The 230,686-nt window shown below is 39.4% G+C and carries 227 protein-coding genes and 4 pseudogenes; 79 read left to right on the top strand and 152 right to left on the bottom strand.

All coding sequences use genetic code 11. The features are described 5' to 3' along the window. The first annotated feature begins 128 nt into the window (after positions 1-128). From PDT38_RS09550 to PDT38_RS09565, 4 genes are read left to right on the top strand one after another with little or no spacing between them, the layout of a single operon-like run. Positions 129-842 (top strand): IspD/TarI family cytidylyltransferase, encoded by a 714-nt coding sequence (locus tag PDT38_RS09550; RefSeq protein WP_270800863.1) that lies wholly within the window; start codon positions 129-131, stop codon positions 840-842. Then, positions 839-1,864 carry a ribitol-5-phosphate dehydrogenase gene (locus tag PDT38_RS09555; protein ID WP_270800864.1) on the top strand — a complete coding sequence of 342 codons (1,026 nt, stop codon included), beginning with the start codon at positions 839-841 and terminating at the stop codon, positions 1,862-1,864. The genes PDT38_RS09550 and PDT38_RS09555 overlap by 4 nt, the downstream gene beginning before the upstream one ends. Before the next feature lie 3 nt (positions 1,865-1,867). Beyond that, positions 1,868-3,112 (top strand): CDP-glycerol glycerophosphotransferase family protein, encoded by a 1,245-nt coding sequence (locus PDT38_RS09560; RefSeq protein WP_270800865.1) that lies wholly within the window; start codon positions 1,868-1,870, stop codon positions 3,110-3,112. After that, entirely contained in the window at positions 3,054-4,904 is a 1,851-nt protein-coding gene (locus PDT38_RS09565) for a CDP-glycerol glycerophosphotransferase family protein (RefSeq protein ID WP_270800867.1), read from the top strand. Before PDT38_RS09560 ends, PDT38_RS09565 begins: the two co-directional genes overlap by 59 nt. Positions 4,905-4,950: 46 nt before the next feature. On the opposite strand, the gene PDT38_RS09570 is transcribed toward PDT38_RS09565, so the two are convergent. The 5 genes from PDT38_RS09570 to PDT38_RS09590 all read right to left on the bottom strand — a co-directional run bounded on the left by PDT38_RS09570 (position 4,951) and on the right by PDT38_RS09590 (position 12,568). Continuing rightward, on the bottom strand, positions 4,951-7,521 hold the full coding sequence (locus PDT38_RS09570; protein WP_449374907.1) for a glucosaminidase domain-containing protein: 2,571 nt from the start codon (positions 7,519-7,521) through the stop codon (positions 4,951-4,953). Between the two features lie 168 nt (positions 7,522-7,689). Beyond that, on the bottom strand, positions 7,690-8,640 hold the full coding sequence (manA, locus tag PDT38_RS09575; protein WP_270800871.1) for a mannose-6-phosphate isomerase, class I: 951 nt from the start codon (positions 8,638-8,640) through the stop codon (positions 7,690-7,692). 342 nt (positions 8,641-8,982) lie between these two features. Next, positions 8,983-9,429, bottom strand: a complete 447-nt coding sequence (nrdG, locus tag PDT38_RS09580; protein ID WP_270801721.1) for an anaerobic ribonucleoside-triphosphate reductase activating protein — start codon at positions 9,427-9,429, stop codon at positions 8,983-8,985. Beyond that, a complete protein-coding gene (locus tag PDT38_RS09585) occupies positions 9,426-11,300 on the bottom strand; it encodes an anaerobic ribonucleoside triphosphate reductase (protein ID WP_270800873.1) in 1,875 nt (624 codons plus the stop codon). Before PDT38_RS09585 ends, nrdG begins: the two co-directional genes overlap by 4 nt. A 134-nt stretch (positions 11,301-11,434) precedes the next feature. Further along, positions 11,435-12,568: a zinc-dependent alcohol dehydrogenase gene (locus tag PDT38_RS09590; protein WP_270800875.1), complete on the bottom strand. Its 1,134-nt coding sequence runs from the start codon at positions 12,566-12,568 to the stop codon at positions 11,435-11,437. Between the two features lie 295 nt (positions 12,569-12,863). On the opposite strand from PDT38_RS09590, the gene PDT38_RS09595 reads away from it, so the two are divergent. The 8 genes from PDT38_RS09595 (at position 12,864) to rbsB (ending at position 20,690) form a co-directional block, all read left to right on the top strand. Next, positions 12,864-13,820, top strand: coding sequence for an LCP family protein (locus tag PDT38_RS09595; RefSeq protein ID WP_270800878.1), 957 nt, complete (start codon positions 12,864-12,866; stop codon positions 13,818-13,820). A gap of 145 nt (positions 13,821-13,965) precedes the next feature. After that, entirely contained in the window at positions 13,966-14,826 is an 861-nt protein-coding gene (locus PDT38_RS09600) for a Cof-type HAD-IIB family hydrolase (protein WP_270800880.1), read from the top strand. Between the two features lie 184 nt (positions 14,827-15,010). Continuing rightward, positions 15,011-16,003, top strand: coding sequence for a LacI family DNA-binding transcriptional regulator (locus PDT38_RS09605; RefSeq protein WP_270800882.1), 993 nt, complete (start codon positions 15,011-15,013; stop codon positions 16,001-16,003). After that, positions 15,996-16,877 (top strand): ribokinase, encoded by an 882-nt coding sequence (rbsK, locus tag PDT38_RS09610; RefSeq protein WP_270800883.1) that lies wholly within the window; start codon positions 15,996-15,998, stop codon positions 16,875-16,877. Before PDT38_RS09605 ends, rbsK begins: the two co-directional genes overlap by 8 nt. Next, positions 16,874-17,269 carry a D-ribose pyranase gene (gene rbsD, locus PDT38_RS09615; RefSeq protein ID WP_270800884.1) on the top strand — a complete coding sequence of 132 codons (396 nt, stop codon included), beginning with the start codon at positions 16,874-16,876 and terminating at the stop codon, positions 17,267-17,269. Before rbsK ends, rbsD begins: the two co-directional genes overlap by 4 nt. A 37-nt stretch (positions 17,270-17,306) precedes the next feature. After that, positions 17,307-18,809, top strand: a complete 1,503-nt coding sequence (locus tag PDT38_RS09620) for a sugar ABC transporter ATP-binding protein (protein ID WP_270800886.1) — start codon at positions 17,307-17,309, stop codon at positions 18,807-18,809. Then, the gene (rbsC, locus tag PDT38_RS09625) at positions 18,790-19,758 is read left to right on the top strand and encodes a ribose ABC transporter permease RbsC (protein ID WP_270800888.1); all 969 of its coding nucleotides are present in this window, start codon (positions 18,790-18,792) and stop codon (positions 19,756-19,758) included. The genes PDT38_RS09620 and rbsC overlap by 20 nt, the downstream gene beginning before the upstream one ends. Before the next feature lie 14 nt (positions 19,759-19,772). Then, positions 19,773-20,690, top strand: coding sequence for a ribose ABC transporter substrate-binding protein RbsB (gene rbsB / locus PDT38_RS09630; RefSeq protein WP_270800890.1), 918 nt, complete (start codon positions 19,773-19,775; stop codon positions 20,688-20,690). Between the two features lie 922 nt (positions 20,691-21,612). Here rbsB and PDT38_RS09635 read toward each other — a convergent pair. Then, positions 21,613-21,708 (bottom strand): putative holin-like toxin, encoded by a 96-nt coding sequence (locus PDT38_RS09635; protein WP_270800891.1) that lies wholly within the window; start codon positions 21,706-21,708, stop codon positions 21,613-21,615. 547 nt (positions 21,709-22,255) lie between these two features. Here PDT38_RS09635 and PDT38_RS09640 point away from each other — a divergent pair. From PDT38_RS09640 to PDT38_RS09650, 3 genes are all read left to right on the top strand, one after another. Continuing rightward, positions 22,256-22,918: an ABC transporter ATP-binding protein gene (locus tag PDT38_RS09640; protein ID WP_270801723.1), complete on the top strand. Its 663-nt coding sequence runs from the start codon at positions 22,256-22,258 to the stop codon at positions 22,916-22,918. Continuing rightward, complete coding sequence (locus PDT38_RS09645) at positions 22,908-23,921, top strand: ABC transporter permease (RefSeq protein WP_270800893.1); 1,014 nt, start codon at positions 22,908-22,910, stop codon at positions 23,919-23,921. The genes PDT38_RS09640 and PDT38_RS09645 overlap by 11 nt, the downstream gene beginning before the upstream one ends. Positions 23,922-23,989: 68 nt before the next feature. Continuing rightward, on the top strand, positions 23,990-24,637 hold the full coding sequence (locus PDT38_RS09650; protein WP_270800894.1) for a TetR/AcrR family transcriptional regulator: 648 nt from the start codon (positions 23,990-23,992) through the stop codon (positions 24,635-24,637). Between the two features lie 112 nt (positions 24,638-24,749). Here PDT38_RS09650 and budA read toward each other — a convergent pair whose 3' ends face one another. Both budA and alsS read right to left on the bottom strand, forming a co-directional pair. Then, on the bottom strand, positions 24,750-25,511 hold the full coding sequence (gene budA / locus PDT38_RS09655; protein WP_394356250.1) for an acetolactate decarboxylase: 762 nt from the start codon (positions 25,509-25,511) through the stop codon (positions 24,750-24,752). A gap of 53 nt (positions 25,512-25,564) precedes the next feature. Then, complete coding sequence (alsS, locus tag PDT38_RS09660; protein WP_270800896.1) at positions 25,565-27,283, bottom strand: acetolactate synthase AlsS; 1,719 nt, start codon at positions 27,281-27,283, stop codon at positions 25,565-25,567. Between the two features lie 158 nt (positions 27,284-27,441). Between alsS and alsR the strand changes: the two genes are divergently transcribed. Further along, positions 27,442-28,323, top strand: coding sequence for an acetoin biosynthesis transcriptional regulator AlsR (gene alsR, locus PDT38_RS09665; protein ID WP_270800897.1), 882 nt, complete (start codon positions 27,442-27,444; stop codon positions 28,321-28,323). 55 nt (positions 28,324-28,378) lie between these two features. Here the strand turns inward: alsR and PDT38_RS09670 are convergent, their stop codons facing one another. From PDT38_RS09670 to PDT38_RS09680, 3 genes are all read right to left on the bottom strand, one after another. Next, positions 28,379-29,695: a UDP-glucose dehydrogenase family protein gene (locus PDT38_RS09670; protein WP_270800898.1), complete on the bottom strand. Its 1,317-nt coding sequence runs from the start codon at positions 29,693-29,695 to the stop codon at positions 28,379-28,381. A 293-nt stretch (positions 29,696-29,988) separates the two neighbouring features. Beyond that, the gene (locus tag PDT38_RS09675) at positions 29,989-30,717 is read right to left on the bottom strand and encodes a YveK family protein (RefSeq protein WP_270800899.1); all 729 of its coding nucleotides are present in this window, start codon (positions 30,715-30,717) and stop codon (positions 29,989-29,991) included. Positions 30,718-30,873: 156 nt separating this feature from the next. Further along, positions 30,874-31,017: a hypothetical protein gene (locus PDT38_RS09680; protein WP_270800900.1), complete on the bottom strand. Its 144-nt coding sequence runs from the start codon at positions 31,015-31,017 to the stop codon at positions 30,874-30,876. 214 nt (positions 31,018-31,231) lie between these two features. Here PDT38_RS09680 and PDT38_RS09685 point away from each other — a divergent pair, with 214 nt between their 5' ends. Next, positions 31,232-32,815: an SWIM zinc finger family protein gene (locus PDT38_RS09685; RefSeq protein WP_270800902.1), complete on the top strand. Its 1,584-nt coding sequence runs from the start codon at positions 31,232-31,234 to the stop codon at positions 32,813-32,815. Continuing rightward, positions 32,805-35,552 carry a DEAD/DEAH box helicase gene (locus tag PDT38_RS09690; protein ID WP_394356251.1) on the top strand — a complete coding sequence of 916 codons (2,748 nt, stop codon included), beginning with the start codon at positions 32,805-32,807 and terminating at the stop codon, positions 35,550-35,552. The genes PDT38_RS09685 and PDT38_RS09690 overlap by 11 nt, the downstream gene beginning before the upstream one ends. A gap of 41 nt (positions 35,553-35,593) precedes the next feature. Here the strand turns inward: PDT38_RS09690 and PDT38_RS09695 are convergent. The 12 genes and pseudogenes from PDT38_RS09695 to PDT38_RS09750 form a co-directional block, all read right to left on the bottom strand. Further along, a pseudogene (locus PDT38_RS09695) lies at positions 35,594-36,307 on the bottom strand (YwqG family protein); the annotation flags it as partial. Between the two features lie 61 nt (positions 36,308-36,368). Next, positions 36,369-36,506, bottom strand: a complete 138-nt coding sequence (locus tag PDT38_RS09700) for a hypothetical protein (protein WP_270801772.1) — start codon at positions 36,504-36,506, stop codon at positions 36,369-36,371. Between the two features lie 349 nt (positions 36,507-36,855). Further along, on the bottom strand, positions 36,856-37,740 hold the full coding sequence (locus tag PDT38_RS09705; RefSeq protein ID WP_270800906.1) for a Cof-type HAD-IIB family hydrolase: 885 nt from the start codon (positions 37,738-37,740) through the stop codon (positions 36,856-36,858). A 15-nt stretch (positions 37,741-37,755) separates the two neighbouring features. Then, positions 37,756-38,523, bottom strand: coding sequence for a DeoR/GlpR family DNA-binding transcription regulator (locus tag PDT38_RS09710; RefSeq protein ID WP_270800908.1), 768 nt, complete (start codon positions 38,521-38,523; stop codon positions 37,756-37,758). Positions 38,524-38,684: 161 nt separating this feature from the next. Further along, entirely contained in the window at positions 38,685-39,470 is a 786-nt protein-coding gene (gene srlD, locus PDT38_RS09715) for a sorbitol-6-phosphate dehydrogenase (RefSeq protein WP_270800910.1), read from the bottom strand. Between the two features lie 18 nt (positions 39,471-39,488). After that, positions 39,489-39,851 carry a PTS glucitol/sorbitol transporter subunit IIA gene (locus tag PDT38_RS09720; protein ID WP_270800911.1) on the bottom strand — a complete coding sequence of 121 codons (363 nt, stop codon included), beginning with the start codon at positions 39,849-39,851 and terminating at the stop codon, positions 39,489-39,491. 24 nt (positions 39,852-39,875) lie between these two features. Continuing rightward, on the bottom strand, positions 39,876-40,883 hold the full coding sequence (srlE, locus tag PDT38_RS09725; protein WP_270800912.1) for a PTS glucitol/sorbitol transporter subunit IIB: 1,008 nt from the start codon (positions 40,881-40,883) through the stop codon (positions 39,876-39,878). A gap of 15 nt (positions 40,884-40,898) precedes the next feature. Next, entirely contained in the window at positions 40,899-41,447 is a 549-nt protein-coding gene (gene srlA, locus PDT38_RS09730) for a PTS glucitol/sorbitol transporter subunit IIC (protein ID WP_270800913.1), read from the bottom strand. A 15-nt stretch (positions 41,448-41,462) separates the two neighbouring features. Beyond that, the gene (locus PDT38_RS09735) at positions 41,463-41,885 is read right to left on the bottom strand and encodes a transcriptional regulator GutM (RefSeq protein WP_270800914.1); all 423 of its coding nucleotides are present in this window, start codon (positions 41,883-41,885) and stop codon (positions 41,463-41,465) included. Continuing rightward, positions 41,882-42,838: a sugar-binding transcriptional regulator gene (locus PDT38_RS09740; RefSeq protein ID WP_270800915.1), complete on the bottom strand. Its 957-nt coding sequence runs from the start codon at positions 42,836-42,838 to the stop codon at positions 41,882-41,884. The genes PDT38_RS09735 and PDT38_RS09740 overlap by 4 nt, the downstream gene beginning before the upstream one ends. A 209-nt stretch (positions 42,839-43,047) precedes the next feature. Beyond that, on the bottom strand, positions 43,048-43,389 hold the full coding sequence (ssb, locus tag PDT38_RS09745; RefSeq protein WP_270800917.1) for a single-stranded DNA-binding protein: 342 nt from the start codon (positions 43,387-43,389) through the stop codon (positions 43,048-43,050). A 95-nt stretch (positions 43,390-43,484) separates the two neighbouring features. After that, positions 43,485-43,862, bottom strand: coding sequence for a hypothetical protein (locus PDT38_RS09750; protein ID WP_270800919.1), 378 nt, complete (start codon positions 43,860-43,862; stop codon positions 43,485-43,487). A 150-nt stretch (positions 43,863-44,012) separates the two neighbouring features. Between PDT38_RS09750 and PDT38_RS09755 the strand changes: the two genes are divergently transcribed. Then, positions 44,013-44,426 (top strand): YwpF-like family protein, encoded by a 414-nt coding sequence (locus PDT38_RS09755; protein ID WP_270800921.1) that lies wholly within the window; start codon positions 44,013-44,015, stop codon positions 44,424-44,426. A gap of 25 nt (positions 44,427-44,451) precedes the next feature. Here PDT38_RS09755 and mscL read toward each other — a convergent pair whose 3' ends face one another. The 6 genes from mscL to spoIIID form a co-directional block, all read right to left on the bottom strand. Further along, entirely contained in the window at positions 44,452-44,838 is a 387-nt protein-coding gene (mscL, locus tag PDT38_RS09760) for a large conductance mechanosensitive channel protein MscL (RefSeq protein ID WP_270800922.1), read from the bottom strand. Between the two features lie 66 nt (positions 44,839-44,904). Continuing rightward, positions 44,905-45,339: a 3-hydroxyacyl-ACP dehydratase FabZ gene (fabZ, locus tag PDT38_RS09765; RefSeq protein WP_270800923.1), complete on the bottom strand. Its 435-nt coding sequence runs from the start codon at positions 45,337-45,339 to the stop codon at positions 44,905-44,907. A 160-nt stretch (positions 45,340-45,499) separates the two neighbouring features. After that, on the bottom strand, positions 45,500-46,321 hold the full coding sequence (locus PDT38_RS09770) for a flagellar hook-basal body protein (RefSeq protein WP_270800925.1): 822 nt from the start codon (positions 46,319-46,321) through the stop codon (positions 45,500-45,502). A gap of 39 nt (positions 46,322-46,360) precedes the next feature. Further along, complete coding sequence (locus PDT38_RS09775; protein WP_270800926.1) at positions 46,361-47,200, bottom strand: flagellar hook-basal body protein; 840 nt, start codon at positions 47,198-47,200, stop codon at positions 46,361-46,363. A gap of 186 nt (positions 47,201-47,386) precedes the next feature. Further along, complete coding sequence (gene mbl, locus PDT38_RS09780; protein ID WP_172298303.1) at positions 47,387-48,388, bottom strand: cell shape-determining protein Mbl; 1,002 nt, start codon at positions 48,386-48,388, stop codon at positions 47,387-47,389. A 185-nt stretch (positions 48,389-48,573) separates the two neighbouring features. Then, a complete protein-coding gene (gene spoIIID / locus PDT38_RS09785; protein ID WP_172298305.1) occupies positions 48,574-48,849 on the bottom strand; it encodes a sporulation transcriptional regulator SpoIIID in 276 nt (91 codons plus the stop codon). A gap of 328 nt (positions 48,850-49,177) precedes the next feature. On the opposite strand from spoIIID, the gene PDT38_RS09790 reads away from it, so the two are divergent. Beyond that, positions 49,178-49,606 carry a MarR family winged helix-turn-helix transcriptional regulator gene (locus PDT38_RS09790; RefSeq protein ID WP_270800927.1) on the top strand — a complete coding sequence of 143 codons (429 nt, stop codon included), beginning with the start codon at positions 49,178-49,180 and terminating at the stop codon, positions 49,604-49,606. A 3-nt stretch (positions 49,607-49,609) separates the two neighbouring features. Further along, the gene (locus PDT38_RS09795) at positions 49,610-50,803 is read left to right on the top strand and encodes an MFS transporter (RefSeq protein ID WP_270800928.1); all 1,194 of its coding nucleotides are present in this window, start codon (positions 49,610-49,612) and stop codon (positions 50,801-50,803) included. 54 nt (positions 50,804-50,857) lie between these two features. Here PDT38_RS09795 and PDT38_RS09800 read toward each other — a convergent pair whose 3' ends face one another. Continuing rightward, positions 50,858-51,787: a manganese-dependent inorganic pyrophosphatase gene (locus PDT38_RS09800; protein WP_270800930.1), complete on the bottom strand. Its 930-nt coding sequence runs from the start codon at positions 51,785-51,787 to the stop codon at positions 50,858-50,860. Positions 51,788-51,966: 179 nt separating this feature from the next. Between PDT38_RS09800 and PDT38_RS09805 the strand changes: the two genes are divergently transcribed. The 3 genes from PDT38_RS09805 (at position 51,967) to PDT38_RS09815 (ending at position 54,254) form a co-directional block, all read left to right on the top strand. Beyond that, positions 51,967-53,178 (top strand): ammonium transporter, encoded by a 1,212-nt coding sequence (locus tag PDT38_RS09805; RefSeq protein ID WP_270800932.1) that lies wholly within the window; start codon positions 51,967-51,969, stop codon positions 53,176-53,178. Positions 53,179-53,195: 17 nt separating this feature from the next. After that, the gene (locus tag PDT38_RS09810) at positions 53,196-53,546 is read left to right on the top strand and encodes a P-II family nitrogen regulator (protein WP_270800934.1); all 351 of its coding nucleotides are present in this window, start codon (positions 53,196-53,198) and stop codon (positions 53,544-53,546) included. Positions 53,547-53,858: 312 nt separating this feature from the next. Continuing rightward, positions 53,859-54,254 (top strand): hypothetical protein, encoded by a 396-nt coding sequence (locus PDT38_RS09815; RefSeq protein WP_270800935.1) that lies wholly within the window; start codon positions 53,859-53,861, stop codon positions 54,252-54,254. Positions 54,255-54,667: 413 nt separating this feature from the next. Here the strand turns inward: PDT38_RS09815 and PDT38_RS19430 are convergent, their stop codons facing one another. Next, the gene (locus tag PDT38_RS19430; protein ID WP_394356252.1) at positions 54,668-54,784 is read right to left on the bottom strand and encodes an ATP-dependent Clp protease proteolytic subunit; all 117 of its coding nucleotides are present in this window, start codon (positions 54,782-54,784) and stop codon (positions 54,668-54,670) included. 193 nt (positions 54,785-54,977) lie between these two features. Here PDT38_RS19430 and PDT38_RS09820 point away from each other — a divergent pair, with 193 nt between their 5' ends. After that, entirely contained in the window at positions 54,978-55,139 is a 162-nt protein-coding gene (locus tag PDT38_RS09820; RefSeq protein WP_270800936.1) for a hypothetical protein, read from the top strand. A 511-nt stretch (positions 55,140-55,650) separates the two neighbouring features. On the opposite strand, the gene PDT38_RS09825 is transcribed toward PDT38_RS09820, so the two are convergent. Beyond that, positions 55,651-56,529 carry a M23 family metallopeptidase gene (locus PDT38_RS09825; RefSeq protein WP_270800938.1) on the bottom strand — a complete coding sequence of 293 codons (879 nt, stop codon included), beginning with the start codon at positions 56,527-56,529 and terminating at the stop codon, positions 55,651-55,653. Positions 56,530-56,721: 192 nt separating this feature from the next. On the opposite strand from PDT38_RS09825, the gene PDT38_RS09830 reads away from it, so the two are divergent. Continuing rightward, positions 56,722-57,222, top strand: coding sequence for a GNAT family N-acetyltransferase (locus PDT38_RS09830; RefSeq protein ID WP_270800941.1), 501 nt, complete (start codon positions 56,722-56,724; stop codon positions 57,220-57,222). 32 nt (positions 57,223-57,254) lie between these two features. Here the strand turns inward: PDT38_RS09830 and PDT38_RS09835 are convergent, their stop codons facing one another. Further along, the gene (locus PDT38_RS09835) at positions 57,255-57,701 is read right to left on the bottom strand and encodes a DUF5392 family protein (RefSeq protein ID WP_270800942.1); all 447 of its coding nucleotides are present in this window, start codon (positions 57,699-57,701) and stop codon (positions 57,255-57,257) included. Positions 57,702-57,923: 222 nt separating this feature from the next. On the opposite strand from PDT38_RS09835, the gene cls reads away from it, so the two are divergent. Both cls and PDT38_RS09845 read left to right on the top strand, forming a co-directional pair. Continuing rightward, positions 57,924-59,390, top strand: a complete 1,467-nt coding sequence (cls, locus tag PDT38_RS09840; RefSeq protein ID WP_270800943.1) for a cardiolipin synthase — start codon at positions 57,924-57,926, stop codon at positions 59,388-59,390. Positions 59,391-59,642: 252 nt separating this feature from the next. Continuing rightward, the gene (locus PDT38_RS09845; RefSeq protein ID WP_270800945.1) at positions 59,643-60,902 is read left to right on the top strand and encodes an MFS transporter; all 1,260 of its coding nucleotides are present in this window, start codon (positions 59,643-59,645) and stop codon (positions 60,900-60,902) included. A gap of 286 nt (positions 60,903-61,188) precedes the next feature. On the opposite strand, the gene PDT38_RS09850 is transcribed toward PDT38_RS09845, so the two are convergent. The 36 genes from PDT38_RS09850 to prfA all read right to left on the bottom strand — a co-directional run bounded on the left by PDT38_RS09850 (position 61,189) and on the right by prfA (position 100,924). Continuing rightward, entirely contained in the window at positions 61,189-61,404 is a 216-nt protein-coding gene (locus PDT38_RS09850; RefSeq protein WP_270800947.1) for an MbtH family protein, read from the bottom strand. Continuing rightward, entirely contained in the window at positions 61,401-68,543 is a 7,143-nt protein-coding gene (locus PDT38_RS09855; protein WP_270800949.1) for an amino acid adenylation domain-containing protein, read from the bottom strand. Before PDT38_RS09855 ends, PDT38_RS09850 begins: the two co-directional genes overlap by 4 nt. Before the next feature lie 14 nt (positions 68,544-68,557). Then, a complete protein-coding gene (locus PDT38_RS09860; protein ID WP_270800951.1) occupies positions 68,558-69,472 on the bottom strand; it encodes an isochorismatase family protein in 915 nt (304 codons plus the stop codon). Between the two features lie 28 nt (positions 69,473-69,500). Then, positions 69,501-71,126: a (2,3-dihydroxybenzoyl)adenylate synthase gene (locus PDT38_RS09865; RefSeq protein ID WP_270800954.1), complete on the bottom strand. Its 1,626-nt coding sequence runs from the start codon at positions 71,124-71,126 to the stop codon at positions 69,501-69,503. A gap of 26 nt (positions 71,127-71,152) precedes the next feature. Continuing rightward, positions 71,153-72,346, bottom strand: coding sequence for an isochorismate synthase DhbC (dhbC, locus tag PDT38_RS09870; RefSeq protein ID WP_270801724.1), 1,194 nt, complete (start codon positions 72,344-72,346; stop codon positions 71,153-71,155). 20 nt (positions 72,347-72,366) lie between these two features. Further along, on the bottom strand, positions 72,367-73,137 hold the full coding sequence (locus PDT38_RS09875) for a 2,3-dihydro-2,3-dihydroxybenzoate dehydrogenase (RefSeq protein WP_270800957.1): 771 nt from the start codon (positions 73,135-73,137) through the stop codon (positions 72,367-72,369). Between the two features lie 208 nt (positions 73,138-73,345). Continuing rightward, positions 73,346-74,203 (bottom strand): alpha/beta hydrolase, encoded by an 858-nt coding sequence (locus PDT38_RS09880; protein WP_270800960.1) that lies wholly within the window; start codon positions 74,201-74,203, stop codon positions 73,346-73,348. 21 nt (positions 74,204-74,224) lie between these two features. Beyond that, a complete protein-coding gene (locus PDT38_RS09885; RefSeq protein WP_270801726.1) occupies positions 74,225-75,232 on the bottom strand; it encodes a FecCD family ABC transporter permease in 1,008 nt (335 codons plus the stop codon). Positions 75,233-75,236: 4 nt separating this feature from the next. Continuing rightward, positions 75,237-76,241, bottom strand: coding sequence for a FecCD family ABC transporter permease (locus PDT38_RS09890; protein WP_270800963.1), 1,005 nt, complete (start codon positions 76,239-76,241; stop codon positions 75,237-75,239). Positions 76,242-76,261: 20 nt separating this feature from the next. Beyond that, a complete protein-coding gene (locus tag PDT38_RS09895; protein ID WP_270800965.1) occupies positions 76,262-77,215 on the bottom strand; it encodes an iron-hydroxamate ABC transporter substrate-binding protein in 954 nt (317 codons plus the stop codon). An 89-nt stretch (positions 77,216-77,304) separates the two neighbouring features. Next, complete coding sequence (gene btr, locus PDT38_RS09900; RefSeq protein WP_270800968.1) at positions 77,305-78,891, bottom strand: bacillibactin transport transcriptional regulator Btr; 1,587 nt, start codon at positions 78,889-78,891, stop codon at positions 77,305-77,307. A 598-nt stretch (positions 78,892-79,489) separates the two neighbouring features. Next, positions 79,490-80,515, bottom strand: coding sequence for a GTP 3',8-cyclase MoaA (moaA, locus tag PDT38_RS09905; protein WP_270800971.1), 1,026 nt, complete (start codon positions 80,513-80,515; stop codon positions 79,490-79,492). 171 nt (positions 80,516-80,686) lie between these two features. Continuing rightward, complete coding sequence (spoIID, locus tag PDT38_RS09910) at positions 80,687-81,703, bottom strand: stage II sporulation protein D (RefSeq protein WP_270800973.1); 1,017 nt, start codon at positions 81,701-81,703, stop codon at positions 80,687-80,689. A 170-nt stretch (positions 81,704-81,873) separates the two neighbouring features. Next, on the bottom strand, positions 81,874-83,184 hold the full coding sequence (gene murA / locus PDT38_RS09915) for a UDP-N-acetylglucosamine 1-carboxyvinyltransferase (protein WP_270800974.1): 1,311 nt from the start codon (positions 83,182-83,184) through the stop codon (positions 81,874-81,876). A 32-nt stretch (positions 83,185-83,216) separates the two neighbouring features. Then, the gene (locus PDT38_RS09920) at positions 83,217-83,954 is read right to left on the bottom strand and encodes a YwmB family TATA-box binding protein (protein ID WP_270800976.1); all 738 of its coding nucleotides are present in this window, start codon (positions 83,952-83,954) and stop codon (positions 83,217-83,219) included. 113 nt (positions 83,955-84,067) lie between these two features. Then, complete coding sequence (locus PDT38_RS09925) at positions 84,068-84,301, bottom strand: DUF1146 family protein (RefSeq protein WP_270800978.1); 234 nt, start codon at positions 84,299-84,301, stop codon at positions 84,068-84,070. 176 nt (positions 84,302-84,477) lie between these two features. Beyond that, on the bottom strand, positions 84,478-84,873 hold the full coding sequence (locus tag PDT38_RS09930) for a F0F1 ATP synthase subunit epsilon (RefSeq protein ID WP_270800979.1): 396 nt from the start codon (positions 84,871-84,873) through the stop codon (positions 84,478-84,480). 23 nt (positions 84,874-84,896) lie between these two features. After that, positions 84,897-86,318 (bottom strand): F0F1 ATP synthase subunit beta, encoded by a 1,422-nt coding sequence (atpD, locus tag PDT38_RS09935; RefSeq protein ID WP_270800980.1) that lies wholly within the window; start codon positions 86,316-86,318, stop codon positions 84,897-84,899. A gap of 23 nt (positions 86,319-86,341) precedes the next feature. Then, complete coding sequence (gene atpG, locus PDT38_RS09940) at positions 86,342-87,196, bottom strand: ATP synthase F1 subunit gamma (RefSeq protein ID WP_270800982.1); 855 nt, start codon at positions 87,194-87,196, stop codon at positions 86,342-86,344. A gap of 86 nt (positions 87,197-87,282) precedes the next feature. After that, positions 87,283-88,791: a F0F1 ATP synthase subunit alpha gene (gene atpA / locus PDT38_RS09945; protein WP_270800985.1), complete on the bottom strand. Its 1,509-nt coding sequence runs from the start codon at positions 88,789-88,791 to the stop codon at positions 87,283-87,285. A 7-nt stretch (positions 88,792-88,798) separates the two neighbouring features. Further along, a complete protein-coding gene (locus tag PDT38_RS09950; protein ID WP_270800987.1) occupies positions 88,799-89,353 on the bottom strand; it encodes a F0F1 ATP synthase subunit delta in 555 nt (184 codons plus the stop codon). Next, positions 89,350-89,868: a F0F1 ATP synthase subunit B gene (gene atpF / locus PDT38_RS09955; protein WP_270800989.1), complete on the bottom strand. Its 519-nt coding sequence runs from the start codon at positions 89,866-89,868 to the stop codon at positions 89,350-89,352. Before atpF ends, PDT38_RS09950 begins: the two co-directional genes overlap by 4 nt. 165 nt (positions 89,869-90,033) lie before the next feature. Then, positions 90,034-90,246 carry a F0F1 ATP synthase subunit C gene (atpE, locus tag PDT38_RS09960; RefSeq protein ID WP_172298368.1) on the bottom strand — a complete coding sequence of 71 codons (213 nt, stop codon included), beginning with the start codon at positions 90,244-90,246 and terminating at the stop codon, positions 90,034-90,036. Positions 90,247-90,296: 50 nt separating this feature from the next. Then, positions 90,297-91,031: a F0F1 ATP synthase subunit A gene (gene atpB / locus PDT38_RS09965; RefSeq protein WP_270800991.1), complete on the bottom strand. Its 735-nt coding sequence runs from the start codon at positions 91,029-91,031 to the stop codon at positions 90,297-90,299. Between the two features lie 6 nt (positions 91,032-91,037). After that, on the bottom strand, positions 91,038-91,421 hold the full coding sequence (locus PDT38_RS09970; protein WP_270800993.1) for an ATP synthase subunit I: 384 nt from the start codon (positions 91,419-91,421) through the stop codon (positions 91,038-91,040). A 395-nt stretch (positions 91,422-91,816) separates the two neighbouring features. Next, on the bottom strand, positions 91,817-92,446 hold the full coding sequence (gene upp, locus PDT38_RS09975) for a uracil phosphoribosyltransferase (RefSeq protein WP_172298374.1): 630 nt from the start codon (positions 92,444-92,446) through the stop codon (positions 91,817-91,819). Positions 92,447-92,593: 147 nt separating this feature from the next. Beyond that, on the bottom strand, positions 92,594-93,841 hold the full coding sequence (glyA, locus tag PDT38_RS09980) for a serine hydroxymethyltransferase (RefSeq protein ID WP_270800996.1): 1,248 nt from the start codon (positions 93,839-93,841) through the stop codon (positions 92,594-92,596). A gap of 167 nt (positions 93,842-94,008) precedes the next feature. Then, positions 94,009-94,551, bottom strand: coding sequence for a TIGR01440 family protein (locus PDT38_RS09985; RefSeq protein ID WP_270800997.1), 543 nt, complete (start codon positions 94,549-94,551; stop codon positions 94,009-94,011). Between the two features lie 13 nt (positions 94,552-94,564). Then, the gene (rpiB, locus tag PDT38_RS09990; protein WP_270800999.1) at positions 94,565-95,011 is read right to left on the bottom strand and encodes a ribose 5-phosphate isomerase B; all 447 of its coding nucleotides are present in this window, start codon (positions 95,009-95,011) and stop codon (positions 94,565-94,567) included. 108 nt (positions 95,012-95,119) lie between these two features. Next, entirely contained in the window at positions 95,120-95,566 is a 447-nt protein-coding gene (locus tag PDT38_RS09995) for a low molecular weight protein arginine phosphatase (RefSeq protein WP_270801001.1), read from the bottom strand. A gap of 89 nt (positions 95,567-95,655) precedes the next feature. Further along, positions 95,656-96,216, bottom strand: a complete 561-nt coding sequence (locus tag PDT38_RS10000; protein ID WP_270801003.1) for a manganese efflux pump MntP — start codon at positions 96,214-96,216, stop codon at positions 95,656-95,658. Positions 96,217-96,288: 72 nt separating this feature from the next. Further along, a complete protein-coding gene (locus tag PDT38_RS10005) occupies positions 96,289-97,332 on the bottom strand; it encodes an L-threonylcarbamoyladenylate synthase (protein WP_270801005.1) in 1,044 nt (347 codons plus the stop codon). 157 nt (positions 97,333-97,489) lie between these two features. Beyond that, on the bottom strand, positions 97,490-97,933 hold the full coding sequence (locus PDT38_RS10010; RefSeq protein ID WP_270801006.1) for a GNAT family N-acetyltransferase: 444 nt from the start codon (positions 97,931-97,933) through the stop codon (positions 97,490-97,492). Positions 97,934-98,166: 233 nt separating this feature from the next. Then, positions 98,167-98,802 carry a stage II sporulation protein R gene (gene spoIIR, locus PDT38_RS10015; RefSeq protein WP_270801008.1) on the bottom strand — a complete coding sequence of 212 codons (636 nt, stop codon included), beginning with the start codon at positions 98,800-98,802 and terminating at the stop codon, positions 98,167-98,169. Between the two features lie 175 nt (positions 98,803-98,977). Next, positions 98,978-99,850 (bottom strand): peptide chain release factor N(5)-glutamine methyltransferase, encoded by an 873-nt coding sequence (prmC, locus tag PDT38_RS10020; protein ID WP_270801010.1) that lies wholly within the window; start codon positions 99,848-99,850, stop codon positions 98,978-98,980. A gap of 3 nt (positions 99,851-99,853) precedes the next feature. After that, positions 99,854-100,924: a peptide chain release factor 1 gene (gene prfA, locus PDT38_RS10025; protein WP_270801013.1), complete on the bottom strand. Its 1,071-nt coding sequence runs from the start codon at positions 100,922-100,924 to the stop codon at positions 99,854-99,856. A 150-nt stretch (positions 100,925-101,074) separates the two neighbouring features. Here prfA and gloA2 point away from each other — a divergent pair, with 150 nt between their 5' ends. Further along, positions 101,075-101,479 (top strand): SMU1112c/YaeR family gloxylase I-like metalloprotein, encoded by a 405-nt coding sequence (gene gloA2 / locus PDT38_RS10030; protein ID WP_270801016.1) that lies wholly within the window; start codon positions 101,075-101,077, stop codon positions 101,477-101,479. A gap of 110 nt (positions 101,480-101,589) precedes the next feature. Next, positions 101,590-102,141 (top strand): MerR family transcriptional regulator, encoded by a 552-nt coding sequence (locus tag PDT38_RS10035; RefSeq protein WP_270801019.1) that lies wholly within the window; start codon positions 101,590-101,592, stop codon positions 102,139-102,141. Between the two features lie 57 nt (positions 102,142-102,198). Here the strand turns inward: PDT38_RS10035 and PDT38_RS10040 are convergent, their stop codons facing one another. From PDT38_RS10040 to PDT38_RS10075, 8 genes are all read right to left on the bottom strand, one after another. Continuing rightward, positions 102,199-102,789 (bottom strand): thymidine kinase, encoded by a 591-nt coding sequence (locus PDT38_RS10040; protein ID WP_270801021.1) that lies wholly within the window; start codon positions 102,787-102,789, stop codon positions 102,199-102,201. Positions 102,790-102,868: 79 nt separating this feature from the next. Further along, complete coding sequence (gene rpmE / locus PDT38_RS10045; RefSeq protein ID WP_172298402.1) at positions 102,869-103,072, bottom strand: 50S ribosomal protein L31; 204 nt, start codon at positions 103,070-103,072, stop codon at positions 102,869-102,871. 126 nt (positions 103,073-103,198) lie between these two features. Then, positions 103,199-104,482: a transcription termination factor Rho gene (gene rho / locus PDT38_RS10050; RefSeq protein WP_172298404.1), complete on the bottom strand. Its 1,284-nt coding sequence runs from the start codon at positions 104,480-104,482 to the stop codon at positions 103,199-103,201. A gap of 374 nt (positions 104,483-104,856) precedes the next feature. Further along, positions 104,857-105,822 (bottom strand): class II fructose-bisphosphatase, encoded by a 966-nt coding sequence (gene glpX, locus PDT38_RS10055; protein ID WP_270801024.1) that lies wholly within the window; start codon positions 105,820-105,822, stop codon positions 104,857-104,859. 72 nt (positions 105,823-105,894) lie between these two features. Continuing rightward, positions 105,895-107,184, bottom strand: a complete 1,290-nt coding sequence (locus PDT38_RS10060) for a UDP-N-acetylglucosamine 1-carboxyvinyltransferase (protein ID WP_270801027.1) — start codon at positions 107,182-107,184, stop codon at positions 105,895-105,897. A 232-nt stretch (positions 107,185-107,416) separates the two neighbouring features. Then, positions 107,417-108,064 carry a fructose-6-phosphate aldolase gene (gene fsa / locus PDT38_RS10065; protein ID WP_270801030.1) on the bottom strand — a complete coding sequence of 216 codons (648 nt, stop codon included), beginning with the start codon at positions 108,062-108,064 and terminating at the stop codon, positions 107,417-107,419. A gap of 205 nt (positions 108,065-108,269) precedes the next feature. Next, a complete protein-coding gene (locus PDT38_RS10070) occupies positions 108,270-109,127 on the bottom strand; it encodes a class II fructose-bisphosphate aldolase (protein ID WP_270801033.1) in 858 nt (285 codons plus the stop codon). 199 nt (positions 109,128-109,326) lie between these two features. After that, on the bottom strand, positions 109,327-109,701 hold the full coding sequence (locus PDT38_RS10075) for a response regulator (protein ID WP_270801037.1): 375 nt from the start codon (positions 109,699-109,701) through the stop codon (positions 109,327-109,329). 177 nt (positions 109,702-109,878) lie between these two features. On the opposite strand from PDT38_RS10075, the gene PDT38_RS10080 reads away from it, so the two are divergent. Beyond that, on the top strand, positions 109,879-110,409 hold the full coding sequence (locus tag PDT38_RS10080) for a DUF2529 domain-containing protein (RefSeq protein WP_270801039.1): 531 nt from the start codon (positions 109,879-109,881) through the stop codon (positions 110,407-110,409). A 104-nt stretch (positions 110,410-110,513) separates the two neighbouring features. Here PDT38_RS10080 and PDT38_RS10085 read toward each other — a convergent pair whose 3' ends face one another. The 7 genes and pseudogenes from PDT38_RS10085 to PDT38_RS10115 form a co-directional block, all read right to left on the bottom strand. Next, entirely contained in the window at positions 110,514-112,121 is a 1,608-nt protein-coding gene (locus PDT38_RS10085; protein ID WP_270801041.1) for a CTP synthase, read from the bottom strand. Between the two features lie 243 nt (positions 112,122-112,364). Further along, a complete protein-coding gene (gene rpoE / locus PDT38_RS10090; RefSeq protein WP_270801043.1) occupies positions 112,365-112,856 on the bottom strand; it encodes a DNA-directed RNA polymerase subunit delta in 492 nt (163 codons plus the stop codon). Positions 112,857-113,134: 278 nt separating this feature from the next. After that, positions 113,135-114,277, bottom strand: a complete 1,143-nt coding sequence (locus tag PDT38_RS10095) for an acyl-CoA dehydrogenase (protein ID WP_270801046.1) — start codon at positions 114,275-114,277, stop codon at positions 113,135-113,137. 14 nt (positions 114,278-114,291) lie between these two features. Further along, a pseudogene (locus PDT38_RS10100) lies at positions 114,292-115,411 on the bottom strand (acyl-CoA dehydrogenase family protein). Between the two features lie 16 nt (positions 115,412-115,427). After that, positions 115,428-116,285, bottom strand: coding sequence for a 3-hydroxybutyryl-CoA dehydrogenase (locus PDT38_RS10105; RefSeq protein ID WP_270801049.1), 858 nt, complete (start codon positions 116,283-116,285; stop codon positions 115,428-115,430). Positions 116,286-116,297: 12 nt separating this feature from the next. Continuing rightward, complete coding sequence (locus PDT38_RS10110) at positions 116,298-117,476, bottom strand: acetyl-CoA C-acetyltransferase (RefSeq protein WP_270801052.1); 1,179 nt, start codon at positions 117,474-117,476, stop codon at positions 116,298-116,300. An 83-nt stretch (positions 117,477-117,559) separates the two neighbouring features. Beyond that, positions 117,560-119,668, bottom strand: coding sequence for a heterodisulfide reductase-related iron-sulfur binding cluster (locus PDT38_RS10115; protein ID WP_270801728.1), 2,109 nt, complete (start codon positions 119,666-119,668; stop codon positions 117,560-117,562). Positions 119,669-119,900: 232 nt separating this feature from the next. Here PDT38_RS10115 and PDT38_RS10120 point away from each other — a divergent pair, with 232 nt between their 5' ends. The 3 genes from PDT38_RS10120 to PDT38_RS10130 are packed head-to-tail and all read left to right on the top strand — an operon-like array spanning position 119,901 to position 121,380. Beyond that, positions 119,901-120,206, top strand: coding sequence for an ArsR/SmtB family transcription factor (locus tag PDT38_RS10120; protein WP_270801055.1), 306 nt, complete (start codon positions 119,901-119,903; stop codon positions 120,204-120,206). Then, entirely contained in the window at positions 120,199-121,140 is a 942-nt protein-coding gene (locus PDT38_RS10125) for a permease (RefSeq protein WP_270801058.1), read from the top strand. The genes PDT38_RS10120 and PDT38_RS10125 overlap by 8 nt, the downstream gene beginning before the upstream one ends. A gap of 12 nt (positions 121,141-121,152) precedes the next feature. Continuing rightward, complete coding sequence (locus PDT38_RS10130) at positions 121,153-121,380, top strand: thioredoxin family protein (RefSeq protein ID WP_270801060.1); 228 nt, start codon at positions 121,153-121,155, stop codon at positions 121,378-121,380. 55 nt (positions 121,381-121,435) lie between these two features. Here the strand turns inward: PDT38_RS10130 and PDT38_RS10135 are convergent, their stop codons facing one another. The 5 genes from PDT38_RS10135 to speE all read right to left on the bottom strand — a co-directional run bounded on the left by PDT38_RS10135 (position 121,436) and on the right by speE (position 125,897). Beyond that, positions 121,436-121,831: a UPF0715 family protein gene (locus PDT38_RS10135; RefSeq protein WP_270801062.1), complete on the bottom strand. Its 396-nt coding sequence runs from the start codon at positions 121,829-121,831 to the stop codon at positions 121,436-121,438. Positions 121,832-121,911: 80 nt separating this feature from the next. Further along, positions 121,912-123,582: an arginine--tRNA ligase gene (gene argS / locus PDT38_RS10140; protein WP_270801064.1), complete on the bottom strand. Its 1,671-nt coding sequence runs from the start codon at positions 123,580-123,582 to the stop codon at positions 121,912-121,914. Next, complete coding sequence (locus tag PDT38_RS10145) at positions 123,579-124,007, bottom strand: DUF1934 domain-containing protein (protein WP_270801066.1); 429 nt, start codon at positions 124,005-124,007, stop codon at positions 123,579-123,581. The genes argS and PDT38_RS10145 overlap by 4 nt, the downstream gene beginning before the upstream one ends. 135 nt (positions 124,008-124,142) lie before the next feature. Further along, entirely contained in the window at positions 124,143-125,015 is an 873-nt protein-coding gene (gene speB, locus PDT38_RS10150; protein WP_270801068.1) for an agmatinase, read from the bottom strand. Positions 125,016-125,066: 51 nt separating this feature from the next. Then, positions 125,067-125,897 carry a spermidine synthase gene (speE, locus tag PDT38_RS10155; RefSeq protein ID WP_270801070.1) on the bottom strand — a complete coding sequence of 277 codons (831 nt, stop codon included), beginning with the start codon at positions 125,895-125,897 and terminating at the stop codon, positions 125,067-125,069. Positions 125,898-126,527: 630 nt separating this feature from the next. Here speE and PDT38_RS10160 point away from each other — a divergent pair. From PDT38_RS10160 to PDT38_RS10180, 5 genes are all read left to right on the top strand, one after another. Continuing rightward, the gene (locus PDT38_RS10160; RefSeq protein ID WP_270801073.1) at positions 126,528-126,992 is read left to right on the top strand and encodes a hypothetical protein; all 465 of its coding nucleotides are present in this window, start codon (positions 126,528-126,530) and stop codon (positions 126,990-126,992) included. Next, positions 126,989-127,627 carry an ABC transporter ATP-binding protein gene (locus PDT38_RS10165; RefSeq protein ID WP_270801074.1) on the top strand — a complete coding sequence of 213 codons (639 nt, stop codon included), beginning with the start codon at positions 126,989-126,991 and terminating at the stop codon, positions 127,625-127,627. The genes PDT38_RS10160 and PDT38_RS10165 overlap by 4 nt, the downstream gene beginning before the upstream one ends. Continuing rightward, positions 127,624-128,388 (top strand): hypothetical protein, encoded by a 765-nt coding sequence (locus PDT38_RS10170; RefSeq protein ID WP_270801076.1) that lies wholly within the window; start codon positions 127,624-127,626, stop codon positions 128,386-128,388. Before PDT38_RS10165 ends, PDT38_RS10170 begins: the two co-directional genes overlap by 4 nt. Next, positions 128,385-129,011, top strand: coding sequence for a hypothetical protein (locus tag PDT38_RS10175; RefSeq protein ID WP_270801077.1), 627 nt, complete (start codon positions 128,385-128,387; stop codon positions 129,009-129,011). Before PDT38_RS10170 ends, PDT38_RS10175 begins: the two co-directional genes overlap by 4 nt. A 160-nt stretch (positions 129,012-129,171) precedes the next feature. Continuing rightward, positions 129,172-131,241: a transglycosylase domain-containing protein gene (locus tag PDT38_RS10180; protein ID WP_270801080.1), complete on the top strand. Its 2,070-nt coding sequence runs from the start codon at positions 129,172-129,174 to the stop codon at positions 131,239-131,241. 33 nt (positions 131,242-131,274) lie between these two features. Here the strand turns inward: PDT38_RS10180 and fabZ (PDT38_RS10185) are convergent, their stop codons facing one another. From fabZ (PDT38_RS10185) to PDT38_RS10195, 3 genes are all read right to left on the bottom strand, one after another. After that, positions 131,275-131,703 (bottom strand): 3-hydroxyacyl-ACP dehydratase FabZ, encoded by a 429-nt coding sequence (gene fabZ / locus PDT38_RS10185; protein ID WP_270801082.1) that lies wholly within the window; start codon positions 131,701-131,703, stop codon positions 131,275-131,277. Positions 131,704-131,874: 171 nt separating this feature from the next. Beyond that, complete coding sequence (locus tag PDT38_RS10190; protein ID WP_270801085.1) at positions 131,875-132,390, bottom strand: YwhD family protein; 516 nt, start codon at positions 132,388-132,390, stop codon at positions 131,875-131,877. Between the two features lie 12 nt (positions 132,391-132,402). After that, entirely contained in the window at positions 132,403-133,062 is a 660-nt protein-coding gene (locus PDT38_RS10195) for a site-2 protease family protein (RefSeq protein ID WP_270801087.1), read from the bottom strand. A 112-nt stretch (positions 133,063-133,174) separates the two neighbouring features. On the opposite strand from PDT38_RS10195, the gene PDT38_RS10200 reads away from it, so the two are divergent. The 7 genes and pseudogenes from PDT38_RS10200 (at position 133,175) to PDT38_RS10230 (ending at position 138,514) form a co-directional block, all read left to right on the top strand. Next, complete coding sequence (locus PDT38_RS10200; protein WP_172298484.1) at positions 133,175-133,360, top strand: 2-hydroxymuconate tautomerase; 186 nt, start codon at positions 133,175-133,177, stop codon at positions 133,358-133,360. A 146-nt stretch (positions 133,361-133,506) separates the two neighbouring features. Beyond that, entirely contained in the window at positions 133,507-134,235 is a 729-nt protein-coding gene (locus PDT38_RS10205) for a lipoprotein YvcA (protein ID WP_270801089.1), read from the top strand. Beyond that, positions 134,225-134,431: a hypothetical protein gene (locus PDT38_RS10210; RefSeq protein WP_270801094.1), complete on the top strand. Its 207-nt coding sequence runs from the start codon at positions 134,225-134,227 to the stop codon at positions 134,429-134,431. The genes PDT38_RS10205 and PDT38_RS10210 overlap by 11 nt, the downstream gene beginning before the upstream one ends. Positions 134,432-134,762: 331 nt before the next feature. After that, positions 134,763-135,497 carry a lipoprotein YvcA gene (locus PDT38_RS10215; protein WP_270801097.1) on the top strand — a complete coding sequence of 245 codons (735 nt, stop codon included), beginning with the start codon at positions 134,763-134,765 and terminating at the stop codon, positions 135,495-135,497. Continuing rightward, positions 135,487-137,411, top strand: a pseudogene (locus PDT38_RS10220) (DUF6792 domain-containing protein). The gene PDT38_RS10215 and the pseudogene PDT38_RS10220 overlap by 11 nt, the downstream one beginning before the upstream one ends. 1 nt (position 137,412) lies before the next feature. Beyond that, positions 137,413-137,775, top strand: coding sequence for a hypothetical protein (locus tag PDT38_RS10225; protein ID WP_270801100.1), 363 nt, complete (start codon positions 137,413-137,415; stop codon positions 137,773-137,775). Between the two features lie 229 nt (positions 137,776-138,004). After that, a complete protein-coding gene (locus tag PDT38_RS10230; RefSeq protein WP_394356259.1) occupies positions 138,005-138,514 on the top strand; it encodes a GNAT family N-acetyltransferase in 510 nt (169 codons plus the stop codon). Between the two features lie 99 nt (positions 138,515-138,613). Here PDT38_RS10230 and PDT38_RS10235 read toward each other — a convergent pair whose 3' ends face one another. From PDT38_RS10235 to PDT38_RS10250, 4 genes are all read right to left on the bottom strand, one after another. Continuing rightward, positions 138,614-139,414, bottom strand: coding sequence for a M12 family metallo-peptidase (locus tag PDT38_RS10235; protein ID WP_270801103.1), 801 nt, complete (start codon positions 139,412-139,414; stop codon positions 138,614-138,616). 111 nt (positions 139,415-139,525) lie between these two features. Next, entirely contained in the window at positions 139,526-140,026 is a 501-nt protein-coding gene (locus tag PDT38_RS10240; RefSeq protein ID WP_270801105.1) for a YwgA family protein, read from the bottom strand. Positions 140,027-140,056: 30 nt separating this feature from the next. Beyond that, the gene (locus PDT38_RS10245; protein WP_270801108.1) at positions 140,057-141,355 is read right to left on the bottom strand and encodes an HD domain-containing protein; all 1,299 of its coding nucleotides are present in this window, start codon (positions 141,353-141,355) and stop codon (positions 140,057-140,059) included. Positions 141,356-141,488: 133 nt separating this feature from the next. Next, complete coding sequence (locus PDT38_RS10250; protein WP_270801110.1) at positions 141,489-141,713, bottom strand: DUF1450 domain-containing protein; 225 nt, start codon at positions 141,711-141,713, stop codon at positions 141,489-141,491. A 222-nt stretch (positions 141,714-141,935) separates the two neighbouring features. On the opposite strand from PDT38_RS10250, the gene PDT38_RS10255 reads away from it, so the two are divergent. Beyond that, positions 141,936-142,730, top strand: coding sequence for an RsfA family transcriptional regulator (locus PDT38_RS10255; RefSeq protein ID WP_270801112.1), 795 nt, complete (start codon positions 141,936-141,938; stop codon positions 142,728-142,730). Positions 142,731-142,762: 32 nt separating this feature from the next. On the opposite strand, the gene PDT38_RS10260 is transcribed toward PDT38_RS10255, so the two are convergent. Both PDT38_RS10260 and pta read right to left on the bottom strand, forming a co-directional pair. Then, the gene (locus PDT38_RS10260) at positions 142,763-143,614 is read right to left on the bottom strand and encodes a lipoate--protein ligase family protein (protein WP_270801115.1); all 852 of its coding nucleotides are present in this window, start codon (positions 143,612-143,614) and stop codon (positions 142,763-142,765) included. Between the two features lie 95 nt (positions 143,615-143,709). After that, a complete protein-coding gene (pta, locus tag PDT38_RS10265) occupies positions 143,710-144,681 on the bottom strand; it encodes a phosphate acetyltransferase (protein ID WP_270801118.1) in 972 nt (323 codons plus the stop codon). A 198-nt stretch (positions 144,682-144,879) separates the two neighbouring features. On the opposite strand from pta, the gene hemQ reads away from it, so the two are divergent. The 3 genes from hemQ (at position 144,880) to gerQ (ending at position 148,042) form a co-directional block, all read left to right on the top strand. Continuing rightward, complete coding sequence (gene hemQ, locus PDT38_RS10270; RefSeq protein WP_270801119.1) at positions 144,880-145,644, top strand: hydrogen peroxide-dependent heme synthase; 765 nt, start codon at positions 144,880-144,882, stop codon at positions 145,642-145,644. 236 nt (positions 145,645-145,880) lie between these two features. Continuing rightward, positions 145,881-147,227 carry a TrkH family potassium uptake protein gene (locus PDT38_RS10275; RefSeq protein WP_270801121.1) on the top strand — a complete coding sequence of 449 codons (1,347 nt, stop codon included), beginning with the start codon at positions 145,881-145,883 and terminating at the stop codon, positions 147,225-147,227. 299 nt (positions 147,228-147,526) lie between these two features. Then, the gene (gene gerQ / locus PDT38_RS10280; RefSeq protein ID WP_270801123.1) at positions 147,527-148,042 is read left to right on the top strand and encodes a spore coat protein GerQ; all 516 of its coding nucleotides are present in this window, start codon (positions 147,527-147,529) and stop codon (positions 148,040-148,042) included. A gap of 39 nt (positions 148,043-148,081) precedes the next feature. Here the strand turns inward: gerQ and PDT38_RS10285 are convergent, their stop codons facing one another. From PDT38_RS10285 to PDT38_RS10305, 5 genes are all read right to left on the bottom strand, one after another. Then, a complete protein-coding gene (locus PDT38_RS10285; RefSeq protein ID WP_270801125.1) occupies positions 148,082-149,224 on the bottom strand; it encodes an ABC transporter permease in 1,143 nt (380 codons plus the stop codon). 1 nt (position 149,225) lies between these two features. Then, positions 149,226-150,347, bottom strand: coding sequence for an ABC transporter permease (locus PDT38_RS10290; protein ID WP_270801126.1), 1,122 nt, complete (start codon positions 150,345-150,347; stop codon positions 149,226-149,228). 16 nt (positions 150,348-150,363) lie between these two features. Further along, positions 150,364-151,299, bottom strand: a complete 936-nt coding sequence (locus PDT38_RS10295; protein ID WP_270801129.1) for an ABC transporter ATP-binding protein — start codon at positions 151,297-151,299, stop codon at positions 150,364-150,366. Positions 151,300-151,410: 111 nt separating this feature from the next. Further along, entirely contained in the window at positions 151,411-152,517 is a 1,107-nt protein-coding gene (locus PDT38_RS10300) for a sensor histidine kinase (RefSeq protein WP_270801130.1), read from the bottom strand. Between the two features lie 13 nt (positions 152,518-152,530). Further along, positions 152,531-153,172, bottom strand: a complete 642-nt coding sequence (locus tag PDT38_RS10305; RefSeq protein WP_270801132.1) for a response regulator — start codon at positions 153,170-153,172, stop codon at positions 152,531-152,533. A 651-nt stretch (positions 153,173-153,823) separates the two neighbouring features. Here PDT38_RS10305 and PDT38_RS10310 point away from each other — a divergent pair. After that, entirely contained in the window at positions 153,824-155,299 is a 1,476-nt protein-coding gene (locus tag PDT38_RS10310; protein ID WP_270801133.1) for a glycoside hydrolase family 5 protein, read from the top strand. Between the two features lie 303 nt (positions 155,300-155,602). On the opposite strand, the gene PDT38_RS10315 is transcribed toward PDT38_RS10310, so the two are convergent. From PDT38_RS10315 to PDT38_RS10345, 7 genes are all read right to left on the bottom strand, one after another. Further along, a complete protein-coding gene (locus PDT38_RS10315; protein WP_270801135.1) occupies positions 155,603-156,385 on the bottom strand; it encodes a crotonase/enoyl-CoA hydratase family protein in 783 nt (260 codons plus the stop codon). A 189-nt stretch (positions 156,386-156,574) separates the two neighbouring features. Next, positions 156,575-157,021, bottom strand: coding sequence for a MarR family winged helix-turn-helix transcriptional regulator (locus tag PDT38_RS10320; protein ID WP_270801137.1), 447 nt, complete (start codon positions 157,019-157,021; stop codon positions 156,575-156,577). 277 nt (positions 157,022-157,298) lie between these two features. Further along, positions 157,299-157,670 carry a DUF423 domain-containing protein gene (locus PDT38_RS10325; RefSeq protein WP_270801139.1) on the bottom strand — a complete coding sequence of 124 codons (372 nt, stop codon included), beginning with the start codon at positions 157,668-157,670 and terminating at the stop codon, positions 157,299-157,301. A gap of 36 nt (positions 157,671-157,706) precedes the next feature. Further along, entirely contained in the window at positions 157,707-158,993 is a 1,287-nt protein-coding gene (locus PDT38_RS10330) for a purine/pyrimidine permease (RefSeq protein ID WP_270801140.1), read from the bottom strand. Between the two features lie 37 nt (positions 158,994-159,030). Next, positions 159,031-159,333 (bottom strand): YwdI family protein, encoded by a 303-nt coding sequence (locus tag PDT38_RS10335; RefSeq protein WP_270801141.1) that lies wholly within the window; start codon positions 159,331-159,333, stop codon positions 159,031-159,033. Positions 159,334-159,438: 105 nt separating this feature from the next. Continuing rightward, positions 159,439-160,131 (bottom strand): uracil-DNA glycosylase, encoded by a 693-nt coding sequence (locus tag PDT38_RS10340; RefSeq protein WP_270801143.1) that lies wholly within the window; start codon positions 160,129-160,131, stop codon positions 159,439-159,441. A 12-nt stretch (positions 160,132-160,143) separates the two neighbouring features. Continuing rightward, positions 160,144-160,956: a glycosyltransferase family 2 protein gene (locus tag PDT38_RS10345; protein WP_270801146.1), complete on the bottom strand. Its 813-nt coding sequence runs from the start codon at positions 160,954-160,956 to the stop codon at positions 160,144-160,146. A gap of 176 nt (positions 160,957-161,132) precedes the next feature. Here PDT38_RS10345 and PDT38_RS10350 point away from each other — a divergent pair, with 176 nt between their 5' ends. Then, positions 161,133-161,942: a bifunctional hydroxymethylpyrimidine kinase/phosphomethylpyrimidine kinase gene (locus PDT38_RS10350; protein ID WP_270801149.1), complete on the top strand. Its 810-nt coding sequence runs from the start codon at positions 161,133-161,135 to the stop codon at positions 161,940-161,942. A gap of 42 nt (positions 161,943-161,984) precedes the next feature. On the opposite strand, the gene PDT38_RS10355 is transcribed toward PDT38_RS10350, so the two are convergent. The 5 genes from PDT38_RS10355 to PDT38_RS10375 form a co-directional block, all read right to left on the bottom strand. Beyond that, positions 161,985-162,251, bottom strand: a complete 267-nt coding sequence (locus PDT38_RS10355; protein ID WP_270801152.1) for a hypothetical protein — start codon at positions 162,249-162,251, stop codon at positions 161,985-161,987. A gap of 79 nt (positions 162,252-162,330) precedes the next feature. After that, on the bottom strand, positions 162,331-163,764 hold the full coding sequence (locus tag PDT38_RS10360) for a sucrose-6-phosphate hydrolase (RefSeq protein WP_270801154.1): 1,434 nt from the start codon (positions 163,762-163,764) through the stop codon (positions 162,331-162,333). Between the two features lie 16 nt (positions 163,765-163,780). Continuing rightward, positions 163,781-165,163 (bottom strand): sucrose-specific PTS transporter subunit IIBC, encoded by a 1,383-nt coding sequence (locus PDT38_RS10365; RefSeq protein ID WP_270801157.1) that lies wholly within the window; start codon positions 165,161-165,163, stop codon positions 163,781-163,783. Positions 165,164-165,414: 251 nt separating this feature from the next. Further along, the gene (locus tag PDT38_RS10370; RefSeq protein WP_270801158.1) at positions 165,415-166,239 is read right to left on the bottom strand and encodes a PRD domain-containing protein; all 825 of its coding nucleotides are present in this window, start codon (positions 166,237-166,239) and stop codon (positions 165,415-165,417) included. 50 nt (positions 166,240-166,289) lie between these two features. Continuing rightward, positions 166,290-166,556 (bottom strand): hypothetical protein, encoded by a 267-nt coding sequence (locus PDT38_RS10375; RefSeq protein WP_270801161.1) that lies wholly within the window; start codon positions 166,554-166,556, stop codon positions 166,290-166,292. A gap of 409 nt (positions 166,557-166,965) precedes the next feature. Here PDT38_RS10375 and PDT38_RS10380 point away from each other — a divergent pair, with 409 nt between their 5' ends. Continuing rightward, positions 166,966-169,386: a S8 family serine peptidase gene (locus tag PDT38_RS10380; protein WP_270801164.1), complete on the top strand. Its 2,421-nt coding sequence runs from the start codon at positions 166,966-166,968 to the stop codon at positions 169,384-169,386. Positions 169,387-169,827: 441 nt separating this feature from the next. Next, a complete protein-coding gene (locus PDT38_RS10385; protein WP_270801774.1) occupies positions 169,828-169,974 on the top strand; it encodes a hypothetical protein in 147 nt (48 codons plus the stop codon). A 27-nt stretch (positions 169,975-170,001) separates the two neighbouring features. Here PDT38_RS10385 and nfsA read toward each other — a convergent pair whose 3' ends face one another. The 3 genes from nfsA to PDT38_RS10400 all read right to left on the bottom strand — a co-directional run bounded on the left by nfsA (position 170,002) and on the right by PDT38_RS10400 (position 173,327). Beyond that, positions 170,002-170,751 (bottom strand): oxygen-insensitive NADPH nitroreductase, encoded by a 750-nt coding sequence (gene nfsA, locus PDT38_RS10390; RefSeq protein WP_270801167.1) that lies wholly within the window; start codon positions 170,749-170,751, stop codon positions 170,002-170,004. A 111-nt stretch (positions 170,752-170,862) separates the two neighbouring features. Beyond that, entirely contained in the window at positions 170,863-172,032 is a 1,170-nt protein-coding gene (locus tag PDT38_RS10395; RefSeq protein ID WP_270801169.1) for an FtsW/RodA/SpoVE family cell cycle protein, read from the bottom strand. A gap of 110 nt (positions 172,033-172,142) precedes the next feature. Then, entirely contained in the window at positions 172,143-173,327 is a 1,185-nt protein-coding gene (locus PDT38_RS10400) for an FtsW/RodA/SpoVE family cell cycle protein (RefSeq protein WP_270801171.1), read from the bottom strand. A gap of 268 nt (positions 173,328-173,595) precedes the next feature. Between PDT38_RS10400 and PDT38_RS10405 the strand changes: the two genes are divergently transcribed. Both PDT38_RS10405 and PDT38_RS10410 read left to right on the top strand, forming a co-directional pair. Then, the gene (locus PDT38_RS10405) at positions 173,596-174,951 is read left to right on the top strand and encodes a YjiH family protein (protein WP_270801173.1); all 1,356 of its coding nucleotides are present in this window, start codon (positions 173,596-173,598) and stop codon (positions 174,949-174,951) included. Positions 174,952-175,453: 502 nt separating this feature from the next. Then, positions 175,454-175,714, top strand: a complete 261-nt coding sequence (locus tag PDT38_RS10410; protein ID WP_270801175.1) for a spore morphogenesis/germination protein YwcE — start codon at positions 175,454-175,456, stop codon at positions 175,712-175,714. Between the two features lie 170 nt (positions 175,715-175,884). Here the strand turns inward: PDT38_RS10410 and PDT38_RS10415 are convergent, their stop codons facing one another. From PDT38_RS10415 to galE, 8 genes are all read right to left on the bottom strand, one after another. Further along, the gene (locus PDT38_RS10415) at positions 175,885-176,067 is read right to left on the bottom strand and encodes a hypothetical protein (protein ID WP_270801177.1); all 183 of its coding nucleotides are present in this window, start codon (positions 176,065-176,067) and stop codon (positions 175,885-175,887) included. Next, entirely contained in the window at positions 176,036-176,221 is a 186-nt protein-coding gene (locus tag PDT38_RS19435; protein WP_394356260.1) for an ATP-binding cassette domain-containing protein, read from the bottom strand. The genes PDT38_RS10415 and PDT38_RS19435 overlap by 32 nt, the downstream gene beginning before the upstream one ends. A 118-nt stretch (positions 176,222-176,339) precedes the next feature. Next, positions 176,340-176,972 carry a response regulator transcription factor gene (locus PDT38_RS10420; protein WP_270801178.1) on the bottom strand — a complete coding sequence of 211 codons (633 nt, stop codon included), beginning with the start codon at positions 176,970-176,972 and terminating at the stop codon, positions 176,340-176,342. Between the two features lie 277 nt (positions 176,973-177,249). After that, entirely contained in the window at positions 177,250-177,624 is a 375-nt protein-coding gene (qoxD, locus tag PDT38_RS10425) for a cytochrome aa3 quinol oxidase subunit IV (protein WP_270801180.1), read from the bottom strand. Further along, positions 177,624-178,238: a cytochrome aa3 quinol oxidase subunit III gene (gene qoxC / locus PDT38_RS10430; protein WP_270801182.1), complete on the bottom strand. Its 615-nt coding sequence runs from the start codon at positions 178,236-178,238 to the stop codon at positions 177,624-177,626. Before qoxC ends, qoxD begins: the two co-directional genes overlap by 1 nt. Positions 178,239-178,252: 14 nt before the next feature. Continuing rightward, positions 178,253-180,202, bottom strand: a complete 1,950-nt coding sequence (gene qoxB, locus PDT38_RS10435; RefSeq protein ID WP_270801184.1) for a cytochrome aa3 quinol oxidase subunit I — start codon at positions 180,200-180,202, stop codon at positions 178,253-178,255. A 17-nt stretch (positions 180,203-180,219) separates the two neighbouring features. Then, positions 180,220-181,191, bottom strand: a complete 972-nt coding sequence (gene qoxA, locus PDT38_RS10440) for a cytochrome aa3 quinol oxidase subunit II (RefSeq protein WP_270801732.1) — start codon at positions 181,189-181,191, stop codon at positions 180,220-180,222. Positions 181,192-181,543: 352 nt separating this feature from the next. Then, positions 181,544-182,533: a UDP-glucose 4-epimerase GalE gene (gene galE, locus PDT38_RS10445; RefSeq protein ID WP_270801185.1), complete on the bottom strand. Its 990-nt coding sequence runs from the start codon at positions 182,531-182,533 to the stop codon at positions 181,544-181,546. A gap of 694 nt (positions 182,534-183,227) precedes the next feature. On the opposite strand from galE, the gene PDT38_RS10450 reads away from it, so the two are divergent. From PDT38_RS10450 to PDT38_RS10465, 4 genes are all read left to right on the top strand, one after another. Then, complete coding sequence (locus tag PDT38_RS10450; protein WP_270801188.1) at positions 183,228-183,377, top strand: anti-repressor SinI family protein; 150 nt, start codon at positions 183,228-183,230, stop codon at positions 183,375-183,377. A 264-nt stretch (positions 183,378-183,641) separates the two neighbouring features. Further along, a complete protein-coding gene (locus PDT38_RS10455; RefSeq protein ID WP_270801190.1) occupies positions 183,642-183,956 on the top strand; it encodes a DUF485 domain-containing protein in 315 nt (104 codons plus the stop codon). Next, on the top strand, positions 183,953-185,488 hold the full coding sequence (locus tag PDT38_RS10460) for a solute symporter family protein (RefSeq protein ID WP_270801192.1): 1,536 nt from the start codon (positions 183,953-183,955) through the stop codon (positions 185,486-185,488). The genes PDT38_RS10455 and PDT38_RS10460 overlap by 4 nt, the downstream gene beginning before the upstream one ends. Positions 185,489-185,720: 232 nt before the next feature. Beyond that, the gene (locus PDT38_RS10465) at positions 185,721-186,881 is read left to right on the top strand and encodes an ROK family transcriptional regulator (protein ID WP_270801193.1); all 1,161 of its coding nucleotides are present in this window, start codon (positions 185,721-185,723) and stop codon (positions 186,879-186,881) included. On the opposite strand, the gene thiE is transcribed toward PDT38_RS10465, so the two are convergent. From thiE to PDT38_RS10490, 5 genes are all read right to left on the bottom strand, one after another. After that, positions 186,862-187,533 carry a thiamine phosphate synthase gene (gene thiE, locus PDT38_RS10470; RefSeq protein ID WP_270801195.1) on the bottom strand — a complete coding sequence of 224 codons (672 nt, stop codon included), beginning with the start codon at positions 187,531-187,533 and terminating at the stop codon, positions 186,862-186,864. The two genes, PDT38_RS10465 and thiE, sit on opposite strands and share 20 nt — an antisense overlap. Positions 187,534-187,535: 2 nt before the next feature. Continuing rightward, entirely contained in the window at positions 187,536-188,348 is an 813-nt protein-coding gene (gene thiM / locus PDT38_RS10475; RefSeq protein ID WP_270801198.1) for a hydroxyethylthiazole kinase, read from the bottom strand. Positions 188,349-188,366: 18 nt separating this feature from the next. Continuing rightward, positions 188,367-189,257: a cidABC operon transcriptional activator CidR gene (gene cidR / locus PDT38_RS10480; RefSeq protein WP_270801201.1), complete on the bottom strand. Its 891-nt coding sequence runs from the start codon at positions 189,255-189,257 to the stop codon at positions 188,367-188,369. 149 nt (positions 189,258-189,406) lie between these two features. Next, entirely contained in the window at positions 189,407-189,676 is a 270-nt protein-coding gene (locus tag PDT38_RS10485) for a YwqI/YxiC family protein (protein ID WP_270801204.1), read from the bottom strand. Then, entirely contained in the window at positions 189,673-190,101 is a 429-nt protein-coding gene (locus tag PDT38_RS10490) for a DUF5082 family protein (RefSeq protein WP_270801207.1), read from the bottom strand. Before PDT38_RS10490 ends, PDT38_RS10485 begins: the two co-directional genes overlap by 4 nt. Positions 190,102-190,546: 445 nt before the next feature. On the opposite strand from PDT38_RS10490, the gene PDT38_RS10495 reads away from it, so the two are divergent. Beyond that, a complete protein-coding gene (locus PDT38_RS10495; RefSeq protein ID WP_270801212.1) occupies positions 190,547-190,933 on the top strand; it encodes a CidA/LrgA family holin-like protein in 387 nt (128 codons plus the stop codon). Next, on the top strand, positions 190,915-191,598 hold the full coding sequence (locus PDT38_RS10500; RefSeq protein WP_270801213.1) for a CidB/LrgB family autolysis modulator: 684 nt from the start codon (positions 190,915-190,917) through the stop codon (positions 191,596-191,598). Before PDT38_RS10495 ends, PDT38_RS10500 begins: the two co-directional genes overlap by 19 nt. 179 nt (positions 191,599-191,777) lie before the next feature. Here PDT38_RS10500 and putP read toward each other — a convergent pair whose 3' ends face one another. The 3 genes from putP to PDT38_RS10515 form a co-directional block, all read right to left on the bottom strand. Next, complete coding sequence (gene putP, locus PDT38_RS10505) at positions 191,778-193,244, bottom strand: sodium/proline symporter PutP (RefSeq protein WP_270801215.1); 1,467 nt, start codon at positions 193,242-193,244, stop codon at positions 191,778-191,780. A gap of 100 nt (positions 193,245-193,344) precedes the next feature. Then, a complete protein-coding gene (locus PDT38_RS10510; RefSeq protein WP_270801218.1) occupies positions 193,345-194,538 on the bottom strand; it encodes a class I SAM-dependent rRNA methyltransferase in 1,194 nt (397 codons plus the stop codon). A 162-nt stretch (positions 194,539-194,700) separates the two neighbouring features. Then, positions 194,701-195,093: a MerR family transcriptional regulator gene (locus PDT38_RS10515; RefSeq protein WP_270801220.1), complete on the bottom strand. Its 393-nt coding sequence runs from the start codon at positions 195,091-195,093 to the stop codon at positions 194,701-194,703. 84 nt (positions 195,094-195,177) lie between these two features. Here PDT38_RS10515 and PDT38_RS10520 point away from each other — a divergent pair, with 84 nt between their 5' ends. Together PDT38_RS10520 and PDT38_RS10525 are read left to right on the top strand one after the other, a co-directional pair. Then, the gene (locus PDT38_RS10520; protein WP_270801224.1) at positions 195,178-196,383 is read left to right on the top strand and encodes an MFS transporter; all 1,206 of its coding nucleotides are present in this window, start codon (positions 195,178-195,180) and stop codon (positions 196,381-196,383) included. Further along, complete coding sequence (locus tag PDT38_RS10525; RefSeq protein WP_270801227.1) at positions 196,380-197,027, top strand: SDR family NAD(P)-dependent oxidoreductase; 648 nt, start codon at positions 196,380-196,382, stop codon at positions 197,025-197,027. The genes PDT38_RS10520 and PDT38_RS10525 overlap by 4 nt, the downstream gene beginning before the upstream one ends. A gap of 34 nt (positions 197,028-197,061) precedes the next feature. On the opposite strand, the gene PDT38_RS10530 is transcribed toward PDT38_RS10525, so the two are convergent. From PDT38_RS10530 to PDT38_RS19585, 6 genes are all read right to left on the bottom strand, one after another. Next, on the bottom strand, positions 197,062-197,793 hold the full coding sequence (locus PDT38_RS10530; RefSeq protein WP_270801230.1) for a YwaF family protein: 732 nt from the start codon (positions 197,791-197,793) through the stop codon (positions 197,062-197,064). A 92-nt stretch (positions 197,794-197,885) separates the two neighbouring features. Next, entirely contained in the window at positions 197,886-199,217 is a 1,332-nt protein-coding gene (locus PDT38_RS10535; RefSeq protein ID WP_270801232.1) for an MFS transporter, read from the bottom strand. A 68-nt stretch (positions 199,218-199,285) separates the two neighbouring features. Next, the gene (gene dgoD / locus PDT38_RS10540; protein WP_270801235.1) at positions 199,286-200,434 is read right to left on the bottom strand and encodes a galactonate dehydratase; all 1,149 of its coding nucleotides are present in this window, start codon (positions 200,432-200,434) and stop codon (positions 199,286-199,288) included. A 16-nt stretch (positions 200,435-200,450) separates the two neighbouring features. Next, positions 200,451-201,074: a bifunctional 4-hydroxy-2-oxoglutarate aldolase/2-dehydro-3-deoxy-phosphogluconate aldolase gene (locus tag PDT38_RS10545; RefSeq protein WP_270801238.1), complete on the bottom strand. Its 624-nt coding sequence runs from the start codon at positions 201,072-201,074 to the stop codon at positions 200,451-200,453. A gap of 23 nt (positions 201,075-201,097) precedes the next feature. Next, a complete protein-coding gene (locus PDT38_RS10550) occupies positions 201,098-202,051 on the bottom strand; it encodes a sugar kinase (RefSeq protein ID WP_270801240.1) in 954 nt (317 codons plus the stop codon). Positions 202,052-202,073: 22 nt separating this feature from the next. Beyond that, complete coding sequence (locus tag PDT38_RS19585) at positions 202,074-202,829, bottom strand: IclR family transcriptional regulator (RefSeq protein WP_270801241.1); 756 nt, start codon at positions 202,827-202,829, stop codon at positions 202,074-202,076. Between the two features lie 282 nt (positions 202,830-203,111). Between PDT38_RS19585 and PDT38_RS10560 the strand changes: the two genes are divergently transcribed. Next, the gene (locus PDT38_RS10560; protein WP_394356263.1) at positions 203,112-204,380 is read left to right on the top strand and encodes a M28 family peptidase; all 1,269 of its coding nucleotides are present in this window, start codon (positions 203,112-203,114) and stop codon (positions 204,378-204,380) included. A 71-nt stretch (positions 204,381-204,451) separates the two neighbouring features. Here the strand turns inward: PDT38_RS10560 and PDT38_RS10565 are convergent, their stop codons facing one another. Further along, positions 204,452-205,090 (bottom strand): GTP pyrophosphokinase, encoded by a 639-nt coding sequence (locus tag PDT38_RS10565; protein ID WP_270801733.1) that lies wholly within the window; start codon positions 205,088-205,090, stop codon positions 204,452-204,454. A 218-nt stretch (positions 205,091-205,308) separates the two neighbouring features. Between PDT38_RS10565 and PDT38_RS10570 the strand changes: the two genes are divergently transcribed. From PDT38_RS10570 to PDT38_RS10600, 7 genes are all read left to right on the top strand, one after another. Further along, on the top strand, positions 205,309-205,389 hold the full coding sequence (locus PDT38_RS10570; RefSeq protein ID WP_270801735.1) for a YjcZ family sporulation protein: 81 nt from the start codon (positions 205,309-205,311) through the stop codon (positions 205,387-205,389). Between the two features lie 275 nt (positions 205,390-205,664). After that, positions 205,665-205,814, top strand: a complete 150-nt coding sequence (locus PDT38_RS10575; RefSeq protein ID WP_270801244.1) for a teichoic acid D-Ala incorporation-associated protein DltX — start codon at positions 205,665-205,667, stop codon at positions 205,812-205,814. Positions 205,815-205,829: 15 nt separating this feature from the next. Further along, the gene (gene dltA, locus PDT38_RS10580; protein ID WP_270801245.1) at positions 205,830-207,338 is read left to right on the top strand and encodes a D-alanine--poly(phosphoribitol) ligase subunit DltA; all 1,509 of its coding nucleotides are present in this window, start codon (positions 205,830-205,832) and stop codon (positions 207,336-207,338) included. Continuing rightward, positions 207,335-208,492 carry a D-alanyl-lipoteichoic acid biosynthesis protein DltB gene (dltB, locus tag PDT38_RS10585; RefSeq protein ID WP_270801247.1) on the top strand — a complete coding sequence of 386 codons (1,158 nt, stop codon included), beginning with the start codon at positions 207,335-207,337 and terminating at the stop codon, positions 208,490-208,492. Before dltA ends, dltB begins: the two co-directional genes overlap by 4 nt. 15 nt (positions 208,493-208,507) lie before the next feature. After that, a complete protein-coding gene (dltC, locus tag PDT38_RS10590) occupies positions 208,508-208,744 on the top strand; it encodes a D-alanine--poly(phosphoribitol) ligase subunit 2 (protein ID WP_172298648.1) in 237 nt (78 codons plus the stop codon). Further along, positions 208,744-209,913 carry a D-alanyl-lipoteichoic acid biosynthesis protein DltD gene (gene dltD / locus PDT38_RS10595; protein ID WP_270801250.1) on the top strand — a complete coding sequence of 390 codons (1,170 nt, stop codon included), beginning with the start codon at positions 208,744-208,746 and terminating at the stop codon, positions 209,911-209,913. Before dltC ends, dltD begins: the two co-directional genes overlap by 1 nt. A gap of 126 nt (positions 209,914-210,039) precedes the next feature. Then, positions 210,040-211,125, top strand: coding sequence for a branched-chain amino acid aminotransferase (locus PDT38_RS10600; protein ID WP_270801737.1), 1,086 nt, complete (start codon positions 210,040-210,042; stop codon positions 211,123-211,125). Positions 211,126-211,250: 125 nt separating this feature from the next. Here PDT38_RS10600 and PDT38_RS10605 read toward each other — a convergent pair whose 3' ends face one another. The 9 genes and pseudogenes from PDT38_RS10605 to wecB form a co-directional block, all read right to left on the bottom strand. Beyond that, the gene (locus tag PDT38_RS10605; protein WP_270801252.1) at positions 211,251-213,158 is read right to left on the bottom strand and encodes a DUF6792 domain-containing protein; all 1,908 of its coding nucleotides are present in this window, start codon (positions 213,156-213,158) and stop codon (positions 211,251-211,253) included. After that, complete coding sequence (locus tag PDT38_RS10610; protein ID WP_270801255.1) at positions 213,148-213,882, bottom strand: lipoprotein YvcA; 735 nt, start codon at positions 213,880-213,882, stop codon at positions 213,148-213,150. The genes PDT38_RS10605 and PDT38_RS10610 overlap by 11 nt, the downstream gene beginning before the upstream one ends. Before the next feature lie 491 nt (positions 213,883-214,373). After that, on the bottom strand, positions 214,374-215,690 hold the full coding sequence (locus tag PDT38_RS10615; protein WP_270801257.1) for a 6-phospho-beta-glucosidase: 1,317 nt from the start codon (positions 215,688-215,690) through the stop codon (positions 214,374-214,376). After that, positions 215,687-216,016 carry a PTS lactose/cellobiose transporter subunit IIA gene (locus tag PDT38_RS10620; RefSeq protein ID WP_172298662.1) on the bottom strand — a complete coding sequence of 110 codons (330 nt, stop codon included), beginning with the start codon at positions 216,014-216,016 and terminating at the stop codon, positions 215,687-215,689. Before PDT38_RS10620 ends, PDT38_RS10615 begins: the two co-directional genes overlap by 4 nt. 15 nt (positions 216,017-216,031) lie before the next feature. Then, positions 216,032-217,348, bottom strand: coding sequence for a PTS cellobiose transporter subunit IIC (gene celB, locus PDT38_RS10625; protein ID WP_270801259.1), 1,317 nt, complete (start codon positions 217,346-217,348; stop codon positions 216,032-216,034). Between the two features lie 51 nt (positions 217,349-217,399). Continuing rightward, on the bottom strand, positions 217,400-217,705 hold the full coding sequence (locus PDT38_RS10630) for a PTS sugar transporter subunit IIB (protein ID WP_270801261.1): 306 nt from the start codon (positions 217,703-217,705) through the stop codon (positions 217,400-217,402). 70 nt (positions 217,706-217,775) lie between these two features. Continuing rightward, the gene (locus PDT38_RS10635) at positions 217,776-219,725 is read right to left on the bottom strand and encodes a BglG family transcription antiterminator (protein WP_270801262.1); all 1,950 of its coding nucleotides are present in this window, start codon (positions 219,723-219,725) and stop codon (positions 217,776-217,778) included. Positions 219,726-219,872: 147 nt separating this feature from the next. Further along, positions 219,873-220,463: pseudogene (locus PDT38_RS10640) on the bottom strand (DNA-3-methyladenine glycosylase). An 88-nt stretch (positions 220,464-220,551) separates the two neighbouring features. Continuing rightward, positions 220,552-221,643 (bottom strand): non-hydrolyzing UDP-N-acetylglucosamine 2-epimerase, encoded by a 1,092-nt coding sequence (wecB, locus tag PDT38_RS10645; RefSeq protein ID WP_270801263.1) that lies wholly within the window; start codon positions 221,641-221,643, stop codon positions 220,552-220,554. A 202-nt stretch (positions 221,644-221,845) separates the two neighbouring features. On the opposite strand from wecB, the gene PDT38_RS10650 reads away from it, so the two are divergent. The 6 genes from PDT38_RS10650 (at position 221,846) to prpB (ending at position 228,003) form a co-directional block, all read left to right on the top strand. Next, positions 221,846-222,835 (top strand): polysaccharide biosynthesis protein, encoded by a 990-nt coding sequence (locus PDT38_RS10650; RefSeq protein WP_270801266.1) that lies wholly within the window; start codon positions 221,846-221,848, stop codon positions 222,833-222,835. After that, positions 222,832-223,683, top strand: a complete 852-nt coding sequence (locus tag PDT38_RS10655) for a dTDP-4-dehydrorhamnose reductase family protein (protein WP_270801268.1) — start codon at positions 222,832-222,834, stop codon at positions 223,681-223,683. Before PDT38_RS10650 ends, PDT38_RS10655 begins: the two co-directional genes overlap by 4 nt. A gap of 112 nt (positions 223,684-223,795) precedes the next feature. After that, on the top strand, positions 223,796-224,464 hold the full coding sequence (locus PDT38_RS10660; protein WP_270801270.1) for a GntR family transcriptional regulator: 669 nt from the start codon (positions 223,796-223,798) through the stop codon (positions 224,462-224,464). A gap of 41 nt (positions 224,465-224,505) precedes the next feature. Beyond that, complete coding sequence (gene mmgD, locus PDT38_RS10665) at positions 224,506-225,621, top strand: citrate synthase (protein ID WP_270801273.1); 1,116 nt, start codon at positions 224,506-224,508, stop codon at positions 225,619-225,621. 22 nt (positions 225,622-225,643) lie between these two features. Beyond that, the gene (locus tag PDT38_RS10670; protein ID WP_270801275.1) at positions 225,644-227,071 is read left to right on the top strand and encodes a bifunctional 2-methylcitrate dehydratase/aconitate hydratase; all 1,428 of its coding nucleotides are present in this window, start codon (positions 225,644-225,646) and stop codon (positions 227,069-227,071) included. 11 nt (positions 227,072-227,082) lie between these two features. After that, on the top strand, positions 227,083-228,003 hold the full coding sequence (gene prpB, locus PDT38_RS10675) for a methylisocitrate lyase (protein WP_270801277.1): 921 nt from the start codon (positions 227,083-227,085) through the stop codon (positions 228,001-228,003). Positions 228,004-228,026: 23 nt separating this feature from the next. On the opposite strand, the gene PDT38_RS10680 is transcribed toward prpB, so the two are convergent. Together PDT38_RS10680 and PDT38_RS10685 are read right to left on the bottom strand one after the other, a co-directional pair. Then, positions 228,027-229,220, bottom strand: coding sequence for a chromate transporter (locus tag PDT38_RS10680; RefSeq protein WP_270801280.1), 1,194 nt, complete (start codon positions 229,218-229,220; stop codon positions 228,027-228,029). Positions 229,221-229,234: 14 nt separating this feature from the next. Continuing rightward, positions 229,235-229,546, bottom strand: coding sequence for a PadR family transcriptional regulator (locus PDT38_RS10685; RefSeq protein WP_270801284.1), 312 nt, complete (start codon positions 229,544-229,546; stop codon positions 229,235-229,237). Between the two features lie 366 nt (positions 229,547-229,912). Between PDT38_RS10685 and bslB the strand changes: the two genes are divergently transcribed. Further along, positions 229,913-230,551, top strand: a complete 639-nt coding sequence (gene bslB, locus PDT38_RS10690; RefSeq protein ID WP_270801287.1) for a biofilm surface layer hydrophobin BslB — start codon at positions 229,913-229,915, stop codon at positions 230,549-230,551. The last annotated feature ends 135 nt before the right edge of the window (positions 230,552-230,686 follow it).

Genomic DNA, 230,686 nt, shown 5'->3' on the forward strand with positions numbered 1-230,686 from the left:
GTATTGATCTGAATCTGATCAACAGGTTCAGTGAATTGGCATGCTCTGGCTTGAACAAGAGCGTTTTTTTGCGTGCTACTTGAACCATTATGATTTCGACTATGAATGTTAAAAGGAAGGAGTATTTTATGATCTACGCTGAGATTTTAGCCGGAGGTAAAGGTTCTCGAATGGGAAATGTGAATATGCCAAAGCAGTTCCTTTCCTTAAATAAAAGACCGATTATCATCCATACTGTTGAGAAATTTTTATTAAACGACCGCTTTGATAAAATTTTAATTGTCTCACCTAAAGAATGGATTAATCATACTAAAGATATACTGAAGAAATTTATTGGAGAAGACAGCCGTCTTATTGTTGTTGAGGGTGGAATCGACCGCAATGAGTCTATTATGAATGGGATCCGCCATATCGAAAAAGAATTCGGTATTCAAGATGATGACATTATTGTCACACATGACTCTGTACGCCCATTTTTAACCCATCGGATTATTGAGGATAACATTAATGCAGCCCTGCAATATGATGCAGTTGACACTGTGATTCCTGCTATCGATACAATCATTGCTTCTGAAGATAAGGAATTTATTTCAGAGATTCCTGTTCGGGATACAATGTATCAAGGTCAGACTCCTCAAAGTTTCCGCATCAAAAGATTAGTTGAGTTGTACGAGCAGTTGTCAGATCAACAAAAATCAGTATTGACTGATGCTTGTAAAATCTGCTCATTAGCCGGAGAAAAGGTCAAGTTGGTACGCGGAGAAGTCTTTAATATTAAAGTGACGACACCATATGATTTAAAAGTTGCGAATGCTATCTTACAGGAGCGAATTTCCCAATGATTAATCAAACGTATCGGCTAGTTTCACCTCGTCAGTTTGAAGTGACTTACAAAGATAAAATGATGAATGCGAATAAAGTTGTCGTCCGGCCCACACATCTGTCAATTTGTGCAGCTGACCAGCGGTATTACACAGGTTCCCGTGGTAAAGAAGTCATGGATAAAAAATTACCGATGGCGCTTATCCATGAAGGAATCGGTAAAGTCATGCATGACCCGACAGGTCATTTTAAGGTGGGAGACCGGGTGGTATTGGTCCCGAATACTCCTACAGAACAGCATGAAATCATTGCAGAGAATTACTTGCGCTCTAGCCGTTTTCGTTCTAGCGGCTATGACGGTTTTATGCAAGATTATATGTTCATGGATCCGGATCGATTAGTCTTACTTCCAGACAGCTTAAACCCAAAGGTAGCCGCTTTTACAGAATTGATCACAATTACGATGCATGCAATCAGTCGTTTTGAAAGAATCGCACACCAAAAACGCGATATATTTGGTGTATGGGGAGATGGTAATTTAGGATTTATCACATCTTTAATTCTTAAAAAACGGTATCCAAACAGCAAAGTGTTTATTTTCGGGAAAACTTCATATAAGCTTGACCACTTTTCTTTTGTTGATGCTGCATATCAAATTAACGATATCCCCGCTGATATCATAGTTGACCATGCATTTGAATGTGTCGGTGGTCGTGGTAGCGAAAGTGCGATTCAGCAAATGATTGATCATGTTCAACCTGAAGCATGTCTCGCCTTGCTCGGAGTATCAGAGTATCCGGTCGAAGTCGAAACAAGAATGGTTCTGGAAAAAGGAATTACATTGATTGGAAGTAGCCGTAGCGGACGGGAAGACTTCGTCCGTACAGTTAACTTTTTAGCAGAATACCCTGAAGTCGCCGACTATTTGGAGACGCTCATAGGGGGATGTTATCCTGTTCGCAGTATTGAAGATATCACGAATGTATTTGAAGCAGATTTAACATCTTCATGGGGTAAAACTGTCATTGAGTGGGAAATTTAAAAAGTGAAAAATGGTTTAGCCTATGCAGTAAAATTACTGTTTCGTTTGACTTACAGTTTATTAGTGATGCTTTTTCCAGTTAATCAACGCAAAGTTGTGATCGCTTCCTACCGGGAAGAAAAAATGAGTGATAATTTCAAGTGGGTCCATGACCAATTGAGTCAAGACTCCTCTTTACATTTTACACTGTTGTTCAAAAAGATGGACAGCGGACTGCTCGGCAAATTCAAATATTTTTGTCATTTGCTTAGCGCTCTTTACCATATCGCGACATGCCGAATTTTGTTGCTTGATGATTATTACTTTCCTTTATATGTCATCAAAAAGCGAAAAGAAACGATCAGCATTCAGCTTTGGCATGCTTGCGGAGCTTTTAAAAAATTCGGATACAGTTTGAAGGACAAGCCTTCTGGACCATCATCTGCTTACTTAAAAATCGTTCCGGTTCATTCCAATTATGATTATGCGATCGTCAGTTCACCAGCTGCTGTCTCTCATTTTTCTGAGGCTTTTCATATGCCTGAAGAAAGAGTTTTATCACTTGGAGTCCCGCGAACCGATTATTTTTATCACAAGGCTCGTCTCCATTCGCTCAAAACTGATTTTGAGAAGACTTATCCATCTCTTAAAGGGAAGAAAAAGTTATTATATGCCCCAACTTTTCGTGGAAGCGGGCATGACCAAGTAAACGAATCACTTCCTTTAAACCTAGACGAATTGAAACAAGCATTAAATCAAGACGATTATGTGGTAATGATTCATCTGCATCCATATTTGCGTCATCATCTGCAAATTAAAAAAGATGATTTTGTGATCGATTTTGGGGATCAATATTCATTATATGATCTTATGGCATTATCAGATGCCTTAATTACTGACTATTCATCGGTCATTTTTGAATATAGTATTCTTCAACGACCGATATATTTTTATTGTCCTGATCTCGAAGATTACTTAAAGGAACGTGACTTTTATTATCCTTTTGAATCATTCGTCCCAGGGCCTATTTCAAAAAGTGTGACAGCATTAGCTGAAGACATTACCCGCTTTCAAAATCCTGATATGAAAAAGATTAAGGACTTTTCAAATACATTTATCGTTCATCAAGATGGCCAATCTTCTAAGCGGGTGGCTGATTTTGTCCAATCCTTTATGACCAGGACGAATGAGGAGAAAGAGAGGTATAATCGTGAAGAAGTTAGCGAGAAAAGTGAAGAACAAAATATTCCGCAAAAGAAACAATCGTAATCAGCATGATCATGAGCTTAAACAAGATAAGGTTTATTCACTTTTTGATAGAACAAAAGTCATTAAAGAAAATCAACAGGTTCCTGTTCGGAAAATTTCTAAATTTTCTTGGAATGGTTCAATATTGAATATTTCTGGTTATATTTATATAAAGGGGTTGCCATTATTAAAAGAGGATCAAGTCCGAAAAAGACTCCTTCTCGTAAGCAATGGCTATCTTTTTAAAGCTGTGTCATTGCGTGATTGTCCCTTAAGTAAAACGGCAAATCCCGCTGATGTTCATGAGAAAATGCTGAAAGATTACAAATGGGCAGGCTTTGAACAGCAAATTAATTTTTCTACACTTATCAATGATAAACCGCTTCCGACAGGAGAATATAAACTTTTTCTAGAAATTGAAGTAGTCGACGATCAAAATGTGAAACATCAAGAAGTTCATACCGTTGGAAATGTCAGCAAGTTTTTGAAAAATGACGTTTACTCTACAAAAATGGAATTTCACTCAGCTAGAAAATTGATGAAATTTAATTTGATTGTTAATTATGATGAAGATGAGAAAACGATTAATTTATCGAGCCACAAGCTCCAAGAAATTGATCCAGCCCTATTAGAGTTGGATACTGGAAAAGAGGCAAACCGCTTCCTTCGTAAGCTGAATACATGGATTTTCAATCTAGCTTACCGTATGTTCTGTCTCCTTCCAATCCAAGCGAACAAAATTGTGTTTGCATCTGACAGTCGTGTTGATTTATCAGGAAACTTTGAGTTTGTTTATGAAGAACTCTTAAAACGAAATGATGACTTTGATTTTAAATTTTTCTTAAAAGGAAGTATCCGTAACCGAAAAAGTTTATTTGAGTTAATATCAATGGCTCGTCATTTTGCAACAAGTAAAATTATTTTTCTTGATGACTTTTATCCTTTAATATATCCATTGAAAATTCGGAAAGACGCTGAGCTTGTTCAGCTTTGGCATGCGGTCGGAGCTTTTAAAACATTCGGATACAGCAGGATTGGGCTCCCTGGAGGACCTTCTCCATTTTCAAAAAACCATAAAAACTATACAAAAGTCATCGTCAGCTCTGATAATATTCGCAAACATTATGCTGAAGGGTTTGGCGTGGATATCGACAATGTCATTGCAACCGGTATTCCTAGAACAGATTTCTTTTTTGACGAGGCAAAAAAAGCCCTTGTGAAAGAACGGCTTTATAAAGAGTTTCCTTTTCTTAAACATAAAAAAGTGATCTTGTTTGCACCAACATTCCGGGGTAATGGTCAACAATCAGCCTATTATCCATTCGATGTACTTAATTTTGATCAGTTGTATCAAGAATTAAAAGATGATTATATCTTTTTATTTAAAATCCATCCGTTTGTCAAAAATGATATCAATATTTCTTATCAATACAGTGACTTTTACTATGACTTCTCATCATTTAGAGAAATTAATGAGTTGCTATTGGTGACAGATATTCTTGTAACCGATTATTCATCTGTTTGCTTTGAGTACGCTTTACTGAACAAACCGATGATTTTCTTCAGCTATGATGTTGATGATTACATTCGCAAACGGGATTTTTACTATGATTATTTCTCATTTATTCCAGGACCGCTTGCCAAAACAACAGAACAAATGATTTCAATTATTCAGAAGCAGGATTATAATTTCGAAAAAATTGATTCCTTTGTTCGCTATTTCTTTGATGATCTCGATGGAAAGGCAAGCGAACGCGTAATTGATCAAATTGTTTATCAGCCAAATGAAGACCAAACTTTTGAGAGCAAATAAAGCTAGACAGGCTAAGAGACTCGGAAAACCGAGTCTCTTTTAGTCATTAGCGATAAACGGGAATATCGTAATACAGTGTGTAGTTGTCAAGCAATGTGTAAAGGCTGTACATTCTTCCCACCTGTTTGTAAGCCCAGCCAACATCTGTTGCGTATTGATGGATCGCATTTGGCGACCATCTCATTTTATAGAGAGTGTCTTGCTGATAGGTCTGATGGTGAATGTATTTTTCACCAATGAATTTGGCTCCACCAATAATTGCAGCTTCTGGAGTAAACCAACCTTGTTCATAGGCATATTTTGCACCATAGTAGAGAGGATTACTGTCATAAGCTCCAACACCGTACATATTGTAAACAATTCGTCCGTTATAGTTCGTCCCCTTCGCCAAGGCAGAAGTTCCATTTCCTGTTTCAAGAAGTGCATGGGCAATCAGATATAACTCATTGATTCGATATTGAGTAGCCGCATTTATAAAGGCTTGACCCCTTCCAATCAAATTTCCTTTATTATAAAGAATTTTTTCGTTTACTTCTGCTGCATTCAAACCAGCTGTTTCTGAAAGCTTTAAAAATTGAAAATAGGCTTGACTGTCTTCGGTAAAGTTTTTCGGATTGACATAGCGCTCAACTTCTTCTCTGCTGGCATTTCTCCAATTCATTCGTATTTTGCCCCAGCCGTTTTCCTGTGAGATCACGTTAACCTTATCACCTTTTTTCAATTGACCGATAATATTACCTGTACTTGTGGTGTTAGGGCTTGATCTAACATTTAGCGCATCAGCCGTTACGGTTTGGTTTGTCATGTCGATATAAGTTAGTGAAACATATGCAACAGCATCTGTTTGCGGGCTGACTTTCATCTGCTTATCAATCATGTTATTCAGTGTAATCCCATAATCAGTCGTCATGATTTGTGGACCATTTTTAATTTTAATGATCGTTGCGGGCCAGCCATAATTGGTTTTAAGCTTTTGGATTGCTGCTTCTGCTCGACTATAGCCTGTAAACTCTTCATGAATGATGATCGAAAAAAGTTCAGGTGTTTTCGTGTGATAGGAAGCACTAATTGCATTTGTCTTGAAAAAATTCATGCCCTTGTCAAGATCTGTTTTGCTTAAAATCGGACTTGTTGTGATCTTGTACAGTTTGTAGCCATACTGTCCTGTTAACTGCGTTTCACCCGCGATATTTCTCGCACTGAAAAATGCGAGGGCCTGATTTAATTTTTCTTGACTGAGTGAAGCTTCAGATTTCAGCTTGTAATGTCCGTAAAATTGACCCGTTTTAACAGTCGTTGCTTGAAGACCATTTGTTTGGAAAAAACCTAATGCTTTTGCAATGTCCCCCTCTTCAAAAACAGCTTCAGATGTCAGCCGGAATTGGCTGTATACCTTCTTCCCTGTTGGTGCAGCAGACCCTGTTACACCATTTTTCTTAAAGAAGTTGAGCCCTTTTGAAATTTGATTTTGTTCTTTTGTTTCGCCGGAGACAATCCGATACCGGTAGCTAGTCAAACGCCCAGCGGTTGGAGTTGCCGCTTTTACTTTTTTATTTTTGAAAAATTGAATCCCCTTCTTCAATTTATGTTGATCTGTTAATGAAGAAGAAACGATTCGGTAAGTGGTTTGTTTTTTTCCGGCGTTTGTCTTGTCATAACGCCATTTTTTCTTTTTGAAAAAAGCGTTTACCTTATTCAGGTTTTGTTTGTTGAGGTTTCTCATGTTCAAAATCCAGTACCGCTTTCCTCTCACTTTTGAAACACTTGGGGAAATGCCTGTACTGCGTTTGAGCTGACTGGCAGCCGTTTTTGCACTGCGATTATCTTTAAAATAACCTGACTTAACATTGTAAATGGGTTCATTTTGACCAATCGGCTGGTAAGAGCCTTGAATTTTCAGTTGTTTTTTAAACTGATTCAACATGTTCTTAACGTTTGCTTCACCTTTGATCGTACCGGTGACGATTTTGTATTGAACTTGTTGTTTTTTAACCGATTGAACTGAACCAGTAAGAGCGGTCTCTTTTTTAAATTGTAAAAGTAGACTTTTTGCCTTACTTTGACTGTCAATTTCCTTTGATAACAACTTGACAATACTTTGACCTGATCCATATGGACTGTATGTTCCTTTTAATCCAGTCGCTTTTTCAAACAGAGCCAATGTTGATTTTGCTTTTTCTTCACCTGTTATGACTCCTGAGACCACTTTTACATATGGTTCTTGTTTTGTTATCATGTATGAAGCTTTCAGACCAGTCTCTTTCTCAAATTGGCTAACGAGCTCTTTTGCTTTTGCTTCTCCAACGAATTCATTTGAAATCGCTATTGCATAGGGCTCACTCTGACCGAGTGGACTGTATGTTCCTTTCAAACCCGTATCTTTTCCAAGTTGAAGGAGGAGGTTTTTCGCTGTGCTTTCCCCTTCAATATCACCTGTGACAATTTCATATGTTGTACCGCTTTTTACTTTATACTCTGCTTGCCAACCCGTTTCTGCTTTTAATTTCTCGACAGCCTTAGCCGCCTCACTTTCACTTAAAAATACTTGTGAAGTGTCGATTTTGTAGACGGAAGTATCCGTATATGATGCAAATGAAGGATTTGCAGTCACTGCCATTTGAATGATTAGTAGAATGGCAGTAAATAAACTAAAGATCTTTATTTGTTTAAACACTTTTTTCTCCCCCGATCTCAGCCTCCCAATTTTTTAATCTTGCTTTCTCTTTTTATCGTCATCACAACAAAAAAGCTTAATGACCCTCTTACGGATCATTAAGCTTTTTGATTAGATGTGTGAAACAATCAGTTCACATTTCCCTTCAAGCTTAAAATCATTCGCTTCAGCCGGTAAAATAAAATTTGTCCCCTTTTGGATTGAGAATGTTGTATCTCCTTGGATCAACTTAGCTTCACCCTCAATAACACTACACAAGAGGAACGGCGCAGTTTGTGTAAGTTCAGCAAGACCGTCAACATTCCAATTGTACACTGAGAAATACTCCGCTTCTACAAGTGTTTTCATCGTGATTCCTTGTCGGATTTCTGTTGATTGATTAGCGTGTCCATCAACATGTGGGACGGTTGTTACATCAATAGCTTGTGTAAGGTGTAGTTCGCGTTTCTCACCGTTCTGATCTGTTCGATCATAATCGTATACCCGATAGGTTGTATCAGAACTTTGCTGAGTTTCCAGAACTAGTGTACCTTCACAAAGAGCGTGAATGGTTCCGCTTGGCACATAATAAAAATCACCCGGTTTAATTTTAATTTTTCTTAAAAGGCCATCCCAATCACCGCTATTCACCATTGTGACAAGCTCAGACTTTGTTCTCGCCATATGACCATAAACTAATTCCGCATCTTCTTTACAATCAATAATATACCAACATTCAGTCTTTCCAAGTTCACCATTTTCGTGCTCTCTGGCATAGTCATCATCAGGATGCACTTGTACAGAAAGATCTTGGTTTGCATCAAGAATTTTTGTTAACAAGGGAAAACGGTCTCCCTCAACACCACCAAACAATTCCCGATGATTCTTCCATAGTTCTGCAAGTGTTTTTCCTTGATAAGGTCCTGATGCGACAACATTCGGACCATGTGGATGGGCGGAAATCGCCCAGCATTCACCGGTTTTATTAGAAGGGATGTCATATCCGAACTGATCCCTTAAAGCCGTTCCTCCCCAAATTCTTTCTTTAAATTCAGGTCGTAAAAATATCGGTGCTTTTGTCATAAAGCACTCTCCTTCCATTGTCTGATTTTCAGGAGTTAAAACGCTTTCTTTTATTCCAATCTAGCTTTTCATATTTATTATGAACTTATCTGAAAAGAAGTCAACCTGCTCAGAGTCTGTGGGACAGTGAAAATATGAACTATCAATTTTTCTTTTTAATAAAAGAAATCGAAACACTTATAAGAGCACTAAAAGTTAAAACGATGTTACTAGAGAAATGGTAGATGAAAAACCCGACACTAATTTTTTTGGTTATAGTTTTTAAACCCTTTACTAAAATATTGTTTCCTTGTAAAGTTAAAAGGGCATCCCTAAATGAGAGTACCCTTAAAACGCTCTGCTTTATGCTAATTTAATAATTTTTTGGTTGGAACTTCCTCTATAAAGCAATGTCAAATCGCGTTTATCAATTTCAAAACGACCATCGACTAAGACATCACAATAAGGTAATAATGCACGATGTTTCTCATTCTTCAAAATTTGTTCATACGTAAATCCACTGTACAGCCAAATATCTTTCTCAGAGTGCTGTTTAATTTTCTTAGATAATTCAATCAGCTCATCAACATGTAATAGTGGTTCTCCTCCTGAATAGGTCACATTTGTGAGCGGGTTTTTCATGATTTCTTCAAAAACTTCATCTATACTCATGTCAAACCCATTATTGATATTCCAGCTTTGTTTATTGTGACAGCCTTCACACATATGAGGGCAGCCCGCTAAGAAAACAACGGTTCTTAAACCCTCTCCATCTACGATGCTGTCATGTATGATATTCATCACTTTCATAGGTGCTTCACTCGGTCCTTTTCTTCCTGTCTTTTGGCTGAATTCCATTTTGACATATCCCCAACTAAATAGCCGGTAATTCGTCGAATCCGTTCAATTAACGCTTCATCTTTGTTTTTGCATTGAGGGCATTCATTATCAATGATGCCGGTAAATCCGCAACTTCTGCAATGATCAACGGGATGATTTATTGATGAATATCCCATCCCTTCTTGACGCATAGCATTAACAAGCATGTCCATCGCTTTAATGTTTTTCTTTGGATCTCCGTCAAGCTCGATATAACTGATGTGTCCGCCGTTGCACATCAGATGAAAAGGAGCTTCTCTTCTGATCTTTTCAAAGGCCGTGATCTTATAATGAACAGGAATATGGAATGAATTCGTGTAATAGATCCGGTCTGTAATATTTGGCAGGGAGCCAAATTGAACTTTGTCTTTTTTTACAAATTTCCCCGATAACCCTTCAGCAGGTGTTGCAATTAAGGAAAAGTTCAACTTATGTTCCTCTGTTGCTTGATCTGCTCGGTCTCTCATCATCTGAATCATTCTTTTTCCTAATTCGAATGCTTCATCGCTCTCTCCATGATGTTTACCGATTAAAGCTGTTAAAGCCTCTGCCAATCCGATAAAACCGATGCTTAATGTGCCGTGTTTTAAGATATCTTCTAGTGTGTCATCTGGTTCTAATTGTTCACTTTCATGCCATATATGTTGCGAATAGAGAAATTTAAAGTCTTTTGCTCTTTTCTTGCATTGAAAAGCGTACCTTTCTAATAATTGCTCGATAGTTAAATCAATATAATGATTTAATGATTCAAAAAATTGTTCGGTATTTTCACTCACCAATGCGATTTTAACTATATTAATGGAGGTAAATGATAGATTCCCTCTACCAATTGAGTTTTCATCCCCATTAAAATTAGACATCACGCGTGTTCTGCATCCCATATAAGCAATTTCACTTTCCGGTGTCCCATTGTAAAAAGGTTTGTTCACAGGGGAATCAATAAAGCTAAAATTTGGGAACAATCTTTCGGCACTCGTTTCTAACGCCAGTTTGTATAAATCATAGTTTTTGTCTGTCTCGTAAACATTAATTCCTTCTTTCATTTTAAAAATCTGAATTGGGAATATTGGTGTTTCACCTTTACCAAGACCAGCTTTTGTCGCTTTCAGTACATTTTCAATCAGCAAACGACCTTCTTTTGAGGTATCAGTTCCATAGTTTATCGATACAAATGGAACTTGACCGCCTCCTCTTGAATGCATGCTGTTTGCATTATGTATGAAAGCTTCACAGGCCTGATATGTTGAGCGATCAGTCTCTTGCCATGCTCTTTCAATGATTTCTTCTTCTGTTAATGTAGTTGGATATTCTTTAATCCGCTTCAAATGTTTTTCAAATGTTTTGTGAACATATGGTGCCAAATCATAGTCAAACATCGGAAATGACTGGCCTCCATGCTGCATGTTTTGGTTTGATTGAAAAATGATAGATGCCAAAGACATTGCGCTCATAATATCTTTCGGTTCTCTTAATGAACCATGACCAGTATGAAACCCATCTTTAAGTAATTTCCCTAATGGAATTTGACAACAAGTAGTTGTTCCACTAGCCATAAAATCCAAATCGTGCGGATATATAAAATTATCATCAATTGCTTGCTTAATTTCTGGAGACATAAGATAATGAAGTGCATAATGTCTTGCACTTTCAGATGCAAATCTGCTCATCTGCCCCATTGGAGAACGACCATCTACATTTGCGTTTTCCTGCATAATATCGTGGTTTCCATACCCCACAATGTCATGAAATGTCTCTGTTAATTGTGATAATTTATCTTCTTGCTCTTTTATACTCAATGCCATCCTGACCTCTCCTATCAATGCCATATATTGTGTCTATTTTATCTATCGACACTATATATTGATATTAGCACAAATTTTATTTTTTGAATTTATCAATTTAGTGACCATTATGTGAATATAATTTAAGATTGCCACTAAGGCTTTAAGACCACTTTGATACAGCTATCTTCATGTTCCTGAAATAAATGATAAGCTTTCGCAGCTTCTTCTAGAGGAAGTTGATGTGTAATAATTTCTGTAGGGTTAAGTTCCCCCGTTTCAATTAAACGAAAAATTTCCGGCATTAAATGAATGACTGGAGCCTGCCCCATTTTCAATGTCACATTTCTTGCAAAAAATGCACCGAGCGGAAACAGGTTATAATTCCCTCCATAAACCCCTGTCATTTGCACTGTTCCACATTTTCTGACCGCCTTTGTTGAAATCTGAATCGGACCGAGCGTTCCCCCTTGAAGCTTGAGTTTTTGTTCAAGATATTCCAGCGCTGATTTTTTTCCATCCATACCGACACAATCGATGACGACATCCGCTCCACCTTTGGTGATTTCTTTCAGATGTTCTCCCATATCAGGATATTTTGTAAAGTCAAAGACTTCGACATGATTTAAGCTTTCAGCCTGTTTTAAGCGGTAATCTAAATAGTCAACAGCTATAACCCGTTTTGCTCCTTTTTTCCAGGCAAATTTTTGTGTCATTAAACCGACTGGTCCAGATCCGAGGACAATGACAGTATCCCCTTCTTTCACACCAGCATGAATCACACTCCAATAGGCAGTTGGCAGGACATCTGATAAAAATAACAGCGATTCGTCAGCAAGTTCACAAGACTGAGGAATGACAAACGGGGTAAAATTTCCAAATGGTACTTTTAAATATTCAGCTTGTCCTCCTGGATGGTTTCCGAATTTTTCTGAATAACCAAAGTAGCCACCTGAGTCATAGTGCGGATTGGAATGATCGCATTGGCTTTCAAGATTATGTTCACAAAAAAAGCAATGACCGCAAGCGACTGTAAACGGAATGACAACCCTGTCGCCTTTTTTCACCTTTGTCACATCTGGTCCTGTCTCTTCGACGATTCCCATCGGTTCATGACCAAGCTGAAAGCCTTTGGGTAGAGGAAAATTCCCTTGATAAAGATGCAAATCAGACCCACAAATTGCTGTAGAAGTAATTTTGACAACAATATCGTCCTTTTTCTCGATCTTAGCATCCTCCACTTGACTAACTTCAACATGTCGAGGACCTTGAAAAGTTACCGCCTTCAATTGAACACACTCCCTTGATTCATTATCTATGATAGTTTTGAACAAAACTGTGATCTTATTCACTTTTTAAACAAACGTTTGATGAAACGATGGATCTACGACTCTTAAACTTTCAATATAAAGTTGAAACGTTTTATCGTTTCTATCGTCATATTAAAGATCGTATAAAAAGATTTAAATTCCAGTAACCCCCATATAGTCAAAAAATGAATTGTCTTGTAAAATCAAACATTAGAAGTTAATTTAAATTTTCAAATGAATGAACGGCTTAATAAATAAAAGAGGAGTTTAAACAATGTCAAGATCACAGCGAACGAAGAAAAAGAAACGAAGTGGATGGGCTAAATTTTTTATTTCATTGACTGCTATTCTCGTAGCCTCTACAGTAGCTGTGGGGGCTTACGCCTACTTTAAAGTTTCGAATGCTGCAAAAGAAGCACATGTCAATCTTTCAAGAGGAAGCCAATCCGTAAAACGGATCAAAGAATTTAATCCTGATAAAGATAATTTTTCTATTCTCCTTATGGGAATAGACGCTCGTCCCGGTCAGAGCATGGAAAAAGAGCGAAGCGATGCAATGGTTCTTGCATCATTTAATCGAAAGAACCATTCTGTTAAATTGCTGAGCATTCCGAGGGATTCCTATGTGAACATCCCAGGACGTGGTTATGATAAAATTACGCATGCACACTCATTAGGTGGACGAGACCTTAGCGTTGAAACTGTTGAGAATTTGCTTGATATACCTGTTGATTATGTCATCGAAAGCAACTTTACAGCTTTCGAAGAAGTTGTCAATGAATTAGGTGGTGTCCCGATTACCATTAAAGATGAATATGTTGTCAAACAAATTAAAAAAGATACGAAAGGTAAAGTCGTTCTTCCAACTGGTTCTCAGACATTAAACGGTGAAGCAGCCCTAGCATATGTAAGAACAAGAAAAGCGGATACCGATTTAATGCGCGGGCAAAGACAAATGGAAGTGCTGAAAGCGATCATTGGTAAATCAAAATCGATCACTTCAATTCCAGCTTATGATGACATTCTTGATACCATTGGAAAAAACGTTTCAATGAATTTGACATTAGAAAATGCCATCGGATTGATTCCGTTTATGGCATCGATCAAATCGATTGATACTCTCCAATTAAAAGGCAACGATTATCAACCAGGCAAAACTTATTATTATCAACTTGATCAAACCAAGCTTGCTGAAATCAGACAACAATTAAAACAGCAGTTAGGAGTGTAACCAGGGATGAATCATCCTTGGTTTTTTGTTTTTATGCTTGAAAAAATTCAACTTTAGGTTTAGCCTTTACTTATCAGTTCCACTCACTTTTGGACATACTGCTAAAAAACAGTAAACCGTTTTTATAGGAGGTCATTTTGGCACCATGAGACTAATTGCAATTGATTTAGACGGAACTCTTTTAAATACAGAAAGCATCATTTCTCCTGAAAACCGAGCAGCTATTAAAAAGGCACTGGTTTCAGACTGTATTGTAACCATCTGTACAGGCAGAGCCACTTTTGATGTAAAAGCATTGCTGAATGACCTGGATATTCCGATCATTGCAGCCAATGGTGGAACAGTTCATGATTTTAATTATAAGCTGTTAAGCAAAACATTAATGGACACTGAAGCTGGACAGAAGGCGGCTCAATATTTAACAGATCATCATATTTATTTCGAAGTCTATACAGATGATGCCCTCTTATCCCCTAATGATGGCAAACAAAAGCTCGAAGCAGAGCTTGACATCATTGCGAGCGCAAATCCAGATGAAAACAAAGATACCCTTTGGCAAGGTGCCCTAACTCAATTTAAACAATTCGGCATTAAACCAGTCCAAAACATTCAAGACATTTTTAACGGAGAAGAAAACATTTATAAACTACTCTGTTTTTCATTTGATTTGGACAAGTTAGAAAAAGCAAAAGCTGAACTCTCTACATATCCAAAACTCGCCCTCACATCCTCAGGAAAGCATATCATTGAAATACTGCCTGATATGTCTGGAAAAGGCCGCGCTCTAAAAGAACTGGCCAAACATTATGGGATCGATAAAAAAGATATTTACGCGATCGGAGACAGTCCGAATGATTTGTCAATGTTTGAAGAAGCTGGCCACCGAATTGCGATGGGAAATGCGATTAATGAATTAAAACAAATGAGCACATTTATTACAAAAAGCAATGATGAAAATGGTGTCGCTTATTTTATTAATCAATTGTTAGAAAATGAATATCGCTAAAGCAAAAGAAATGATAGGTGGAATCGTCAACCTATCATTTCTTCTGCTATTATTTGAATTCATCATCTGTTATTAAAACATTCAATCATGCACATAAAGTTGTCACCAATTTTTTATTGTCTTTTTAAACGATTCATGATACCTTTTATGTAAACGGTTACATAAAGAAGAGGAGCTGTCTCATTTGGCTACGATTAAAGATGTCGCAATTGCAGCAAAAGTATCTGTCGCCACAGTTTCGCGTGTTTTAAATGAAACTGGCTATGTCCATGAAGATACTAAAACACGCGTGATCAAAGCGATGAAAACATTAAATTACCGTCCTAATGAAGTGGCCAGATCCCTCTATCATAGAGAGTCGAGACTAATTGGATTGCTGCTCCCTGATATAACAAATCCTTTTTTTCCACAACTTGCCCGTGGTGTTGAAGATGAAATCCATCAGCATGGCTTCAGACTTATATTTGGCAACAGTGATGAAAACCTTGATAAAGAGCTCGATTATCTGCAAACATTTAAACAAAATCAAGTCGTTGGCGTGATTTCTGCGACAAATGATCCTGAAGCAACAATCAATCAAGATTTATCAATGCCAATTGTTTTTTTAGATCGCACCGGTGATGAACATGTACCGTCTGTTTTTGCAGACAGTAGAAAAGGCGGGCAACTCGCAGCTTCGGAAATGATGAAAAGAAACTCAAAACGAATGACGCTTATAAAAGGGCCGGCTCACTTGCGGACTGCAAAAGATCGATTTAACGGGGCACTTGATATTTTAAGCAGTGCAGATGTCGATTTTCATGTCTTAACAACCGAGACTTTTTCTTTTCAAGAAGCTCAACAACGGGCAGAGGATTTATTCTCGATCTATCCGAAAACGGATGGGATTATTGCCAGCAACGATATCGTCGCAACAGCAATTTTACATGAAGCCTTAAAACGAGGAATTCAAGTACCTTCTGACCTGCAACTGATCGGTTTTGATGATATTCCGCATAGTGAATGGTTGTTTCCTCCATTATCAACGATTAGGCAGCCTGTTTATGAAATGGGAAAAGAAGCAGCAAAACTGCTGTTAAAACTGATAAAAAACGAATATATTGAAAAGTCAACTGTACAGTTGCCGGTTTCTTTTATTGAAAGACAAACAACAAGAAAGGTGGATAACAATGAGTAAAATTTGTGTGATTGGCAGCTCTTCAATGGATTTAGTCGTTACTTCAAAAAAGCGTCCAAAAGCTGGTGAAACAGTACTTGGAGAATCGTTTAAAACCGTTCCCGGGGGAAAAGGGGCAAATCAAGCTGTTGCAGCAGCCAGGTTAGGTGCGGAAGTATGGATGATTGGGTGTGTCGGTGATGATCAGTACGGAAAAGTGATTCTCAATAATTTTCAAGCTAACGGTGTTTTGACAGACTATGTGGAAACGGTTACACATCTAACAACTGGGACTGCTCATATTGTTCTTTCTAACGGCGACAACAGTATCATCGTTGTCAAAGGCGCAAATGATGCTGTAACACCTCAATTTGTACAAAAAGCAATAGCAGCAGTCAAACGAGCCGATATCGTCCTCATCCAGCAGGAAATTCCTGAAGAAACCGTCGATTATGTCAGCGAGCTCTGTAAAGAACTTAGGATTCCTTTGCTTCTCAACCCAGCTCCTGCCCGGTTGCTTCGAGAAGAAACAATTGAACACGCAACATACATTACACCGAATGAACACGAAGCTTCTCTCCTCTTTCAGGGCCTCTCTCAAAAAGAAATGCTGAGAAGATATCCAGGAAAGCTATTGATTACAGAAGGCAAAAACGGTGTTCGTTATCATAACGGAACTGAAGAAAAGCTCATCCCTTCATTTCCTGTAAAAGCAGTCGACACAACTGGAGCCGGAGACACCTTTAATGCTGGATTTGCTGTCGCTCTTTCAGAAGGACAACATATAGAATCTGCCCTGCAATTTGCCAATCGGGCCGCCTCTTTGTCTGTCCAAAAATTCGGTGCTCAAGGGGGCATGCCAACTAGAGAAGAAATGGAGTGTGAACATTCATGAAAAAACACGGCATATTAAACAGTCATATTGCAAAATTACTTGCCGATCTCGGGCATACTGACACCATTGTTATCGCAGATGCCGGTTTGCCTGTCCCCCAAGGTGTTCCTAAAATTGACCTAGCTTTGTCACTGGGAACCCCCAGTTTTAAAGAAGTAACCGCACTGCTCGCGAAAGAAGTGGAGGTGGAAAAACTAACAATTGCCAAAGAAATGGAAACAGAAAATCCGAAACAAGCTGAATTCTTAAAAAAACAATTTTCTAACCAACCGATTGAGCATCTTTCACACGAAGCATTAAAAAAAGCAACAAAACAGGCGAAAGCGGTGATTCGGACAGGTGAAGCAACACCTTATGCAAACTGCATCTTACACGCGGGAGTGATCTTTTAGATGAACAAATCTTTCATCTGGAAAGCAGGGATAACCGATGCACATTGAAATGACTGACATTTATAAGGCATTTGGTCAGAATCAGGTTTTGTCAGGTGTTTCATTCGAACTTCTAGAAGGTGAAGTCCATGCCTTAATGGGCGAAAATGGTGCTGGAAAGTCAACATTAATGAATGTATTAACAGGTCTTCATAAGCTTGATAGCGGAACAATTAAAATAAACGGCCATGACAAATATTTCTCCGATCCGAATGAAGCTGAAAAACACGGAATTGCTTTTATTCATCAGGAACTGAATATTTGGCCGGAAATGAGCGTACTGGAAAATTTATTTATCGGGAAGGAACTTTCCACAACACTAGGGTTTTTAAATAACAAAAAAATGAAAGCGCTAGCAAATACACAACTTAAAAAACTGGGCGTCTCCCTGTCTCTTGAAAAAGAAGCAGGGCTCCTAGGCTCGGGGCAACAGCAAATGATTGAAATAGCCAAAGCGCTGATGATAGATGCCAAAGTGATTATTATGGATGAACCAACAGCGGCTTTAACAGAAAAAGAAGTCACAAAGCTGTTTCAGGTGATTCGGTCTTTAAAGAAAAATGGAGTGTCGATTATTTATATTTCACACCGTATGGAAGAGATTTTTACAATTTGTGACCGAATCACGGTGATGCGTGACGGGAAAACCGTTGATACGAAAAAAATGTCTAACACCGATTTTCATGAAGTGGTTAAAAAAATGGTTGGTCGTGAGCTGACAGAACGATACCCTGAAAGGCATCCAAAGCTTGGGGATATCGTATTTGAAGTGAAAAATGCGTCTAAAAAAAGGGTCTTTGAAAATATTAATTTTCATGTTCATGCTGGCGAAATCGTTGGAGTATCTGGGCTTATGGGTGCTGGTCGAACAGAGTTGATGAGAGCCATTTTCGGTCTTAATCCCCTCGACAGCGGAGAAATTTTGATTAACGGTAAACAAGCGAACATCAAAAAACCAAGTGATGCTGTTCAAAAAAAAATCGGTTTTATTACTGAAAACCGGAAAGACGAAGGACTGATTCTTGACACATCTATTCGCGAAAATATCGCACTTCCGAATCTTGTCAGTTTTTCTCCGAACGGCTGGATTGATCAAAAAAGAGAGCAGGAATTTGTTGATCTTTTAATTAAACGGCTGACCATCAAAACGAATTCGTGTGACATTCAGGCACGCAGTTTATCCGGTGGTAACCAACAAAAAGTAGTAATTGCCAAATGGATTGGTATTGGTCCAAAAGTACTGATTTTGGATGAGCCGACTCGTGGTGTTGATGTTGGAGCAAAAAGAGAGATTTACCAGTTGATGAATGAACTGACAGACCGAGGTGTTGCAATCATAATGGTTTCGTCAGAGCTACCTGAAATCCTCGGCATGAGTGACCGCATCCTTGTCATCCACGAAGGAAAACTCAGTGGTGAGCTATTAAGAAAAGACGCAACTCAAGAACGGATTATGACACTCGCAACAGGAGGACAATCATATGAAAACACAAACGGCTAAACCTTTTGAAAAAAGCCTTAATGTTGACTCTGTATTGCAAAAGCTTGGGCCATTTCTTGGTCTTATCATTCTCGTTGTCATCGTCTCACTTTTAAACCCCGGATTTTTGGAACCATTAAATATCTTAAATCTATTAAGACAAGTCGCGATCAACGCGTTGATTGCTTTTGGAATGACTTTTGTGATTCTGACCGGAGGCATTGATTTGTCCGTCGGGGCCATCCTTGCTTTATCAAGTGCACTAGTTGCTGGAATGATCGTCGGTGGAATTGACCCTGTTTTTGCGGTTATCATCGGCTGTTTGATCGGCGCCTTTCTTGGCGCAATAAACGGTCTTTTAATTACAAAAGGGAAAATAGCTCCATTTATTGCAACACTAGCGACAATGACTATGTTTCGCGGTCTGACGATGGTTTATACAGATGGAAACCCTATCACAGGACTTGGAGCTAACTATGGATTTCAGCTGTTTGGACGTGGATATTTCTTAGGTATTCCTGTGCCTGCGATTACGATGGGAATGACTTTTGTTATTCTTTGGATGATTCTTCATAAAACACCGTTTGGCCGACGAACTTATGCAATCGGTGGAAATGAAAAAGCGGCATACATATCTGGTATTAAGGTGTCCCGTGTCAAAGTGCTGGTCTATTCCCTTACTGGTCTTCTATCAGCGCTAGCTGGTGCAATTTTGACATCCCGACTAAATTCTGCACAACCAACAGCAGGGACATCATATGAACTTGATGCGATCGCCGCAGTTGTATTAGGTGGCACAAGTCTTGCCGGAGGTCGCGGACGAATAGCTGGTACCTTAATTGGTGTACTGATCATCGGGACGTTGAACAACGGTTTAAATCTACTTGGTGTCTCTTCCTTTTTCCAAATGGTTGTTAAAGGTATTGTCATTTTAATCGCAGTCTTGCTAGACCGCAAGAAAGCAGCATAAGGAGGTTATTTTTCATGAAAAAATGGCTACCCGTGATCACAATTCTATCGCTTATCTTAGTGTCAGCCTGTTCGTTGGAACCGCCAGAGTGGGCGAAAAACAAGCAAGAAAAAGGAAAAACGATTAAAATCGGTTTATCTGTTTCAACTCTAAAAAATCCGTTTTTTGTTTCATTAAAAAATGGTGTTCTTACCGAAGCAAAAAAACAAGGTATTGAAGTGATCGTTGTTGATGCACAAGATGACTCAGCCAAACAGACAAATGATGTAGAGGACCTCCTTCAACAAGGGGTTGATGCTCTTCTCATTAATCCGACTGATTCAGCAGCGATTTCAACCGCAGTCCAATCTGCCAATTCACTTGGAATTCCAGTCATTACGCTTGATCGCTCAGCTGAAAACGGCAAAGTAGAAACACTTGTTGCTTCGGATAATGTGAAAGGCGGTCAAATGGCAGCTGACTATATCATCAAACAACTTGGAAAAGGAGCAAAAGTTGCTGAATTAGAAGGTGTTCCAGGAGCATCAGCAACTCGTGAACGCGGCTCAGGTTTTCATAAAACAGCTGACAAAAAATTAAAAGTTGTTGCTAAACAAACCGCCAATTTCGATCGGACAAAAGGATTAAATGTGATGGAAAATCTACTTCAGGGCAACCCCGAGATTCAAGCTGTCTTTGCACATAATGATGAAATGGCTCTCGGTGCGATCGAAGCGATTAGAAGTTCAGGAAAAGATATTCTAGTTGTCGGCTTTGACGGAAATGAGGACGCAATCAAAGCGGTCAAATCAGGAGAGATGGCAGCAACAATCGCCCAACAACCTGAATTGATAGGCAAACTTGCCATTCAGGCTACACATGATGTTCTGAACGATAAAAAAGTGGACAAGACCATACCAGTGCCACTAAAGCTTGAGACAAAAAAATTTTAAACGCTGACAAAAATAAAGGGAGCCATCGAACAACCATCATCATTCAACTGAGGCACTTTCATATAAGTGCCTTCTTTTGTGAATCAAAAAGCCCCGCTTTTAAATAATTGACGTGAATTTTAACAATTGAACTTGATCATAGACTTGAAAGCATCCATAGCCGAAAATCATATCAAATATCTGTTTTGGATGGAGACTTTATATCTTGATTCTCAAGTTTACTAAAATCTATCTGTTTTTGAGGTATTTATTGTTTCAGTCGAGAAGTCCCTTACTTCAACAACCTGACAACGTTTGGTTGTAAGCCGAAGATGGATCGACTTCAGATAAGGACAGGCTGTTGCCTGTTCAATTGTCCGATCATTTAGTAGTCATTGATAACTGGATATATGAGTTGCATGGACAAACAAAATGAGAAAACCAAGCTAATCCTTCCATGCGTAAAATATCCAAGCTAATAACAGAACGCCGAAACGTCGGACATCTAGGGCAGGGACTGCACAAAGTAACGCTCAAGGAAACGAAAGGTTGCTTTCGTCGTGGAGTTGAGAAGCTCCTACTTCAAGGCGTTAGCCTAAGTGGTGAGTAGTTCACATTAATCCCCCTCTAAATACTTTTGATACGTTCTTCTTTTCATACTGAATATATGGGAGCTTAAAGAGTCTATTTTTTATAGACAACAATTCTATGTTGTTCTACAATAATAGATAGAATATGTAGTCATTGTAGTATAAGTCCTAAAACACGATGAGCGCATGCATGAATATAATTTATCTTAACGAGTATACTGTGAATACAAAAAGATCGAAGATGCTCGCAACATCTCCGATCGGCAATAGAATAGCTCCTGTAAGGGAGTCGGCTTTTTCCTAAAGTCAAACTTATAAGTAGGAACGCCTTGATGTGACGGTCAGGGGCGTTCTTACTTTTTTTTCGTGAAATGATAGCAGAGTGACAACATCGCTACAATCAGAATGCCAAAAGTAAGCATCAATTGAATGGCGGTTGCTACTGCCATGCTCTCACCTCCCTTCAATATAAAATGAAGGTGAGCCGAACGCCCCTACAAAAAGCCGATCTATTATTAATTTTTACTTTAATGGAAATACCTGCGAAACACAAGACCCGCTCCCTTAAGTGTGGATGGATGGATGGATGAATTCATCATAAATTTCTTTTTTAGAAGACAACATGCACAGGATTATGATCGTTTCATTCCTGCTCCACCACCGCACAATTTATAAAATCCTTTTTTTCATGAAGACTTTATCATCATCTCCTTTTGAATTCTCCATAATGTTTATCTGATCTCACATCTAGAGTCATTAACCCTTTATTTCAATTTTAAATGTTGTTGAAGTATAAGAATTCAATGAAAAGAAGTCTGAACTTTAATCTCAGCACTGTAAAAAAAGTGAGTAATCACTTCCATTATGACTGCAAATGTGATACTTTTATAGTGAGTAATCACTCACTATATGTAAAAGGAGCGATCAACAGTGAAACAAGTCATACAGTTCATTAATACTAGCAAACAATTTGGCTCAAAAACGGTCTTAGAACAAATGAATTTCTCCATTGAACAAGGTGAGATATTCGGTTTACTTGGGCCATCTGGGGCAGGTAAAACAACCTTGATTAAAATGCTAATCGGAATGACCGCACCTTCAGGTGGACATGTAAAAATTTTGGGTACTAAAATGCCTAATCTGAAGATGCTCGATAAGATTGGATATATGGGACAATCTGATGCATTGTATGAAGATTTAACAGCAAAAGAAAATTTAGCTTTTTTTGCAAATTTATATGGACTTAAAGGTGCTGAAAAACGACAAAAAATGAAAGAGGTATTGCGCCTCGTAAACTTAACTGATGATGAACATCGAAAGGTCAGTCAGTTTTCCGGCGGGATGAAAAGACGGTTATCTCTGGCCATCACATTGATTCATGAACCAGCCGTTCTCGCCTTAGATGAGCCAACTGTGGGGATTGACCCTGTCTTAAGAAAATCGATTTGGAATGAGCTTCAACATTTAAAATCAAAAGGAGCTGCAATTCTTGTTACAACACATGTCATGGATGAAGCTGAAAAGTGCGACCGGCTTGGTTTGATTCGAGACGGTAAATTAATTGGTGTCGGTACGCCAAAAGAGTTTAAAACAGCATACAAAGTCAACTCAATAGAAGATGTCTTTCTTGTATCAGGAGGTCAATCAAATGAGAATTAAAGCGTTAGTCATTAAAATCATTCAACAGTTTTTTCGCGATAAACGGACACTAATGCTCTTGTTACTCGCTCCGCTTTTCGTGTTAACCCTTACTTCCCTTGTTCTTGACAAGGATAAAACCGATTTTCAAGTTGGTGGTTACCAATTACCACATCAATTGGTACAAACACTTGAAAATCATCATGTTGAAGTGACTTCATATTCAAAAAATGAACCTAAAAGAACAATTGATCAAGACGGATTGGATGCATTTATATCTCTTAAAAAAGACAATCTATTGATCACTCTTGATGGAAGTGACCCGAGCACAAAAGAAGTGGCAGCTATACTCCAGAAAGCTCAGACGCCAAAACAAGCTAATCAGCACATTGAGATTGCTTATGCATATGGATCTGATGATCTCACAACTTTTGACCATGTCGGGCCGGTCCTTGTCGGTTTGTTTATTTTCTTTTTTGTTTTTTTGATTGCTGGGATCTCCTTTTTAAGAGAAAGAACAAGCGGCACCCTTGAACGAATTCTTGCCACTCCATTAAGACGCTGGGAAATTGTTTGTGGGTACTGTATAGGTTTCGGATTATTTACAACTTTACAAACGGTGTTAATTACGTGGTATTCGGTTGAGATTCTGGGACTTTATCAACAGGGATCGATCTGGATCGTTTTATGTTTGACATCACTGCTCTCTTTGACGGCGCTGACATTGGGCACATTTCTTTCCACATTTGCAAACAATGAGTTGCAGCTGATTCAATTTGTCCCTCTTGTCATTGTCCCACAAGTCTTTTTTTCTGGCATGTTTGCTATGGATGGGATGGCCGACTGGCTCCAAAGTTTCAGCTATATTATGCCGATCTATTATGGGGCAGACGCATTAAAACTCGTCATGATGAAGGGACAGGGATTTTCTGAGATTATTCATGATATTGTCTTTTTGCTCGGATTTGTGATTTTGTTTGCTTCACTGAACATTTTAACTCTTAAAAAGTACCGAAAACTCTAAAGCCGACAGTTGAGTTCCTTTTTTAACTTATCTATAATAAAAGGACAGAAATCCGAAGGAGATATTATATGGATCGTGAAGCTTTGGAAGAATTATTACAGGTCAATGATCAAGAAGTCAAAATGAGTGAGAAGCAGCGAAAAATTGTCATGGCGGCAATTGAAATGTTTTCCGAGAAAGGCTTTGCATCCACTTCGACAAGTGAAATTGCCAAAAAAGCGGGTGTCGCAGAAGGAACGATCTTTAGGCACTATAAAACAAAAAAAGATCTATTGATGTCAATTGTGATGCCAACGATTATCAATACTGCCGCACCGAAATTTGCGAAAAGCTTTGCAAAAGAAGTGTTCGACCTTCAGTATGAATCATATGAAGATTTTGTCAGAGAGATATTATCAAACCGGTTTGCGTTTGTTAAAAAGTATTTTCCTGTGGTGAAAATTTATTTCCAGGAAGTATTTTACCACGAGGAAATGCGAAACCTGTTTAAAACCATTTTCAATGATCATGTCTATGAAAAATTCAAACAGATTATCGAATATTTCAAGGAAAAAGGCGAACTTGCCGATTTGCCTGCTGAAAGTATTATTAGAATGACGATTACCTCGATTGTTGGTCTGATCATCACCCGCTTTTTGATTAGTGAAGATATGGATGAAGAGCAAGAGAAAGAACGGACGATACAGTTTATTATGAATGGTGTTAGAAAAAGATGAAAGCTCTCTATGGTGAGAGCTTTCATCTTTTATATTTATAAAATCCCCGGAGAAAAGCTCACTCCCGTCCCCTCAGTCGCTTGTTAAACAATTCACATAGTCACGAATGGGTTCATTCCGGATTTCCTTCTGTTGCTTCAATTCCAGCTTCAAAATCATGACTGCTTAAATCAGCTTGAAGGAAATCAGCTGTCCCCGGTAGTTTTAAGTTCATGTTTAGTTTTTGAGAGATTTGTAACGTGCCTTTTTCAATTTCATAGTCAAATACATGACCACCGCTACTGCGTTTTTCATCAATAAAGTGCAGATGAAACCCGGCTACTGCGATACCATTTGCATATTGCGGCGTCCAAAAACCGACGACTGTTCCTTTGATATGATCAAAATCAAAGATCGGTTGGTCTTTTACCACTTCGACCATCGGCTTATATGGCTTTTCCTGCACTTCAACTGTTCTTGTTTTTACTTTTTTAAAGACACCATCAATACGAATGGCATAAAATAAATTTTTACTCGGCATCAAATGTTGCATCTCTTGTTCAAACTGCTCACGAGTCATCGGCTTGTTGATCTCGTGCAAAGCATCTGGACGAAAGAAAGTCAGTGAACAAAAAGGTGAGCAATCGGTCTCTTTAACTGGATAGGCTTTTCCATCAGAACGGAGACGATAAAACTGATCATCAAAACCGATCAATTCCCCATCAAGTTGATTAAATGTTCCAATCCCAAAATCGCCGTGCGCTTTTATTTCTGACATATAAAAATCTCCATCATAGATACCATCTAGTAAAGAAATCATTGTTGAGACTTGATAAACCTGATCAATATTTTGACAACCTAATTGAGTCTGTGTTTGTTTACTCATCATTTTCATTTTCCCCTTTACACTCCCTTGATGTTTTTTATTATGAATGGGCATGGCTGTGATCAAGATTGCTTAGAGGTTTCTTTATTGAATTGTTCGGCAAACGCTTTTGGAAATTGCTCGCTCGCCAAATGGATATTGTCACTGTAATCAACTGGAATATCAATGACAACAGGTCCCTCTAAATCTAGTCCTTTCTGTAGCACTTCTTTCAGCTCTTCAGGTGAATGTACCCTCAGACCTTTGGCTCCAAAGCTTTCAGCATATTTTACAATATCAATCTCACCAAAGTCGATTCCGGAAGTTCGGTGATATTTCATTTTCTGTTGAAATGCCACCATATCATATGTGCTGTCGTTCCAAACGAGATGGACAATCGGCGCTTTTAATCTTACGGCGGTCTCTAACTCCATTGCTGAAAATAAAAATCCACCATCACCTGAGACTGATACAACTTTTTGACCAGGATTGACAAGTGTTGCAGCAATGGCCCAAGGAAGAGCAACACCAAGTGTCTGCATACCATTTGAGAATAATATTCCAAGCGGACGGTATGACCGGAAATATCGTGCCATCCAAATCGAATGGGAGCCGATGTCACAGGTGACTGTTGTTTCATCTCCTATGAGATGGCGTAAATCTTTCACGATTTGTAACGGATGAACGCGATCTGTTTTTTTCTCTTTAGGCGGCTCCTGATGTTCAGCTAGTGCTACTTGCAATTGGTCAAGCAGTTGAATATGCGGTTTGGAAACTTGGATTGGCAGTGAATCATGCTCAATTTGAGCAACTGTCATGGCGATATCACCAACCAATTCCAGTTCAGGTTGATAGTTATGATCAATATCGGCTTGGATTTCATCCAAATGAATAATGCTGCGCGTTCCTTTTTGATTCCAAAGCACTGGATCATATTCAATTGGATCATAACCAATTGTTAGTACAACATCTGCTTTTTCAAGTAAAATGTCCCCCGGCTGATTGCGGAACAATCCGATTCGTCCGAAATATTGATCTTCCAAATCATGAGAAAGTGTTCCTGCCGCCTGATATGTTTCAACAAACGGAAGCTTCACTTTTTTGAGCAAGCGGCGCACCGCTTTTACAGCTTCAGGTCTTCCCCCTCTCATTCCAACAAGAACGACGGGAAGATTAGCATTATGAATTTTGGCGATCGCCGCACTAATTTGTTCAGCTGGGGATGCACCAAGCTTCGGTACTGACATTGTTCCAATCTGTGTGGCTGGTACAGAAGATGTCATAACATCCTGTGGAAAGCTGATAAAAGCTGCGCCTGCCTGTCCAGAAGCCGCTGCTCTGAATGCATTTGTTACAGCTTCTTGAATATTATGTGGGTCTTCTACTTCAACACTATATTTCGTAATCGGCTTAAATAATGCGGCATTATCCATTGATTGGTGCGTTTTCTTGAGACGATCGGCTCTTTTAACAGCACCAGCAAAAGCGACAACCGGATCTCCCTCTGTATTGGCTGTTACAAGGCCTGTCGCTAAATTAGAAGCTCCCGGACCTGAAGTCACCAAACAAACTCCAGGTTTTCCAGTCAATCGTCCAACTGCTGCTGCCATAAATGCTGCATTTTGTTCATGACGGCAAACAATTAATTCAGGTCCTTTGTCTTTTAGCACATCAAACACTGCATCAATTTTAGCTCCCGGAATACCAAAAACATGTTTAACATCTTGTTGAAGGAGACAATCTACCACAAGCTCCGCTCCTCTAACAACACGGGTTTCATTTTCAGTGGCTACATGATTCAAAACACTCACTCCTTCGTTTTCAAACTTTTTCAATGAATTTTTAATAAAATTATTGTATTATTAATATACATCTTGTGGAAATTCATTTCCAATACTTATTAGTCTTACTATTAATATGTAAAAAGACTGAAATCGCATTCAGAAAGGAATGAGTGATTATGGAGCTGCGCCATCTTCGCTACTTTATTGTTGTAGCCGAAGAGTTGCACTTTGGAAAAGCAGCTCTTCGGCTGAAAATGACCCAGCCGCCGCTCAGCCAGCAGATCAAACAACTTGAAAGTGAAATTGGCGTAACCTTACTGAAAAGATCAAAGAGGACCGTCAAATTGACATCTGCAGGCAGTGTTTTTTTAAACCAGATCAAGGAAGGCCTGTCTCAGATTGATCAAGCGGTTGACATGGCACAGCGTACTGCCAGAGGTGAACTTGGCAAACTTGTCATTGGATTTGTCGGTTCTGCCACTTATGAAATCATGCCTCCCATTATTAGGGAGTATCGAAAAAAGTACCCTGATGTGAAAATTGATTTACGGGAACTTTCAACATCAGATCAAACGAAAGCTCTGTTGAATGGTCATATTGATATTGGCGTATTGCATCCTCCGTTAAAGTACAGTGAGCTGAAGACTTACACAGTAAAAAGAAGTCATTGTGTACTCGTACTTCCCAAACACCATCCACTAACAAAAAAACCCCGGATCAAGCTCCGGGATCTTGAAGGTGAAGGACTGGTCGCAATTGCCAAAGAAGCATGGCCTTCTTTATACACAGATTTCGAACTTGCCTGTAAAAAAGCCGGTTTCATTCCTAATATTGCTCAGGAAGCTACCGAATACCAAATGGTGATCGGCTTAGTGTCAGCCGGAATGGGAATTGCTTTAGTACCAACTCCTACCCATCAATTATTTAATATTGATGTCGTTTACAAGGAAATTGAGGATTTTCCAATTTATGCAGAATGGGTTGCCGCATACAGACAAGATAATCGAAATCCAGCTTTGAAACATTTCTTAGATGTTTCCGTCCAGTCTCCAGAGTAGAAATCATTGATTGACCCCCAATTGTTATTCAACAATTGGAGGTAATTTTTCGACATTAAGTATGAACTGGGACAATCTCACGCCTACCTACCGAATGATACTCAACACCCGCCCTTTCAGCATCCCTCAACTCGTAACAATTTCGTCCATCAAAAATAATTGGTTCAACCATCAAATCTCTGTATGAAGTTAACGGAAAGGTTTTAATCTCTTCCCAATCTGTTAAAACCATGACTGCGTTAGCACCTTTTACTGCATCTTGAATGGTATCCCTATACTGTACGGATTTCGGTAAAAAGTGTTTAGCATTTTTTGTTGCAATCGGATCAAATCCGATAATGGTTGCACCAAGGATTGTTAATTTTTCAGCGATCACCAGCGAGGGAGATGCTCTCATATCATCAGTGTTTGGTTTAAACGATAGCCCCAATAATGTAATTGTTTTATTACGCAAACAACCTAACCGCTTGACTGCTTTTTCAACTAATAACGTTTGCTGTTTTTGATTGACTTTAATCACTGATTTAAGTAGCTCAAAATTGTGCTCTACATGGCCGGCGATTTGGACGAGCGCATTTGTATCTTTAGGAAAACAAGAGCCCCCATATCCAATACCTGCTTTGAGAAACTGCTGGCCGATTCTTTTGTCCTGTCCCATCCCATAAGCGACCGCCTCAATATCAGCCTCAACTTTTTCACAAATATTTGAGATTTCATTGATAAAACTGATTTTTGTTGCCAGAAAGGCATTTGATGCATATTTGATCATCTCAGCGCTTCTAATATCTGTTTTAAATACTGGAATGCCAAAGGGCTGAAAAACTTGTTCAAGTATAGCTGCGGTTTGTTGATCTTCTGTACCGATAACAATTCGGTCACCATGAAACGTATCATAAATTGCCGATCCCTCCCGTAAAAATTCCGGGTTGGACGCTTTTGATATTTGGACTGAACATGATACATGTTGGTTGATGATACCAAAAATTCGCTCACTCGTACCAACAGGAACAGTGCTTTTGGTGACAATCAGACAATTGTTTTTCAGGTGTCGACCGATCAGTTCTGCTGCGCTCTCAATATAACGAAGATCTGACTGACCATTTTCTTTTTGTGGTGTCCCAACTGCAATAAATATGATCTCCGCTTGAGAAACCCCTTTTTCAAAACTAGTTTCAAAGATTAGTCTTCCACGTGCAAGATTTGTTTTCACCATCTCTTCAAGGCCTGGTTCATAAATAGGTGAAACACCTTTTTTTAATAAGCCAATCTTTTTTTCATCAATATCAATACATGTGACATGATGACCGACCTCTGAGAGGCAAACACCTGTCACAAGGCCCACATAACCAGTGCCAACAATCGAAATGTTCATGCCGCTCCCCCTCTGCTTCAGTAAATGCCGGATAGCACAGCAACTTATCAGTCCTTATTCTACAGAGACCTAACTGTACTCATTGGACTGGAAGCGGCTGTTCTTTATAGACCGCTCGATTCTTTAAGAGAAGCCCGGCATTTTCTATAAACATACTCAAAAGATCATGACCATATTCTTTTTCTAAAACATCAAATCTGAACGAGGGGAGATTCCTACTTCAAAAAGCTTCGAGATGGGAGAAAGTACATGATGGAAGGGAATTTGATGATTAGTTGTACGTTACAATGATTCTATTCGTGAACTATGCAATCTTCATTAGCCTTATGATTCGAACGAACTGCCTGTCCTTTTTTAGGTTTTGTATATATGACGCTACCTAAAACAGGAAGTTTTAAAGTATTTTCTATGTCCTTTTCACTTTTTAGTGTATTTTTAAATAATTCAAGCAAGAAAGCAAGTCCTGTACTTGCTAACAGAACTAATGCTGTAAAAATAGAAATATTGAATATTTTATGAGGGCTAACTGGCTCTGGTGAATGGTGAGGCAATGCTTTTGCGACAATTTGAATCTCATTGCTACCGCTCATGATTTTTTTAACATCCTTCTGGAAAACAGTAGCTATCGTGTTTGCGATGTTCATCGCTTTGGCATAATCTTTGTCTTTTACAGAAAAGCTAATAAACTGTGATTCTTTTTCATTATCAACTGTGACCTTTTTCTCCAGTTCCTCTGCCGTTTCTTGAAGATTAAGCTCTTCTTGTACTTTATTTAAAATAACTGGACTTTTGATCATTACTTTATATGTGTTGATGAGTTGAAGATTAGTTTGGAGTTGATTGATATTTGTCGATTGCCGTCCATTGATGAGGATTTGAACAGATGCTTGATAGATCGGTGTGAGTAATAAATAATTAACGGCTGTACTTGCCGTTAGTGCTGTGATGGTCATCAACATGATGAGAATGAATCGTTTTTTCAAGACGAGGAACACATCTTTGCCACCAATTTGTTCTTGCATTAACATCCCCCTTTTGTTTAAATTTTCAGTTAATTATAACGTTACCTTCATTATACACATTTATCCTTCTTTTGTAAGAAATTTGTATTGACAAATAACGGGGATATTCGAGTGTAAGTGCATACGAAAAAAGCCGCAAACTTGTTTGCAGCTTTTTTACGTTGTATATCCATTTTTAATTTGAAAGATCAAATCTTCAAGTAATTCCTGTGTTGTAATGTCTTTAGACGTTTCTCCAATGTCATAAGCATGCATAAGAATTTTTAAAAATTCCTCTTGATTTAATTCCTTTTCATTCATATCCGTTTCCTTTCAGTTTCCATGAATTAAAAGCGTTTCCGATACATTTTTCATTATATGATGTCAAATCTTATTTTGCCATAGTCTATTACATGATTCGACAGCCATTCCTTTTTATGTCCTTTCTTTAGAAAATCTTTTTTGAATGAGTAAATTAAGCTATAATAAAGAGATTGAAAACTTTTCAAAAGTGATTCGGTTAGGAGCGATAAACATGCTTCAGGAAATGATTTCAAAGACAGTTGTCATGGAAGCGGGTGAACAGTTAAAGAATGTTTTGCCAAGCAATGAAGAAAACATTCAACTGATGAAAAAAGCACTTATCTTATACCGACAAGATTGTGTATATCGTGTCAAGCCGCTTACCAACTATTCCACTACTGCTTATGTACAAGATGTCGTTCCAGTTAAAGTTCATATCGACCTTTCTGATGTCATAAAAAGCAACTGTTCATGCCCTGCAATTCAACCTTGCCGACATGTGCTTGCTGTTTACTTATATTTATATGCACAATATGATCGATTGGGAACATTTACGGAGAATTGGAAGAAACACAACCAGCACTTGTCGGTCAATCAGCTTCAGTTCAAACTTAATCATGATTCTCAAACGCTGGAAAACTGGATTCGTTTTTTCCAAACTGAGTTCGAGCGCTGGGAAGAGCGAACACCAGAAAAACAGCAAAACATACAATACCTTTATTTTGGGTACTACACAAGTATAAAAAAGCGGTCACCATCAGAGCCAGAACTAAACAAGATCTATCAGATTCATGCAGCACTTGCTACATGGTTTTCAATTGATGCGCTATTTAAAAATGGTCGAATCCATCCTGAACGAGATTTTTTTGGTGTGAATCCATACATCGAACAGCTCATGGATACCATTCAAAGCTCAATTGATGAATTAATAACCTATGCACTATCATTTTCACTTGACCCATTTTTAGAAGAAACTCCTGCCGTGATTCGAAAGCTGCTATTCATAAATGATCCTTTTCATTATGAAAGACTGAAAGTATTTCAAATCATGTGGAGCGCTCTGCTTGCCCGGCCAAAATGGCTGAAAAAAGAACTTGAAATCTTGACTGAAATAGAACCGTCGCCTACCATACAATTCGGCCGATATCATCTTGAGTTTCTCTTAAAGAATGATGATCATATATTAGAAAAAATGGACAACTTATCTCCTGACATGCTACCACATACTTTTCAATGGCTTAATATGATGACCATGAAAAAAGATTGGAAGCGTCTAAAAAAATGGTATGCATCTCTTGAAAGCTTGACAATTCGTTTTTGTAAACTGGACAGACCTTACCAAGATATTCGTGAAGTATTGAGTGAACTTTTGCTTATGCTTGGGGATTATAGTCATCACACAAAAGATGACCATATGTATGAAAGATATTGTCAACGTTGTCTACCATATACTTTTACAGAATATAGCCGTTTTCTCTATGGAAAAAACCGGTTTGTCGAATGGATGGAGCTCCATAGTCTTATCGGCTTTTCAATTGCCGAAATCGGGCAGAGAGCGCTTAAAGATATTGCCGTTTCAGCACCCGAAGCATTAATTCCTTCCTATCACCGGGAAATTTCTGCGCTGATTGAGCAACGAAACCGCACTGCTTACAAACAAGCCGTTAAATATTTAAAAAAACTGCGCACCTTTTATAAAAAGATGAAAAAACAACACGTCTGGGAGCGGTATATGAAGCAACTAACAACCCGCCATAAGAGACTGCGAGCATTTCAAGAGGAGCTTAGGAAAGGAAAGTTGATTGATGAATCATAACCAAATCGTGATACATGTCGAACAATCAGACGATTTTAAGTTTACTTTGTCTTGCTATGACCAAAATAGACATTATCTTTCACAAGATCAGATGGAAAGGCATTTGTTCCAATGGCATGAATCTTCCTTTTACGGAACTTTTCTTGAAGATGCAGGTTTGGATAAATCGGCCGTCCTTCTGTCTCCTTGGATGGCAGTCGAATTTCTCGGTAAAAATTCGTTCAACTCTTTTAGTGAAGTCGTGCTGACGACAGAAACAGAACCTTTGATGAAAACAGCTTCCACGATCTATGAATTTATCATTGAAGATGATTTTTTACCCGATTATGATGCATGGACTCAAGGTGTATTCCGGTGGAAGGATCAAGAAGAACTATTGGAAGGATTTACAGCAGAATGGTTTTCCCATACCGTTAATGACTATATGAATTACCATGATGATCTAAAAACAAAATGGGAAACGATGATGAAGCATTTCTCAACAATCAGTTCATTTCATGATTATTTTCTTGATGAAGAGGACTTTCTCGAAACGATCGGATGGAATGAAACCTCTGTGCCATTTTCTATTGGACTCCGTTTAAATGAACCTGACCATGATGGTGATGACTGGAAAATCGAACTATTTTTGCGTGATCGAAAAAGCGGTGAAATCCAGTTTTTCGACGGTTTGCAAACACTGAAAAGATCTTGGCGAAGATACGCTGATAAAATTAGCCGTGAACAAGAACGGTTTCGGAAAATGGTTCCATGGCTTACTTTTGATTCAGGTACGACTTTATTATCAGAAGAAGAAGCCTGGGTCTTTTTATCTGAAGCTAGTGAAAAATTTGTCAATATGGGTACTGAAATTTTACTTCCATCCTGGTGGCAAATCGTGAAAGACACCAATATATTGCTAAAAGCGAAAGTGTCATCTTCCCGGCATGGTGAATCTTTTGTGGGAATAAATGCTTTAATGGACTTTAACTGGCGGTTTGCCACAAATGGAATTGAATTATCTGAGGAAGAGTTTCAGCAGCTGGTTGCCAATAAAAGACGGCTTGTTCATATTCGTGGCCAATGGATCAAAATCGATCCAAATTTCATTAAACAAATGAAAAAACTGATGGAACGTGCCGAAACCGAAGGCCTGCACATGTCAGACGTATTAGCACGAGAGCTGACAGACAAAAACGGACAAACTGAAGAAGACGACCTGATCGATACATCTGCGTTCAAGGACGTTCAATTTGAATTGTCATATCAGTTGAGAAATATGATCAGAAAATTGAACAAGCACGAGGATCTCCCATCATATCCTGTCAGCGAACATTTCCAAGGACAGCTTAGATCTTATCAGAAAGAAGGCTTAGACTGGCTGTTGTTTCTTCGCAAGTGCGGTTTTGGCGCCTGCCTTGCTGATGACATGGGTCTTGGGAAAACGATTCAAATGATCGCTTATTTTGCCTATTTAAAGGATCAGGAACAGAAAGCACCATCATTGATCATTGCGCCGACTTCGGTTCTTGGAAACTGGCAGCGTGAGCTTCAGTCATTTGCTCCACATTTAACAGTTGTCCTCCACTATGGACCAAAGCGCCCTAAAGACAAAGAATTTCAGCAACTTTATCAAGATGCAGACATTGTTTTAACATCATATGGTCTTGCCCAATCAGATATTGACGATTTTCTTCAGATGGCATGGAGCTGTATTTGTCTTGATGAAGCACAAAATATTAAAAATGCTCATACAAAACAGTCCCGAGCGATTAGAAAACTGAAAGGACAACATCACATTGCATTAAGTGGAACACCAATGGAAAACCGCTTGACAGAGCTGTGGTCGATCTATGATTTTATTAACAAAGGTTATCTCGGAAGCCTGAGTAGATTCCAGAAACGCTTTGTATTGCCAATTGAAAAAGATCATGATAAAAAGCGAATTCATCAGTTGCAACAGCTGATTCAACCATTTTTATTAAGACGGACAAAACAAGATCAAGAAGTTGCCCTCAACCTTCCAGAAAAACTGGAGGAAAAGGAATTTATTCCACTATCTGCAGAACAGGCTTCTCTTTATGAACAGCTTGTAAAAGATACGTTTGACTATATGTCAAGCCTTACAGGCATTGAAAGGAAAGCCTCGATTCTCAGCATGCTCGGCAAATTGAAACAAATCTGTGACCACCCGGCTCTCTATCTAAAGGAATATGAAACAAAACTCCTTGGAGAGCGGTCAGTCAAGCTTGAAAAACTGGTGGCATTGGTGAAATCGCTTCGTGAAAGTCGTGAAAGCTGTCTAATCTTCACTCAGTATATCGGAATGGGTGAGATGATCAAGCGTCAGCTTGAAGAATCTTTCAATGAACCAGTTAAATTTTTAAATGGGTCCTTATCCAAGCTAGAACGAGACAGAATGGTCGACCAATTTCAAAACAAGGAATTTCCGATCTTAATCTTATCTTTAAAAGCTGGTGGAACCGGTCTGAATTTGACAGCCGCAAACCATGTCATTCACTATGATAGGTGGTGGAACCCAGCTGTTGAAAACCAGGCCACAGACCGCGCATACCGAATCGGTCAAACACGGTTTGTCCATGTTCATAAGTTGATTACAACAGGTACAATCGAGGAAAAAATCGATCAGATGCTCGAATCAAAACAAACATTAAATGATCAAATCATTCAAAGTGAAAGCTGGATTACTGAACTGTCTTCAGCAGAACTTGAAGAACTGTTTACGTTGTCGAGTTAAAAAACACCGGCTGCCAAGAAGGCAGTTGGTGTTTTAGCATTTTAGCAACAATCCCAATTGTACAGCACATTGGAAAAATCTTTTTTCTTTAAATCAGCCGGTTTGATGAAAAAATTAGCAATCCCGACATCTCCCCACATTGAACCGATCTCATCATCTGAATCAATTTGTAAAAGGAGCACCGTATGTTCAGAAAAGTCATGATCCCGAGGATCTGCTTGTGTAAAACATGCATAACCACCGATTTTATGTGCGAAACCACCGTACATCTCATGATACTCATCCCTTACTGTTTCTTCATCATCACCGAATTGTTCAAAAAATGGCCAAGCACCCATTCCGGTATATTGTTCAAATTGAAAATCAGCACCCCCAACTAATTCAGACTGGATCTCAGCTGTCAGTGAAGCTTCACATGTAATTGGAAATTGATACTCATCTTCCAGTTCGACAAATGAAAAGTCATCAAGAAGCTGATCTTCATTTTCAATAAGTGTTTCAAAATACTTGACACAAAAGCCTGTCTGTTCACACGGATCATCAAAATTCAATCCATACACATCATCACTGACTGATAAATAAAACTGCAGAATTCCCGTGTCAGGAAATCCATCAAGTTGCGGCACTTGTGAGAAATTGATCTGTGCCAGAAGTTTCATTGGTTCCCCCTGTTCATCTAATGGGTACACTTCTGATTTAGGAAAATAAGGATCACCGGCAATTTTGCTATCATATCGACCTGTTTTAGCTTTTTGTGCTGTTCATTTGATAAACGCCCTTGTCGAAGAAGCTCTTCCTTTCAGACTGTTTACCACATCAGTTTGGGTAACAGGTGACAAGTTCGCCTTGTTGTAATGAGCGCTCAATTGCTTGATCTGACGCATCACTCATTAGCTGTTCTAAATCTACTCCAGAAAAATGCGCTGTCACTTTAGCCATTTCTTCAATCGTCATCTTTTCTTGCAGTTTATTTAACAGTGGGTCAATCCTACATGATTGAACAGATCGAATTTGGCAAACTCAATGGCTTTCTCATACTTCATATTCATTTGATCTTCCAAAGTATTTCTCACCTTTTTTCTTAAAATGATAATAAAGTCCTTATGATAATAGTTAAATAGTAGCAAATCAGATGATGACATACAATAAACCAAAAGTAACAGGAAAAATGATCTATATGCATAAATAAAGGCTGCCGACATTGTCAGGCAGCCCGCGGATCAAGTCCGCTGCTTAAATCGTGCTCTCCCTAACGTTACGCTGTCTTTTCTAGACATGACGCCGAAATGAAGAGAAACACGAGTTAAACCAAGTTTACAGTTTGCTTTTGTTTGATGATCTGGTGTATCATATGTGCCACACCATTTTCATCATTTGTTAGTGTCACATCATCGGCAAGCTCTTTAATCTCCTTGCAGGCATTACCCATGGCAAAACTTTTACCTGCTATTTTCAGCATTGAACAATCGTTTAGGCTGTCACCGACAGTTGCCGTTTCCTCGAGTGGAATCCCGAGTTTTTGAGAAAGCCTTTCAAGAGCCAACCCTTTTGAAGCTTGAAGATGCTCCAATTCAAAATTGTGTTCAGAAGAGGTGACAAGTGTGACATCTTCTGCCCCTTTAAATTGTTGCTTGCCTTTTTCAAGTTTTTCTTTCTGAAAAGAAAAGACCAATATGTTGTATATATTGATGTGTCGGTTTGGTTGAAACAATTCGTGGTAGGAGCGGATGAATGAAAATCCATGTTGACTGAATTGCTGTTTGGCAGCATGCCCCAACCTTGAAAGATCAACATCTGGATTGGCACTTCTTAATCGGTCTAATTCGATTGCAATCAGTTCTCTGCCACTGTGAGGTGTGAAGATTGCTTGATCACTGAATACCTCATAATAATAATCTTCTTTTTCAATCCACTCAAGTATTCCTGCTGCTTTTTCCCGTTCGAGCGGAATATTGTGATAAAGTGATCCCTCAGGATCGTGGATAACGGCTCCATTCGCACTAATGATCCATGTTTTGATACCGGCAGATTGAAAGATTTTCTGCACATCAAATGAAGCCCTTCCAGTGGCAATCACTACTTCTATTCCATTTTCTTGAGCTTCTTTAATCGCAGCAATGCTCTCTTTCGTCAGTTTACTGTCACTATTTAATAAAGTTCCATCCAAATCTGTCGCTATCATTCTCATGAGTTGTTTCCTCCTTTAGCATTCTTGTTCCGCGACAAGTATTTCGACCCCGTGTTGATCAAGGAGTCTGCGAAACTTTTCTTCAGGTAGCCGATCTGTTATTAGCAGATCAATATCACTTAATTCGGCATACCGGTAAAAATTAGTCCGTCCCAATTTTGAGTGATCAGCAAGCGCAATCACTTGTTTTGCTTGGGCAATGATTTTCCGTTTGACTAGCCCATCCTCCTCATGTGCAATAGTCAAACCTTGTTCAGATATCCCCACAACACCGATTAACGCTTTATCTACTTGATAACATGATAATTTTTCAATCACAGAAGCTCCATATAAAAAACGGTGCTCTTTTTGAAGCTTGCCACCAAGAAGATGTATATCAACTCCTTCTTTGGCTGAGAGAACATCTGCCTGATGAATTGAATTTGTAATCACTGTGCACTTCACATCAGGAAAATGCTCGGCACAAGCTTGAACTGTTGTAGATGCATCTAAAATGAGGCGGTCACCTTGCCTAATTAAAGTGGCCGCGGCTTTTCCAATCTTGTTTTTCTCTTCAGAAACCATGCTTAGTCTATGAGAGTAATCCTTAATCTCATCATGTATGGAAGGTAGAATAGCTCCTCCTCTCGTCCGAATAATTGCTCCCTGATCTTGAAGCCGGACGAGATCACGCCGTGCGGTATCTCTGGAAACTTGGCATAAAGAACAGATTTGCTCAACAGAAATCCGTTTATGTTCCTTTAAATAGTCGATAATGGCAATTAACCTTTCCTCTTGATACAAGTCATCATTTCCTTTACATTTAAGTAAACTCGCTTTTCTATAAGTAATTATAAGTTTATGTAACTAAAATAGCAAGTATTTATAAGTTTTTTTAAGCAAAAAAGCCTGAAAGCTGGATGATGTACTCCAGCTGAACTCAGGCTATTCACTCATATATGATTTTAATGCATGACCTGTCCCCCGGTTACATTAATTGATTGCCCCGTCATATAAGATGCTTGATCAGAAGCGTAAAATAAGATTGCATTTGCAATATCATCGTACGTACATCCACGTCCTAGTGGAACTTTTTCTGTATAAACACGTTCCACTTCGCTTTCTGGGATACCGAGTTTTTTTGCATATTGCGGAATTAAGCTTTGAAACATTGGTGATTTTAATAGATTTCCTGGCATAATACTGTTGACACGAATATTATGTTCGGCAAGATCAAGTGCAAGACTTTGGGTCAAGCCGACACCGCCAAACTTTGAAGCTGAATAGGCTGTATTATGCTTGCTACCGACTTTTCCTGATTTTGAGTTTATTTGAATAATTGAACCACCACCTTGTTCGATCATGACTTTTGCAGTTTCCTTTGCACAAAGAAAGTACCCGGTCAGATTAACATCAATTGTCTGTTCCCAGTCTTGCAGTTGAAAGTCGATCACTTTATTGCTTTTTGCGATTCCTGCGTTATAGACCATGACATCAATTGTCTTAAACTTGGTAACGGTTTGCATAATCATGTCCTTGACATCTTCTTCTTTTGTAAAATCAGTTATCAGTGCTAAGGTTTTTCTTCCATATTTTTCAGCTATTTGAGCGGCTGTTTTTTTAGCATTTTCACCGTTTATATCTGCAATCGCGAGATCATATCCTGCTTCTGCCATTCGATAACAGAGCGCTTCTCCGAGACTTTGGCCGCCTCCACATATTAGTGCTGTTTTACCTTCATAGCTTTCCATATCGAATCCACTCCTACATCATCTTTTAATTTGAATACGGTCCCCAACAAAAACTTCAGGTAGTTCTTTCTCTTCAAGATATAACGTTCCCGGAAGTTCAGCGAATTGTGAGCCATCAAACTTTAGTGTAATGTGTCCAAGACGTTCCAAGTTGTTTGTCACAGCATCTCCAACAGCAGTTACTTTGTACGATTTCCCGTCAACTAAAAGTTCATCGCCTTCCTTGAAACGATCTTCAACAGGTTGGACATCAATTGATAAACAGTAATCTTTTAATTCTTCCGGCGCCCCATCACCGAATAAGATGAGCATTTTTTCCTCTGTAAAAGCGGAAGCAAATGCTCCGATCTTATTTATTTTTGTTTGAAATAACATGGCCATGATTTTTTCCTCCCCTAAAAATACTCAGCTTTCATATAGACCAAAGCTTGCCAGCCAAGCAATAAAAACTGTCGGCGCTCCGGTTAAAAATCGTGAATACAACACAGATGGTACACCAACTTCAACCGTTTCGACTTCCGCTTCGGCAAGACCGAGACCTACCGGTATAAAATCGGCAGCAGCTTGTGAATTAATGGCAAACAACGCGGGCAACGCCAAACTTGGCGGAATATTTCCTTTTCCAATTTCGACACCGATCAATGATCCGACAACTTGGGCAATAACAGCTCCTGGTCCAAGAAATGGTGACAGCAATGGAAAAGAACAGATAAGTGAAATCAATAGTAAACCCGGGAGAGAACCTGCAAAAGGAGACAGAAACTTTGCAAAGATATCACCAATTCCCGACTCTATAATTACACCGATTAATAATGAAACAAAGGCCATAAATGGCAAAATCGTTTTGATAACGGTTTCAATTGCATCTCTTCCGGCCTGATAAAAGACACTGACAACCGATCCCATTGCCATACCGACTCTTGCCATAACTCCTTTTGGTATTTTTTGTTCACTAATCTTTTTCTCTGTGCTATAATAGGTTTGTTTATTTTCATTGTGATTTTCTGTTAGAATATTAGACTGTTCAGGCTGTTCTTCAGCCTCATACAGTTTGATATTCTCTTTTTTTACAGCGGATACATAAATATCTTCAGTAATATGTGCAGCAAGCGGCCCGCTTTTACCCGTTGCCATGATATTGATGGTCGGAATTCGTTTTTGCGGATAAAGGCCACAGCGCAGTGTCCCACCGCAATCAATGATCACAGCAGCTATTTCTTCTTCTGGTACTGCCTTTTTAAAGCCGTCAACAAGTGTACAGCCTGTCAGTTCTGCCAAATCATCTGCAAATTCCGGCTTATTCCCGCCGGTAATATAGACAATTTTATTTTTCTTATCATTAGGAGTGATAAGAAGCGGTCCCCCAAATCCACCTGGGCCTTTTGAAATCATGACTGAACGATAGGAACTCATCTATAAACCGCCCTCCTATTTAAGATGTATGGAATCCTTCAATGCAATGCCTTGTTGTTTTGCCACATATGCTGTGGTGAAATCTGTTACCCATCCTCTTAAAAAGTTGGTCACAATACCGACCAAAAAGTAACGGAGGGCAAGTTCGGTTGTTTCATGTCCTAAAGTCGTAATACCTGCAGCAATTCCTAGAAAAACAAAAAGCTCACCAGGATTGACATGGGGGAACAGCCCATTGTGCGTATGGCAGGAATAAGAGGCTGCAGCATAATAGCTTGGTTTATATTTTTCAGGCAGAAATTTTCCTAATGACAGTGTCATCGGGTTCGCGAGCATAAACGTGCCGAGGACAGGCAAGACCAAATACCTTGTCAAGGGATTTTTCCCCGATTTTTTCGCAAGGGCTTCAATGCGGTTTTCTCCAATTAACCGGATAACTGCATTCATCGCAACAAGAAGCATGATTAATAGCGGAACGATATCCGTGATCATGTTGACAAAGACTTCTCCGCCATGTCTGAACAAATCCATAAACTTTTCTGCAAACCATGTGATGTTTTTCATACTTCACCTCTTTTTTTAGTATGACTTAAGTATTTTTTGAAGCCATGTTTTCTTTTGTGGGACATCACCTCCCTTAGTGACAATATTGAATGTTTTTAGTGCATCTTCAATCGCTATTCTTGTCAGACGGTCATGCCGAGCAAGATCATCCTGGCCGATTTTTAATAAATATTTCCCTTCAAACCCTTTTAACGGCTTTACCCTTGAAAAAACGGTCACTCCTTGCATTTTAGATGCTTGAATAATTTTGTTTCGCTGATCAATGACAAACATAACGACAGTCCCTGCTCTGAATAGTCCGGTTCTTCTGCCAATTGCAACCCTTCCTAAACGTCTGTATTCCGCAAATTTTTGATTAAAGTGTCTGATTTGCCAAAATCCAAAAATACTTTGAAAAAGCCAAGCTAACCCGAGTGCTAGGATCAAATAAATTATCATGTTTTTTTTACCTCCTCAATGATGTCTTGAGCAGTTTCAGCCGTCGTTACCAAAATATTGATATATTGACCTTTTGCTGCTCCAATAATCGACGGTACTTTTTCACTGGATTCAGCTAGTCCAATAGAGTATTCCAAATTCTTTAAACGATTGATGTCTATTGCAATCGTCCGATTATTAATCTCTGTATCTAGTAATTTTCCAGAATGATCGAAAAAACGAGAGCAAATATCTCCAACCGCATGTTGTTCTTTTAAACTTTCCCTATCCTTATCTCCATAAAAGCCTGTCCAAATCATATTGGATGAGCTAAAAGGTGCTCCAATTCCAACTGCTGCTACTGTCAGTCTATCCCAAAGAGCCTGAATCTTTTGAAAGTAATGGGATTTCACAATCTCATCTTTTGTTTCTTTTTTCTCAACAACTGCTGCTGCATCAATAAAGTATGGAGTTCCACCAAAATCTCCGGCAATACTATAAACAATACTGTTCACATGATATTTCGTATCCATTGTGCCAGGTCCTCCGACAAGCGGAACAAAAGAAGCATTTCGTTTTTTTGCACCATGGAATTCTCCGATCATTCCTGCCATCGTTGTTCCCCAGGCAAAACCGACCGTATCGCCGTCTTTTATGACTCGCTTTAAAATCGCCGCTCCACCTTTACCAACACTTTTTTTCTTTTCTGCAGCAGTTTGCTGAGAATTGGTCTCACATATGTATACTTCTTTGAGTCCTAAGAGCTGTTCTAGTTCCCGTTCCATATCGTAATATGTTCCGACATGATCATCAATTGTAATTTTGACAATCCCTTCTTCCCGTGCCTTTTTCAACATGCGTCCGACAGTTGTTCGGTATATTCCCGTTGTTTTGGCAATTTGACTTTGTGTCATATCCTCTTCGTAATACATTTTGCAAATTTTAATTAATAACCGTTTATCATCTGTCTCCATAAAAACACCTCTGTTTTGCACATTTGTGCAGGTATTGATCATATGTTGTGTATCCGCTTTCATTATACAACTATGAAAAATGTTCGTCAATTTAAATTTGTACTTTTTGTGTCAAAATAAAAAACCAGTCAAGATAGACCGGTCAGTTATGGAGAGAAATTGAGGAGGTCATTGATTTTATTTATGAGGGAGAAGGTGGAGGAAATTCTTTAAACTTCAGCAGGTTCACGCGGTTTTCCACCTAAGAAACGAACTGATTGAGCAACGACTTCTGTTATAAAGATCCGTTTCCCTTCTGAATTCACATAATTTCTCGTTTGAATTCTTCCATTGAGTCCAATGATGGTTCCTTTCCTGCAATAATCCGTTGTTTTCTCAGCCGTTTTCCGCCAAAGTGTGCAATTGACAAAGTCTGTTTCAACTTCACCGGCAGCATTTTTGAAATGTCTGCTGACAGCTAAAGTAATATTTGCAACTGGAACACCATCTGATGTATACCGAAGCTCTGGGTCTCTAGTCAAGCGGCCAACCAGCATGATCTGATTAAACATCAGGTCCCTCCCTTCATCTTCGATATCCACAGTCTACAAAAGAAAAGCCAGTCTGAAAAATATAAATAAACAAGAAATGCTCCTTAAAAAAAGTGTTATTCTTTCCAATTTCCGTTTTTATTGCGATAAATCATGAACATCAATCCTTTTTTATTTGACAAATATGTATTTTTTAGAAATTGTGAAAAAACAGGGGATGTTAACCACTGACTGGAGTATATCCGGACATATGAGCCACCGTCCCAAGCAAGTAATCGAAATGTAAGTTTTTTTTCTTTCAAAGTTAATTGAAATTCATAGATTTCCATTCTATCGTCTGTTTCATAGCGAAATAAGATACCTTCATCATGGCGTACATCGATTTCATATTTTTGAAAGTTATCTGATAGAAAGCAAAACATAAGTGGCTGGCGGCGTTTAACATGTATACCACTGTTATTTACATATATTTCTTTTAAACGAAAGTAGTTCATAAGTCACCCCCTAGGTGATATAAGTATAATTAAAATTCAAATATTATAAAATAGGTTTCTATGAAAAATATAGGATGTTCTCGTTCCAGTGTTTCACTAATATCGTGATATAATGGTGATACAACTATGGAAGCTTGTGAGGTGAAAGTTATGAAAACCTTTAGGCTGGTTGATTTGAAAGTTGTCCGCCAGGATGAAACAGCCAAGCAGATTGAAGAGTTTCCTTTGATTGACGGCTTGATTATTAATAAAGAAGACGGGGAAAACCATTGGATGATAGAAGGACTTGTCTCAAAGAAATATCGTTATTTCTTTGAATATCTTCTTCAAGAAGACAGTGAAGTGAAGGTTTATGTAACAATTACTAAAAAAAGCAACTTGCCAGCCTTGCTTTTGGCAAAAGTAAAAAACATCACCATCCTTGGTGAACACGTATCTGTTTTATTGGACGGTAAAATGATCAGCTCGAAACTGAGACAAGGTTCTGAAAAAGTTTTAGAAGGATTGATGAAAGAAGGATTTACAGGTGATAAACTCCTTGAAGCATTCAAACAACATATTTAGTCCAGGCTGTCTAAACGATGACAGCCTACACCTTAGAATGCCTTGTCTGCTCCTTTAAAAGATCGCGAATTTCCTTCAGTAGCTCTTCCTCAGGTGTTGGAACAGCTTTTTCTTCCTGAACATCTTTTTTCTTTATCTTTGTTATATATCGGATAAAAATGAAAATAGAAAATGAAATAATAAAGAAATTCACAATTGATTGAATAAACAATCCGTACTTCATTTCCGCATTGCCAAGCGTGAAAGAAAGCGCTGAAAAATCCAGTCCTCCAAGCAAAAGACCAAAAAGGGGCATGATCATATCGTTAACCAGTGAGGTGACAATTTTTCCAAACGCTCCTCCAATAATCACCCCTATTGCAAGATCGATAACATTTCCTTTAATCGCAAAGTTTTTAAATTCTTTCCACACGCTAAAAGTCTCCTTTTTTCAAGATAAAAAAACAAATGGGTTCATCATAAACCCATCTGTTATTTATTATGCCTGTTTTTCTCCAAGTGAAAACATCAGCTCTGCTTCACATACAATCTCTCCATCAACCTTTGCAGTCCCTTTTCCTTTGCCGATTGCACCTCGGAAACGAGTTACTTCTAGTTCAAGATCCAATCGGTCACCAGGTTTCACTTGTTTTTTGAAACGGCAGGAATCAATTCCTGCAAAAAAAGCAAGTCTTCCGCGGTTTTCGTCTTTCATTAAGAGAGCCACGGCTCCTACTTGTGCAAGTGCTTCAACGATTAATACGCCTGGCATAACCGGGTAATCTGGAAAGTGTCCGTTAAAAAACTCTTCATTTGCCGTCACATTTTTATAGCCTACAGCCCGTTTCCCTTCCTCTACTTCTGTCACCCGATCAACTAGCAAAAACGGATAACGATGGGGAATAATGTCTTTAATTTGCTGTGTATCAAGCATGCTTACATCTCCTTTACTGAAAGATATGTATAGAATGACGTATCAAGTCCTATCTGTACAACTGGAAGTATATTATGAAACCGAATCTTTTTCAATCACGACCCATTCTCGAGACGCTAAAACGGCCTTAGCCTTTTATGAGGCTAAAGCCGTTTTCTTCCTAGCGCACTGAATTGATCAATCCCATCATTTGATCACCCATTGTGATTGCACGGGAGTTCATTTGATAAGATCTCTGTGTAGCGATAAGATCGGTCATTTCTTTTGTCACATCTACATTTGATCCTTCAAGAAAACCCTGTTTCATCGAAATATCTTGACGATTAGCACCGACTAAATTAATAAGCGCTGTCGGTCGTAACTCATCCTGAACAGAGAAAAGATTGCTTCCTGTAGCTTTAAGCGCTTGCGGTTTTACTGCCTTCACAATACCTAAAGTAAATTTTAATGGCGCTTCACCTTGATTGCTAGATGCTACTGTGATGTTTCCTCCAGCATCAACTTTAAAACGACTAAAACGTTGATCAAAACGGATCGCATTCCCATTTTGATCTAGTACTGCATGTCCATCTTGAGTAACGAGTTGAACTTGATTGCCCTGCCCAGGTGTCAAATAAAATGAACCATCGCGTGTATATTGAACTTCACCACCGACATCAACCTGAAAATATTGATATGGTGAAGTCAGTGCAAGATCTAGATCACGTTTTGTCTCTTTCAGATTTCCTTGAGCATGTGTCAGCCGTTCGGTTAAAACAGCTCCGACACCAAGACGAAGCCCCGGTGGCGTTTTTCTGCTTTGGGCTACTTCATTGTTTTTTTCATCCACTTGTTTCATCTCTTGTCTGACAAGCTCAGAGAAACTTGAATGTTTAGACTTATACCCCGTCGTGTCGACATTGGCAAGATTGTGACTGATATTATCAATCTGTTTTTGCAGCTCATACATCGTGTTTGAAGCTGTTACCATAGATCTTAACATTGTTTTATCATATCCTCCATTTATTGTTTAGCTTGGCACTTATCCTATTCTTCCAATCTCATTCGCTGCTTTTTCCATGCTTTTATCATAAGCTTGAAGGACTTTCTGATTGGCTTCAAATGAACGGTAAGCAGCTGTCATATCTGTATAAGCTCTTGTTATATCAACATTTGAACGTTCAGCCATCCCCTGTTTGACCGAGTAAGTGACATCAGGACGATTGACTGCGCTTGGTAGATTGTCTCCATTTTCCGTCCGATACAAATCATTACCTTCTCTCGCTAAATTCTTTGTATCAAGCGCAATTCTGACATCGATTTTGCCAAGGTTTTGACCGTTTTCAGTTACGGTTCCATCCTCGGCGACTTTAAAGTTCTCGCTTCCGACTGTAATCGGTTGACCAGTTGTGGAAAGAATCACATTCCCATTGATTGTCAGTTGATTGTTTTCATTTAAGGAGAAACGGCTGTTTCTTGAATAGCGAATATCTCCATTTCCGAGCTTGACAGCATAAAACAGAGCCGCTTTATCATTCGTCTCTTGATTGACAGGTACTCTTGTTTCACTAATCGCAATATCTGTCGGCTGATCAGTACTTTGTAGATCCCCTTGGGAAAACTGGGGTTTTAACTCTTGGAGATAAACTCCTGTATTGATGGAACCAATTGGTGTATGTTTAGAAAATGATCGTGAATAGCCACCAGCCTTAAATGATCCAGATTCCATTCGGCTCAGTAACATTTCTGGGAACGAGCGAATGGAACTTTGGTCTTCTTTATAACCAGGTGTATTCGCATTTGCAATATTGTTGGTCAGCATCTCTGTACGACGTTGCTGGGTAATCATTGCTGATGTTGCTGTATAAAGACCTTTTAACATCTTTTCACCTCAAAGAATCTATAATTGACTTCAAAACGAGAAATTTCTCAAATAATCTATTTACAAAATAAGAACATTCGTTCTATAATAGTATTTAAATATGGTACTCTTTTTATCGGCAACTTTCTGATTCTTTTAAGTCTTTTAAATAAAAAAACCTCATTCTCGGGAGAATGAGGCTTTTGATTAACTGAGCTTCCGTTTTGGCAGCTTGTCCATATTATCGAGCATGACACCTGTACCAACAGCTACACAATCCATCGGATTTTCAGCAACAAGCACCGGAACTTTAAGCTCTTCTGCTAAAAGTTGGTCAAGACCGTTAAGCAATGCGCCGCCTCCAGTGATGATCACACCTCTGTCAATAATATCAGCTGACAGTTCAGGCGGTGTTCTTTCAAGTACTTGTTTGGCAGCCTGAACGATGACATATACAGATTCTCGAAGTGCTTCTTCAACTTCTTTACTTGTGACTGTAATCGTTCTTGGTAAACCTGTGACCATGTCACGGCCACGAATGGTGATTTCCTCATGACGTGCGTCTGGGAAAACAGTTGCGACTTTAATCTTGATGTCTTCTGCTGTCCGCTCACCTATTAATAACTTGTACTCGCGTTTAATGTAATTTAGAATTTCAAGATCAAACTTGTCCCCAGCCATTTTGATAGAAGCGGCGGTGACAATATCGCCCATAGAGATCACTGCGATATCTGTCGTTCCACCGCCGATATCAACCACCATGTTTCCACTTGGCTGAAAAATATCCATTCCCGCTCCGATAGCAGCTACCTTAGGCTCTTCCTCAAGAAAGACATGCTTTCCACCACTTTTTTCCGCAGCTTCTTTAATCGCCTTTTGCTCTACAGATGTAATATTCGTAGGGCAGCAAATGAGCATACGTGGCTTTGAAAAAATACCTTTTACATTCAGTTTATTAATGAAGTACTTCAGCATCGCTTCTGTTACTTCAAAGTCTGCAATCACACCGTCTTTTAATGGGCGTATCGCAACAATATTCCCAGGTGTACGTCCTACCATTCTTCTCGCTTCTTCACCAACAGCAAGAACCTTTCCAGTGTTTTTGTCTAACGCAACAACTGACGGTTCATTTAAGACAATTCCTTTCCCTTTAACATGGATCAGCACATTCGCTGTCCCAAGGTCAATACCAATATCCCTTGCAAACATCTATCTATATCCTCCTTGAAATCTGTTTCACAGCAATGTCCATATTCTGCCCTGATTATATATTTTATCATAAATAATAGAAAAAAAAGCATTCTTATTAAAGTTCTTCATAAATTTTTGTGGCTTTTTATCGAAATAAAAATGGAGGATATTAAAATACATTTTTCTTTTCTAAGGCATTATCCCTATTTCACCGGCTCTCTCTCAAGAATTTCCTCTTTCTTATATTTTAGTTTTGTTGCTTCCCCGCCTCTTAAATGTCTGATTGATTTATGATAATCAAGAATTTCTTTTACTTCATTAGCTAAATCAGGGTTAATCTCAGGCAGCCTTTCGGTTAAATCTTTGTGTACAGTACTTTTGGAAACACCAAACTCCTTCGCTATAACACGAACTGTTTTTTTTGTCTCCACGATGTACTTCCCTATCTTGATTGTTCGCTCTTTGATGTAATCGTGCACACCACTCGACCTCCCTAAAATGGATGTGAGAAGTGTGAAATGAGATCCGTATTTTGAAAGAATTCATTATGAATACAATTTTTTCGTTTTATGCTTTTCCAAGTAGAATTTTGAAATACTCCCACGATCCCTCACCTCAAACACTCTCTTTGTTAGGTTTGTATCAGTGTATTAGCATTTGATTGGGAATATGCTAAAAACTCAAGGAGGACAAGGGTTTCATCACAATTTTATTTCAGGCTTAAAGTCGTTTTCACTTTACAGGAGCGAGAACATCCACTACAATAAAAAATATTAATTACCTAGGTAAATATTTAAAGGAGCATTCATGGAAAATATCAATCGAATGATTATGCATCAACTGAATCAAAGCACACGGTTACTCTCAAAAAAGATGAATGAGCAACTTGAAGTCTATGAACTTTTCGGAGCGCAATGGTCCATTTTGTATACCCTTCATACCTTTGGTCCAATGACACAAAAAGACATTTGGACTTATCTGCACGTCGAAGCCCCGACTATCACAAGAACAATTCATCGGTTAGAAAAAAAGGGCTGGGTACAAAGGATTCAGGGAGAAGATAAACGTGAAAAAGTCGTGCAATTAACAGATGAAGCCATGATTAAATATGAGGAAATTCAACAAAAAATAAAACAGTTTGATGAGGAAATGCTTTCAATATTTGATGAAAATGATAAGGAAATATTTTATCGTTTATTAAATCGCTTTCTCACCGAGCACAGGAAGGAAAAATAGCCTATGGAATCTGAATCGATTTGGACAAAAGACTTTATTATGGTTGTCCTCATGAATTTATTTACATTCATTTACTTTTATGCCTCTTTAACAATACTGCCTGTTTATACACTACAGGAACTCGAAGGCACTGAATCTGAAGCAGGACTCTTAATTAGCGCATTTATGCTTTCCGCCATCTTAGCAAGACCTTTTTCTGGTGCACTGATCGACCGGTTTGGCAAAAAGCAAATGGCGCTTATTAGCGTTATATTATTTGCATTATCATCTTTCCTTTATATTGTCATTCAAGACATTTATCCACTCATCGGACTTCGTTTTTTTCAAGGCGTTTGGTTTAGCATCATGACCACAGTGACAAGTGCGATCGCTGCCGATTTAGTTCCAGTCAAACGGCGAGGTGAAGGGCTTGGCTATTTCGCCATGTCAATGAACCTGGCTGTTGTAATTGGCCCATTTATCGCTCTCAGCCTGCTTAATGACATTGAGTTTCCTACAATGTTTGCTTTATTTTCGGGAATTGTAACGATTGGTATTCTCTGCACCATTTTCATTCGAGTTCCTAATAAAAATGACCAAACTGCAGCCGTTGTCAAGTTATCTTTTTCCAATATGTTTGAAAAAGGAGCACTGCGAATTTCCGTTGTCGGGCTGTTTGTTGCCTTTTGTTATTCCAGCGTGATTTCGTTTATTTCGGTTTATGCTAAATCTCTCGGACTCATCGAAACGAGCAGCTATTTCTTTCTCGTTTATGCGATGACGATGATTTTGACGCGGCCGTTCATTGGAAAGCTATTTGATAAAATCGGGCCTGGAATTGTCATTTATCCAGCGATCGTCATTTTCAGTATTGGACTTTGTCTGTTAGCCATGACAAACAGTGGACCCATGCTGTTAATTTCAGGAGCGGTGATCGGAGCAGGCTATGGTTCAATCACACCTTGTTTGCAAACGCTCGCCATTCAAGCTTCTCCATTCAATCGCAGCGGATATGCGACAGCTACTTATTTCGCCTTTATGGATTCGGGAATTGCAGTCGGATCGTTTGTATTTGGGTTGATTGTTGGAGACGTTGGTTTTGCCAATATTTATTTATTCACAGGAATGTTCGCTCTCATCAATCTATTTTTGTATACATGGAGTCGAAAGCCGATCAATCGTGAGAAAACAAACAGCATATCGATCACTGAGTCATAGCAATGTAAAAACCCAAATGACGAATATCGCCATTTGGGTTTTTTGATGTTTCCGTCAGCCTTTTAATGCTGCTGTTAATGGTGGAACAATTTGTTTTTTACGGGAGACAACACCTTTTAATGTTGCTGTATGATCTTTCAATGTCACATCAAAGGCTTGTTCAACTGCATCTGTTGCTTGACCTGAGACCATCACAACGGAATCGTTTGTTAAAATGTCAGTGATAACAAAGACGAATAAATCCAATTGTTTCTCAGCAACAATTTTTGCAAGTTCGCTTTCTACTTCCGCCTTGCGAGAAAGGACATCATTCGTATCAACTGTATTCACTTGAGCAATTTCCACTTTACTGCTTCCCATTGTAAATTCTTTCGCATCAAGAGATAGTAACTGTGGAATTGTTTTTGCACTTAGATCAGCGCCCGCTTTTAACATATCTAATCCATACGTTTCAGCGTCAACGCCAGCAATTTCAGCTAGTTCTTTTGCCGCCTGAACATCTTCAGCAGTACAAGTAGGAGATTTAAATAACAGGGAGTCTGAAATGATAGCAGACAACATGAGCCCTGCAATTTCTTGTTTGATTTCAACACCGTTTTCTTTATAAAGCTTGTTTAAAATTGTTGCCGTACACCCCACTGGTTCAGCCCGGTAGTATAAAGGATCACTCGTTTCAAAATTAGCGATTCGATGGTGGTCAATGACTTCTAATACTCGAACTTGGTCCAAATCATTGACACTTTGTTGCCGTTCATTGTGGTCAACTAAAATCACGCTGTCTGTTTCATTTGCAACCGTTTCAACCAAACGAGGCACATTCGCTTTAAACTTCTCAAGTGCATATTGGGTTTCTCCATTAATTTCTCCCAAACGAACAGGTTCTACATCCATACCTAACTGTTTTTTTAATTCAGCATAGGCGATCGCTGAACAAATCGTATCTGTATCCGGATTTTTGTGGCCAAAAATAAGTACTTTACTCATGTTTTAACTCCTTACCTTTTTTATAGTAAGCTTACCTGACAATAAAAAAATTGGCAAACCTGACACTTCAAAAAAAGCTAACAAAAAACCATGTGAGAAGATCTAACATAGTTATTATGATCTCATTTTTTAACCTCTATAATGAGGAATAATACTTTTATACTACGGAGGAATGATATATGCAGATGGGGGATACAGTATTTATGTTCTTTTGCGCTCTACTCGTTTGGCTAATGACACCGGGTATCGCTTTATTTTACGGGGGACTGGTCAGAAGTAAAAATGTATTGAGCACAATCATGCACAGTTTATCAGCTATTGCCATCGTATCGATTATATGGATCTTATTCGGTTATTCTTTTGCTTTTGCTCCAGGAAATGCTCTGATCGGAGGACTTGATTTTGTCGGTTTAAAAGGTGTCGGTTTCACCCCTAATCCCGACTATTCTGAGACAATTCCACATACATTGTATATGATGTTTCAGTTGACATTTGCTGTTTTAACAACAGCCATTATATCTGGCAGTTTTGCTGAACGTTTGCGGTTTCCAGCATTTCTTATGTTTTCGGTCTTATGGGGAGTGCTTGTCTACTCTCCTGTCGCCCATTGGGTTTGGGGAGGCGGTTGGCTAGCTGAATTAGGAGCCCTTGATTTCGCTGGCGGAAATGTTGTTCATATTTCATCAGGTGTAGCAGGATTGGTGATCGCAATTGTGATCGGCAAACGGAAAGATATGAGTCATACAGCTCCACACAACTTACTTATGACATTACTCGGAGGAGCACTGATCTGGTTTGGCTGGTTCGGGTTCAATGTCGGAAGTGCACTGACTATTGATGAAATTGCGATGACAGCATTTATCAACACCAACACTGCTGCGGCAACTGGGCTGATGGGCTGGCTTTTGGTGGAATGGTTCATTCACAAAAAACCGACAATGCTAGGAGCTGTCTCGGGAGCGATTGCCGGACTTGTCGCCATTACGCCTGGAGCTGGTTTTGTCACTCCATTTTCATCGGTCTTGATTGGATTTATCGGTGGTGCTATCTGTTTTTGGGGCGTGTTTTTTCTCAAGAAAAAGTTCGGCTATGATGATGCGCTTGATGCCTTTGGTCTTCACGGGATCGGTGGAATTTGGGGCGGAATTGCAACAGGCTTATTTGCAACAACTTCAGTCAATTCAGGCGGAGCAAATGGGCTTTTCTACGGAGACATCAGTTTACTCTTAAAGCAGCTAATTGCGATTGGGGCAACTTGTTTATTTGTTGGGGTTGCCACTTACGTTATTATAAAGGTAGTCAGCTTTATGTTTAAGCTTCGGGCATCAGAAGATGAAGAATCTTTAGGTCTTGATTTAACGATGCACGGTGAAAAAGCGTACCAAGACTAACTTAGAGGAGTGAAGGTATGAGCGGTCAAATGTATAAGGTGGAGATTGTCACTCGCCCTACGAATTTTGAAAAACTAAAAACAGAGCTAGGCAATATTGGGGTCACATCGATTACATTTTACAATGTACACGGATGCGGCCTCCAAAAAGGACACACGGAACTTTACCGTGGAGTGAAACGAGAAAGCAATGTATACGAACGACTAAAAGTTGAAATTGTCGTCAGTAAAGTCCCAGTGGAAAAAGTCACACAAATCGCCCAACATGTGCTCAAAACCGGGGAACCAGGTGATGGCAAAATCTTCATTTATGAAATCCAAAACACGATTAACATTCGGACAGGTGAAGAAGGGCCTGAGGCTTTATAAATGCAGCTCCCGGCATGTTATGCTGGGAGCTGTTTTTGGGTTAGAGTCGTAAATAAACTAAAAACATATAAACACAAATGAAATGAATTGTTTGAATTAGAGTAAATATCAAGTTAAAGTAGTCATGATTAACGACTTCATCAAAAATCTGTCTTTTCAAAACTATTAATTTAGAATATTGATTTATCAAATATAACCATATACTTCTTATAATTCATTATTTTATGGATTAAATGTAAATTTTTATTAATTTTATTTGAAAAAAATATTAATATAATAAATGATTAATAAAAAAGAGAGAGGGAGTTTAAATTGAAAAAAATTGTAACGACACTGTTAACAGCTGTTCTTTTGGTATCTGCATTTTTCATTGGTAGTTCAGAAGCTTCTGCGATGACTTCAAAAGGAAGGATTCACTTCGAAACAGATGCTAATACATATACAAAACGTGCTACATCAATTGTTGTAAGAGGAACTTTAGAACATCGTACTTCCAGTATATTTACTGATGCTACTGTTTATCTTCGTACTCAATATGGACATATTGTAAGACGCATAAATATTAATGCGGGAAAATCATACAAGTTTAAGGTAAGCTTTTCAACTAAAAATCTTTCACCAGGTAAATATGATGTGGAAGTCTGGCAGCGCTCGGGAGTTCAGGTTATTCATGGAGAACTAAACCACTATATAACAGTCCAACATTAATATTTAAATTTTATCATCGTATTGATAAAAAACTTACCGATAAATGCTTTAACACTTTATAACTGGAATAAAACCCCGATATAAATTCCCCTTAAGGGAAAAATTGAGTATTTTCAAGAGGATGTTTTGAAAGTCTCTTAGACTTTTTACAAAACATCCTCTTTTTTTGCTGTCAAGTTATCTCAGCTAATACCTCTTATGTTTTATTTTGAAGTCTACGTTTTTCAATTTTCCCGTTAATTGTTTTAAAAAATGCACTATGCACCCGCGCGCCTAAATACATAATCATATAAATCCTCCATTCGGTTTATTTCGAGTCAAAATCTATAATATGATGCCATATTCCTTTGCTGCATCTGCACCCATAAGTAATTAATCGATCAATGTCAGCCCTTAATTTTTCAAGAGATTGGTTAGTTCGTTCGCGAAAAAAAATCTTCTATTTTTCTCTTCAGTTTAATGATCCTCTTCGCTGATAGGTTCATATTCACCAGCTGGCCTTTGACACCGCCTAGCAGCTGATGGATCATGATTCCGCTGTATTGCAGTGCATAGCGTTTTCCTTTCGTTCCGCAAATGAGCAGAATCGTCCGTAATTTCAGAGCTAATCATAATGGTCCGGTCTTTTAAGAGCCTTGAAAAATGACATAAGAAATCGTGTTCATCGCCTTTATCTACTAATAAGTAGCACACCTCATGATGGATGCTTAGGCAGGTTTTCAAGTGCTGAAAGTCCATGTATTTTCCACATATCTAGCAAATGATCAAAGTTATCAAACAAAATTACCTGAACAAGCAACCCGACATGTTCCGTATCATTCTCCTCCACTCTCTGATATTGATAAACGTTTGGAGAAAGGTCTTTTATTCGTTGACGGGATCTGAATAAGAGTGAGTTGATGGATGACTCCGGTTTATCCGGCATTTCGGCAATCTCATGGATCCAATAAGAAAAAACGTCTTTGAGCAGAAAAATTGTTGTTTTGGTGTTAATATACCCATAAGCTTTTTAAATAGTGCTCAAATTCATCAGCCGTTCTTATTTGTTCTATCTTGCCACTTGCCGGATTATCTTCCACTAGGAGATACTTGCATTTTCGTTTTCTGTGCCAGTCAATCTATACTACCGTTCTTTGATAAGCATGTAAGATGTCTGTTTGATTTGACTGATTTCCAATACTTTCAGAATCGTATCCTGAGTTAGATTCTCAGCGTCCCTTTATCCTTTGATACATTACTTAAATAGCGCCTTTTCTTTTCATTCATGAATAATTCACACTCCTTAAAGAGGGCCTCTTCCTTTATAAACGATTGACCTTAGGGGTTTGATACGGGTTATCTATATATTTTAACAAAAAAACACCTATCATCATGATAGGTGTTTCAATCACATGTCTTATGGCTGTTTTGAATCTTCTGTTTGGCTTCCGTCTTCAGTTTGGGAACCTTCAGAAGAATCTTCTCTTTGTGTTTTTTCTTCCATGTCACTTTTCTGTTCTTCCGTTTTTTCTTCTGTTTTTGATTTTTCATCAACAGAAGGATGTGCAGGCTCTTTTACTTTTTCACTCGCTTGTTCTTCTACCGCTTTTTCAATACTTGATACAGGTTTTTCCATGAAGTTTAGTGGATTTACAGCAACCCCGTCTTTACGGATTTCAAAGTGGACATGGTTTCCGCTTTCTTCATTGTAAAGGTTTTTACCTGCTTTACCGATGACTTGATTTTGTTCAATTTGATCACCTTGTTTGATACTCACTTCAGATAGAGATTGATACACTGTTGATAAACCATTTTCATGCTCAATTTCAACGACATAGCCTAGCACAGGGTCTTTCGCAGCTTTGACAACTGATCCGCTTAAAGATGCTGAAACATCGAAAGTTTTACCATCTTTCTTAGCCAAGTCAATACCTTTGTTCATGCTGTACGTGTTATCATAGTTTACAAGTGCTGCTTCTTTCTCTTCTCTCGTTGCATCAGTTTCAAAGAATTTTTTGACTACAGATACATTTGCTGAATCAACAACTGGCATAGCTACATTTTCAACCGGCTTTCCTACTTCGACCGCGTCATCACGGTTATCATAGGCTGAATTCTTACCATCATTTGCAAGCTTATCTTTAGTATCTTGATTTGTTGCTGATTGATACCAAAGAACAGCTGTTAATACAACGACTGCACTCATTAAATAAATAGCTGGAAATACCCAACGTTTACGGAAAAACTTTTGTAACTTTGTGATTTTGGAAGTACGATTCTTTTCTTCCTCTTTCATGACTCATCACCTCAGCAACATTCTGAACACTTTTCAGAAAATATATACATTTACAAAAAAAATTTTTTCTGCTGAATGTCTGCTTGAACATAAATTCATCTGAACGGGAGAATATTAGACATATTCAAACAGCGCTAGTGCGAGGTGAACAAGTCGACTAATAACCAAAAATAGAAAGGATAGAAAAAGACCATGAAATTGCGCATCGCCACTCAAGAAGATCTTCCAATCGTCGTCGCAATATATAATTCAACGATCCCTTCGCGTATGGTTACTGCCGATATTGAACCAGTGACAATTGAAGATAAAATGAATTGGTTTTTGAGCCATACTGAAACAAGACCGCTTTATATCATTGAAAATGAAGCCAATGAAGCCACCGGTTGGATCAGCTTTGAGTCTTTTTATGGTAGACCGGCATATGCCAAAACTGCAGAAGTCAGCATCTATCTCCATGAAAAATATCGCGGCAAAGGAATGGGATCAACCGTTTTAAAAATGGCTTTAGAAAGAGCACAAATGCTCGGGATTCGTTCCTTAATGGCTTTCATTTTTGCACATAATGAACCTAGTATAAAGCTTTTTCAAAAGTATGGATTTACTGAATGGGGACACTTTCCAAAAGTTGCGGAGATGGATGGTCAGCTTTACGATTTAAAAATTATGGGAAGGGAAATATCAGAAGGTAGTTAGAAGAAAAGAGCTCATCGCTAGCTCTTTCCATCTTACTCTTCAGACAATCGTCGTCTTCTGTTTTCTTCTTCATTTAAAAACTCTATAAAACTGTTCATCACACTGAACGGTTGTTCTTTAATCGTTCTAACATATTGGTTTTTACGTTCAGAGGAAAGCACTTCACTTTTCTGCATCCGCTCTAAAATATACTGAACGACTGTTTCTCGAATATATCTTTTTTGATAGGAGGACTCTCTGAACAAGGCCATACCAAAAGCCGCTCCTAATGTAGCAATACTGATTTTAATGGTCATTTCCATTCCATTGAACGTCTGCCCCCAGAAAGTTGAAAGATAAACGATTGAAACAATCACTAACGGTATCGCAGTCAACAGAAAAATCATTCTTTTCTTTAAAATTGGGGCAGCTGCCTGTTTCAAGTTTTCCATTTCTTCTTTCATAAATGTGGGCATTTGATAAACTGATTTATTTTCCATTAACATTTCTCCTCCTGAAAAAGAGACCTTGCTTTTTAAAATGTTCTTTTTGTATTTATATCGTAACTTACTTATAAAATGTTTGACAGTTTTTTGCTTGTAACCAAACAATATTGAGAAACTTTCTGAACTTATTCACGTATTACTTGACATAGTTGCTTGAAAGTTCAGTAACTGATATAAATGGAAAGTGTAAAAACAAATCGGCTTGTGAGGTTTATCATGGACATTATTCAAAATCTTAGTATGACGTCAATTTTTCTTGGTTTTATATTAGTTTTAAATATTTTGTTAGCCACTGTTGTTATTTTTAGAGAACGCCGTGATGCAAGTGCCTCATGGGCTTGGCTCCTTGTTATGTTCTTTATTCCGGTGTTTGGCTTTCTTCTCTATTTGCTATTTGGAACTAAATTAAGCGGCACTCGTCTTTTTCAATGGGAAGACCGTAAAAGGATTGGGATTGAAAAGATTCTAGAACAGCAGCTTGAAAAACTGAAAAGCCGTGAATTTCAGTTTCGTAACAAGGCAACAGCAGACAGCAAAGATCTAATTTATATGCACATCATTAATAATCATGCTGTCTTTACAGAAGACAATGATGTTCAAATATTAACAGATGGACGACAAAAATTTGATCGACTTCTTCATGATATTGAAAACGCAAAAGATCATATCCATCTGCAATATTATATTTATAAAGGGGATGATATTGGGAAAAAAGTACGGGACGCACTCATCAAAAAAGCTGAAGAAGGTGTGGAAGTACGCGTTCTTTATGATGACTTAGGTTCAAGAAGCTTGAGAAAAAGCTTTTTTAAAAAGCTGGTCAAAGCCGGGGGATTTGTTGAAGTCTTTTTTCCATCACGGTTTAAATTTGTTAATTTAAGAATGAACTTTCGTAATCACCGCAAGCTCGTCATCATCGATGGAATGATCGGCTATGTTGGCGGATTTAATATCGGAGATGAATATTTAGGGCTCAACCCTGATTTTGGTTATTGGCGAGATACACACCTTAGAATTAAAGGAACAGCCGTTCATTCTATTCAAACGCGATTTATCCTTGACTGGAATCAAGCAACAGACACTCATAACATTACATATCAATCCAATCACTTTCCCGAGACCAGTCCCCAAGGGCACATCGGTATGCAAATTGTCACTAGCGGCCCAGATTCGGAATGGGAACAGATTAAAAACGGCTACATCAAAATGATTTCTACAGCCAAGCAATCCATTTTGATTCAAACACCATATTTTATTCCTGATGCCAGCCTCCTCGACGCTCTGAGAATCGCCTGCCTTTCAGGTGTAGACGTCAGAATTATGATTCCCAACAAACCAGACCATCCTTTCGTATACTGGGCGACACATTCATATATCGGGGACCTCCTCAAAGCAGGAGCTTCTGTTTTTATTTATGATAATGGCTTTATTCATGCGAAAACCATTATTGTCGATGAAGAAATTGCATCGGTCGGTACAGCAAATATTGATATGCGTAGTTTCAAGCTGAATTTTGAGGTGAATGCTTTTTTATATGATGAGAACATATCAAAGAAACTCGTCTTATCATTCGAAAAAGATTTAGAAGTATCAAGAGAACTGACTTATGAAGAATATCAGAACCGAAAACGAAGAATCCGCTTTAAAGAAGCCATTTCAATCCTTCTGTCACCCATTTTATAGGGACGAAAAAACGAAGCGAGTGGAGAAACATGAGTCGTGTTTCTCCACTCGCTTTTTGTATCGGTGTTTATTTTTATCCCTACAACTGAAGACGCTATGCTTTCCAAAACCCTCATATGTTAAAGAGAGAAATTGCAGGATACCAAAATATAAAAGTCTACTCTGAAAAACATATAACCGATTTATTTAATATATGTTAAAATTATTCATATTATTAAAAAAATGTAGATTCGGTAATAGGAAGGACTTTGCATGATGGAAAAATTAAGCGTTTGGGAAAGAAATTTTAAATTCCTCTTTTTCTCGCGAATCATTAAGATCTCAGCTGATAGCTTTGCATTCAACTCTATTTTATGGTTTCTGATTTTGAGCGGAAAGGGAGCAATCGGTACTGCTTTATTAATTGCTGTTACCTTTCTTCCTGAAGCTTTTTTAGCACCGGTGACAGGACCTTTAATGAAAAGAAGTACTCTTAAATTTTGGATGTATTTCTCTGACTTAACAAGAGCAATAATTGTGCTGATGATACCAATTAGCTACTTAAACGGGTTCTCACCACTGTGGTTTGTTATGGGACTTATGATTATTCATTCGGCAACTGGTGCGACATATAATCCTGCGTCAATTACACTGATTCCTCAAATTGTCCATGAAGAGTTCATGCAAAAAGCAAATGCGATCCTTCAGTCTTCCTCAGAAATTGTAAAGCTTAGTACTGTAACATTGTGCGGATTCCTCTTGACTTTGGTCGGGCCAGCAATTACATTGATGATCTCTTTTGTACTCTATATCATCTCTGGTATTTTCGTTCTTTGTATAAAGTATCAAACGAATCAGCCTTCCGCTAAACATGACAATGCCAAACAAAGAGGTACATATAAAGCAAAATTAAAAAGAGGGTTCTCTCTTGTAAGACACCATAGAGTTTTATTTCCATTAGCCATCTATTGTCTATTTATGAATTTAGCAGCAACCCCATGGGAAGCTCTGTCCGCAATTTATGTTGCAGAAGATTTAAATGGTACGCCGTTTATCCATTCGCTCTTAAAGGCTACGACAGGAATTGGGGCATTTTTACTTGGATTTATACTTGCTAAGGTGAAGATTAATAGATATGGGCTTCTTTTCATAACAGCCGGAATTATTGAAGGGACATCTTTTTTTATCACAGGATTATTTACAATCTTACCACTTGTATTCCTTGCTGCCTTTGCATTTGGTGCAGCAGTTAGCTCAATCAATGTTCCAGAACACACGATTATTCAAAAATCTGTTGATGGAGATGATCAGCCACAAGTGTTTGCTATCATCGACATGATTGGAAACCTTGCACTTCCTTTAGGATCAGTGATCTGCGGGTATGCAGCAGAAGCACTCGGATCAGGCAAAGTAATAGCAATTGGCGGGGGTATTGAGATATTCGCAGGTCTTGGAATTTTGCTGTTCACACGGCTGGCCAAGGCTCAGGAATCAGATTTGATCAAAGAGAAAAAAGCGAGCATCAACATGTAAAGCTCTCTGGCTGGTTCACTGTAAAAATGCTTTGAAACTTGGAAAAAAAGTATTCCGAACATTGTCATCTTAAGAGCTTGTCCGAAAAGAACAAAATGGTTAAAAGTTATGATTCAAGATTTTTGATATACCAGCGGTTGTTAAACATGAAAAGGGCGTCCAATAGTCAAAGATCGACTTATTGGACAGCCCCCTGTAAACAATTTTTTCAGATTGTTCAATGGCAAAAAACCGCAAATGATATGTCAGTCATTGCTAATCTCGATTTTATGAACGGCTGATCGCCTCATGATTTTTCTTGAACAACAGTTTTTAAACTGTTCGGCTGAAGATCGGTCCAATGTGAGCGGATATAGTCAAGGCAATCACTGCGGCTCATTTCCTCACAGACTACGATCCAACCCGATGGTACATCAATAAAGGCTGGCCAAAGCGAGTACTGACCATCTTGGTTCTTCAGCACGACAAAAGTTCCGTCTTGGGTTTCAAAAGGATTTGTCATCTTTGATATCTCCTTTCATTTAGAACAGCCAATTTTTTCGCTAGCTCACGTCCAATAATGGCAAGCGGCCCCGGCTGGCACAAGTCTTTATGCCGACAATCGATGGGGTACTCCTCGATCTTCCCATTCAAATAAGGAAGCCATGCTTCAGACTCAATCGGATCAAACCATTCCGGTATAATAGTTGACCGGAAGAAAAGGAGATCACCATTAAATGATTGAGGCTTGTAAGTACTCAAAATACGGACCGAATTCACATAGGTTTCTTTCAGATTTAAAATGGTTGATTCATTAAGACTAGCAAGTGCGCTACCATCTCGGCGCAATATATCAATTGCGCTGGAGAGTTCGAGCGGCGCTCCATCAAGACTATCAGGGTCATAACCTCCCAAGGCTAAAAGAGCAATAAGAGCTTCCTGCTCATCAGGAGCATCTTTGATCGGAAGAAAATGATTTGGATAAGCATCTAGCATGACAAGAAGCGAAACTTCTTCACCTTGATTTTGTAACTGAGTTGCCATTGCATGAACCACATTCCCTCCGAGAGACCACCCTAGCAGGCGATAAGGCCCTGTTGGCTGAACCTGACGAATCTGGTTGATATAATCCTCAGCCATCTCATCTAGTGTTTTCGGTAGTTTTTCCTGTTTTCCGATTCCGCGGGCTTGCAAACCATAAAGAGGATACTCTGTTCCGAGAGATGTCATCAATCCCGCATAACACCAGCTTAATCCTCCCGCAGGGTGAACACAAAACAATGGCAATTGATCACCACTTGTTCGAAGAGGGAGCAAAACATCGAGTGCACTGTGACTGCTTCCTACTTCAAGTCGTTCGGTAAGACCGCTGACTGTTGGTGCTTCTAACAAATCACCAATCCCTAGCTCAACCCCGAGTGATTCACGAATACGGCTCATCAGTTGAACAGCGAGTAGAGAATGTCCACCAAGCTCGAAGAATCCATCATCAATCCCGACTCTAGGCAAATTCAAGACGTCTGAAAAAAGTTCACATAACATTTCTTCCTGCGGTGTTCTAGGACCGCGTCCTTTTAAAGTCACAGTCAAGTCCGGTGCAGGCAACGCTTGTTTGTCAAGCTTTCCATTTGGGGTGAGTGGCAGTTTGTCAATCTTCACAAAAGCTGATGGCACCATGTATTCAGGTAGAGTTCGGGCCGCATCATTACGCAATTCAGCGAAATCAAGTTCTGTTGTTTCTGAGACAGGAACGATATAAGCCACAAGGCGTTGATCTCCTGGTTGATCTTCACGAACAACAACAGCGGTCTGAGCAATTTGATGATGGTGGACAAGTACTGCTTCAATTTCGCCTAATTCAATTCGGAATCCACGGATTTTAATTTGCTGATCAGCTCGTCCCATATAGTCAAGAGAACCATCTGAACGCCAACGGGCTAAATCTCCAGTACGATACATCCTCGTACCGGACGGTCCGAATGGATCAGCGACAAACCGGTCAGCTGTCAAATCAGGTTTCCCTAGATAACCACGTGCAAGTCCGTCCCCTGATACATATAATTCACCAGTGACTCCAGGCGGTACTGGTTTAAGATAACGATCTAGCACATAGATTCGAAGATCTGGGATTCCGTAACCAATCAGACTGTTCGCTTTCAAAGATGTCTTCTTCTGATCAAGAGCAACGTAAGTGACATGCACCGTCGTCTCTGTAATTCCGTACATATTAATTAATAGCGGATGGTTTTCAGGATGACGCTGATACCAATCTTCCAATCGGCTCAACTCAAGCGCTTCTCCTCCAAAAATCACAAACCGCAGTGAAAGCTTTCGGCCAAGCTCTGGATTGTCACGATCAGCTTGCATCAACTGATAAAAAGCTGATGGTGTTTGATTCAGAACTGTGACGCCTTCGCGAATGATCAATCTTAAAAACTCAACAGGAGAGCGGCTGATCTCATGTGGAACGATAACAAGCCGGCCGCCGTGAAGTAGCGGTCCCCATATTTCCCAAACTGAAAAATCAAATGCATAAGAATGAAACAGTGTCCAAACATCTTCCGAACTGAAGTGGAACCAGTCATTTGTCCCTTTAAACAGCCGAACAACGTTATGATGCGGGATGATGACTCCTTTCGGATGCCCTGTTGACCCAGAAGTATAAATCACATATGCGGGATGCAGCGGTGACAAAGGTGCAATACGGTCAACATGACTCGGATTATCGCTAGAGTACTTTTTCAGTTCTTTTTTAATCTCTGAATCATCAAGTATAATCTTTTCAACAGCACCTGCATCCAGAAGGCTTGAAACCTCAGAGTTTGTCATGATGCAGACTGGCTCCGCATCTTTCAGCATATAAGCTATCCGCTCAGCTGGATAATTCGGATCAAGCGGTACATATGCTGCGCCTGTTTTAAGTACAGCCAACAAACAGACAACCATATCCACTGATCTTGGCATAGCCAAAGCCACGAATTGTTCGGGACCGATTCCTTTATGAATCAGCCAATGGGCAAGCCGATTGGCCCGATTATTCAGTTCATCATAGCTAAAAGATGTATCCTCAAATATAACAGCTGTTGCTTCAGGGCACTTCTCAACCTGCTCTTCAAATAATGCTGGCAAACAAGTTTCAGGTGCTTTTTGAAGCGTGTTGTTTCCCTGATGAAGCAGCATTTGTCTTTCCTCTGGCATAAGAATATCAAGATGTTCAATTGGCTGATCGGGATCAGTTGCAGCCGATTTTAGCAGTCTCAAAAATCGCTCAACAAGTACCAGAGCAGTCTCACGTTTAAATAGGTCTGTACTATATTCCAAGAAACCATTAATACCAGAACCTGTTCCATTTGCAAGACGATGTTCACGAAGTTCGAATGTTAAATCAAACTTTGCCGTCCCAACACTTTTCATCTCGAGATCTGCTTGAAGACCAGGTAGATTTAACGTTGGCTCGGGTGTATTTTGAAATGCTAACATGATTTGAAATAGCGGGTGTCTGGCCCTTGATCGAGTAGGGTTAAGAACTTCAACAAGCCGCTCAAAAGGAAGATCTTGATGTTCATATGCAGCAAGATTCACATGTCTAACCCGACTGAGAAGCTCGCGAAAACTTGGATTACCAGACGTGTCCGTTCGGAGCACTAACGTATTGACAAATAAGCCAATCAGATCACCGAGCGAATCATGACTTCTCCCTGCAATTGGGCTACCAATCGGAATATCACAACCCGCTCCGAGCCGAGTAAGTAGCGTTACTAAACCCGATTGCAATACCATAAATAAACTCACTCCCTGATCACGGGCCAAGTCTAGCAATTGGTTGTGTAACTGTGAATCTACGTTAATCTGAATTGTATCACCACAATAACTTGATTCTGCAGGACGCGGGAAATCGGTCGGCAATTCAAGCTGATCAGGCAGATCAGCAAGTGTTTTCGTCCAGTAGTCCATCTGTCTTTCAAGATAACTCTCATGATGAAGCAAGTCTTCCTGCCAAAACGCATAATCAGCATACTGGACAGGAAGCGGCTGCCAATCTGGTTCCTTGCCATGACAGCGAGCTTCATATGCATTTTGCAAATCACGAGTCAACGGTGTCAAAGACCAGCCATCACTGATCATATGGTGCAAAAGCAGTAATAAAACATATTGATTGGCTTCAAGCTGAAACAGTTGAACGCAAAACGGCGTTTCTTCCGCAAGGTTAAAACTGTACCTGACAGCTGCATCAAGCATTTCAGGCAGATCAGTCTTGTTCACTTGGGATACGATTAGTTTTGGACGTGCACTACCAATGTTCAATATATGTTGGTATGATGTCCCTTGTGTCTCAGGAAAGACCGTTCTAAGTGATTCATGCCTTACCGTTAAATCATAAAGTGCAGCTTCAAGTGCTTCACGATTCAGTTGACCAGACAAATGGATAACAACTGGAATATTGTACGTTGGACTAGGCCCTTCCAAACAATGCAAAAACCAGAGACGGCGCTGAGCAAAAGATAGCGGGATCTTTTGTTGACGCTCGACTTTTCGTAAAGCCGGTTTAGTACCTCCTCCATGATCAAGTTGTTTAGCTAGTTTTTCCGGTGTTGGTTGATCAAATAATCGACCGATTCCTAGTTCGGTTCCTAATACTTCACGAATTCTGCTGACGAGTCGACCGGCAAGCAAGGAGTGTCCACCAAGCTCAAAAAAGTTATCATCAATGCTAACATGGGAAACTCCAAGAATGTCAGCAAACAAACCACATAAAATGTCCTCTTGGGGTGTTCGCGGCTCTCGACCACCTGTTCGTCCGAAAAACTCCGGTTCTGGAAGGGCTTGACGGTCAAGCTTTCCATTAGGAGTTAGCGGAAACTCAGAGAGAGTGACAACTGCTGATGGTACCATATAATCAGGCAATGTTTCCTTCGCATAACTGCGTAGTTCAGCCGAGTCAATTGTTGCCTCTGAAATAGGAATGACATATGCCACCAAACGAGGATCACCTCGTTGATCTTCACGGACTAAGACAGCTGCTTGTTTAATGTCGTTATGTTTGGCAAGGACTACCTCAATTTCACCAATTTCAATGCGAAAACCCCGTATTTTAATTTGATGGTCTGTCCGGCTAATATAGTTCAGTGAACCATCAGATCGCCATTTGACAAGGTCACCGGTTCGATACATACGAGACCCTGGTGGACCGAATGGATTGGCGATAAAACGTTCAGCAGTCAACTCTTGTCGACCTAAATAACCGTGTGCTACCCCGGCTCCCGCTATATAGAGCTCTCCGATCGTTCCCGGTGATACAGGCTGTAGGCAAGCATCTAGAACATATACTTGTGTGTTCCAAAGTGGCTGGCCAATTGAGGGAGATTCTACCTCGGTATTTTCCAGAGTAGCTGCTGTCGACCAAATCGTTGTTTCAGTTGGACCATAGAGATTTGTCATCTGACAGCCAAGGTTTTGTAATTTGAACACAAGTTCTCGAGGAAGCGCCTCACCACCGACAAGCACCCTTAACCCTCGGAGCTTTTCAGGTTCGGTTGACACTAGTGACTGCCATAGGGTCGGTGTTGCTTGCATGATTGTGATCTCATGCTCTGTTATCATGTTTGCCAAAGCTGATGGATCTTGAATTGTTTCTTTCAGGGCGATGACAACATGAGCTCCGCTAATAAGCGGTAGAAAAATTTCTAAGGCAGAGATATCAAAAGCGACTGTTGTAACCGCCAATAACCGATCATGATGATGCAAAGGAAACCGTTTTTTCATCGATAACAAAAAATTCTTTAAGCTTTCAAATGATATGACAACACCTTTAGGCCTACCAGTCGAACCAGAAGTGTAGATCATATATGCTGGATGAAGTGATGTGACCGGCTCTTTCCAATCTTTTTCGGTTAAATTGGCAGAGGAATACAGTCCAAGTTCATTGATGACATCTTCTTCATCTATGACAACGACATTCAGACTTTGAGAAAATTCCACTTCTTTTGTCTTACTCGTCATGACTAACATAGGTTGCGCATCATGAAGCATATAATCAATCCGCTCTCTCGGATAATCCGGATCTATTGGTAAATAGGCTGCTCCTGATTTAAGAACAGCAAGCATCGAAATGACCATCTCTTGTGACCGCGGCAGGACTAAAGCTACGAACTTTCCAGGACCTGCTCCTTTGGCAAGCAACAAGCGGGCCAGTCGGTTTGCTTGCTCGTTCAATTTGGAATAAGTAAGAACATCGTTTTCAAATACGACAGCTACAGCATCAGGTGTTCGCGCTGCCTGATCTTGAAACACTGTAGGTAAACTGACTGGGGGTAAAGGGTGATGCGTCTGATTCCACTCAACTAGAACTTGCCGACGTTCCTCAGGAAGCAACATTTCAATTTTCCCAATGGGTACTTCGGCAATTGTTTTTAAAATACTGTGGAAACGGTGCAAATGTTTCTCAAGGTCTTGTTCACTGTATACATCAGGGTTTGCATCAAGATTTATTGTGAAAGAGCTCCCCCCCGGTTTTCCATAAATGTTCATTGATAGATCATCTACAGGTCCTGCCGCAAGATTGTGGACTTTCCCGACATAACCGGCAAAGTTCAAGCTGTGATCAAACGGCATAATATTAATCTGAGGGCCAAACAGTCTGTGATTTTCACCAATCAATTTGAGATCTCGCCGCAGCTCCTCATGTCGATAATGTTGGTGGCGCCGCATCTGAAGAATTTCTCGTGAGACCTGTTGAACAAGTTGATGAATCTCCATCTCAGGGGTAACTGCTAAACGAAGTGGCAGGACATTCATCACCATTCCAGGAACATTCAGTGAAGCAGATCCTAAACGGCACATCATCGGTAATCCAAGCACTACATCACGCGCGCCCGTTAGACGATGGACATACACCGCAGCGGCAGCAATCACAAGTTCATGCCAACTAGCACCGATCTTAGCCGCCATTGACATAAGGTGTTCTGTGCTGTTCAGAGACAAAGACTGACGAATAAAGCGGTTAGACGTTCTTGGTGCCCTGTCAGCAAGGCTGACCACTTCCGGTTGATCCCGAAAGCGGTCAAGCCAAAATTGGCGATCTTGCTCATATTGATCTGAGGCTCGATAAGCGGTATCTGCCTCAAGAATCGAGTCAAGTGAGCCAAATGCACCCTCTTCAACAGGGAGTTGATGAACCAAAGCTGTATAAACTTTTGACAATCGCTCAGCGATAAGTGTAAAACTAAAGCCATCTGTTGCAATATGATGAATTCGCTGGTACCAGAAATAAACATCAGGAGCCACTTTAAATAAGGCTTCAGTAAAGAGCGGTCCTTGTGTTAAATCAATCGGTTTTGCTAAATCGGACTTCATCCATGCTTCAGCTGCCTTCTGCGGCTCAGATTCTGAACTAACATCTATCAGATGCAACGGAAAATCTTTAGATAAATCGATCACCTGCCAGGGACCATCTCCATCTTCGCCAAAACGTGCATGCAAACTGTCAGCTGCTACAATGACATGACGCAGTGCTGTCTCAAAAAGCTGCGGGTCGATAGAGCCATGGATTTCGACATATTCACCAGTATTATAAATTGGATTAGCAGGATCAAGCTGTTGAGCAAACCAAATACCAGCCTGTGCTCCAGTCAATCGCTTACCGTTATTTGGACATTTCGTCATGACCATGACCTCCTTTACTGATAGTCTGTGTTGGGTAAAGGCATTGTTGGAGTAGCTGACAGCAGTCTCCACCAGTTGTCAATTGTCGGCTCCTGGGCAAGCTCAACAAAAGTGACTTCAGCTCCAGCATGACGCCAGCGTTCAATCAAGCTCATCATTCTAACTGAATCAAGCCCTCGATCAATTAAGTTTTCGTTATCGCTAATACTTGCCGGTGATTCAAGAAGTAGCTTAGCAATTTGTTCACGAATGGTTTGTTTAGTGAGCACTTGCGTCTGATGAGAAGCTTGTCCATTCCTTAATTCTTCGAGCAGATTTGCGGTAGTGATGGTGAATGCGCATCGTTCAGCAGCATAGTGAATGGCCGTTTTATGATATGAAGCTGAGAAATCTGCCATCGCATCTGCTACGAAAAAGGTCTCTATATCCTGCATAAATGCATCACATGCTGTCAATAAACAGCCGATATGTGCGTAAACACCTGAGACAATCAGTTGGTCACACCCGTGTATTTGCAGGACATCTAAGAGGTTCGTTTTTTTAAAAGCATTATATCTCCACTTTGTCAAAACAATGTCATTTTCATTTGGTTTCAGTTCTTCAACGATCTTTTGCTGATTGGGGTCTGTACCGATTCCCTCCCCCCAAAAATCTTGCAGAAGTCCTCGTTCTTCAGGTGTCTGTCCGCCGGGCTGAGCAGTATATATGACAGGTATACCAAGTTCTCTACATTGATCCTTTAACTGTGTGATATTTGCGAGCAGTTCTTTTACTGGTGAATCGTCTAATCTGTAAGCGCTGAGAAAGTATTGTTGCATATCATGGATAAGAAGTGCGGTACGCTTTGGATGCGGTGTCCATGAAACCTTATTTTTCGGCAAATCTGAAGCTTTTGGCATTTGGTAAGGTGTGATGGCAGGAATGGCCATCAAATCACATCCTTTCGTTCTGTTTTCATTACATTTTTGTTTTCTGAGCCGTTTTCAACTTTTCAGCAATGACTTTTCGCAATGCTTTTTTGCTCACTTTTCCCACACCTGTCTGTGGAAATGAATCGATCAATTCAACTCTGTCAGGAATTTTATAAGTGGCAAGCCCTCTGTCCCTTAGAAACGTTTTAATCTCAAGCGTGGTCAGTGCCGCGTCGCGCGGGATAATGTATGCACATGAGCGTTCTCCAAGGAATTCATCTGGCATAGAAACGACTGCAGCATCATGGACTGCAGGATGGGCAAGCAGATGATTTTCTACTTCTTCTGCAGCTACCTTTTCCCCGCCTCTGTTAATTTGATCTTTTGCGCGACCCTCGACAATCACATGACCTGATGGAGTCATCCTGACCAAATCGCCGGTTCGGTAAAACCCATCTTTGGTAAAAGCTTTTGCATTATGTTCCTCAGCTTTATAATAACCGCGAATTGTATAAGGACCGCGAGTCAACAGTTCTCCGGTTTGTCCTAGTGCCACTTCAGATCCGTTTTCATCAACGACGATGATTTCATCAAATGGTGACATTGGTCTTCCTTGTGTATGGATGATGATTTCTTCTGAGTCATCAAGCCTCGTATAGTTGACCAAGCCTTCTGCCATACCATATACTTGCTGTAATGTGCAACCTAACACTGGTTTGACACGTCTAGCAGCTTCAGCATTGAATTTTGCCCCACCAACCTGAAGTACTTTAAGGCTTGAAAGATCATCACGACGTGCTTGTGCAGCATCAAGCCAAATTAAAGCAAGAGGTGGCACAAGAGCTGTGATCGTCACCTGCTCCTTCGCGATGAGAGAAAAAGTCTCATCAGGACTTCCACCCTGAGCTAGAACGACTCTACCTCCTGCATACAAAGTGCCAAGTACACCAGGTGAGCTAAGTGGATAGTTATGAGCAATTGGTAAAGCGGCAAGATATACACTATCTTGATCAAGTTGACAAATTTCCGCACTGATTCGCAAACTATAGATATAATCATCATGAGTTCTTGGGATCAGCTTGGAGAGCCCAGTGCTTCCGCCTGATAATTGAAGAAAAGCAACATCAGCAGGACTCACATCTGGATAGCGAACAGGATCGTCATACAGCGAAGGAAGTGGTTGAAATTCTTCTGAATCACCTGTGACAATCACGTGCCGTAATTCGGGCAATTTCTGACAAACATCCCTTGCCAGATGACGGTAATCAAATCCCGCGTATTGATCTGGAATGATGTAAGCAACCGCTTCAGTAAATTCACAAAAGTAGCTGATCTCATTTTGCCGGTGTGATGGCAGAGCAAATACCGGGAGAGCACCGATTCGAAACAAAGCGAAACACACTTCGAAAAACTCAGGAATGTTCGGTAGCTGTACAACAACTCGGTCTGCTTTTTTAATTCCTAATTTTAATAATCCTGCTGCAAGAAGATCAACTTTCATATCTAACTCCTTGTAGCTCATCTGCGTTTCTCCGCATGTAATTGCGATATGACTGCCATATTGTTGAGCCCGTTCTCTGAGCATGCCACCAAATGTCTCACCACGCCAACACTCCATCTTCCGATACTTCTCAGCAAACTCTTTCGGCCATGTCGGACATTTCGTCAGCATCTTTTCATCTCCTTTTCACCTTAACTTTAGTCATTCTCTTCAAGACCCATCGCGAGAAGCATGGTCCGAAATTTGGCTGATGTTTCAGCAAGTTCCTCTTCAGGACTTGATCCGGCAACAATACCTGCTCCTGCAAACAGGCGAAGTGAGCGTTCTTCAGCCTCAGCACATCGCAATGTCACAATCCATTCCCCATCCCCCTCGGTATCGCACCATCCAACGATTCCTGTGTAAAACCCACGATCAAACGGTTCAATTTTCTCAATAGCCGTTTTGGCTAGATCTGTCGGCGTGCCACAAACAGCTGGGGTTGGATGCAACGCTAGAGCTAATTCAAGCGACGATATAGATGGATCTATCAGTTCCCCAGTCACCTCTGTAGAAAGGTGCCACATCGTCTCAGTGTTGATCACCGATGGTGTCGACGGTACGTTCAAAGTTTTGCAAAAAGGTTTGAGCGCAGCAGATACTGCCTCAACCACAACTGCATGTTCATGAAGATCTTTTTCTGAAGACAGCAATTCCTCTGCACGTCGCCTATCTTCGGTCATATCATGACTTCGGGGTCTAGATCCTGCCAAAGGGTTTGCTAAAACTTTAATTCCTGACCTTGAAACCAACAGCTCAGGGCTAGCACCTATTAAGGTTCGTCTCTTCGTTGTCCGTGAATTATGTTCAGACACATCTACCGCAAAGGTATACCCGCTTGGATTATGCTGTGCAAGTTTGTACAACAACTGACCAATATCGACTTTTTCTGATGAGTCCAACTGTAATGACCTTGACAGCACGATCTTGTTTAATTCACCGGCGCCTATTCTGGCCAAGCCTTGTTCAACACAGCGCATATACTCCTCAGGTTCAGGAACAGGAACAACTCCCCAGACCATCGAGCTGTCCATTTCCTCCCCTCCCTGATCAGCCTGAAGTGGATCTGTCTGCCACACCTCTGTTGGTACTGTCAGTTTGATCGATCTTGACCCATCAAATGGTACTGCACCGACAAGAATAGGATGTTGAAGTCCAGACATCTCTGCATCTTTAAGGATTGTCGCAGCACGTTGCGGCAAATTGGATGTGTTCGTTTCAGAAATGGCTGCAAATGTACCTTTCGTAAGAATTGTTCGTTTTGGCGAAGATAAGAAAAATGAAGCATCATCCTGATATTCACGAAGAAGTTGTAGCGCTGGCACTTCTGTAACAATGTGATGATCCATAATGAAACCCTCCTTAAAATGAATTAGCTTCCTAAAGTAGCCCCTCCATCAACACGCAAATCATGCATTGTAATATGGCTTGCCTGGTCTGACAGCAAAAATAAAACAGCGTTCGCGATATCTTCAGGAACAGCTATTTTCCCAAGTGGAATTCCAGTCTTATATGTTTCAAGAGATCCAGTGATCACATCTTCAGCCCCATCATGATGAGCGAAAAGCGAGCGTAACATAGGGGTATCCGTTGAACCTGGTGACACGATATTACAACGAATATTGTACTCGGCAAGCTCAAGTCCAAGACACTTCGTAAACATCAATGCTGCTGCCTTTGAAGCGGCATATGCAGCCATATACATTCGCGGGACCACCGCCGCATTCGAACCAACTGTTACAATTGATCCAGACCTACGGGACATCATATAGGCAGAAACAGAGCGAGACACATAAAAAACCCCAGATGTATTCACACTAAATGTTTGCTCCCAATCTTCATCACTAAAAGATGTGATCAATCCTGTTCGAAGCACACCGGCGACATTAACCAACATCTCTATCGGACCGATCTCTCGTTCGATACGCTCTACAATCTCACCAACAGCAGTGCTATCACCTACATCTACATAAAAACTCGTCATTTGCAAAGCCTTATTCCCAAGATCTGACACTAGTTTTTGAAGCTGTTCTCTATTTTGGTCTACCGCTACAACAAACACACCGCGGTCTGTTAGTGATCGAACAATAGCTTCACCAATGCCTTGTCCAGCGCCTGTCACTAAAGCAATCTTGTCTTTCATCTTGCACCATGTCCTTTCGATGTACTAGTTTTCAAGAGTACACCCCCCGCAATTGAGAATGATTATCATTACTGTTCAAAAATATAATATACCAATAAATGCTAACGGTCAAATCATTTTCGATTTTTTCCGTCATCTTTCGGTATATTTTCTTTACTCTCTGTATAATTAGATGAAACATGGGCGCAAAACAGCGCCCTGCTTCAGATCAGTTGCGACTGACGGGATTTAATGCAAACCGCAGCGCTCTGCTGATTAACACTGGCAAAACCGTGATATGACCTTCTCCTTTAAATTCGGTAAATTCTGCTCGAACACCAAAGTTTTCAAGTGCTGATAAGCGTTTAGCCAAAGTTTTAGCATTATCATTCATCCGGCATTGATGGGTTTTCTCTAATTCTCCTGCTCCAAGCAGGACATCCACCTTAAGATTCGTTTTTTGTAAACGTGATATAAAATCAGCTTCATTAGCAAAAAATGACCTGTTCCAATGAATCGATGGACTTCCGGCAATATATGTTTGAAATAAACCGGGGTTCCTATACAAAGCTTGCAAGACAAACAGTCCACCGAGAGAATGACCAAAAATGGTCTGTCTATTTTTATCAATTTTAAATTCACGTTCAATTTGCGGTTTTAAGTCGTTTTCAATGAACGACAGAAATGTTTCTGCTCCGCCCGACGCAGGCCAGTCTCTTCCATCAGGTCTTGGGGGCAACTCATCTTTAGGCACCGGAAGCGTAAAGTCATAAATACGTCTTTGATCGAATGGTGCATCTGTCTGATAGCCAATCCCAACGATCAGAGCTGGGATGACTCCTGTTTTCTCTGGCCGGCGCGCCTGCATCCGCACCGCCTCAACCATTGTTCCAAATACTGAGTTGCCATCAAGCAAATAGATGACAGGATATCCCGTTGGTGGCGGCTCTTCACTAGGTTTTGCTATAAAAATACGGTAATTACGGTTCCCCTCTCGCGAACGTATCAGGCGCTGTTGAGCCCCGGGAATTGTCACAGGCGAACAATCAGCCACGCCCATACTCTGAAGATGTTGATCATGAACCATTTACTTTCTCCCCTTTTTATCCTAATGAACCGCCTTTTTTTGTTTGAAAAGCAAGTATAAGAAGTAAGGTACACCGAAAATTGCAAGAATAATCCCAGCTGGTACCTCTGTTGGTTGAAACAACAATTTTCCTGCCAAATCAGCCAACAGGACAAGAAACATCCCAATCAGTCCACTTAATGGCAATGAATAGCGATGCAAGACTCCTGCCAACCTTCGGGAAATATGTGGTGCAATTAAACCGACAAACCCCATGCTTCCCGATATGGAGACACAGGCGCTAATAATTCCGACACAGGCGCAAAGCAGGACCAATTTTTCGAGATTAGATGATACACCCAAACTTTTGACAATATCCTCATCAAAGCGGATTGTATCAAGCACATGACTTTTTGCAATCAAAAATGGGATAAATAACAGAAACCAAGGCAAAGCAGCCTGAATATATGTCCAATTAGCCGCTGACATACTCCCATTTCGCCACAACATAGCCATTTCAAAATCGTTAGGATTCATTTTTAATGATAAGTACAATGAAATAGCACTAAAACCCGAATTAATCGCGATTCCTACTAAAATAATTCTGCCGCTATCAAACCCTCCACCATGCCAAGCAAACATCAAAATGAAAATAGCTGCCAAAAGCCCTCCTATTAATCCGAAAAAAGGCATACCCATTGCCGATAGAAGGCTTTGTGAATCCATTTGGCCTTTAAACATTAACAAATAGCCGACAATCGCTGCACCTGCTCCCGCATTAATACCCAGTATCCCGGGATCAGCCAAGCCATTTCTTGTGATCGCTTGTATGACAGCGCCGGCAACTCCCAATCCGAGCCCGACAAGGCCAGCTGTAACAATGCGTGGCAGTCTTAATTCAAACAATAAAATACTATTCTGTTCATTTGGATTGATTTGAAAAAGGGTAGAAAGCAGATCTAATGGATGTACTGAGAAAACACCCATTGTTATACTAAAATAACAAACCAGTAAAATCAGTGCAATGAAAACGATGTAAATCATTGCTATTTTTTTAGGCATGTTGTTCCCCTCCTTTTCTCTTAATCAAGTAAAGGAAGAAAGGAACACCGATGATGGAGGTAACCACTTCAATTGGTGTTTCAAATGGATAATTGATAAATCGACTAGCAAGATCACTCATTGTTAAAAAGACACCACCAATGATGCAAGAACAAGGAATCAACCGGCTATAGTCAGAGCCAACGAGAAAGCGCGTTATATGTGGCACAACCAAACCAACGAAGGCAATTTTTCCCGCTATAGCGACTGAACTGCCTGTCAATATCACAACTGATACCATCGCAATGAATTTAACGGCTTTTTTCTGTTGCCCAAGACTTTTTGAAATATCGTCACCCAATGAAAGAGCTGTCACTCTTTTGCTAAGGGAAAGCGCCAGAATGATGCCGATCATGAAAAAAGGAATAGCAAACTTCAAAAGGTCCGAATTAATTTGATGAAGTCTTGCGCTATACCAAAAACTTAGATCTTGTGAAACTTGAAAATAGATGGACATAGCCGCTGACACACTGCTGAGCAACATGCTTGTCACCGTTCCAATAATCGCTAGCTGAACAGGTGTAAAACCGTTTGGAATCACCGATGCCAGCCCAAAAACGAGAAGTGCTCCGACGGCAGAACCGATAAAGGAGTACACTATCATTTCAAGCGATGTCGATTGCGGAAGTACAATCATCAAAAGTGTGATGATAAACGCTGAACCGTCAGAAACGCCCATAATCGATGGAGATGCCAAGTAATTTCGAGTTATTCCCTGCATAAGCGCTCCGGACACGGCCAGCGCCGCTCCAATCAAGAGAGCGCCAACAGCCCGCGGAAGCCGGGAATACCAAATAATTTGATGATCGGTATTCCCTTTATCAAAGTCCAGAAATGCTGAAACAATGACATCTGTATCAAGTTGCTTTGCTCCATAGCATATAGAGAGAAAAACGGACAATATCACCAAAAATGGAGCGGAAATGATGATCATCTGTGTCATTCGCTTTGAACGCATAATGAAAAACCTTTTCTATTTTAGTTTTTTACCAATTTTTCTGACGCCGCTTTTAGAAATTCAATTTTACTCCACGCTGTACCTCCCTGAGCAAGCGGATCTACAGCATTAACGAACACGTGATTCTTTTGAACAGCTGAGATGTTTTTCCAAATTGGATTTTTCTCTAAATCTTTAAGCGCATTTGGCTTGTCTGCATTTTCATTGTCGGCAAACTGAACAAACATATAGTCAGGATTGATTTCACTTAATTTTTCAATCGAGATCAGTTCTTGAGTTTTTGCTTCTTTCACTTCAGCAGGCGCAGCAAATCCTAATTCACCGTATAGTGTTGAATTGAAAAAGACATCTTTCGGATAAATAAACACATTTCCTTTTCTGATTCTAACAACGATTGCTTTCTTATTCTTTGCTGTTTTCGCTAATTTCATTTTTGCTTCTTTAAGATCACTTTCATAATCTGAAATAATCTGTTTTGCTTTGTCCTCTTTTCCTGTTAATTCAGCCAACAGGTTCAAATTATCTTTCCAGTTGGATGAAATATGGGAAACAGGAATTGTCTTTCCTGTTTGCTCGAGCTTTTTAACCATTTTCTCTGGGAATTTTGTCGATGCTATAATAACATCAGGGTTTAGTTCAAGAATTTTCTCAATGTTCGGTGCTATTTTTTCACCAACTGGTTCTGCCTGGTCTGTTATACTTTCAAACAATGGTGGGAACTTTCCTGAGAAAGACATTGCACCAACTGGATGAACGTCTAGAAGCTTAGCGTCTTCCATTGATTCAACGCTCCCAGTAATGACAATTTTTTGGGTTGGAACCTTTACCTTATATGTATGACCAAGATATGTAATATCTTTCTCTGTAGAATCAGAACCTTTTGTCTCACTGCTTACCTTTTCTTTTTTGTCTCCGCAAGCTGCAGCGGTTAAGGCAAGAAGCAAGACCAATAAAAATATAGAAAGTTTTCTCACAAATGTGACCTCCTCAATTAATTGATAATAATTATCAATTAAAATTATAGGTAAGCCTTCCTTAGAAAACCATGGACAATATCCGGCAATTAAAATGGATTTTTTCCGGATAAGCACTTTACAGCTTGGCGAATCAGTCGTTCATGGCTACATGCTGAATATTCACGCCAAGGATCAGACTGGATTTGATGAACTTGCTTTTGCTGTACAGCTTTAAGATTTTGCCAAAAAGCTGTCTGTTGAAGTTGTTGATAGTATGCCAATGTTTCCGGCTCTTTGAAAATAAACATCATGATCTGATCTGGACCATAGGCAGCAATCGTCTCAAGCGAAATGGCCTGATTTGTCGACTCATCTAGAGAAACAGCCGATATAAACCCTAAATCACCAAAAAATACTTCTTGAACAGAGCGATTGTGGGCAAGGTAAACATCATGTTTATGAAGACGCAAAAACAAAAATTTTTGTTTTCGTACAGCTGAAAGATGCTCTCTTGCCAATTCAACTTTCCGTTCATAAACTGCCAACCATTGGCGCGCTTCTGTTTCCTCCTTCAAATATGAGGCAGTCGTCCAAAGATTTGTTCTCCAGTTTTCCTCTGAACGAAGATAGAGTACATCTGCTATTTGGTTCAACTGCTCCTGTTGATGTTTAGAAATATCGTCCATGCTGATAATGAGCTCAGGCTCGGCAGCTCCTAACATGCGCAAATTTTCTTCCCATGGCTCATGAAAACGATAAGCGCTAAGATGAAGGGGGATGTCATGTGCGTAATGTTTATAATAGTATGCTGTCCATTTCGGGTGAAGTGAAGCTGCATAAGGAATAAGATGAAGTGGTATGAGCTGCCCAATTGTGTTTTGTCCGTATGCCGCCAATTTCCTTCGTCTTTTTTTCATGTATGCTGTCGGAGATAAACCAGTTTGTTTTTTAAATGTCCTACTAAAATAAAATTCATCCTGATAACCGATCTGATTGGCAATTTCTCTAAGCTTATAGCTAGCTTTGGCCATTAAACGTTTTGCCTTTGTGATTCTCGTTTCTGTAATAAACTCTGTCACACTTTGCCCATAAAGCCTTTTAAATGTTTCACTATAATGTTTAGCACTAATGCCGGCCATTTTTGCCAGTTGATTCAGTGTCAATGAAGCATCTGAGTGGGCTTTAATAAATTCCTTTGTTTCTGCAATTGCTGATGCGGTATCTGCAGAATGAAATTGTTTCGTTAAACAGATGTCGTAAAGAAGCTGTTGCAATTCAATCTGAGATTTCATTGCTTGAAGTGTTGAAGAAACAGGCCATAAGTCTGATAATTCTTGAAGGCGAGCGGCAAGATTTCCGACAGACTGAACATCGATCATCTGTGAATCAGAAAAACTCTTGGAATTTGTAACAGTCATTTGCTGCTGTTCATTACATTCATATATCTGTAACCGAAGAAGATACATATTCATATCAGCAGATACAGAAGTGATTCCAAATGTTTCATAGGGTGGACAAATATAAAGTGTTTCTTTTTTCAGCAGGCTCTCAATCTGGTTAATATTTATTTTCCCATCACCCTTCAAGTGAAAAATAAACACGAACGAATCGGTAAGTTGTTGTTCATTCGGAAAATCACTCATTTTGACGATATGGTCTATTTGTAACAGATGATAGAAATAAGAGGATTGCATAAAAAAACCGCCTTTCATTAACTAAAAACAAAAATACCCCTGAACAATGTGGTAAATTGGCAATACCCGAAAATACCAGTGTGTACAGTGCATTTTTCAGTGAAAGTGCTACTCATCATACTATAACATATTACTATCGTTCTTCCTTTCAGATGAATCAGATACCTTTTTTCTTTACACTCGTACTACAAAATATCAGTCAAGGAAAAGCCGCTATTCAAAGCCAACTTGAGCTAAACGAGGAGATTAAATCCAGTATTCTATGTACATATCACACGAAGATGTTTGCGAGATATACCCCATACAGAGGGATTCTTGCTGCAACCGATAAAAGGTTGTTGTTTTATTCTTCACTATTAGGTTCCTTCGTTTTATCTGAATATCGATTATAAAACGATCTCGTCTTTTCGTTATAAGAAAGGTTTGGTAGGTGGTGATCATGTGATCATCATGAGCGATGGAAACCATATATGGATGGATGTGACCGCTTACAAACAATTTTAAAGGTGATTCAAGCAACGAACCAGCTCTCCGATGACTATCTGCATTTGTAATGAAAACAGACTGCCGACTATTTCCCGGCAGCCTGGTGTTTTTTCTATCCACCAATGTATGACATCTCCACTTTATTTTTTGACATCGCTTTTGAATGTGTACGATCAAGTGAATATTGATCATTACGGTTTTGCCACACTGTGCGGATCGCCTCTTCAATCTCTTGATCAGATTGTCCACTTCTGAGCAATGCTCGAAGATCAAAACCAGTTGAGGCGAACAAACATGTAAAAAGCTCGCCCTTTGCTGATAGTCTTGCTCTGTTACATGTACCACAAAAAGCGTCAGATACTGAAGAAATGAAACCAACCTCACCAACACCATCCCGATAGCGAAACCTTTGGGCAACTTCCCCTTTATAATTCGGTTCAAGCTCTTCAATTGGCAATTCTTGATTGAGAATCTCGATGATATCAGCTTTAGTTATCACTGACTGCTTTTTCCACTCATTTGTATTACCCACATCCATAAACTCAATAAACCGTAAAATCTCGCCCTTTTCCTTAAAGTAACGAGCCATCGATAGTATATCTGTTTCATTGACCCCTTTTTGGACAACCATGTTGATTTTAATGCCTAAACCAGCTTGTTTTGCCGCTTCGATACCGGCTAGTACTTTGCTAACAGAGACCCCTCTTCCATTAATCGCTTTAAAACGTTCATCATTAAGCGAATCCAAGCTAATGGTCACCCTTTTTAAACCTGCTTTTTTGAGTTTCTCAGCATAAACTGGCAATAACAGTCCATTCGTTGTCATCGCAATATCGTAAAGTCCAGATATGTGGGACAGTTTTTTAATGAGATCAGGCATATCTTTTCTCATTAAGGGCTCTCCGCCAGTTATGCGAATTTTTTCAACACCAAAAGTTTTGACAAACAAATGAGCTAACCGTTCAAGCTCTTCAAAGGAAAGAAGCTCACTTTTTGGTAAAAACAGATGATCACGTCCAAAGATTTCAGCAGGCATACAATATGTGCACCGCAAATTACAGCGATCGGTTACAGAAATTCTCAAGTCTCGAAGCGGCCGGTCTTTTTTATCAAATACATGTTCATGATTGGTGACCATACACACTCCCCCTTGTCGTCTATTGTAAACTTTTTCATCTCTTTTTCAAATCGTTCTTCTTCAATCATATCGGAAAAGGAGATCGTTTGGTGTGATGTACACCACTCATTAAAATAATAAAAAGGGCGGCCAATCGTCAAAAAATTGACTGATTAGACTGCCCTTTTATGTTTATTTTTTAGCCATATAACGATTTACAAATTCATTAGCATTGGAAATATTCGTTCCTTTATAATAATATTTGACGATATCCTCAGCTGTTTTACCGTCTTTCGCCATATAATGAGCCCCATATTGGCTCATTCCTACGCCATGACCATATCCTCTCGTTGTGACAATGATTTGGTTGCCTTTACGCTTCCAATCAAAATCGGCTGATTTCAGGCCTAACTTTTCACGAATATCTCTGCCGTCCAGTTTTTTCCCATTGATGACAACACTTGCGACGCGCTTTCCAGGTGTTCGTTCAGTTATCTTACCAATACTTTCTGAACCTCCCAGTTTGACACCGAGTTTTTGCTCAAACTCAGATGCCTCAAATGTTTGATGATTTAAAAACTTTGGGGATTTTTTATCCCAAGCGCTTTTCACACTTTTTAAATATGGAATATCACTGGTCCAATAAGCAGCTGCATTTTCAGTATAGCCATTACTTGTAGAAAAGAATGATGCATCAATTGGCTTATGATTGTACGTTAAAATTTTCCCTTGTGTTTCGGCAACAGCTTCTGTTACCTTTTTAATCTTCCAACGATAATCATCTTTCCAAATTTTTTGTAGTTCTGCATTGTTTTTATACACTTGAAACATTTGAGTATCATCAACAAGTGAGCCTTTTGGTGATCGAACCGTTTGATCAGATACCATCTGCCTCACGATATAAGTACGTGCTGCGAGCGCCTGAGCTTTTAAGGCTTCAATTTCAAAGTCAGCCGGCATCTCTGAAGCAACAACACCAACCACATACTCTTCAAGTGGAATGTGTTCAACTCGGCGGTCAGCCGTTCTGTAAACCGGAATTGAAACGGGAGACTCTTTTAATGTCGTTGTCGCTTTTTTCTCTTGGTGTTGACCCTGCTTTTCTGTTTTTTTGATTCCCGATCCTCCTTGGAAAGGGATGACAAGCAGTGTTGGCACAAGTACAATCAGTATACATATTCCTGTTAGTACGACTATTAGCTGTTTCAAATCATTAGCCCCCATTTCAACATTGATCTATTTTTATTTTATGGTCGGGGACAAGCTAATATGACTGTACATTTTGTATACGGTTGATGTATTAATTTTGTATTTTTGGTTCATAATGATACCAGAAAATAAAAATCAGTATGCCAATTGACATACTGATTTGAGTTTGTTTATGCGTTTAAGTCAGTCACAACTTCTTTCGGTTCAAGGTGAACGGTTTCTTCATCATGTATACGTTCAATATCAGCACCGAGGTTTGCAAGCTTTTGATGGAAGTTGACATACCCGCGATCTAAATGTTTTAATTCTGTTACACGCGTATGACCATCAGCGACCAATCCTGCAAGAATAAGCGCAGCACCAGCTCTGAGATCAGTAGCCGCTACTTCTGCACCTTGGAGATCCACAGGACCATTAATAATGACAGATCTTCCTTCAATTTTGATATCTCCATTCATACGTCGGAACTCTTCCGCATGCATAAATCGATTTTCAAAAACGGTTTCGGTAATCATACTGGTTCCATTAGCGCGCATCAAAAGAGCCATCATCTGTGACTGCATATCAGTCGGAAATCCAGGATGCGGCATTGTTTTAATATCGATTGATTTTAATTCGGCTGGACCGATAATCCGAAGACCATCTGCTTCTTCCAAAATTTCGACACCCATTTCTTCCATTTTGGCAATCAATGATGTCAAATGTTCAGGCACTGCCCCTTGCACAAGAACGTTTCCTTGGGTAATTGCTGCTGCTACCATAAATGTTCCGGCTTCAATCCGATCAGGAATAATGTTATGCTTAGCACCATGCAGTGTTTTAACACCTTCAATTTTAATAGTGCCTGTACCGGCACCTCGGATTTTTCCACCCATTGCATTAATATAGTTAGCTAAATCAACGATTTCAGGTTCTTTTGCAGCATTCTCAAGAGTTGTCGTACCTTCAGCTAAAGCTGCTGCCATAATCAAGTTCTCCGTTGCTCCAACACTAGGGAAATCAAGGTAGATTTTTGCCCCTTGAAGACGACCTTCTACAATTGCTTCAATAAAGCCGTTTCCAACTTTAATTTTTGCCCCCATTGCTTCAAAACCTTTCAAATGCTGATCAATTGGTCTTGATCCAATTGCACATCCTCCAGGAAGAGCTACTCTCGAATGGCCTGTGCGAGCAAGAAGCGGACCCATTACTAAAACGGATGCACGCATTTTTCTTACATATTCAAACGGTGCCTCTGTTGATAATGAACGAGATGCATCAACCGTTACTGTATTATTTTCAAAATGCACATTTGCGCCTAAATGACGTAACACTTCATTAATCGTATATACATCGGAGAGCGTAGGCACATCACATATTACGCTTTTTTCTTCACTTGCTAACAAAGATGCAGCGATAACTGGTAAAACGGCGTTTTTTGCACCTTCAACTTTGACTGTGCCGTTTAACCTTTGACCGCCGCGGACGATGATTTTTTCCAAGGTATTCCCCTCCGCGTCCCAATTTCTCTATATTAATATTCAGTCGTTATGATTGGTGTTCCAACCGTAACGGTAAGTTTTTCGCCCATTCCCGCATTTCTAAGTGAAACTTGCAAGTTCATTTGCTGATTTTCAGTTTTTATGGATCTCCACTCATTAGTATAGGCAGAAATAGATACGAAATTTGGTTCAATTAATTTTTCAACTAACTTTCCTTTAAATTCATTTATTAGATCATTTGCTTTTTTTTGCAAAACAACATTCATCATACCACTTAAGTGACCCTTTAGACAAGTGAAAATTGTGGTATTTTCCCGCAATATGTCGAATGCTTTTCGTTCAAACTGTTTATATGTATGATTCCAGTTTTCCCGTTGGCCCGCACCTTTTTGCTCATACAATAAATACGATACAAATCCTTGTTTTTTGAGGGTTGATTCTAATCGAATCGTCGATTTTATATGATTTTTTTGATCTGTATGAATTCCTGTTGCTTTTACAGACTGATTTGTTTGTTTAAAAGTCCATTGATATTGTCGGTACTGCTTCTTAAAATGTTGCACTTTTTCAATAAGTTCTTGTTTTGAGGAAATAAACTGTTTTTTTGTATGAAGTGTCCATTCATCAAGCTCAACATGATGCTCTGTTAAACCTGTGACAAGCTGCGAAAGTGGTGTGTTTTCTACAGCTTTAAGCGATTTGAATGAGTAGACCCCAACCATTAAAATTCCAAAAAGAATAACGGCATTGACCAATTGTTTTTTCTTCATTTCCTATCATCCTCTCCTACTCTCCATTTTTGACGGATTGCAGGAAAAGAATACGTGGAAAAACAAGGTCAGTCCCGCAAGATTGACAGAACTTGACCGTTCTTTTCAAAAATTTAAAAAAATAAATTGTGCAATTGTCTTGAATAATAAAGATAATCCAAGAAAAAATTACTAACAATTGAACCGATAGCAATCGTCATGATAATCATCAATACTCTCGCTTGAAGTATCTTTCCTCTCTTAATCAGAGGATCGATATTAACCGCTAGAAGAGCCCACCATGTCAAAGCGATAAAGAAGAGATGAACGAGAATACTGACAGCGGCTTGTTGACCAATACCTTCCATATGAAATGACGCCTCCTTACATTCAAACTTGATACCGCCCTAGGTTCTCTGCTATAGAATAAAGATAAACATTGCTCTTTTCAAGTGATTTGGGTCGAATTTTTTGGAGGTTAATCAACCATATTAAAAAATCCTTCCCGCCAAATGGGAAGGATCTAAAAAAGGATCTAAACTTTTTACTTTGTAATTTCTAAGCGATTAATCGCGCGTCTTAATGCAAGTTCCGCCCGCATGAGGTCAACATCTGGAGTATGCTTTTTCAAGCGTTCCTCTGCACGGTGTTTAGCCTCTAAAGCACGTTGTTTATCAATTTCCTCAGATGTTTCCGCTGTCTGTGCCAAAATGGTGACATGATCAGGGCGTACTTCAACAATTCCCCCGCTGACGGCAACCAGCTCAGTTTCACCGTCTTTTTTCAGACGGACAGCGGCAATTTTTAGCGGAGCGACAGTCGGAATGTGACCTGGCAAGATACCAAGTTCACCGCTCTCAGCCCGAACGCTTACCATTTCTATATCATCTTCATATACTGGGCCGTCGGGAGTAACGATATTGACTTTTATGGTCTTCATGTTTTTGCCCTCCTAGGTCCAGATTAAACTTCTACACCCATTCCCTTTGCTTTTTCGACAGCCTCTTCAATTCGGCCGACTAGGCGGAAAGCATCCTCAGGAAGATTGTCATGCTTACCGTCAAGAATCTCTTTAAAGCCTTTTACAGTTTCTTTAACAGGAACATAAGAACCAGGCTGTCCTGTAAACTGTTCAGCTACGTGGAAGTTTTGTGACAGGAAGAATTGAATACGACGTGCACGGCTTACGACAAGCTTATCTTCATCAGAAAGCTCATCCATACCGAGAATCGCAATAATATCCTGTAGTTCTTTATAACGCTGCAAGATTTGTTGTACTTGACGAGCAACTGTATAATGCTCTTCTCCAACAACCTCTGGAGCAAGCGCACGGGAAGTAGATTCCAACGGGTTAACCGCAGGATAAATCCCCATTTCTGACAACTTACGATCAAGGTTTGTCGTCGCATCCAAGTGAGCAAACGTTGTTGCTGGTGCTGGGTCAGTATAGTCATCGGCAGGAACATAGATAGCCTGAATCGATGTTACAGATCCGACGTTTGTTGATGTGATCCGTTCTTGAAGCTGACCCATCTCAGTTGCAAGTGTCGGCTGATAACCAACCGCTGATGGCATGCGACCGAGAAGTGCAGATACTTCAGATCCCGCTTGAGTAAAGCGGAAGATATTATCGATAAAGAATAAAACGTCCTGGCCTTCTTTATCACGGAAATGCTCAGCCATTGTCAAACCAGTCAAGGCAACACGCATACGTGCACCAGGCGGCTCGTTCATCTGACCGAAAACCATCGCCGTTTTTCCGATAACACCGGAATCTTTCATTTCATGGTAAAGGTCATTTCCTTCACGAGTACGTTCTCCAACACCCGCAAAAACAGAAATACCACCGTGTTCTTGAGCGATGTTATTAATAAGCTCCTGAATTAATACTGTTTTTCCTACTCCTGCTCCACCAAAAAGGCCAATTTTTCCACCTTTAATATATGGAGCAAGCAAGTCAACAACTTTAATTCCCGTCTCTAAGATCTCTACTTCTGTTGAGAGTTGATCAAATGTAGGAGCCTCTCTATGAATCGGATCTTTAGCTGTTTCCGCAGGTAGAGGCTCATCCAAATCAATGTTCTCTCCAAGTACGTTGAATACGCGTCCAAGTGTCACGTTTCCAACAGGTACAGAGATCGGTTCTCCCATATCAATAGCTTCCATTCCGCGTGTAACACCATCAGTAGAAGCCATGGAAATTGTACGAACTGTATCGTCACCCAAATGGAGCGCAACTTCAAGCGTCAGTTCAATGTCTACTTCATTTTCGTTTTGCGCTTTATGTGAAACTTTAATCGCATTATAAATCTCAGGTAAGTGACCGTCTTCGAAACGAATGTCAACGACCGGTCCCATTACTTGGCTTACGCGTCCTTTTTTCATCTCTATCCCTCCTGACAAAATTTCTATTCTAAGGCAGCTGCACCGCCGACAATTTCTGTGATTTCTTGTGTGATCGATGCCTGGCGAGCACGGTTATAAGACAGCTCAAGGTCACCGATAAGCTCTTTCGCATTATCGGTCGCATTTTTCATCGCAGTCATTCTTGCAGCATGCTCACTAGCTTTACTGTCAAGAATTGCACCAAAAATTAAGCTTTCTGCATATTGAGGAAGTAGCACTTCCAAAATTTCTTCTTCATCAGGCTCAAATTCATACGAAGTCTTTTTCGTGTTAGCTGCAATGTCGGTTAATGGCAACAACTTTTTCTCTGTTACTTCTTGAGAAATGGCACTGACATAGTGGTTGTAGAACAGGTATAGCTCATCAAACGTTTCATCGATGAACATTTGAACTGAACTGTTTGCCAAATCCCTAATTTCTGGGAATGTCACCTCATCCCGTACCCCTGTTATTTCAGAAATAACAGTAATTCCTCGTTTTTTAAAGAAATCGCGTCCAACCTTACCGATTGCAATGACAGCATACTCGTCTTTTGACTGATGGCGTTCTTGAATTTTTTGATACACTTTACGAAGCACGTTTGCATTAAATGCACCTGCCAATCCCCGATCAGAAGTGATGACCAAGTAACCGGTTTTTTTGACAGGACGGCTCGACATCATCGGATGTGTTCCGGTATACCCAAGGGCGATATCCGCAACAACTTCCTGCATTTTTTCCATATAAGGAACAAATGATTTAGCTTTCACTTCAGCTTGGTTTAACTTTGAAGCAGAAACCATCTGCTGAGCTTTTGTAATTTGGCTCGTTTTTTTATTTGAAGTGATTCTGGACTTAATATCCCGTAAAGAGGCCAAAAGGTTTCACCACCTTTTTGTTTTCAAATTCATCGAATCTAAGTGAAAAGAGAGAAAAAGAAACTCTTTTTCTCACTCGTATTGGTTTACTTGCTTGGTGCAAATGTACGTTTAAATCCTTTGATTGCACCAGAGATTTCCTCATCTTCAGGAAGATTTCCTGTTTGTGCGATTGAGTTGAGCATGTCTTTATGATTTTGATCAAGATACATATACATTTCCGCTTCAAAGCGTTTGATGTCCTCAACAGGGATATCATCAAGGAATCCTCTTGTCAATGCATAAAGAATAGCAACTTGTTTTTCAACAGGAAGTGGCTCATGCAAATCTTGCTTAAGAACTTCAACTGTACGTGCTCCACGATTCAACTTGGCTTGTGTCGCTTTATCCAAGTCTGAACCGAACTGTGCAAATGATTCAAGCTCACGGTAAGATGCCAAATCAAGACGCAGTGTACCGGACACTTTTTTCATCGCTTTGATTTGCGCAGACCCACCAACACGTGATACTGACAAACCAGGGTTAACAGCCGGACGTACACCTGAGAAAAATAGATTTGATTGCAGGAAGATTTGTCCATCTGTAATCGAAATCACGTTTGTCGGAATATAAGCAGAGATATCACCAGCTTGTGTTTCAACGAACGGAAGTGCTGTTAGGGAACCTCCACCTTTAGCATCACTCAACTTAGCTGCACGTTCGAGTAGGCGGGAGTGAAGATAGAATACATCCCCAGGGAATGCCTCACGACCCGGTGGACGGCGAAGAAGCAATGACAATTCACGATATGCTGTTGCTTGTTTAGATAAGTCATCATAAACAACTAAAACATGCTTGCCGTTGTACATGAAATCTTCTCCCATTGCAACTCCTGCATATGGTGCAAGGTATAGAAGTGGAGCCGGTTGTGATGCAGAAGCTGTCACAACAATGGTATAATCAAGTGCTCCTCTTTTGCGCAATGTTTCAACAACGCCCCGGACAGTTGATTCTTTTTGTCCGATTGCTACATAAATACAGATCATATCTTGATCTTTTTGGTTCAAGATCGTGTCAATTGCAATTGATGTTTTACCTGTTTGACGGTCTCCGATAATAAGCTCACGTTGACCACGACCGATTGGAACTAATGCATCGATTGGTTTAATTCCTGTTTGAAGTGGTTCATGAACGGATTTACGATCCATAACCCCTGGTGCAGGGCTTTCAATTGGACGAGTTTTGCTTGTTAAAATCGGCCCAAGTCCATCAACAGGTTGACCGAGTGGATTAACAACGCGTCCTAGCAGTTCTTCACCGACAGGAACTTCCATGATCCGACCGGTTCTTTTTACCTCATCACCTTCACGGATTTCTTTGTATGGACCTAAGATAACGATACCTACATTTGATTCTTCAAGGTTCTGAGCTAAGCCCAGGACACCGTTAGAAAATTCAACTAGCTCACCAGACATACAGTTGTCAAGACCGTGTACGCGTGCGATACCGTCACCAACCTGAATAACTGTACCAACATCGTGAACTTCTATTTCAGACTGATAGTTTTCAATTTGCTGTTTAATAAGCGTGCTAATTTCTTCAGCTTTGATGCTCACTTAGGTTTCACCCCTTCTTTCGATTTTGACCAGCTAATTGACGTTCGATCCGCGCAAGCTTTCCGCTCACACTGCCGTCAAATATGCGATTTCCAATGCGGATTTTCACTCCGCCGATAAGATCTGGTTTCACTTCATTTCTGACGCGTAATGAAGTGGCTCCGACTTTTTTAGCAAACACTTGCGAAAAAGACGTGATCTCCGATTCACTAAGCGGCTTTACAGAGTAGACAATCGCATCTTCTGTTTTACGATAAAGGTTTGCTTTTTTTATATATTCATCTACAAGATCTGGAACGATAGACGTTCTGCTTCTGTCAATCAGTAGATAAAGTGTATGAAGAACCGCAGTTGATACGGTCTCAAGAGAATCTTTCAAGATTTTCTTTTTTTGATCAGCTGGCACTTTAGGGTGACCAAGCACAATACCTAATTCTTTATGATCAGAAAACAATTGTTTAATCACAATCAGCTCTTCTTCTATTTGATTGACAATCTTGGACTCAAGCGCAATTTCAAAAAGAGCGGCTGCATAACGTTTGGAGACAGCAGATTGGCTCATCGGCTTTCTCCCACTTCTTTAAGATAATCTTGAATTAATTTTTCCTGAGCCTGATCGTCAAGTTCTTTTTCAATCACTTTAGACGCGATCATAACAGACAGTGATGCCACTTGCTCACGCAATGCGTTAACCGCCTGTTCTTTTTCTTTAACGATTTCGTTTCTTGCGGATTCTTTCAGGCGTTCTGCTTCCTGGCGTGCAGCTTGAATGATATCATCCTTTTGCTGTTCTCCAAGTTTTTTCGCGTTTTCTATTAGAGCATGAGATTCTTCACGCGCTTCTTTCAAAAGAGCTTGCTGCTCTTCAATGAGCTTTTTCGCTTCTTGATGCTTTGTTTCAGCAGACGTGATTTCACCATTGATATGGTCTTCACGTTCCTTCATTATATTTAATAACGGTCCTAAAGCGTATTTCTTTAAGAGCGCTAGTAAAATTAACATAGCGACAAGCTGAAATAGCATCGTACCTCCGTTAAAGGAAATCCCTGCTCCCATAACCTGTGGTATATAAGACATCGTATACGGCAACTCCCTTCGTGCAGATTATCTCTAAAAGACCTTGAGAAGAATACCTCAATTCAAGAGGAATTCTGACAGGCCGAAATGTTATAGTACAATCAACCATAAAGCAATGGCGAAGGCCTCATTTATGATCTTCGCCATTTACCAGTGCGTATTCGTTTATTTGAAGAATGCTAGGAATGCAATAACAACAGCGATAATCGGAAGGGCCTCAACCAATGCAACCCCGATGAACATAAGAGTTCTTAATTCTTTACCAGCTTCTGGCTGACGAGCGATTCCTTCCACCGTACGAGAGACAATTAATCCGTTACCAATACCTGCACCAAGTGCACCTAATCCAATTGCAATTGCAGCTGCTATTAAACTCATGAGAAAGTTCCTCCTTTGAAATGTTATCCTTTTGGGATATGTCAATTTTTTTAATGATCATGACTTACTTTGTGGGACATATAAACCATCGTTAACATTGTAAAAATAAACGCTTGGATTGTACCCACAAACAAACTAAACGCTTGCCATACCATCATTGGAATGACAGCACCTATTGTTCCAACTAGTCCTAAAAAGACGCTCTGAGAATAGAAATTCGTTGCAAGACCGGCAAGCAGACCTAGCAGAATTTCACCAGCGAATATATTACCGTAAAGACGCAATCCCAGTGTTAAGGTGTTTGCAAACTCTTCAATAATTTTAAGTGGTATCAAATATGGAATTGGTCTGAGAAAATCTTTGGTGTACTCAGATAATCCTTTTCTTTTTACTCCGTAATAGTGAGTCAATGAAACAACCATTACTGCTAACGTTAATGTTACCGCTGGATCAGCTGTCGGCGATTTCCACCATAGATTATGGTCTACTGTAATGGAAAACGGTAAGCCGAGCATATTCGCAACGAATATATACATCAGCAGTGTTACGCCAAGCGTAAGAAAGTCTTTACCGATTTTAAGATCCATTGCGCTGTCAATAATATTGCGCACAAAATCAACAATCCACTCCATAAAATTCTGTGCTTTTGTTGGACGGATTGCCAATGTTCTTGTTGTAAGTACGGCTATAAGAAAGACGATAACGCATGTCACAGTAATCATTAAAACACTTGCTAAATCAAAAGTTAGACCAAAATAATCTACTGTTTTAGATCCGTGATTCAAAGGTTTTCACCTCTCTTCCATTGACGAACGTTTTAACTGAATAATGGAATCTATCATAATAACAGGATAAATTGTCATTAACCCCACAATGACACCTGCCATATGAACATATTCATTGTATTTAAACGCAATGGCCACAGCTATTATGGCATTGCAAAACCTTGAAGCAGATCCGAGTGAGCGAATCATTTTGCCGTTTGCAACTGCTTTATCAAAGGCTTGCATTCTTCTCATCAGCAGCCAAAGATTAAAATAACTAAAAGCAGTTCCGATGATCAAACCTAAAAAAAGCGCCTGATATGGCAAAACTCCATAACCTAACACATAGGCTGCCAAAACATACATCACATATTTTTGTTGCCTACGAAATGAAAGGCTTACATCGGTCATCACATACGCTCCTGATGGTATAATTTCAAAATCTATTTTGCCAGGATGTGGATAAAAGGCGGCCGACCATTCCACAGAAAAAAGTGTTCCGATTACGTCACACTCATTTCTTGCAAATGCGGGGTGAGATCCGTCTGTCGCCTGTTAACATGGGGTTTCCAAAAGGATTTTAACAGAGGACTGGTCATTATGATATCCGCTTTGCATCCCTAATCATAATAGCCTATTTTAGCATACAATAGCCCCCCCAAGGTGTCAATCTGTTTAGAATTAAAAAAGTTTTCACAATCTTGTTATCCCTCCACGAAAAATTCATGAATATGACCTAGTTAGGACATATGTTAATTATGGGATATATTTGAAAAAAAGAAAACCCTTTTTTAGGATTTTCTTTGTTACTTCGTTCCAAACATTCGATCTCCAGCATCTCCTAAACCCGGAACGATATAACCTTTTTCATTCAATTTTTCATCTAGTGCTGCAATATATATATCGACATCAGGATGATATTTTTTAACTTCCTCTACACCTTCAGGTGCCGCAATCAAGCACATGAAACGAATATTTTTTGCACCGCGCTTTTTCAAACTGTTGAGCGCTTCAACAGCAGAACCACCTGTCGCAAGCATTGGATCGACAACAATAAAATCACGTTCTTCTACATCTGTCGGTAATTTGACATAATATTCAACAGGTTTCAATGTTTCAGGATCGCGATAAAGTCCGACATGACCAACTTTTGCCGCAGGGATTAATTTTAAAATTCCATCTACCATACCAAGACCTGCTCTTAGAATTGGCACAACCCCTAGTTTTTTCCCAGCAATAACACTTGATTTAGCTTTTTGGACCGGTGTTTCAACATCGACTTCTTTCAGTGGGAGATCACGGGTAATTTCAAAAGCCATTAATGTTGCAACCTCATCTATAAGCTCCCTGAATTCTTTCGTACCAGTTCTCACATCGCGAATATATGTAAGTTTATGCTGGATAAGAGGATGGTCAAACACATATACCTTTCCCATATTAATTTTCAGCTCCTTTTTGTTGTTTGCACGAAACCAGCAGTCATTTTTTTCACACTTCTATTGATTCTACATAAAAAGGCAACAGGTTTCAACATCTATTCAATGACAAAAAGTCGCTCCTTAGGAAGGAACGACCGAATTTATTTAATAATCTAATTCAGTATATAAAGGAAATTGATCTGTTAATGCTGTAACACGTTTTTTTGCTTCTTCAAGCTTTGTTTCGTTCTCAGTGTTCTGAAGAGCAAGTGCGATAATCGCTGCCACTTCTTCCATTGCTTCAAGATCAAAGCCGCGGCTTGTTACCGCTGCTGTCCCAACACGAATACCGCTTGTTACAAATGGTTTTTCCGGATCATAAGGGATCGCATTTTTATTAACAGTAATTCCGACTTCATCAAGTACATGCTCAGCTACTTTTCCTGTAATTCCGAGTGAGCGCAAGTCAATCAACACAAGATGGTTATCTGTTCCGCCTGATACGAGTTGAATGCCTTCTTTTTTCAATGTTTCAGCCAACCGTTTTGCATTGTCGATAACGTTTTGCGCATATGTTTTAAAATCATCTTTTAAAGCTTCACCGAAGGAAACGGCTTTCGCTGCGATCACGTGCATTAATGGCCCACCTTGAATTCCCGGGAAGATTGATTTATCAATTTTCTTAGCGAATTCTTCACGGCAAAGTATCATTCCGCCACGTGGACCGCGCAGTGTTTTATGTGTGGTTGTTGTCACAAAGTCAGCATGAGGAACCGGATTCGGGTGAAGACCAGCAGCCACAAGTCCAGCGATATGCGCCATATCAACCATCACGTATGCTCCAACCTCATCTGCGATTTCACGGAACTTTTTAAAATCGATTGTACGAGGATATGCACTTGCTCCAACTACGATCAGTTTCGGTTGATGTTTCAGCGCTTTTTCACGAACGTCTTCATAATCAATATATTGGGTCTCTTTATCAACCCCATATTCAACAAAGTTGTATTGAACACCGCTGAAGTTTACAGGGCTACCATGTGTTAAATGACCGCCATGGGCAAGATTCATTCCCAATACTGTATCTCCGTGTTCCAAGATTGTAAAGTATACAGCCATGTTGGCTTGCGCCCCTGAGTGAGGCTGAACGTTTACATGGTCTGCACCGAAAATTTGTTTAGCTCGATCTCGAGCGATATCTTCAGCGACATCTACATACTCACAACCTCCGTAGTAACGCTTACCAGGATATCCTTCTGCATATTTATTTGTTAACACGGAGCCTTGAGCTTCCATTACCGCTTCACTTACAAAGTTTTCAGAGGCAATCAGCTCAATCTTCGACTGTTGACGTTTCCGCTCATTTTGAATGGCACTAAATATTTGTTCATCTTGCACACGTAAATATTTCATCAGCGAGATCCTCTCCTATCCGTTTCCATTTCGTTAAACTTACCATCTCATTGTACAAGGTTTTTCATGCAAATGTAAGAGAATATTTTAAAAAAACGTTTTTTATCTCGTGAAATCCGAATATTAAAAACTGAAACAAAATGTATAGTTCGTTTTGTTATTCGTAGCTACTCATTATGATACACTGTGCGTACCCCACCAATGAGTTTAGGTCTTGTCCGAGCAAGCGTTACATGGGCTTTACCAAGCTGATTTTCAGTTGGACGTATCGGAACAGCAACCGATTTTAAGTGCATACCAATAAATGTATCCCCGATATCGATCCCTGCGTCAGCTTTTATTTCTTCTACAAGCACCGGATCCTTCATTTGTTTAAAAGCAAATGAAGCCATTGAACCGCCAGCTTTCGCTACTGGAACAGCAAAGACCTCTGGAAGACGGTTGGCTAGGGCCGTCTCTTTTTCGACAACTAAAGCTCTGTTTAAGTGTTCACAACACTGAAAAGCAAAGACTACACCTGTTTTCTTCTGAAGCACTTCAAGTCCTAGATAAATCATTTCAGCAATGTCTTCGCTTCCGGAAGTACCGATATGACTTCCCGCTACCTCACTTGTACTGCAACCGATGACAACAATCTGACCTGCCCGCAATCCAGCTTCCTGAGTAAACTCATCCAATATGATCTGCCATGTCTGTTCGAGATTTTTCATGTTCACTAACACCTTATTGCTTTCCCTCAAAATCAGCAATTTTTCCGATTCGGACAGCATGACGTCCTGCTAAAAATTCGGTTGTCAGCCATACCTTAGCAATTTCTCTTGCAAGACCTGGACCGATCACTCTTTCACCCATTGCCAAGATATTTGCGTCATTATGCTCTCTTGTCATTTTGGCGCTAAATACATCATGAACAAGGGCACACCGAATCCCTTTCACTTTATTAGCGGAAATACTCATACCGATCCCAGTGCCACATATTAAAATTCCTCTGTCCGCTTCACCATTCGCCACTTTCTGAGCAACCGGAAATGCATAATCTGGGTAATCCACAGACTCTGAGCCGCATTCACAACCTAAATCTTCATATTCGATGTTTAGTTCATTCATTAAAGAAATAATTTCTTTTCTAATATTGATTCCACCGTGATCTGAAGCAATGATTACTTTCATAGATTGGTACCTCCCCATTTTTGATTTCATCAGGTTACAAAATTGTGATTGATATGGTGCCAGCACAGTTAAATCCTATTTTACCCACTGCTATTTGTTTTGCAAACGTCATTGTTCGGAGAGTTTTTCAGCTAACAGATTGATCAAGCGTTCAAGTTCATCTCTTGTTTTTTGATAGTCGCTGAGAGAACCGCCAAATGGATCGTTGACATCTCCAGTTTCACCATTTACATACTCTTTTAACGTATGGACCTTTTCTTGATACTCCGAAAATTGTTGTATTGCTAAACGTTTATGCTGGTCTGTCATCGTTAAAACGAGATCGGCCCATTCGAGTTTCTCCTGAGAAAGTTTTGATGTTGAATGATTCAGCGCAATACTTTTTTCAAAAAGTGCCTCAACCGCATACACAGAAGCTTTTCCATGATCAGGAGCAAACAAACCAGCAGATTTCACAGCTGTATTTAGATTTTTTTGCGAGGCAATAGATCGAAAAAGCACCTCAGCCATCGGGCTTCGACATGTGTTTCCTGTACAGACAAATAAAACATTCAATGACGTTCACTCCTTTCTATCATTATAATGGATTTTATCGAAAAAAAATAAATTTAGATAAAAAAAAAGGGATTACCCTTTTTTTAGATTCAAACAGTGAGTAACAATTTAAGTCCAAAACTAAGTAAAATGGTTCCGCCTAAAGCTTGACTATAAGCCCCAAGCCATGATTGAACTTTTTTCCCAAGTAAAAGACCTGCCCATGTTAAAACCATACTAAACAAACCAAACAAACTAATTGTTAAAATCGGTTTTGTTCCATAAAGCCCTAGACTAAGGCCTACCGAAAAGCTGTCAAGACTTACACCAACAGCAAAAACCAAAAGGTTGAAACAGGTCGGGGAAATGACCCGTTCCCCGTTTTTATTGAAAGATGCGGAAATCATTTGAATACCGAGCACTAAAAGCAAGGCACTGCTCATATATGTCGCAAGGACTCCAAGCGTATCAGAGAGAAACTGTCCTGCCACCATACCACCAAGTGGCATGATGACATGAAACAGTCCAATAAGCACACTTATTTGACCATATTGTTTCCTTGTCAGCTTTGTCATTCCAATGCCAAGCCCCACTGAAAAAGCATCCATGCCAAGTGCAAAGGCCATGATACATAGCGTCAGGATTTCACCTATTACCACATCAACATTCATGAAATTCCCCCTTGGACACGCCTGCTTTTCTAGCCTATGCGTGTCCAAAAGGTGATAGAACACTCTCTTAGCTTACACTTCAATCATCCGATGTCCAGCGGCTTTTAACAATCTGTTCATGACTGCGCGCCCAACACCTACTTCCGGAAAAGGCTCAGCAAAAATAAAATCGAGCTTTTTTTCATCTAAACTACGAAGACTGTTATATAAACCAGCTGCAACGGTTTCTAAACGATCTCGTCTACCACATGCCCAAACAACATCTGCTTTGTAGGTATCAGCATACTCTTCAGTAGTCAAAATACCAACCTTCTTACCATCTTTCTGATATTGCTCAATCAACCGCTGAATATTTTCACGGTTTCCTTTCACAATAGCAAGTGGGGCTTCTGGTGCATAGTGAGTATATTTCATTCCTGGAGACAATGGCGCCTCATTCTCATTTGTGATTCCTTTATCGATGATGACCTGACCGATTACATTTTCAAGTTGTTCTTTCGTGACGCCACCAGGTCTTAGGATGACAGGTACATCTCCTGTACAGGAGATAACAGTTGATTCAATTCCTACACCAGTAGGACCACCATCAACAATACCAGCAATCCGACCGTTCAAATCATGAGCAACGTGTTCAGCTCTTGTCGGGCTCGGTTTGCCAGATAAATTGGCACTTGGAGCCGCTACCGGAATGGCAGCCCGTTTTATTAACTCAAGCGCAACTGGATGATCAGGCATCCTCACGGCCACGGTGTCCAATCCGGCTGTCACCCTTGTGGATAACACACCAGGTTTACATGGCAAAACAAGTGTCAATGGTCCTGGCCAAAAACGTTCTATTAAGATGGCAACCTGTGCTGAAGAAATATCAGCAAATTCTTTTAATTGCTCTACATCTGCAATATGAACAATTAGAGGATTGTCACTCGGCCTACCTTTCGCTTGATAGATTTTAGTAACAGCATCCGTATTCTTGGCGTTAGCTCCTAATCCATAAACGGTCTCGGTTGGAAAAGATACGACTTCATTATTCTGAAGCATTCGAGCTGCTTCTGTCAGTTGTGGACAGTTTGTGGACAAGTCAGTTGTTACATCCACAATCCATGTGATTGTATCCATTTACATCAAATCTCCCTTAATAAGACACTAAAAACCTTCATTTTTTATGTAAATCCTGTTGAAAGTATAAAAGATGAAAGAAAAGAAAACAAGCGTTATCCACATTTTGTGGACAACGCTGTTAAAATTGTGGATATTTCTGTGTATAAGTAAAACATCATGTTAACTTTTTCATCATTAAAACGGCTTCGTTTGCTTCAAGTGACACTGAAGCATGCTGTGATTGAATCAGTTCATTCGGTTTATTTTCAGTTGGCTTGAAACCTAGCACTTCTAATAAATTGACAGATGTTTGTTTGTTAGTGACTAAATATAGCGTATGAATCTCCCTTTTTTCACATAACACTTGCATACTTTGGAATAGTGAAACGACATGACCTTGATTTAACTGATCAGAAACGACCAATGACCGTAAAAGTCCCTTTTCATTTTCAATTTTCTCCATTCCGAGGCAAGCAACGATTTTTTTCTGGCAATCTTCCATAAGAATAAAGTGGCTCTTATCTTCGTCTATTCCTTTATAGCTTGTCCCCGCCTCTGTTAAGAACGATTGAATCGCATCCTTATCTCTTTTTTCCGCTAACCTCAATTGGTAGAACATTTTTTCACCCCGTTTTTTTGCTTCTCTACTCATTCTATGAGGGCGACAGTAAAATATACCATTTGATTTGATAGAGTTTTGATTAGCAGGAACTTCTTTTTGAAAAGTAGACAACAATTAATATGTTCTTTACACTTCTGCCGCGAAAATTATGCTGGTACCCTCCTGAAAAGAGTTTTTTGTACCGTTTTGGAAAATTATATCACATCCTGATAAACCTTCTACTAACTATATTAAGAAAACAATCCTGACACCCATTCAACTAGGAAAAACTTAACCTCGGTTTCTTCTTCTTTTGTTTCTTCAGTTTCAGTCTTTGTTTTTTCCTGTTGCTTCTCTTCATCCTCTTCAGGTGCTTTGACGGCTTCTCCATTGGAAAAATCAAGAAAGCAGAGTGGCGGAAAGAGAACACACCACCAGTTGGCTCCCTCTCCCTTTCCTAATGTAATTAACACCGCTTCATATTCTCCAGCTGGATATACCATATTGCCGTAAAGCTTGGTCGGAAAAGAAACTTTATCAAAACTGACAGCAACAGATTGCTTACGATTCTCACGCTTTATTACATTTTTTGCAATTTGTTTAATTTCGGGTAATTTTGAACGAATCACTTTTCTCGCTTTCTCAATTGATGTCAGATTTTTGACCCAGTTTGTCATTTCCTGATTCACTTCATCTCTAATTTTGCGCTTTATGTTTTGATCACTCTCATTATTGCTATTTGCTAAAATACGAAAACGAATCGCTTCATCAGGAATAACTTCTGGATCTTGACTAGATGACTGAGCTGTCTCTTCCAATGATAAATTCGCAATCGCACCTATTAACAACAGAAATATATAAATAATAGCTATGAATGATTTTTTCATATTCTCCCCGCTCCTCACCGTTAGTATGAACCTTTTCTAGCCCTATTATGGTCAAAAATAAGACGGTTTAAACGAGGCAATACAAAAAAAGCTAGCAAGCTTTTAATCTAAAAAAAGAGACATCAGGTTATGCCTCTAAAATGAAGGAAGTGGAGATGCATCTCCACCCGTTTGTTTATGTTAAGCTGTTATGTTGAATGACCGCATATACGATGCGATCCTTTCCATTCAAATCTTTTTTTATCTGAACTTCTGCTTTTGGAAAGAATTTCAGAAACATCTCTCGTACAGCCTTTCCCTGTGTCCAGCCAATTTCAAAAACGACCAGCGCTTTTTCTGACATGAGACTGGGAATTTCCTTCATAAAACGCTGATAAAATTGTAACCCATCCGCTCCATCTGTTAAGGCGTTAACAGGTTCATGAAGACGGACGACATCAGATAGCACCGCCATCTCCTCCTCTGAAATATAAGGGGGATTGGACACGATAATATCAGCCTTTTTATTTCGCGAAATCAGCGGTTCCAACAAATCACCGCTGAAAAAATCAACTTGCGCTCCAAGTCGTTCAGCATTATTCATTGCCATCTTTAATGCCGCTTTTGAGATATCTGTTGCCGAAACAGACATGCACTGACATTCAAGGGCAAGGGTAATTGCAATCGCCCCGCTCCCTGTCCCAATATCAACTGTTTGCAAACATTCCTTACCAGGAAAAACACGGTCCGCCTGAAAAAGAACAGTTTCAACAACTTCTTCTGTTTCAGGGCGTGGAATCAATACATGATGATTCACTAAAAATTCTCGCCCATAAAAAAATTCTTTCCCTGTAATATATTGTACAGGGACACCAGATCGATGCAGTTCAACTTGTTTTTCAAATTGTAACAGGTCAGCTTCAGACATCACATCGTGAAAATTTGCCAAAAGTTGGCTTCTTTCCAATTGCAGTTGATCAATGAGCAAGATTTCTGCTGCATTTCGGTCCCTACCCGCTTCGCTCAAATAAGAAGAAGCCCAATTGAGGGCTTCAAATATCGTTTTCATGTTTTAATTCCCCGCCTGCTCAAGCTTGCTGGATTGATCTTCAACAATCAGCGCCTCAATCACTTCATCAAGCTTACCTTCAAGGATTTGATCAAGCTTTTGAATTGTTAAACCAATCCGGTGATCTGTGACGCGATTTTGCGGGAAGTTATAGGTACGGATCCGTTCGGAGCGATCACCTGTACCAACTGCTGACTTACGGTTTTGATCATATTCAGCTTGTGCTTCTTGCTGAAATTTATCATAAATTCTTGCACGCAATACCTTCATCGCTTTCTCTTTGTTCTTAATCTGCGATTTCTCATCTTGGCATGAAACGACAACACCTGTTGGAAGGTGTGTCAAACGGACAGCCGACATCGTCGTATTAACGCTTTGTCCTCCCGGTCCACTTGAGGCAAAAGTATCGACACGAATATCTTTTTCATGTATGTCAACTTCGACTTCTTCAGCTTCAGGCAGACAGGCAACTGTTGCCGTTGAAGTATGGATGCGTCCGCCTGATTCTGTTTCAGGAACCCGCTGAACACGGTGCGCCCCATTCTCATATTTCAACCTTGAATAGGCCCCATTACCATTGATCATAAAAATAATCTCTTTATAACCACCTGTTCCAGTCACATTGGCTTCCATCACTTCTGTTTTCCACCCTTGAAGCTCAGCATAGCGACTATACATACGATAAAGATTTCCAGCGAATAAAGCGGCTTCTTCCCCACCTGCTGCACCACGAATCTCCATAATGACGTTTTTATCATCGTTTGGATCTTTCGGAATCAACAATACTTTTAGACGCTCTGTCAAAGATTCAACTTCTTCCTGCAGTTCAGAAATTTCTTCTTTAACCATTTCACGCATGTCAGAATCAAGTTTTTCTTCAAGCATCGCTTTTGCGTCATCTAACTGCTCTGATGCCGTCCGGTAATGTCTATATACCTCAACTGTTTCCTGTATATCAGATTGTTCTTTTGAGTACTCTCTAAGCTTCTTCGGATCATTTACGACCTCTGGATCGCTTAATTTTTCATTTAATTTTTCATACCGATCTTCAATTGATTTTAAACGGTCTAACACGGTCTTCACCTCTGTTTACTGTGCGTAACATTCTAATTATAGTATAGGGACTCCTCCTCGTCAAAACAACTTGGAAATGTTGACGCATACCGGCGCCTACGTCCTATAACTAACTTTTTGTTATACTTTATATAAAAAGGAGTTGATTTGATGCTAAAATCGATCCATCACATTGCCATCATCTGTTCAGATTACGAAATCACCAAAGCTTTTTATGTTGACAAGCTGGGTTTGGAGATCATCAGTGAGACGTACAGAAAGGATCGGAATTCGTACAAGCTTGATTTAGCATTGAACGGCCGCTATTGTCTAGAACTGTTTTCATTTCCAAATCCTCCTGAACGGATCTCATATCCAGAAGCAGCTGGGCTTAGACATTTAGCTTTTACAGTGACAGATCTTGATCAAGCCATTAGCCATCTTTTACAAAATGGTATAACACCTGAACCAATCCGTATGGACCCAGAGACAGGCAAACGATTTACGTTTTTTTCAGATCCTGATGGTTTACCACTCGAGTTATATGAAGAAACAGCCCTTCCTCTGAAGAAATAACACTTTCTTTGCCGAATCCCTTCTTCTTTTGTCTAACAGGAAGGAAGCTTTTCTTTCAAGTCGAATATCCCTCTTAGATGATCAATGACAGCTAAAAGGAGGTATACGAATTGAATACGGCTGATGTGGCACATAAATTGGGTGTCTCCACAAAAACAGTACAGCGTTGGGTGAAGCAACTCAACATTCCCGCTTCCCGAAATGAACTTGGCCACTACTCTTTCACAGATAACGACATGACCATTTTGGAAAAAGTAAAAGAACAATTGAAAAACGGAATATCGATGCAGGATATCATAGTAGAAAGAAAGAAAAAATCTTTTTTGATCGAAAGAAATGAAAACTCTCTTTCAAATCACCCAAAACAACTTGATGAATGGCTTGATCGGAAAATGAAGCAATATTTACAACATGAACAGCTTGAGCGTCAACTATTACAAAAAAAAATCGCCGAACTCGAACGAAAACTAGAGCAAAAAGCCGATGAGGTCGTCTCCTATCAGCTTCTTCAGCAAAGACGAGATCTTGAAGAAGAGCGACAACAAATCAAAGATATCCAACAGAAAATAAGCGAGTTAGAAAACAACCAGACAAAAGAAAAAGACACCATTCCCTTGGAAGAAAAACCGAAAAGCAGATTCAAATCGATGTTCTCTTTTTGAAAAGTCTGGATTACACTAAAAAACACTTGTTTTCGCAAGTGTTTTTTATCATATATTTTATGATGGTTTCGGTTTCCCTGGAACTTCATGATGGTGACGGCATCGCGCTTCATAAGATTCGGAGGCCCCTACTAAAATGACAGGATCGTCATATGAAGCCGGTTTTCCCTCAATCAACCTTTGGGTTCGGCTTGCTGGCGAACCACAGACAGAACATACTGCTTGCAGCTTAGTCACCGTCTCCGCTAAGCTCATCAGATCCGGAACAACTCCAAAAGGCTCCCCACGGAAGTCTTGGTCAAGACCTGCAGCGATGACGCGATAACCTTTATCCGCCAAAGCAGTTAGGGTACTGACAATTGATTGATCAAAAAACTGCACCTCATCAACGCCAATCACATCGGTTTTTTCACTAATATATTGAAAAATCTCTTGTGGAGAAGTGATCGCATGACAAACAATCTTTGTTCCATTATGCGACACAACCGAATCGCTACTATAGCGATTGTCAATTGCGGGCTTAAACACTTTTACTTGCTGTTTTGCAAATGTTGCTCTTTTGATTCGGCGAATCAGTTCTTCTGATTTACCAGAAAACATGCTTCCGCATATCAGTTCAAGCCAACCACTTTGCTTCATGATGTACATCGTCTATTATCCCCTCTCCAGCGATATTCCTATGTAAAAAACAGGCAAGAATGATTCTCGCCTGTTTTTTTTATATCTATTAAGACTTAAGACCATATTTTTTGTTGAAACGATCAACACGACCATCTGCAGTAGCAAATTTTTGACGGCCAGTATAGAACGGATGGCATTCAGAACAAATTTCAACGCGTACCTCTTCTTTTACTGAACCAGTTTCAAATTCGTTACCACAAGCACATTTCACTGTTGCTTTTTTGAAATTAGGATGAATTCCTGCTTTCATGTCTGTCATCTCCTTCCGCCCTGAATCCCATTCGGAAACAGAGTTAATATTCCGGCAAAACCTCCGGAACGCACATGATAGAATTATAACAGCGATCATGATGTTTTGCAAACTAAAGTTTTGTTATTATCTTTTTGCTGCTGACATGTTGGCTTGCTTCCATTCTTGAATCAAGATATCAAAAAATTCTTGATTTGTTTTGGTCCTTTTCATTTTTCTCATAAACCTCTCAACAAAATCCTGTGAGTCAGACATCGATTTGCGAATGGCCCACAAGCGGTCAAGATGTTCTTTCGGAACAAGCAGCTCTTCTTTACGTGTACCAGAACGACGAATATCAATTGCAGGGAAAATTCTTCTTTCCGCAAGAGAACGGTCAAGATGAAGCTCCATATTTCCCGTCCCTTTAAATTCTTCATAGATGACATCATCCATCCGTGAACCTGTATCAACTAAAGCAGTTGCCAAGATTGTCAAGCTACCGCCTTCTTCAATGTTCCGAGCAGCCCCAAAGAACCGTTTTGGACGATGGAACGCTCCAGGGTCAATCCCGCCTGACAGTGTTCGGCCACTTGGCGGAATCACTAAGTTATAGGCACGAGCCAACCTTGTGATACTATCCATTAAAATCACGACATCTTTTTTATGTTCGACAAGCCGCATTGCTCGCTCAAGTACGAGTTCAGCTACTTTTATGTGGTTCTCTGGCACTTCGTCAAATGTTGAGCTGACGACATCACCTACCACAGATCGTTCAATATCTGTTACTTCCTCTGGCCTTTCATCAATTAAAAGAACAATCAACTCAACCTCTGGATGATTGGCTGTAATGCTGTTGGCAATCTCTTTGAGGAGCATCGTTTTTCCCGCTTTAGGCGGGGCTACAATTAAACCACGCTGTCCAAAACCAACCGGTGCCATCATATCCATAATTCTTGTCGACAAATAATTAGGTTTTGTTTCTAGCACCATTTGGCGATCGGGATAGAGAGGCGTCAATGCAGGAAAGTGAACACGTTCTTTTGCCGATTCGGGATCATCACCATTAACGGCTTCTACGTGAAGCAAACCGTAGTAACGTTCATTTTCTTTTGGAGGACGGACTTTCCCAGAAACTTTATCACCGTTTCTCAAATCAAAGCGACGGATTTGGGAGGCAGAAATATAAATATCCTCTGAGCTAGGAGAATAGTTAATCGGTCTCAGAAAGCCAAACCCTTCTGATTGAATAATTTCCAGAACACCTTCCATAAACAATAAGTCTTCCTTTTCAGCATTGGCCTTCAGAATGGCAAAAATCAATTCCTTTTTTGTCAGTTTACTGTAATACGAGACTTTATAATATCTCGCCAATTCATACAGTTCTTTTAATTTCATATTTTCCAAAGATGAAATAGACACATCTTTCACAAAGAACACCACGCTTTTCTAATCAAATATTTACTTTTGGTCTTATTTTAAAATCGTTTAAACTCTTTGAACAGCAGCTAACGCTTCTACCCATATATAGCAAAGAATGAAAAGGTTTATCATGAGTCGAGAAAGAAGCGAGGACTTAACAAGAGAAGAATTATCGCATTTCGTATTTATGCGGCAGGAATTTAGAATTTTCCCAATAATAGGATGCGCAGAAAATTGTGCAGCACTCTTTATTTTTACCTTATTTGACGACCATATTCAACTTTTATCGAAAACAAAAAACAAGCTGTCTGCAATTGTACCAAATAATGAAAGTATGTTCAATAGAAGGGAAAGCGGGAAATGTATACCCCGCTTTTATCTCCTTAAGGACGAATCACTAAGTTAGGCTTCTTCTTAAGACTATGCCTTCCATCCACAAAGCGAACAGTTCCAGACTTAGCTCTCATGACAATACTGTGAGTGGTTCCGACAGACCCTTTAAATTGCACACCGCGTAAAAGTTCTCCATCGGTCACACCAGTTGCAGCAAAGATCGCGTCATCCCCTTTTACGAGATCTTCCATTCGCAACACCTTCGCAATATCGACCCCCATCTTTTCACACCGCTTCATCTCTTCATCATTTTGCGGAAGAAGCTTACCATGTATTTCTCCTCCTAGAGCTTTTAGTGCAACTGCAGCCAAAACTCCTTCTGGGGCACCACCAGAACCAAACAAAATATCAACCCCTGTATGGTCAAAAGCAGTGTTTATCGCTCCAGCTACATCACCGTCATTAATCAACTTAATTCTAGCCCCAGCTTCCCGAAGTTCATGGATAATTCGCTCATGGCGCGAACGATTTAAAACAGTGGCTACAACATCTTCCACATCTTTATTTTTGGCTTTTGCCACAGCCTTCAAGTTATCGATGACCGGGGCTTCAATATCTATGCAACCGACTGCTTCTGGTCCGACAGCAATTTTGTCCATATACATGTCAGGTGCATTTAGAAGGTGGCCATGATCGGCCACAGCGATAACAGCAAGTGCGTTCCACCCACCGCTTGCAACAATATTTGTTCCTTCTAATGGATCAACCGCTACATCTACTCTAGGTCCATAACCATTCCCCAGTTTTTCCCCAATATAAAGCATAGGTGCTTCATCCATTTCACCTTCACCGATAACGACTGTCCCTTTCATTGGAACAGTGTCAAAAACATCCCTCATAGCATTTGTTGCTGCATCATCAGCTTCTTCTTTTTTACCTCTCCCCATCCAGCGGGCTGACTTAAGTGCTGCAGCTTCAGTCACACGTACAAGTTCCATTGATAAGCTTCTTTCCATCCCTTTCTTATCCCCTCTCATCATTCTAGATCTCTTATTCTTGACTTCCATATCATATTCAAAAAAAGCGAATTAGGAATTTTGCATCTGTTCTAATTCTTGGTCTGTTAGTTTCTCACGCCAAACGACAGCTCCCAGGTTGGACAGTTTCTCTTCAATCTGACTGTATCCTCTATCAAGGTGTTCGAGTCCGGTTATCTCAGTAATACCTTCTGCCATTAAACCGGCAATAACAAGGCACGCTCCCGCTCTAAGGTCACTGGCTTTCACTTTAGCACCTTGAAGAGCAGCGGAACCTGTGATAATCGCTGATCTTCCTTCAACCTTCATCGCTGCACCCATTCGTCGTAACTCGTCTATATGTTTAAAACGGGCTGAATAAATCGTGTCAGTGACAACGCTTGTCCCATTAGCCTTTGTTAACAGGGATGTCATCGGTTGTTGCAGATCAGTTGGAAAACCGGGATAGACAAGTGTTTTGAGATCGACTGGCTTCAATTCTTTCTGCCCACCAACCATCAACAACTGGTCACTGCTTTCCTCAATTCTGATCCCCATCTCGCGCAACTTAGCAATCACTGATTCAAGATGTGTCGGAATCACATTATCAATCAATACCTCTTGTCCCATTGCAGCAGCTGCAATCATAAAAGTTCCTGCTTCTATCCGATCTGGAATAATCGAGTGTCTGCAACCATGAAGTGATTCTACCCCTTCAATTCGGATCACATCTGTGCCAGCACCTTTTATTTTAGCACCCATACTTGTTAAAAGGGTGGCAACATCAATGATTTCCGGTTCCTTTGCAGCATTTTCAATCACTGTTTTACCTTTTGCAAGCACAGCAGCAAGCATAATATTAATCGTTGCTCCAACACTGACAACATCCAAATATATTCGTGCGCCTTTTAATTGTTCTGCACGTAGATAGATCGCACCTTGTTCATTTGTCACTTCTGCTCCGAGCGCTTCAAAACCTTTAATATGTTGATCTATCGGCCTTGGACCGAGGTGACACCCGCCTGGAAGACCGATAACGGCTTTTTTAAAACGACCGAGCATCGCTCCCATTAAGTAATAGGACGCCCGCAACTGTTTTACTTTACCGTTCGGCAAAGGCATACTGATCATCGGTTTGGGGTCAATGACCATTTCTCCTTTTTCAAAATGAACATTTCCACCGATCTCTCTTAACAAATCGCGTAGCGTTAAAATATCTGATATATGCGGAAGACCTTCGATTGTAACAGGTGAATGAGCCAAAATCGTCGCAGGTATAAGAGCGACCGCACTATTTTTAGCACCGCTTATATGTACTGTCCCATTCAAGGGGTCTCCGCCGGCTATATTTAACTTTTCCATGATCGTCTCCTTCCTAAGAAGATAGCTAATGATCATTTTAGCCCTCTCAAAAAACAAATGGTCCTTTTAAAAAATCTAGCCAATTAAAAGAAAAAGAATACAATATTCTCAAAAATTATTGGGAAGAATATGGCGAAGTTGCGCGTGGAAAAAAGTCCTCTAAGTATAAAACATAAACAAAATGGTGACAAGCAGAAGGATTTCCCTTCACTTGCCACTCACAAAACGATCCTTAACTGTTATTTTTATTCCAGTCTGCTAAAAACTTTTCAATCCCAATATCTGTTAACGGGTGCTTTGTTAATTGATGAATCACTTGCAGTGGCATTGTACCAATATGGGCCCCTCTCAAAGCAGCTTCAGTAACATGTTGTGGATGACGGATTGATGCCGCAATAATTTGTGTATCTAAACCGTGCACATCAAAGATCTGTTTAATTTCGCTAATGAGATCAAGACCATTATGACCGATATCATCCAAACGTCCTAAAAATGGAGAAACATAAGTAGCTCCTGCTCTAGCTGCAAGCAATGCCTGATTAGCACTAAAGATCAGTGTAACATTTGTTTTAATACCATGATCAGTTAATGCTTTTACAGCCTTCAAGCCATCGGCTGTCATTGGGATTTTTACTGTAATATTCGGTGCTATCTTTGCAAGCTCTTTTCCTTCTTCAATCATCTCTTCCGCCTTAAGAGAAATAACCTCAGCGCTAACAGATCCTAATGATACTACATCTGTAATTTCACGCAGACGGTCATGAAACGAAATATTTTCTTTGGCTACTAAACTAGGATTTGTGGTAACCCCAGCTAAAACACCGAGAGCATGAGCTTCCTTAATTTCGTCTAAATTTGCAGTATCAATAAAAAACAGCATACTTGACAAAACCTCCTGTCATAAAAAATGTCTGAAACTTAAAACATGTTTGCGCTTTCCAAATAATAAGGATAAAACCGCCTGACCTAAGACAGGCGGCTTTTTGACTGAACTGGAAGCAAAAGAGCCCCATGCTAAATCATGCATGCAGAAAAACACCCTATTTCCTCAAATTTTATGGAAAGCAGGTGTTTTTCTAAGATCATTATGCTTGGTTTGAAGAACCAAATTCACGCATTTTGCCAATAACTGTTGCTTTAATAGCTTCACGTGCAGGTCCTAAATATTTACGTGGATCATACTCTTCTGTTAATTTTGCCAATGTTTCACGAACAGCTTTTGCAGAAGCGATTTGATTTTCTGTGTTGACGTTGATTTTTGCTGTACCTAATGAAATAGATTTTTTAATATCATTAGTTGGAATTCCAGTACCGCCATGAAGAACAAGCGGAAGACCTGTAGTTTTTCCAATTTCTTCCATTTCTTTAAATCCTAAGTTAGGTTCACCTTTGTAAGGACCGTGAACAGAACCTAATGCAGGTGCAAGACAGTCAATACCAGTGCGTTCAACAAGGTCTTGACATTCTTTTGGATCAGCGTAGATCACGCCTTCTGCTACAACATCATCTTCCTGTCCACCGACAGTTCCAAGTTCAGCTTCTACTGAAACACCGTGGAAATGAGCAAGTTCAACCACTTTTGCAGTCGTTTCAACATTCTCTTCGAAAGGATGGTGAGAAGCGTCGATCATAACTGAAGTGAAACCAGCATGAATCGCTTTTGCACAAGATTCAAAGCTTGAACCGTGATCTAAGTGAATCGCAACTGGAACAGTTACATTGTATTCTTCCATTAACGCTTTAACCATTGCAACAACTGTTTTAAAACCGCCCATATAACGTCCTGCACCTTCTGATACACCAAGAATAACAGGGGATTTTTCTTCTTGAGCTGCTTGTAAAATAGCCTGAGTAAACTCAAGGTTATTTAGGTTAAATTGTCCTACAGCATATTTGTTTTCTTTTGCTTTATTCAACATTTCCGTCATTGATACTAAAGGCATGTCGAAAGTCCTCCTTATGTAGCCTGATTTGCTTTTTTTTTTCGAAAAAAGCCTTCACACCTAACTAGTATGACCAGAAAAACCTGCCATATGTAAAATGTTTTTTTACTACTTTAGCTTTTCTCTACTTATATAGAATAACAATTATTCAGCAAATCGGCAATAACATGACTGTGACAACATCAAAAACTTTTTCCCGTTATCCGTTTGATTTGATGGGCAGATAGACTTTGACTGCCTCGCGAATTTCGTCAATATCAAAGGGCTTTGCAAAGTGTGTAAGAGCTCCCAACTCTTTTGACTCCTGAATCATATCAAGTTCACCGTAAGCTGTCATAATGATGACACGGATTTGATCATCGATCACTTTCATCCTTTTTAAAATTTCAATCCCGTCCATTCCAGGTATCTTCATATCAAGCAACACAAGGTCTGGTCGTTCTCTCCCAACAATGTCAAGCGCCTGAAGTCCATTAGCAGCCTGAAATGTCTTGTACCCTTCTTTATTGAAAACTTCATTCAGCAAAACGCGAATCCCGTACTGATCATCTACAATTAAAATCTTCTCATTCATTTTTCTACACACCTCTACACTTAATTTTCGCCAAAATAAAGCAGTAGTTTATCTATTCTGTTTTGTTTTACTTTTTTCCTTTAATTCAAGTATTTAAGTTTGCGACAGATTTAGAGGATTTTTCCCAATTTTCTTCTTTAGTATATAATGATAGACAGGAAAAAAGGAGGAGTCGACTTGCTTAAAATTTTCACGACACAATTATTAGGAATCTTTAATCGAATTCAGGAAAAGGAAGCCTTGGCGATTGAAGATGGAGCCAGATTTTTAGCTCAAGCAGTGATTAGTAATCACTCCATATATGTTTATGGAAAAAATGAACTGGAGGGCATTCTAAACGAAGCCTTGCACAGTTCTGAACCGTTTCCCTCAGTCAAATCGCTTCCCCATGATGAAGTAGATTGGCCTGTTTTTCAACCCGCTGATAAGGTGCTGATGTTTTGTGCCTCTCCAATGGATCATGATGAACGACAAATAGCTGAAAAACTGAATGAAAAAGGGGTTGGATTGATCATTATCTCCCCTTCATCTAAAGAAGATACATCTATTGAATCATTTGCCGATGTCCATATTGACTTAAACTTGACAAGGCCGCTTCTTCCCCATGAAGATGGTACAAGATTCGGGTTTCCTTCACTCATGGTGAGCCTCTACATTTACCATGCCCTTTCCTTTACATTAAAGGAAATTCTTCAGGAATACCAATGAAAGAAACCGCCCGGCTTGAAATTAGTTGTTTCTTCTCATGCCATACGATTATAGTACTAGACATGACAAAAAACCTGTCAACTTATGCTGACAGGTTCTTTGCTTTACAGTTTTTCAGAAGCTCTTAGTGACGCATGAACAAAATCTCTAAACAAGGCTTGAGGTCTTGTCGGTCTTGAAGTAAATTCAGGGTGAAATTGTGAAGCCACAAACCATGGATGATCTTTAAGCTCAATAATTTCTACGAGGCGGCCATCGGGGCTTGTCCCCGAAAATACAAAACCGGCTTCTTCCATTTGTTGTCTAAATTCATTGTTGAATTCATAACGGTGGCGATGACGTTCGTACACCACTTCATCGCGATAAGCTTCAAACGCTTTTGTCCCTTCCTTAAGCTTGCACGGGTAGAGACCAAGCCGAAGGGTTCCACCGAGATCTTCAATATCTTTTTGTTCAGGAAGAAGATCAATGATCGGATATGGTGTTGAAGGATCGATTTCAGCAGAATGTGCTCCCTGAAGCCCTAGAACATTTCTCGCATATTCAATCGATGCCACTTGCATCCCAAGGCAAATCCCAAAGAACGGAATTTTATGTTGGCGTGCATAATGAACAGCTGCAATTTTCCCTTCAACTCCACGATCCCCAAATCCACCAGGAACAAGAATACCATCTACATCGTGAACTAGATCGCTAATATTTTCTTCTGTTACTTCTTCAGCATTGATCCATTTAATTTGGATATCTGAATCAAATGCATATCCCGCATGACGGAGAGATTCCACAACAGAAATATAAGCATCCTGAAGTTCGACATATTTGCCGACTAAACCGATGGTTGCTGTTTTCGAAAGGTTTTGCACCTTATTAACAAGCATTTCCCACTCTTCCATATCAGCTTCTTTACATTCCAACTGCAAGTGGTTGCAGACGAGGTGATCAAGTCCTTGTTTTTGCAGTTCAAGCGGAATGGAATATAGTGTGTCGGCATCTCCGGCTTCGATGACGGCTTTCGGATCAATGTCACAAAACAATGCTATTTTATCTTTCATATCTTGAGAAATCGGCATTTCCGTTCTGACAACAATCACATTTGGTTGAATCCCAAGACTACGCAATTCTTTAACACTATGCTGTGTCGGCTTTGTTTTCATTTCTCCTGCCGCTTTAATGTAAGGAACGAGTGTACAATGGATGTACATCACATTTTCGCGCCCGATATCACTCTTAATCTGTCTAATGGCTTCAAGAAATGGCAATGATTCGATATCACCAACAGTTCCGCCGATTTCCGTGATGACAACATCAGCACTTGTTTCTTTTCCAGCACGGAAAACACGCTCTTTAATTTCATTCGTAATATGCGGAATAACTTGGACAGTGCCACCTAAATAATCGCCTCTTCGTTCTTTTTTGAGCACTGTAGAATATATTTTCCCAGTTGTTACATTGCTATATTTATTTAAGTTAATGTCAATAAAGCGTTCATAATGACCTAAGTCAAGGTCGGTTTCCGCCCCATCATCTGTTACAAACACTTCACCATGCTGATATGGGCTCATTGTTCCAGGATCCACATTGATATAAGGATCAAATTTTTGAATTGTTACATTAAGACCCCTGTTTTTCAGGAGACGCCCAAGTGAAGATGCTGTAATTCCTTTACCAAGTGAGGATACAACTCCTCCAGTTACAAAGATATATTTTGTCATATTTGTACCCCTCTCTTCATGTAGACACTTATTCATTAAAATGCTCCGTTTATGAAAAATCATTTAGTTGTTTTCTAAATGATTAAGATATGTTAGGGACGGAAAAACAAGAAAGCTCCCTTTCAATTTCTTGAAAGGGAGCTGATAGTCCGTATCACTTGAATCTCTTCTTTTTGAAGAGCCCAAAATACATACTACATAGTTCACTTATGAAAGTCAAGATCCAATTTAAATCATACCTGTTTAATCTTCTGCATCTTCATCAAAATCTTCGTCATCATCTAAAACTTCGTCTTCAAGGTCATCAAGTTCATCATCATCCGTTTCATCGATATCATCGAATTCATCGGTATCAAGATCAGCTTCATCATCAAGAAGAATATCATCAACTTCATTTTCAAAATCTTCTTCTGCATCAACAGCTTTTTTCGCTTTTTTCTTTTTCGCCTTTACAGTCGGCTGTGTTTCTTCGTCAAGCTGATCATATGGATACCAACTACGCAATCCCCATGTCTGGTCAGACAGCGCTAAAAAGCGACCGTCAATATTTAAATCTGTATAAAACTGGGCAATGCGATCCTCCAGCTCTTCTTTTCCAAGTCCGAGCAGAGAAGCTGCTTTATCTGTAAGTTCTTGAAATGTAATTGATTTTTTTTCGTCTAAGAATATTTCATGTGCAATTTCTACTAAAGCCATTTCCTTCAGCTGTTCTTCTGAGTATTGTTTCAAGCTCATGGCCAGACACTCCCTTTCTATCTTCATGTATGTATCTACTATCTTTGTCATAGAAAATAAGCATGTAATTCCCGTCTTTTACGACAAACCATACCTCTCATTATAAACAAAAGCAAACAGTTTATGCTACCTTTATTCCTGTTAATTCAATAAATTTTACTTAAAATACAATAACTAAATGAGCGGCAGAAAACATGAAGTAAAAGATACAAAAAAGGAAGACCGGCTTGGACCTAAAACGAACAAAGCAAATAAGCTTGTCCGTCTCTGTTTACACACTAGGATTTGATTAGCATTCTCGAAATCACCATACGCTGAATTTCTTGAGTACCTTCATAAATTTGCGTAATTTTCGCATCACGCATATAGCGTTCAACTGGGTAATCTTTTGTATAGCCATATCCGCCAAAGATTTGAACAGCTTCTGTTGTCACCTTCATGGCTGTATCACCAGCATACAATTTTGACATTGCAGATGCTTTCCCATAAGGCAGGCCTTGAGATTCAAGCCATGCCGCCTGATAGGTTAAAAGCCTTGATGCTTCAATTTCTGTCGCCATGTCTGCTAGTTTAAATGCAACTCCTTGTTGTTCGGCAATCGGTTTGCCAAATTGCTTTCGTTCCTTTGCATAGGCTTTCGCAGCCGCAAATGCTCCTTGCGCAATTCCGACAGCTTGGGCCGCAATTCCGTTTCTCCCGCCGTCAAGTGTCATCATGGCAATTTTAAAACCTTCTCCTTCTTCACCAAGCCTGTTTTTTACAGGGACACGACAGTCCTCAAAGATAATTTCTGTCGTTGGTGATGAACGAATTCCAAGCTTTTTCTCTTTTTTACCGACTGAAAAGCCAGGAAAGTCTTTCTCAATTATAAAAGCTGTTGACCCTTGGTGTTTCTTCTCCTGATCGAGAGCAGCAAATACAATATAATAATCAGCAATTCCTCCATTTGTAATAAAAATTTTTGTTCCATTTATGATATATTCATCACCGTTTTTAACTGCAGTTGTTTTCATTCCACCTGCATCAGAACCTGAACCTGGTTCAGTTAAGCCGTAAGCACCGATCTTTTCTCCACGTGCCATCGGCTTTAAGTATTTCTGCTTTTGCTCTTCACTTCCAAAAGTATAGATTGGCCAGCCTGCAAGTGATGTATGAGCAGACAGAGTGACACCTGTTGAAGCACATACACTTGAGAGTTCTTCCACTGCAATGACGTATGCTAAATAATCGCTGCCGATCCCACCGTATTCTTCTGGCCACGGAATACCCGTCAATCCTAATTCCGCCATCTTTTTAAATAACTCAATATTAAACCTTTCTTCTTCATCACGCTCAGCCGCTGTCGGTTCCACCTCATGGTTAGCAAAGTCGCGGACCATCTTTTGAATCATTTGATGCTCTTCAGACAGCTTAAACATCATCGCTTCCCCACTCCTTATATATGCTTGTTAATGACGATTCGTTGAATTTCGTTTGTTCCTTCATAAATTTCACATACTTTCGCATCTCTGAAGTATCGTTCTACATGATAATCTGTTGTTAACCCCTGATAACCAAATAGTTGAATGGCCTCAGTTGTCACATACATCGCTGTCTCTGAAGCAAACAATTTAGCCATCGCTGCCGCTTTTCCAGTTTTTCTACCTTGTTCTTTTAGTGATGCAGCTTGATAGACGAGAAGCTTGGCCGCTTCTGTCCGCGTCGCCATATCAGCCAATTTAAAAGCTAGCTCCTGTTGTTGCTTGAGGAGCTCTCCCTTTTGATACGTCACCTTGACATATTCGGTCGCATCACTAAGCGCGCTTTCAGCAATACCAAGCGCCTGTGCAGCGATTCCGATTCTACCTGTATCTAGATGAGACATGGCAATTTTAAACCCCTCGCCTTCCTTACCAAGTAGCTGGCAAGAAGAAATGACAGCGTTATCAAAATGAAGTGTTATTGTTTGTGAACCGTGGAGTCCCATCTTCGCTATATTTTTGCCAATGTGAAGGCCCTTTGTTCCTTTCTCAATGATAAAAGCTGAAATCCCCTTTGTCCCCAAGTCTTGCAAAAACGAGGTAAATATCTGCCGCTTCTCCGTTCGTAATAAAATTTTTTGTTCCGTTTAAAACGTACGTACCACCTTGTTTTTCTGCTTTTGTTTTAATGCTCCCTGCATCAGAACCGGCGTTTGGCTCTGTTAAACAAAAGGCTCCTATATATTGTCCACTAGCGAGTTTTTTGACATAACACTCTTTTTGCTGTTCATTCCCATACAAAAGGATAGGCATTGTAGCAAGTGATGTGTGCACAGATAAAATTGTTCCAACAACAGCACTGACTTTTGATAACTCATGAATGGTGATGATATACGAAATAAAGTCAGTACCAGCCCCGTTATACTTCACAGGAATGGGCAGACCCATCCAGCCGCAACTTGCCATTTTCGTTAAAGTAGCTGCCGGAAAATGCCCCTTTTCCATTTCTGGTACATACGGAGCTACTTCGCGTTCAGCAAACTGACTAACTTGCTTTCGCATCCCGGCTTGTGCTTCTGTCAATAGAAGGTTCACTTTTTGCCCCTCCTCTTCAATTGTCGCCGTACGTATAAAAACCCCTACCCGATTTTTTCCCTAAACGGCCTGCGTTGACATATTGTTTCAGTAGTGGACATGGTCTGTATTTATCATCACCAAACCCTTGATGAAGTGTTTCCATAATAGAAAGACATGTATCAAGTCCAATGAGATCAGCTAGAGCAAGCGGTCCCATTGGGTGGTTCATTCCCAATTTCATAATACTGTCAATGCTTTCTTTGTCTGCGACACCCTCGTAAAGCGCGAACACTGCTTCATTAATCATTGGCATTAACATTCGATTGGAAATAAAACCAGGAAAATCATGGACTTCAATTGGCACTTTGTTAAGCTTTTTAGCCACAGTAACAACCGTTTGATACGTTTCCTCACTCGTCTCAAGCCCTTTGATCACTTCAATCAGCTGCATGACAGGTACTGGATTCATAAAATGCATACCGATGACATGTTCCGGTTTGTTTGTGACTGATGCAAGCTCTGTAATCGATAAAGATGACGTATTTGATGCCAGAATCGCAGAATCTCCAGTTGCACCATCCAAACGCTTAAAAATCTCTTTTTTCACATCCATATTTTCAATAGCAGCTTCAATAATGAGAAAGGCCTCGTGAGCATCTTCCAAATGAGGTACTGGAGAGAGCCGCTGATAGATTTCCTTGACATCTTGTTGTGACATTTTGCCTTTTTCCGCCTGCCTCATCAGTTGACCTGAAATTCGCTTCATCCCTTTTTGAATTTGTTCATCTGATACATCGTTCAAATAGACATTGTAACCAGCCTGAGCACAAACTTGGGCAATTCCCCCACCCATTTGCCCTGTACCGATGACCATGATCGTGTCGTTTCTCAATTTCATCCCCCCTTAAACATGAATCATAACAGCATCGCCTTGACCACCGCCACTACAAATTGCAGCTATACCCGTACCACCACCGCGTCGTTTCAACTCATACATCAGCGTCAGAATGATCCGTGCACCGCTCGCACCAATCGGATGGCCAAGTGCAATTGCACCACCATTTACATTGACCTTTTCCATATCAATTCCAGCGATTTTCCCACTTGCCAAAGCAACTGCCGCGAAAGCTTCATTGATTTCAAACAGACTGATATCAGCTTGGTCTGCACCCGTTTTTTTCAGCAACTCATCAATGACCAGCCCAGGTGTTTTTGGAAAGTCTTTGGCCTCAACAGCAAGTGAAGTATGGGCAATAATCGTTGCTAGCGGTTTTACGTTTAGGGCTTCTGCCTTTGCCTCACTGGCAATAATGAGCGAACATGCTCCATCATTTACTCCAGGCGCATTGCCAGCTGTAATCGTCCCGTTTTCGTCAAAAACAGGTGAAAGCATTGCTAGCCTTTCAATTGATGTGTTTCGGCGCGGACCTTCATCACGGTCCACAATTAATTTCTCACCTTTTTTTTGTGGAATATTTACAGGAACAATTTCTTCTTGAAGCAATCCTGAATCCGTTGCCTCGACAGCTCGCTGTTGACTTGCTAATGCCCAGCGGTCTTGTTCTTCTCTCGTAATCTTTAATTCTTTCGCAACGGCATTGCCATAAGCCCCCATGTGTACACCTGCAAAAGAACATGTCAAACCATCCAGAAGCATCATATCCTGAACAGTTCCATCTCCCATCCTATAGCCCATTCTCGCTTTTTTCAGCAAGTAAGGTGCATTAGACATCGACTCCATTCCACCCGTAACGATCACTTCTGCATCACCAGCGCGAATCATCTGGTCAGCCATTGTCAGACTTCTCATCCCAGAGGCACAAACTTTATTAATAGTTTCCGTTTTGACAGACCACGGTAGATCTGCATATCTTGCTGCTTGTCTTGAAGGCAATTGTCCCTGCCCTCCTTGCAAAACTGAACCCATGATCACTTCATCTACGTGTTCCCCTCTTACTCCAGAGCGTTTTAATGCAGCTTGAATGGCAATACCCCCAAGCTCAGCAGCTGATTTCGTCTGAAGTGCTCCCCCTAATTTTCCAAAAGGTGTCCGTGCACCTCCAACAATTACCGATTTGACCATGATATCTCCCCTCAGCCTTCTTTATATACTTATGATAAAAGAAGGCGGAGATTCTACTCACACCTTCTTTTTCATCTCTAAATCTAGGATGCCTCCTCCCCTTGATCTTCTTTGCCAAACACTGCCCGTTCTAGCAGTTCAGCAACATCGTTTGTGGCAACTTGTTCCTCAATTTCTTTTGCCTTAGTTCCATCTCCAAGCATTGTGAGACAATACGGACAACCGGAACTAATCACTGATGGATTGGTCAGCAGAGCCTGCTCTGTTCGCGCTACATTAATTCTTGTTCCTGTCTCTTCCTCCATCCACATCAAGCCACCGCCTGCTCCACAGCACATTCCGGTTTCCCGGCTGCGCTCCATTTCCACTAAGCGGATTCCCGGAATTGAACGAAGGATGTCACGAGGAGGATCATAGACTTCGTTATAACGTCCTAAATAACAGGAATCATGAAATGTCACCGTTTCCTCAACCGGAAACTTCGGTTTAAGCTTGCCGTCTCGAACAAGTGAGGCGAGTAATTCTGTATGATGAAAAACTTCTGCTTCAAGGCCAAAATCAGGATATTCGTTTTTGAAAATATTATATGCATGAGGATCGATCGTAACAATTTTTTTAATATCATGTTTTGCAAATTCTTCAATATTTTTTGTGGCTAGCTCTTGAAACAAGAATTCATTACCAAGTCGTCTTGGTGTATCACCTGAGTTTTTCTCTTTGTTTCCAAGAATGGCAAATGAGACACCGGCATGCTGAAGAAGGTGTGCGAATGCCATCGCAATTTTTTGACTCCGTCTGTCATAAGATCCCATCGATCCAACCCAAAACAAATATTCAAACTCTTTCTCTTTTTTCTTCATTTCCTTAACAGTCGGTACTTCAACGTCTTCACGCATGTCCCGCCAGTTTTCTCGTTCTTTTCTGTTTAATCCCCATGGATTCCCCTGTCTCTCAATGCTTGTCATCGCACGCTGTGCATCAGCATCCATTTTTCCTTCTGTTAGAACAAGATAGCGACGAAGATCAATAATCTTATCAACGTGCTCATTCATAACTGGACACTGATCCTCACAATTGCGGCAAGTCGTACAAGCCCAAATCTCCTCTTCTGTGATGACATCCCCAATTAAACTTGGGTTATAAAGATCTGTGGCTGCGGCTTCTTTTGATCCTTCTCCACCAGCCGCCATTGCTAACTGGTTAGCTTTTGTATGTTGAAAAAATGTGGCCGGTACCCAAGGTGTCTTTGATGTCACAGCTGCTCCTTTTTCTGTTAGGTGGTCTCTAAGCCGCAAGATGAGATCCATTGGTGACAACATTTTACCTGTGCCTGTCGCAGGACACATATTGGTACAGCGACCACATTCTACACAAGCGTAAAGATCGATAAGCTGTGATTGTCTGAATTCTTCAATTCGACCAACACCAAACGTTTCTTTTGATTCATCTTCAAAATCAATTTTTTCAAGCTTTCCCGGATTTGTTAGCCTGCTCAAAAAAACATTTGCAGGTCCAGCAATCAAATGAGCGTGCTTTGATTGAGGAACATAAACTAAAAACGTTAATAAAATCAAGAGATGGGCCCACCACGCCAGATAAAAAACGACTGTAGCGGCAGTTTCGCCCATAAACCCAAAAACAAATGCAACCGCTGAGGCCATTGGTTCATGCCAAGCAAGCGAGTGGTCGTGCCAAACGATATTCATACCATTTCCGAGCAAAACGGTAAACATCAACCCACCGATCAACAGTAGCACAAGGCCTGATTTAAAATTTCGTTTCAGTCTAACAAGCTTTTCAATATAACGCCGATGAAACGCCCAAGCAACTGCAATCAAAATCAGCAGTGTAACTATTTCCTGAAAGAATGTGAATGCAGGATAAACACTCCCAAGCGGCAGTCCTTTATCTGGAAAAAGTCCTTTTATAATAAAATCCAGTGCCCCAAACTGGACAAGAATAAAACCATAAAAAAACATAACATGAATAATCCCGCTTTTTTTATCTTTGAGCAATTTCTTTTGACCGAAGACATTTTGCCATATCCTTTGAAGCCGTTCCTTGATCCGTTGATCAAAAACCTCTTTTTGTCCGAGTCTAATGTAACTCAACCTCGTCCTGATCAAGTAAATAAACAGATAAACGGCGTAAAAGGTTACTCCCAAAAATGCAATGAAATTTAACCATAACATGTAACTCAACAATAGCTCCCCCTTTCAGTTCTCCCAATCCAACTTCCCGAGAATCCCCTTTACTATCTTTATCTTAAATAATGAATGAGTGTTCAGTCAATCCTTTTTCTCATTCCTAAGTGGCTTTTTAAAAAGGTGATCGGGCAAACATATCACGGTGTGGAGATTTACGCAGAACAGTTTACAAAACTATAAAACTAGTTTTATAATAATAATAAAGGAGCTGACAGCTATGAATTGGTCCCTAAAATCAGCTGAAACATTAGATCAAATCGTTGCAGATCAAAAGTTTGATGAAAAGGCTTTGTTAAAAAAGGCAGACGTATATAAAGCGCTGGCAGATCCAACCCGTTTAAAAGTCCTCAAACTGCTAGAAATCGAGCCGATGTGTCTTTGTGAACTTGTCAGTGCTCTCAATGTACCGAATTCTACGATGACACATCATATTCGACTACTAGAAAGGGGCGAATTGATCTACTCTGAAAAAGTAGGTCGAAATACGGTATTTTCACTTCAAGAGGCGGTAAAACATGTTTGAGCAGATTGGGCATTTGATTGCCTATGAGTTACTTCATTTACAAGGCCGACTTGGAGAAACGATACAGTTTTTTGTGATGGATGTCACTAAAATTGCCGTCTTATTAGCCATCATGGTGTTTGTCATCAGCTATATCCGTTCGTTTTTCCCAGTAGAGTCCGTTCGAAACTATTTATCAGGCAAGAAAAAAGCGGTCGGTTATCTCGGAGCGGCCGGTCTCGGTGTATTGTCACCATACTGCTCCTGCTCAACAATTCCGTTTTTCATCGGTTTTGTTGAAGCTGGTATTCCGCTCGGGATCACATTTACATTTCTTATCACATCGCCAATTGTTAACGAAGTATCACTTGTATTACTTGTCTCGATGTTCGGTTTCAAAATAGCAGTATTATATGTCATGGCCGGTATCACAGTCGCATTGTTGGCCGGTCTTTTGATTGAGAGACTGCACCTTGAGAAGTATGTACAAGAGTATGTCTATCAAATCAAACAGACCGAGGCGGCGACAGTCGTTAAATTATCACACAGTGACCGCCTCAAATTCGCTCTTGAAAACGTCTGGTCTGTGATCAAAAAAACTGGCCCATACCTTCTGATTGGAATTGGCATTGCGGCAGGTCTTCACGGCTATATCCCTACAGATTTCATTGTCAGTGTCGCTGGAGACAGCTGGTACTCGCCAATCGTTGCAACACTTATCGGTGTTCCGCTATATTCTAATGCGATCGGGACACTTCCAATCATCGAGGTCCTTGTCGCTAAAGGAATGTCAATGGGGACAGCTCTCGCTTTCATGATGTCGACAGTTGCATTATCAGCGCCAGAAGGGATCTTACTCAGCCGCGTCCTCAAAAAAGAACTTGTTCTGATCTTTTTCGGAATTGTCTCAACAGGCATTATTTTAATCGGTTATTTATTTCATTTCATACTATAGAGGAGGATTCACATGAACATTAAAATCTTAGGAACAGGTTGCAAGAATTGTCAGACACTTGAACAAAACGTCCGGAAAGCACTCGCTCAGTCCGGCAAAGAGGCAGAAATCGAAAAAGTAACAGATATTCAAGAGATCATGTCTTATGGTGTGATGAGTACGCCGGGCATTGTGATCGATGGAGAAGTGAAATCAACAGGGCGTGTTCTATCACCAGCAGCGATTGTGAAGTTGTTTTAAAGGTTGTCTTTCTAGGGCTTCTCAATCTATTGTGTTATATCTACCTAAAGCAAACTTATGAAGAGGATTTGTGCTTTCTTTGAAGAAAAACGGAATCCCAAAACCAATAAATGAAAGCTAGGACAAAGCTAAAAATATAAAGCATGGGCACCGTCAAAATATACCACCTATAACTATCTAATAAGACTAATAGGGTTGTACAGACTGCAAAAGAGATGATGAAGTAAGTCACTAAATGCCAACGAGAAAATTTTTTAGGTTTGCGATTGACGAAAATTTGCACAGGGGTAGCAAACAGGACATAACCAACCAACATAAACATACTTATCACATAAAATGGGGCAAAGCCAAACCCGTCTTCTAAAAACATAAATATGTAAACCATTGTTGCTGATAAAACAGAAAAGGCCACCACGCAAATATAGCCCAGTATGACGCTCAATCCATGCATGACTAAACCTCCGTTTGTTGTGCTTCTATTCCAACATAACAAAATCCCTCATCCATTTGCAGTGGCTGAGGGATTTTATATTACATCTTTTCAGGTGCGGAAACACCAATCAATGTTAATGCATTATTTAACGTAATTTGGGTTGCTTTCATTAAAGCTAAGCGAGCCCGGCTTTTTTCTTCATCAGCAGGATCAAGAACTTTCTCAGCATTGTAAAAGCTATGAAGCACTGATGATAGCTCAAAAATGTAGTTTGTCACACGGTGTGGAATTCTTTTCAAAGCAGCATCAGTAACCGCTTCAGGGAATCCACCGATCACTTTTAACAAATCATATTCTTTTTCAGAAGTGATTTTTGTTAAATCAAGGTTTCCTTCAAAGGAAAGCCCTTTTTCTTCACCTTGACGAAGCATACTGCAAATTCTCGCATGCGCATATTGTGCATAATAAACCGGATTTTCGTTTGATGATGAAACGGCAAGGTCAAGGTCAAAGTCCATATGGGTATCGGCACTGCGCATCGCAAAGAAATAACGAACCGCGTCAAGACCGACCTCATCAATTAAATCACGCATTGTAACAGCTTTACCTGTGCGCTTGCTCATCTTCATTTTTTCACCGTTTTTGTATAGGTGGACGAGCTGGATAATCTCCACTTCAAGTGTGCCTTTTTTATAGCCAAGAGCTTCAATAGCTGCCTGCATCCGCGGAATATAACCATGATGGTCTGCACCCCAAATATTAATTAATTTATCAAAGCCGCGGGCTAGCTTATCTTTATGATAGGCAATATCTGGGAGAAGGTATGTGTATGATCCGTCACTCTTAATTAAGACGCGGTCTTTGTCATCACCAAACGCTGTGGACCCAAACCATGTCGCACCATCTTTTTCATAAATATGTCCTTTTTCTCTAAGGGTTTCGAGTGCCTCATCAATTTTACCGTTTTGATAAAGTGATGTCTCTGAATACCAAACATCAAATGGTACCCGAAAATCTTCAAGATCCTCGCGAAGCTTTGCTAGTTCATACTTTAAGCCATATTCACGGAAAAACGCGAGACGCTCACTTTCTTCTTGATGAATAAAACGATCACCAAACTCTTCCGCAAGTTTTTGGCCAATTTCTTTAATATCTTCGCCACGATAGCCGTCTTCAGGCATCGGTTTCTCCTTGCCAAGCGCTTCAAAATAACGAACTTCAACTGATAAGGCAAGGTTGTTTATTTGATTACCAGCATCATTAATATAATATTCACGACTGACATCATAACCAGATTTTTCAAGAATATTACATAAGGAATCACCGACAGCTGCACCGCGAGCGTGTCCTAAATGAAGATCTCCTGTCGGATTTGCAGACACGAATTCGACCTGAACCTTCTCACCTCCGCCAGTGTTTGTTTCACCATACGCTTGTCCTGCTTGAAGAACAGCTGGAATCAGATTTGTTAAATACTGATTGTCCATATAAAAATTGATAAATCCAGGACCTGCAATCTCAAGCTTATCGATCGATGCTTTGCTTTTATCAAAGGATGTGACGATCTCTTCGGCGATGTTGCGCGGTGCTTTTTTAGCGACTCTCGCCAGCTGCATCGCCATATTGGTTGAAAAATCACCATGTGATTTATCTTTTGGCACTTCTAACACGACCTCAGGAATGTCGGTCACTTCAGCCAGTCCTGCTTTGATCACGGCTTCCTTGATTTCCTGTTTTAGCTTATCCTTTGTCTGTTCAACTATGTTCATGACTCATGTCCTCCTTGATATGAAATTGACATTTTATGTAAATGTCTTTGATCTTGGCTGATGATCATATCATACAAAATATGAATATTTCCGTTTGAAGACTGCTGACTGACCGATAATTCCTTCGTATCAACCCCAAGTTCTAAACTGCCAAAAGGCATTTTATAATTGGTGATTGTGCGACTTCCCGGCCTAAATCTTTGTTTCATTTTAATCGCACCGGAGCGCATAATCAAGACTTCATGTTCGCTTGCCTTGACAACCGTTTTCACCTTGCCCGCGTCATGTTCTTCATCATAGGAAAGATATATTTTACCTTTTTTCATATAATAAATTCCTGTTGTTTTGAATTCAATTGTTTCAACATCTGCTCCTTCATGAATGAGAGATTTTACATGAATGTTCACGGGCATCTCCTGATCCATTCTGACACATCCTTTTTACAACCTTCTTAAGTACTATTTTCCCTTATATACATCTTAACAGAACAACCTTGAAGATAAACAGTTTTTCTAAAAAATGATGAAGAAAAAAGCCGCCCTAAAAAGGACAGCTCAGGGTTATTTCACCCAACCGAGCAGCATTTCTCGAATAAGCTTGCTTGCCGTATTTGCTGTTTGTTCGGAATGATCATAGATCGGTGCCACTTCAACTAAGTCTGCCCCAACGACGTTAACATGAGACCGGGCAATTTCATGAATCGAAGCAAGCAGTTCTTTTGAAGTGATGCCTCCAGCGTCAACCGTACCCGTTCCAGGTGCATGTGCTGGATCTAACACATCAATGTCGATCGTGACATAGACTGGACGACCGCTGAGTTTCGGTAGAACTTGTTTGAGAGGCTCAAGCACTTCAAACTTGGAAATGTGCATGCCGTTTTCTTTCGCCCATTCGAACTCCTCCTTCATTCCGGAACGAATGCCAAATGAAAAAATATGTTCAGGACCGATCAGTTCCGCCGCCTTACGGATCGGTGTTGAATGCGAAAGCGGTTCTCCTTCATAATCAACACGAAGATCTGTATGGGCATCCATATGGATGATAGCAAGATCGGGATATTTCTTATACATCGCTTTGATAACAGGCCATGAGACAAGGTGTTCCCCACCCATGCCAAGCGGAAACTTATCTTTTTCCAGAATGCTGTCAACATATGTTTCGATTAGCTCAAGGCTGCGCTCTGGATTTCCGAAAGGCAGGGGAATGTCGCCAGCATCAAAGAAATGAATCTCACCAAGCTCTCGATCTAAATAAGGACTGTATTCTTCAAGCCCGATCGATACTTCACGAATTCTCGCTGGGCCAAACCGGGAACCTGGTCGATAGCTAACCGTCCAGTCCATCGGCATCCCATAAAGAATGGCGTCGGCCTCTTCCCAATCAGGACGGCTTGCGATAAAAACTTTTCCAGAATATGCTTCATCAAATCTCATCAATCTGCCTCCTCAAAAAAAGCGCAGAATCACTGCCTGCGCAAGTTGTTTTTATTTGATTAAATCATGAACGAACTTAGGTAACACAAATGCCGCTTGATGAATCTCTTTTGTATAGTATTTTGTATCAATATCAAAGAAACGGGTCTCTTCCACTTGTAGTGGATCGTATTTTTTCGAACCGATCGTAAACGTCCACAATCCACTTGGATATGTAGGAATATTTGCTAAATACAGTTTTGTAATTGGAAAAATTTCTTTGACATCACGTTGAACATTTGTAATCAATTCAGGCGTAAACCACGGGTTATCTGTCTGAGCAACAAAGATCCCATCTTCTTTTAAGGCCTTTGCAATTCCAGCATAGAAGCCTTTTGTAAATAGGTTGACAGCTGGCCCGACTGGCTCTGTAGAATCCACCATAATGACATCATACTGATTCTCCGATTTAGCAATATGCATAAAACCGTCATCCACTTTCACTTCCACACGTGGATCATCGAGTTTACCTGCAATTGACGGTAAAAATTTCTTCGAGTATTCGATCACTTTGCCATCGATATCAACAAGTGTTGCTTTTTTGACACTCGGGTGTTTTAAGACCTCACGAATGACGCCACCGTCACCGCCACCGACAACAAGCACTTGCTCAGGATTTGGGTGTGTAAACAAGGGAACATGCGCCACCATTTCATGATAGACAAACTCGTCTTTTTCAGAGGTCATCACCATGCCATCTAAAAACAGCATATTGCCAAACTCCTCTGTCTCCGCCATTTCAAGTTTTTGAAAGTCTGTTTGTTCTGTATGTAAAGTCTTGTTGATTTTCATTGTAATTCCGAAATTCTTCGTTTGTTTCTCTGTATACCAAAGTCCGCTCACAGCGTCATCTTCCTTTCATCATATATATGTCCACTATTTTTCACATTGAAAACAGTGTTTATTCCACACACAACTTAGCTTTTGCCTAAGGAAAAAGTATAGAGGAATTGCGGAAAATTGTAAAGATCGGACGAGTCATAAATCTTCCAAAACGATCTCCTTTTTAACAACGTCTATTTATAAGAAAGTATTCCCAAGAAGAGAAAGGACTGGTTTTTTATTAGGAATAAAGACGGTGAAAACTGTATTTCACCTCCACTTGTTTACTTTTAGGTTTAAAAAGACATATACTCTATTTTGAAAGGAACACAATGATGCAAATGAATTATTTTTTTCTGCAAGTCAAACAACTGAAATCATTTTCGTTAATAGCAATTATTTTATTGTTCCCATTAACCATAACGATGTTAGAATATCATCATTCACTTTTTGGGACAGGAATCAATGCTGTATTATTCCATGCATATTTAAGTTCATTTAATGTTTCTCCATTGGTATTTTCGCTGTTCATTATTTTACTTGTATCAGAACTATTAGCAAGAGAATGGCTAAGTGATTTGCGAGTGTGGAGTATGATGCGAATCGGCTACAAATCATACCTCACTAAAAAAATATCATTCACGTTAGCGTGTGTATGTTTATACATACTCATTGGCGACTTATTATCACTGCTTTTTTTTAGGTGCGGTTCATGGGTTTCAATGGACATCAGATCCACTGGTGATTGCTGAAGGCTTAAACGGGATTTTCGGACCATTTCTTACAATGCTGGTGCTGGTCATCATTCAAATGTTGCAAGCGATTGGATATGCCCTCTGCTCACTGTGGATTCTGCAAATTGCTAAACGGCTTTGGGAAACGATTGTTTATCCGTTTATACTGATTGTCATTTTACCAATTCTATTATTTAATCTTTCGATTCTCCCTGAGAAATGGGTACCATTATCCATCCCTGAACTTGTTCTTTACGATCATGGAAATGGCTGGCAGTCCCTTGGAATTAATCTGGCTGTACTCCTTTCATTTATCGCTGTTTATGGTTTCTTACTATTTATAACCTTATTTTACAAAAAGAGAAAGGGGCTTGTACGATGATTGCAGAAATTCGCAGCGTACAAAAACGCTTTAGAGGAAAACGTGTCTTAGAAGATGTCAATCTTACAATCAATGAGAAAGAGATCATCGGAATTGTCGGCGGCAATGGTTCAGGTAAAACAACCATTCTCAGGCTGTTGGCTGGTTTAATGTATGCCGATCGCGGTGATATTATTGTTCATGGCCAAACACTCAAAAAAGGTCTGTTTCCTGGAAACATTGGCTTACTGATTGAGACGCCCAGATTTATCGACCGTTTATCAGGTTATGACAATCTGAAAATGCTTGCAGACCTGAAAGGTGAAAGAGGAGATACAGACATTCGTGCTACGATGGAAAAATTGAAGCTCGATCCTGATTTAAAAGATGCAGTTAAAACGTATTCGCTTGGGATGAATCAACGATTAGGCCTGACACAAGTTTTTATGGAAAGACCAAAATTACTGTTGCTTGATGAACCGACAAACGCGCTTGATGAAGATAGTAAAAAACGCTTTGAAGAGATGCTTTTCGAAGCCCGCCAACAAGGAGCAGGTGTTGCACTCGTCTCACATCATAAGGAAGAAGTTCAGCGATTATGTGATCGAGTTTATATGCTTGAAGAAGGCGTTTTAAAGGAAGTTCAGACTGTATGATTAAACATGTTATAAAACTGCATATGATCAAACGTTGGAAAAGACTTTTATTGGCATTTTTACTTGCTGGGGGAGCAATTGTTGTTTTTGAGCCGGTTTATTTCCCAAGTACAAATACACCTTCTTTGTTAGACTGGCTCTTGGAAATCAGCGGTTCCCTGCTAGTCATTCCATTTTCTGGCGGACTGATTCTGACACTGCTTTGTTTTGACACAACACAATGGTTGTGGACGCCGTTCGGCACAGCTTCATTGGCGCGGATGAAGAAACGCAGCACATTGTTTTGGAGTTATCTTACCTTAGGAACAGCAATTGCGACCTATACCGTGATCATTTTATTATTTTGGAGTATTGTGATTGGTTATTTTAAATTTGATGGTTTTGCTGAAACAAATACCCACCCATTTTTTCAATTAACCGCATCATCTTTGTGGTTTGTTGTCTCCCGCTTGTTTATTGTTTGGTGGTCTTTTTGCTTCATCATCTTTTTAGGGTTTGCAGGTGCATTTCTAACGAAAAAAGTACTTATCGCTTTCGCCTTGTCTTTAGGGTGGGCATTTGCTGTATTAGCCCTTTTCAAATCGAACATCTTTATGAAAGGATTCCTACCTGGGGAAGGAATGATATTGGCTGCTCACGCTGATGGAACCTCGCCTTTATTGATTTTGCTAACAACTGAATGTGCGGTTCTTATTTTGTGTTTTGCACTTTATCAGATCATCATCAAAACCAATCTCGTCATGCCAAGAACTGAACGATGAAAAAAAGTGATTGGCTTTGGCTGTTATCAGGTATGATTTCCTTATGGCTTAAACAATCACTGGATTTTTCAATGTGGGAAAATGAAGGCGTTCAAGTCAACATAGCACATGTGTTGACGAACAACACTCTGGTTGATTCTATCTTATGGATCGCTTTTTCTCTGTTTGGTGCACTGTTTGTTTTAAGTCAGATTTCAGATATACGAGAACTGTACCCATTACTACCTGGCCGCATAACATCACGGACACGATTAATTAGGAAAGAAATTGTGATGGTCTACTGGCGAACAGCTGGCTATGTCCTCCTAGCTTTTCTAGTATCAGTATGGAATGGCAATTTTACCAGTGGCACAACTTTTTCACTTCTATATGCTTGGATGTCTCTCAGCTGTTTAGTGACCCTATTACTTATTCTAGAAAACAGGTTTGGTATTTGGCTGATGTTGCTGATCATTTCTACGATCTCGCCACTTTCATCATACCTTCCATGGATGTATGGACAAGCCTACAACTTCTGGCAATCCGGAACAGCTCTCATCCATACATGTTTTCTTCTGGCTTTGACTTTTGGTTTGATCTTAATGTATATGATCAATATGAAGAAAGCGGACTTAAAATTTTAATCATTGTGCATTCTTTCATCATTCAAGCTGTCGAGAAGTTCTCGACAGTTTTTCATTTTATCCTTGCTTTGTCCATTCTTTTTTCTCCTAGTTTAAATCCCCCATTTTTTCATCATAATGATAAGAACATTTGATTTTAAACTGAGGAGGAGATTTTAGCATGGATATGATGACGGATAAACGAGTCCGTTTGACCATTAAAACGATCCGGGCTTTTCTGTTCATCAGTATATTGATGATCCTCTTCCTTTCGATTCTTGTGATCTCGGTGATTCTTGTTGCTAGATGGCAGGGTGCTCCTGCTGTTCAGATTGCAAAGTCAACTGTACTTTATGATGGAAATGGAAAACAGCTAGGTGAGACACATGGTGGGCAGAAACGGTATTGGGTTTCACTTGAGGATATTAACCCCACTGTCATTGATGCAACAATTGCTGTTGAGGATCGAAACTTTTTTCAACACCATGGGTTTGACTATCTCCGAATGGCTGGAGCCGCAATTGCCGATTTGAAAGCGATGTCTAAAGTTCAAGGAGCAAGTACGATTACCCAACAATATGCGAGAAATCTCTTTCTCGAACATGATAAAACATGGAAAAGAAAATGGAATGAGGCTTTCTATACGATCCGCCTTGAGCAAAACTATTCAAAAAAAGACATATTAGAAGGCTATTTAAATACGATTTATTATGGACATGGGGCATATGGAGTAGAAGCTGCTTCCCGTTTGTATTTTGGCAAGCATGCTAAAGATATTAACGCAGCCGAAGCAGCAATGCTTGCCGGCATTCCAAAAGGTCCATCACTCTACTCCCCATTGGTTAACGAAAAAAAAGCGAAGCAGCGGCAAGAAATGATTTTAACGATGATGGCGAAACAACACAAGTTGTCAAAACAGGAGGCGGCAAAACTCAAAAAAATGCCGCTTACCTACCAGCAACTGGATCAACAATCAGATGCGAAAACTGCGCCTTATTTTTTTGATGAAGCTTTAAAGGAAACCGCACGCATCTTAGATTTAACACCAGGACAAGCGGAAGCAGGCGGTTATCACATTCACACAACAATCAATCCTCGTCTGCAAAAAATTGCTGAACAGACGCTCAATCATACAATCGATTCGACATCTGATATTCAAGCGGGATTTGTTGCAATCGATCCAACAACCGGCCATGTCCTCGCTCTTGTGGGTGGACGCGATTATCAAAAAAGTACATTTAACCGTGTGACACAGGCGAAGCGACAGCCCGGTTCAACGATGAAACCATTTCTATATTATGCAGCCATTCAAAACGGATTTACACCAGCAACACGAATGCGAAGCGCTGAAACAACTTTTGATCTTGGACGTGGTGAAATCTATTCCCCGGGCAATTATCATGGATATTATGCAGATGGACCGATTACCCTGTTACAGGCACTTGCTTTATCTGACAATATTTACGCAGTCAAAACACACCTTTTTCTCGGGATGGATAAACTTGTAAATACCGCGAAACAATTTGGAATTGATAGCCATTTAGAGAAGGTACCATCGCTTGCCTTAGGAACTTCTCCAGTTAAACCGATTGAGATGGTGAACGGTTATGCAATGTTTGCAAATGGCGGAAAAAAAATTAAACCGTCTTTTATTACAAAAATTACTGATTCAGATGGTAACGTACTCTACGAAAAACCAAACGATGACCAACAGATCATCGACCAACAGGCGGCTTTTATTACAGCCCATATGATGACAGGGATGTTTGACAAATCTCTCAATGGCTATACATCAGTAACCGGTCAGAAGATAGCTGACCAATTAACACGCGATTATGCCGGGAAATCAGGAACAACCAGTACAGACAGCTGGATGATCGGCTTTTATCCCGGTCTTGCTTCAGGTGTCTGGACAGGATATGACAAAGAACGAACAATCGATGCTGTAGCCGAACGAAACTACGCCAAACAAATTTGGGCCACCTTTATGGAAAAAGCACTTGAAAACCAGCCCTATCGAGCATTACTACCGCCAGAAGGGGTGGAAGGGATGTACATTGACCCTGTCACAGGTTATGGCGCTGCACCGAGCTGTCCCACTAAACATTTCAGCTATTTTATAGAAGGAACAGAACCAGAACAAGTTTGTTTCGGCAAGGAAATCGATGAAGAACAAGAAAAACCACCAAAATCAACGAAACCAAAGAAACCGCTAAAATGGTGGGAAAGATGGTTTAGAAAAAACGAATAAAACTGCACCCCATATGAGGCGTGCAGTTTTGTTTTATTGTTTGTAAAGAGCGAATGTCACTTCTGCTTCACAAGCCATTTCTCCATCTACTGTCGCAACAGCATGGGCTTTTGCAATGGACCCCCGTACTCTTGTTATGTCTACTTCGAGCCGTAACTGATCTCCTGGATGGACTTGTTTTTTGAAACGACAACGGTCAATCCCAGCAAACAACCCAATCTTGCCTCGGTTTTCACCCTTCATTAACATCACGACTGCACTTACTTGTGCTAACGCTTCCACAATGAGAACGCCCGGCATGACCGGATAATCTGGAAAGTGTCCATCAAAGAATTGTTCATTAGCGGAAACATTTTTAATTCCGACTGCCCGCTTCCCTTCCTCCACTTCAAGAATACGATCTACTAATAAAAACGGATCACGGTGTGGAATAATTTCTTTTATTTGTTGGGTATGGAACATCAATCTCTCTCCTTCACTAAAACATAAATTAGTACCTGGTCATACGATTATATCATATGACCAGATGTAAATATGAGCTATCATTAGGAAGAACAGAGTATGATAAACGAAGGCCGCCCCGAAAATGAAAAAGCATGTGCCCGGTATAACTCCAGACACATGCCAATATTGCTACTCCTGCAACAAACCTTTTTTGAGTTCAGCTGATGAACGATCCCAAAATCCCTGATCGTGTTGTTTAAGAAATTCCGCAAGAACACGCTTAGAATCTTCATCCATATGTTCAACAATTATCTTCCGTTTCATCGACTTATCCATTAGGTTGACATGTTCAGGCAATGATTTATAGCCACGGCGAATGCTTCTGTCGACTGTCATTTCACAAGCGGTAACTCCTGCATAATAAGGCCCTTCCTCTTTGCGGTCAATCGTCACCCATACAAGCCAGTAAGGTTTTCCATTTGGCACTTCCTCTTTATTCGGAAGAAATTTAATCCCTTTTTCAACCGTACTTCTGGCATGCATTGCACCAATATCGATAAATGCTTCTTTTTCCAACACATCGACGAAAACAGGAGAAATGTTATCAAGGCTTAACGAACCGGCACCAAAACCTCCGTGTCCATCTGTCGGATCGTTTTTAATAATATTAAAACCGATCGGCTTTTTCTTTTTTCCTTGTTCCATAAAAAATACCTCCTACATCAGCGGTCTTAAAATGGTGTTAAATATACCTATGATGATGTCACGGCCATTATTTAAAAAAGGCCAGAATATAGAATTTCCAAGCGGTGTAATGACGATGATCAAAAAAACGAGTGATCCGTATGCTTCATACTTCGTCAGCTGTGCCCGCAGATTAGGTGAGACCAGATCTTGAATGACCCGAAAACCGTCAAGCGGTGGGAATGGCATTAAATTAAAGAGAAACAACACCAAATTCAAATTGATCCATATTTCAAAACAGGTGAAGAATTCATTTGAGAAAGATAAAGGTAGAACACCGTACAGCTTTATCCCTATTGCAATCATCAAAAAACCAAAAAAAGCGAGAATGAGGTTACTGATAGGACCTGCTATAGAAACGAGAATTCCAGCAAGTCTTGGCTTTTTAAAATAAATGCGGTTAACAGGTACTGGTCTTGCCCAACCAAATCCCATAATAAAAATCAACAACGTCCCAAACGGATCAAGGTGCTTAAGCGGATTCAATGTCAGCCGGCCCTGCCGTTTTGCAGTTTCATCACCAAACTTGTATGCCACATAGGCATGAGCCAGTTCATGAACAGTAAAAGCAGCGATCAACGTCATTAAAACATATGGAATTACTTCTAATGGATATCTTAAAAAATGCTCCAAAGTCGTCTTTTCCCTCTTTCTCGTATACAAAGATTTAATATATTACAGTATACTATAAGAGCATCTGATCCTAAAGAGATCGTTCACATTTTTAGCAGGAGGAGGAAATATCATGCCATATGTCACAGTACAAATGCTCGAAGGACGCACAGACGAACAAAAAAGAAACCTCGTCGAAAAAGTAACAGAGGTCGTCTCTGAAACAACTGGTGCACCTGTCGAAAAAATTGCGGTTATCATCGAAGAAATGAAAAAAGAAAACTACGGTGTCGCAGGCAAACGCATCAGCGATATTTAATAGGACATGATCACCCGAATAATACATAAACGATTATTCGGGTTGATTGCTCTTCATCCCCTTCAACTTCACACGCCATTCACCCATACTGTAATATAGAAAAGACCCTAGCTGCAATTGTAGACAAACCCCTTGGAGGTTGAACAATGAACAAACTGATTATATTCTGTTTCACTTTCATATTAGCTGTGACAGGCGGATGCACTATGAATGACAAACAAAACAGCAAGGAAGACAACAATACCGAAGCTGTGAAACCGATCGATATAGACCCGAAAGATTTACCTAAAGTTCCGGCTTTTCAGGATAAGGCAACAAGAGAATATATGGCGTCTACGAAAGAAGTCGAGCCTGGGTATTATTTGTTGGAGTCGAAGTTGAAAGGATTTACAATAGAATTTCCTATGAATGGGAAAATAATTCAAAGGCTAACCGAAAATAACGGTGAAGATTATGAAACTATTATTTTTGAAAGTTATAACAAAAAAACAAATACTTCCATTACTAGTGATATAAGTTATTTCCATAATAAAGATTATACTTTGGAAACCGTAATTGATTCAGTTAAAGGGAAAAATGGATATAAAGGGGATTTTAATAAAACAAGAAAACCCGAAAAAGAAATATATTTTGCTTACAAAAAAACCGTTTTTAACAACCCAGATCGAAAGTATAATGATTTTTATATGTATTTTGGTTATATAAAGTCAACAGAAGTGAAGCACTCTGGCATAGAATTTTCTTTTAGCGTTAATTGTAATGACGATAAAAAACCATGTACTCTCAATGAGAAAAAAGCTAAAAAAGAAGCATACAAAATTATTGATTCAATAACTTTTAATGTAAATAAGAAGGAGCAGAAAGATGGCAAGTAAAAATATTTTCGCAAATGAGACTGTGAAAATGAGATTAATTGATCTCGAATATCGATACAAAAAACGCTTTAATACAACTAATAAACGTGATCTAGCAAAAGCAAAACAGGATTTTGCAGCTAATGTGCGTCCAATTTATAAAGATGAACTAATAAGGAAAGGAACTCCCGAAAGATATGAAGATTTACACATCTAAAGAGCTTTTAAAAAATAAAGTTGAGTCTATTAAAAATTCAGAACATGACACTTATTAGTCTAACCTTGAATGATTTGATTCCATTCCATCAAAATCACCCCTAAGTCTTTAGACCTCTTTTCTCTGCCTGAGAACACCCAACACCCATCTCTTCATCCTTGTCATATCAATGATCATCCTTGATAATCAGCACTTCAACAAACCACCCAAGACCAATTTCCTATTTAACTCTATTCCCCCATCTTGTAACATGAAATTGGATAAAATCATCAATTGTAAACAGGCCATTCGGCTTAATTGCTTGCAAGCCTAAACCTTTGGAGGTTGACCAATGAAAAAAATGATCATAATCTGTTTTACTTTAATGTTAGCTATGACAGGAGGATGCAGTATGAATGACAAACAAAACAGCAAGGAAGACAACAATACCGAAGCTGTGAAACCGATCGATATAGACCCGAAAGATTTACCTAAAGTTCCGGCTTTTCAGGATAAGGAAACAAGAAAGTATATGGCATCTACGAAAGAAGTCGAGCCTGGCTATTATTTGTTGGAGTCGAAGTTGAATGGGTTTACGATCGCATTTCCCGACAATGGTAAAATTGTTCAAAGGCTAACCGAAAATGACGGTGAAAACTATGAAAGTATTGTTTTTGAAGGTCACAATTCCAAAACAAATATCTATATCGGCGGTGATTTAAGTTATTATTATAAAACAAGTATTGTTGATAATATTGAAATGATGCTTGATGCTGTCAAAGGACAGAATGGATATAAAGGTGACTTTGACAAAATTGAAAAACCTGGAAAAGAAATATATTTTGCTTTTACAAAAACCGTTTTTAATAACCCAGATCGAAAGTATAATGATTCATATATGTATTTTGGTTATATAAAGTCTACAGAAGTGAAGCACTCTGGTATAGATTTTTCTTTTATTATTAATTGTCATGACGATAAAAAACCATGTATTCTCAATGAGAAAAAAGCTAAAGCCGAAGCCAAGAAAATGATTGATTCAATAACTTTTAATGTAAATAACAAGGAGCAGAAAAATGGCAAGTAACAATATTTTCGCAAATGAGACTGTGAAAATAAGACTAATTGATCTCGAATATCGATACAAAAACCGCTTTAATACAACTAATAAAAGTGATCTAGCAAAAGCAAAACAGGATTTTGAAACTGATGTGCGTCGAATTTATAAAGAGGAAACGAATAAGGAACTCCCTAAAGATATTGAGATCTATACATCTAAAGAGCTTTTAAAAAATAAAGATGAGTCTATTAAAAATTCAGGCTATGACGGGACAGCCATCCATATTAAAGACAAGAAACATAACACAGATCAACTGCAAGTCATTTCCCAAGGAAGCCAAGAAGATCGTGACTGGGAATATAATTTTTTTGGTCTTTTTGCAGGTATTGATGACAGTGAATATAAGGGAGCAAAGGCATTTACAAAAGAGGCCAAAAAAAAGACCGGGAATCCCAAAAATTTAAAATCATACGCAATGGGGCATTCACTTGCTAATAATAATCAAGTTCTTGTGAAATTGACTGATGGTGAATTTGATGAGGTATATGCACTAAATGGTGCTCAAATTAGTATAGATCATATCCTAAAAGTCGATAAAAAGTTGAAGAATAATATCCAAAATAAGTTTCATACTTTTAATACCGACTCCATCCCACCTGAAAAACTAAAAAAAGCCATCATCAAATACTACAAAGACAAAGGGGTCACCGCAAACATCACCCAGCGTATCTCCAAAGATGATCCGCTCTACGGTGCCAGCGGCAAAGCAGATTTCATTACATTTGGTGATGTAAAAATGACAGATACAAACCGGGACATCAAAGGGCTTCGCAGTGTCATTGATCAAATTCCTGATGAAGATGTACGGAGTTTGAAAAAATATTTTCAGCAGTACTCGGCTGATTACAAAAATGGTGGAATTAAAGGATTTGTCCTAAAAGCAACTGGTGTCGATATAGATATTTTGTCTGAAATTACAGAAAAAGGTAATGTAGGTAAAGCAACATACCCTGTCTTACATCCAATAAAAACCAAAGAATTGCTTGATGGAATTGATGAAAAGTTACCTGAGTTAAAAAAACTAATTGAGAAAGTTAAGGATTATAAGGACCCTATTCTCGATCAGCTTGAAGCAGATGGTTATATTGGGAAACGAAGAAAAAGATTTTGCAAAAAGACCTTAATGATGTCATTAGTCATATCGAGGCAATGGAAGCCTTATATGAGAGTATTAGAGAGGATACAAAAGGGTTTAATCTATTACGGACTCTATCAAATCCAATTAATACAGCACATTTATTAAAAAAGTTAGGAGCTATGTATTTCATTTATAAAGACCTAGAAAAATCCCTAGACAAACTCGATAAAGACTCAAAAGACCTGATCAAACTTCTTGGTGAAGGTCATGGCCTAACACCGATGTTAAACGCCTTAGCAAAAAAAGGCTTCAGTTACCAAGGCGAAGATATGTACTATTCCAAAAAAGGGAAAGATGGCAAAGAGATTAAGGTGAATCTTTCATCATCTTTGCGAATTTATCGGGATGGATTGAAGGCTGTTTCCGAGGTGGAAGATCAGATTGACAACTATTGCCGTATTGTTCAGCATGAATTTGACCATGATTTTGATCAGAAAAAACGTGATTTAAAAACGGAGATTCACCGCATGGAAGCGACCCCAATATTGGCAAAGCTTAGTTTACAAGTTTTACTTCAATCCGGGTTTAGTCACATAGGTGATAACATTGAAAAAGTGAATGTTCATGAGTCGTTTGAAACAGCACCGCTTCCTCAGTTTGACGGTATTGTGAAGGAATTGAAAAATATCGCTAGTGAAAAGAAGAAGTTTGTCGAAGATGTTCGCTCAAGCATTGAAAAATTGCTTGATCATGATAAAACGATTTCGGCCATGTTTAATTATCAACCGCAGGAGGCTGGATAAAATGGTGAAGCCACTGACTGACCAACTAGAAAAAACAGAAACCGTTTCGATCAAACATAAGTTTTTAAGCAGTGTGTCAACAGATGACAAGGTGAAAAAACTAAATCAACCACTTCACCATATCAATAACACGATGACTGACTACAATCAGAAACTAAACGATGAAACTGATAAACAGGAAGGCGCCATCATCAAAAAGATAAAGGAAGAGGTCAGTAAGAAAAGTCAGAGCTGCAAAAAAAAGATTCATCGCATGAAAGAAGATCATCAAAAGCTTGCAGGCCATTACCACAATATCATTGAAACACTTAGAGAACAGAATATGACGGTTTATTATAAAAAGAAAGTCGATGGAAAGGCCTAAATACACTAGAGGTAAGGAAGAACCGCACACATTCTTCCTTACAACTCTTCTGCCTTTTTAAACACTTTTCTTAACAACCCCAGCTTTACAAGACCACCCCTAAGACTGAAACACTCTCCACACAATAATTCCTAAAACACAAAACTCTTTTAAGATATCATAAAATAACGCAATAACTATAGGAGGCCTATTAAATGAGAATAGCCCCCAAAAATATCATGAGCATCATCTGCATTATCACATCAGATCTGCCACAGAAACGGATGCGAAATCGTTATCTGAAGTCAGACTGCAGATAGATGGAGAGACAGAACATTTAGATCGAGAACAAGGTGAAGCTTACATCAATGAGTTGGGCTTTAAACAAATCATTAAAGATGACACTGAACACATGAATCACCTCTTTTTAGTTGCAGAAGTGAACGAAAAAATCGTTGGTTTCGCTAGATGTGAAGGCAGCAGCTTGAAAAGAACGGCCCACAAAGTCGAATTTGGCGTCTGTGTATTAAAAAAATATTGGGGATACGGAATAGGAAAAAACTTATTAACAGAATCTATTCGATGGGCAGATGCAAATCGCATAAAAAAAATGACTTTAAGTGTACTAGAAACAAACCAAAAAGCGATAAAACTTTATGAAAAATATGGTTTTGAAGTGGAAGGCATCTTAAAAAAAGACAAACGGCATTCTGACGGGAATTATTATCATACGATCTTAATGGCAAGGTTTCATGGCTGAAAGGGCTGCCCAATAAGTCGATTTTCGAACGATTGGGCGCCCTCTTTTACACTTAAAACGTTTTAACAGTTCTGCTCTTTTCCGACAGACTCTCTCTTTTTATTGATACCACACTTTATTCTGCTCAATTTCTCCATTATGATCATCATCCCAGACATCAACTTTATATGCATAATCATAATTCATAATGCATTCAATCCCGCTTCCTTGTGGATCATGTCCAACGCCAAGGTTATGGGTCAATTCATGTGTTGTTGCTTTTGCTGCATTTTTCGTTCCCATATCAAAGACTGTGCTGAATGCAGGACCGTTTGGCTTGGCGTTATATTTGTAAGCGACGCCGCCAGCTTCATAGTTTTCGTTTGCTGTAAAACCGATGACAAATTGATAGTTTTCATTCTTGAATGTGTCTGCCATATACCACAAAATGTCCGAGCTGCTAGATCCTGAAGAGACCCATGGCGCTACACTTTCAACAACAAAATCAATGTCATGGTCACGGTTGAACATCGCATCGGCCTGCTCGATGATCTCAACGATTCTTGTCTGCCAATCACTGTGCTTTTTCCGGTACTGTTCGTCAGCCACCGCTAATACACTAACCCTTTGTTTACCAGCATCCTTTTTTGTTTGAATATTCCCACTATTCACATTCTGTTTAAACGTTTTTGCACCTATCACATGTCCTTGTTCATTTAATATTTTTGTTTTTGTTGTTTTTTCAATTTCAACTTTTCCTGTTAAATCTTCGACATGATTTGCTTTAGGTATTGATTCAATCTGAGTTCCACTTTGTTCATGACTGTGTTGGTGAGCACTTAAACTTGAAGCACCAACTGTCGCTCCGGAAATCAAACTGGCAGAAAGAAACATGGTCAAACCAAAAAAACGTTTTTTCATTTTACACATCACTCCTTTTTTGAATTATTTTAAATTTTCTAACAAATCACTGGATTTTCCTTCTTTTTCTGAAAATATGATAAATTTATCCTAAAAACTAAAAAACCTGCCTTATGACAGGTTTTTTAGTTTTTCTATGTAGATGATCGCTTCAGCAAATTCTTCATCTGTATAGCGTTGCTTACTCTTGATCGTAAACACTTTTTCTTTGATCTCTTGTTGATCCATTCCTTCAAAGTAAAGGATGGTAGAAACGAGTTCCAAAAACCGTGAAGATTGGTGGTTGACTTCATCAAGATAAGGTTTAATATCTTTCATATCTAACTCACACTGATGAAGAAATTCCCTTCCTGCTTCAGTGGAAGAATACCGATATTGATAATATCCACCTTTTTTCTCTTTGACTTCATCGAGAAATCCGAGATTGCAAAGTTCTTCAACCTGAAGTGTGAGTTCCTCTGAATATGGTCCATAAAAATGAAAATCATATTTTTCATAAAAAGGAAGCCCGAGTTTTTTTGCAATATAGATCATTTTTTGCAGTTTTTTTCTCCCAACAATTTCTCCCGAATCTGAGAACACCTTCATCAGCTTTGCATGTTCTTTTAACAAATCCCCGACATCTCCTTCATCCAATACTTTCTATCTTAATCCGAGCAGTTCTTTTATTTTTTTTGTATGCCGGTCTTCTGATAATCCTTCAATGATATCAAGTGGAAAATAAAGTTTATGATCTGTTCGCCTTTTACCTGAAATCGCATCAACAATATCGGACTCCCGTGATAGTTCTTTAATTTGACCGTTATGAGTCAATAAGTGAATTGGGAGTCGTTCCTCTTCCTCTCCGGGTCTGTAAAAATCATAGGGAAGATCTGATGATGAATCTACCGCAAGATAATAATCTGGATCAATACCTGCTTCTTTAAACAACGCCGTTAATTCAAAGTAAGTTGACATTTCCTCATTCGGATTGAACTCAGCATACTGGAACAACCGACGGTTAATGAAACGGCGACATAAATCAGCCAAAATCGGATCAGCTTCATTCTCCCATGACTGAAAATAATAAAGAATAATGGACTCATCAAGACTTAAATAATCAGCTAATGTGACATTGCCTTCAAAAAGTGAATAAAAATGAACAGGTGCATATGTAAACTCGTACCCTTCTTGATAAAGCTTCATTGCCCTGTGCAGAATCTTTGTCAAAATCACTTCAGCGCTTCTTGTCACAGGGTGAAAATAAACTTGCCAATACATTTGATATCGGCTCATAATATAATCTTCTACAGCATGCATACCCGTTTGTTTGATAACAATTTGATCTTCGCGCGGACGCATGACACGAAGAATTCGTTCCATATCAAAATGTCCATAGCTGACACCCGTGTAATATGCATCACGTTGGAGGTAGTCCATACGGTCAGCGTCAATTTGACTTGAAATCAAGCTGACCACTTGTTTGTTCCGATACGTTTTTGCTATGACTTCAGCGACATCTTTCGGGAACGTGGGACTCACCTTTTTTAACACTTGATGAACTTCTGTATCACCTAAAATAATTTGACGGGTAAAATCTTCATGATCAAGGCGGAAAACTTTCTCAAATGAGTGCGAAAATGGGCCATGTCCTAAATCATGCAGTAATGCCGCACACAAACACAGATCACGCTCACTATCATCCCATTCTGGTCTACCTTTAAACACGTCATCAACCATTCTTCTGACAATTTCGTAGACACCAAGTGAATGGCTAAAACGGCTGTGTTCAGCCCCATGAAAAGTTAAGTATGTTGTTCCCAGCTGTTTAATTCTGCGCAACCTTTGAAATTCACGGGTTCCGATCAAATCCCAGATCAACTTGTCCCACACATGAACATAGCGGTGAACAGGGTCTTTAAACACTTTTTCTTCTGATAACTTTCCGTATGGATTCGCCATATATGTCCCTCTTTTTCAATTGTCTCTATTTGGCCTATCTCTATTATATCGGCTCACATTTGTTGAAAACATCCTTGAATTTATCTGTGGATTTGTTCTATAAGCAAAAACGCCTAACCCAAAAGGGAGGCGATTATTTGTTTAATTTTTTTTTAATTTTTTCGATCAGCTCATCTTCAGTTGGAGCAGACAGCGGACGATTATTCACAAATGCAAATGATTTTTTCCGTCCTGGTCCACAATAAGACTGACAGCCGATCTCCACTTTTGCTTCCGGATCGATTTCTTTTAATCGGGGCAAAAGCGTCTTTAAATTTGTGGCTTGACAATCATCACACACTCGAAACTCATTAGCCATTTCATACGCTTCCTTTCATTTTGTTCATTATCTTTATGGAAGGCATTCAATTTTGCCGAGCTATCATAAAAATGACACCAAGTTTCATTGTACAGGGATTCTTCCATTCCTGCAAGAAACCATTCACGAAACGAATCAAATCCTATTCTTTTAGCAAACTTGTATAAATATTTTCAACTTGGACATTCTAATATTAATACTAAGATTGGGAGTTGAGAGTTCATGAAACAAAGACAGGATGCTTGGTCTGAGGAAAATGATTTATTGCTAGCAGAAACTGTTTTACGGCATGTTAGAGAAGGCAGCACACAGTTGAATGCCTTTGAAGAAGTTGGTGACAAACTAAACCGGACTTCTGCCGCTTGTGGTTTTAGATGGAATGCCGTTGTTCGACATCAATATGAAAAAGCTTTACAGCTAGCAAAAAAACAGCGGAAACAAAGAATGCGAGCGCTTGGAAATGGTCAACCAGCGAAAAAACGATTATTGTATAAACCACCAATTGAAACAGCGGAAATCAACACAAAGACACCAGTTGAAACAACTGTTCAGCAACAACCACAAGAAGAAAATGAGCAACAACAAATACCGATAGCAAGTGAGCATCTTCCTTATGTAGATGAAAACTTCAAAGAAGAGTTAGCTAGTTTATCGCATCTTCTAACACCAAATCAGTCGAACAACACGCAAACTGCTGTTTCACCAACCAAGATGACAATAGAGGATGTCATTCAATTTTTACAAAACTATACAGGCAAGCAAGAACAAACGACAGCTATAAAAATGGAAAACGACCGTTTGAAATCTGAAAATGAAGACTTAATGAAAAAAGTAGAAAAACTTGAAGCAGAGGTCAAAAAACTTGAGAAAGACCAAACGACCATTCAAGAAGACTACGAAACGCTTGTTAAAATTATGAATCGTGCAAGAAAGCTAGTTTTATTTGAAGATGATGAACATGCTGCTCCAGCTTTTAAAATGGATCGCAATGGAAACTTAGAAAAAATGGCAGAATAACATGGAAACGCTCCGGATTCCCCTCGGAGCGTTTATTGTTTATGAAATACCTTTTCGTTTCGTTCCAGCATACGTAACAGGTTTTTTTCATACTCGTTCTCTTCTTCCTCTAGGAGCGGCCCCACATACATTCGGTCGCTCAGTCCCTTCAACTCAGTCAATAGTGCCAGCATCAAGTTTTGAACTGTGATGTCTTCATGAAGAAGTTCAGATAGTGAAGCCATCGTTTCAGGGCGAATATCAGGATAAACGGTCTTTGTTTGACCACGCTGATCTTTTAAAGCGATGTCGTAAAAACGTCTGATCAGTTCAGCCCGTTCACTACCGCTTTGATCAGCACATACATATACTTGAACCGCCACACCGCCTCTTAACCGTCTTTGGGAAATACCAGCAAATTTTTTACCGTCAATACTTAAATCATAACTGCCCGGACAATAAGATCCGACAATCTCATATGCTTCAACCTCTACATTGTAAGCTGACAACATTCTATTGATGAGTTCAACCATTGCCTCATATCCGCGGTCAATATCGATTCCATTTTTCTTATCCTGAAAAATCAGTGAGACATTCAACACCCCACTGTCCAGTACGACTGCCAGTCCTCCTGAATTGCGGACGATGACTTTGTAGCCAGAGCTCTCAAGAAAAGAAATTCCTTCTTGTAAAAAAGGAAGCTTTGTATCTTGAATGCCGAGAACAACTGTATCATGATGCACCCATGATCTAGCTGTCGCCGGAGACAAACCCTTTCCGATAGAGGCGCACAGTGTGTCATCTATCGCAAAAGATTGCTTCGCATCAAAATATGGACCAAGACTTGATTGGTCAATGATTCTCCATGTCGGCTGGATCAGTAAATCCATCAATTGCTTTGTCATGATTGATGCAAACCCTTTCATGATTCATTCTTATTCATCTATTATACCATTCATATAAAAACGGTGAACCATCATAAGATTCACCGTTTCTTTCATTATAGTGCTTGAGCAGCTGTAATCAGTGCTAAATTGTATACATCCTCTGCATTGCATCCTCTGGACAGATCATTGACAGGCATATTCAATCCTTGCAAGATCGGACCGACCGCTTCAAAGTTGCCAAGGCGCTGGGCGATTTTGTACCCGATATTTCCCGCTTCAAGACTCGGAAAAACAAACACATTGGCATCGCCTTTAATCACAGAGCCTGGCGCTTTTTTCTCAGCGACAGATGGAACAAATGCGGCATCAAATTGGAACTCACCATCTAGTGTAAGTTCAGGTGCGGCTTCTTTCGCCATGGTAACCGCCTGAGCCACTTTTTCAGTCTCATCAGATGTTGCTGACCCTTTTGTTGAAAAGCTGAGCATCGCCACACGAGGCTCAATATCAAACGTTTTTGCCGTTTTAGCACTTTCGACTGCGATTTCTGCCAGATCACGACTGTCGGGTGCGATATTAATTGCACAGTCTGCAAATACATATTGCTCATCATCGCGAGCCAAAATAAAAACACCTGACGTTTTCTGAACACCTTGCTTTGTTTTAATAATCTGCAGTGCTGGTCGAACTGTATCGGCCGTAGAATGTGCCGCACCGCTGACAAGGCCATCAGCTAGCCCTTTGTAAACTAGCATCGTACCGAAGTAATTTTCATCTAAAAGGATTTGGCGGGCCTGGTCTTCTGTAGCTTTTCCTTTACGACGCTCCACAAAAGACTGAACAAGGTCTTCCATTCCTTCATATGTATGTGGATCATAAATGTCAACACCATCAAGGGTGATATTCAACCCTGTCGCTTTTGCTTTAATCTCCTGCTCGTTTCCAACGAGAATGGGTTTTAATACGTGATCCCCGCTGAGATTGCTGACCGCTTTCAAAATGCGTTCATCTAAACCCTCTGGAAATACAATTTTAACCCCTTTGCCTGCTACTTTTGTTTGTACTGTTGAAAATAAATCTGCCACTATGTACCCTCCTTGATATTGTCACAAAAAACCTCTCTATTTTAGCATACTCTTTTAAAATATAAATTCAAATATCCAAGACTATAATAGCGCTTTCATTTGTATTTTTTTAAAACTTTACTCAAAACTTCTAAACAGATGTAAAAGAGGGAACTATGTTATGATGAAATCAATACATAAGATTTGGGAGTGATGGATATGAGTGAACAGCAAAAGACGATTGAAGCTGCAGAAACGCTTGATGGCTGGTATGCCCTTCACGATTTTCGGACGATGGACTGGTCTTCTTGGAAGCTGTTATCAAGTGATGAGCGCCAAGTGATTATGAGCGAATTTAACGGTCTTCTTGAAAAATGGGGGAAAACAGAAGCAGCAGGAAATGGCAGTCATACATTGTATAGCATTGTCGGTCAAAAGGCGGACCTCATGATCATGGTATTACGCCCGACAATGGAAGAATTAAATCAAATTGAACTTGAATTTAACAAGTCAAAACTGGCAGAATATACAATTCCTGCTTATTCTTACGTATCTATTGTTGAGCTTAGTAACTATATGGGAAGCGGTGAAGGCGATCCATACCAAAATCCGCAGGTGCGGGCACGTCTTTATCCTGAACTTCCTGATGCTCGCCATGTTTGTTTCTATCCAATGGATAAAAGAAGATCAGGTAATGACAACTGGTACATGCTGTCAATGGAAGAACGAAAAAAGCTGATGCGCAGCCACGGCATGATTGGACGCGGTTATGCTGGTAAAGTCAAACAAATCATTACCGGTTCAGTTGGTTTTGATGACTACGAATGGGGTGTTACACTGTTTTCTGATGATGTACTTCAGTTTAAAAAGCTTGTCTATGAAATGCGGTTTGATGAAGTCAGCGCCCGTTACGGAGAATTCGGGTCATTCTTTGTCGGAAACCGTCTAACAACAAAACAACTACCTTCCTTTTTATATGTTTAACCATCAAAAATCAGCTCTTCACTCTGGAGCTGATTTTACAATTTTTTTTAATATTCTTCTTAATCCTTATCACTCCCCATTTTCTGATGATTTTCTACATAAAGCAGGTCTAAAGAATCAATCATCACCTACTTCTTTATATTGACAAATCCGATATTACACTGTACATTATCATTATTTGAAAAAGTACAAAATGAATGGCGTACCATTTCTAATAGATAGAAAGGATAGACAACATGCCAAAATCGGTTTCAACAAACCTTGTCAAAGGAAAAACAATTAATATTAGTCCACCGCAAACACTGGCACTTAGCTTTTTAATTATTATTGCAGTTGGTGCTTGTTTATTGAAACTGCCAATCGCCTCAACAACATATATCTCTTGGCTTGACGCTCTGTTTACGGCTACCTCGGCAACGACTGTTACTGGCTTGGTTGTCGTTGATACTGGGGTAGATTATACCGTTTTCGGACAAACTGTCATTATGTGTCTGATCCAGGTTGGTGGATTAGGCTTAATGACGTTTGCTGTTTTAATCGTCATGATGATTGGTAAGAAAATTGGTTTACAACAGCGAATTCTCGTTCAGGAAGCTTTTAATCAAACTTCTTTAGGCGGTCTTGTCCGTTTAGTCAAATATTTGTTTATTTTTACCATCGTTATTGAGTTTGTCGCCTTTATCATTCTTTCCATTAGATGGGTTCCTGAATATGGTTTGAAGGAAGGCATGTTTCATAGTATTTTTAACACAATTTCAGCCTTTAATAATGCAGGCTTTTCCCTCTGGTCTGACAGTCTGTCTCAATATGTAGGTGACCCGGTCGTCAACCTTGTGATTACAGGGCTCTTTATCACTGGTGGAATCGGATTTACAGTGATGATAGATTTATGGACAAAACGAAACTTTCGAAAATTGTCGCTTCATTCTAAACTGATGATTGTTGGAACACTAACCATCAACACGATCGCTGCGTTGACGATTTTCATTTTGGAATATGGTAATCCAGGGACTTTAGGAAACCTTTCCTTAACAGAAAAATTATGGGGTGCCTATTTTCAAGGTGTCACACCAAGAACCGCCGGATTTAATACGTTAGATATTGCTCAATTAACAACGCCGTCTCTTCTCCTGATCATCGTTTTGATGTTTATTGGTGCAGGAAGCGCCTCAACAGGAAGCGGAATCAAACTGACGACCTTTATCGTGATGATATTGGCAACCATGACATTTTTACGAGGAAAAAGCGAAACGGTCGTATTTCATCGCGCGATTAAAATGCAAACCATCTTGCGAGCACTGGCCATCATTGTGATTAGTTTTTCATTTGTGATGTTGACGATATTTGTGTTGACAATTACAGAGAATGCTCCCTTCTTAAGTATCGTCTTTGAAGTGTTATCTGCTTTTGGAACAGTCGGCTTATCAACGGGATTGACTCCTGAGTTAACAACTGTAGGAAAAGTAGTTATTATGATGATGATGTTCATCGGCCGCGTTGGTCCGTTAACCATGGCATTTACATTTGCAAAAGAAAAGAAAGCACCAATTCGTCATCCTCATGATGAAGTCATTACAGGATAATGATAGATTGCAATCAAATCGGTTGGATTTTTACGATCCAGCCGATTTTTTTATACCACTCATTTGAAGCTTTAAGTTCAATGAAGACTGACTTTTTTAATCGATCCTGAGAGTTTGTTATATAGGAACATCTCCGATTGAGGCCTATCATTTTTCCCTAAATGTCATATTCAAGATACCTTTCTCATACTGTTTAAGGGATGAGAAATACTGATCTAACATCTTAAATACCGCTCGGTTTCCATGGAGGTTTCCGGGTAAAGGTATGATGTGATTGTTAAGACATAAGGAGGAACGAAATGAAACCGAAAAAAAATCAATTTCAGCCTCTCCAAGAACTTGAAATGCCGGATTTCCGCCAGCAACAAATGGGACCCAATCCTTACCCTCAAACGGGACAAATGTATCAACAGCAAATGCAGCCGCCTTTCCCGCAAATAGGTGGTCAAGAAATGTATCCAACGCAACCGACCGGAGTTCAAGTTCCACCAATGACGACAATGGCTCCACAGCAGGCTGCGGCGCCAAGCATACCTGGGATGCTGCCGTTAGAACAGTCTTACATTGAAAATATTTTGCGACTGAACCGCGGCAAAGTGGCTACTGTGTATATGACATTCGAAAACAATCCGGAATGGGGTGCAAAAGTGTTCAGAGGAGAAATTGAAGCCGCTGGCCGTGACCATCTCATTTTAAGTGACAGAAAAACAGGCGCCCGTTATTTGCTATTGATGGTATATCTTGATTACATTACCTTTGATGAACCGATTAATTATGATTATCCATATCAAATGGCTACTTTTACACCTAGATAAAAGGTTCGGCGCTTACAACCGAACCCTTTTTTTATTTTTTTAGCCAAAATTTCTTACATTGTTATTGTGATTGAATTTGTAGACAACAATTAAGAAAAATGCTATTGCAAAAGCAAGTAAGATCAGAAGATTCAAATATAAATGTTGAAGTTGCTGACCTTCCTGTAATTGTTCAAGTGTCTCTAAAACCCATCTTTGCGGGAGAAAATTAGCTATTTTTTGAGCGAACGTTGGCATCACCTCAACAGGCCAATAACAACCTGACAGCAAAATTGTCGGAGTAAAGATAAGATTTTGCATAGCTCCTACAGTTTTGGAATTGTTCGCGAAAACAACCGTGATCAATGACAGCCCGATCGCACTTAATCCAAATAACATTAAGATAACTGCCATTTGCCAAAGCGGAATCCCTGGTTCAACATGAAAGACATGCTTCATCATCATCGTGGTAAAGAAGATTTGGAATGTGACAACAAGCATACAGACCACGATATTTGACAATACATACTGCTTTGCGGTAATCGGTGTTGTCAAAAGTCTGAAGTACGTTCTGTTTTCTTTTTCTTTAATGAGGATTTCAGACAAACTACCTGCGGAATATAGCATCGCCATTAGAAGAAAACCGATCATAAGATAGTTCATTTCATTTTGATGCTTATCTTCAACTTTATGAATATTCACTTTAAATGTATCAGCTTGATCATGTTGATACATTTTTTGAAAGGCTTTTGAATCCCCCTTCGCCGCATTACCGATCGCTGCAATATGATTAATGTAATGATATAAATACGATTTTACAAAACCAGTAATTTCTGCCCCTTTAATTGAGGAAATTTTAATATGATCTGGCTTCCCTTCATAGACACTTTCAGTGAATCCTTCATCTATTGTTATGACACAATCAAGCTCACCTGCTGCAAGTTTACTTTTCATTTCCGATTGATTGATACTCATGACTTTCATATTGTCAAGCCCTAACAAAAATCCCTTCGTGTCAGCAGCAATCTGGCCACTATCATGATTGACAATCCCAACTTTCACACTTGTACCGTTATGATCTTGGCCAGCCATAAGTGATATAAATATTCCCAGTAGTGGAAGGCATAGAAATAAGATGATATTTTTCTTCTTTTTAAATGTCACATATAATGTGTTCTTAATTAACCAAAGCATCTCTTTCATTTTACAGCCCTTCCCTTCTACGTAATGAAACAAGCGCGATCAGCAACAACAAACTAGATAACCCAGTATTTACCGCAATAGCTGGAAACATTGCCGAAATATCATTTGAAAAAATGATGTTTGTAATGGCTTCATTCGTCCATGTCAGTGGTGAAAGTTTTTTAATGACTGCTATAGCCCCTTCCATATGACCAAGAGGAAAGTAGGCACCTCCAAAAAAACCAACTAGCGGAATGAATACACCGATGATCGCCTTTGCCGCTTCTCCCGTTTTCGTCATCGCGCCAATACCAAGACCGAGACTGACAGCAAATAGTACGACGGTCAACAAAACAATGAGCACAGCACCAAGGTGTTCCCCCCAATTGGCTTTAAATACAGATTTACTAAACGTTACAATTAGAAATATGCAAATCGCATTTGTCAGCATACAACCAAGCAGCTTCCCAGCAAAGATTTCACCTTTACGAAGAGGAGCAGCCATTAGTCGATCAGCCGTTTTTCCAAGTCTTTCTCCTCTAATGAGAAAACTCGCATGCATCGCTCCATAGAGGGCCATTAGCGTTGTCATTGTGACCGCATAATAATCAATCGAGCGCGGCTGTTTGTCTGAATTGATTGATGTTTCCTTAATATAATTGTCATGAGAATGGTTTGCCAAAGCCATTTTGGCATGTTGCGGGTTCACTTTGATGATCTCACGAACAGCTTTGTACTGATTGCTAAACGCCGTCAGCATTCCTTGAATAATGCTCGTTTTAATATTTTGTTTATCACTTTGATAAAGTTTGATACCGCTATCTTTGACTTCAACGTATGCATCATAATGCCCTTGTTTGACTTCTTGTTTTCCGTTCATCCCAGTTGATATTTTTTTGAAATCGACACCAGATTTCTTTGCTTCTTTTGTAAAAACTTCAAAGCCTTTCGCTAGTCCTCCGCTTGACTGATCTTGATAGAGAACCCGAACATCATCAACTTTTAATTGCTTGTCAAAGGCATTTGAAAGCGCGGTTCCCAGAATCATAATGAGTACAATTGGAAATAACAGCATAAAAAATAACGTTCTTTTATCACGAAATGAAGAGATGATTTCTTTTTTAGCAATGTTGAGTATATTCAAACCAAGTACCTCCTTTCTAGTCGCGTAAATTTCTTCCGGTTAAGGTGAGGAACACGGTTTCTAAATTTGGTGCTTTTTCTTCAAATGAACGAATTTCAACAGAACTGCTCATCAATTGCTCAATGATTCGATTTAAATTGTTGACCTCTGCATTAGAGTTGATCTTGAGTAGATTTTCCTCAAGAGAAACCATCTCTACACCACTGACGTTTTTTAGTTTGTCAGTGTCAATGCTTTCTGGATTTTTAACAGCAATCACAATATCTTTTGTATGAGTAATGATCGCTTTTAGCTGTTCTTTTGTTCCTTCAGCAATAATTTTTCCATGGTCGATAATGGCAATTCGTGAACAGATTTCTTCGACCTCTTCCATATAGTGACTTGTATAAATAATGGTACAGCCCATCGCATTCAGTTTTTTAACAGACTCTAAAATATAATTTCTTGACTGGGGATCAATCCCAACTGTTGGCTCGTCCATGATGATCAGCTTTGGTCTGTGCGCAATTGCACAGGCAATATTCAGTCTCCTTTTCATCCCACCTGAAAAATTTTTCGGGAAACTCTTGAATTTATCACTTAAACCAACAAATCGTAATGCTTCTTCAACACGTTCATGCAAATGGGCCCCCCTTAGCCCATATAGCCCCGCGAAAAACTTCACGTTTTCATATGCTGTTAAATCTTCGTAGATCGCTAAGTCTTGAGGCACAATACCAATATTCATTTTGGCAAACTTTTGGTTTTTGGCAATGTTTTGACCAAGAATAAATATCTCACCTTCATTGCTCCGCAGTAAACTTGCAATCATATGAATGGTTGTACTTTTTCCAGCGCCATTTGAACCAAGAAATCCAAATATTTCACCCTCAGCTATTGATAATGATAGATTGTCAACAGCAACAAAATCACCAAATTTTTTCGTCAGATTTTTTATTTCTAGTACATTCATGATTTCCACCTCATTTTTACTTGACAACTTTATTATAAAAAAAAGATGAACTCTGCGGCAGTGCAGCAATTCATCTTTTCAACATGAGAATACTCATATTTTCATATGAAATCATTCATATTTCGGCAATAATGTCGTGACAGAGAATCCATTAGAACCATCAACGATCACCTTGCCATGAACAGTGGCCGCTCGCTCTTCCATGCCGATAATACCCATGCCTTTCTTAATTTTTCCGTGTCCTTTCCCATTGTCTTTTACTTCAACTTTAATCAGAGTATTAAGAACATGGATATTGATTGACACATGTGTCGCCTTTGCATACTTCATTGTATTGGTTAACGCCTCTGTCATATTTTCAAAGATGATTTTCCATTGAATATGAGAAATAACATCTAAATCGCCTTGATAAAGAAAAGAGATTTGAATATGATTCCGAGCTGAACATTCATCTATTAATAACTTTAGCCTGTTGACCCCCATCTGTTCGGGAGACGGTTTGATGTTCTTCAATGTCCATCTGATCTTTTCAATTCCCTCTTTTGATATATGGATCGCATTTTGCAATAGTTCGGCAGCCTTTTGTTTATCTTTTTCCAGCAAACGTTTTGCTGCTTCCAGTTGAATAAGTGTCCCCGTCATTGAATGACCGATTTTATCATGTATTTCCTGGGAAAGACGGTTACGTTCTTCTAATTGAAATGTATATTGAGACTGTCTCATATACTCTTTATTTTCATTGAGCTTTTTCGTTAAAGTGTAAATATTTTTCCTCGTTTGATCGACTTGGTTTTCAAGCTTTTCAATTCGAGTTGCATCCTGTTTTGTCATGGAAAACAACAAATAAGAAAAAGCGGTTGTTAATCCATAAATAGCTGCTAATTGTTCGTCGATTAAAATGATAGGGACTAATGATATGCCAAATTTCACTCTTCGAAATCTTAGCGTATCACCCCCACATTCATAGATATTCAAAGGTAACAATAAGATAAATAAAGGCTCAACCTCAAAATAAGAAAAAACGGAAAGGAGCATCGATATGATGGTGAAAACTTTTTTTACCGTTCTTTTTTTAATGATCGCGATTGAAAGATTTATACAGAAATAAATAAGCAGACAAAACACAAGCAATGGTATTTTAACATGTTCTGAATACATACAACGATAGATTATAAAACCGACTATAATAAGCTTACTCATCATGATTCGTAATTCCATTGTGATCCCTCAGTTAAAAGTTTACCTTTCCCGTCAAATAATAAATTGCAATTTGTGTTCGATGATCAAGCCCTGTTTTCCCCAAGATCGAAGAAATATAGTTGGCGACTGTCCCTTCAGAAATAAACAGTTCCTTTGCCATTTCTTTATTTGAAAGTCCCCTGGCGATAAGCGCCATAATGCTCAATTCTCTTTCAGTAAATAGATGTTGATCGATTTTAAGCTCCGGTTCTTGGCTTTTGATTAACTTCGATTTTAGCTTATCAATGACAATATCCTGCATAACAGTGTGTCCATAATAAACACTCTTCATCGCATCTCTAATTCGTTCCGGTTCTGTATTTTTCAATAAATATCCTTTTGCTCCATTTTGAATGGCCGCAACAATATATTCATCATCATCAAACGTCGTTAAAATAAACGGTTTTGTATTTGTTTGTAAAGAAATGAACTTTGTAGCTTCTACTCCATTCATATTTGGCATTCGAACATCCAAGAGTGCAATATCGACCGTTTCGCTTAAGCAAAAATCAACCGCCTGCCGGCCATCCTCAACTGTAGCTAATACTTCAAATTCCTCGTACGTACTCAGGATGATTTTCATCCCTTCTCTAATAAATGAATTGTCATCTGCTATGATTAGTTTGATTTTCATTCTTTTATTCGGAAGATGAGACTTTCCGAAATGTACACTCCCTTCTGGACTACATTAAATTTATCATGAAAATGTACTTTTACTACTCATTTTTTTAGTAGAAGTGCTGGTAATTCCTTGACCTCAAGTCTACAGCAAAAAATGATCGGCTCCTAGTAGAAGATGCTATGTTCAAATTTAAAACAAATATTAGCATCTGACAGTGGTTATAAACAACACCAGATAGACTAGTTCTTGAAGACGCTACGCTTTTTGGCTGATCACTGTCATCATCTTAATGTTCAAAACCAACTCCAAATGTTTAACAAAGAAGTTGATTATAGAGGCAAAGTCAGTCATTGCATCCGAAAACACCAACAGGCTGCCCGACAATCACAAATACTAAACCTAGGATGCCATAAATGATCGTTTACAAAATATAATAGAGTCAGTCCCAACATTGCAGGTTAATTTCACAAATTCAAACGGTACGTAATTCCTAAACTACATAAATTTTATATGCCAAATTCATTATTTTTGACGATCTTTCAGAAAATATATTGTTTTTCTTTCATCTCGTCTGTAGAATTTAATTCGATCGATAGACGATCGTTCTCTTCATTGTTAAGGAAATGAAAAATGAGTTGCAAAAAATGAGATAGAGGTGATGACATGAGAGTAATAAAAAATGTTCAAAGTTTGATGTTATGTTTTCTTTTGATTCTATCGACTTTAGGATTTGTTTCTACTTCAGAAGCAAAAGCAGCCAAAGGATTTCATGTAAGCGGAAACACTTTGTATGATGCAAAAGGCAATCCTTTTGTGATGAGAGGGATTAACCATGCTCATTCATGGTATAAAGATGATTCTGCAACAGCTATCCAAGCCATTGCAGCAACAGGAGCAAATGCAGTTCGAATTGTCCTTTCAGACGGTAGTCAATATACAAAGGATGATGTCCATACAGTAAAAAAACTTATTCATCTAGCAGAGAAAAATAAACTTATTGCTATATTAGAAGTTCATGATACCACTGGGAAAGATGATGTTGCTGCTCTGAACAATGCTGTTGATTATTGGATTAGCATAAAAGAGGCTCTTATCGGTAAGGAAGATAAAGTCATCATTAATATTGCAAACGAGTGGCATGGTACTTGGGATAGTGCAAAATGGGCAGAAGGCTACAAACAAGCGATCCCAAAATTAAGAAATGCAGGATTGAACCATACATTCATTGTTGATTCTGCAGGTTGGGGTCAGTATCCAGCTTCAATTCATCATTATGGAAAAGATGTGTTCAATGCAGATCCATTAAAAAATACCATGTTCTCTATTCATATGTATGAGTATGCAGGTAAAGATGCGGCTACAGTAAAATCAAATATTGACAATGTTCTTAACGAAGGTCTTGCTTTAATCATCGGTGAATTTGGAGAAAGACATACAAATGGAGATGTAGACGAAGCAACCATTATGAGTTATTCACAACATAAAAATGTTGGCTGGCTTGCATGGTCTTGGAAAGGAAATAGTTCAGACTGGGAATACTTGGATTTATCGCATGATTGGGCTGGTCACAATTTAACGTCGTGGGGTAACACAATCGTTCATGGTTCTTATGGTTTAAAAGCGACGTCTAAATTATGTTCAATATTTGATAAGAATCATCATTCAGGGAATCCAAACAGACCAGAAAACATTCTTTATAATTTTGAAACAGGAACACAAGGCTGGAGTGGTGAAAATGTTTCAGGTGGTCCTTGGCATACAAACGAATGGTCGGCAAAGGACAACTATTCTTTAAAAGCAAACGTTCAATTAAGTCCTCACTCTAATCATTATCTATCTCTAACTAAACAACAAAATTTTAGCGGAAAATCTCAATTAAAAGCAACCGTAAAGCATGCAAACTGGGGAAACATCGGGAATGGGATCAATGCAAAACTATATATAAAAACCGGTTCTAATTGGAAATGGTTTGATGGAGAAAGGGTAAAAATGAATGCAGCAAATGGAACGACTGTATCATTAAATTTATCATCGATCTCGAATTTACATGATGTGAAAGAAATAGGTGTTCAGTTTATAAGTGCTTCTAATAGCAGCGGTCAATCAGCTATATACGTTGATCATATAGCTATTCAATAAAGTCATTTATTTGCTAATCTCCGTTATCAGGGGGTTAGCATTTTTATTTTTCTAACCTTTCATAATCATAACCATCTGAAAAAACCGCGTCTGAAAGAAAAAGCTATTCTAGAAGAAGAACAATTTAAAATCAATTTTTATAGAAATGAACAACAGATGCAACTATAACATTCTTCACTTAGGTGAAGTTCATTTGTTGGTCTGTTAAACAGACATACCCATTATCTCAGATGTACTTGCTAACATAAAAAAAGCCAAACTTAGGATTGGCTTCATTGACAAGGAAATTTAGTCGTTTTCATTTTAACGTCCTTTAAAAACTGCATGCCTTCGTTCGAGGAATGAAACAGCACCTTCCTTTGCATCCTCTGTTTGTAACAAATTAAGTACCGTCTGCCAAATCTTTTGGTTAGCAGCTTTTTCATTTTCCAACAATGCTAAACGAGCCATTTTTATCGTAGCCTGTGTTCCTAAAGGGGCTTGTCGTGAAACCTTTTCAGCTAACTCAATCGCACGTGGAAGAAGTTCATCTTTTTCGACAACTTCTTGAATCATTCCAAAACGAAACGCTTCTTCACTTGAGAATTCATCACCTGTAAGCATGTATCTCATTGCAGTCCCCCATCCAGCTTCATGAACAAAGCGAGATGTCGCCCCTCCAAACGGGTATATTCCTCTTTTCACTTCCAGCTGTGAAAAACGAGTCTCTCTTGCAGCAAGTCGAATATCACTGGCAAGGGCTAGTTCAATACCTAGAGTTAAACATAATCCATGGATTGCACAAATTAATGGTTTTGTACGAAATGGCTCTTTTATTTGCCAAGGATCTATTGATGTTTCAGGATACTGGTACAGTTCACCCTTAGCAATAGATGGACCTACTTCAGCTAAATCCAGTCCAAGAGTAAAATGTTTTCCATGAGCAAACATGACACCACAACGCAAATCTGGATCTCTTTCAAGTTCTCCTAGAGCTGCAGCCAGATCAAAGATCATTTCCTGATTAAAAAGATTATTTTCATCTGGACGATTTAAACCAATCAATAATACATGACTCTTTTTTTCTAAAGTAATCGTATTTTCCACTACAAAAACCTCCTTAAATTCGATCGATTCATATAAGAAGACGTTAGTTAGTGGTATAGTGAATGCAAATCCCTAGTCATTCTAAAGCTACTTCGGTCGGTTGCGGCATATGACCACCAATACTGAAAGTCTTCCTAGACCTTGGGAGCCGCTTCGGTCCCTTTATATCCCACAATTTTCAGAGTAAGTTCACAGCGACTCATTTTCATTCTTTTTCATATCCCCTGATCCAATCGTATTTAACATTTTCTTAAACCATTGTGTTTCCTCAACATTAAAATTTTCCATGACTTCATGATTCAATTCAACCATCTTTTGAGTTAAGGTAACTTCCATTTCTTTTCCTTTTTCCGTTAGAAAAATGAGCTTGTTACGACGATCATGCGGATCAGACTGTCGTTTAATAAATCCGTTCCGTTCCATTCGATCTATGATACCTGTAATCGTTGCACTATCGATACGCAAATGTTTCCCTAATTTAGATCCAAGTTGTCCATCAGCACGCCATAACTCACGTAAGATAGAAAATTGGACTGGGGTTATACCATAAGTTTGGAATTTAGACTTACTAAGTTGTGAAACTCTTTGTAATGCTTTAGCTAAGAGGAATTGGATACACATTTCGTTCTTTTCCATGAATCACTCACCTTTTCTAAAATTTTCCGACCACGTTTATGTTAACACGTACTCAAGTAATTTGCATACAAGTAATTCGAACTAATTCGTAAATTCATGAGAAAGTCACATAAAAAACCAACCCCAAAGGATTGGCCTAAATGTAAAGAAAAGCTCGATATTAAATCTATATATAAGATTTATTTTCAAATAAGAGTCTTGCCCATATGAAAAATGGGGTTTGTTCAGCACTTTGCTTTTCACCAAACCAAAGGATTGGTTCTTTTCGCGAAAGCCATTATAAGTATTTAACCGCAGACACAACCACCATGATCCACGCGACAATAAAAGCTACACCGCCCAGCGGAGTGATGGCGCCAAGAACACTGATTTGCGTGAGGCTTAAGACGTACAAGCTACCGGAAAATAAGATAATTCCGATAAACATCAGCCAACCGGCAACAGTTAAACTTCCTGCACCTGTTATTCTGCCAGCAACAAGCGCGATGGCGATTAACCCAAGTGCGTGATACATATGATACTGGACACCCGTTTGCCAAATTTGCATATATTTCTCGGGAATTTTCCCTTCAAGCCCATGGGCACCAAATGCCCCCAAAGCAACGGCAAGCATCGCATTTATAGAACCTATAATTAAAAATAATTTCATGATCAATTGCCACCTTTCTCTTTCTGTTCATGACACTCAAGATTTCTTTTTTCTTAACTGAATTTGTTCTATGGCAATGGCCAACATTGTACCAAGGACAAGACCATTACTTAAAATGGATACAATCACAGGATGCATCCCTTCCAAGGCACTCTCAGGGACAAACATCACACCTACTCCTGCCAAAAGGGAAATTCCGATGAGAAACCGGACACGACCTATCTCACTTGCCTCATAAGAATCAAATTCAGAAAAAGCCATACCGATCATCGTTGAGAACACAACAAAATTAACAGCAAAACCAACAGGAGACGGTAAACTTGCAAATAAATTCATGACCAGCGGAAAAAAACTGATGAGAATAATAATAAAACTCCCTAATAAAAACGGTTTCTTCGAAGACATTCTGGTTGTTTGGATAAAACCGGCCGCTCCGGAAATCGGCACTGTTCCTACTGCCCCCAGAAAGCCGCTGAGTAAATGACCAGCCGCAGCAATAAATCCAGCCGGACGAGCTCGGTTTCTTTCCTCCAGCTTTTCAACTTGTTGAACAGCGACTTCAACTACGCGAATACTGGCCAGCATGTTGACGATTAACAACATCGTAATGAACAAAGAAGTCACAATTAAACCACTATCAAACACCGGAACCCCGAAAGGAAACAGACTAGGCATGTGAAAAAATTGATCTGTATGCTGCGGAACCTTTGCCACACCAAACAGAGCGAATAAAATCCAGCCACCAAAAAGCGCAACTAAAATAGAATATTGTTTAAAAAACGCTACATTCGACTTACTCATAAGAAATGTGGCCATCATAATGACACCTGCAAGCAAAAAAACGAGACCGTCAACTTCATCCTTGCGGTAGCCAATTCCCATGACACCTTTGATAATCGGTTCACTCAGCTGTATCACCAAAAGTAATAAATATATACCTGTCACAGCAGGAGTAAACATCACGGCTAATTGATCAATAATCTTAAATAGACTAAAAAAGAAAAAGAAAACTGCGCTTAACAACATGGCCCCCTGTAATGCTTGGAGTGTTTCCCCAAAGGATGCAAATACTGTTCCAGTAAGTCCAGCATAAATCGTGTAGACTCCCCACCAAAGACCGGCCGGACTCTCATTAATCGGCAAACGGTGTCCTAGCAAACATTGAACAAAAGCAGTTGTTCCTAAGACGAAAAATGTGCTTTGAATCAGTTCAGCTGTTTCAAGCTGATTCAGTTCAAATGCCTGCCCAATAGCAATAGGGACCACGATAGCGGACGCAATAATAAATGCTGTCCATTGTAAAGCCCCAAAAAACAATTTCACATTGATCAACCTCTCTCTTTAAAAACAAACAAGCTCTTTAAAAATCAAAAATCGAATCGCCGTTCGCCTCATCCTCTCGTTTTTGTTTCTCTTGTTTTTGAAATTGTTCAGCCCCGCTCGTTCCCATCATTTTTTCTAGCATCAGGTCGCCTGAAGTTTTTTTCCCTGACTGTGAATAAGGAGAAGACTGAACGGCCGGACGCTGTTCTTCAACAATGACATCACAAAGGGAGCGGATAACTGCAATGTGTAATGTAAGCTCACTCTCCTGACGACAATTCTTTGCCTTTTTCAGTTCATCCTCCATCTTCTGAAGCAGACTGGATATATGTATGTTCATGAACTTAATCCTCCAAACCGTTTTTGATTTCCACTTCATTTTAACAAATAAGCTAGACTGATGCAGATGACAATTTGTTATTTTCTACCGATAAAAACCTTTTTTCTAGGATTCCAGTTCAACCAACTTCGGTATCGACCAGTCGATCGGCTCTTCATTGATTTGTTTCAGGAATTGATTTGCCCTTGAAAATGGTCTACTACCAAAAAACCCGTTTCTCGCTGAAAAAGGGCTAGGGTGTGATGATTGAATGATAAAGTGCTTTGAGATATCAATTCTCTCTTTCTTCAGCTGAGCATGGCGCCCCCATAGAATAAAAACGACCGGCTTTTCTCGTTTGTTTAAAACATCAATCACACTGTCTGTTAACTGTTCCCAGCCTTTTCCCTTATGTGAATTTGCCTGTCCTCGTCTGACAGTCAAAACGGTGTTTAACAATAAGACTCCTTGTTGTGCCCAACTGACGAGTGAGCCATGATTTGGAATTTCTGCTCCTATATCATCGTGCAACTCGATAAAAATATTTTTTAAGGATGGCGGTGGATTTACTCCCGGCTTGACAGAAAAACTTAAACCATGTGCTTGTCCAGGCCCATGATACGGATCCTGCCCCAAAATCACCACTTTAACCTGATCATAGGAAGTATAATGTAACGCATTATAAATATCGTTTGGCTCAGGATAAATCGTATGCTCCCGGTACTCCTTTTTCAACATTTCCCTTAATTCTTGATAATAGGGCTTATCAAATTCATCTTGTAGCTGTTCCCACCAGCTGTCATTCAATATTTGTTTCAATGGTTTAACCTCCTAAAAAGTTACGTTACTAAACCTTGAGATAACAGGTTTGCCGTCCCAGACAATCTCACTAACAGCTTGTCTTTTTTTTAATTCTGGTTCATCAAGAAGTGTAAAAAAATTTTCCGCAGGCAAACTGCCAAGCTGATGCTTTTCAGAGAGAATATCTAAATAATACTGTCGCTTTTTACCGAGATGGCTAGATTGGTTGTCTCCCTGATTTGAAAACGCATAGATGACACTTGCCACAGGCACTCTTTTCACTTGAAAACTCGCTGCTGTTCGCAGAAAAAAGTCCCAATCCCAATAATGATGGACACCGGGATCAAAATAGCCGATATCTTGATGAAGCGAGCGTTTATACATACTTCCAGAAGGAATAAATGTAGAAAACCTTCGCATCTCTTCCAAATGGAGCGCATAAGCAAAAAGACGCCGACTTATCGGAATTCGCGTCTCATCTTTTATGTTAAAAGACACGATTTCTGCATCTGAATAAACGAGATCAGCCGTCTTCATTGCCTTTGCCATTCTTTCCATATGACAGGGCGTAAAGAAATCATCATCATCACTGAGCATGATAACATCTCCAGTTGCTTCTTTCACCCCTATATTTCTCGCTTTAACATGCTTGACATTTTCAGCTAGATCGATCACTTTAATCGGAAGATCTGAATAAAGCCACTGTACAGAGTCGATTCTTTCACCAGCATCATTGACAATAATGACTTCGAATGGCTTAATAGATTGGTTGACAATAGATTCGAGCAATTCACATAAAGCAGGGATTCTGTTATGCGTTACAATGACAATAGATATTCTCACGAATGAAGTAGCTCCTTTTTTTAAAACTCTTTTTCTATTATAAAACATAAAATATTCATTTTAACATGAACAAAAGTCCGATATTCTTGATTTGTGATCTATTAAAAACCTGACTATAATAAATACTAACCACTCTATAGGATGGAATTGATTATCATTTGGAGGCTTGACTTAACATGACAATGCACAAAGCACTAACAATTGCCGGCTCTGATTCAAGTGGAGGTGCCGGTATTCAGGCAGATTTGAAAACATTCCAAGAAAAAAACGTTTACGGGATGACAGCTCTAACGGTTATTGTTGCTATGGATCCCACTAACAACTGGAATCATCAAGTTTTCCCCGTTGAAAAGGATATTTTACGTTCACAGCTTCAAACCATTGTAGAAGGTATTGGTGTTGATGCGATGAAAACAGGTATGCTTCCAACTGTTGAGATCATCGAAATCGCAGCTGAAACCATTAAAGACCACCATATGAAAAATGTTGTGATTGATCCAGTCATGGTATGTAAAGGTGCAAATGAGGTACTTTATCCGGAACATGCGAAAGCATTGCGTGAACTTCTGACCCCGCTTGCAACAGTGATTACACCAAACCTTTTTGAAGCTGGACAACTTAGCGGTCTTGGAGAGATTAAAACCGTTGAACAAATGAAAGAAGCCGCTAAATTAATTCATCATCTTGGTGCTAAACACGTCCTGATTACAGGCGGAGGAAGACTAGCACATGAAAAAGCTGTCGATGTTCTGTACGATGGTCAAGAAACCGAAGTCATTGAAGGAGATCGGATTGAGACACCTTACACACATGGAGCAGGCTGCACTTATTCCGCAGCGATCACAGCTGAACTTGCGAAAGGTTCCAGTGTAAAAGAAGCGATTTATTCTGCTAAGGAATTTATTACAGCAGCTATTCGCGAATCGTTTAAGTTAAATCAATTTGTTGGACCGACAAAACATTCTGCCCTCCGTTTTAGCAAATAAAAAAATGACCCCTTTTTCGAAGAAAGGGGTCTTATCTTAAATCTAACTGTCTTCACGTTTTATATTTCTAGCCGATGTTCTTAAAAACGCCTCAATCGCCTTAACAAACAGAGCATATTCTTTCATTTGTTGATAGGTGCTTGACAGTTTTTCTTTGACTTTTTCATCATCCAGAATTGTTTTCTCTTTATCACTGACGAGCTTTTGCACTTGAAGGAGCAAATAATTATATTCTTCTCTCGTATCCTCGATATGATCTGCAATTTTTTTCAACCGTATGGCTGTCAAATTCTGTTGTTTTTGATCCAAGAAAACAACCCCTTTACAACTGCACAGTCTCTCTATAAGTAGCATATCATAATGGGATTGTAACAGGAAATCATCGTGCTTATTTCATTGTCCAAGAGGTCATATTCAATGATAGACTTTTTCTGCTACTGATCAACACGTCATTATTTCCCGGGTAAGGAAAATAGCGAGCTGTAAATACTTCTTCTCCATCGTTTACAAACATCTCAATTGAAGAAGCGTCTAAAAAGATGTCTAACTCTCTAAGTTCACCAATCTTGCAATGCCTTGATTCCACGCGTTCATCAAGATAACTGTTTCTTTCCAAAGTCAGGACACCATCTTCTTTCCTATAGATAAGCCGGGCTGCTCCTCTAAAGGATAGCTCAAATCCTTCTTCTACCTTTAGTGAACTAAGGAAAAGTTCAGTTTTCTCATGGTCGATATTTAGTTTTTCGGCAGCTTGACTGAGTGAAATCTCAAAGTTTTGTTCATTTTTCCGTAATGTTCTAAGCTCCTGAACCGGTTTTTGAATCAACTTATCATTCTGTAAGGTTAATTCCCTTGGCAATGTCATGCAATGCACCCAGTGATTCGGGATTGTCGGATGACTTTCTTCACCCTGGTCAGGAACACCCATCCAGGCAAATAAAATTCTTCTGCCTGATTCGTCCTCTGTCGTCTGTGGTGCATAAAAATCAAAACCACGGTCAAGTTCTTCAAATTCTCCATGTTTATATTCCGGTTTTTGTTCGTCTAACTGACCAACAAAATAACCTGACTGATAAACATTTTGATAACGGAAACCTTCAGCTTTTAATCCTTGAGGGCAGACAATCAAGACATCTTTTCCCCCAAGTGGCATCATATCTGGACATTCCCACATATAACCGAACTCACCAAGTGAACCTTTGTTTGAGCCGGCCATATCGCCAAGAAACGTCCAGTCTTCTAAGTTTTCAGAAGTAAACAATACCGCTCTGCCTTCCAAACGTTCGGTCTGCGCCCCAACTACCATATACCAGCGGCCGTCTTTTTGCCACACTTTTGGATCGCGGAAATGAGGCGTGTATCCCTCAGGAAGTCTCGCGACAACACCCTTCTTTTCAAACGAGATACTGTCTTTTGAGACAGCAAGGCATTGATAAGTTTCCCTATTTCCCTCAGCATCTTTCACATTCCCTGTATAGAAAACGTGAAGCTGATCATTGTCAGCGATGGCACTTCCTGAGTAACATCCATTTTTATCAAACCAATCGCTTGGCGTGAGAGCGATCTCCTCATGTTGCCAATGGACAAGGTCTTCTGAGGAGTAATGTCCCCAGAATTTTGACCCGTGTCCAGTTTTAAAAGGCAACCATTGATAGAAGAGGTGATAGACCCCTTTCCACTGAATGAAACCATTTGGATCATTCAGCAGACCGACAGGAGGCATAATGTGATAATGCAATCTATAAGGGTCACGGTTGACAATCTCTTGATATTCCTTAACCCGATCGACTGCTTGCTTGCGAAGTTCCTGATCTTTACTCATTCGTTCAAACCCTCCATTAGCTCTTTTTCTCGTCTTCTTTAATGCCTAAGAAAAAGGCTGTGACAAAGGCAACTGAAACCGCGATCACCATTCCGATAAGATAATTGATAAGATTGGCGTTTCCAAGTGGTGCAGCGATCGCAATCATCGGAATTCCTGTCAAACCGTAAGCATTTGCAGCGACATTCATAAAGACAACATATGCAGCACCTAATGCACCACCGACCATTGCACCGATAAACGGTTTGCGGTAACGAAGATTCACACCGAAGATAACGGGTTCAGTAATGCCAAGGAATGCTGAGAATGCAGCAGGTAACGCAATTTCTTTTGTTTTTGCACGTTTCGCCATAAAGAATACGGCTAGTCCAGCTCCACCTTGCGCAACATTGGCCATTGACCAGATTGGCAGCAAGTAGTTTTTTCCAATATCAGCAAGGAGCCCAGCCTCAATTGCATGGAAGCTATGATGAACCCCAGTTAAAACGATTAAGGAGTAGGTGCCTCCAAAGACAAGTCCAGCGACAGGTCCAGCAAATTCATATACATTTGTTAAAGCGGTTGAGATCCCTGTACCAAGCATTCTACCTAAAGGACCAATTGCAATAAACGCGATAAATCCACTTGAAATAATCGTAACAAACGGTGTTACTAACAGGTCGATTGCATTTGGAACAATCTTTCTGACACCTTTTTCGATTTTACTCATGACATATACAGCAAGTAAAATTGGAATAACTGTACCTTGATAACCAAGCATTTCAAGTTTAAGACCGAATAAATCCATCACACCTGGTGTTCCTTCTGCCAATCCCCACGGATTAAACAAACTTGGGTGAATTAAAATTCCACCGAGAACAGCACCTAAATAAGGATTGCTACCAAACTCTTTTGCAGCACTGACACCAATTAAGATCGGCAGGATAATAAATGCAGAACTTGAGAACATGTCGAGCATTTTATACAGTGCCGTCTCAGGATCAACCCAGTTAAACGCCTTCATCATTCCTAAAAGACCCATTAATAAACCGCTTGCAACAATCGCCGGGATAATCGGCACAAATATGTTTGACAACGTTTTCGCAAATCGGGCCAACGGATTCATTTTTTGTTTTGCAGCTTCACTGTGTTGAACTGTTTCTTTTTGATCGAGATCCAGTTCTTTCGCAAACTCTGCATACACTTTATTGACTAACCCAGTCCCAAAAATAATTTGGTATTGACCAGAGCTGGAAAAAGCTCCTTTTACTCCATCAAGCTCTTCAACCTGTTCTTGGTCGATTTTTGTTTCATCGTTTATAACTAAACGCAACCTTGTTGCACAATGTGCAGCGCTAACAATATTATCTTCTCCGCCAAGAAGCTCAATGAGACGTACAGCGATTTCTTTGTGATTCATGATGATTCCTCCTTTTTATTTAAAAGCAGAAAAGACCTAAAATTCACCAATGAATATGAGGATAAAGTTCCCCCACTCATTTAAGCAAATTTTAGGTCTTGCCTGCTCTACCAGTCACAATCCCCGGTATTTAGTTTTAACACAAACTCATTATATTATGTGTTAGCGCTTTCGTCAACCTTTTTTAAAAATTTGTTATTTCTCTATGAAGAATGTACTAAAAAAGCCTGAACACAGGAATATCAGCGGTATTACAAATCGTTTAATCGCTGAATATGCAGCGTAATATAGCCAATCTCTGACTCTGGAAGATCAAGTTCATATTCAGTTTTTAAATAATCAGCCAGTTCTACTCCACATCGATATGATATAGGATACTTTTGCTTTATAAAATAAAGCATGTCATCATCCATGACATGGAATGCTTCATTTGATTCAAACCGATTAATCGCATACCTTAAATGTGTCACAAGACGCTGATATGAAATGCTGTTTTCATCTATTTTTTGATCAAAAAAACGTTCGATTTTTTCAATCAGTTCTTTAATGATCGTTGTATATTTAAGGGTAGTATGCATATTTTCCGCATCCATTTTTGCGGTATGAATATGCAGTGCGATATACCCCGCTTCATCCTCAGGCAAATCTATATTTAATTTTTCTTTGACCAACTCTATGGCCCAAAGTCCAATCTCATACTCTTTTTTATAAAGCGCTTTTATTTCGTTTAATAATTTATTTCGAACCGTTAAATCTTTTTGAATTCGTTCAATTGCAAATGATAAATGATCGACAAGGGCAATGTGAATATGATCACTTAACGGTGCGGACAGCTGTCCTTCCGCATAGCTGATAATCTCTTCAGCTACTTCAATATGCTTTTCTGGAAGTGTTTCAAGTATTTGTTTGAATTTCTCGTTTTCCTCATGGATGGTAAAAATTTTCTCGACTTTTTTTCTAATAATAGTGTCGTTTTTACCTTTTTGAAAAGCAATTCCCGGCCCCATGACAATTTTCTCTTGTCCATCCTCCTTTATAATTGCTGCATTGTTATTTAATACCTTGTAGATTTTCATCGCTGTCACCCACTTCCCATTATGAGTGGGATTTTACATGGTTTGTTCACTTATGTAAAGTCTGGCCCAGCCCTTGCCCATTTTAGTAATCGTTTGAACCTCATTGTATCCCTTTCTTTCTTTGGTAAAATACATGCTTGTCTATTCTGTTCTAATCGTTTTTTCTTACTCCCTCCAAACTCCAGTAATCCACCAAAATAGAGATTTGCTTTTTTGGATAAACAGCTCAGCATGTTGATCTGCCTTTGTCTAACAGGCATGACATAATGAAGCAGTACAATTACCCACAGTTTCATAAAAGCTAGAAAACTTTCCATATAAATCCCTCCATTTTTTCTAGTTTCTCTATTAACTTCAGACTCTATCTTAACTTGGAAAACTAGAATTGTTTGTCATAATCTGGGTGAAAAATTGTTCTAGTTTTTAGAAGTTTTGTTGAAAACTGAAGGATATGCTTATTCACAGCTTATCCTAAGGATAAACACATGTTACCCACAGTAGATATCCACATATCCACATAACAGTTCAATATTTAGTGTTCGAACACATATTCCTCACAATATGTATACACAACTTTATTCACTTATACACAATTAACTGTGCACAAAAAACATTTCACACTAATTTTTTGAAAAACTTTAGAGGATTTTGCGAAAAATAATAGAATATTTAAAATGTTCCAAATCTACATTTATTTCTGCATATTTACTAAAGGAGGAAAATCTATTGAAAAAAAATCTTATCCGTTTTTCCATTTTTGTTTTTATTTTATTTCTTACTGTATCTAGTTCTCTCACTGGTGTTCATGCTCAATCAGCTAAAAAACAAGGAGCTGAACTTGAGAAAGCTGAAATTTTCGGAGATATTGATACCACCTCAGACAAACAGACGACAGTCATTGTTGAACTAAAGGAAAAATCGCTTGCTGAAGCAAAGGCGGAGGGAGAAAAACAGACGAAGGCTACGTTAAATGCGGCACGAAACAAAGTAAAATCTCAAACGATGAAAAAGATCAAAAAAGCAAAAGTAAAACGGGAATACCACCGTGTGTTTTCAGGGTTTTCTTTGAAACTACCGGCAAGTGACATTCCCAAACTTCTAGCCGTAAAAGACGTCAAAGCGGTTTACCCTAATGCGACTTACAAACCTGATGATATAAAACAAAAAAGCGTGATGCTTTCAAAAGATACTTATCATCCGCAAATGGATAAAAGCGCACCATATATTGGTGCAGATCAAGCTTGGCGTTCAGGTTTTACAGGTAAAGGTGTCAAAGTAGCAGTTATTGATACTGGTGTTGATTATAAACACCCCGATTTAAAGAAAAACTTCGGACCTTACAAAGGATATGACTTGGTTGACAATGATTATGATCCACAGGAAACACCTGCAGGAGATCCTCGTGGTGGAGCAACTAGCCATGGTACACATGTTGCAGGAACAATCGCCGCCAATGGTAAAATCAAAGGCGTCGCACCAGATGCAACTCTTCTTGCCTATCGCGTCCTCGGTCCTGGTGGAACCGGAACAACTGAAAATGTGATTGCAGGTGTTGAAAAAGCAGTTGCAGACGGAGCAAAAGTCATCAATCTTTCCTTAGGCTCTTCAGTAAACAACCCTGACTACGCAACAAGTATTGCACTAGACTGGGCTATGTCAGAAGGTGTGACGGCCGTAACGTCCAATGGCAACAGCGGACCGAAAAACTGGACAGTCGGATCGCCAGGAACATCAAGGGAAGCTATTTCTGTCGGTGCCACACAACTTCCTTATCAAAAATATTCTGTTCACTTTGATTCATATCAAACGGCGAAAGTGATGGGCTATAATAAAGTTGCAGACCTTCTCTCATTAAACAATCAAAAGGTTGAACTGATTGAAGCAGGAATTGGACAACCTGAAGATTTCAAAGGAAAAAATCTCAAAGGGAAAGTCGCCGTGATAAAGCGGGGCGAAATTCCATTTGTTGATAAAGCTCAGCATGCTAAAGACGCTGGAGCGATTGGAGCTATCATTTACAATCATTTGTCTGGAGAAATTGAAACTGGCATGATAGAAGGTATGGCCGTACCGACTATTAAGCTCTCTAAAGAAGAAGGAGAAGAGCTTGTTCAGCAGATCAAAAAAAGCAACCGCAACGCCGTTTTTTCTTTCAAATTAGATAAAGAGCTTGGTGAAACAATGGCTGCATTTTCATCCCGAGGTCCTGTTATGGATACTTGGATGATTAAGCCTGACATTTCTGCACCTGGTGTTAATATTGTCAGTACAGTTCCGACACATGATCCAACAAACCCTCATGGTTATGCCTCTATGCAGGGAACAAGCATGGCTTCACCACATGTAGCTGGTGTTGCAGCTATTGTCAAACAAGCAAAACCAGATTGGTCAACAGACCAAATCAAAGCCGTTCTCATGAACACTGCTAAAAAATTAACAGATGAAAATGGTAAACGTTATCCCCACAATACCCAAGGAGCAGGTAGTGTTCGAATTATGGATGCCTTGCATGCTTCTTCAATTGTTACTCCTGGCAGCTATTCATTCGGCACATACATGAAGGACAAAGGAAGGCAAACAAAAACGAAAACTTTTACAATTGAAAACCTTTCATCACTTAGAAAGTCTTATCAGCTTGAATATTCTTTCAAAGGAAAAGGGGTTTCTGTAAAAGGGACGAAAAGAGTTGTCATTCCAGCTCAGAAAACGGGAAAAGCAAGAGTCAAGGTTACGGTGAATGCTAATAAAGCAAAGGCTGGCACATATGAAGGGACGGTATCTGTCCGTGATGGAGAGAAAAAAGTTGCTGAAATTCCGCTCCTTTTCATTGTCAAAGAACCTGACTACCCACGTGTCACTTCTGTGACTGTTGCCTCTGGATTAAAGGCTGGCACACACACAATTGAAGCATATCTACCAGGTGGAGCAGAAGACTTGGCATTTCTCGTATATGATGAGAATCTCGAATTCATCGGCCAAGCAGGTGTCTATAAAAACCAAGAAAAAGGTTATCAAACCTATCAATGGAATGGCATGATCAATGACACAACAGCACTTAAACCAGGTCGGTATTATATGCTTGCCTATGCCTCCACGAAAGGGAAATCAAGCACTGTTTTGACAGAAAAGCCGTTTATCGTCGAATAGTGATAAGCCTTGTTGAGAACCACTCAACAAGGCTTTTTTATGGTAAAATTTTGTTCACAGAAGAAAAACTTCTGAAAAAAGCAAGCGGAGGACTTCGTCTATATGTTTTCATTTTTCATATTATTTGGCTTATCCTTCATGATTGCATGCTTTGTTTTTTTCACGATATTGTATCTCATCAACAACTTACAAAAAAACACCCCACACCCATTCCCAAAAGCAGCGGAGCAAACCGTTGACACCATTTTGCTTATACCGCTCAGCTGGCTATTGACTACTTTATATGTGAGCGGTCTTTTACTTCTTTGGCCAGTCCAATATATAGCGGCTGTTTTTCGACGTCGTTGACGTTCCTAGCAAAAAATGTCCACATCCTCCTTAACTTCCGTTTAGGAATAACCGATATAAATAGCAAATTGAAGTCGGGAGGAGCGCAAAAGGTTGATGAATGTAAAAGAGTCGCTTCAAGAAAAACTCACACCACTCGATGAAGAAAACTTTTCCAAAGGCTGTATGTCCGGCATTGTGATCAGTCTTCCAATATGGTTTATGATTTATCTTTTCTTTAAATATGTGATCATCAAATAGAACACCCCTTCAAAAGGAAGTGGTGTTCTAGCTTTTGTTAAAGCCTTTTTCTTTCACAAATTGATTGAGATATGTTCGTTGCGACTGTTTCAAATGACGCGTGATTTGCTCTGTCCACTGATCAGTGCGCTTACCATTCGTTCTATTTTCATAATAACTTGAAATCATCTTGTCATAGTCGGTTAAAGCTTTATGAAAATCTTCTTGATCTAAACTGTAAGTATTCTCATGATAAACATGTTCTAAAGGCAATCTTGGTTTTTTCGCCGAACGGTTTGCCGGATGACCAACAACTAGACCGAACAATGGAAGAACATATTCAGGTGTTTCCAGCAGCTCACAAACCTTCCCTAACTCATTTCGAATCCCACCGATATAACAGATGCCAAGTCCCATTGACTCCGCTGCCACCGCCATGTTTTGGGCAGCAAGTGCTGCGTCGATTAAGCCGACCATAAATAATTCTGTCCCTTCAAGAGAAGCCATAATATCTTCCCCTTTTTCCTGAGCTATTTTGTGGTGGCGGAAAAGATCGACACAAAACACAAACAAGTGACCATTTTTCTCGACATATGGCTGATCACCTGCCAAGGCAGCTAGCTTCCGTTTTTTACTCTGCTCTGTTACACCGATAATGGAATAAGCCTGAATATAACTTGATGTTGATGCACTTTGGGCGCTTTCAACGAGTAAACGAATGTCCTCTTTTGTCAGAGGCTGATCTGTAAAAGACCTGATAGAACGGTGATCTAAAATCGTTTCAATCGTTTGATTCATCACTTTACCTCCTCATAACTTTATCATATCTAATTATTGTTTCATTCCAAAGAGAAATGACTTCACAAAAAAAGACAGCCTTGTTTTTCTTTTGACTGTCTTTCATGCCTATTATTTAAACATATAACCTTGATATTTTGTGAGCTGACAACTCGCATTGTAGACAATCGCAAATCCAAGTAATGTCGCCACCACAGAGCTACCTCCATAGCTGACAAACAGCAAAGGGACACCTGTGACAGGCATTAGACCGATATTCATTCCGATATTCTGGAATGTATGAATCACGATGAGGGCGGTATATCCGACAACAAAGTGTGAAGCAAATCGGTTAAATGGGTGGATTTTTTCAATCAACACGACAAGCCTGTAAATCAAATAAAAGAACATGATGACAACAACGGTACAGCCGATAAAGCCGAAACTCTCGCCGATGACTGAAAATATGAAGTCTGTATGTCCTTCTGGAACATACACTTTCATATCTTTAATACCTGAACCAAAAATTTGTCCTGATCCGATCGCCATCACAGCTTTGTCCGTTTGGTATGTATCTTCAGCCGATTGCTGGCTTGAATCATACCATGTCATTACCCGATTAATTTGATATGGTTTAATATGAAGGACATCTTTAGAAAACTCGGGAAAAGAAATCACTACTAATAAAGCAAGTAAAACAACGGTTATACCAGAGCCTGCCACAATCGCAATCAATTTCCAGTTTATACTAGATAGAAAGATCATAATGGCGACAAAAAACATACAGATTCCTGCTGTTCCAGCGTCTTGTTGGAAAATCAATCCTACTGGAATGACAGCGATTCCTGCAATTTTCAATAATAAACGAACATCTTCCTCTATGGAACGCGAACCTTTTGGACTGGCTTTTGAAATAACTGACGCCAGCATCATAATCAAACCGATTTTCATAAATTCAGAAGGTTGTAAATTGACTGGACCGAGTTCAAACCAGCTTTTAGCGCCTTTTCTTACTGGTGCAATCGATTCCGGACTAATTTTCAAAAGAATCAATAAAAGAATTCCAAATATATATATATATAAGCTCATTTTTTCAATCTGTTCCAAATCAAAATAAAGAAAGCCAATGACAATTGAAATACCGAATAGATAATACATCAGCTGCTTACCAGGAATACCTAATATTGCGAAAGATGGCTGTGCAGCATAAACAGCCACAACACTAATCATCAAGAAAGCTGCTAATATAAAAATCAAATCCCCCTGATAAAAAGGACTTGTGATATTTTTTTTCTGACTCATTACTCCCCCGCCTTATTTCTTATCAAAAACCACTAAATTTTATTATACATGAACCATGTGAAAGATGACACTTTTAACACAATAAAATAACAGCCTGAGATATCAGCCTGTTATTTAAACATATATCTTTGATATTTCGTCAATTGGCAACTGGCATTATAGACGATCGCAAAACCTGTCAGTGTAGCGACAACCGAACTGCCTCCATAACTCACTAGTAGCAAGGGCACACCTGTCACAGGCATAATTCCAATATTCATGCCAATATTTTGAAAAGTATGAATGACAATTAAAGCCGTAAAACCCGCACAGAAAAATGAGGCAAACTTGTTAAACGGATGTATTCGGTCGATGAGAACAACAAATCTGTAAATTAAAAAGAAAAACATAATGACAACGAATGTGCAGCCAACAAACCCAAAACTTTCACCAATGACTGCAAAAATAAAGTCGGTTTGTGCTTCAGGAACATATACTTGAAGGTTACGTACACCATTTCCAAAAACCTGACCAGAACCGATGGCCATTTGCGCCCGCTCGATCTGTAATTTGGCATCCGGGTTTTGTTCACTCGGATTGACCCAAGTCATCACACGGTTAATTTGATATTTCTCAATTCCGACCGAAGCCGCAACATCGGGAAAGCTGATCATCACGTATAATATTGAAACAGCGATGGTGAGACCTGATAAAAAGATCAACGAGATGAGCTTCCAGTTAACACCTGAAAGAAAGATCATCACAAGAATCACAAACATGACGATCCCAGCCGTACCGGTATCTTGTTCTAAGATTAGCCCAACCGGCACAATGACAATACCAAAGATTTTCATTAGAAAAATCAAATCTGCTTTTAACGTTCGTTTTCCGGTCGGACTGTGTTTGGACATAAAAGATGCTAAATACATGATCAAGCCGATTTTCATAAACTCAGAAGGCTGCAATGTAAAACCAGGAATCATAAACCAACTTTTTGCACCGTTTCGTACAGGAGCAAAATCTCTCCCCCCGATTTGTTCAGGACTTATCTTCAAAATAATCAGTGATAGAATACAAAGAATGAAAATGAAAAAACTCAATTTTTCAATTTGCTCTAAATCAAAATATAGAAATGCAATGGTAATAAAAGCACCCAGCAAATAGTAAAGGGTTTGTTTCATCGCAAAAGGCTCACCATATTGATTAAACTGCTGAGCTGCATAAACTGAAACAACACTAATAATAAAAAAGATGGTATATGCAAAAATCAAATCCCCTTGGTAAAAGGGATTTGTGAAGTTTTTTTTCTCATTCATTAAAACCCCGCCTTTATAACTAACACGCTAAAATTGCATCATTCGTACTTCCTCTCAAATGATATGACGCACAACTGAATAAAATGTTTCGGTTGTTCACACACAAAAAAATTCCTTTTTTTGTTGTAAAGGACTTTTACTAATTGATATCGAATTATCTAATAACTTGATTTTTGATCTATTTGTATTAAAATTAATAAAGATGCATAAACTTGAATATTTGAGAAACCATGCAACAAATTACCTACAAAAAAGGGAGTTTTTCAATTTGGATAAAGCACTTCAAAAGCGTAAACGGCTGGACGTCATGAAATTCTTGATTCCTTCGCTGATCGGGATCATATTGTTTATGGTTCCCATTAAAAATGGAGAAAAATTAACGATACCCATTGCAGTACTCTCCGATGCATTGAAAGAACTGCTTAATCATCAGCTCCCATTCATCATGATGATGATTGTTACTGTAACATTTATCTTAACCTTTATTACAAAAACCTTTCATCCATCTCTCATTAAAAAAAGTGACTTTTTTAATAATCTCCTGAATGTATCTTTTTTCTGGTATGTTATCCGCTTTTTTGGAATGATTTTTGCGATTATGACTTTTTTTAAAGTCGGACCCTCAGCGGTTTATTCAGGCAGTACGGGAGGAACTTTATTAAATAGTCTTTTACCTGTTCTCTTTTCTGTTTTCTTTTTTGCCGGACTTTTTCTACCTTTCTTACTGAACTTCGGCTTGCTTGAATTGTTCGGGGCATTAATGAAAAAGTTTATGAGGCCGGTCTTTAAGCTTCCTGGACGGTCTTCAATTGACTGTATGGCTTCATGGCTTGGCGATGGAACGATCGGTGTCCTTTTGACAAGCAAACAATATGAAGAAGGATTCTATACGAAACGTGAGGCCTCAATTATCGGTACGACTTTCTCCGTTGTCTCTATCACGTTCTGTCTTGTGATTATCTCTCAAGTAGACCTCGGTTATATGTTTGTTCCATTTTATTTGACGATTTTGCTTGCCGGAGTTGTCGCAGCCGTCATCACACCACGGATTCCGCCTTTATCACGTAAGGCTGATACATATATTACAGATCAAGGTAACAAAGACCTAGAAACGATTCCTGAAGGATTCACTTCGTTTCAATGGGGAATCAACCAAGCGATCAAGAAAGCGAAGAAAAACACTAGTGTAAAAGATTTTCTAAAAGATGGCGTAAAAAATGTACTCGATATGTGGATGGGTGTCGCCCCCGTTGTGATGGCTCTCGGGACAGCTGCTTTAATTGTCGCAGAGTATACCCCGGTCTTTCAATGGCTTGGTATCCCGTTTATCCCTTTGCTTGAACTCTTACAAGTTCCAGAAGCGGTAGAGGCCTCACAAACACTTGTCGTCGGGTTTGCTGATATGTTTCTGCCATCTGTTCTTGCAAGCGGAATAGAGAGTGAGATGACACGTTTTATCATCGCCTGTGTATCTGTGACTCAATTAATCTATATGTCAGAAGTCGGCGGCCTTTTGATTGGCTCCAAAATTCCAGTGACATTCCTTGACTTGATCTTGATTTTCATTGTCCGGACATTAATCACGTTGCCAGTTATTGTACTTTGTGCCCACTTTATTTTTTAATCACAAACACAAAAGGCCTTTGCGGTCAAACGCAAAGACCTTTTGCTTTTTAGAAGTAATCCATTAACCATGGCGTTAGCGGTACTACAGTTTGATCAAGGCGCATCACACCCTCACTATTCCCCAGCTTGATAGAAAAATTGAGGTTTTGTCCTTCTTTTATTCCAATCACTTCATGCTTTTGATACTTCAACTTCACTTGATTCAGCTCTTCCTGAGAAAGTTTTCGTTGAAAGGCGTATTCTAATCTTCTGACGTCATGCTAACAAGTCTTCTCACCGCAACAATCTCCTATTATTTGTTTATGATATACTCTACATTTACTCCATATTTCCTACTTGAAAATTAGGAATAACAAAACGTGGAAAACACTCTCTAATATGTATCTTTTTTCTAATGATGTGATATAATAATTGTAACAGAACGTTCACAAAACGTCCTTTAATTTGACACAATTTGTTCTTTGATAACGCTTACTTTTTTTATGAAAGGGGTTAAACGTATGGATATGTTTTTCGGTTACTTGCTGATTGCCAGCGCCACTCCTTTGTTTCTATGGCTGGACAATAAGAAAGTCGCCCTTTCTTCTATACCGCCGATCATGTTAATGTGGGTATTTTTCTTTTTCTACATGACAAACAAACTTTCTCCTACAGGACACTCTCTCATGGTTATACTCTTCACATTAAATGTTATCATCGCCCATATCGCAGCATTCTTCATTTATGGACTTCCACTTATTCGCAAACATTCAAGACAATAGCTGAAATGGGGCCACATCGTGTTGGCCCCATTATATTAGAGATATTTTTCTGCCTGTAAACGATACAAATTAGTATAATGAGCTTGTTTTTTTAAGGCAGATAACGGCTTATCAAAAATGAACAGATCCGCCGACTCATCTCGCATAAAAGATCGGGCTGTCTCAATGTGCTACCACTGGCCACCCAAAAAATCTGTCCCACCCCATTCAGGGCCAATCATAGTATCTAACCCTTCAGGCAGATCATCAATCAACTGTTCTAGCTCGGCAGCCTGAGCCGTCTTAGCAAGCTTTTCTTCCTGATCCAAGGCTGACACATCATCAAGAGCAATATTTTTTAAATGATAGTTCATACTTCCCGAATTCCTGAAACACAACGGAAATTCGGCTTCTTAATTGATGTAACTCTTTAATATTGATGCCGTTAATGAGAATGTCTCCTTCTTGATATTCATAAAAACGGCAGATCAAACTTATCAATTTCCCTGAACCATTCGCTCCAACAATCGGCGATTCTTTCTTCCTTCGAGATAGAAGCTTAACTCATTCAGTACATCAGCTCGTTCGTTTTCTTGATCCTCATACTCATTACAAACAAAGTTGCAGAAAAATGAACAAAGGCCATTCATGCTTTGTGATTGATTAAATTAAGTTTTGTCCCTTTGTGAACCGCACAATAACGCGATGTCACTTTCAGTTTTCTATAAATTTTACTTAAATGATATTCAACATTTCGTGTTGACATTTGTAAGTCAGCAGCAATCTCTTTATTCGTTTTTCCAGCTGCCACTAGCTGCAAAATATCAAGTTCACCGCTTGTCAGATGATCATCTACTACTAATTTGCTATCTAATTTTAGTTTCTGCAACAAATTATCAGGAAAGAGAACAGCTCCTTTTAAACACATTAATATGCTGGACGCAATCATACTATCTGTATAACACTTATCAATAAACCCTTTAATACCCGCTTCAACTAATTTATTAAAATAGGAATAAATTTCATCACCTGAAAACATAATCATGATTTTAGCATCAGGTATCATTTCTAATGTTCTAAGAGATAATTCCAAACCATTCATACTTGGCATTTTTAAATCGTAAAGAAAGACGTCTATTGGCGGTGGTGAATCTTTCAAATCATTCAAAGCCTCACCACCTTCATGGTACACGATGACTTCCATATTGTATTTTTTTAAGATTTCCTTCATTCCTGAGGTCAACACTCTGTAGTCGTCTACTAATAAAACGCGTACCATAGGTAAACCTCCTTAAAGTAAATCTCCTCCGAATCAATACTCACAAGTTTGAAGATCACTGTAAAATTACCACTTTATTCTATTATATCATGAAAATGTAATCGACCGGAAGTCATTAGGAGATAGAATAACCAAACTTGGTAATCAGCAATTTTGTCGCAGATGAGTTGGGGATAGTAAAAGAAGAGAATTGAGTCTGGCAAAATAAAAAAACTGCATCACAATTGTTTGAAAGGACAATTGGATGCAGTTGATAAGCAAAAACGCCTCTTGTTGATTAATGTCCGCTATGCATATGCTCAGAATGCTTTTCACCCGGAGATCCACCTTTTGGGTTATCACCGTGATGACTATGAGCAGCAAAGATCCAAACTGATCCTACTACGATAGCAATAGCTATAAAGGCCGCAAACAATGTGTTACCCACCTGAATACTACCACTATCACTTTCAGTCATGTGCATAAACATTAATAGCTGTAAAGCGGCCTGAATAATAGCAAAACCAAAAATGATCCATAGAATGGCCGTCATACTTAAATCAGTATATAAAGCCACCCATAATGCCAATAAAGTTAGCACAATAGACAACACAAAACCTACGATATGCTTCCAAGGAAAGTGGCTATGCTCAGCCGATTTTTTTGTGGCCATTATACATTCACCAACCCTATCAAATAGACACCGGTAAAGATGAAGATCCATACCACGTCTAAAAAGTGCCAATACAAACTTGAAATGAACAATTTGGCAGAAGTTTGCGGTGTTAATCCGCGTTTTTTCGTCTGTAATAAAATGCCGATAATCCAGAAGATACCGATGGAAACGTGCAATCCATGTGTTCCTAACAGGACAAAAAATGCTGACCAGTAAGCACTAGTTGATAAAGTGGCACCTTCATGTACATAATGTGTGAACTCCATGATTTCGAAGCCAACAAAGCCTGCACCGAGCAAGAGTGTAATGATCATCCAGATCATCACACCTTTTAAGCTCCCTCTTCGCATTTCATGAACGGCAATTCCGCACGTGAAACTGCTGGTTAAAAGTAGGAATGTCATGATTAAAACAAGCTTGGCATCAAACAGTTCTGCTGGCAATACACCTCCGGCTGTTCTATTATGAAGAACAGCGTAGGTCGAAAATAGCGTGGAGAATAAGGCGATCTCCGCCCCTAGAAAAATCCAAAAGCCAAGGATGTTCAATCTTCCTGTCTCTGACTGATATTCCATAGGAGCGTTAGAGTTGCCATGTTCTGCATGTTCCATTAATCACGCCTCCTTTACTTGGCACTCTTTCGTTCAATCTCTTTTATTTCCTCAACACTTACATAATAACCGTCATCATATTCAAAAGAACGAAGAATCATACAGAGGAATACCCCGATCAAGCCGGCGATTCCCATCCAAAACCACTCAAAGACAAGTCCAAACCCGGCAATTCCGAAAAATACCGACATAATAAATGGTCGACCTGAATTGCTTGGCATATGAATCTTCTTAAATTTACTTTCAGGATGAACATCAACTTTATCTTCTTTCATTTTCCAAAAAGCGTCATTTCCTTTGACTTCAGGAAGGACCGCAAAGTTATAATGCGGTGGAATCGCAGAAGAAGTAGCCCATTCAAGGCTTCGACCTACTCCCCATGAATCTCCTGATTCCTCACGTTTTGAATGACGGAAACTGTAGAAAATGTTATAGCAAAGAACGATAAACCCGGCAGCCATCAGCAATGCGCCAAGTGTTGCAACCATATTCAATGCAGTCCAACCGTCTTCTGCCCCATACGTGTAAATACGGCGTGGCATTCCCTGTAGCCCTAAGAAATACATTGGGAAGAAACAGATGTTAAATCCGGTCATAAACAACCAGAAGAACCATTTCCCGAGACGCTCATTCAGTTTATACCCAAACATTTTTGGATACCAGAAGATCAATCCAGCAAAACAAGCAAATACCGTACCCGCAATTAACACGTAATGGAAGTGTGATACAAGGAAGTATGTGTTGTGATATTGGTAATCTGCTGCTGCCATAGCCAACATTACACCTGTTACCCCACCGATCACAAAGTTTGGAATAAATGCAAGTGACCACAGCATCGGCGTTGTAATATTAATTCTGCCTCGATGTAGTGTTAACAACCAGTTAAATATTTTAACCCCGGTTGGTACCGATATCGCCATTGTCGTGATCGAGAAGAATGAGTTGACTGCTGCACTATTACCCATTGTGAAAAAGTGATGCAACCAAACGAGAAAGCTGAGAACGGAAATTGCGACAATTGAATAAACCATCGCCTTATAACCGAACAGTTGTTTTTTCGCAAACGCTGCGATAATTTCTGAAAAAATACCGAATGCCGGCAAGATCACAATATATACTTCAGGATGCCCCCAAATCCAGAACAAGTTCGCCCAAAGCATCGGCATTCCACCGTTTTGCAAAGTGAAAAATGCTGATCCGAATAAACGGTCAAAGGTCATCAGTGCCAAAGCGACTGTTAAAACAGGGAAAGCAAAAATGATGATCACACAAGTAATTAAAGTTGTCCATGTGAACATCGGCATCCGCCAAAGCGTCATACCTTTTGTTCGCATTTTCAAAATGGTTACCATAAAGTTAATCCCGGTTAGCAATGTACCAATACCCGAGATTTGCAAACCGAGCAAATAATAGTTTTGCCCAGGCCCTGGACTCATTTCATTTCCGGCCAGCGGCATGTATGCAGTCCAACCTGCATTTGGTGAACCACCGATGACAAATGAAATATTAAACAGCATGGCCCCGACCATAAACGTCCAGAAGCTTAAGTTGTTTAAGTATGGAAATGCAACATCACGAGCCCCTATTTGAAGAGGGATCACAACGTTCATGAGTCCGATGAGAAACGGCATCGCCATGAAAATGATCATAATTGTACCGTGTGTTGTAAAAACTTCATTATAATGATTCGAATCTAAAAAACCGTTATCAGGAAGCGTGAGCTGGGCACGCATCATTAATCCATCAACACCACCGCGGAAGAACATAATCACCGCTGCGATAATATACATAATCCCTAGGCGTTTATGATCGACAGTCGTAATCCACTCTTCCCATAGCCATTTCCACTTTTTAAAATAAGTAAGTACAAAGACTATAGCAATTGATGTTAGTAAAATCGAAATTTGTGCGCCAAGAATGAGTGGATCACCAGTGATGATGAATTCGTCCCATTTGAAATTCATGAATGCTTCCTCCTTTCCTAGTGAGAATCATGTTCTTTAGAATGATGGTCATGTTTTTTCGTTTTGTCCGTTTTCACATTTTCAAATGGATCTGATTTTGAGTGCGGAGATAAAGGAACATATCCTAATCTTTTACGAGCTTTTATCGCATACTCTGCGTCATTACCATGTTTGACATATTTTAAATGTGTGGATGAAAACGTCATTTCCTCTGCATGTCGAGGAAGCATGAGCATATCATATTGACTCTTTGTCAATTTTGGAGCTTCTTTTTGCGTTTTCTTTACCCATTCATTAAAGCTTTTTTCTGAAACTGCATTGACATTGAACTTTTGCTCTGCAAATCCTTCACCCGTGAAATTTGCATTGCGCCCCTTATAAGTTCCTTCATGGTCTGCCTGTAAATATTGCTCCATTTCCATGCCTGACATCGCATATTTCTGTCCACCAAGCTGTGGAATCCACAAAGATGCCATGGAATCAGCTGAAGCAATTTTAAACAATATTGGCCTGTCAGTTGGGATATTCAAATAGTTTACTGTTTCGATTTCTTGTTCCGGATAGCTGAACACCCACTTCCAATCAACAGATGTAGCGTAAACAACTAAAGGTTCCTTATCCTTTGAAGCTTTAGGAGCCTCTTCCAGAGAGTAAATTGCACGAACAGTTGGTACAGACAGTGCGATAACAATTAAAATCGGAACCACTGTCCAGACAATTTCCAAAAACACATTTCCTTCTGCTTCAGGGGTGTAAGTAGATTTCTTGTGTTCACGATATTTCACGATCATAATTGTGAAAAGGACAAAAACGACTGCAACAATAAACAGCATAAAGCCAATCGATAATAAGATCAGATCTTTTTGCTGTGAAGCAACCGGCCCTTTAGGATCTAATACCGCGATTTCACTGCACCCGCCTAATAAAAAAATAAATGAAAGCATTGCAAGCAGAATCAGTGGTTTGAACGCTCTGAACAAGAGGATCACCATCCTTCCTTATCAGTGTATAAATTTGGCCAGAATATCAAAATAGGATTCTGAAATAACTTTTCTTCTACCTTGCTATGTTAACAAAATATTCACCAATTAGTCTTATTTTTTTCAAAAGTTCACTTTATTTTCACCTAAATGTCATAAAATTGTCAAAGATTTTTCATAAAGTTGTGAGCTTCGTCGGAAGTTAAATGTAATTTTGTGGTACATTTTACATATAAACCAAATAAAGAATATAAAAGTTAAAATCGGTATTTGTGTTAAATTAAGGTTTATTAAAATAAAAAAATAGTTAAAAAAAGAGCTTATCACAAGGGATAAGCTCCTTCTTTTACCTTACCATTCATCAACTTTGATATCCATTAGGATGGCTTAGAAACCAATCCCATGCACTCTTAATCATAATGTCTAGCTCTGCGTTTTTCGGCTCCCAACCAAGTTCCTTTAATGCTTTTTCTGAGGAGGCAATCAGCTGGGCTGGATCCCCCGCGCGCCGCTCGGCGATCTCAGCAGGAATAGCATGACCGGTTACTTTTCGGGCTACTTCAACGACCTCTTTAACAGAAAAACCTTCCCCGTTTCCAAGATTGTAAACAGCACTTTCTCCACCTTTTCGCAGCCGTTCCACCGCAAGAATATGCGCATTCACTAAATCCATAACATGAATATAATCTCTGATACAGGTGCCATCAGAAGTTGGATAGTCATCTCCGAATATCATAATCTTGTCTCGTTTTCCAAGTGCCACTTGGAGGATGATCGGGATCAGGTGAGTTTCAGGTTGATGATCCTCACCAATCAAGCCTTGTGTATGCGCACCAGCAACATTAAAGTAACGGAGCACTACATGGCGAATGCCATAAGCTTTTTCCGACCATTTCAACATTTTTTCAATGGCAAGCTTTGTTTCTCCATATGGATTCGTCGGTTCAGTTATATCCGTTTCCATAATGGGAATTCGCTTAGGTTCTCCATATACAGCTGCAGTTGATGAAAAGACAATGTTTTCAACAGAGAACTCTTTCATCACCTCTAATAAACATACAGCCCCATAAACATTATTATCATAATATTTCAGTGGCTCTATTACACTTTCACCTACTAATGAATCAGCCGCAAAATGCATAACCGCCTCAATTTCATTTTCCTGAAACACATTTTTGAGAAATTGACGATCTCGTAGATCTCCTTTATAAAAAGCAGCTCCGGGCAGAATTGCTTCCTCATGCCCTGTTTGCAAATTATCGATGACAACGACATCTTCATGACGGCTTAATAGCTCTGCAACCGCATGACTGCCAATAAAACCGGCCCCTCCGCATACTAAAATTGCCAACTCTTTTCTCTCCCTTCACAAACTCACCATAAACATATTGAATAAAACCAAGCCTTTTTATTTTATCACCTTACAGTGTTTTCATTATCAAAATGACACGATCAAATAAAAATAGATCCAAAGACCTTATTTACAAAATGGAATTCTCTCGAAAAACTTGTTACTTTACTAATAAAATGGAAATTTTTAGTTTTATAATTGCGACTTTTTTCACTTGTATTGAAAATATTACGCCTTGTCACATAGTTAAATTTTTTAAATAGTATTTTTGGATTATTTGTTTTTTCTCCAACCGCCCAAATAAGCAAAAAGAACTCTGACTAATATCCTATTTATTTCTTGTTTGTTTCAAATGTATTTCAAAGATTTTTCCCTAATAAATCATTGTGTTTCCACTTTTTATTAATAAAAATACTTCATCTCTAATCGGATACAAACAATAATTTTTTAATAGGGAAAAATAATCATTTTTTAATTGAATACTATCCAGTCAGTCATTGATTGTTTATTATTATAAGTAAGAATTTAAGTTTTTTTGGTTTTTTTAGTCAGTTATTTGGGGAATAGGTAGCTGGGCTCATTCTGCACTTATGAAATTTGTCATTGGTATTAAACGACTGTTGTTTTTCAACTTTCATACGTCTCAGGGAAGGGTTTTTTGAAATAAACAACGTCTATTATATTGGAGGAGTCTATGAATACTCAAACAAAACACAAGTTGGACGAAGATTGGTTGATTATGATGAAAGAGGCGAAAAATTTAGGATTACATATTGAGGATGTCAAAAAATTTCTTCGCACTCAGTCAGCAGACAGAGATTCTGCTTCGCAACTGAAACAATAACATTCAAACAGGCGGTTGTGCTTCTCAAAGATATTCAATCGGCTGTTTAAACACGTCTATAATACATATATTGGCCGCTTGTTTATCATCCATACTAGCAAAAAGTCTTTTTCCATTAAAGCACCAGCCGTTTTGTCAGATTCTTAGATGAAACGGCTCTTTTACTTTTGAGTATGAATTGACATTCTATATGAATGTTCAAGAATAAAACCTAAGTCTATCACATACCTTTTTAAGACAAATTCAGAGGAGGAATGAGGATTTATGCTAGAAAAGCAAATCGATTACAACAAAGCTGTAACATCTCCGACATTTCAGAAGCTATTGAAACGGAAACGTGCTTTTATTGTACCAATGGTCATATTCTTTTTGACATTTTACTTCTTGCTACCTCTTTTAACAGCTTACTTTGAATTCCTGAATCAACCTGCATTAGGTGCTATTACATGGGCATGGATTTTTGCTTTTGCACAATTTGTGATGACATGGACACTATGCATTGTTTATACGAAAAAAGCACAACAGTATGATAAATTGACAGAAGATTTCAAAAAAGAGATTGGGGGCGTTGGATCATGAGTACGACTGCTTTTATTTTGTTTCTTGTTATTGTCAGTCTCACCCTTGTCATTACTTACTTTGCAGCAAGACAAACGAAAACAACTAGTGAGTTTTACACAGCTGGAGGAGGTCTTACAGGCCTGCAAAACGGAATGGCAATCGCTGGCGATTACATGTCAGCTGCTTCTTTTCTCGGAATTGCAGGGATGATCGCTTTGAATGGTTTTGATGGGTTTTTTTACAGTATTGGCTTTCTTGTCGCCTATTTGGTTGTTCTTTATATTGTGGCCGAGCCACTTCGAAACCTCGGTAAATTTACAATGGCTGATATGATTGCCTCCCGCTTTAAACAGAAAAAGATTCGTGGAGTTGCTGCATTAAATACCATCTCCATTTCAACATTCTATATGATCGCCCAACTCGTCGGTGCTGGAGCACTTATTAAACTTTTGCTCGGAATCAATTATACGCTTGCAGTTTGTATTGTTGGCGTTTTAATGACCATTTACGTTGTGTTTGGTGGAATGATTGCAACAAGTTGGGTGCAAATCATTAAAGCCATTCTTTTAATGGCGGGTACACTTGTCATTTCAATTATCGTTTTTTCTAAATTCGGATTCAGTCTGACAAATATGTTTGAACAAATGAAAACAGCTACACCTCTTGGACCTGATTTCTTAAATCCAGGCAATAAATATAACGCTCCTTTGGAAACGCTTTCACTGAATTTGGCACTTGTCCTTGGAACAGCTGGACTTCCCCACATTCTGATTCGATTTTACACTGTTAAAAATGCAAAAATCGCAAGAAAATCAGTGGTCTCAGCCACATGGTTTATTGGCATTTTTTATATTATGACAGTCTTTCTTGGTTTCGGTGCAGCTGCATTTGTCGGCTTTGACAATATTTTGGCGGCTGACCAAGCAGGAAATATGGCAGCACCACTTCTCGCCCAGGCACTTGGAGGAGATTTCTTGTTTGCGTTTGTCTCAGCCATCGCCTTTGCAACCATTTTAGCGGTTGTAACAGGTCTTGTGCTTTCAGCGGCTTCCGCCTTTGCTCATGATATTTATAGTCAAATCATTAGAAAAGGCAAAGCAACTGAAAAAGAACAAATGGTTGCAGCAAGGTGGGCTTCTATTGGTGTATCTGTTCTTTCGATCCTGCTTGCTATCTTTGCTCAATCACTAAATGTCGCGTTTCTTGTCTCTTTAGCATTTGCTGTTGCTGCAAGTGCTAATTTACCACTCATCCTGTTCACTGTTTTTTGGAAAAGATTTAATGTGACAGGTGCACTAACAGGGAGTCTGACCGGGCTTCTGAGCGCGCTGATTCTTGTCTCTATCAGTCCAAGTGTCTGGGATCCCGCCGGTGGCGCCATCCTTGTCGGAGAACCGCTCATTCCAATTTCAAACCCAGGAATATTTTCTATCCCTCTAGGTTTTTTAGGTGCTTATCTTGGAACAATCTTCTCTTCAAAAGTAACAAACCAAGATCATTTTAATGAAATGAAAGTGAAAGCGCATACAGGAATTCATATGGAGCAATAAACATTTCTTTTAATTGATGATTCGCCCTCTCATCAAGGTATGATTTAAGTGACCCACGACTGTGTCACAGCCATTGATCCTGAGGATGCTTGAAGAGCCGCTCTGATCTTATATAGAGATACAAAGCGGCTCTTCAAGACTTTTTCACTAGAACATAGAAATTTGAGTTATAAATATTTGTTCATTATAATGAAACAAGATTCAATCCCCGAAAAGAAGCGAGTGATAATCTTTGAATACTGCAGACCAAAGCCTTGTCAAAAAACTGAATAAAGCACTTATTTTGAAACAAATTATTTCTAATGCTCCCATTTCAAGAGCAGCAATTTCAGAAATGACTGGATTGAATAAATCAACGGTTTCTTCTCAAGTTTCTTCTTTGCTTGAAAAAGATATCATTTTTGAAATCGGTCAAGGGCAGTCTAGTGGCGGAAGACGTCCTGTGATGCTGAAGTTTAATCAAAAAGCAGGTTATACGATTGGTGTAGATATTGGAACAAATTATATCATTGTTGTCCTCACCGACTTGGATGGAGACATCATTGTCCATGTTGAGGAGGAACTTGACGAAGAAGATATTCAGGCAACAGAACATACATTAATCAAGTTGGTTGATATTGCCATTCAAGAAATGCCACATTCACCTTATGGTTTAGTTGGAATAGGTGTGTGTGTACCAGGATTAGTTGATAACTTGCAAAATATAATTTTCACACCAAATAAACCTATTCACCATATGAAGTTGAAACATCTTCTAGAGAAAAAATTTAATGTCCCTATTTTTATTGAAAATGAAGCAAACGCAGGAGCCATTGGAGAAAAAGAGTATGGTGATGCCGGGGATTTAGAACACGCCATATTCGTGAGCATTAATACTGGCATTGGCTTAGGGATTTTAATTGATGGGAAGCTCTATAGAGGAAAGCTGGGATTTGCGGGTGAAGCAGGACACATGTCAATTGATCTGAATGGCCCAAGATGTCGTTGCGGAAATAAAGGTTGTTGGGAACTCTATGCATCTGAAAAAAGCGTTTTTTCTCCATACTTAACAGAAGACATGCCTTTACCTCAAAAGGTCACAGAACTTGCTAACAACGGCGACAAAAACATATTTGAGGCCTTCGAGACATTTGGTTTTCACATTGGGATCGGACTGGTCAATATGATGAAAACTCTGAATCCAGACACCATCATTTTACGGAATACGATCGTAGAATCTCACCCGATCATTGTTGACACGATAAAAAAAACCATTTCCTCAAGAATGAAAAAAGAAGCGTTCACCGATTACCATTTAAAGATTTCTTCACTTGGACGGATCGCTTCTTCATTGGGTGTTTCGTACATTGTCATCGAACACTTTCTCAAACAACTTATGGACGAGCAGTTTTGATATTCTGAACCTTCATAAAGAACTCTGAAGCCGTTTGTTTCGGCTCTTTTGACATGCTGATAGCACTGATAAGACTAATACCGTCTGCACCTGCTGCTAGAACAGGTACACAGTTTTCAAGCGTAATCCCACCGATTCCTACCATAGGGATTTCAATACTATCATTTCGCACCTTTTGAATGAATGTCACGCCTTGCACCGCTTTTGCATCCTGCTTTGTTTTTGTTGGATAAACCGGCCCAACACCAATATAATCGGCTCCATCCTTTTCCGCCTGCCTAACTTCTTCAAGCGTATGGGCGGAGACGCCAAGAATTTTATCACCGATTTTAGCACGAACATCGCTTGCGCATTCATCATCTTGACCGATGTGAACGCCGTCAGCATCAAGTTTGAGGGCAAGGTCGACATCATCATTGATGATAAAAGGGATCTGGTATTCCTTACAAAGGGCATGTACCTGTTTTGCAAAAGTTGCTTTGTCACCGTTTTTTAACGCATGGTCACCTTTTTCACGGAATTGAAACAGGGTAACACCACCTGTCAAGGCTGCTTCAATCACAGTCAAAGCGTCCTCATTTGTATTGTTTGACCCCATAATAAAATAGACTGATAACAAGTCCTGCATCCTTCGTTTTGAAATCCGCGTCATGTTCATTTCACCTCTTCGATCAAACCACTTTGCTTGATACTCTCAGCATTTACCGCTGCCAATTGATTTAAAAACTCGATCTGAAAGCTTCCCGGCCCCTGGTGTTCGGTTCTTTCTCCAGCTCGTTCTGCTGCACAACCATAATAAACAACAGCTGAAAGAGCAGCTTGACAAAAGTCTTTTTCAATTGCACAAAACGCACCGATCACAGATGTTAACAAACAGCCTGTCCCTGTTACCTTTGTGAGCAGCTGATGCCCATTTTGAGCAGTGTAAAGCCTTTTTCCATCTGTGATAATATCTTCAGCTCCTGTAATTACCACAGTTGTACGCCATGCCTCCGCTGCTCTTTTTGCCAAAACCAGCTTGTCTCCCTTTTCTTCACCTGCATCAACACCTTTTATCACCCAGTTTTTTTCCCCAAGCATATTTGCAATTTCTGAAGCATTTCCCCTGACAACAGAGACTATGACTTCATCCATGATACGCTTAGCGGAGTTGGTACGAAAAGGAGTCGCACCTGCGCCAACTGGATCAAAGATCACAGGAACACCTTGTTCATTCGCTGCTTTTCCAGCAATAATCATTGACTCAACAGATTCAAGTGTAAGTGTGCCAATATTTAAGACAAGTGCTGAAGCGATTTTCACCATATCGGCTACCTCTTCCTTCGCATTCGCCATCACTGGAGATGCACCTAAAGATAGTAGACCATTTGCAGTAAAATTGGTGACGACCTGATTGGTTATATTGTGAACAAGCGGTTTTTCTCTTCTCACTCGTTCAATTCCTTTTGCAACATCCTCAAGATTCATTGTTTTTCTCTCCTTCTCTTAATTTGTACTCCATTGATAAGATTTTGTATGATCTATCCAAGCTCTAGCTGCGAATGAAAGGTAGCGATCTTTTCTCCAAATAACCGCAATATGCCAAGGGATTGATGGGTTCACAACGGGAATGATTTTGACTCGATCCGCATCAAGATCCCGGCAGATTCTTTCTGGTAACATACCAATTCCGAGATTAGCTGATACCATCTCACTAATAAAATCCCATTGTGATGATTCATAGATTACATTTGGCTGAAACCCCATTTTCAAGCAGGCTGAAGTGATGCGTTCATGAAGAACAAAGTCTTCACTAAAGAAAATAAATGGTTCTTCACGTAGCTCCTGAAGCTCAACCTCATCTCGATCAGCATAGCGATGTGAAGGGTGAACAACGAGCATGAGATTTTCTTTGACAATTGTAAATGAATGAAAAATCTCTTCTTTAGTAGGTAGAACGACAACTCCAATATCAAGCGAACCTTCTTCTATTCCCTCCTGAACTTTTATAGATCCGTTTTCAACAAGTTGAAAAGTGACATTCGGATATTTATCTCTAAAATCACCGACAACCTTCGGAAAAAAACCAGATCCAATCATTGGCGGCAAGCCAATACGAACATGCCCTTTTTCTACATTCATTAAGTCATTTAGCTCTGAAGTTAAATTTTGAAACGACTTCGTAATTTTTTGCGCCTGCACATACATGCTTTGCCCTGCATCTGTCAACTCGATCTGCCGGCCACGTCTGTAAAACAATTCAATTCCCAACTCTTCTTCAAGGTTTTTAATCATTTTTGAGATTGTCGGCTGTGAGATGTATAGTGCCTGAGCCGCTTTTGTGAAACTTTTTAAACGGGCAACCTCTAAAAAATAGGTTAAATGACGCATGTCCATCAGTTGACATCCTTTCAGAGCTTATCGTACATCATTTTGTAGTTTTATTTTAAACCAATTTCGGTTTTTTCTGCACAGATAACGCTTTAGTTGTGTTGTATAAAAAAACCCCAAATAATGCGGACTTTGTCCAATTATTCGGGTTCCGTTTATTTTTTGGCAAGTGCTTCATCTTGTTCTTTCAGTTTTTTTACATTTGAACGGGTGTCGCCAATATTTTTATGAACGGTCTTTTTATATTGTTTAACCATATCACTTATTTGTTCTTCTCGATACAACCATTTTTTTGTAAAGTCGAGTTGGTTTTGTCCAAGAGAACTTGCTGATGGTCCTTTTAGAGAAACAGCTTCAAGCTTTTTTTTCACCTCGTCTAATTTTTTCATAACCACGCTATCATTGAATTTGATCGTTTGGCTCATTTTAACCATCCCTTTAGCCCATTGATTGTGCTATGCAATGCATCTACAGCCTCTTCTCCTTTTTCGAGTAAAAGATCCGCTCTATCCGCTGACCAGCTTGCGGCCTGAACCGCCCCCTTTTCAGCATCTAATGCAAATATCTTCAAGTCGATCTTATGGATATATCTCTCATAATCTTCGTCAAGGGCTCTGTACATCGCCGTATACGCTTCATCACGCACTCCATTAAAACTGACAGCCCTACTCCCAGTCCACCCCTTCTCAAGACTTGGACACATAATTTGTCTGATTTCTTCAATGGCCAAACTCTGTTCCTTTTCTACGTTTCGTTTTGCCTTTTCCAATCTTGAGATTTGCTCCTCCAACTCTATTGCTTTATGTGAAAGAACATCGTGTATTTTTTGTAGCGTGTCTGAGTAGTCCATTTTTTTCACCTCTGTTATTACGGCATGATTTGCATAGACTATTACTCATTCATGCTTTTCTTTATTTTCCCTCATTCACGACTATAACTAGAATTACGCACATATCTAATATGTAAAGTGTAAGTGGAAAAACAGAGATATTGAATAGGCTTTAAATACTGTTTTTAGGGATTTGTACATAGATCCGTCACTAATTAAAACGGTTTTTTGAGGATATTTATCTAGTCTTTTAGAATCATGACACTCCAAGAAGTTCGGTTGAGACAAAATCCCAAGCCCTTCAATGTTTATTGTTACATATTTGTAATTTTAGTAAATAAACTGTTGCTTTTGCCCTGATTTACAGTTTTGAACTATAGATAAAATGAATAATGACTATTCTTAATATGTATTTTACCTATACCAAAATCTCATGTACACTCTTGCATAGAACGGGGGAAATGTGATGAAAAAATTTTTAAAAGGATTGGGTCAAGTTGCTCTTTTATTTTTATTTGCTCGCCTCATGAATCTAATTGTTGAGGCTCTTCATATAAACATACCTGGAAGCATTCTCGGCATTATTGTGATCTTTGCACTTCTTCATTTCAAGGTCATCAAACTGGAGTGGGTCGAAATTGGTGCATTGTGGCTTCTTGCAGAACTACTGTTGTTTTTTGTTCCTTCTGCGGTCGGAATTATCAATTATGCCGATTTATTTGCGGAATTTGGAACAAGTATTTTGCTCGTGGTAGCTATTAGCACTTTTGTCGCTATGGTATCGACAGGCATGCTGACACAGATGATTGCAAAAAGAAAGGAAAGAAAAAATACATGTTCATCGGATGCTTAAGCTTTATTATTACAGTTTTAATTTATATGGGGGTAAAAGCAGTTTACATTCGTCATCCTAAAGTGTATGCCTCACCTTTACTGGTCACACCGCTTATCTTAGTTGGTCTATTGCTTTTGATCAATGTGCCTTTTGATGCATACAATGCTGGTGGACACTTGTTGACTGACATGCTCCAGCCGGCTACTGTTGCGTTTGCGATTCCGCTTTATAAATACTTTCCAGTCCTAAAGAAATATGCGCTTGAAATTATTGTTAACGTGATCATCGGGAGTTGTATTGCCATTTTGTCAACAGTGTTTATCGCTAAACTATTAAAACTTAATCCAGATCTCATTGAGAGCTTGATTCCAAGATCAGTTACAGCACCAATTGCAATGAGTGTTTCTGATATTATTGGAGGAATGCCTGCAGTTACAGCCATTTTTGTCATTTTGACAGCTTTGCTCGGCACAATGATTGGACCAATTGTGATTCGGTATTTTCGTATTGATAATGAAATCGCACGAGGTGTGCTACTCGGAACAAGCGCAAATGGCGCTGGTACATCAAAGGCGTTTGAACTCAGTGCAGTGGCTGGAACAATCTCAAGTGTATCAATGATACTGGCAGCGATTATCACACTTTGTGCAGCACCGTTTTTCATCTCTTTTATTTCAATGTAGTGTTTTTAATAGAAATGGCTGTTACATTAAACTGTAACAGCCATTAAAATAGGGGCGATATACGAAATAAAAACTGATCATTCACTAAGAGATAAGCAAGCATTCAACTGTTAGCAGGATTGGAAATGAGACAAATGACGAAGGTGCTGATCATTATTTTTTCATCACTTGTTATCATTTTATCCTTTTACATTTTCGACAGCTCGATCAAACTCTTCTTCAATTTCAATCGAAGGTTTCTTCGTTAACAGGCTAACAACGATAATGACAATTGTACAAACAATGAAACCAGGAATCATTTCATAGATAGCACTAAAAGCCTTTATCTGCTCCCAGGCAATCACAGTTAATGCACCGGAGAGCATTCCTGCCAGCGCCCCCCATTTCGTCATTCGTTTCCAATACAAGCTCAACAACACAACAGGTCCAAATGCAGCGCCAAATCCCGCCCAAGCATAACCAACAAGATTCAAGATCGTTTTGCTCGGATTTAATGCTAAAAGTAGAGCAATCAGTGAAATGGCAAGAACTGAAAGTCTCCCAACAAGGACAAGCTCTTTGTCAGAAGCCTGTTTTCGAATAAAAGCTTTATAGAAATCCTCTGTTAGCGCACTTGAAGTTACGAGAAGCTGTGAGGATATCGTACTCATGACAGCTGCCAAAATCGCTGCTAGCAAAAATCCAGTGATTATGGAAGGGAACAGCAGGTCAGACAGAACGATAAAGATCGTTTCCTTATTTTGCAATGTGAGATGGTTCATGCTGAAATATGCAATTCCGATCAGTCCCGTAAACATTGCACCACAAATGGAAAACAGCATCCAACCCATGCCGATCCGCCGGGCGTTTTTCATTTCTTTCACACTCGAAATGGCCATAAACCTAACGATAATATGAGGCTGTCCGAAATATCCAAAACCCCAAGCCAAGAGCGATATGATGCTGATCACAGTCGTCCCCTTAAATGGACGGAGGAGATCTGGGTTAACAGATTGAATTTCTGAAAAAACCGGCTCAATCCCTCCTAATTGAACAAACACGACAACCGGTACAAGGATCAGTGCAATAAACATAATCGTTCCTTGGACAAAATCCGTCCAACTGACGGCCAAGAAGCCACCAAATAATGTATAAAGAATAACGACTCCTGCCGTCAACCAGATGCCGATCCGGTAATCAAGGTGAAATGCTGTTTTAAACAGTTCTCCCCCTGCCACCATACCCGATGATGTATAGAAAGTAAAAAAGATTAGAATGACAAAAGCTGATGTCACTCTTAAAATCCTTGATTCGTCTTTAAAACGGTTTTCAAAAAAATCAGGAATCGTAATACTGTCACCTGATACTTCAGTGTATGTCCTAAGCCTTGGCGCCACATACACCCAGTTCAAATAAGCCCCTATCGTAAGACCGACAACAATCCAACCGCTACTTAGCCCACTGATGTACATCGCCCCTGGAAGACCCATTAACAGCCAGCCACTCATGTCGGAAGCACCAGCGCTTAAAGCGGTAACAGCAGGACCTAAATTTCTTCCTCCAAGCATATAATCAGTTAAATTTGCGGTTCTTTTATAAGCAAAGTATCCTATTAACAGCATTCCTGCCATATAAATACCAATCGACAATATGACTCCGTAATCCATAATGCCCCCCTACTTTTTTTCGTAATATTAATATACATGAATATCTTTTTAAAAGGTATTGTTTTTTAAAATAAAAAAATCGAAGATACTGGATCTTCGATCATCTAGAATGGTGAATCTTTAAAAACACCACTTTTAAATAATTCCCTTCAGGATAACTTTTCATGGTTTTAAAGTCTTCAGGAAGCGAGTGTTCTTCAAGGATTGTGTAGGCGGTATCCGTTTCTTTACATGCCGCCTCAATAAACCCTTTGAACTTCTTCATTCCAAATGCACTACTGTTGGTTGAAGCCACAATGACACCAGCGTCTTCTGTAATTTGAATGGCTTCTTTTAGCAGGTTTTTGTAATCTTTTGCTGCACTGAATGTGTGCTTTTTCGTTCTTGCAAATGATGGTGGATCAAGAATGATTAAATCAAAACGAAGTTGTTTTCTAGCCGCATATTGAAAGTATTTAAATACATCCATGACTTTGATGTCATGCTCCTGATGATCAAGGCCATTTACGTTAAATTGTTCAATTGTCTTCTGCAAACTGCGATTTGCTACATCAACACTTGTTGTTTTTGTAGCTCCTCCCAATGCGGCTGCAACAGAAAACGCCCCTGTATATGAGAATGTATTCAACACTGTCTTTCCTCTAGCATAATGATCCCGAATTGTTTTCCGGACATGGCGCTGATCAAGAAATATGCCCGTCATGGGCCCATCATTAAGGTCAACAGCAAAATGAATACCATTTTCTTTAACGATAATCGGAAATTCTCCTCTTGTTCCCTTCACAAAATCATCATCTTCGAGATACTGACCAGCTGTATTAAATCGTTTTTTCTGATAGAGTGCTTTATAATCAGCCAATTCATCAAGAGCTGCGATAATCATCTCTTTAAACGAATAAATCCCTTTACTGTACCATTGAATGAGATAATAACCATCATAATTATCAATCGTCAATCCGCCGACTCCGTCTCCTTCTCCATTAAAAAGGCGAAAAGCTGTCGTTTCCGGATCTTGAGACAGATGGGATCTCTGTTGAAAAGCCTTTGCAAACCGACTTTGAAAGAAATGCTGATCAATCGAGTCATCCCTGTTTTTCGTCAACATCCAACCAATGCCTTTGTTTTGCATTCCATAGTAACCTTTTCCCAAAAAGCCGCCCTGCTCATCACATACTTCGATCAGTGATCCTTCATCTAAACTGTTGTCTTTTGCATATACCGCTTCCTTTTCGATCAAAGGATAGCCTTTTTTCATTTTTGCTGTGTATTTTCGGTTGATCTTTAATGTCTTCAATCTTTTCAGTCCTTCGTGTTCATCTTTCTCTATCCTACCATAACGCAAAATTCTTGTTCTTATACATATGGGGATCGGAGTTGATGAAGAAATCGAGAAAAGTATCCTTGCTTTTTCGATAGATTTCTCGTGGTCGATCAATTCGTTCTCAACATTAAGTTTCTACTGCTCACTATTTGAAAGATTGTCAATTTTCCGGCGATAGCGCTGTAGCTTTTGATTAATATGTATTAAACATTTTTCAATACTTTCCATTTCGTCCAACACTTGCTCATGATGGGCAAGTAACATCTGTTCGCGTTCACAAAGTGTTGAATCCCCTTTTTCTAGTAAGTCTCCGAAAAGCTTAATTTTTTCAAGTGGCATGTTTGTTTTTTTAATGATTTTTAAAAACTCTATCCACTCAATATGATCAGATACATATTTTCGATAACCATTTTGGTCACGACTCACATACTTGATAAGCTGTTCCTTTTCATAATAACGCAATGTATGAGTCGAAAGCCCAGTCATCTTAGACACTTCATGAATGGTATATTCAGCTTTTTCATGCATACTAACCCCTCTCTCCAAAAAAAAGACTTGCTTTAGAGTCTTCTCTAACCTTTAAACTATGTACTTATCTAAGGAGGTAAAAATATGGTTACTGTTAGCGATCAAAAAAACTTGCTCTACTATTTTCTCATGGTCTTTTTCTTTTTAACAAGTATTAGTGTTGGTATTGGTATCTATGAATTAATTCCATTGTATCGTATTTTGGGGGAGACATATCATCTTTCCGAAAATAAGACCATTTATCTTGGAAGTGCTTTTTCACTTGGCTATGCTATCGGGTTTCTGCTATTCGGTTGGCTCTCGAAATTTTTTGAGAAAAAGAAATTACTCTTATTTGGTCTATTTATGTTGGCTTTATGCACAGCATTTGCTGGATTTAGTTTTAACTATTTTTACATGTTGTGTGCCCGCATTTTTCAAGGAGTCTCTGCCGGCTCCTTCGCTCCACTAAGTTTTGCGATCATTCTTAAGATCTTTCCTGAAAATAAGCGAGCTGCTGCTAACGCTACGGTTACGACCGGTTTTGTAATGGCAAGTATTATTGGACAACTTTTTAGTAGTTTCATCACATCATTGTATAATTGGTCTGCTGTATTTTGGATACAAGCTGGTTTATATTTGACGACATTGTTATTTCTTAGCTTACTTGTACCAACTTCAAAGGACGAGCTGGATATGAAGCAAGCAAATCAATCCAATTATTTTGTTGAATTATTAAAGTTGCTGATTAACCCGGCACTTTTGCCATGTTATTTGATCACGCTAAGTCTACTTTTTTCATTCGTTAGCTTTTATACAGTCATGAGCCAGTTTTTTCTAGACAGATTTTCATTTACTGAGACAAACATCATTTGGTTGCGTAGCATTGGTATTATTGGAATGATAGCAGCTATATGGTTCAGTTCCCCTCGCATAATTCATAAATGGGGACCACTTAAGTTATTGAAAACTGGTTTAGCAATTTCATCAGCAGGAGCTCTGCTAATGGCCTTTTCACCTACTGTTATTTTTGCAGGAGTGATGAGTACTCTATTTGTTTTTGGGATTACACTCATTTTGCCCATGATGGTATCATTGGTTGGAACACAAGCTGGACAACAGGGAGGAACTGCTGTTACACTCTACACCATTGTTTTGTTTATTGGAGCAACACTTGGTCCCATCCTTGTAAATTTTGTAATGAAACAAACTCATTGTTATTGGTTGCCCTTCATAATCATTTCTTTACTACTATGCATTAGTTTCACATTGACTTTTTCAATTAAAATGAAAGGAGAGCGACAAGCATGAGTGACAGTTTAACAATTATAGTTGGTTCAGGCGCTGAGTTAGGTTTAAAAATTGCTGAAAAGTTTGGTAGAAATGGTTTTAGTATTGTCCTTGTCTCACGGAACAAAAATGTTCTAGAGCAACATGTTTCTCTCCTTAGGAAAAAAAGAATTAAGGCCGATCTAGTAACTGCTGACGTTACAAATTCTACATCTGTTAAGACCGCTTTTAAACAAATTCAAGAAAGGTATGGAGAACCAAGTGTCGTGATCTATAATGCAGTGGTAAGACGAAAAAAAACGCCTTCAAAATTGACTGAAGAAGAGTTAATGAATGATTTTAAAGTAAATGTAATTGGAGCCAAAACTGTGGCCACAGAAGTCATTCCTTTCTTTATTAAAAAAAGAAGGGGAACCATTCTTTTCACAGGAGGGGGACATGCATTGAAGCCATCGATAGAATTTTCATCGATGTCTTTATGTAAGGCTGCACTCCGTAATTTGGCATTTTCTTTAGGTGAAGAACTTAAAACCAGTGGTGTTTTTGTTGGAACAGTTACGATAATGAAGAAAGTTGAAAAAGATACGGACTACGATCCTAGTCTGATAGCAGAGGCTTATTGGGACTTACATCAAAATCGGCACAAACCCGAAATCATTTATTAGAAGCGGTTCAAAGCGCCTCTAACAATTTTAAAGGTCATGAATGATTATTTATTTTTCGACTTATCCAAAATGGCAAATGGAGAAGATAAAAGAAAACAATTGTCACCGCTTCAGCCGATAAAATATACCATGGCCATGGACCGAGAACATCTAAAAGTGAAGCTCCGCCTCCCGGTTTTTTCATTAAGTACATATAGTTAGACTTTAGCAACCGGTTGATCAAAAAGATGACCCCGCCATAGACATTCACAATCAGAAATGTCATCCAGAGTGATCGTACTGTAGGTTTATATTTTTCGGCTGCAATTATGAACAGGCATGAAAGAACAACAATACCATGAGAGATAAAAAATTCGAAATAGCGAAAATGTGGAAATCCATACCTTCCTAAATCGGGTGTCACCATTGCTTGTAAAGCACTGCCCAATCCGGCGAAATAAAGAAACTTAAACAAATTGAGGTTATTTGTTAATAAAAGGACGATGACAAGATACACAGAAAGGTCACTCAAATGAAGAGGCAAAGAGTAACGTGGTGTCCAAGAATCAACATAAATAAACCACGAATGATATCCAATTTCGGACAGTATTAGAATAAGTATAAAAGTAAACCGAATGATGCGATTCGTTTTCGGATTTTGCAACTTCTCTCTAAAAAAGAATAGGCAAAGGCCAAGTACTGTCAAAACAAGCAGCGTCCAAATATGTTCAGTTGAAAAAAGTTGAAACGATTCTTGTGGTCCATGTTTTTGAAAATATGTTTTCATCATAAGCACCTATCATTTATTTTAGGTTTATTTTGTTTCAAATATATTTTGTTATGCAAAAAAGACTGCCGAATTTCAGGCAGTCCTTTACATTACATGGGAAGGTGATGATCTTCCATCACTTCGTCTTTCATTGCGATCCTTTCTACTTTGCCTACTAGAAAAATATAAGAAAGCGCTCCTGTCAAAGCAAGAAAACCGATAAAGACAAGGGCAGGTGCAAAGCTTCCGCCATTGACAAGCAGGCCGATGACAATTGGAACGATAACAGAAGCAAGGCTACCGATAAAGTTAAACACACCACCTGTCAAACCAATCAAGTGTTTAGGCGCCAAAGATGACACCAGCACCCACGTAATTGAGGCCAAGCCATTTCCGAAAAAAGCAATGGTCATGAACAAAATAATGAGTGATGTTTGCTCAACATAATTGGCACCAATAATCGAAATCGACAGGAACAAGCCAATGATAATGGGTGTTTTTCGTGCTACACCAGAGGATATGCCTTTTTTCACAAGAAAATCAGATAGAAATCCTGACAATAACACCCCGAAAAATGCGGCTAAAAATGGTAGTGAAGCAAGGAAACCTGATTGTAAAAAGTTAAGTCCTCGATACTTAACAAGATATGTTGGAAACCATGTTAAGAAAAACCACAATGTTGAATTGACAGCAAATTGTCCAATGTAAATTCCCCATAGTTTTCGATGACTGAGCACTTGTTTAAAATGAGTCCTGTTCAATGCACTTTTTGTCTTTTCAACGGTTGAACTGCGGCTAATGATTCCCCCGCCTTTTTCAATATGGTCAAGTTCTGCTTGGTTCACTTTCGGATGCTGACTTGGATCACGATAAAAACAATACCATATGATCCCCCAAACCAATCCAACTGCTCCAGTAACAATAAACAGACCACGCCAGCCGACAAGATGTTGAACTGCACTAAGTGCAGGTGTCAAAAAGGCAAGGCCAGCAAATTGGCCAGACGTATAAAAAGCAATCCCAGATGCTCTTTCTTGTTCAGGAAACCATGAAGTCACAACCCGATTATTCGTTGGAAACGCCGGAGCCTCAAAAGCCCCTGTCGCAAGACGCAATCCAAATAATGTACCGAATCCACGAACAAACCCTTGAAACAATGTCGCTAATGACCAAGTGATCAAACTAAAAGCATAGACAAGCCGTGGACCAAATCGATCGACAAGGCCACCTCCTGGGATTTGCAGTGCACAATACGACCATCCAAAGGCGGAAAAGATTAAGCCTAATTGAACCGATGACAAGTTCAAGTCTTCACCGATCAGGGAAGCTGCTACAGATATATTGCTACGATCCATATAGTTAATGACGACACATACAAAAATAAACATCAAGATTCGGATTCGAACCTTTGTCGGCTTTTGCTTTACATTTGCTGCTTTCATTTAGGTTCTTCCCTTCTATCGCATCCTGTGCTAAGGACTTTTTATAGAAAACGCTATCAAAAAACAACCTACCACTCCGCTACACTACCATCACCATGGCGCCAAACCGGATTTCGCCAATGATGTCCAACTTCAGCCATTTTCCGGACGTGCGCCTCATTGATTTCTATGCCAAGACCAGGTCGATTTGGAATTTGAACAGACCCGTTTTCATATAAAAATACATCCTTGTCCAGCAAATAATCTAATAAATCAGTGCCTTTGTTATAATGTATCCCTAAGCTCTGCTCTTGAATAAAAGCATTGTGACAAGTTGCATCCACTTGCAAACAAGCTGCTAGTGCAATCGGGCCGAGCGGACAGTGCGGAGCAGCCGCGACATCAAACGCTTCTGCCATAGATAAAATTTTCTTACATTCTGTAATCCCTCCGGCATGTGACAAGTCAGGCTGAATAATATCTACAAAGCCATCCATGAGCAGATTTTTATACTGCCATTTCGAAAACATCCGTTCTCCTGTTGCAATTGGAATGGAGACAAGACTGGCGATATCGCGAAGCGCCTCATTGTTCTCAGGTAATACAGGTTCTTCAATAAACATAGGTCGATAGGTCTCTAGCTCTTTTGCTAAAATTTTTGCCATTGGCTTATGCACTCTGCCATGAAAATCGATGCCAATTCCAAAATAAGGACCGACCGCTTCTCTAACTGCTGCCACCCTCTCAATGACTTGATCAATTTTTTCGTATGAATCAATATATTGCAGTTCCTCAGTACCGTTCATTTTGATAGCAGTAAAACCTTTTTCGGCCATTTCCTTTGCCGCACGTCCCACATCGGCAGGCCGGTCTCCACCAATCCATGAGTAAACTTTAATAGAATCTCTGCATGATCCACCAAGTAGTTGATGAACAGGGGCTTGATAAAACTTTCCTTTAATATCCCAAAGTGCTTGATCAATTCCAGCTATCGCACTCATTAAAATCGGTCCACCGCGGTAAAAGCCACCTCTATACATGACATTCCAATGATCCTCTATATTGAGTGGATCTTTACCGATCAAGTATTCCATTAATTCGTGAACAGCCGCTTTAACGGTTGCGGCCTTCCCCTCAATAACCGGTTCTCCCCAACCAGTGATCCCTTCATCAGTTTCAACTTTTAGGAAAAGCCAGCGCGGTGGAATTTGAAAACATTCATAACTTGTGATTTTCATATTTGTTCATCTCCTCTTATTGAATGGCTGCCACAAATTGTTTTGCTTTTTCAGTCAATTTTCGCAAAAACGTCTCGTTAATTTCTGCATTTGTTTGCACAAGAGAACTTCCAATTCCTGCACCAACAGCTCCTGCTTTGAGAAACTCACCGATATTTTCCAAACCAACACCACCGGTTGGGAGAAGTGGAATTTGCGGAAGCGGTCCCTGAATATCCTTTATATAACCCGGTCCCATCGTTCCTGGGAAAACTTTCACAATATCGCCACCACTTTCAAATGCGGTCAATATTTCCGTCGGAGTGAAAGCACCCGGAATACTCAATGCACCGTAACGTTTGGTCAACTTAATTGTTTCTACATTGACAGTTGGTGAAAGAATAAACTTTGCTCCAGCGAAAAGTGCTGCCCGTGCAGATTCTGGGTCAAGGACAGTACCGGCGCCAATTAACATGTGATGTCCGAAGCGTTCTGAAACAGCTTCAATCGCTTTTATCGCTTCTGGCGAATTCAGAGTGATTTCCACCAATCGAATACCGCCATTTTGTAAAGCTTCTGCAATACGGACAGCCTCTTCCGCCTTATAACCGCGAACGATGGCAATGACTTTATGTTTTTCAATTTGGGATAAAGTGCTCATTTCTTGTCTCCTCTCTCATATATTTACCTACTGACATCATCATCTTCCAACTGTTCCATAAAGCGAAACAATGACTCACGGTCAGGTAGTCCCTCAATATCTCCATTTACCGCTGTCACCATGGCGCCAACAGCACAGCCCCGTCTCACAGACTCACAAAGCGGAATCTCTTCAATTAAGCCAGACAGCACACCTGCTGCAAATCCGTCCCCGGCTCCCACTGGATCTACCACTCTCTCAATTTGGTAACCATTTATGTAGCCGCTATCATTTTTACTAGAGTAGTAAGCTCCCATCGCACCCAACTTAATAATGGCCGTTTTAACCCCAAGTTGATGTAGAGATTTTGCCATTGCCTTTTCGTCTTTAGTTCCGAATAAAAAGTACCCTTCTCTTACACCAGGCAAAACAATGTCAGACTGCTTCACAAGCTCTAGTAATGTCTGCTTTGCCAAGTCTTTATCCCATAGTTTTGTTCGCAGGTTGGGATCAAATACAATCGGGATATGATGTTTTCTTGCCAGCTTTACAGCATAAAACATCACATTTAAAGCGCTTTCACTTAAAGCAGGGGTAACCCCTGTCAAATAAAGAAACCCACTATTTTTGAGATAGTTCTCATCAATATCACATGGCTGTAAAAAACTTGCTGCAGATGCATTTCTGTAATAACTGACATTCACTCTTGTTTCATTCGCTCGCTCTTTAAAAAACAAACCGGTCGGTGCCTCTGCATCTAGCTTCACTTGGCTGACATCAACGCCTTCTCCCCTTACAGATGAGAGAATCATAGCGCCAAATTCATCTTTGCCAAGCCTACTGATCCAGCCTGTTTTTTTTCCGAGCTTGGCAAGCCCGATTAGCGTATTTGTTTCTGCTCCTGCGATTCTGGTTGTATAGTTTTTTGCATATCTGAGGGGACCATCTTCATTCGGAGTGAACGCTACCATCGTTTCCCCTATACTTATAACATCCATCTGTATCCTCCCTATGTGCAGGCTAATTGACGTAACCGCCAATACTTTCTGTAATTTTTCCCGCTGTATACAGCAATTGTTCAGTGATCATAGATTTTCTTGTTAACATCCGCTCCTTAGGACCAGCCGTACTGATAGCAGCTTTTATTTCCCCATCTACTCCAAATACTGGGGCTGCTAAGCAAAACAGTCCTTCTTCATTTTCTTCATCATCAATTGCATAACCCTGATTTGAAAAATGCTGCAACTGATCGACCAGTGTTTTTTTGTCCATAATCGTCCGTTCTGTAAACCGCACAAATTCAATTTCATCAAGCAATCGGTTTCGTTTTTCAGCAGATAGGAAAGCCAGAAATGTTTTCCCAAGTCCTGTACAATAAAGCGGCTTCCGTGAACCTGGCTGAGCGGTTGTTCTGATTGATCTGTTATTATCTATTTTCGCAATATAGACAAGTTGATCTTCAGATAATACAGCCATAAAAACGGTTTCCTGAACTCCATCCATCAACTGTTTCAAATATGGAATTCCTTGGGCAGATATATCCACACAATCAATTGCTGCACTGCCAATTTCAATCAGTTTTGGACCTAATCTATATCGTTTTAATGCATCCAGCTGAAGGTAACCTTCATGAAAAAGCGTGACCACTAAGTTAAATGTACTGCTTTGCGGAAACGATAAATCTCTGCTGATTTCCTTTACTGTTAATCCATCCGGATGTTTGGCTAGTAATTCAAATACACGCAGCACGCGCACTGCAGATTTGACGACTGACATGACACCCTCCCCCATTCACATATGTGATTCAAAATCAGATATCCGATTAATCGAACGTATTTTAAACAGAAACAATCCCTACGTCAACTATTCTTTTTTTAAAGTTTTATCTCCATTTGCCCACATTGCCCAAGGTCTTCCGTCTCAATTCTTTTAGTAAAGCAGGATTTAAGAGGCTTGATGTGAAATCTTTTCTGTTAAAACCATTAAGGAGGTCTTTAAATGAAGCGAAAGTTAATGAAACTGAGTTTGGCAGCAACGATTGCACTGAGTGGATTTTTCATGTCAGCGACAGTTGAGGGGACAAATACTGTCCAAGCAGTTTCAAAAGATTTATCTAAATATTCCGTTAATAAACTGAAGCGGTTTAATGAAAATCGTGCTTTTCGAACAATTTATCATCTAAGTGAAACAATTGGTCCTAGAGTGGCAGGTTCGCTTGCGGAAAAAAAGAGTGCAAGATTTATTGCTTCACAACTGAAAAAATCGAAGCTTAAAGTAAAGATTCAGAAATTTGACATTCCTGACAGATTGAAAGGAACGCTTACGGTTCAGGGACATGAAGTTCCTTCACGACCTGCTACCGGTTCTGCACCTACACCTGAAAAAGGCTTGACAGCACCGCTTTACAAGGCAGGACTCGGCCGACCTGGGGACTTTACTGAAGATGTGAAAGGGAAAGTCGCTGTGATTTCAAGAGGAGAACTTACATTTTATGAAAAAGCAAAAAACGCCGCTGATGCCGGTGCGGCCGCAGTTATTATTTACAATAATAAAGACAGCCTTGCCGCTCTTATTCCGAACCTTGCCGGGAAAACAGTGGATATTCCGGTTGTTGGCATCGGAAAAGAAGACGGTGAAAAATTGTTAACAAAAACAAAGGCTACCCTTAAGCTTGACGCTCTCAAACATCAAACTTCACAAAATGTGATCGGAGTTCGGCGAGCAAAAGGAGTCAAGAAACCAGACATCGTCTATATCACTTCACACTATGATAGTGTTCCATATGGACCGGGTGCGAATGACAATGCATCAGGAACATCTGTTGTCTTAGAGCTTGCACGTACTATGAAAAACATCCCGGCTGACAAAGAAATTCGTTTTATTGCATTTGGCGCTGAGGAAATCGGACTTCTCGGCTCAGAGCATTATGTTAGCAAATTGTCTGACCAGGAAGTCAAACGAAGTGCAGCAAACTTTAACTTAGACATGGTGGCGACAAACTGGGAGAACGCTTCACAACTGAATATTAATACATTAGATGGCTCAGGAAATCTCGTCTGGACATTAAGCAAACAGGCGGCTTTAAAACTCAAAAAAGGGAGTGTCTTACATTTAAGTAAAGGGGGCTCATCTGACCATGTTCCATTTCATGAAGCGGGAATCGATTCAGCCAACTTTATTTGGGAAGAGCCAGGAACAGGTGCTTTAGAACCATGGTATCACAGCCCATACGACACGATTGACCATATTAGCAAAAAACGCTTAAGAGTAACAGGACTGATCGCTGGCCATGCAGTTTATGATTTTGTCAAAAAAAACAAGTGGTAAAAGGGGATATGTGTCAATTCATGAAACAGGCGGTTTATGTCCACTCTGTTTCATGAAGTTGGCAACACAAATTATTGATCGACTTTCTTTCTAATATTCAACATCTTTTCATCCAAATAATGAGCGACATCAGCAGCTTCTTTCAATTCACCTGTGAGCTTTGTAGGCACTTCATTATTTAATTTATAATAAATTTTATGTTCAAGACTGGCCCAAAAATCCATCGCTATCGTGCGAATTTGAATTTCAACTTTTACATATTCTACCTTGTTTGTTAAATATACCGGAACCTCGACGATTAAGTGAAGGCTTCGATAACCATTTGGTTTCGGATTTTTAATATAATCTTTCACCTTTAAGATTTTAATGTCTTCATGCTCTTTTAGTACATCCACCATATTATAAATATCTGACACAAATGAACAGACAATTCTAAGCCCAGCAATATCATGAATATATTCTTTAGCTGCCCTTGTCGTCATCTCACAGCCTTTTCTTACAAGCTTATTCATGAGACTTTCAAAATTTTTCACCCGTGACTTCGTATGTTCTATCGGATTGTGACCATGAATTAAATTGTATTCCTGACTAATAATTGAAAACTTTGTGTCCATTTGATCCAAAGCAAATTTATAGACTAACAGCTCATTTTTCCAACTTTCCATCAACCGTCTTAACTCTTCTATTTGGTCTTCTGGTAAACTTGCCATCTGACCGAGTGAAATTTCCATTAAGCTGTCTCCTTAACCTCTTCATTTATGATTGTTCGAATACTAGACGTCACCTTTTTTAATAAAGTTTCGACTGCTTTTTAAAGTGAACAGAAAGTAGTACCCTTCATCATTTTCATCTCTTTACATTGATGACTATTGCAAAATTTATCTGAACTTCATATTCTATACTACCATGTAAAGGGAGGTGAGACTTTATGTCTTACTATAACAACTTTACGCTAATTGTCGTATTATTCATTTTGCTTATCATTGTCGGGGCAGCATATATTCATTAATTTGAAACTTCCTTTCCATGAGAATAACCGGCAAGGTCATAGTTTTTCTATGGCCTTGTTTTTTTTTTGCAGTCATTAGAATTTATTTCCTTAACCCACTCAAAAAATGAATTGATATTATTGTAAAAATGTATATAATAGGCTGATAGGGACAAAAATCATCCATTTTAGACAAAAAAAATTTTCCACAAATGAAGACGAAATGAAACTTTTATACGTCCATTTCGTCTTATAATTTTGTTAAGGTAATTCATTTATAGAAAGGAAAAGGGTCAATGATCAATAGGTTAAAAATGTTGTACGAGAAAACAACAATGAAGTGGTTGCTTAACACTTCCTATTATTTTGTTATTTTGCTCCTGTTGTTTTTGATTTACGGTTTCCATACAGCAAATACAGGTTCATATATTTATAATGACTTTTAATGGAGAATAAAAACAATGAAATTGATAGAATTAATTAAAAACCATGCACAAACACAACCCGATACACTTGCTTTTGTGAATGCAGAGGCGAAGCTGACATATCGAGAGCTCTGGACTAAATCAGAGATTCTCGCAAACCGACTACAAAAAGAGACGATCGGTGATGCTTCACCAATTATTGTTTACGGTCATATGCAACCGGAAATGGCGGTTTCTTTTCTTGCTTGTGTAAAAGCAGGACATCCGTATATTCCTGTCGATACTTCAATTCCGGCTGACCGCGTATTGAAAATCATCAAAAGTTCAAAAGCGGAACTTTTGCTTAACAATTCAGGAAACACAGTTGACACAGGAGATGCTCTTATTTCTGTGATCGACCCAATCCATTTGGATGGTGCCGTTCATCATGAAACAAACCCTGAAAATTGGGTGAAAGATGATCAGACTTTCTACATTATCTATACATCTGGAAGTACAGGTAATCCAAAAGGTGTACAAATTTCCGCTCGTAATCTGCAAAGCTTTACAGACTGGATCACAAATGACTTTCCGGTTGAAAATGGACATGTATTTTTAAATCAGGCGCCATTTTCCTTTGATTTGTCAGTTATGGATCTTTATCCATGCCTACAATCCGGAGGTACTTTATGGACGGTCACGAAAGATATGATTAACCGGCCGAAAATTTTGTTTGAAGCATTGAAGGAATCCAACATCAATGTTTGGACATCAACACCTTCATTTGCACAAATGTGCTTAATGGATCCGTCCTTTTCAGAAGAATTACTACCTGATTTAAGCGTCTTTATGTTTTGCGGTGAAACGCTACCAGCTTCAGTCGCCAAACAGCTGAAAGAAAGATTTCCAAAAGCGCGTGTGTTTAACACTTATGGTCCGACCGAAGCAACCGTTGCTGTCACTTCCATCGAAGTAACAGACGAAATATTAGAGCGTTATTCATCCCTTCCTGTCGGTTCAGAAAAGCCGGAAACAGAGATTGTGATCATCAATGAAGATGGAGAAGCTGTTAAAGACGGTGAAAAAGGAGAAATTATCATTACCGGGGCAAGCGTCAGCAAAGGCTACTTAGGAGAAGCTGAATTGACGGAAAAAGCATTTTTCACCTATAACGGTGCACCAGCTTATCGTACAGGCGATGCAGGACACAAAGAAAATGGCCAACTGTTCTTTTTAGGAAGACTTGATTTTCAAATTAAACTGCACGGCTATCGAATTGAACTGGAAGAGATCGAATATCATATCAATCAGTCACAATATGTACAGTCAGCCGTAATTATCCCATTCTATCGTGAAGACAAAATTGAGTACCTGATTGCCGTTATCGTGCCTGCCAAACACGACTTCGAAAAAGAATATCAGTTAACAAGCGCTATTAAGAAAGATCTAGGCAGCACACTGCCTGCATATATGATCCCAAGAAAGTTTGTCTATCAACAAGAAATTCCGATGACTGCCAATGGTAAGATCGATAGAAAACGATTAAAAGAAGAGGTAAGCATATGACGCCGTACGGTTCATTTCTCTTCTTCATCATTTTAGGAATTTTACTTGCACCGACGATTATCTTTGGATTAAAAGGCAAAAATATTCGCTATTATAATATGGCGATGTCAGTTATTGTATTGGCTCTTATTTTTGCAAACGACCTTCACGGTGTGATTGCTCTATGTTTGTTTACAATCTGGCAAGTTTTGTTAATTAAAGGTTATATAGCTTACCGTTTAAAAGCAAACAGCGGCATTGTTTTTTGTTTGACAGTAATAGCTTCGATTCTCCCTTTGGTGATATCTAAGCTACTGCCGTTCTTTGCGCATAACAACTGGGCAACCTTTCTCGGAATCTCATACTTAACCTTCAAAGGGGTTCAGCTTATTCTTGAAACCCGCGACGGTTTAATCAAAAAACAGATTCCGATTAGCAGACTCATTTACTTTATTGTCTTTTTTCCAACGATTTCATCAGGACCGATTGACAGGTACCGTCGTTTTGAAAAAGACGAGCAAAAGACATGGACGAAAGAAGAATATCAAGATCTACTGTATGCTGGAATCAACAAAATTTTTCTCGGCTTTTTATATAAATTCATCATTGGGTACTGTATTAATACGTACATCATTTTAAAACTGCCATTTATTACGTCAGGTCACATTTCGCAATCACTGCTGTATATGTACGCATACAGTCTTTACTTGTTCTTTGATTTTGCTGGTTATACGGCTTTTGCAGTTGGTATTAGCTATATAATGGGTATTAAGTCACCGGAAAACTTTAATAAACCGTTTATCAGCCGGAATATTAAAGATTTCTGGAACCGCTGGCATATGTCTCTTTCATTCTGGTTCAGAGATTATGTGTTCATGCGCTTTGTTTTTTGGATGACAAAGAAAAAATGGATCAAAAACAGGATGGCTGTTTCGAATATTGGTTATGTGCTACTGTTTCTTCTTATGGGTGTTTGGCACGGTCTAGCCCTTCAGTACATTATCTATGGACTATATCACGCGCTACTCATGACAGGTTTCAATTTCTTCGAAAAATGGAATAAGAAAAACAAATGGTGGCCGAACAATAAGTGGACGACAGTTGTCTCAATTGTGGTGACTTTCCACTTCGTATGCTTTGGATTTTTAATTTTTTCAGGAAAAATATTTCACTAAAAGGAGAATGTAATCATGGATTTTAATCAAGAAGTACTTTCCGTAATAGCAGAGGTTTGTCAAGATGATATCGTAAAGGAAAATCCGGATATCGATATTTTTGAAGAGGGAATTCTCGATTCATTTGGTACAGTCGAGCTGCTGCTTGCTTTTGAAAACCATTTTAACATCACTGTTCCGATTACAGAGTTTGATCGTGATGCATGGAATACCCCAAATCAAATTATAAAGCAGCTGAATGAGTTGAGATAATGAAAAAACGTTTTTTATTCGGGCCAATCATCTTGGCATTCTTACTTTTTTTAGGCATGATTACGGTCCCAAATTCTTGGTTGTCTTCATTTGTTCCGAAAGATCGTGTTAAGACATCCGCTACAGAATTAAATCCGATGATGTTCCAGGGGGAATATCTTCAAAGTAAAATGCTTGAAGACCCTGAGTATCTACCGATTTACGGGTCATCTGAACTGTCACGTCTGGATAAATTTCATCCGTCTAACTATTTTAAAGTGAATAATCAAGGTTTTACCCCTTATCTTGTTGGAAAAGGCGGTTCACAATCTTTGATTCACACGTTAAATTTTGCAGCTCACATGGATCAATTAAAGGGAAAGAAATTGGTATTTATCATTTCTCCTCAATGGTTTCAGAAAAAAGGCTCTGATGAAGCTCATTTTGCGCCAAACTTCTCGGCATTACAGGGCTATGATCTATTATTCAACGAAAGAATTGATCAAACGATAAAGAAAAAAATGATCAAGCGTATGCTTCGTTATCATGCCGTTACAAATGATGCTCTTCTTTCAGGACTTTACCGAGCCGAGCTCAATAACGATCAGTTCAAACTATTTTTGCTGAAGCCGGCAGGGAAAGCTTATATGAATGTGTTGAAGAAGAAAGATCTTTATTACTCAATGGTTGAAGGCAAAGGGCCAAAACGTACCATTTCTAAAGCTGTCAAAAATAAGTCATGGGACGAATTGAAACGCATGGCTGAAGTACAAGGCAAAAAAGAGTCTAGCAATAACGACTTTAAAATTACAAATGGCATCTTTAAAAAATTAAAGCCAAAAATGGCAAAATTCAAAGGTCATAATCATAAAATGAACTATGCGCAATCATTGGAATTCGATGATTTCCAAATGATGCTTGATGTTCTCAAAAAATCTGGAGCAGAACCTCTGTTCATCTCCGTTCCTGTCCATGGAAAATGGTATGATTACACCGGTTTCCCTAAAAAAGGTCGAACAGATTATTATGTAAAGATTAAAAAACAAATTGAAGCAGAAGGCTTCCAAGTTGCTGACCTAACCAAGCATGAGTATGATCCTTACTTTTTGAAAGATACACTTCACCTCGGCTGGAAAGGCTGGGTATATGTAGATAAAGAAATTGCAGCTTTTTGCAAGAAAAAATCATAACAAAGATTCCCGCTATGGGAATCTCTTTTTATAACTTCAATTTTCTTAAAAATTATATTTTACAAATTTATCTGAAATCTATTACAATAGAAGGTAAATATTTTGGAAAGAGTAGGGATATTAATCATGACAAAACAAACCATCAGCGTACAGCTCAGTACAACAAAAAAACAAAAACCCCAGACAGACCAGCTTGAATTTGGCCGAATCTTTACGGATCATATGTTTATAATGGACTACTCGGTTGAAAGGGGCTGGCATGATCCAAAAATTGTTCCTTATCAACCGATCGAAATGGACCCAGCAGCCATGGTCTATCATTATGGACAATCTGTATTTGAAGGCTTAAAAGCCTATTTATCTAAAGAGGGAAAAGTTCTTTTATTTAGACCGGGAAAAAATATTGAACGCTTAAATCAATCAAATAACCGTCTTTGCATTCCGCAAGTTGATCCCGATACAGTATTAGAAGGCCTAAAAACACTGATTCAAATAGATAAAGAATGGATTCCAACAACGGAAGGAACCTCATTATATATCCGCCCATTTATTATTTCAACAGAGCCATTCCTTGGGGTTGCTCCTTCAAAAATGTATAAATTGCTAATCATTTTATCACCTGTCGGCTCTTATTATAAAGAAGGAATCCATCCTGTCAAAATCGCTGTTGAAAGCGAATTTGTCCGCGCTGTGGCAGGAGGAACCGGAACCGCAAAAACGGCTGGCAACTATGCTGCTAGCCTGAAGGCACAGGAAGTCGCCGAAAACCTTGGTTTCTCTCAAGTATTATGGTTAGACGGTGTTGAGAGAAAGTACATTGAAGAAGTGGGAAGCATGAACATCTTTTTTAAAATCAACGGTGAGATTGTGACCCCTGCTTTAAACGGCAGTATTTTAGAAGGAATTACGAGAAATTCTGTTATTTATCTTTTGAGGCAGTGGGGATACTCTGTGATTGAAAAGAAAATCTCCATTGAGGAACTGTTCGAGGCATACAAAGCTGGTCAACTTGAAGAAGCCTTCGGAACAGGTACAGCGGCCGTTATTTCCCCGATTGGTGAACTCATGTGGAAAGAGCATCACCTTGTGATTAATAATGGACAAACTGGAAAAATCGCCAAACAACTTTATGAAACGATTACAGGCATCCAAAAAGGTGCTATACAAGATTCATTTGACTGGACGGTTGAAGTTGATTCAATCAGTTTATGAGGCTGTCCAGAAAGTCAGTTTTCACTGGCTTTCTGGTAGCTTTTTTAGGATCAAGGCTTCAATGATATTATGATAGTTGCCCGCAAGTTTTTGGTGGTCTTCGTTTTTTCTAGCAATCACCTATTTTATCCAGCTTCCTGCGGTTGATAATTGAACATGGCCGAAATCATCTTGTCGTGATCAAGCAGTTTTTCAATGCTTGAGCGAACATCTTCGACAAACTGCTTCTTGTCACTAGCGATATTTTTTAATTCCCTCACAATACCGTCGAACTGAGGAAGCGGCGCTGTTTGATATGAATCATGGACTTCGACTTTTTCAATGTTATCAAATATGTGACTAAACCCCGACTGAATCAACACTTGGACATTAAGCTTTGCCAGTGTTGGGTTGGCTTCCATATGATGAATCTCCGTTTTTAAATCGCGTTTTTTCTGGTCAAAATCATGGTCGAATTCTTGCTGGATGATGCGACAATAGTTGTCAATCTCATTTTCCACCTTGGAAACAGCCTTCAATCCGTCCCGATAAATTCTCAAAGCTGATGAAAGATTCACCTTAATCTCTTTGCCATCTTGGCCTTTTTTGGAATAGTACATATCTTCACCTTGGTAACTGAAGCCTTTTCGGGCTAAGGCGTTTAGCATCGGTGTTAAGCCATGACCTTCGCCGAGGAGTTTAATCAGGTCTTTTGAATCTTTACTGAGTTTGTCTAGGGATTTTTGCAAGTCTAGATAGGTACGATATATCTCAAGGTACTTTGCTAATACATAACCTAACGTATTCCCATCTGGATTGTATTTTGTCAATTCTTGAGAATTTGCAATATCTTCGAGTAACCCTTCCATTTTCTCAATGTGCTGATTGATTTGATCGAAGTCTGTTTTTAATGTCTGTTTTTTCGTTGAATCAATGTAACCGTTTGCTTCAAGCTGATCGAGAACAGGACCACTGTAATCGTTAATTTTTTTGAAAAACTTCTTTAATTTAGGCAGTCTTTTCATGAGGGTAGTTTCTAGATGACCAACTTCATCCATGTGCGAAATGAAATAGGAGAGCCCTCCTTGTTGAAGGCCTTTAAAGGTTTCTGTATCGGCACCTATTGCCGCTTTAACAAAACCATTAAGTCCGCCTTTTTGATAATCAGCCGAATACTGTTGAAAATATCTTTTCAGACTTCGCACATCTTCATCAGGAATATGGTCAATGACACTGCGAAGTCCTTTGATATCTGAGTTTGTGTCTGTCATGTTGACATGACCGAATGTGATGAAGTCCGCTTTTCCGCTGACACCGTAAAGTGGATCATCTTTGGAGATACGTTGGGTGATGTTTGCTGTGACACCTTTGTCTTTGTAGTATTTGATGATGGCTTTTTTTAGTTTTTCGGGTGGGATGGAGTCGATATTGTTGGGACTAACATTAAGTTGTCTTGCAATATATTTTGTCAATTTTATGTCTGTAAATAAAAGGTGATCTATACTAATTTGTGCTCCATTAAGTGCATAGACTTCATCAAATTCTTTATCAGTTAGTTGCACAAGAACTTGGTTATTATTGGCAAGTGAGTGACCCATTGCGTATGATTTTAAACCTTTTGGATTCCCCGTCTTTTTTTTAGCTTCTTTTGTAAATACCTTTGCTGCCTTATATTCTCTGTCATCAATACCTACAAAAAGACCAAAAAAATTATATTCCCAATCGCGGTCTTCTTGGCTTCCTTGTGAAATGACTTGCAGTTGATCTGTGTCATGCTTCTTGTCTTTTATGTGGATGGCTGTCCCATCATAACCTGAATTTTTAATAGATGCATCTTTATTTTTTAAAAGCTCTTTAGATGTGTAAATCTTTATATCTTTCGGGAGTTCCTTATTGGTTTCCTCTTTATAAATTCGCCGCACATCAGCTTCGAAATTCTGCTTTGCTTTTGCTAGGTTTTTATTTGTTGTATTAAAGCGGTCTTTGTATCTATATTCGAGATCGATTAATCTTATTTTCACAGTCTCATTTGCAAAAATATTTTTACTTGTCATCTTTCTGCTCCTTCTTATTTTTATTGAAGGTTATAGAATGAATGATTTTAATTACTTTCTTTCTTGCTTCCTTTTCATTTAAAGAACACGGTTGATCATCTTTAAAACAACCAAACGTAAAGTCATATTGAATTCCTAGGGCGTCTTCTTCTGTTGATTTTACCAACCCAAAATAACTATATGAATAATTGTATTTTCTCTTTAAATCAAATACGTCTTTTTCGTGTGCAAAATAAATTTCTATGTCCTCTATTCTTTCTTTTTTAAAATCACCTTTATATCCTCCATTTTGTCCTCTAATTGTATCTAGCATCGTTTCTGGATTTTCAAGAAACCTCTCCTTGTGATAGTACCTCACAGTACCATAAAAAAGTATATTTGTTTTGGGATTATTACTTTCAAAACCAATACTTTCAAAATCCTCACCATCGTTATTAGTAAATTTCGGAATATTTACGCTGTCTTCCGGAAACAACATCGTAAACCCCTTCAACTTCGACTCAAGCTGATAATAACCGGGCTCCACTTCCTTCGTAGACGCCATATACTCTCTAGTCTTCTCATCCTGAAAAGCTGGAACTTTAGGTAAATCTTTCGGGTCCATGTCAATCGGTTTCACAGCTTTGGTATTGTTGTCTTCTTTGCCGTTTTGTTTGTCACTCATACTGCATCCTCCTGTCACAACTAACATGAAAGTGAAACAGATTATGATCAGTTTTCTCATAGGTCAACCTCCAAAGGTTCAGGCCTGAAAGCATCAATTGATACGAATGGCCTGTTTACAATTGATGAATATTATCCATTTCCATCTTAACAAGATAGCAGTGTGTAATTAAATGGGAAATTGGTCTTGAGGCCGTTTCTTGAGATCCGCTTTTTATGGTTGATCATTGGTATAGCGGGGAAGAAGCAGTAAGTGTTGGCGTGTTCTTATCCGAGAAAAGAGGTCTAAAGTCTCAGTTACTTCTTAGATGAAATGAAATCAAGTATTCGAAGGCTAGTGGTTTTTATCATCAGGACAATTAAAGACATCTTTCATATTTGCAAAATATATTTCCTTATGCTCTTAACGTTTGTTGTCATCCACATGAGAAGTCTTTCACTTTCTTTATGTGACAGAAGTGCTTTGAGTGGATCAAATTCATGCGGTGTTGGAATCTTGCTACTTTAATATGTAAATCAAGGCTCCGGCTTGTCCAACCGGAACCTTGATCATTATTTAAAAAATTGCGGGAGGTGTGCTTGGTGTGCTTCAAGCATTTCGTCCAATAATCGTTTTGCGATTTTATCAGATGGCACAAGCGGGTTAATTGTCATTGCCACTAGAGCAGTCTTAACATCTCCAGTTACAGCAGCTTCTGCCGCGACACGTTCAAAAGACTTCATCTGTTGAACAAGACCTCTAACACTGATTGGCAAATCACCGACTGTAATGGGTTTCGGTCCATGTTTTGTGATGACGCAATTGATTTCTGCTACAGCATCAGCAGGAATACTTGCGATCGCCCCATTATGAAGTGTATTGACAGGTTGAATATCATGCTTGTCATTATAAATAGAACTCATTAAGTTACAGGCTGCATCACTGTAGTATGCACCTCCCCGCTTCTCAAGCTGTGGCGGTTTAATCGCTAGATTTGGATCTTTGTACAACTCAAATAGTTCTTTTTCGACTTGTTGCACGACTTCGGCTCTTGTTCCCTCCGTTTTTGAAGCCTGTAATTCCTTTTCAAACATTTCTCTTGTTTTATAATAATAGCGGTGATACCCACATGGAATAAGATCAAGACCGCGAATAAAATCAGGCTCCCATTCTTCCCCGGAAATATTTTTCATTGTCATTGCATTTGCTGGATCTGCCATCGCTTCTAGCACTTGATCTTTCACACTTTTACCGTCAAGAAAAACATCGAGACCAAACACCATATGATTTAAACCCGCAAACTGAATATCGACACGGCTTTCATCGACATCAAGCGCTTTGGCAACTCCCATTTTCATGCCGATCGGTACATTGCAAAGACCGACGATTTTCTGTAAATGAGAGTAACGGAATAGGGCTTCTGTTACCATGCCAGCAGGGTTTGTAAAATTAATCAGCCAAGCATTAGGGCATAGCTCCTCAATGTCTCTTGCCATGTCGAGTATGACCGGGATTGTCCGTAAGCCTTTAAACAAACCGCCAGGACCATTTGTTTCCTGTCCAATTACACCGTATTTTAGTGGAATCTTTTCATCCTTTATCCTTGCCTCTAATAAGCCGACTCTAAATTGAGTTGTGACAAAATCCGCATCTTTTAATGCCGCTCTCCTATCTAGTGTCAAGTGGATATCCATTTGAATACCGGCCTTTTTCACCATTCGTTTTGCCAATTCACCGACAATATGAAGTTTTTTTTGCCCTTCAGGGATATCGACTAACCATAGCTCAGCAACTGGAAGTTCATCATGTCTTTTAATCAAGCCTTCGACAAGTTCAGGCGTATAGCTTGACCCACCACCAATCGTCACTATCTTTAAACGTTTGTTCATGAATTGACACCCCCACGATTGAACAGTTGGTAAAGATCAACAATTTCGACCGCTAAGTCTTTCGTTGTCATCGCGTTCATCAAGTGATCTTGAGCATGAATCATCAGCAGTGAAGGCACTGTTTTTGTCCCCTTTATTTCATTTTGAATGAGAGAAGTTTGAAAGTGATGGGCTTTTAACAATTCTTCTTCAGCAATGCGAAGCTTCTTGTTTGCTTCAGAAAATTCACCTATTTTCGCTCTCGCAACCGCCTCTATGGACAAACTTTTTCCATTTCCACCGTGAAGGATCATTTGAAAGATTGTTTGTTCTAACTCTTCAGACATTACAGCACCCCTTTTCTAGATCTCGGCCTGCTGGTTTTCAGCTTCTACCGTCACATTTTTTAACTGATTTTCTTCTTGACTTTTTTGTTTATCCCACATTCTAAAGAATGGGTAGTAAACAGCCAATGTGATAAACAGATTGATCATCTGCATAACAGCTCCAGATATCTTTCCTCCCGTAGCTAAATAGCCTGAAATAATCGGTGGCATTGTCCATGGAACTGCAATTCCCGCCGGCTTTGCAACGAGACCTGTGCTCATCCCTATAAATGTTGCGATCATGATCAAAAGTGGTGAAATCATAAACGGAATTAAAAGCAGTGGATTCATGACAATCGGCATTCCGAAAATAATCGGTTCATTGATGTTAAAAACAGCCGGACCGATTGCAAGTTTTCCCAACTGTTTCATCTGCTTACTTCGCGCTCTGAACAACATGACGATTACTAACGCCAAAGTAGCTCCACTTCCACCCGTATTAACCCAAATATCAAAAAACTGGGTTGTAAAAATATTTGGTAATGCTTCACCAGCTTGAAAAGCCAAGCGGTTTTCATCCATCGCACTATACCAGATCGGTGACATGACCCCGCCAACAATGCTTGCACCATGCAAACCACAAGACCACAGCAGCATTTGGACAGTTTCCGCAATAAGGCTTCCGCCAAGACTGCCTCCCAAAATAGACAGTGGTGTACCTAAGATGACATTGATGACATTGTGCAAACTTTCAAAAGGCGTCAATTCAATGAGGAGACGAATAATCCAAATCAAACCAATCACTGCGAATCCAGGAATAAGAGCGATAAATGATTTACTGACAGCTGGTGGCACACCATCAGGCATTTTAAAAACAATATCTTTTTGGACAATCCAGCGGTAAATTTCAGTAGATAACATCGCAATTAACATTCCAACAAACAAACCTTTACTTCCCATTAGTGAAATGGGGATTCCACCAGATACTAAAATAGCCTCACTTGCGCCTTCAGGTGTAAATGGGAACTGATAAGGTGTGGTCAGAAGGAAAGCTGCCACTGCGATCGCTCCTGATGAAAGCGCATCTATATCGTATTTTTCAGCAAGGCGATAGGCGATTCCAAATGTTGCGATAAGCGCCATAATATCAAAGCTGACACCTACTGGATAACTTAGTTTGTCGACCCATTTGTCTCCAAAAATCTCCGTCATCCATTCAGGATATCCGGGTATCGGTAAATTTGCTAGAATCAGAAATAGTGAGCCGACGATGATCAATGGCATCGTTAGAATGATACCGTCCCGGAGTGCTTGCAAGTGACGCTGACCGGCGATCCGTGCGGCAATTGGCATCACTTTCTTCTCTAAGAAACAGTTAAACTTTTTCAGCTTTTCCGCCTCCTCTTACACACTGGCAAGCTGTTCAGCGGTTTTTAGCACTTCTGCACCATTACATGTTCCATAATCGACTGGATTGATCACATCGACGGGTACTCCTTCTGCTTCTCCTAGTTTCTTTAATCGCGGCAGCAAATAACGGACTTGTGGACCAATGAGTAATACATCTGCCTTGTCTAGATGTTGTTGAACTTCATCTCCAGAAACAGCCCAAATTGTATGATCCTTTCCTTGTGCCTCTGCGCTTTTCTCCATTTTTGTCACAAGTAAACTTGTTGACATTCCCGCTGCACAGGCTAACAAAATGTTCATATTTCCTATATCCCCCTTTTACTACAAAATTTGTTTTGCAACTACATGTTACAATGGAATCGTTTTCATCTTAACTTAACGTTTTTCCACTTACTTGCGGAAAAACATTAAGTTTTCTAACAACATCGATAAATTCTTCATATGTTTGGCATTTCAAAAAATCATGAACAATTGACCGATGATTTAAAACATGGCCTACCAACTTGTACATTTTTTGAAGGTGTGATGGATTGTTTTTTTCAACGCATAGAAGGCAAATGAATTGAACTCTTTTGTTCTCCCACTCTATCGGCTTTTGTAGTGTACACACAGCCCAAAATGTTTGAAGTGATTTTGGTGTCATTGAACGAGGAATGGCAATAAGATTTCCAAAATAAGTCGGTGCGATCGCTTCCCTTTCAAAAACTGAAGCGGTTAGATCTTCTTCCACAAGGCCTAATTTTAACGCCTTCTCACACAAAAATTGGAGAATTTCACTTTTCGATTGAAAAGTTTTTTGTAAAAAAATGAGCTGTTCTCTTGTGTATTTTTCCACCAATTCCAACTTTTCATTGAGTATATGATTAATTTTGAAAAAATCTATTTCTTCCAAAATGGGATGCACTTTAATAACTGGAATTGGCAACTTTTCAGAAAGAGGAATGGTACTAATAATAAAATCGAGGGCATTTAATGATATTTGTTTTAATCTATAATAGTTAACTGTTCCAAGTATCTGTAGTTTTGCGCCGAATGTTGACCGTAGTTTACTCTCTAGAAATATCGCATTTCCCGCACCTGATGCACAAACAATGACACAGCGTTTTGACATAATATTTGTTTTTCTTCTTTCGATAGCTGCACCTATATGTAATGCAAGATAACCAACTTCACTTTCTTCTATATCAAACCCTGTCTCCTTTTTTAGCACTTCACCTGCTTGGATTCCCGCTTCAAACGCTAAGGGATCATGCGTTTTAATAGTGTCTAGCAGTGGATTTTTCATATCCATTCCATATCGATAGCGGTTCAAGGCCGGTTTTAAATGGAGGCTAAGCCCATTTTTTAATTGCTTGTCTTTTTTTAGACCGAGCTTGAATTGGTGATCGATTGTTTCAATGAGTAAATCTACTAGCCGGTCTGTCTCGTCATCCAGAAAGTCCTTCATGTCATCATGATCTATCTTCGTTCTTTTCGCACCGAGAAGATGTATCGCCATATAGACTGTTTCTTCTATTGAAAACTTCACTTTTATTTTTTTTTCAAGATTTTGCGCAATGGAACAAGCTACACGATATTCTTGATCATTCATCATCTCTTTTACATCTGCTTCATAAAGTGAGACATGCTTTCCGTTACGAATTCGGTAACAGGCAATAGCAATGTGAACAACCAGATTGCTTAACGCCATATCAGAAAGAAACATTTGCTGATCCATTATGTTTTCTAGAATTGTCTCATGGATGATATTCAGCTCTGCTTTTGGAAGAATGGGGACCTGGGTATCAATGATCTCAAGATCTGTTTCCTGTTTCTGAAAAATATGTTCTGCCATACAATACCGTAATTTCATTTCTTCTCCCCTCAATTTAAATCCGTAATTCGGTTTGATCACTAATTGAATACCATATGGTTTTAATCTTTTCCGAATGTCTCTCATATCATGTTGAACTGTTGACTTACTTACGTACAAGTCGTCCGCCAAGTTTTCAAGTTTCACATACTCATCAGTTAGCAGCAACCTTTTAAACAAATATAAAATACGTTCATTTGGGAAAACTGGGTGTTTCAATCCCCCTTGAAACATATGCTGCAAAAACTGCTGAAAGCGCGCATCATTTTCAATAGATAATTGGTAACCGGCTCCTCTGATTGATTGGATAAAGGCACCATTCCCAGAAAGAAATTGATTCAGTTCTTTCACATCTGATCTGATTGTTCTAGAGGTTACATTCAATTTATTGGCAAAATAATGGCTCGTCAAAGGTGTGTCTACCCCCATCAACTCACCGAGAATAAACTTAAATCGATCATTCATCATCGAAAAGACCCTCCTCTATAAGACGAACTTGAACATCTGAGAATAAAAACAAGCAGGACCTTTATCCTGCTGTTTTCTCAAATTATGAAGTTTATCTCATATTTAAGTGCATTATATGATAGGAACTTTTCTAAAAGAGAGGGCCATCTATTTCGAAACATAATGATTTCCCTTAACCCAAAATCGCCACGGATAGAAGCGTGCTTCTTCAGAATTTTCAATCCCGATTCGCGGACCACATGAAATATCTTCAGGAATGTATCCTTTTGCAAGATAGAGTGGTGGTTCCGTTAACTGTTTTCCATAATCGTCCATCGTAATTCCAAGCGCCTTTGCTAATTTTCCGGGCCCATTTGTCAGGTCGGAGAGCTTTCTTCCATTTCTTCTTTTCTCCATTAAAGAAACACCATCATTCGGCTCTATCGCTCTGATCAGGACAGCTTCCGGTTCATCAATACCCGCACTAACGACATTAAACAATGTATGGGTGTGCATTTGATAAGTATAGACTCGTCCTGCTTATTTGTACATCACTTCTGTCCGCTTTGTTCGACGGTTTCTATAACTGTGTGCCGCCCTGTCTTCTGGTCCTTTATAGGCCTCTGTCTCCACAATATACCCAGAAGTCAGCCCCTCGTATGTTTCTTTGACTAAGAGACAACCTAACAGTGATTGAGCAAGGTTGAGCGTCTCTTGTTGGTAAAAACTAAATGGTAGGGGTTCGTACACTTGATTCATGATGAAAGCCTCCTTTTCGTTGACCATATCTATGTTAACATTTTTTCAAAAACGATTACGCGATCACAGAAGGCTTTCACCATATTAATTAAACATGTCTCAATCCACCCAATATAAACTGAACCACTTTATTTGATACATTTTCGTCTTCATATCCACTAGGGAGCTCCCAATCGGCTTTTGCCTCCATCATCAACTCCGTGGCCTTCACAATGTTCCTTGTTTCAAGTCCAGAGATCACATTACTGCCACACATTACTGTTTCAGGTCGCTCAGTACTGTTTCTAATCGTAACGGAAGGAATTCTTAGTATACAGCTTTCTTCCTGAACGGTTCCACTGTCTGTTATTACACATTTAGCATGCTGTTCTAGATGAACAAAGTCAAAAAAACCAAACGGTTCACAAAATCTTAGCAATGGATTGTGATGTTGAATACCAAACTTCTGCAAGCGATCTCTTGTTCGTGGGTGAACACTACAAACGATTGGCATTTGATAAGTTTGGGCAAGTTGTGTTAGAGCTGTCACAATACTTTCAAGCCTTTCCTTTATATCGACATTTTCAGCCCGATGAGCTGTAACCAAAATAAATGACTGACTCTTCACATTTAAGGTATCAAGTACATTGCTTTCTGAAATTTTGTCTTTATAATGGTTCATCACTTCATAAATCGGATTTCCTGACACCCATATTCTTTGTGGATGCATACCTTCCCGTTCTAAATTTTCCTTGGCTATGTTTGTATAAGGTAAATTAAAAGATGCGATCGAATCAATCACTCTGCGATTGATTTCTTCTGGAACGGCTTGATCAAAACAACGGTTACCAGCCTCCATATGGTAGACAGGTATTCCATACCTTTCAGCCAGAAAGGCACAAAGCGCACTATTGGTATCACCAAGCACAAGTACTTTGTCCGGTTGGAACTTCAAAATCAACTTTTCGACTTCTGTAAAAATCTCACCAATTTGCGCACCTGTTGAATGACTAGATAATTTTATATGATGATCAGGTTTACGTACGTTTAATTGTTCAAAAAAGATTTCACTTAGTTTTTTATCATAGTTTTGCCCTGTGTGGACCAAAATATGTTGATCTGCAAACTGATCAAGCTTGGAAATGATCAAACTTAAGCGGATAATTTCCGGTCTTGTACCAATAATCGTCATGATTTTCATCAGTTTTACTCCTTTTTTGTCACTTTACAAATGTCTCTCACTCTATATATATTCGCGCTTCACCAAGGTGTGAAATTGAATAGGTTAACCCCTCAATCTGTTGTTCCATCAGCAAATCTATCACACCGATCTTCGAATAAAAACATATACATTTATATGCTAGTTTTGAGATTCTATCATGTTTTGCTTTAGGAGGGGAAGTATGTTTAAAAATACCCGAATTCTACTTACTGGAGGTACAGGTTCTTGGGGAACGGAGCTTACGAAAAAATTATTATTATATAAACCAAAAGAAATAAGAATTTTTTCAAGAAACGAATTTAAACAAATTAAGATGGAAAGAACATTCAACTACAACCCATCACTTAAATTTGTTATAGGTGATGTAAGAGATTACTCATCTTTAGAAGCCGCATGTCAGGGTGTCGATTATATCTTTCATTTAGCCGCATTAAAGCATGTTCCAATTTGTGAGGATCAGCCTGAAGAAGCATTAAAAACAAATGTCACTGGAACAGAAAATGTCATTCGTGTAGCACTAGAAAATCGTGTTAAAAAAGTCATTGATGTTTCTACTGACAAAGCTGCTGACCCTGTCAATTTTTATGGTTTAACGAAGGCATTAGGAGAAAGACTGATGATTCGGGCAAATGATTATAGTGAACAAACAGACTTTGTTTGTATTAGAGGTGGGAATGTATTAGGAACAAACGGAAGTGTTGTCCCATTTTTTAAAGATTTGATCTTAAACGGCAAAGATCTTACCTTAACATCAAAAGACATGACGAGGTTTTTCTTGACAGTAAGCGAAGCAATCGACTTGCTACTCAAAGCCTCAGAGGAAGCAAAGGGCGGGGAAATTTTCGTGATGAAAATGAAAGCCTGCAACATATTAGATCTTGCAGAAGTTCTCATTAATGAGTTAGCTTCACACCCTGTTGGTATAAAGGAGATCGGAATTCGCCCTGGTGAAAAACTTCATGAAGTACTTGTTTCAAATCACGAAGCGCCATTTACTTATCTTTATGACGCCCAACATTATGTGATACTACCTTCTCATCCATCAAAAAAACTAGTTAAACACTATAAAAAATTTGCAAAAGCAGATTTTCAAAAGTATCAATCTAACAACCAGTTAATGTCAAAATTCGAGATTGCTGATATGTTGAAAGAAGGGGGATTTATTCAGTGAGACTTCTGATTTTGGGTGGAAACGGTATGGCTGGACATATGATAAAAGAGTTTTTCTCTAACAAAAAACAATACGAAGTTTATTGGACACAACGACACCCCTTGCCAAATCACTCAAATTGTTTTTTTCTAGATGTCAAAAAGACAACTGAAACAAAAAAACTGCTTGAAAAAGTAAAACCTGATGTTGTCATTAATGCAACTGGCATCTTAAATGACGCCGCCCGCAAAAATCTTCAAGACGCCATTCATGTCAATAGCCTTTTGCCACATTTACTTGCGGAATGGAGCCATGACTACCAATATTATTTGATGCATATTAGCACAGATTGTGTTTTTTCAGGTTCAAAAGGAAAGTATACGGAAACAGATGAGAAAGATGGAAGTTCGGTTTATGCACAAACGAAAAGTCTTGGTGAGATATTGGATGGTAAAAACTTAACAGTTAGAACATCGATTATCGGACCAGAGCTAAAAGATGGTATTGGGTTATTCCATTGGTTCATGCAACAAGAAAAAGTGACACAGGGGTTTAGACGTGTTTTTTGGAACGGGCTGACAACATTGGAACTTGCCAAAGCTATTGAACAACTGCTTGATTCTAAATTAAGTGGATTAATTCACTTAACCGGAAATCGCTTCATCTCCAAATATGAACTGCTTCTTTTATTAAATGAGATCTTTGCTAGAGGAATTAAAATTGTTCCTGATGATCAATTCCATTCTGATAAAAGTATACTAATGACACGAGACGATGTTCCTTATCAGCCTGTCAGCTATGAACAAATGCTCACAGAGCTAAAAGAGTGGATCAAAAAACGTCCCTCTTTGTATCAATACGACCTTTAAAACGAAACACCCAACTACTTGGTTGGGTGTTTTTTGGTGGTTGTTATTGACACAATTGTATTATTGTATACAATTATATGTATCTACTGGAAAAGGAGGTGATTTTTTTTACGTGCAACCTTCACAACCAGTCAAAAGGCAATCCGCAAGTGATTATGCATACAACGAATTAAGAAGAAAAGTAATTGAACTTGAATATCAGCCTTCGACACAGCTTTCCGAAACAGACCTCGCCAAAAACTTAAACATTAGTCGCACCCCATTACGCCAAGCTCTTTATCGTCTGGAACTTGAAGGATTGGTCATGAAACAATGCAACGGCCGACTCCGTGTTTGTCCGATTTCACTCACTGAAGTAAAAGAGGTTTTTACTGTGCGAGAAGCCCTTGAGGGACTCCTGACTGCTGAAGCCGCGCAACTTGTCACAACGGAAGACCTTCATCAGTTAGAAGACCGGATCGAATGTATGAAGATGGCCGCTGTAAAAGATCGACATATAGATACGGTCAAATACGGATCTGAATTTCATTCTTTGCTGCATACCATCAGTACAAATGCAACGGCAAAACGCTTTCTTCAACAATTAAATAGCCGAATTGAACGATACCGAAGAATCAGCGGCTACAAAAACCCTGATTATCAACCGTCAGTGTCCTTGAAAGAACATGACGAGATCTTCAATGCTGTGAAAGCAAAAAACAGTAGTTTGGCAGAACAAGCCATGCGTTATCACATAAGACGCAGTTTAAAGTCCATCGAAGAAACGCTCAAACGTTTATAGAATTTCACATCACGTTTAAAAAACGAATATGGGGTGAAAAAATGGGCAAACAAAGTGTGTTTAATCCCGGACTAGAAGGTGTGATCGCTGGAGAAACTGAAATATCTTATTTAGATACTGAAGCTGAAGAAATTGTCATCAAAGGCTATGACTTAATGGAGCTTACCGAACAAAAAACTTACGTGGATCTCGTTCATCTCCTTCTCCATCACAAGCTACCTAATGAATTGGAACGAACAAAAATTGAAAGCGCTTTAAAATTTAACCAAGACCTTCCCCAAGAGATTTACAACATTCTTTCATCAATTCCAACAACTACTCACCCAATGGATGCCTTAAGAACCGGTATCTCAGCACTGGCTGGTTATGATCCTGAACTGACCGACCAATCCGTTGCAGCCAATACTGCAAAAGCACTACGATTAATTGCACGAATTCCAAATATTGTTGTCAACAGTTACCGACTTTTACATCAGCAAAAAGTGATCTCACCTCATCAACAAATGTCTTACAGTGAAAACTTTTTATATATGCTGACAGAAAAAGAACCGAGCGAACATGAAATCGCTATCTTTGATCAAACATTAATGCTTTATAGTGAACATGAAATGCCGAATTCAACTTTTTCTGCTCGAGTGATTGCCTCAACCAACTCAGATATATATGGAGCTTTTACAGGAGCTGTCGCTTCTTTAAAAGGGAACTTACACGGTGGGGCCAATGAGGCCGTGATGCATATGTTACTTGAAGGAGAAACAAAAACAGGTTTTAGTCATCTTATTTATGAAAAATTAAACAAAAAAGAAAAGATTATGGGGTTTGGTCATCGCGTTTATAAGAAAAAGATCGACCCGCGTGCTGCTTTATTAAAAAACGCTCTTTTTTCACTTTCAGAAAAACGAGGCAAACAAGATTTATTTGAAATGTGTGAAACAGGCGAAAACGTAATGCGTGAAGAAAAAGGACTATATCCAAATCTAGATTATTACGCCGCTCCGATCTACTATCTACTTGGGATTCCAATCGATCTTTATACACCGATTTTCTTTGCAGCACGGTCTGTCGGCTTAAGTGCCCATGTGATTGAACAACACGCCAATAATCGGCTGTATCGTCCAAGGGTGCACTATACAGGACCGCGGCACCTCCATCCATAAACAAACAAAGGAAGGGATATTAATGATAATGACTGAAACATGTGACTCATTACTAGAAAGCATTGCAGATTACACAGTGAATGGCAGCATTAACAGTGAGGAAGCAATTGAGACGGCACGGTTTGTTTTAATGGATACTCTGGGCTGCGGAATATTGGCGCTTAAGTATCCTGAATGCACGAAACACCTCGGGCCAATTGTTCCGGGAACTCATGTCCCAAATGGTACCCGCGTTCCTGGTACACAATTTGAATTAGATCCCGTTCAAGGGGCTTTTAATATTGGCTGCATGATACGTTGGCTTGACTACAATGATACATGGTTAGCTGCAGAATGGGGGCATCCGTCAGACAACTTGGGAGCCATTTTGGCCTCCGCTGATTTTTGGAGTAGACAGCAGCTATCCACCGGTAAAAAACCGCTCATAATCGGTGATGTGCTTGAAGCAATTGTAAAAGCCCATGAAATTCAAGGTGTCCTTGCTCTTAATCATAGTTTGAATAGAAAAGGGCTTGACCATGTATTGTTTGTTAAAGTCGCCTCTACGGCTGTAGCATGTCATCTTTTCGGCGGTACAAAAACGGATGTCATCAATGCTGTTTCTCAAGCCTGGGTTGATAACTCCAGCTTGCGGACATATCGGCATGCACCGAACACCGGCTCTCGAAAATCGTGGGCAGCCGGTGATGCAACAAGCCGCGGAGTTAGACTTGCTCTAATGACCTTAAAAGGAGAAATGGGCTATCAAACTGCTCTGTCTGCACCAATGTGGGGCTTCCAAGATGTTCTGTTTGGCGGTGAACAAATATCGCTGGACCGCCCGCTTGATAGTTATGTGATCGAGAACATTCTCTTTAAAATTTCCTATCCGGCAGAATTTCATGCTCAAACAGCTGCAGAAGCGGCTATTCAGCTCCATGATCAAGTAAAGGACAGACTTGATGAAATCGATCGAATCGTCATCACGACACATGAATCAGCGATCAGAATCATTGATAAGACAGGGGAATTACACAATCCGGCAGATCGCGATCATTGCATTCAATATATAACAGCAATCGGTTTGATTTATGGTGAAATCACAGCTGACCATTATGAAGATGAAACAGCGAGAAATCCAGAGATTGATCGTCTTCGCGCCAAAATGACAACGGTGGAAAATAAACAATATTCCACAGACTATCTTGATCCTGAAAAACGGTCAATCGCAAATGCCGTCCAAGTTTTTTATAAAGATGGCACACAATCAGAACATGTTGTCGTCGAGTATCCAATTGGCCATCGACGTCGACGTACTGAAGGCATTCCACTGCTAAAGGCAAAATTTATTGACAATTTGAAAACTCGCTTTCCTAGAAGACAGACAGAACAAATCACCGCTCTCTTAAATGATCCGCACACATTAAAAAACACGACCGTCCCGAATTTTATGGAACTGTTTGTGATTTAGGAGGTGTTAAGATGTGGATTGTCACAAAGCAAATTAGCCAGACAGAGCTGGCGGAAACTTTCAAAACACTAATTCAAGCACCAGACATATTAAAAATACCAGGCACACATGATGGTATGGCAGCTATCATGGCTAAAAACATCGGCTTTCAAGCACTTTATCTCTCTGGTGCAGCCTATACAGCAAGCCGCGGAATACCAGACCTTGGCATGATCCAGTCACAAGAGATGGCAGAAAAAGCCCGGGAGTTGGTAAGAGCCACAAACCTACCTGTATTAGTCGATATTGACACAGGTTATGGTGGTGTCTTAAATGTTGCAAGAACAGCAGCAGAAATGGTAGAAAACAGGGTCGCTGCTGTCCAAATTGAAGATCAGCAACTCCCTAAAAAATGTGGACACTTAAACGGGAAAAAGCTGATTTCTGCAGAAGAGATGATCGCGAAAATTAAAATGATAAAGAAAACGGCGCCCTCCCTTGTCGTTGTAGCGCGAACAGATGCAAAAGCGGTTGAAGGGATAGATGAGGCCATTAACCGTGCCAATCTTTATGTAGAAGCAGGCGCTGATGCTATTTTTCCGGAAGCATTAACAAACGCAGAAGAATTTCAGGAACTGGCTTCCGCAGTAAATGCTCCTCTTCTAGCCAATATGACTGAGTTTGGAAAAACCCCCTATTATACAGCAGAAGAATTTCAACTGCTTGGCTACAGCATGGTGATTTATCCAGTTACTTCACTAAGGGCTGCTGCGAAGGCATATGAACGAGTCTTTACAGACATTTATCAAAAAGGCACTCAAAAAGATGTACTCCAAGATTTGCAAACCCGTGAACAACTATATGATGCCATTCATTACAATGATTATGAAGTGTTAGACAAAAACATTGCTAAAACCGCACTTCCCGAAATAGGAAAAGAAAAAGGCTGTTGATCATAAGGCAGTCTTTTTCTTTTTCAAAAAAATGTCATAACGAACCCCCCCATTGCACCTGTGACAACAATGATCCAAGGAGGCTGCTTCCAGTAGACAAGCATGCTAAATAAAAGTGCAGCAAAAGCAAAATCACGTGGCTCTAAAATAGAACTCGTCCAAATGGGCTCGTAAAACGCCGAAATCAAAATTCCCACTACAGCAGCATTGACCCCCATTAAAGCTCCATTTATTTTTGGATGACGGCGAAGGCTATCCCAAAAAGGCAATGCTCCCAAGATCAGCAGAAATGCCGGCAAAAAAATCGCAACTGTCGCAAGCAATCCGCCCTGCCAGCCATTCATGACCGCTCCAAGGTATGAGGCGAATGTAAACAAAGGACCTGGCACAGCTTGTGCCGCCCCATATCCAGCAAGAAAAGCTTCTTCACTTAACCATCCAGTCAGAACAAATTCTCGCTCTAATAACGGCAGGACAACATGGCCACCGCCAAAGACTAAAGAACCTGATCTGTAAAAGTGATCAAACATCTCGATCCATCTGCTGGAAGTCACTTCACTCAATACAGGCAGAAAAATAAGCAGCCCGAAAAACAAACTCAGACATATGATCGCAAATCTTCGCGATACGGGAAATAGCATAACAGATTCAGTCGATTCTTTTTGCTGTTGATAAATATAATAACCGATAAAGGCCGCGATGATAATGACACCGACTTGGGTAAAAGCCGTTTGCCACAACAACGTTGCCAACAGCGCCAACAAAGCAATGGTCTTTCTTTTTATATCTGGCGTCAATTTTTGTGCCATACCGAGAATAGCATGGGCAACAACGACAACAGCAACGATCTTTAAGCCATGAATCCAACCAGCACTTGCAATATCAAGTCCTTGGACAATTAAGGAAAATAAAATAAGCGCGATAACAGATGGAAGTGTAAAACCGATAAAGGCCAAAATCCCACCAATGATACCGGCACGCATGATACCAATTCCGATTCCAACCTGGCTGCTTGCTGGACCAGGGAGAAACTGACATAAAGCAACCAGATCAGCATAATTTTTTTCATCAAGCCATCTTCGTTTACGGATATATTCTGAATGAAAGTATCCTAAGTGAGCGATTGGTCCACCAAAAGATGTCAGTCCAAGTCTTGTTGAGACAAATAAAATTTCAATTAATGACTTGATTCCTCTGTTTGCTTTATGCTTTGACATCAACTCACTCCTTTTTACTTCTCTTTGATTTCTTTCAATAGCTCATACGCTTTTATTCTTGCTTCCTCTAAAATGTTTACTCCTTTTTCAGTAGTGGTATAATATTTTCTAATCTTACCGTCCACTTTTTGTTCTTCTTTTTGAAGAAGTCCGTTTGACTCCATTGAGTGGAGAATCGGATATAATGTACCCGCACTGACGTTGTATCCATGTTCCTTTAATTCTTCTAACATCCAAAATCCAAAAATCGGATGTTCATTGGCATGATGCAAAATGTGAATTTGAATGAATCCAAGAAATAGTTTTCTTACTATTCTTTCTTCCAATTTGTAACCTCCCAAAGACAATATAATATCGAGATTCGATATCGATAATCTATATTATAATTAACATTGTTTAATTTTGAAATACAATTAGAATATATTTTCTGAATTTTTACTTATAAGAATAAAAATTGATTACCTCACAACTTTTTACTGTAAAAATATGTTGATACCTCCCATAAAACTTACAAAAAAACTAGAATTCTAATTTTTTTTAGAAATTTAATAAAAATTTATTTACTTGTTTAATAGAAAGTGGTAAATTCAAAGCAAGAAAAGGAATTTAGTAGATCGCGATCATGTTTTATCCTTTTCTTGCATGTTTTGGACGTCTATTTTATAAAATATTCCAATCGGAGGGGACATACCATGCTTAAACGTAAACTTATTCGTAAAATTAGTATTGGTTTAGTAGCTTCAGCAGCTTTATTTTCTATGCTTCTTCCAACTCAGTTTGCAAGTGCCCGAGAAACTGCCCGAGAAACGCACACAAAAATGCACACAAAATGTTTTCACTTTAGATGGCCTATCTTTTGTCCGCCGAAACATAGACATCCGCATTGGCCTCATCCGGGTAATCCATGCAAACCAGGTAAACCGGATAACCCAAACAAACCAGGTAATCCAGGAAATCCAACAAAACAGCCGACATTGGAAGCAAAAACTGTTCAAAGCGTTATAGAGTGGACAACTTCTGACATTGAAATTACTTACAGACCGAATATATCAATAGGTGATAGCTATGTGGTATTTCACTTTCCATATCGATTCCATGCAAGCACACGGGATACTTTAAATGGAAAAACACTTGACTCTACACAAATTTTAGATGATGGACAAACTGTTAGAGTTCCCGTCAACGCTTTAAGTTCGTCTGAGTTTAAACTAGTGATGGTTCGGAAAACGCTTCCGAATGCAGGTACTCACAAAATTACTGCTGAATTGCAGAAAAATGGAAAAAATTTCAATCACACTGAAACAAATTTACTGATTGCTCCTCGTAAGTAAATAAATAAAAAATAGTTTAGCCTGCTGGCACTCTGATATGCTCCCCTATGGGTAGACAGATTAAAAAATAAAAATCTGGCTGCTTATGGGGAGTATTTATTATGTCCGAAAGATCTTTTACTCTGCATATTAAAG

Origin of the sequence: Bacillus changyiensis (assembly GCF_027706145.1) — a bacterium.
In the GTDB taxonomy this organism is placed as follows: Bacteria; Bacillota; Bacilli; order Bacillales; family Bacillaceae; genus Bacillus; species Bacillus changyiensis.

Coding starts and splice junctions, on each gene's coding strand:
- PDT38_RS10305 (WP_270801132.1), bottom strand. CDS start 153,172: ATGAAAATCAAACTAATCATAGCAGATGACAATTCATTTATTAGAGAA.
- rbsD (WP_270800884.1), top strand. CDS start 16,874: ATGAAAAAACACGGCATATTAAACAGTCATATTGCAAAATTACTTGCC.
- PDT38_RS10320 (WP_270801137.1), bottom strand. CDS start 157,021: ATGGAAAAGAACGAAATGTGTATCCAATTCCTCTTAGCTAAAGCATTA.
- speB (WP_270801068.1), bottom strand. CDS start 125,015: ATGAGATTTGATGAAGCATATTCTGGAAAAGTTTTTATCGCAAGCCGT.
- PDT38_RS10285 (WP_270801125.1), bottom strand. CDS start 149,224: ATGAAAGAGATGCTTTGGTTAATTAAGAACACATTATATGTGACATTT.
- PDT38_RS10145 (WP_270801066.1), bottom strand. CDS start 124,007: ATGGATCAGGAGATGCCCGTGAACATTCATGTAAAATCTCTCATTCAT.
- atpD (WP_270800980.1), bottom strand. CDS start 86,318: ATGAAAAAAGGACGCGTAAGCCAAGTAATGGGACCGGTCGTTGACATT.
- PDT38_RS10295 (WP_270801129.1), bottom strand. CDS start 151,299: ATGAATGTACTAGAAATAAAAAATCTGACGAAAAAATTTGGTGATTTT.
- PDT38_RS10370 (WP_270801158.1), bottom strand. CDS start 166,239: ATGAAAATCTACAAGGTATTAAATAACAATGCAGCAATTATAAAGGAG.
- PDT38_RS09830 (WP_270800941.1), top strand. CDS start 56,722: ATGAAATTGCGCATCGCCACTCAAGAAGATCTTCCAATCGTCGTCGCA.
- PDT38_RS10000 (WP_270801003.1), bottom strand. CDS start 96,216: ATGAATGTTGATGTGGTAATAGGTGAAATCCTGACGCTATGTATCATG.
- qoxC (WP_270801182.1), bottom strand. CDS start 178,238: ATGGAACATGCAGAACATGGCAACTCTAACGCTCCTATGGAATATCAG.
- PDT38_RS09880 (WP_270800960.1), bottom strand. CDS start 74,203: ATGGTTCATGATCAACATCTTCAGAGTATGGGCGTGGCTGATTGTTCG.
- PDT38_RS09770 (WP_270800925.1), bottom strand. CDS start 46,321: ATGTTAAGATCTATGGTAACAGCTTCAAACACGATGTATGAGCTGCAA.
- PDT38_RS10620 (WP_172298662.1), bottom strand. CDS start 216,016: ATGTCTGAAGAGTTAGAACAAACAATCTTTCAAATGATCCTTCACGGT.
- rpoE (WP_270801043.1), bottom strand. CDS start 112,856: ATGAGCTTGAAACAATACTCAGAAGAACAGCTGAAGGAAATGGCTTTA.
- nrdG (WP_270801721.1), bottom strand. CDS start 9,429: ATGAAAGTGATGAATATCATACATGACAGCATCGTAGATGGAGAGGGT.
- PDT38_RS10215 (WP_270801097.1), top strand. CDS start 134,763: ATGAAAAAAATGATCATAATCTGTTTTACTTTAATGTTAGCTATGACA.
- PDT38_RS10110 (WP_270801052.1), bottom strand. CDS start 117,476: ATGGTCAAATCGGTAATTGTTGGAGGTGCACGGACACCTTTTGGAAAA.
- PDT38_RS10300 (WP_270801130.1), bottom strand. CDS start 152,517: ATGGAATTACGAATCATGATGAGTAAGCTTATTATAGTCGGTTTTATA.
- PDT38_RS09950 (WP_270800987.1), bottom strand. CDS start 89,353: ATGAGCCAATCTGCTGTCTCCAAACGTTATGCAGCCGCTCTTTTTGAA.
- PDT38_RS10495 (WP_270801212.1), top strand. CDS start 190,547: ATGAAAAAATTTTTAAAAGGATTGGGTCAAGTTGCTCTTTTATTTTTA.
- PDT38_RS10180 (WP_270801080.1), top strand. CDS start 129,172: ATGGATATGATGACGGATAAACGAGTCCGTTTGACCATTAAAACGATC.
- prpB (WP_270801277.1), top strand. CDS start 227,083: ATGTGGATTGTCACAAAGCAAATTAGCCAGACAGAGCTGGCGGAAACT.
- PDT38_RS10560 (WP_394356263.1), top strand. CDS start 203,112: ATGTCAGCGACAGTTGAGGGGACAAATACTGTCCAAGCAGTTTCAAAA.
- PDT38_RS10670 (WP_270801275.1), top strand. CDS start 225,644: ATGATAATGACTGAAACATGTGACTCATTACTAGAAAGCATTGCAGAT.
- PDT38_RS09920 (WP_270800976.1), bottom strand. CDS start 83,954: ATGAAGAAAAAACAATTGGTCAATGCCGTTATTCTTTTTGGAATTTTA.
- PDT38_RS10415 (WP_270801177.1), bottom strand. CDS start 176,067: ATGAACTATCATTTAAAAAATATTGCTCTTGATGATGTGTCAGCCTTG.
- PDT38_RS09750 (WP_270800919.1), bottom strand. CDS start 43,862: ATGAACTACTTTCGTTTAAAAGAAATATATGTAAATAACAGTGGTATA.
- PDT38_RS10455 (WP_270801190.1), top strand. CDS start 183,642: ATGCTAGAAAAGCAAATCGATTACAACAAAGCTGTAACATCTCCGACA.
- atpF (WP_270800989.1), bottom strand. CDS start 89,868: ATGTCTTATATACCACAGGTTATGGGAGCAGGGATTTCCTTTAACGGA.
- PDT38_RS09805 (WP_270800932.1), top strand. CDS start 51,967: ATGCAGATGGGGGATACAGTATTTATGTTCTTTTGCGCTCTACTCGTT.
- btr (WP_270800968.1), bottom strand. CDS start 78,891: ATGCAATCCTCTTATTTCTATCATCTGTTACAAATAGACCATATCGTC.
- dltB (WP_270801247.1), top strand. CDS start 207,335: ATGACGCCGTACGGTTCATTTCTCTTCTTCATCATTTTAGGAATTTTA.
- PDT38_RS10400 (WP_270801171.1), bottom strand. CDS start 173,327: ATGAATGAGAAAAAAAACTTCACAAATCCCTTTTACCAAGGGGATTTG.
- PDT38_RS09810 (WP_270800934.1), top strand. CDS start 53,196: ATGAGCGGTCAAATGTATAAGGTGGAGATTGTCACTCGCCCTACGAAT.
- PDT38_RS10120 (WP_270801055.1), top strand. CDS start 119,901: ATGAATTGGTCCCTAAAATCAGCTGAAACATTAGATCAAATCGTTGCA.
- PDT38_RS09775 (WP_270800926.1), bottom strand. CDS start 47,200: ATGTTAAAAGGTCTTTATACAGCAACATCAGCAATGATTACCCAGCAA.
- PDT38_RS10420 (WP_270801178.1), bottom strand. CDS start 176,972: ATGGTACGCGTTTTATTAGTAGACGACTACAGAGTGTTGACCTCAGGA.
- PDT38_RS10125 (WP_270801058.1), top strand. CDS start 120,199: ATGTTTGAGCAGATTGGGCATTTGATTGCCTATGAGTTACTTCATTTA.
- PDT38_RS10010 (WP_270801006.1), bottom strand. CDS start 97,933: ATGTTCTACCAATTGAGGTTAGCGGAAAAAAGAGATAAGGATGCGATT.
- PDT38_RS10325 (WP_270801139.1), bottom strand. CDS start 157,670: ATGAAATTATTTTTAATTATAGGTTCTATAAATGCGATGCTTGCCGTT.
- srlA (WP_270800913.1), bottom strand. CDS start 41,447: ATGAAAAACATCACATGGTTTGCAGAAAAGTTTATGGATTTGTTCAGA.
- mmgD (WP_270801273.1), top strand. CDS start 224,506: ATGGGCAAACAAAGTGTGTTTAATCCCGGACTAGAAGGTGTGATCGCT.
- PDT38_RS10520 (WP_270801224.1), top strand. CDS start 195,178: ATGGTTACTGTTAGCGATCAAAAAAACTTGCTCTACTATTTTCTCATG.
- PDT38_RS10255 (WP_270801112.1), top strand. CDS start 141,936: ATGAAACAAAGACAGGATGCTTGGTCTGAGGAAAATGATTTATTGCTA.
- alsR (WP_270800897.1), top strand. CDS start 27,442: ATGGAGCTGCGCCATCTTCGCTACTTTATTGTTGTAGCCGAAGAGTTG.
- PDT38_RS09555 (WP_270800864.1), top strand. CDS start 839: ATGATTAATCAAACGTATCGGCTAGTTTCACCTCGTCAGTTTGAAGTG.
- PDT38_RS09855 (WP_270800949.1), bottom strand. CDS start 68,543: ATGACGAAATGTCCAAATAACGGTAAGCGATTGACTGGAGCACAGGCT.
- PDT38_RS09635 (WP_270800891.1), bottom strand. CDS start 21,708: ATGGCAGTAGCAACCGCCATTCAATTGATGCTTACTTTTGGCATTCTG.
- PDT38_RS10575 (WP_270801244.1), top strand. CDS start 205,665: ATGATCAATAGGTTAAAAATGTTGTACGAGAAAACAACAATGAAGTGG.
- PDT38_RS19430 (WP_394356252.1), bottom strand. CDS start 54,784: ATGATCCATCAGCTGCTAGGCGGTGTCAAAGGCCAGCTGGTGAATATG.
- PDT38_RS10450 (WP_270801188.1), top strand. CDS start 183,228: ATGAATACTCAAACAAAACACAAGTTGGACGAAGATTGGTTGATTATG.
- rbsC (WP_270800888.1), top strand. CDS start 18,790: ATGAAAACACAAACGGCTAAACCTTTTGAAAAAAGCCTTAATGTTGAC.
- PDT38_RS10095 (WP_270801046.1), bottom strand. CDS start 114,277: ATGATGTTTAAGCTGTCTGAAGAGCATCAAATGATTCAAAAGATGGTC.
- mbl (WP_172298303.1), bottom strand. CDS start 48,388: ATGTTTGCAAGGGATATTGGTATTGACCTTGGGACAGCGAATGTGCTG.
- glpX (WP_270801024.1), bottom strand. CDS start 105,822: ATGGAAAGAAGCTTATCAATGGAACTTGTACGTGTGACTGAAGCTGCA.
- PDT38_RS10525 (WP_270801227.1), top strand. CDS start 196,380: ATGAGTGACAGTTTAACAATTATAGTTGGTTCAGGCGCTGAGTTAGGT.
- ssb (WP_270800917.1), bottom strand. CDS start 43,389: ATGTTTAATCAGATCATGCTGGTTGGCCGCTTGACTAGAGACCCAGAG.
- cls (WP_270800943.1), top strand. CDS start 57,924: ATGGACATTATTCAAAATCTTAGTATGACGTCAATTTTTCTTGGTTTT.
- PDT38_RS10515 (WP_270801220.1), bottom strand. CDS start 195,093: ATGCATGAAAAAGCTGAATATACCATTCATGAAGTGTCTAAGATGACT.
- PDT38_RS09930 (WP_270800979.1), bottom strand. CDS start 84,873: ATGAAGACCATAAAAGTCAATATCGTTACTCCCGACGGCCCAGTATAT.
- PDT38_RS09585 (WP_270800873.1), bottom strand. CDS start 11,300: ATGGCATTGAGTATAAAAGAGCAAGAAGATAAATTATCACAATTAACA.
- PDT38_RS10210 (WP_270801094.1), top strand. CDS start 134,225: ATGGCAAGTAAAAATATTTTCGCAAATGAGACTGTGAAAATGAGATTA.
- PDT38_RS10530 (WP_270801230.1), bottom strand. CDS start 197,793: ATGAAAACATATTTTCAAAAACATGGACCACAAGAATCGTTTCAACTT.
- PDT38_RS10545 (WP_270801238.1), bottom strand. CDS start 201,074: ATGAGCACTTTATCCCAAATTGAAAAACATAAAGTCATTGCCATCGTT.
- PDT38_RS09735 (WP_270800914.1), bottom strand. CDS start 41,885: ATGATAATTTATTTGATCCTAGCACTCGGGTTAGCTTGGCTTTTTCAA.
- gerQ (WP_270801123.1), top strand. CDS start 147,527: ATGAAACCGAAAAAAAATCAATTTCAGCCTCTCCAAGAACTTGAAATG.
- PDT38_RS10500 (WP_270801213.1), top strand. CDS start 190,915: ATGTTCATCGGATGCTTAAGCTTTATTATTACAGTTTTAATTTATATG.
- PDT38_RS10085 (WP_270801041.1), bottom strand. CDS start 112,121: ATGACAAAATATATCTTTGTAACTGGAGGAGTTGTATCCTCACTTGGT.
- PDT38_RS09860 (WP_270800951.1), bottom strand. CDS start 69,472: ATGGCCATTCCTGCCATCACACCTTACCAAATGCCAAAAGCTTCAGAT.
- PDT38_RS10060 (WP_270801027.1), bottom strand. CDS start 107,184: ATGGAAAAGTTAAATATAGCCGGCGGAGACCCCTTGAATGGGACAGTA.
- PDT38_RS09595 (WP_270800878.1), top strand. CDS start 12,864: ATGTCAAGATCACAGCGAACGAAGAAAAAGAAACGAAGTGGATGGGCT.
- wecB (WP_270801263.1), bottom strand. CDS start 221,643: ATGAAAATCATGACGATTATTGGTACAAGACCGGAAATTATCCGCTTA.
- PDT38_RS10040 (WP_270801021.1), bottom strand. CDS start 102,789: ATGTACATCATGAAGCAAAGTGGTTGGCTTGAACTGATATGCGGAAGC.
- PDT38_RS09800 (WP_270800930.1), bottom strand. CDS start 51,787: ATGAGTAAAGTACTTATTTTTGGCCACAAAAATCCGGATACAGATACG.
- dltC (WP_172298648.1), top strand. CDS start 208,508: ATGGATTTTAATCAAGAAGTACTTTCCGTAATAGCAGAGGTTTGTCAA.
- PDT38_RS09825 (WP_270800938.1), bottom strand. CDS start 56,529: ATGAAAGAGGAAGAAAAGAATCGTACTTCCAAAATCACAAAGTTACAA.
- budA (WP_394356250.1), bottom strand. CDS start 25,511: ATGAAAATGATGAGTAAACAAACACAGACTCAATTAGGTTGTCAAAAT.
- PDT38_RS10570 (WP_270801735.1), top strand. CDS start 205,309: ATGTCTTACTATAACAACTTTACGCTAATTGTCGTATTATTCATTTTG.
- PDT38_RS10395 (WP_270801169.1), bottom strand. CDS start 172,032: ATGAGTCAGAAAAAAAATATCACAAGTCCTTTTTATCAGGGGGATTTG.
- rbsB (WP_270800890.1), top strand. CDS start 19,773: ATGAAAAAATGGCTACCCGTGATCACAATTCTATCGCTTATCTTAGTG.
- PDT38_RS10630 (WP_270801261.1), bottom strand. CDS start 217,705: ATGAACATTTTGTTAGCCTGTGCAGCGGGAATGTCAACAAGTTTACTT.
- PDT38_RS10200 (WP_172298484.1), top strand. CDS start 133,175: ATGCCATATGTCACAGTACAAATGCTCGAAGGACGCACAGACGAACAA.
- PDT38_RS09690 (WP_394356251.1), top strand. CDS start 32,805: ATGAATCATAACCAAATCGTGATACATGTCGAACAATCAGACGATTTT.
- PDT38_RS09675 (WP_270800899.1), bottom strand. CDS start 30,717: ATGCAAGAACAAATTGGTGGCAAAGATGTGTTCCTCGTCTTGAAAAAA.
- PDT38_RS10365 (WP_270801157.1), bottom strand. CDS start 165,163: ATGAATCACAAAGAAATCGCTGTACGTCTCATTGAGCTTCTTGGCGGA.
- PDT38_RS10310 (WP_270801133.1), top strand. CDS start 153,824: ATGAGAGTAATAAAAAATGTTCAAAGTTTGATGTTATGTTTTCTTTTG.
- PDT38_RS09850 (WP_270800947.1), bottom strand. CDS start 61,404: ATGACAAATCCTTTTGAAACCCAAGACGGAACTTTTGTCGTGCTGAAG.
- rbsK (WP_270800883.1), top strand. CDS start 15,996: ATGAGTAAAATTTGTGTGATTGGCAGCTCTTCAATGGATTTAGTCGTT.
- PDT38_RS10335 (WP_270801141.1), bottom strand. CDS start 159,333: ATGAACATACATATATCCAGTCTGCTTCAGAAGATGGAGGATGAACTG.
- PDT38_RS10175 (WP_270801077.1), top strand. CDS start 128,385: ATGAAAAAAAGTGATTGGCTTTGGCTGTTATCAGGTATGATTTCCTTA.
- PDT38_RS10275 (WP_270801121.1), top strand. CDS start 145,881: ATGCCAAAATCGGTTTCAACAAACCTTGTCAAAGGAAAAACAATTAAT.
- PDT38_RS10490 (WP_270801207.1), bottom strand. CDS start 190,101: ATGGACTACTCAGACACGCTACAAAAAATACACGATGTTCTTTCACAT.
- fabZ (WP_270800923.1), bottom strand. CDS start 45,339: ATGCTTGATACACAGCAAATTAAAGACATTATTCCCCATCGTTATCCG.
- PDT38_RS09835 (WP_270800942.1), bottom strand. CDS start 57,701: ATGGAAAATAAATCAGTTTATCAAATGCCCACATTTATGAAAGAAGAA.
- PDT38_RS10165 (WP_270801074.1), top strand. CDS start 126,989: ATGATTGCAGAAATTCGCAGCGTACAAAAACGCTTTAGAGGAAAACGT.
- PDT38_RS10250 (WP_270801110.1), bottom strand. CDS start 141,713: ATGGCTAATGAGTTTCGAGTGTGTGATGATTGTCAAGCCACAAATTTA.
- qoxB (WP_270801184.1), bottom strand. CDS start 180,202: ATGAATTTCAAATGGGACGAATTCATCATCACTGGTGATCCACTCATT.
- PDT38_RS10360 (WP_270801154.1), bottom strand. CDS start 163,764: ATGAGTAAAGATCAGGAACTTCGCAAGCAAGCAGTCGATCGGGTTAAG.
- PDT38_RS09875 (WP_270800957.1), bottom strand. CDS start 73,137: ATGAAAGACAAGATTGCTTTAGTGACAGGCGCTGGACAAGGCATTGGT.
- PDT38_RS10005 (WP_270801005.1), bottom strand. CDS start 97,332: ATGGATACAATCACATGGATTGTGGATGTAACAACTGACTTGTCCACA.
- PDT38_RS10605 (WP_270801252.1), bottom strand. CDS start 213,158: ATGACAAGTAAAAATATTTTTGCAAATGAGACTGTGAAAATAAGATTA.
- moaA (WP_270800971.1), bottom strand. CDS start 80,515: ATGGTCACCAATCATGAACATGTATTTGATAAAAAAGACCGGCCGCTT.
- celB (WP_270801259.1), bottom strand. CDS start 217,348: ATGCCAATTGCCGCACGGATCGCCGGTCAGCGTCACTTGCAAGCACTC.
- PDT38_RS10350 (WP_270801149.1), top strand. CDS start 161,133: ATGACAATGCACAAAGCACTAACAATTGCCGGCTCTGATTCAAGTGGA.
- PDT38_RS10375 (WP_270801161.1), bottom strand. CDS start 166,556: ATGGAAAGTTTTCTAGCTTTTATGAAACTGTGGGTAATTGTACTGCTT.
- prmC (WP_270801010.1), bottom strand. CDS start 99,850: ATGAAAACGATATTTGAAGCCCTCAATTGGGCTTCTTCTTATTTGAGC.
- PDT38_RS09600 (WP_270800880.1), top strand. CDS start 13,966: ATGAGACTAATTGCAATTGATTTAGACGGAACTCTTTTAAATACAGAA.
- PDT38_RS10075 (WP_270801037.1), bottom strand. CDS start 109,701: ATGAATGAGAAGATTTTAATTGTAGATGATCAGTACGGGATTCGCGTT.
- spoIIR (WP_270801008.1), bottom strand. CDS start 98,802: ATGAAAAAATCATTCATAGCTATTATTTATATATTTCTGTTGTTAATA.
- PDT38_RS09740 (WP_270800915.1), bottom strand. CDS start 42,838: ATGGAGACAGATGATAAACGGTTATTAATTAAAATTTGCAAAATGTAT.
- PDT38_RS10610 (WP_270801255.1), bottom strand. CDS start 213,882: ATGAGAAAACTGATCATAATCTGTTTCACTTTCATGTTAGTTGTGACA.
- PDT38_RS09640 (WP_270801723.1), top strand. CDS start 22,256: ATGAATTTCTCCATTGAACAAGGTGAGATATTCGGTTTACTTGGGCCA.
- nfsA (WP_270801167.1), bottom strand. CDS start 170,751: ATGAATCAAACGATTGAAACGATTTTAGATCACCGTTCTATCAGGTCT.
- PDT38_RS09570 (WP_449374907.1), bottom strand. CDS start 7,521: ATGGCAGTGACTGCAAATCCTTCATTTGCATCATATACGGATACTTCC.
- cidR (WP_270801201.1), bottom strand. CDS start 189,257: ATGGACATGCGTCATTTAACCTATTTTTTAGAGGTTGCCCGTTTAAAA.
- atpE (WP_172298368.1), bottom strand. CDS start 90,246: ATGAGTTTAATAGCAGCTGCAATTGCAATTGGATTAGGTGCACTTGGT.
- PDT38_RS09705 (WP_270800906.1), bottom strand. CDS start 37,740: ATGAGAATGATAGCGACAGATTTGGATGGAACTTTATTAAATAGTGAC.
- rpiB (WP_270800999.1), bottom strand. CDS start 95,011: ATGAAAGTAATCATTGCTTCAGATCACGGTGGAATCAATATTAGAAAA.
- PDT38_RS10615 (WP_270801257.1), bottom strand. CDS start 215,690: ATGAACAAACGTTTAAAGATAGTGACGATTGGTGGTGGGTCAAGCTAT.
- argS (WP_270801064.1), bottom strand. CDS start 123,582: ATGAACATAGTTGAACAGACAAAGGATAAGCTAAAACAGGAAATCAAG.
- PDT38_RS09845 (WP_270800945.1), top strand. CDS start 59,643: ATGATGGAAAAATTAAGCGTTTGGGAAAGAAATTTTAAATTCCTCTTT.
- dgoD (WP_270801235.1), bottom strand. CDS start 200,434: ATGAAAATCACAAGTTATGAATGTTTTCAAATTCCACCGCGCTGGCTT.
- PDT38_RS10680 (WP_270801280.1), bottom strand. CDS start 229,220: ATGTCAAAGCATAAAGCAAACAGAGGAATCAAGTCATTAATTGAAATT.
- PDT38_RS10245 (WP_270801108.1), bottom strand. CDS start 141,355: ATGGCGAATCCATACGGAAAGTTATCAGAAGAAAAAGTGTTTAAAGAC.
- glyA (WP_270800996.1), bottom strand. CDS start 93,841: ATGAAATATTTACGTGTGCAAGATGAACAAATATTTAGTGCCATTCAA.
- dltD (WP_270801250.1), top strand. CDS start 208,744: ATGAAAAAACGTTTTTTATTCGGGCCAATCATCTTGGCATTCTTACTT.
- PDT38_RS09620 (WP_270800886.1), top strand. CDS start 17,307: ATGCACATTGAAATGACTGACATTTATAAGGCATTTGGTCAGAATCAG.
- rpmE (WP_172298402.1), bottom strand. CDS start 103,072: ATGAAAGCAGGAATTCATCCTAATTTCAAAAAAGCAACAGTGAAATGT.
- gloA2 (WP_270801016.1), top strand. CDS start 101,075: ATGCTAAAATCGATCCATCACATTGCCATCATCTGTTCAGATTACGAA.
- PDT38_RS10550 (WP_270801240.1), bottom strand. CDS start 202,051: ATGGATGTTATAAGTATAGGGGAAACGATGGTAGCGTTCACTCCGAAT.
- fsa (WP_270801030.1), bottom strand. CDS start 108,064: ATGCTGTTTTTTATTGATACTGCAAATTTAGACGAAATTAAGGAAGCT.
- PDT38_RS09755 (WP_270800921.1), top strand. CDS start 44,013: ATGAAAACCTTTAGGCTGGTTGATTTGAAAGTTGTCCGCCAGGATGAA.
- PDT38_RS09550 (WP_270800863.1), top strand. CDS start 129: ATGATCTACGCTGAGATTTTAGCCGGAGGTAAAGGTTCTCGAATGGGA.
- PDT38_RS09790 (WP_270800927.1), top strand. CDS start 49,178: ATGGAAAATATCAATCGAATGATTATGCATCAACTGAATCAAAGCACA.
- PDT38_RS09685 (WP_270800902.1), top strand. CDS start 31,232: ATGCTTCAGGAAATGATTTCAAAGACAGTTGTCATGGAAGCGGGTGAA.
- manA (WP_270800871.1), bottom strand. CDS start 8,640: ATGACAAAAGCACCGATATTTTTACGACCTGAATTTAAAGAAAGAATT.
- PDT38_RS09720 (WP_270800911.1), bottom strand. CDS start 39,851: ATGGCCATGTTATTTCAAACAAAAATAAATAAGATCGGAGCATTTGCT.
- PDT38_RS09970 (WP_270800993.1), bottom strand. CDS start 91,421: ATGACCGATGTAAGCCTTTCATTTCGTAGGCAACAAAAATATGTGATG.
- PDT38_RS10565 (WP_270801733.1), bottom strand. CDS start 205,090: ATGGCAAGTTTACCAGAAGACCAAATAGAAGAGTTAAGACGGTTGATG.
- thiE (WP_270801195.1), bottom strand. CDS start 187,533: ATGACGCGGATTTCAAAACGAAGGATGCAGGACTTGTTATCAGTCTAT.
- PDT38_RS10170 (WP_270801076.1), top strand. CDS start 127,624: ATGATTAAACATGTTATAAAACTGCATATGATCAAACGTTGGAAAAGA.
- PDT38_RS19585 (WP_270801241.1), bottom strand. CDS start 202,829: ATGTCAGTCGTCAAATCTGCAGTGCGCGTGCTGCGTGTATTTGAATTA.
- PDT38_RS10235 (WP_270801103.1), bottom strand. CDS start 139,414: ATGAAAAAACGTTTTTTTGGTTTGACCATGTTTCTTTCTGCCAGTTTG.
- PDT38_RS09700 (WP_270801772.1), bottom strand. CDS start 36,506: ATGACGATTGAAGAAATGGCTAAAGTGACAGCGCATTTTTCTGGAGTA.
- PDT38_RS09670 (WP_270800898.1), bottom strand. CDS start 29,695: ATGAACATTTCGATTGTTGGCACTGGTTATGTGGGCCTTGTGACAGGT.
- PDT38_RS09985 (WP_270800997.1), bottom strand. CDS start 94,551: ATGAAAAATCTCGAACAGACATGGCAGATCATATTGGATGAGTTTACT.
- PDT38_RS10485 (WP_270801204.1), bottom strand. CDS start 189,676: ATGAGCCAAACGATCAAATTCAATGATAGCGTGGTTATGAAAAAATTA.
- qoxD (WP_270801180.1), bottom strand. CDS start 177,624: ATGGCCACAAAAAAATCGGCTGAGCATAGCCACTTTCCTTGGAAGCAT.
- fabZ (WP_270801082.1), bottom strand. CDS start 131,703: ATGTTCCATACCCAACAAATAAAAGAAATTATTCCACACCGTGATCCG.
- upp (WP_172298374.1), bottom strand. CDS start 92,446: ATGGGAAAGGTATATGTGTTTGACCATCCTCTTATCCAGCATAAACTT.
- PDT38_RS09795 (WP_270800928.1), top strand. CDS start 49,610: ATGGAATCTGAATCGATTTGGACAAAAGACTTTATTATGGTTGTCCTC.
- PDT38_RS10205 (WP_270801089.1), top strand. CDS start 133,507: ATGAACAAACTGATTATATTCTGTTTCACTTTCATATTAGCTGTGACA.
- PDT38_RS10130 (WP_270801060.1), top strand. CDS start 121,153: ATGAACATTAAAATCTTAGGAACAGGTTGCAAGAATTGTCAGACACTT.
- PDT38_RS10070 (WP_270801033.1), bottom strand. CDS start 109,127: ATGCCTTTAGTATCAATGACGGAAATGTTGAATAAAGCAAAAGAAAAC.
- bslB (WP_270801287.1), top strand. CDS start 229,913: ATGCTTAAACGTAAACTTATTCGTAAAATTAGTATTGGTTTAGTAGCT.
- PDT38_RS10260 (WP_270801115.1), bottom strand. CDS start 143,614: ATGACAAAGCAATTGATGGATTTACTGATCCAGCCGACATGGAGAATC.
- PDT38_RS10600 (WP_270801737.1), top strand. CDS start 210,040: ATGACAAAACAAACCATCAGCGTACAGCTCAGTACAACAAAAAAACAA.
- PDT38_RS09925 (WP_270800978.1), bottom strand. CDS start 84,301: ATGGAAGGTATTGGTCAACAAGCCGCTGTCAGTATTCTCGTTCATCTC.
- PDT38_RS10135 (WP_270801062.1), bottom strand. CDS start 121,831: ATGCATGGATTGAGCGTCATACTGGGCTATATTTGCGTGGTGGCCTTT.
- dltA (WP_270801245.1), top strand. CDS start 205,830: ATGAAATTGATAGAATTAATTAAAAACCATGCACAAACACAACCCGAT.
- PDT38_RS10115 (WP_270801728.1), bottom strand. CDS start 119,668: ATGTTATGGTTAAATTTCATTGCATTTTTGGGAGTAACCTTTTACGCC.
- PDT38_RS10460 (WP_270801192.1), top strand. CDS start 183,953: ATGAGTACGACTGCTTTTATTTTGTTTCTTGTTATTGTCAGTCTCACC.
- PDT38_RS10650 (WP_270801266.1), top strand. CDS start 221,846: ATGTTTAAAAATACCCGAATTCTACTTACTGGAGGTACAGGTTCTTGG.
- PDT38_RS09865 (WP_270800954.1), bottom strand. CDS start 71,126: ATGCTGACGAAATGTCCGACATGGCCGAAAGAGTTTGCTGAGAAGTAT.
- thiM (WP_270801198.1), bottom strand. CDS start 188,348: ATGAATCTTGAGGATGTTGCAAAAGGAATTGAACGAGTGAGAAGAGAA.
- srlE (WP_270800912.1), bottom strand. CDS start 40,883: ATGAGTTCCTATCGTTCAGTCATGATTTCAAAAGGCCCAGGTGGATTT.
- PDT38_RS10635 (WP_270801262.1), bottom strand. CDS start 219,725: ATGATGAATGATCGATTTAAGTTTATTCTCGGTGAGTTGATGGGGGTA.
- PDT38_RS09645 (WP_270800893.1), top strand. CDS start 22,908: ATGAGAATTAAAGCGTTAGTCATTAAAATCATTCAACAGTTTTTTCGC.
- PDT38_RS09650 (WP_270800894.1), top strand. CDS start 23,990: ATGGATCGTGAAGCTTTGGAAGAATTATTACAGGTCAATGATCAAGAA.
- srlD (WP_270800910.1), bottom strand. CDS start 39,470: ATGGAAAGCTATGAAGGTAAAACAGCACTAATATGTGGAGGCGGCCAA.
- PDT38_RS10410 (WP_270801175.1), top strand. CDS start 175,454: ATGGATATGTTTTTCGGTTACTTGCTGATTGCCAGCGCCACTCCTTTG.
- PDT38_RS10225 (WP_270801100.1), top strand. CDS start 137,413: ATGGTGAAGCCACTGACTGACCAACTAGAAAAAACAGAAACCGTTTCG.
- hemQ (WP_270801119.1), top strand. CDS start 144,880: ATGAGTGAACAGCAAAAGACGATTGAAGCTGCAGAAACGCTTGATGGC.
- PDT38_RS10190 (WP_270801085.1), bottom strand. CDS start 132,390: ATGGAACAAGGAAAAAAGAAAAAGCCGATCGGTTTTAATATTATTAAA.
- PDT38_RS09890 (WP_270800963.1), bottom strand. CDS start 76,241: ATGCGTTCAAAGCGAATGACACAGATGATCATCATTTCCGCTCCATTT.
- putP (WP_270801215.1), bottom strand. CDS start 193,244: ATGGATTACGGAGTCATATTGTCGATTGGTATTTATATGGCAGGAATG.
- PDT38_RS10535 (WP_270801232.1), bottom strand. CDS start 199,217: ATGAAAGCAGCAAATGTAAAGCAAAAGCCGACAAAGGTTCGAATCCGA.
- PDT38_RS09680 (WP_270800900.1), bottom strand. CDS start 31,017: ATGAATGAAAAGGAATTAAATCAAGAGGAATTTTTAAAAATTCTTATG.